The following is a 226,983-nucleotide window of genomic DNA, read 5'->3' on the forward strand; positions in this document are numbered from 1 at the left end:
GCAGCAGGTCGAGGTCCAGGGCGGGCTTGGTCCGATCCACCCCGATCGTGCCGCCCTTGGTCAGCGCCTGGGCGGTGCCCGGTCCCTCCAGCAGTTCCAGATACCGGTCGCCGACGAGATTCTCGTAGCGGATGGCGGCATGGGTGCTGGTGTAGAGCCGGTATGTGTGATCGACCTCGAAATCGACGTGGGCCAGATGGTCCTTGCCGACGTAGACCCGCTTGACCGAACCGACCGGCACCCCGGCGATGCGCACCTTCGAACCGGGCAGCATGCCCGAGGAACTGGTGAAGATCGCGTGATACCCGGTCTCCCGCGCGAAGCGCATCTGGCTGAAGATGACCCCCAGTCCGGCGAGCACCAGCACCATCACCAGGGTGAAGATCGTCAGCTTCACGGTGCTGGCATGTGGTTTGAACCTCATGGATTACCCACCCCCGGCAGTCCCGCGAACAGCACCTGGAACACGTTGGGGCCGTTGGGATGTGTGGTGAGCGATGGCGTCCACACCTCGCCCTCGGAGGTGTCGGTGACCAGATAGTTGGAGTGGCTGCCCGGCACCCGGTCCAGGACGCCCTCGCAGCGCGGGCCGCCGGTGGCATTCACCTTGGGCAGATCCTTGGGGTACTGGTACGGGGTGCCGCCGGGCATGAAGCTCGCGTTCAGATTCACCCACGGCCCTTGGCCGCCGAATACCGCATTACCCATCGGCAGCGCGTTCACGACCCCGGATATCAGGCAGAACAGCGCCGGATTGTATTCGTCGAGCAGGGCGGTCGTCGGGCGCAACAGATCCAGCGCGGTTACCAGCGGCTGCTCGTTCTCGTTCAGGATCGGTCCCGTCGTATCCGCCAGCCCGATCAGATTGACCAGCATCGCGTCGAAGCTCTGTTCCTTCCGCACGATCGTCGCACCGGTGACCGTCAGATTGTCGGTGGTGCGCAACAGATCCGGGACGGTATCGGCGTACAGATTCGTCACCCCCACCGACGCGCGCAGATCCCGCCGCAGATCCGGCAGGCTCGGATTGATGTCGCGCAGATACCGATCCGAATCCGCGAGCAGTTGGCCGAACTTGTCTCCGCGACCCTGCAGCGCGGTGCCCAATGCCGTCAGCGTCGCATTCAACTTCTCCGGCGCGATCTTGGCCAGCACCTCGGACAGGTGTTGGAACAGCGTATTGAACTCCACCGTGACCGATTTCGCGTTCACGGTCACGCCGGGGGTCAGGGATTTCGACGACGGCCGCTGCGGGACAACGAAATTCACATATTTGGCGCCGAAGACCGTGGTGGAGCGGATGTCCACGCCGACGTTGGCGGGCAGCAGCCGCAGCTGCTCGGGGTCGATCGCCAATGTCAGTTGGGCGTTGTCGCCGGTGTACGAAATGGACTTCACCCGACCGATTTCCACCCCGCGCAGCTTCACCTTGGCGTCGGGATCGAGCACCAGGCCCGCGCGCTGGGCGTCGACGTAGATCGTCTCGGTCGAGGTGAAACCCCCGGCGAACATGGTCAGGGCCACGGCCACCACGGCCGTCAGGCTGGCCACCAGGGCCAGCCCGGCCAGTTTGACACCCCATCCCGCGCCGAGGATTCTTCCGGCGCCGTCCCTTTCGACCAGCTTGTTCGCCGCCATATCGCCTACCCCGAGAGATGGAAATTGCCGGAGGTGCCGTAGATGGCCAGCGAGACCAGCAGGGTCACGGTCACGACCGCGACCAGTGAGGCGCGCACCGCATTGCCCACCGCCACGCCGACGCCGACGGGTCCGCCGGTGGCGTGGTAGCCGTAGTAGGTGTGGATCAGCATGACCGCCAGGGCCATGAAGATCGCCTGGACGAAGGACCAGAGAATGTCGCTGGGGATCAGGAACGTCGAGAAGTAGTGGTCGTAGACGCCCGCGGACTGGCCGTAGATCACCACGGTCGCGAACCGGCTGGCCACGAACGAGGCGATCACCGCCAGCGCGTACAGCGGCACGATCGCGATCATCCCGGCCAGCACCCGGGTGCCGACCAGGAACGGCACCGGCCGGATCGCCATCGACTCCAGCGCGTCGATCTCCTCGGCCACCCGCATCGCGCCCAGCTGTGCGGTCGAACCCGCCCCGATGGTGGCGGCCAGGCCGATGCCGGAGATGACCGGCGCCGCGATGCGGACATTGATGAAGGCGGCGAAGAATCCGGTCAGCGCCTCGACGCCGATATTGCCCAGCGAGCTGTAACCCTGCACGGCGATGGTGCCGCCCGCGAACAGGGTCAGGAATCCCACGATCACCACCGTGCCACCGATCACCGCCAACGCGCCGGTGCCCATGCTTATCTCGGCGATCAGCCGGATCGTCTCGGTGCGGTAATGGGTGAGCGCGCGCGGCACGGCCGCCAGCGACTGTGCGTAGAAAAGAGCATGTCTTCCGACATTGTCGAGCGAGTCGGACATCCGGCGCACGCGTCGAACAGTACGCGGGAACCGGGATTCGATCACGAACGCCATACCGTCACCGCGCCGTGAACTTGATCCCAACGGCGGTGACCACGACATTGACCACGAACAGGGCCATGAAGGAGAACACCACCGTCTGATTGACCGCGTCGCCGACGCTCTTGGGCCCACCGCGGACATTCAGGCCCAGGTAGCAGGCCATCAGCCCGGCGACCAGGCCGAACAGCGTGGCCTTGACCTCGGAGATGACCAATTCCGGCAGATGGGTCAGCAGCGTGATGCCGTTGACGAACGAACCGGGATTGACACCCTGCAGGAATACCGAGAACAGGAAGCCGCCGACGATGCCGATCGTGCAGACCAGGCCGTTGAGCAGCGCGGCGACGAACATTGACGCCAGCACCCGCGGCACCACCAGCCGGTGCACCGGATCGATGCCGAGCACCCGCATCGCGTCGATCTCCTCGCGAATCGTCCGCGCGCCCAGATCCGCGCAGATGGCGGTGGCCCCGGCACCGGCCACGATCAGCACCGTCACGATCGGGCCGACCTGAGTCACCGCGCCGAATGCCGCACCCGCGCCGGACAGATCGGCCGCACCGATCTCGCGCAGCAGGATATTGAGCGTGAAGCTCACCAACACGGTGAACGGAATGGCTACCAGCAGGGTGGGAATGATCGACACGCGGGCGACGAACCAGGACTGGTCGACGAATTCGCGTCGTTGAAACGGGGGCCGCACCACGGCTCGGGCCACGGCGGCGGTGAGTTCGAAGAACCCGCCGACCGCCCGCAGCGGCACGGCAAGAACCTCGTTCATCCGCGATTCCTCCTTGCCCTGCCCAACGGTACAGCCTGCGACGGCGAGCCCCCGTCGCCCCACCCGTCTCGAAGATTAGAACACGTTCCTGGTACCCAGGTTCACAGATTGACCATATTTGAACTGCAATTTTCTTGCAGAACTATCCCGCAAGATAGAACGTGTTCATAGCGGATATGAATCGCCTTTGTGAGGCAAAGCACAGCCGACCCCCATGTCTACCAACTGCCGGACCACCGATCAACAGATTGTCGCGGTCAGTGGACACCTGCCGCGAGTCAGCCGAGATCGTGTAGCGCTGTCGCGGAAAACGTACGCCCGGTTCGGCGCTGCGCGAAATAGTTTACGAGCGTGTCGGCCAACTCGGCCGGGGCCCATTCCGCGCCGTCGGCGTCGAAGCGCCGCTCCACCTCGGGGGCGGCCATGAGCGCGACCATCGGCCCGTAGACGACGAACACCTGCCCCGAGATCGCCGCGGCGGCCGGGGCGGCCAGATAGGCGACCAGCCGCGCCACATGATCGGGCGACAGCGGATCCACACCGTCGGCGGGGGCGTCGGAGAACACTCGCTCGGTCATGGCCGTGCGCGCGCGGGGGCAGATCGCGTTGGCGCACACGCCGTATCGGGCCAGCGCCCGCGATGCCGACAGGGTCAGTGCGGTGATGCCCGCCTTGGCCGCCGCATAGTTCGGCTGCCCCTCCGGGCCGAGCAGACCCGCCTCGGAGGAGGTGTTGATCAGCCGTCCGTACACCGGAGCACCGGTGTCCTTGGATTTGGCCCGCCAGTACGCGCCCGCATTGCGGGAGAGCAGGAAGTGCCCGCGCAGATGGACCGCGATCACCGCGTCCCAGTCCTCGTCGGACATGTTGAAAAGCATCCGGTCCCGGACGATTCCGGCGTTGTTGACGACGATGTCGACGCCGCCGAACGCCTCGTCGGCCGTTCGGATCAGCGCATCGGCCGTGGCCCGCTCGGCCACGCTGCCGCCGACGAATTCCGCCTTCGCACCGAGCGCCCGCAGGTCGGCCAGCGTCGCGGCGACCGCCTCGCTCTCGGCCAGATCATTGATCACCACCGCGGCTCCGGCGCGGGCCAGCGCGAGCGCCTCGGCCCGCCCCAGCCCGGCACCGGCTCCGGTCACGATCGCCACCCGACCGGACAGACTCAGTTCATTGTCTCCCACGCCGTGACTCTAGAACGTGTTTCAGTTCACTGGCAAGGGCGACTCATTCCAGTCTGAGCGCGGCCTTGGGGCATTGGGCGACCGCCGTGCGCACATCGTCGAGCCGGTCCGCGGGCACCTCGGACACCGACAGGTGCAATTGGTCCTCGTCGTCGAGTTCGAAGACGTCCGGGGCGATTCCGACGCAGACCCCATTGGCCTCGCACTGGTCGAAATCCACACTGAGCTTCATCGATGACTCCTTTGCCGCAGGTATCGCGAGACTAACAACCCAGTACCGGTCGCCGCGGCCGAAACGACCCGATCCGCCGCCCATACTGGAACATGTTTCACTCGGTATGCAATGATCGAGTCAACCCTCCAGCCCATACCGGCTGGCTATCGACATCGTGAGGTGCGCCCCATGCGGATTGCCTACACCCCGCAACAGGAACAGCTGCGGGCCGAGCTGCGCGAGTACTTCGCCGAACTCATCACCCCGGAGCGGCGGGCGGCGCTCAGCGCGCAGACCGGTGAATACGGCCACGGCACCGTCTACCGCGACATCGTGCGCGAAATGGGCCGCGACGGCTGGCTGGCGCTGGGCTGGCCCACCGAATACGGCGGGCAGAACCGGCCGATGCTGGATCAGCTGATCTTCACCGACGAGGCCGCGATCGCCGGTGCGCCCGTGCCGTTTCTGACGATCAACTCGGTGGCGCCGACGATCATGCACTACGGCACCGAGGAGCAGAAGAAGTTCTTCCTGCCCAGGATCGCCGCCGGGGAGCTGCACTTCGCCATCGGCTATTCCGAACCCGGCGCGGGCACCGATCTGGCCTCGCTGCGCACCACCGCGGTGCGCGACGGCGACGACTGGATCATCAATGGGCAGAAGATGTGGACCAGCCTCATCCAGTACGCCGACTACGTCTGGCTGGCCGCGCGCACCGATCCGAATGCCCGCAAGCACAAGGGCATCAGCATGTTCATCGTGCCGACCACGGCCGCGGGCTTCTCCTGGACCCCGGTGCGCACCATGGCCGGACCGGACACCAGCGCGACCTACTACCAGGACGTGCGGGTGCCCGCCACGGCCCTGGTCGGGCCGGAGAACGGTGGCTGGGCGCTGGTCACCAACCAGCTCAATCACGAGCGGGTGGCACTCACCTCGGCCGCGCCGCTGCAGCTGGCGCTGGCCCAGACGTTGGACTGGGCGCGAAACAACAAGGACTCCAACGGCTCCCGGGTGATCGACAGCGAATGGGTGCGGATCAACCTGGCCCGCGTACACGCCAAGGTCGAATATCTGAAGCTGCTCAACTGGGAGATCGCCGCGCGCGCGGACGCCGGTGGGGATGCCGCGCCACGCCCGTGGGACGCCTCCACCTGCAAGGTGCTGGGCACCGAACTGGCCACCGAGGCATACCGATCGCTCATGGAGGTGCTGGGCCCGCAGGCCTATCTGCGCCAGGATTCGCCGGGCGCCGCGCTGCGCGGGCGGCTCGAGCGCATGCATCGCGCCTGCCTGATCCTTACCTTCGGCGGCGGCACCAACGAGGTGCAGCGCGACATCATCGCCATGACCGCCCTGAAGCAACCCGCCGCCGCGCGCTGACCCGAAAGCTGATCACCGTCATGGATTTCACCCCCACCGAAGCCCAGCAGGACCTGGCCCGCCTGACCGGCGAGGTGTGCGAGAAGCTGGTCACCGCCGATCGCCTGCGCGAACTGGACCGGGCGGAGGTCCGCTTCGACGAGCCGCTGTGGCGCTCGCTGGCCGAGACCGGCGTGCTGGCGGCGACGCTGCCGGAGTCGGTCGGCGGCAGCGATCTCGGCGCGCTGGAGCAGACCGCGGTGCTGCGCGAACTGGGCAGGGCCGTCGCGGCGGTGCCGTATCTGTGGTCGATCGTGCTGGGCGCGGGCGCGCTGGCGCGGTTCGGTTCCGCGGCGCACCGTGAGCTGGCCGCGAAAGCCGCCGCGGGCGAGGCCATCCTGACCGTGGCGCTGGCGGAGGAGCGCAACTGGGATCCCGCCCATCCGGTGACGACCGCCACCGACGCCGGCGGCTGGCGGCTGACCGGGGCCAAGACGATCGTCCCGTTCGCCGCCCAGGCGGATCGAATCCTGGTGCCCGCCACGGTCTCCGGATCACCCGCGATATTCCTGGTCGACCCGTCCGATCCGAGTGCGCGGGTGTCGGAACAGCAGGTGGTGGACCGCGCACCCGAGGCCGAGGTCGAATTCGACCGCACCCCGGCCGAATTGGTGGGCACCGCCGCATCCGGCGGTGAGATCCTGGCCTGGCTGCTCGAACGCGGCTGGCTCGGCCTGGCCGCCCAGCAGCTCGGCACCCTCGAGCGCGCCCTGGACCTGGTCGCCGAATACGGCCGCGAGCGGGAGCAATTCGGCCGCAAGATCGGCGGCTTCCAGGCCGTCGCCCAGCGCCTGGCCGACGGCTACATCGCGCTGCAGGGTCTGCGCCTGGCCGTCACCCAGGCCGCCTGGCGCCTGGCCGAGGGCCTGCCCGCCGCCCAGGAGATCCACACGGCCAAGTTCTGGGCCGCCGAGGCGGGCCATCACCTCGCCCATACGGTCGTGCACGTGCACGGCGGCGTGGGCATCGACCGCGATCACATCGTGCACAACTACTTCACCGCGGCCAAGCACCACGAATTCGCCCTCGGCGGCGCGACCGACCACCTGCGTGCCCTGGGTGCGCTGCTGGCGCAGCCGCACTAGCGCGGTCAGCGCACGGGGGTGGCGCGGGCGAGGATCTCGTCCACGGTCTGCTCGACGGTGAGATCCGAGGAGTCGAGCCACAACCCGATGCGCGGCGTCTCGGTGCGCAGCACGGCGTCGAGATCGGCGACGGTGAACGAGCCGGGCAGATAGGCGTCCTTGGCCCGGCCCGCCTCGCGCCGGGCGACCGCGTCCGGACGGGGCGCGAGCACCACGACATAGAGCGGATTCGTGCGGATCTGCTCGATCGTGTACGGCAGGAACTCACCGAGAAAAGTGTCCTGCAGGACCGCGGTGAAGCCCGCCTCCTCGTAGTCGTCGGCGGTGCGCGCCGCCAGCCGATGCCGAAGCCGCAACTGCGCCAACGCCTCCGGACTCGGCTCGGGGGACATCTGCGCGGATCCGCCGGTGATGAAGCGGCGGAACATATCGCCGCGCACATGCGCCGACCGCGGCAGCCGTCGCGCGAGCGCCTGGGCCACCGTCGACTTTCCGGCCGCCTGGATTCCGGTGATCAAGTACACCGTTCGGAGGGTATCCAAGCAGGTGACGAGGTCGCATCCGAATATTCGATGAGTTTCACGGGCCCGTTTCGTCGGTATCTGAGTACACGTGACGACTGCGCAGTCGAGAGGACCGAACATGGCCAGCAAGATGATCTTCGTGAACCTTCCCGTCGACGATCTGGATCGATCCAAGACCTTCTACGAGGCGCTGGGCTGGAAGGTCAATCCCGCGTTCACCGACGAGAACGCCGCGTGCGTCGTGGTGGACGACAACATCTGCCTGATGCTGCTGGTGAAGCCGTTCTTCTCGACCTTCACCGAACGCCCGATCGCGGACAGCGGAAAGGCCACCGGCTCGATCTATGCCCTCGCCCTGGGCAGTGCTCAGGAGGTCGACGCGCTCACCGCCGCGGCCGTGCGGGCGGGCGGCACCGAACTCGTCAACGAGGACAAACGGGCTCAGGAGGCCGCGGTCGGCATGCACGGGCGCGCCTTCCGCGATCCGGATGGACACCATTGGGAGCCGTTCTGGATGGACTATGCGGGCCAGCGTTAGGCCCGCAGTTCCGGCGGCAGTCCGAACAGCGGGAACAGCCGCTCGGTATCGAGGAAGAAGTTCAGGCCGCTGATCTTGTCACCGGCGAATTCCAGCACGGTGATCGACCACGGTGTGTACACCCCCGGCACGTCCGACGGCTTGTACTGGCCGAAGGCGGGCAGCCCGTTCGCGCCCTCCAGCGGGATCAGGCGCGAACCGCGGCAGGCCGACGGGCCCTCCGACAGCATGAACGCGGCGACATTGTCCGGACCGGAGATCCACAGCTCGATCGGCGGCATGGACAGCGCCACATCCTGTTTCAGCAGGGCGGTGAGGGCGTCCATATCGTAGGCCTCGAAGGCCCGGACGAAGCCGTCGACGAGTTCGCGCTGCCGCGCGTCGTTCTCGTCGTAGGAGCCCGACTCGCTGGGCCGCACCTTCGACATGGTGGCCCGGGCCCGCTGCAGTGCGCTGTTGACCGAGGCCGGTGACATCATCAGCGCCTCGGCGGTCTCGTTGGCCGAGAAGCGCAGCACCTCGCGCATGATCAGGATCGCGCGCTGGGTGGCGGGCAGATGCTGCACCGCGGCCACGAACGCCAGCCGCAGCGAATCCTTGGTGGAGGTGTGCTCGGCCGGATCCGCGCCGAAGGCCAGCCCGTTCGGGATCGGCTCGATCCAGACGTAGTCCGGCTGCGGCGGGGGCAGCGGGGTATCCGGGCTGGACGGCCCGTGCAGGTCCATCGGCCGGGCCCGCCGCTGCGGCCCGTCCAGCATGTCCAGGCACACATTGGTGGCGATCTTGTACAACCAGGAGCGCACGCTGGCCCGGCCCTCGAACGAGTCGTAAGCCTTCCACGCCCGGGTGAACGTCTCCTGTACGGCGTCCTCGGCCTCGAACGAGGACCCCAACATCCGGTAGGCGTAAGCGCACAGCTCCCGCCGATATCCCTCGAACTGCCGCAACACCTCGTCCACGGCACCGGCCGACTTGCTCATGCCAGACACAATGGCACAGGCCACCGACAAGAAACAGCCCGAAATCGCTGGGCCGCACCGGTTCCTACCAGGTGGAACATTCGACAGGGCAACGACGGATCATTTGGCGGCGGGCGCGTCGTGGTCGGCCGGGCGGGACTCGGCGTGCGCGCGGGCCCACTTGTAGTCGGGCTTGCCCGCCGGGGAGCGCTTGATCTCGTCGGCGTACCAGAGGCTGCGGGGCATCTTGTAGGAGGAGATCTCCTTGGTCAGCACCGGCCGCAGATCCTCGAGGGTGGGCCGCCTGTCACCGCGACACTGCACCACGGCGGCCACGCGCTGGCCCCAGCGCTCGTCCGGAACGCCGATCACCAAGGCGTCGAAGACATCCGGATGCGCCTTGAGCGCGCCCTCGACCTCCTCCGGATAGATCTTCTCGCCGCCGCTGTTGATGCTCACCGAACCGCGTCCGAGCATGGTGACGGTGCCGTCTTCCTCCACACGCGCGTAGTCGCCCGGAATGGAGTAGCGAATTCCGTTGAACTCCTTGAAGGTCGCCGCCGTCTTCACCGGGTCGTTGTAGTAGCCGAGCGGGATGTTGCCCTTGCGGGCGAGGAAGCCGACCTGACCGGAGCCGGGGACGACCGGATTGCCGTTCTCGTCCAGCACATCGGTGGAGGCATCGATCTTCACCCGCGGGCCGCCGGTGTGGGTCTGCCCCTTGGTCGCGATCGACAGCCCGCCGAATCCGGTCTCGGTGGCGCCGATGGAGTCGGTGATCACCGTATTGGGCAGCAATTCGATGAATTCGTCCTTGAGCGCGGGCGAGAACAGCGCCGCACTCGACGCCAGCGCCCACAGCGTCGAAATCTGGTACGGCGCACCGGTTTCCGGATTCCCTGCCTTGAGCGCGTCCAGCATCGGCCGGGCCATGGCGTCGCCGGTGATGAAGATCAGGTTCACGCCGTGCCGTTCGATGGCCTGCCAGACGCCGTGCGCGTCGAACTCCGGCAGCATGATCGCCTTGCCGCCGTCGAACAGGCTGTGGAAGGTCGCGGTGAGCGCGCCGCCGTGGATCATCGGCGGAATCGGATAGCGGACCATCTGCGGACCGCCCGCGCCCTTCTTGGCCTGCTCCCACTCGTCCTGAACGAATTCGCCGGTGTAGAAGTTGATGCCGCCGCCGAGGACCCGCCACCAGTCCTCCTGCCGCCACATCACGCCCTTGGGCAGGCCGGTGGTGCCGCCGGTGTAGATCATGAGGATGTCGTCGGGCGAGCGTTCACCGAAGTCGCGGCCCCCCGGCGAGGCGGCCAGCGCCGCTTCGTATTCCACCGAATCCGCCGCCGTCGGGAATCGATCTTCGGTACCGTCGTCGATTACGACGACCGTCCGCAGCTTCGGCGTGTTCGGGCGCACGCCAGCGACCCGGTCGCTGTACCGGCGCTCGTGAATGAGCGCGACCATATCCGAATTGTCGAAGATATATTGCAACTCGTTCTCGACGTATCGGTAGTTCACGTTCACCATCACGGCACGCGCTTTGAAGATCGCCACCATGGCCTCGACGGCCGGGATGGTGTTGCGCGCGTACAGGCCGACCTTGTCACCCGGTCGCACACCATGTTCCTGCAGGTAGTGCGCGAGTCGGTTGGCCCGGTCCTCCAATTGCGCATAGGTGACCGAGCGGGTGTCGTCGGCCAGCGCGACACGGTCCGACATGAGGTCGACGGTGTGTTCGACGAGATCGGCTATGTTGTAGCTCACAGGTCAAAAATAGAACGCGTTCTTGTGGCTGACAAGCCTCAATTTACACCGTTTACGAATCCCATCAGACGAACATAACCGTTGACAGTTCCGTCCGTCCCCGAATTGGCGAAAGCAATTGCGGCGCAATGCCGAATGCCCGCCTGGCTGGCCAGGCGGGCGCACGAGATCCGCGAGCCGACCTAGCTCTCCTGTCCTACGTACCGCTCGCGCAGTTTGCGCTTGTACAGCTTCCCGTTCGGATCGCGCGGCAGTTCGTCCAGATAGTCGATGCTGCGCGGCAGCTTGTACTTGGCCAGCCGCGATGCCGCGAATTCCAGCAGCTCCCCGGTGAGTTCGTCGTTGCCCTCGATACCCGGGGCGGGCTGTACGACGGCCTTCACCTCCTGCCCCCAATCCGGATGCGGGATACCGAAGACCGCGACATCGGCGACCTTGGGGTGGGTGATCAGCTCACCCTCGACCTCGGCCGGATAGATGTTCACCCCACCGGACAGGATCAGATCCGAACGGCGGTCGCACAGGAACAGATAGCCGTCGGCGTCCATGTACCCGATGTCGCCCACGGTGAACAGATCGCCCACGCGTGCGTCATCGGTCTTGGCCTTGTCCTTGTGATACTCGAAGCTGGACGCCCCCATCTTCATGTAGACCTGGCCGATCTCCCCGGGCGGCAACTCCGTTCCGTCCTCGCCGAGCACCTTGACCACCGAATACGGCCACGCCTTGCCAACCGAGCCCGGCTTGCGCAGCCATTCCTCACCGGTGATCATCGTGCCGCCGCCCTCGGTCGCCGCGTAGTACTCGGTGACGACCGGACCCCACCACTCGAGCATCTTGCGCTTGGTCTCCTGCGGGCACGGCGCGGCGCCGTGGATCATGCAGCGCAGCGACGAGACGTCGTACTTGCGCCGTACCTCCTCCGGCAGCGCCAGCAGCCGATGGAACTGGGTGGGTACCACGTGGCTGTGGGTCACGCGATGCTTGTCGATCAGCCGCAGCATCTCCTCCGGATCCCACTTGTCCATCAGCACGACCTTGTGTCCCAGCTGAATCGAGATGGCGGAGTGGTTCAGCACCGCGGTGTGATACAGCGGCGAGCCGCAGATGTGCACGTGGCCGTCGAACGGCTGCAGGCCGAACAGACCGAAGTAGCCGGTCATGGCCGGGGGGACCACATCGGGATCCGCGCCGGTGAGTGGGCGCCGAACGCCCTTGGGACGCCCCGTCGTTCCGGAGGTGTACAGCATCGGCGCGCCGGTGGTGCGGATGTCGGGACGACCGGTCTCCCCCGCGCCCAGCTCGGCCAGCGGCCGGAAGCCCTCGACCGAACCCACCGAATACCGGTCCTCGGCAGGTACTTTCGCCTCGTCCGCCGCGATCCGGGCGGCCGCGGCGAAGCGCTCGTCCGCGATGAACGCCTTGGCCTCGCTGTTGTCGAGTATGTAGGCGACCTCCGGACCGGTCAGATGCCAGTTCACCGCGACGATGTAGAGCCCGGACTCGAACGCCGCGAAGTACACCGCCAGCGCCTCGGCGCAGTTGTGCACCATCGAGACGAGCACATCGCCGGGGCGTAACCCCTTGGCCTGCAACCCCCTTGCGATCCGGTCGGCCTGCCCGGCCAGTTCTCCGTAGCTGATCTCCCGCCCCGACGGATCGACGACCGCGATCCGTTCGGGTCCGGTGGCAGCGATATTCCACAGTCCCAGCCGCTGCGTCGGCTCCATCGAAGTCACCCTCCAAATTTAGAACGTGTTCTACATCTGAACAAGGGGGGCGAGCTGGCGCAACTGCTCGACGGAATGAGCGGAGACGAGCAGCATTGCGACGCCTGCCTTCTCCCAGACCCGAAGCTGCGCGCGCACCTGCGCCTCGTCGCCGATGATCGCGCCGTCGAGAACGAGTTCGTCCGGCACCGCCGCGGCCGCCTCGTCCTTGCGTCCCGAGCGGAACAGCCGGGTGATCTCGTCGACCACCTCGCCGTAGCCCATGCGCCGATACACCTGCGCGTGGAAGTTCAGCTCCTCCGCGCCCATGCCGCCGATGTAGAGCGCCATCACCGGCTTCATCCGATCGAGCGTGCCGCGGACGTCGTCGGTGATGACGACCTGACAGCTCGCGGCAATTTCGAAATCGGCCCGCGAACGCCGGGCACCCGGGCGGGCGAAGCCCTCGTCGAGCCATTCGTCGTACATTCCGGCGAGCCGCGGGGTGTAGTAGATGGCCAGCCAGCCGTCGGCGATCTCGGCGGCCAATGCCACGTTCTTCGGCCCCTCGGCGCCCAGCCAGATAGGAATATCCGCACGTCGAGGATGGGTTATCGGCTTGAGCGGCTTACCGAGTCCGATCGCTCCCGCGCCCCGGTACGGCAGCGGGTAGTGCGGCCCCGCACTGGTGACCCGGTCCTCGCGAGCCAGCACCTGCCGCACGATGTCGACATATTCGCGAGTCCTCTGCAAGGGCTTGGCAAACGGCTGCCCGTACCAACCCTCGACCACCTGCGGACCCGATACACCCAGGCCGAGCACCGCCCGCCCCTCGCTCAGGTGATCCAGCGTCAGGGCGGCCATCGCGGTCGCGGTGGGCGTGCGCGCCGACAGCTGCGCCACCGAGGTGCCCAACCGCATCCGCCGCGTCGCCGACCCCCACCAGGCCAGCGGGGTGAACGCGTCCGAACCCCAGGACTCGGCGGTGAACACGGCGTCGAAGCCGATCTCCTCCGCCGTCGCGACCAACTCCGGGACATGCGCGGGCGGCCGCGCACCCCAGTACCCGAGTTGCAATCCGAATTTCATGCCACATCCTGTCGTCCGAGCCCCGCCCTTGCCACCAGAATAAGAACCTGTTCTACTCGATATCGTGACTCAGGGGAACACCATGACCGGCGCGATTCCCGACATCCTCGCCGCGGAACTGCGCATGAAGTTCGACTACACCCGCTCGGTCGGACCGACCATCGGGCGCTTCCTCACCGGGCTGCGGGCCGGGCGCATCGTCGGGGTGCGCGGCTCGGACGGGCGGGTGCTGGTACCGCCCGCGGAGTTCGATCCGGTGACCTCCGAGCGGCTCACCGAATTCGTCGACGTCGCCGACGTCGGCACGGTGCGGACCTGGTCCTGGGTGCGAGACCCGCTGCCGGGCCAGCCCTTCGACCGGCCGTTCGCCTGGGCGCTGATCGAGTTGGACGGCGCGGACACCGGCCTGCTGCACGCGGTCGACGTGGCCTCCCCCGACGACATCCACACCGGGATGCGCGTGCGGGCCCGCTGGGCGGCCGAGCGCACCGGCACGATTCACGACATCGCCTGCTTCGAACCGGGTGAGATCTCCGCGGCCCCGGCCGAATCCGCGCCCGGCGAGCCGGTCACCGGCATCATCACACCGATCGACCTGCGCTACAAGCACACCGCCGCCCCGCAGGAGACGGTCTTCCTGCGGGCCATCGCCGAGGGCCGCCTGCTCGGCGCCCGCGCCGCCGACGGCAAGGTCTACTTCCCGCCCCGCGGCGCGGATCCGCGCACGGGCGAGCCCACCGAGGACTACGTCGACCTGGCCGACACCGGCATCGTCACCACCTTCTGCATCGTGAACGTGCCGTTCCAGGGCCAGCGCATCAAGCCGCCCTATGTGGCCGCCTACATCCTGCTGGACGGCGCGGACATCCCGTTCCTGCACCTGGTACTCGGCTGCGATGCGAGCGAGGTCCGAATGGGCATGCGGGTCAAGGCCGTCTGGAAACCACGCACGGAATGGACCTACGACGGCCTGGACAATGTGGCGCACTTCGAGCCCACCGGTGAACCCGACGCCGAATACGAGACCTTCGCGCACCACCTCTAGAGAGGCGCTGAAACCTTGAGCGACAACGTAACCGACATCGCGGTGGTGGGCTTCGCACACGCGCCGCACGTGCCGGAGACCTACGGCACCACCAACGGGGTGGAAATGCTGGCCCCCTGCTTCCGGCAGCTGTACGACCGGCTCGGCATCACGGTGGGCGATATCGACTTCTGGTGCTCCGGATCATCGGATTACCTTGCCGGACGCGCCTTTTCGTTCATCTCGGCGATCGACTCGATCGGCGCGGTACCGCCGATCAACGAATCGCATGTGGAGATGGACGCGGCCTGGGCGCTGTACGAGGCGTATGTGAAGATCCGCTCCGGCCAGGCGCGCACCGCCCTGGTGTATGGCTTCGGCAAGCCCTCGGCGGGCACGCTGCGACAGGTGCTCACCATGCAGACCGATCCGTATCTGGTCGCGCCGCTGTGGCCGGACGCGGTCTCGATCGCCGGACTGCAGGCCCGCGCCGGACTCGACGCGGGCACCTGGACCGAACGAGATCTGGCCGCCGTCACCGCGACCGACGACGCCGATCTCGAAAAGCGGCTCGCCGCACCGTATGTCGCCGAACCGCTGCGCGCCCACGACATCGCGCCGATCACCGACGGCGCGGCCGCGATCGTGCTGGCCGCGGGTGACCGAGCCCGCGAGCTGTGCCCGAATCCGGCCTGGCTGACCGGCATCGCCCACCGCATCGATACCCCGGTGTTCGGCGCCCGCGACCTCACCACCTCTCCCTCGGCCGCGGCCGCCGCCCGCGATGTCACCGGCGGCGATGCCAGCGATTTCGATATCGCCGAACTGCATGCCCAGTTCAGCCACGAGCAGCTGATCCTGACCCACGCCATCGGTTTGGGCGCGGCCACCCGCATCAACCCCTCGGGCGGACCGCTGGCGGGCAATCCCATGTTCGCCGCGGGCCTGGAGCGTATCGGCTTCGCCGCCACCGAAATCATGAACGGCTCCGCCCGGCGCGCCCTCGCCCATGCGGCGAGCGGGCCCGCGCTGCAGCAGAACCTGGTAGCCACCCTGGAGGCGCGATGAGCAACCCCACTGCGGTGCTCGGCACCGGACAAACCCATCACGTGACGAAACGAACCGATGTATCGATGGCCGGGATGGTCCGGGAGGCCATCGATCGCGCGCTCGAGGATGCCGAGCTCACGATGGCCGATATCGACGCGGTCGTGGTCGGCAAGGCGCCGGACCTGTTCGAGGGCGTCATGATGCCCGAGCTGTTCCTCGCGGATGCCCTGGGCGCCAGCGGAAAACCCCTGCTGCGGGTGCATACGGCCGGTTCGGTCGGCGGCTCGACCGGCTGCGTCGCGGCCAATCAGGTGCAGGCCGGGATGCACCGCAGGGTGCTCGCGGTGGCCTGGGAGAAGCAGTCGGAATCCAATGCCATGTGGGCGCTGTCGAATCCGGTGCCGTTCACCAAGCCGGTGGGCGCCGGGGCGGGCGGTTACTTCGCCCCGCACGTGCGCGCCTACATCCGCCGGGCCAACGCGCCGCTGCATATCGGCGCGATGGTCGCGGTGAAGGATCGCCGCAACGGAGCCAAGAATCCGCTGGCCCATCTGCAGCAGGCCGACATCACGATGGAGTCGGTGCTCGCGTCCCAAATGCTCTGGGACCCCATCCGTTTCGACGAGACCTGCCCGTCCTCCGATGGCGCCTGCGCCATCGTGCTCGGCGACGAGTCCGCGGCGCGGGCCGTGGAATCCGCGGGCCGCACGGTGGCCTGGGTGCACGGCACCGCGATGCGCACCGAACCGCTCGCCTACGCCGGACGCGATCAGGTCAGCCCGCAGGCGGGCCGGGACGCGGCCGCGGCGCTGTGGCGGCAGGCGGGCATCACCAATCCGCTCGAGGAGATCGACGCCGCCGAGATCTATGTGCCCTTCTCCTGGTTCGAGCCGATGTGGCTGGAGAACCTCGGCTTCATGCCCGAGGGCGAGGGCTGGAAGCTCACCGACGCCCGCGAGACCGAGATCGGCGGGAAGCTGCCGGTCAACCCGTCCGGCGGGGTGCTCAGTTCCAATCCAATCGGCGCGTCCGGCCTGATCCGCTTCGCCGAGGCCGCCAAACAGGTGATGGGCCGGGCGGGCGCCTATCAGGTGGACGGGGCCCGCAAGGCGTTCGGCCACGCATACGGCGGCGGCTCGCAATACTTCTCGATGTGGGTGGTCGGCAGCGAACGGCCGTAGTTTCAGGCGGAACCTATTGAGCCAACGCACAATTCGAATTCACCGCCAGCTTTGGCGAAGAATTCAAGCACATTTGCAAAATCATCAGCAAACTCATTCGAGGCCGCATGACCACCACCACCACCGAACATCCCGCGCGCCTGGCCGGTCGCGCCTCCCAGGCCGCGGTGCGCGCCCGCGACAAGCAGGCGTGGCTGGATCTGTTCGCCCCCGACGGCATCGTCGAGGACCCCATCGGTCCCTCGGTCTTCGATCCGGAGGGCCGGGGGCACCGCGGGCGCGCGGCCATCGCGGCCTTCTGGGACCGGGCCATCGCGCCGACCGAGTCGATCGAGTTCGTCTTCGACGACTCCTTCGCCTGCGGTGACGAGGTCGCCTTCACCGGCCTCATCCGCACCCGGCTGGGCGGGCACGTCATCGATGCCGAGGGCGTGTTCACCTACCGGGTCGACGCCGAGGGCCGGATCGCGGCCCTGCGCGCGTTCTGGGAGACCGATCGAGCCATGGCGACCATGAAGAAGGAGTAGACCCTTCGGGAGGGGCCCGAAAGACGAAGGGCGGGCACCGAATCGGTGCACGCCCCTGCTCGTCTGCGCGGCTAGGCGCCGGTCCGGTAGTCCACCGGGAACTCCTTGATCCCGTTGAGCCAGCCCGAGGGCAGGCGCTTGGGATCGCCGATGCGGGTGATGTCGGGCAGGTGATCGGCGATGGCATTGAAGATCAGATCGATCTCCAGCCGAGCCAGATTCGCCCCGATGCAGAAGTGCGCGCCGGTGCCTCCGAAGGACAGGTGTGGATTCGGATCGCGCAGAATGTCGAACTTGTACGGGTTTTCGAAGACGTCCTCGTCGAAGTTGGCCGAGCGGTACACCATCAGTACCCGCTGCCCCTTCTCGATCCGCACCCCGCCGATCTCCACATCCTCGAGCGCGGTGCGCTGGAACGAGCTCACCGGGGTGGCCCAGCGGATGATCTCGTCGGCGGCGGTCGCGGGCCGCTCTTGCTTGTAGAGCTCCCACTGGTCCGGATGCTCCAGGAATGCGATCATGCCGTGGCTGATGGCATTTCGGGTGGTCTCGTTGCCCGCCACCGCGAGCAGGATCACGAAGAAACCGAACTCCTCCGAGGTCAGCGCCTCGCCATCGATATCGGCATGGACGAGTTCGGTCACGATGTCCTTGGCCGGGGACGCCTTGCGCGCCTCGGCCATCCGATAGGCGTAGCCGAGGATCTCCATCGAGGAGGCCAGCGGATCGATGTCGACCATATCCGGATCGTCGTAGCCGGTCATCTCGTTGGACCAGCGGAAGACCTTCATTCGGTCCTCCTGCGGAATGCCGATCAGCTCCGCGATCGCCTGCAGCGGCAGCTCACACGCCACCTGGGTGACGAAGTCGCCGGAACCGGCGGCCGCGGCGGCCTCGACGATCGCACGGGCGCGCTCGGACAGCTCGGCGCGCAGCGAGTTGATCGCGCGCGGGGTGAAGCCCTTGGAGATCAGCTTGCGCAGCTTGGTGTGCTCGGGGGCGTCCTTGTTCAGGATGACCAGGCGCTGCATCTCGATGTTCTCGCGCGAGATGTCGTCGTTGAACCGCGGGATGGCCGTGTTCTCGAAGCTGGAGAACACATCGCTGCGCCGCGAGATCTCCTTGACGTCGGCGTGCTTGGTGACCACCCAGAAGCCGTCGTCGTGGAAGCCGCCGACCTCCGGCGACTTGGGGTTCCACCAGATCGGAGCGGTCCGGCGCAGTTCGGCGAGTTCCTCGACCGGAACCCGCTGGCCCCACAGCTCCGGATCGGTCACATCGAACCCGTCCGGAAGTTCGGGGGCCGTGCGAGTGTCTACCACCAGCTGTCTCCTTCGACCAACTGAAACACGTACTCGAACGCGTATTGGAACACGTTCTACCTTCATTGCAACATAGGTGGTATCACTAGTAAAGAAGCCGTCTCAGGCACTCTCGTTTCGTATGGAACTTGTTTCATTTTCTGGTCGGAAGGATGGACCATGGGCACTCCCGTCATCGTCGAGGCCGCGCGCACCCCGATCGGTAAGCGCGGCGGCTGGCTGGCCGGCCTGCACGCCGCCGAGCTCCTCGGGGTCGCCCAGCGCGGCGTCCTCGAGCGCGCCCATCTCGATCCGGCCCTGGTGGAGCAGGTCGTCGGCGGCTGCGTGACCCAGGCCGGGGAGCAGTCCAACAACGTCACCCGCACGGCCTGGCTGCATGCCGGACTGCCCTGGCAGGTCGGCGCCACCACCATCGACGCCCAGTGCGGTTCGGCACAGCAGGCCAGCCATATGGTCGCCGGGCTGATCGCGGCGGGAGCGATCGAGGTGGGCATCGCGTGCGGGGTCGAGGCCATGAGCCATGTCCCGCTGGGCGCGAACGTCGGCGAGCACGCCGGGCCCCGGCGGCCCGCGAGCTGGAACATCGATATGCCCAACCAGTTCGAGGCGGCCGAACGAATCGCCAAGCGGCGCGGCATCACCCGCGCCGACGTCGACGAATTCGGTGAGCGCTCACAGCGTCTGGCCGCGCGGGCATGGGCCGAGGGCCGCTTCGACCGCGAGGTGCTGACCGTCAGCGCCCCGCAGGTGGACAGGGACGGCAATCCGACCGGCGAGAAGCTCGACGTCCACCGCGATCAGGGCCTGCGCGAGACCACGCGCGCGGGGTTGGCCACGTTGAAGCCGGTCCTCGAGGGCGGCCTCCACACCGCGGGCACCTCCTCGCAGATCTCCGATGGCGCGGCCGCGGTGCTGCTCATGGACGCGGCGGCCGCCGAGCGGGCCGGGCTGCGGCCGCGGGCGCGCATCGTCACCCAGTGCCTGGTGGGGGCGGAACCGGAGTTCCATTTGGACGGTCCCGTCCAGGCCTGCGGTCGACTGCTGGAGCGCTCGGGCATGAGCATGTCCGATATCGATGTGTTCGAGATCAACGAGGCGTTCGCCTCGGTGCCGCTGTCCTGGGCGTCGGTGCACCGGCCCGATCCGGATAGGGTGAATGTCAACGGCGGCGCGATCGCGCTCGGACATCCGGTCGGCAGCACCGGATCGCGTCTCATCACAACGGCTTTGCACGAACTGGAACGGTCCGACTCCTCGATCGCAATGGTCCTCATGTGCGCCGGTGGCGCACTTGCGACTGGAACGATCATCGAACGGCTCTAGAACGCTGGTCTTTTGGATCGAGTTGAACGTTCATCCTCCGGGGCCCTGGACGTGGCGTACACCACACAAAGCACGGTACAGACAGGAAGATGAGACGTCAGCTATCTTACGGTTATCGACGGTCTGCCGAACAAGAGGTCTGCGACGGGCCAGAACCGCTCTGCGCCAGCGCTTCCCAACAACCGCTGCGGTGGCCCGCAAACGTACCGGCCATCTTCCGTTCCCGAACCGGGCGCCTGGAAGCTTCAAGGAAATCACGAATCAGGCGTAGGTTTTCAGTTACTTAGCCGCTAATATCAATGATACGTATCCGAGATAACGACTGTTAGTACAGCGAAGGGAATTGGGCGGCTCACAATGGCTGATTTCGCGGCGCGGCTGAACAAGCTGTTCGAAACCGTGCATCCCCCGGGGCGTAAGCCGCACACCAACGCGGAGGTGGCTGCCGCGCTGACGGCAGCCGGACATCCGATCTCGAAACCGTACCTCTCGCAGTTGCGGTCGGGACAACGGACGAACCCGTCCGACGAGACGGTGGCTGCGCTGGCGAAGTTCTTCAAGGTCAAACCGGACTACTTCTTCAACGACATCTACGCGGCCAAGATCGACCACGATCTGGAGCTGCTGTCACAGCTGCAGGGCTACGGCCTGCGGCGCTTGTCGAGTAGGGCGTTCGACCTCTCCGAAGAGTCACAGAACCTACTCACCTCGATGGCCGAGAAGCTGCGAGCGAGCGAGGGTCTGCCCGAGATTCCGCCGGACGGCACGGAATAGGAAGCACACCAAGACAACACAGTGCGGTGACTCGGAGCCGCACTGTGTTTGTTTTGCGGTAGGGGCCTCGGCGGGGGTCGTTTCGGCCCGCTTCCGTACCCGGATGTGACCTACGACTCCATACCGGGCGGTTGGGCGAATCTTCGGCGTCCTGTGACCTCACCGACTCTGCGCGGTCGACCGGCGATCACTTCCGGTGTTCTCGAACGCCCGGGCGATGGCCTGAACCCACCCGCGCGGGCTGTGACCCTCCGGCGGGGCGATCCAGCGTGCGTCGACGATCACATCGCCCAGCGGATTGCGGGCCCAGCGGGCGACCTGTTCGGCCCGCTCGGCCAGAGAGGCGGGCGGCGGCCCGGCGGCCGCGATCTCGATCCCGCCGCCGGACTGCAGATACAGCGCGTCCATGATCTGTGCCACCTGGTCGGAGGCCTTGAGCTGCGTGGTGGATCCGGTCTGGTCGTGCGCGATCACCTCCGGAAACCGCTTGGTCAGCACCCGATGCAGTACCCGGATCTGCCGCAGCAGCAGGCGCGCCCGCGCCCACAGCTCGATCACGATCCACACCGCGCCGATCGCGATCAGCAGGCTGGCCACCTGCCAGGCGGGCCAGAACCAGCCCGGCTCGCCCGGCCGCGCCGCGGGCTGCTCCATGAGCAGCCGGCGGACCGACAGCACCGCCAGCACGCCGACCAGGATGGTTCCGGACGTGTAGAGCGCGATACCCCGGCCCAGGGCGGTCCAGTCCAGGTTGCGAAATCCGGTCAGGGCGATGAACGCGCAGCCGAGCAGCACGGCCAGCCAGCCGAAGGTGGTCGACCACGCCAGCGCGACGGCCACCACGATCAGGCCCGCGGCGTAGATCATCGCCGCGATCTGACGCAGGTTGCGCCGCGACACCACCGGCCAGGCGGCCGCGGCGACCACCGAGGTGGCCACCACGAACAGCAGCCACGCCGCCAGCTGCGCCTTGTCGGCCACCGCCTGACCCCGAATGCCCTGCGGCATCGTGTGATCCAGCGCGACCCCGACCTCCGGAATGGCGATGGTGGCCGCGGCCGCGACGGCGGCGACCGCCACCACGATCGCGACGCGCGCGGTCGTGGCGGGCTTGACCAGCACGCGTCCGACGCGCGCACCGGCCGCCACCCACACCAGCAGGGCGGTCAACCAGAACGTCATACCGTGCCCTCCTCGGTCGTGCCCCGCGCTGCCTCGGTCATCCGAGCGCCTCGTCGAATCGAAGAACCGAGACGCCCGCGCCCCGGTTGTTGAACACGCGCAGGCGGGTGAGCAGCATGTTCGCGAAAGTCTCTGCCTCCCACTCGCACTGATCGTCCTCGCCGTCGTCGACGATCTGCTGGTGCGCCCGCTGGCTCAGCATGTAGGCGATCAGATCGTCGCTGGCCTCCAGCGTCACCTCCGCCGCGGGCTCGCCCGGATGGTCGAAGATGATGTGTCCCAATTCGTGTGCGAGCGTGTGGTCGCGGGTGGGCAGCGCACAGGCCAGCACGATCACGTCCTTGTCCGGATAGCTGCGCCGCTGGCCGCATACGCCCGGGCCGAGGTTGGCCGAGGCGATCTCGATGGGGCGGCGACGTTCGGCCGAAATCGCCTGTACCACTTCGTCGAGCGTGCAGGCGTCGAAGTCGGCCGCCACCGCGCAGACCGCGTCGACGGCCGCCGCGACGCGGCGATAGGAACGACTGCTCTGTGCCCGGCTCTCGGTCATCTGCTCACCCCCTACGCCCTCGGCCCGAAGAACTCCGCGCGCGCGGCATCGATGCGCGCCTGCGCGGCCGAGGCGCTCTGGAAGCTGACCGCACCGGAACCGGCCGCCGCCAATGCCATTGCCGCGAGACCGCCGATCACGGTCAGCACCTTGACCGGCGGCAGCGGGCTCTCGGCCGCGGTCGGCTGCACATTCGGCGTGGGCGGCTGGGCGAGCACGGGCGGCGGGGGTGGTGGCGGCGGGGGCGCCGGGGGTGCGGGCGGCGGCACGGGCGCGGCGACCGGGGCCGGGGCGGGCGGCGCGATCGCGGGCAGTGCCGGGACGGCGGGCGGCGCGGGTACCGGAGGGATGATCAGCGGCGGCGCGGGCACCACCGGCGGCGGCACCGGAACCGGTTGCAGCAGAAGCAGAAGCAGCAGCGGCGAGAGCACCGCGGCCGAGCCGACGGCCGCCGAACCCGTGGCGGCCGAACCGGTGGCCGCCGAACCGATGCCCGCGGAACCGACCGCGGCCGAACCGGTCCCGAGCAGCGTGGCCAGGGCCGAGCCGGTGGCCGAGCCCGTACCCAGCACGGTCGCCGAACCGGTACCGAACAGCACGGTCAGCGCCGAGCCGGTGGCGGAGCCGGTGCCCAGCAGCGCGGAACCCGTTGCTGCCCCGGCCGATCCGACCGCGGCCGAACCGGTGGCGGCCCCGGCCGAACCCGTGCCCAGCACCGCCGAGCCGGTTCCCGCCAGCGCCGAGCCGGTGGTCGCGCCCGCGGAACCCACTGCGGCCGAACCGGTGCCGCCGACCGCGGAACCCGTGCCCGCACCGGCGGAGCCGACCGCGGCCGAACCCGCGGCGGCCGAACCCGTGGCCGCGGAGCCGAGCGCGGCCGAGCCGGTGCCGAGCGCACCGGCGGAACCGCTGCCGAGCAGTCCGGCGGAACCGGGATCGAGGATGGCGATCAGGCTCGGCAGAGCTGCGGGCTTGGATTGTGCCGAACCGCTCTGACCTGCGACATCCTCGGCATCAGCGACCTCCGTCGCGGGATCGGCCGAGCCCGTGCGACCCGGGATCGCCAGCGGAGTGCCGGTATCGGGCCCGTCGATGGCGCAGCGGGGACAGGAGCCGTTGGGTTGCGCCTGCGCGGCGAGGGGGCCGAGGAGACCGCAACCAGCGAGGACGCCGGCTACCGCCGCCACGCGCGCTATGCGACCAACGGTCATGCGCTCTTGCCTTCCCCTCATCCACTTAACAGCGCAGATCTCTCACCCCGGTCGCGAATCATCCGGGACTTTTTACGGATGTCGATCATCATAACTGCCAAATGTTTGCCCGTGCAGGTCGAGCATGTGAGCTGGCCCACTTTCACCCGCGGTGTGTATCACACATCGACGGGGTGGATCGAGCCGTGCGCGATGACCGGGTGCGATGCGCCCGCGGCTGCCGCGGAGCTTGGCCGCGCAGCGGAATCGCCACCGATTATCGCCGGTCCCACAAGGTTATTCGAAGCCGGGCGGCCGCCGGATCGCCGCCGGACGCATCGAGTCGGAACGGGTCGCCGGGACCGGCCGTGAGGGGCGGCGTCCGGCCCGGCGACCAGGGGGATCAGCTTCCGTACACCGGCTCGGGCGGAGCTGCCTTGGCAATCAGCTCGCGTACCGCCGGACCCAGTTCCGTGGGTTCCCAGCGGGCGCCGCGATCGATCGGCACGCCGTGCCGCCAGCCGTCGGCCAGCGCCACCTTGCCGCCCTCGACCTCGAACATCCGCCCGGTCACCCCGGCCGAATCGGCGCTGCCCAGCCAGACCACCAGCGGCGACACGTTCTCGGGGGCCATCGCGTCGAAGCCCGTCTCGGGCCTGGCCATCATCTCGGCGAAGACGGCCTCGGTCATGCGGGTGCGCGCGGACGGGGCGATGGCGTTGACCGTGATGCCGTAGCGGCCGAATTCCGCGGCGGCGGTGATCGTCAGCGCGGCGATGCCGGCCTTGGCCGCGGCGTAATTACCCTGGCCGACGCTGCCCTGCAGGCCCGCGCCGGAGCTGGTGTTGATGATGCGAGCGTCCACCGGGCGGCCCGCCTTGGACTCACCGCGCCAGAATTCGGCGGCGTGCCGCATGGTGGCGAAATGGCCCTTGAGGTGCACGCGGATCACCGCGTCCCACTCCTGCTCGGCCAGATTGACCAGCATCCGGTCGCGCACGATCCCGGCATTGTTGACCAGCACGTCCAGCCCGCCGAAGGCGTCCACGGCCTGGTGGATCAGCCGCTTCGCCCCGGCCCAGTCGGCCACGTCGTCGCCGTTGACCACGGCCTTGCCGCCGAGCTCCAGGATCTCCGCGACCACCCGCGCGGCCGGGGAGTCGCTGCGCCCCACCCCGTCCAGCTCCGCGCCCAGATCGTTGACCACGACATTGGCCCCGGCCGCGGCGAAGGCAAGCGCGTGTGCGCGGCCGATGCCGCGGCCCGCGCCGGTGACGATGACGGTGCGGCCCGCGCAGATCTTGTCGGTCATCTCCACTGCTCTCATTTCCCTTGTGCTGCTGAGTCGTTGACCGTCGCCGCGGCCAGGAATGCCGGACGTTCGCCGCCGCCGTGCACGGTCAGCGCCGCGCCACTGACATACCCCGCCAGCGGCGAGGCCAGAAAGACGGCGACCCGGCCGACATCCTCGGGGGTCGCGAGCCGACCGAGCGGCACGGTATCGGCGACGGCCGCGACACCCGCCTCGTCGCCGTAGTGCAGGTGACTGCTCTCGGTGTGCACCAGGCCGACCACCACCGAATTCACCCGCACCCGCGGCGCCCACTCCACGGCAAGGGAGGCGACCAGGTTGTCCAGTCCTGCCTTGGCCGCACCGTAGGCCGCGGTGCCGGGCGAGGGCCGGTGACCGCTGACGCTCGAGATCATCACGATCGACCCGCCACCGGGCTGGTCCTGCATGACGCGATTGGCGGCTTGCGAAACCAGCAGCGGGGCAATCAGATTGAGTTCCACGATCTTGGCGTGAAAGTTGCGGCTCGCGGTCGCGGCCGGGGCGAACGGCGCACCGCCCGCATTGTTCACCACGTGGTCGAGCCGTCCGTACCGCTCGGCGATGCCGTCGATGAGCGCCCGCACGGATTCGCCGTCGCGCACGTCGCAGGCGACGAATTCGGCCGTGCGACCCGAATCGGCGATCGGCGCGTCGGCCGGGCGGCGCGCACACGCGATCACGGTCGCCCCGGCCGCCAGGAACATCCGGCTGATTCCGGCCCCGACGCCGCGCACCCCGCCGGTGATCAGAACGACCGATCCGGAGAGGTCCACTTCAATTGCCACCGTGTTAACCTACCAAGCAACTGCTTGCTTTGCCAACGAATGGACATGCGATGGGCATCAACCGTCACACCGAGAGCTCCGGCATCGAGGTCGTCACGATCGACTACCCGCCGGTCAATGCCCTGCCCACGGCCGGCTGGTTCGCGCTGGCCGATGCGGTGCGCGCGGCCGGGCGGGATCCGGAGACCAGGGTGGTGGTGCTGCGGGCGGACAACCGCGGCTTCAACGCCGGCGTGGATATCAAGGAGATCCAGCGCGATTCGGGACATCAGGCGCTGATCGATGCCAATCACGGCTGCTACGAGGCGTTTTCGGCGGTCTACGAATGTCAGGTCCCGGTGCTCGCCGCGGTGCACGGCTTCTGCCTCGGCGGCGGCATCGGCCTGGTGGGCAATGCCGATGTGATCATCGCCTCCGACGACGCCACCTTCGGCCTACCCGAGGTGGAGCGGGGCGCGCTCGGCGCGGCGACGCATCTGGCGCGGCTGGTGCCGCAGCATCTGATGCGGGCGCTGTTCTACACCGCGAGCACGGTGAGCGCGCAGCGACTGCAGCACTTCGGCTCGGTGTACAGGGTGGTGCCGCGGGCCGAGTTGGACGCGGCGGCACTGGAGGTCGCGAAGAGCATCGCCGCCAAGGACGGGCGGGTGATCCGGGCGGCCAAGCGGGCGCTGAACGGGATCGACGTGCAGGACGTGCATCGCAGCTACCGGTTCGAGCAGGGCTTCACCTTCGAGCTGAACCTCGCGGGCGTCGCCGACGAGATCCGGGCTCGCTTCGAAGCGGATCTCGCGGCGCGGCGAGAGGGGAAATGACCATGCGGGACAAGCGAATGACGCTCGACGAGATCGTCGGCGAACTGCGCAGCGGCATGACGATCGGCATCGGCGGTTGGGGCTCGCGGCGCAAGCCAATGGCGCTGGTGCGCGCGCTGCTGCGCTCGGATGTCACCGATCTGACCGTGGTCACCTACGGCGGGCCGGATCTAGGGCTGCTGTGCTCGGCGGGCAAGGTGCGCAAGGCCTATTACGGATTCGTGTCGCTGGATTCCGCCCCGTTCTACGATCCGTGGTTCGCCAAGGCCCGGACCTCGGGGGAGCTGATCGCGCGCGAGATGGACGAGGGCATGGTCAAGTGCGGGCTGCAGGCCGCGGCCGCGCGGCTGCCGTTCCTGCCGATCCGCGCCGGGCTCGGCTCGGATGTGCCGACCTTCTGGGAGGGCGAACTGCGCACGGTCGACTCGCCGTATCCGGACGACTCCGGCCGGGCCGAGACCCTGATCGCCATGCCCGCCCTGTCCCTGGACGCGGCGCTGGTGCATCTGGATCTGGGCGATCGACACGGCAACGCCGCCTACACCGGCGTCGATCCGTATATGGACGAGCTGTACTGCCTGGCCGCCGAGCGCCGGTATCTGTCGGTGGATCGGCTGGTCGAGACCGAGGAGCTGGTAAAAGCCGTTCCGCAGCAGGCGATCATCCTCAATCGCCTGATGGTCGACGGGGTGGTCGAGACGCCGGGCGGCGCGCATTTCACCTTCGCCGGCGGGTACGGCCGCGACGAGAAATTCCAGCGGCACTATGTGGCGGCCGCCGCCGATCCCGAGGCGTGGGCCGCGTTCCGGGCCCGCTATCTGGACGTCACCGAGGACGAATATCAGGCGGCCGTGCGCGAATTCGGCGAGGAGCAGGCGAAATGACCGACACCACCATCGCGACCCGCGCCGAGGTGTGCGCGGTCGCCTGCGCCGAGATCTTCCGGGGCGCGGGCGAGATCATGGCCAGCCCGATGTCACCGATTCCGACCATCGGGGCGCGGCTGGCCCGGCTGACCTTCGCACCGGATCTGCTGATCTCCGACGGCGAGGCGATATTGCTGGCGGAGCCGCCCGCGCTGGGCGGCAAGGCCCCCGCGGAGGGCTGGATTCCGTTCGGGAAGGTGTTCGATGTGGTCGCCTCCGGGCGGCGGCATGTGATCATGGGCGCGAATCAGCTGGACCGGTACGGCAATCAGAACCTGTCGGCATTCGGGCCGTTGCAGCGGCCGACGCGCCAGATGTTCGGCGTCCGCGGCGCACCCGGCAATACGATCAACCACCCGACCAGCTACTTCGTCCCCCGGCACGGCAGGCGGGTGTTCTGCGAGCGGGTCGATATCGTGAGCGGAATCGGTTACGACAGGGTCGATCCCGGCAATCCGGCCTACCGCTTCCATCACCTGCACCGTGTGGTGAGCAATCTCGGGGTCTTCGACTTCGGCGGTCCCGGGCACACGCTGCGGGCGCTGTCACTGCATCCGGGTGTCACCCCGGACGAGGTCGCCGACAACACCTCCTTCGAGATCGCCGGGCTCGACACCGCGGAGACCACCCGGTGTCCGAACGAGGAGGAGCTACGGATCATCCGAACCGTGCTCGACCCCAACGGGATTCGTGACCGCGAGGTGGCGTCGTGACCACCCGGCTGCACACACCGCTGACCGATCTGGTCGGCATCGAGCATCCGATCGTGCAGACCGGTATGGGCTGGGTGGCCGGACCCCGGTTGGTCGCCGCCACCGCGCAGGCGGGCGGGTTGGGCATCCTGGCCTCGGCCACCATGACCTTCGCCGAACTCGAGGCGGCGATCGCCAAGACCAAGGCCAACACCGACCGGCCGTTCGGGGTGAACATCCGCGCCGACGCCACCGATGCGCCCGAGCGGATCGAACTGCTCATCCGGGAGGGGGTCCGCGTCGCCTCGTTCGCGTTGGCCCCGAAGCGCGAGCTCATCGCCCGGCTCAAAGCTGCCGGGGTAGTGGTGATTCCGTCGGTCGGCGCGGCCAAGCACGCCGTGAAGGTCGCCTCCTGGGGCGCCGACGCGGTGATCGTGCAGGGTGGCGAGGGTGGCGGGCACACCGGTCCGGTGGCCACCACGCTGCTGCTGCCCTCGGTGCTCGACGCCGTCGACATACCCGTCGTGGCGGCCGGTGGGTTTTTTGACGGCCGCGGTCTGGCGGCCGCCCTGGCCTACGGCGCGGCCGGTGTCGCGATGGGCACCCGATTCCTGCTCACCCGGGAGAGCACCGTCCCCGACGCGGTGAAACAGGAGTATCTGCGCCGCGGCCTGCAGGACACGGTGGTATCGCTGAAGGTCGACGGCATGCCGCACCGCGTGCTGAATACCGAACTGGTTGCCCGCCTGGAACATTCGGGCCGCTGGCGCGGCCTGGCCGCCGCGGTGGGCAACGCGGCGAAGTTCAAGAGCATGACCGGCATGCGGTGGTCCACCATGGTCCGCGACGGTCTGGCCATGCGAAGGACCAAGGACCTCAGCTGGTCCCAGGTCGTCATGGCCGCCAACACCCCCATGCTTCTCAGGGCCGGTCTGGTCGAGGGCAATACCCAGGCGGGCGTGCTGGCGGCAGGCCAGGTCACCGGCATCATCGACGACCTGCCCACCGTCGCCGAACTCGTCGACCGCATCGTCGCCGACGCCATCGCGCGGATCGAGGCGCTCGCCGCGCCGCGTCCTAGCGCGGAGTGATCCGCACGCGGTTGTCGTGGAAGACCGCGCCGCCCGCGAAGTCGGCGTCGCGCTCGGCGATGGTGGCATTGACGGTGCTGCCGCCGGACAGCTTGGCCCAGCGGCCCTTGGTGGTCGCGGCGACGCCGGGGCGGACGCGGTCGGAGACCTCGGCCAGGGCCTCGAAGGAGCCGCGCGCGTTGGCCACGAGAATCTTCGCGCCGTCGAGGATGCCGCGGTCCGCGGCGTCGTCGGGGTGCACGATCACCGTGGGTTCCCCGGCGCGACGCAGCAATTCGGGATTCGAGCCGAAGGTCGTGTTCAGGAAGTGGTGCGCGGCGGCGGAGATGAGCACCAGGCCGTCGCCCGCATCGGCGGGCGGGGTGTAGGCGGGCAGCGGATCGTGTCCGGCCGCCGCGGCCCGATCGGAGACGAAGCGCAGCTTGTCCGCGGGCACCGGGCCGGGCCCGATCTTCAGGAAGCCCTCGGCGCGTAGCCGACCGACATCGTAGCCGCGCAGCAGCTGCCGAGCCAGTTCCTCGTCGGAGTCGTAGAGCGCCGGTTCGGTCAGTCCCATTCGGCGAGCGAGGCGGCGGAAGGTCTCGGTGGTGGACAGGCATTCACCGGGCGGCTCGACGGCCGGTTCGTTCCACACCAGGTAGAGATGACCGTATCCGGCGATGACGTCCAGATGTTCGGGCTGCATGGTGGCCGGTAGCACGATGTCGGCGTAGTCGACGGTATCGGTCGGAAAGTGTTCCAGCACAACGGTGAACAGATCCTCGCGCCGCAGGCCCTCGATCACCCGACCCTGCTGCGGATTCGAGCCGACCGGATTGGCAGCGATCACGAACAGCGCCTTGACCGGCGGCTCGCCGACCTCGAGCAGGCCCTCGGCCAGCCGGGTCATCGACAGCGTCCGCACCGGATGCGGCAGCAGGTCGAACCGGACCAGTTCGGACAGCCCCAGCCGGAAATGACCGCTGGTCGAATAGTGCAGTCCCCCACCGGGAATCGCCCAGTCTCCCGTCACACCCGGCAGGCAGGACAGTACGCGCAGCGCCATCCCGCCGCCCGCGTGCCGCTGCATGCCCTGCGAGGCCCGGATCGCCGTCGGCCGGGTTCGGGCGATGCGCTCGCCCAGCGCCAGGATCTGCTCGGGCTCCAGCCCGGTGATCTCGGCGGTCCGCTCGGGGGTGAATTCCGCTAGGCGGCTTCGGAATTCGGGCCAGCCGACGGTGCGCTGGGCGATGAATTCGTCGTCCTGCGCTCCCAGCGACACGATCACGTGCATCAGTCCGAGCGCCAGCGCGGCATCGGTGCCGGGCAGCGGGGCCAGATGTTCGTCGCAGCGCTCGGCGGTGCGGGTGCGCACCGGATCGATCGCCACCAGATAGGCCCCGCTGTCCTGGACGAACTTCCAGAAATGATGGCCCGAGGTAAGCGGATTGGTGCCCCACAGCAGGATCAGTCGCGATTTCGCGAAGTCCTCCGGATCCATGCCGCCGGAGGTCCCGAGCGTGTATTGCAGCCCGGCCGTGCCCGCCACCGAGCAGATCGTGGGATCGTGCAGCGAGGCGCCGAGCACATTGAAGAACCGGCGGCCCGAAAGCCCTTCCAGGCCCTGGATATAGCCCAGGCTCCCGGTGCCGTGGAACGGCCAGATCGCCTCGCCGCCGAATTCGCCGATGATCCCGTGGAGCCGCTCGGCGATCTCGTCGAGCGCCTGCTCCCAGCTGATCCGCTCGAACCGGCCCTCCCCCTTGCGGCCGACCCGGCGCATCGGATAACGGATCCGGTCGGGCGAGCCGACCTGTTCGAGGTACCGGTTGACCTTCACGCACAGCGCCCCGCGCGTGACCGGATGCTCCTTGTTGCCCCGCAGCCCGACCGCCACGCCGTCCCGGACGTCCACCACCCAGGAGCACGCATCGGGGCAGTCCAGCGGGCAAGCACCCAGTACCTTCACGACCTCGATGGTAGAGGCCCGGCTCAGCCCAGGCGCTCGATGATGGTCACGTTGGCGGTGCCACCGCCCTCGCAAATGGTGAGCAGGCCGTAGCGGCCCCGCACCCGCTCGAGCTCGCTCAGCAGGGTGGCGAACAGTTTCGCGCCGGTCGCGCCCAGCGGATGACCCAGCGCGATCGCGCCGCCGTTCACGTTCACCCGGTCCGGATCGGCGCCGGTCTCCCGCAACCAGGCCAGCACCACCGGGGCGAAGGCCTCGTTGATCTCGATCACATCCATGTCGTCGATGGTCAGACCGGTCTTGGCCAGCGCCCAGCGGGTGGCGGGGATGGGTGCGGTGAGCATGTAGATCGGATCCGCGCCGCGGGCGCTCACGTGGTGGACGCGGGCGCGCGGGGTCAGGCCGAACTCCTCGACCGCCCACGGCGAGGCCAGCAGGGTCGCGCTCGCCCCGTCGGAGATCTGGCTGGCCACCGCGGCGGTCAGCGGGCTGCCCTCGCTCAGCGGTTTCAGCGCGGCCATCTTCTCCAGGCTGGTCTCGCGTGGTCCCTCGTCGATCCAGAAGTCGCCGACCGGCACGATCTCGCGGTCGAAGCGGCCCTGCGCGATGGCATTTCGGGCGCGCTGATGGCTGCGCAACGCCCAGCGCTCCATATCCTCGCGGCCGATGCCCCACTTCTCCGCGATCAGCTGCGCGCCGCGGAACTGCGAGACCTCGCCGGTGCCGTAGCGGTGATCCCAACCCTGCGCACCGACGAAGGGGGAATCGAAGCCGTATTCCCTACCCGCCAGCATGGCCGCCGAGATCGGGATGGCGCTCATGTTCTGCACGCCGCCCGCGACGATCACCTCGGCGGTGCCGCTCATGATGGCCTGCGCGCCGAAGTTGATCGCCTGCTGGCTGGAGCCGCACTGCCGGTCCACCGTCACGCCCGGAACCTCCTCCGGATATCCGGCCGCCAACCACGCTGTGCGCGCGATATTTCCGGCCTGCGGGCCGATCGCGTCGACGCAGCCGAAGATCACGTCGTCGACCTGGATGGGGTCGATCGGATTGCGCGCCAACAGGCCCCGCAGGGCGGCCGCTCCCAGATCGGCCGGGTGCACACCGGACAGCGCCCCGCCGCGCTTACCTACCGGGGTGCGCACGGCATCGATCACGTACGCCTCCCGCAACGGGGCGTACCGGCGGGTGGACGGTGCGGACATGGTGAAACTCCTAGGGAGACTTGGCTTCGTCGGATGCATCAGGCCCGGAGGCGGCAGCTTGCGTAACCATGGAGGGCCCCGCATCCGACGCCATGGGCACAGCGTTGGTGAGCCCGTCGAGCACGATGGTCAGGTACTGCTTGGCGAGGTTGTCGACGGTGATGCGGCCGCCGGGCTGATACCAGCGCACGGCCACCCAGACGGTGTCGCGCAGGAATCGGAAGGCCAGCTCCACATCGAGTTCGGGCCGGAAGCTGCCGTCCTCGACGCCCCGGGTGAGCACGCCCAGCCACATCTGGCGGAACTCCCGGTTGTACTCCACGATATAGGCGAAACGTTCGGTGCCGCTGAGCCTTTTGGCCTCGGCCTGGTAGATCGCGACGGCGGCATGCCAGCGGTCGAACGATTCGTAGGACGCGGTGACCAACGCCTCCAACGTATCCCGCGCCGACAGCCCCGCGGCGACGATCTCGCGATAGCGCCCGAACAGATCGTCGAGGAAGCCGCGCAGGATCTCGTCCACCATCGACTCCTTGGAATCGAAGTGGTGGTAGAGGCTGCCGGATAGAATCCCCGCCGCGTCGGCGATGTCACGAACCGTGGTGGCACGCAGCCCGCGCTCGGCGAACAATCCTGCCGCCAGCGCGAGCAGCTCGTTACGACGTGCGGATTTGGCGGTGTCGGGTGCGGTCACCCGCCCATCGTACAACCAAGCATTTGCTTGGTCCAAGCGCCCCCGGCCCCAAAGCCGCACCCTTTCCCGCACCTCGCACCATTTACAGCCGCCCACAGCGGGTGCGAAGCGCGGGAAGGGGTGCGACGGTCAGCGGACGGAGTAGCGCAGCGGGGAGGAGACGGACAGATCGGCGAGCAGCCGGTCGCAGATGACCACGGGCGACACCCCCGCCCGGGCCATGCGGGCCACCAGCGCCAATCTTCGCTCGCAGCTGTCCCATTCGACGGTCAGCGGGCCGCGGCCGGGTCCCGCGTCGACGGTGGCCATCGCCCGGGGCGGACCGCCGGGCTGCGGTTCCTCGCTGATCTTGAGAATCATGCCGCGCTGCCAGGCGCGATAGGTCTCCATATCCGCACCCACGACGAGTTTGTCGGTGGCCGCGCACAGCCCCTCGGCGATTCCGTCGGCGAAGGCGACCCGATCGAAACTGAACTTGCGGCACCGGCGCACGACCTCGAGCAGGTCGGCGCGGACCTCCCGCAGCAGCGCGGTCTGTTTGCGGCGGCGGCGATCGGACTCCGATTCCGGACGGCCCGGCTCGCGCACCATACCGATGCGCTGCGCGCGTTCGCGGTCACGGGCCATATCCTCGCGCAGCGCACCGCGCGGATCGCGCGCGACATCGGTCTCGTCGACGGCATGCTCCTCGAGGATCTGCGCGGCGCGCATGGCGGTCGCGCATTCCGAGGAGTGTTCGAGCAGTTCGGCACCGAAGGTCAGGGCGGCCAGCACGATGCTGTCCAGCCGCCGACGGGCCAGTACCACCTCGCGTACCAGCTCGAGTTCCAGTTCTTCTGTGTCTTCCTGACGATGGTCCAGACCCATGGGTCATGGTCCCTTCGAAAATTTCGGGAACCGGCCACCCTCAGGATTGCACAACTCCGGCTGGTCGGCGCCACCCAATTTGGGCCGACGCGAGTCGCCACGCCGGGGTCCGCTCAGGCGCGCTGGCTGCTCACCGAGACCACCTCCCCGGTCATATATGAGGTGTAGTCGCTGGCCAGCACGGCGATGGTCGCCGCGACCTCCCACGGCTCGGCGGCCCGCCCGAATGCCTCGTCCGCGGCCAGCCGATCGAGCAATTCGGCCGAGGTAACCTTGTCCAGGAACGGATGCCGCGCGATGCTCGGCGCGACCGCGTTGATCCGCACCCCCAGCGCCGCGGCCTCGACCGCGCTGCATCGGGTCAGTGCCATCACCCCCGCCTTGGCGGCGGCGTAGTGGGCCTGGCCGTGCTGCGCTCGCCAACCGAGCACGCTGGCATTGTTGACGATCACCCCGCCGTGCCCGGCGGCGCGGAAATACCGCAGCGCCGCACGGGTACACCGGAACGTCCCGTTGAGCGTGATGTCGAGTACGCGATCCCACTGCTCGTCGGTCATGTCGACAACCGGTGTCTGGCCGCCCAATCCGGCGTTGTTGACCATGATGTCGACGCGACCGAGCCGCTCGGCCGCCGTGCGCACGAGGTCGTCGACCTGTTCGGAGCTGGTCACATCGCAGCTCACCGCGCTCACCCGCCGCTGCGGGAACGCCGCGGCCAGCTCGTCCTCGGTCTGCTTCAATCGCCGCTCGTGCCAATCGGATACGACCACATCGGCGCCCTCGTCGAGCAGACGCCGGGCGGTGGCCGAGCCGATGCCGGTACCCGCGGCGGCCGTCACCACGGCCACCTTGCCGGTCAGCAGGCCGTGCCCCGGAATCGGCGGCGGCGGAACGGAAAGGTCTGTCACGGATGATCCTTCCTATCGAGCCTCGCGCGGCAGGCCCAGCACGCGTTCGGCGATGATGTTGCGCTGCACCTCGTTCGAGCCGCCGTAGATGGTGTCGGCGCGGCTGAACAGGAACAGCCGCTGCCAGTCGGTGAGATCGTCGGGTAGCGCGATCAGCCCGGGCGCACCCAGTACTGCCATGGCCAGCTCCCCCAGGTCGCGATGCCAGTTGGCCCACAGCAGCTTCGAGACCGAGGCCTGCCCCGCGGCCGTGCGCGCATCCACGGTGGTGTGCGCCGATTCCAGGGTGCGCAGCGCATGCGCCCGCAGCACCCGCAGTCCGACCCAAGCCCGGTCGAAGCGCTCGGCGAGCACCGGATCCGCTAGGGCACCATTGTCTTTCGCGACCGCCTCCAGATTCGACAGCTCGCGCGCGAAGCGGATCTGCTGGCCGACCGTGGAGACGCCGCGCTCGAAGGTCAGGGTGCCCATCGCCACTCGCCACCCGTCGCCCGGCGCGCCGACCACCAGATCGGCCGCGGTGCGGGCATTGTCGAAGAACACCTCGTTGAATTCGGCCGTGCCGGTCAACTGCACGATCGGCCGCACCTCGATGCCCGGCTGCCGCATCGGGACGAGCAGATACGACAGGCCGTGGTGGCGGGTCGAGCCGGGCTCGGTGCGGCACAGCACGAAACACCAGTCGGCCAGATGTGCCAGCGAGGTCCATATCTTCTGCCCGTTGAGCACCCACTCGTCGCCGTCGAGCCGCGCGGAGGTGGTGACCGCCGCCAGATCCGAACCCGCACCCGGCTCCGAATAGCCCTGGCACCACAGCTCGGTCACCGAACGGATGCCGGGCAGGAAGCGCCGCTTCTGCTCCTCGGTGCCGAAGGCCAGCAGGGTCGGCGCGCACAGCTCCTCGCCGACGTGCGAGACCCGGCTCGGGGCATTCGCCGCGGCGTATTCCTCGTGGAAGATCACTTGCTGGCGCAGCGTCGCCGCGCGGCCGCCGTACTCCCGCCGCCAGCCCAGACAGGTCCACCCGGCCGCGGCGAGATGACGATCCCATTCCAGCCGTTCGTCGAAAGCCTCGTGCTCGCGACCCGGACCGCCGAGTCCGCGCAGCTCCCGGAACCGGCCGTGCAGATTTTCCGCCAGCCATTCCCGCACGTCGGCGCGGAAGCGGGCATCATCCGAGCTGTCGGAATCCGGGGTCTGGCTCACACTCACTCCGGTAGAGTAACCTACCAAGCACTTGCTTGTTAACCGATCGAGGACGGCCGTGACGACCCTGGTCCAGACCACCCCGCTCGCCCTGCACGAGGTCGCGCGCGAGTTCGGCGACGAGCTCGCGATCAGCGCCGGGGAGACCCGCCTGAGCTGGGCGCAACTGCTCGACGCGGTGCGCGATGCCGCGGGCGCGCTCATCGCCCGCGGCATCGAGCGCGGCGATCGGGTCGCGATCTGGGCGCCCAATACCTGGCACTGGGTGGTCGCGGCCCTGGGCGCGCACTACGCGGGCGCGGCGCTGGTGCCGTTGAACACCCGATATGTGGCCGATGAGGCCGTGGACGTGCTGACGCGGGTGCGAGCGAAGGCGCTGTTCGTGACTGGGCCGTTCCTGGGCCGGGATCGATTGGCCGAATTACGCGCCGTGGCACCGGAACTGGCCATCGACACGGTGGTCGTGCTGCCCGGCGACGCGTCCGGCGAGCCGGGCGGCGATGCCCTCGCCTGGGCCGAGTTGCCCGGATTCGCGGCGCAGATCACCGCGGCGCAGATCACCGAGCGCGGGGAATCGGTTGGGCCCGAGGATATTTCCGACATCATGTTCACCTCCGGCACGACCGGGCGCAGCAAGGGCACCCTGATCGCCCATCGGCAGGCATTGAGCGTCGTGCGGGCCTGGGTGGAGCGCTCGACCCTGCGCAGCGGCGACCGGTACCTGGTGATCCCGCCGTTCTTCCACAACTTCGGTTACAAGGCGGCCATGCTCGCCTGCCTGGTCACCGGCGCGACGATCGTGCCGCAGGCGAGTTTCGACGTGCCCGAGACCATGCGGCTGGTGCGGGAGCAACGGATCACGGTGCTGACCGGCCCGCCCACGATCTATCAGAGCATCCTCGACCATCCGCGCCGCGCCGAATTCGATCTGAGCAGCCTGCGGGTCGCGGTCACCGGCGCGGCGACGGTGCCGGTGGTGCTGATCGAAAGAATGCGCGGGGAACTGGAATTCGACGTGGTGGTCACCGCGTACGGGCTGTCGGAGGCGGCCGGATTCGGCACCATGTGCCGCCCCGACGACGATCCGGAGACCATCGCCACCACCTCCGGCGCGGCCATCGCCGGATTCGAGCTGCGCATCGGCGACCACGGCGAGGTGCTGCTGCGCGGCCCCAACGTCATGCTCGGCTATCTGGACGATCCGGAGAACACCGCCAAAGCCATCGACGCCGACGGCTGGCTGCACACCGGCGATGTCGGAATCCTCGACGAGCGCGGCTATTTGACGATCACCGACCGGCTCAAGGACATGTACATCAGCGGCGGCTTCAACGTGTATCCGGCCGAGGTGGAACAGGTCCTGGCCCGGCTCGACGGCGTGGCGGAATCGGCGGTGGTCGGCGTTCCGGACGAGCGGATGGGCGAGGTCGGCAAGGCCTACGTCGTGCGCAGGCCCGGCGCGACACTGACCGAGCAGGACGTGATCGCCCACGCCCGAACGGGTTTGGCGAATTTCAAGGTGCCGCGCTATGTCGAGTTCCGCGACGCCCTGCCCTACAGCGCCGCCGGAAAAGTGCTCAAGCGGCACCTACGTGAGGAGATTTCGTGAGTACCGATCCGATTCCCGACGAGGGCGAGGTCGTCACATACGAGCGGCGCGGGCCGATCGCGATCGTCACGATGAATCGGCCGGACTATCGCAACGCGCAGAACTCGGTGATGACCTATGCGCTCGACGCCGCCTTCACCCGGGCCGTCGAGGACGCCGGCGTCAAGGTGATCGTGCTGGCGGGCAGTGGAAAACACTTCAGCGCCGGACACGATATCGGCACCCCCGGCCGCGATCACCACGTGCACTACGAGAACAGGGCCGCGCTGTGGTGGGACCACGTCGACCGCCCGGGCGGCGATCAGCGCTTCGCCCGCGAGCTCGAGGTGTATCTGGGGATGTGCCGCCGGTGGCGCGAGATACCCAAGCCGACCATCGCCATGGTGCAGGGGGCCTGTATCGCCGGTGCCCTCATGCTCGCGTGGGTGTGCGACCTGATCGTCGCCTCCGAGGACGCGTTCTTCTCCGATCCCGTTGTGCGGATGGGCATTCCGGGTGTGGAGTACTTCGCGCACCCGTGGGTGCTCGGTCCGCGCCGCGCCAAGGAGATGTTGTTCACCGGCGATCGCTTCACCGCCGCCCAGGCCTACGAGTGGGGCATGGTCAACCGCGTCGTCCCGCGCGCGGAGCTGGAGTCGCAGACGCTGGCGCTGGCCGAGAAGATGTCGGCCATGCCGCAATTCGGGCTGGCGCTGACCAAGAAGGCCGTCAATCAGTGCGAGGACCTGATGGGCATGCGGGCGGGCATGGATTCGGTGTTCGGGCTGCACCATTTCGCGCATGCGCACAATGCCGAGGTCGGCGCGGATGCGCTGGGCGGTATGGACGCCCGGTCGATGAAGGCGAGCGCGCGGGCGGAGGGGGAGAACTAGATGGATCTCGACTTCGGTTCCGCCGCTGAGCGATTCCGGCTCGAGGTGCGCGAGTTCCTGCGCGCCAACCTGCCCGCGCGGCCGCTGCCCTCGATGGACACCCGCGCGGGCTTCGAGGCGCACCGGGAGTGGGAGCGTACCCTCGCCGAGGCGCGGCTGTCGGTGGTCTCCTGGCCGGAGCCCTACGGCGGGCGCGATGCCTCGCTGCTGGAGTGGGTGCTGTTCGAGGAGGAGTACTACGCGGCGGGCGCGCCCGGGCGGGTGAGCCAGAACGGCATCTTCCTGCTCGCGCCGACGCTGTTCGAGCACGGCCGTCCGGAGCAGCTGGAGCGGATTCTGCCGCGGATGGCCCGCGGCGACGACATCTGGGCGCAGGCCTGGTCGGAGCCCGAGGCGGGCAGCGATCTGGCGGGCATTCGCTCCACCGCGCGGCGCACGAGCGGCGGCTGGATTCTCGACGGGCAGAAGACCTGGAGTTCGCGGGCGTCCTACGCGGACTGGGCCTTCGGGCTGTTCCGCAGCGATCCGGAGGCCGAGCGGCATCAGGGGCTGACCTATGTGATGTTCCCGCTGACCGCAGACGGGGTGAGCGTGCGGCCGATTCCGCAGCTCGACGGCGAACCCGGCTTCGCGGAGATCTTCCTGGACAATGTGTTCGTCCCCGACCGCGATGTGATCGGCGCGCCGAACGAGGGCTGGCGGCTGGCCATGAGCACCTCCAGCAATGAGCGCGGACTGTCGCTGCGCAGCCCGGGCCGGTTCAACGCCACCGCCGCCAGGCTCGTCGAACTGTGGCGCGACACCGCCGATCCCGCCGATACCGCGCTGCGAGATCGCGTGGTGGACGGCTGGATCGGGGCCGAGGCGTACCGGCTCGGCACCTTCGCGACCGTGACCCGGCTGGCCGAGGGCGGCAAGTTGGGCGCGGAATCCTCGGTGAACAAGGTGTTCTGGTCCGAACTGGACATCGCCATGCACGAGACCGCGCTGGAGCTGCTGGGCGCGGCCGCCGAGCACACCTCCGGCTGGACCGACGGCTACCTGTTCGCCCTGGCGGGCCCGATCTACGCCGGTACCAACGAGATTCAGCGCAATATCATCGCCGAACGCCTGCTCGGCCTGCCGCGCTGATCGCCCCGCAGAACGGATTGTCGATGAGATTTGCATTAGCCCCCGAACAGCGCGACTTCGCCACCAGCCTGCGCAAGATCTGCGATGCCGCGGGCACGCCCGCCCTGGTACGGGCCTGGGGCGGCGGCGATCATCGCGGCGGGCGCGCCCTGATCCGCCAGCTCGCGGGCGCGGGCGCGCTGGGCCTGGCGATCGCCGAGGAGTACGGCGGGCTGGGCGCGGAACCGATCGATCTGGTGGTCGCGGCGCGGGAGTTCGGCCGCGCCGCGGTACCGGGTCCGCTGATCGAGACCGCGGCGGTGATTCCGGCTCTGCTGCAAGGTATTCCGGAGAGCGATTCGGCGCGGAAGTGGCTGGGCTACCTAGCCGAGGGTCGTGCGCTCGGTACCCTCGCGCTGGAACCCGGGCTGCCCGCACTGGACGCCGATATCGCCGAGGTGGCGCTGCTCGCCGACGGTGATCGGCTCTACACCGCCCATCGCGGCGACCAGGTGCGCTCGATCGATCCGGCCCGGCGGCTGTTCGACATGGTCGCCGACGAGCTGGTGGCCGAGGGTGATTCGGTGCGCGCGGCGCTGGCGGCCGCCTTCGACGCGGGCGCGCTGGCCACGGCGGCACAGTTGCTGGGCGCGGGGCGGGCGCTGCTGGACACCACGGTGGCCTATGCCAAGCAGCGTCATCAGTTCGGCAGGCCGATCGGCCAGTACCAGGCCGTCAAACATCAGCTGGCGAACGCGCTCATCGATCTCGACATGGCCGAGCCGCTCCTGTTCCGGGCCGCGCTGACGCTGCATACCCCCGATCGCGCCCGCGACGTCTCCGCCGCCAAGATCGCCTGCGCCGACGCCGCCCACCGGTCCGCCCGCGCCGCGCTGCAGATACACGGCGCGATCGGCTATACGGCCGAATACGACCTGTCACTGTGGCTGACGAAGGTCACCGCACTGCGATCAGCTTGGGGCACAAACGATTTCCACCGATCCCGGATCGCCGACGCGCTGCGTGCGGGGACCGGGGTGTCCGGATGAGCGGCCCGCGGCGCGGCATCACGATCACCGACGAGTCGAGCACGGGCCGCGGACGCCGCGCCAGCGAGAGGGGAACCCGGGAATGAGCGACGTCACGGAGCTGGGACAGCTCGCCGACACGGTGCGGGCCGTACTCGCGAAACATGGCGATCGCGAGGTCCTGCGGCGGGCGCTCGAGAGCGAGACCGGCTACGACGAGCAGCTGTGGACGCTGCTGTGCGAGCAGGTCGGTGTGGCCGCGCTGGCCGTGCCCGAGGAGTACGGCGGGATCGGCGCCGGACTCGAGGCCGCCTTGGTGGTGGTCGAGGAGTTGGGCCGCACGCTGCACGCGCCACCGATGCTCGGGTCGGCCGTGCTGGGCGTGCGGGCGGTGCTGTCGTCCGGCGACGGGGAAGCCTGCGGCCGGTTGTTGCCCGAGGTGGCCGAGGGTGCACGCACCCTGGCCCTGTGCTGGGCTGGTGAGCGCGGCTGGGACGAGCCGGGTGTCCGGGTGGTCGACGAAAGGCTGAGCGGCACGGCCCATTACGTACTCGATGGCTCGACGGCGGACACACTCATCGTGGTAACCCCCGAGGGTCTGTTCGAAATCGACGCCGCCGCACCGCAAGTGGCGCGGACCGTATCCCCGACGATGGATCCGACCCGACGCCTGTCGCGGATCACCTTCACCGACGCACCCGCCCGCCCCCTCGGCGGCACTGCGCGAACGGTGTCCCGGCTGCGCGAGCTCGCCTGGGCCGCACTCGCCGCCGAACAGGTCGGCGCGGCCGACCACTGCCTGGCCATGACGGTGGAGTACACCAAATCCCGCGTCCAGTTCGGCCGCCCCATCGGCAGCTTCCAAGCCCTCAAACACCGCATGGCCGACATGTACGTGCTGGTCGAATCCGCGCGTTCGGCGGCACACACCGCAATCACGGCCCTCTCCACCGAAAGCCCCTCCGCCACACTGGATCTGGCCGCGGCCCGCATCCACTGCTCGCAGACCTTGTCCGCAGTGGCCGCCGAAACGGTTCAGCTGCACGGCGGCATCGCCATCACCTGGGAGCACGACGCCCACCTGTACTTCAAACGCGCCCACGCCGACGCCTACCTGTTCGGCACCCCGGCACGCCCGCTGGCCCGCCCGGCGTGAAGGGGTGGTGATCCTCGATCGAAAAGTTCACCGAGGCTCCCGATGGATTGGGAAAGCGCCGATCGAGCGCTACCGAAACTCGGCCGATCAGCGCTCCAACGTATGCACCTCACGCACCGGTGCGATCTTTCCGAATTTCACCCGCAACGGATACATCGCCGCCACCACCAACAGGCTGACCGTCGACGCGATCAACTGCGGCCGCAGCGACGGCATCACCGCCGCCGAGATCAGCACCACGATCAGTGCGACGATCACCAGCCAGCTCAGATACGGGTAGCCCCACATCCGGAAGGTCAGCGCCCGCGGATCCTCCCGCTGCAGCTTGGCCCGTAACCGCAACTGCGAGAACATGATCGCCAGATACATGAAGGCCAGCAGCACGCCGATCGAATTCACCAGGAAGGTGAAGACGCGGTCCGGCGAGACGTAGGACGCGATCACCGCGCCCCAGGCGGCGACGGTTCCCAGCAGGACCGCGCGGGCGGGGACGCCGCGGCGGTTGAGTTTCACCAGCCGGGCCGGGGCGTCGCCGTCGCGGGTGAGGACGTAGAGCATGCGCGAGGTCACGTAGATGGCCGAGTTCAGCACCGACAGCACCGCGGTCAGGATGACCACCTGCATGATCGTTCCGGCCGCCGCAACGCCCATCTTGTCCAGCGCGCTGACGAACGGGCTGGTCAGCACCTTGGCGTCGTTCCAGGGCAGGATCGTCACGACCAAGAAGATCGACGCCACGTAGAACAGGCCGACCCGCCACAGCACATTGCTGGTCGCGCGGGCCACCGCCTTGCCGGGTTCGGCGCTCTCGGCCGCGGCCAGGGTGACGATCTCGGTGCCGCCGAAGGCGAAGATCACGACCACAATCGCCGACAGCAGGCCGGTGGCACCATTGGGCACGAATCCGCCGTACGCGGTCAGATTGCCGAGGCCGCCGTCACCATCCGGCCACCAGCCGAGGATGTACAGCGTCCCGAGAACGAGGAACACCACGATCGCGGCCACCTTGATGGAGGCGAACCAGAATTCGAACTCGCCGAACGAGCGCACCGAGATCAGATTGACGGCGGTCATCACGATCAGCAGTGCGGCCGAGAGCATCCAGGCGGGCAGGTCGATCCACTGCCCGAGGATGGCCGCGCCCGCGGTCGCCTCCGCGCCGACGAGTACGACGTACATGTACCAGTAGAGCCACCCGACGGTGAATCCGGCGAACGGCCCGAGCGCCATGCGCGCGTATTCGGCCAGCGAGCCCGCGACCGGACGGGCCACCACCATCTCGCCGAGCGCCCGCAGCACGAACAGCACCAGCGCCCCCGCGGCCGCATAGGACACCACCGCCGCCGGACCGGCGGTTTTGATCACCGAGCCGCTGCCCACGAACAGCCCGGCGCCCACCGCGCCGCCGATCGCGAGCATCGTCATATGCCGACGCCGCAGGCCGGTGCGCAGACCCTCGCGCACCGCGCCGGTCGTCTTCGTCATCGCTTTACCTTCTATTCGCCCCGGAGTTGCCGTCACAGCGTAGCCAGCTCCCGTTCACCGCCCCGGAGTACCTTCGGGTGGTATGACCGAAACGAATCGGGGGCGGGTCCGGGTCGAACCCAGCCCGAAGCGGGTCCGGACGTATGTCGAAGGTCACCTGGTGGCCGACACCACCACGCCGATGCTGGTGTGGGAGAGCCCCCACTACCCCACCTACTACGTACCGGTCGCGGATCTGCACGCCAAATTGGAGCCGTCCGGCTCCACTCGCCACTCGCCCAGCCGCGGCGAGGGCGTGCAGTACGACGTCGTGGTCGACGGCGTCACGAAATCCGCCGCGGCCCTGCGCTATCCGGATTCCCCCATCCCCGAGCTGCGCGACCTCGTCCGCCTCGACTGGGACCAGATGGACGAATGGTTCGAGGAGGACGAGCCCATCTACGTCCACCCCCGCAATCCCTACACCCGAGTCGACGTCCTCACCAGCTCCCGCCACGTGCGAGTGGCCGTCACCGGCCACACCGTCGCCGAATCCCATGCCCCCCACATCCTCTTCGAAACCGGCCTCCCACCCCGCTACTACCTCCCCATGACCGACGTCCGCATGGACCTGCTCACCCCCTCCCCCACCCGAACCAGCTGCCCCTACAAGGGCACCGCCGAATACTTCAACATCCGCCTCGGCGACGCCGTCTACCCCGACCTGGTCTGGCTCTACCGCACTCCCCTCCCGGAAAGCCAGAAGATCGCGGGCCTGGTCTGCTTCTACAACGAGAAGGTTGATCTGTACGTGGACGGCGAACTGCAGGCGCGCCCGAGGTCGCCGTTCAATTGACCGTCGACAACGAGCCGGCCCAGGATCGAGCCATGCTCCGAAAGCTCAACCGGCTGATCGAGGATATCCGCCGCCACGGCAACGCCGAGGGCATCGGTAAGCCGGAACCGTTGCGGCAGAACCTATCCGGATGGTGGTCACGTCGTATCGACCACGAACATCGCATCGTGTATCGGGCCGATGACTCGAGCGTGATCGCGATCGCGTGTGGCGGACACTACGAATAGCGTTCAGGACGAGAGGAGCTCGTCGACCAGTTTCGGGAGGGCGGTGCCGATGGGGTCGCGGATGAGTTCGGTGGCGTAGCGGTCGTAGGGGGTGGGGTCGGCGTTGACGATGATCAGGTCGGCGCCGGATTCGACGGCCACGGCGCAGAGGGAGGCGGCGGGTTCGACCTGCAGGGAGGTGCCGATGGCGAGGAAGAGGGCGCTGGATTCGGCGATTTGCTGTGCGGCCCAGACGGATTCGGGGTTCAGCTGCTGGCCGAACATGATGGTGGCGGCCTTGAGGATGCCGCCGCAGGTGGGGCAGGGCGGGTCGGGCTCACCGGCGGCGACGCGGTCGAGGGTGGCGGCCATGGTCGAGGTGTAGTCGCAGCCGATGCAGACGACGTCGAACATATTGCCGTGGATTTCGACCACCGACTCCTCCGGCGAGCCCGCGCGCTGGTGCAGGCGGTCGATGTTCTGGGTGACGATGCGCACCTCGCGCCGCTGCGCCAACCGGGCCAGCGCGCGATGCGCGTCGTTGGGCCGGGCCTGCCAGGCCGGATTGTCGCGACGGGCCAGCCAGGCGCGCTGCCGCAACTCCGGATCGGCGACATAGTTCTGATAGGTGGACAGCAGTTCGGCGATCGGATCCTTGGTCCACACGCCGCGCGGGCCGCGAAAGTCGGGAATGCCGGAGTCGGTGGAGATTCCGGCCCCGGTGAGCACGCCGATCGGGCCGGAACGCTGACGCCAACCTGTGGTCATGTCCCCAGGTTAGGCCACGGTGCGTGCCGCACGAACAGCCCGGATGCGGGGTTGCCGGTGCGCACGGCCGCGATGGTCTCGCTGAGAACATCCACGGATTTAGCCCAACCGGAGCTGATACGCTCACGTATCCGATCACCGACGGAGAGGACTTGCGCATGGCGACGTCCACCGAGGCCGATCAGCCGATCGCGCAGCGCGGCATGCGTATGACCCGCCGCCGCGCCGAGACGCGGCAGCGCCTGCTGAACGCCGCCTTCGACGCCTTCGCCGCCGAGGGCTTCGGCCGGTGCACCGTGGAGCAGATCTGCGAGCGCGCCGGTTTCACCCGCGGAGCGTTCTACTCCAACTTCACCTCGCTGGAGGAACTGTTCCTGACCATGTGGGAACAGCGCTCGCAGCACATGCTGCGCGAGGTCACCGCGCTGCTCGAGGAGGCCCCCGCCGCCGCGGTGACCGACCTGCGCCATGGCGTGGAATGGGTGCTGCGCGCGGTCCCGCTGGACGACCGCTGGATTCGCATCACCTACGAATTCACCGCGCACGCGCTGCGCAATCCCGGCCTGCGCCGGACGATGGCCGCCCGCGAGGAGGCCATCATCGCGGCCCTGCTGCCACTGATCGAAGGGCTGCTGCGGCTGGTCGGCCGCCGCGTCACCGATCCCGCGGCGCTGGGCCGGGCGCTGGTGGCCGTGCACGACGGCACCGCGACCCAGTGCCTGCTCGAGCCGGACAGCACGGTGGCCCTCGAACAGCGCGTGGACCTGTTCCACCACGTGGTGCTGGCCTACAGCGAGCCGTGCTGATGTTCCCCGCCGAAATGGCCTGGCTGCGTGGCGAATTCTTCGGCAGCCCTCTCCCCAGGAGCACATCGTGACGACCCCCCGCACCGCCCTGATCACCGGCGCCTCCTCCGGCATCGGCGCGGCGACCGCCGCCGCCCTGGCCGCCCGCGGTTATCGCGTGATCGGTACCAGCCGCAAGCCCGACGCCATGGCCGATGCGAATCGGGTCCCAGGGGTGGAGTACCGGGCGCTGGATCTGGCCGATCCGGCCGCCATCGAGACCTTCGCCGCCGAACTGGGCGAGATCGACGTGCTGATCAACAATGCCGGGGAAAGCCAGGCCGGGCCGTTCGAGGAACTGCCGATCGAGGCGATCGCAAAGCTGTTCCAGGTCAACGTCTTCGGACAGGTGCGGCTGACGCAGCTGGTGCTGCCCGGGATGCGTGCCCGCGGGCGCGGCCACATCATCATGATCGGTTCGATGCTGGCGAGCTTTCCGCTGGCGTACCGATCCTCCTATGTGGCGACGAAGGCGGCACTGCGCGGCTTCGCCGATGCCATGCGCCGGGAGGTGTCCCCGTTCGGAATCGCGGTCACCACCGTCGAACCCGGCTCCATCGACACCGGCATCAGCACGCGGCGTTCGATTCACATCGACGCGAACTCCCCCTATCGCGCCGAACTGGATACCGTGCTCACCGCGCTGGAACGCAGTGAGGCCAAGGGGATTTCGGCGGAAAAGGTGGCGGACCGGATCGTCCGGGTGATCGAATCACCCCAGCCGTTCGTCGCGGTCGGCAGCCGGGCCCCGCTGCTGTTCGCCCTGCGGCGGCTGCTGCCGCTGCCCGTCATGCAGCGGATCGTGGCCGCCGCCCACGGCCTGAAGTGACGCCCCGACCCGCAGGAGAAGTCATGTCCGATCGCCCCAGGCTCGCCGCCGCGCTCGACCTGCGACCCCACCCGGAGGGCGGTTGGTATCGCGAAACCTGGCGCAGTCCGGTCGAATTCGAGCCCGAGGGCTATTCGGGACCGCGCTCCGCGGCGACCGCGATCTACTTCCTGCTGCTGCCCGGCGAGAAGTCCGCACCCCATACGGTGCGCTCCGACGAGCTGTGGCTGTGGCACCGCGGCGGCCCGCTGGCGCTGAACATCGGCGGCGAGGAGATCATCCTCGGCCCGGATGTCGAACACGGTCAGCTGCTGCAGGCGGTCGTCCCCGGCGGTGTCAGCCAGTGGGCGCATCCGGCCGGGGCGGAATACGTCCTGGTGAGCTGCATCGTCTCGCCCGGCTTCGATTTCGCCGATTTTCGTTTGGACTGATCCCGCGGCGCGACGGGGACGCCAGACCCCACCGGCACCGGGTCGGCCGCGGGCCTGCCCGTAGGCCCGATCATTCCTCGATCCGCAGCATCCCCTCGGCCACCGCGTGCTCGATGGCGCGTTCGAGATTCGGGCAGGAGTCGGGGCGGCCGGGACCGCCACCCAGCTCCCGGAAGACGGGACAGTGGGCGGCCGGATCCACCGTCCACTGCACCGACTGCTGATGGGAACTGGCCTTGCGCACCAGCACCCGGGTGCCACAGGTGGCGCACCCGAGCGGGGTCATCCCGTCCTCGAGATAGCGCTGCCGGTCCACGACCGTCTGGGCGCGCACCTGCGCGAGCCGTTCCGGACGATCCGCGAAATTCGGCGCCTTCGCCCACCTGGTCATCAGGCGTTCGCCTCCTGCTGGGCTTCCGCTTCCCGCCTGCGGCGCAGATTCTCCGCCACCTCGGCCTCCCACGCCTCGTTCGCCTTGGTCGTGTCGACCTCGAATTCGAAGCGCTGCACCGACTTCGGATCGATATCGGCGACGTCGACGTAGAACTGGTCGTACCAGCGGCGCAGCTGATAGACCGGACCGTCCTCCTCGCACAGCAGCGGATTGTCGATCTTGGACTTGTGCTTCCAGATCTCCACGTCCTGCAGGAAGCCGACGCTGATGCCCTCGGTCATCTTGGCGGCCAGCTTCTTCGACGCCTCGTCGTCGATGCCCTTGGGCTTCTCCAGCGAGATGCCCCACTGCAGCACGAACGAATCCTGCGTCACCGGATAGTGGCAGTTGATCAGGACGCTGCGGACCTCGAATCCGCCGTAGAAGTTGTGCAGCGGGTTGATCATGTAGGACGGGCCGTAATACGCGGCCACCGACTTCAGCAGCGTCTCACCGTATTGCGTGCCCATGCCCACATCGGGGCGGTTCTTCGTCTCCAGGTACTGGGTGGCGATATGGCCCTCGAAGACGTTCTTGAAGTAGGTCGGGTACGCGAAGTGGATATAGAAGAAGTGGGCCATGTCGACCACGTTGTCGATGATCTCACGGCAGTTGGCGCCCTCGATCAGCAGCGAATTCCAGGTCCACTCGGTCCAGCCGCCGGCAAGGCTTTCGCTGTCGTTGCCATCGGCGTCGGTGTAGGGGCCCTCGATGTAGGGAATCGTGACCTCGTCCGGCGGCGGATTGCCCTCGTGGTCGTGCCAGACGAACAGCTGGCCGTTGCGCTCAAGGGTGGTCCAGGAACGGGTGCGCGCCAGCGGCGGCACCCGGCGGGCGTACGGAATCTCGGTGCAGCGGCCGTTACCGCCCCAGCGCCAGTCGTGGAACGGGCAGGCGATCGAATCGCCCTTGATCTCGCCCATGCTCAGGTCGCCGCCCAGATGCCTGCAATAGGCATCGAGCACCCGCAGTTCCCCCTTGCTGTCCGCCCACACGACCAGCTTGGTGCCGAACGCCTGCACGGCATGCGGCTTGCCGTCCCGGAACGATGCGGCCAGGCCCAGGCAATGCCAGCCCCGCGCGTACCGCGTGGGCGTGGACCCGACATCGATCTCACGGACCTTCCCGCCGCGCGGCTGTACCCGATTCGCGCCCTCCCGGGTCCCTCCGTGGTTACGCAGGCTGCCGCCTCCGGGCCCGTCGCTCGGCCGCGGCGCGCTTTCCGCCATGGTGATCCCTCCTCTGGAAGTCCTAGAACACGTTACAAAATTGTCCGACCGGGCGCCAGCTATTGCCTTGACTACCAGGCAAAGGCGCTCGACACCCGGTGACCGATACCCGTTCTCGACAGGTAATAGGAACGTGTTCTAGTCTCAGTGTCAGTACGACTTGGTACCCGGTCCGAATCGACCAGGCAGGAGCAGCCCCCGAGATGACGCGAGAAGTAACAGAGCGGGTCGATGCGCTGTTGCCGATGCTGCGCGAGCGCGCACAGGAGGCAGAGGATCTGCGCCGCATCCCCGACGAGACGATGAAGGCGCTGCAGGCGACCGGGTTCTTCCGGCTCGTGCAGCCGCGTCAGTGGGGCGGCCTGGCGGCCGATCCGGTCGTCTTCTACGACACCGTCCGCAAGATCGCCAGCGCGTGCGGTTCCACCGGCTGGGTCGCGGGCATCATCGGCATTCACAACTGGCATATCGCGCTGTTCGATCAGCGGGCCCAGGAGGAGGTCTGGGGCGAGGACACCGAGGTCCGGATCGGCTCCTCGTACGCGCCGATGGGCGCGGGTGTGGTGACCGACGGCGGTTATCTCGTCAACGGGTCGTGGAACTGGTCGTCGGGCTGCGACCACGCCGACTGGACCTTCGTCGGCGGGCCGGTGATCAAGGACGGTAAGCCGGTCGACTTCGGCAGCTTCCTGATTCCGCGCTCGGAGTACCGGATCGATGACGTGTGGAATGTGGTGGGCCTGCGGGGCACCGGTTCCAACACGCTCGTGGTGAAGGACGTCTTCGTGCCGCGGCATCGGTTCCTGTCCTACAAGACCATGAACGAGCTGCAATCGCCCGGCCTGCAACAGAATACCGACCCGCTGTACAAGATGCCCTGGGGCACCATCCATCCCACCACCATCTCCGCGCCGATCGTGGGCATGGCCTACGGCGCGCTGGACGCGCACATCGAGCATCAGGGCAGGCGCATTCGCGCGGCCTACGCCGGGGAGAAGGCCAAGGACGATCCGTTCGCCAAGGTGCGCATCGCCGAGGCGGCCAGCGATATCGATGCCGCCTGGCGGCAGCTGTCGGGCAATGTGGCCGACGAGTACGCCTGTCTCGTGGCGGGCCGGGAGATTCCGTTCGAGCTGCGGGTGCGGGCCCGGCGCGATCAGGTGCGCGCGACCGGGCGCGCGATCGCCTCGATCGACAAGCTGTTCGAGAGCTCCGGCGCGACCGCGCTCGCCAACGACACTCCGCTGCAACGGTTCTGGCGCGATGCGCACGCCGGACGGGTGCACGCCGCCAACGATCCCGAGCGCGCCTACGCCATGTACGGCACGCATGCCTTCGGGCTGCCGGTCACCGACGGGATGGTGTGATGACCTCCACCGCGGAGCTGACCTTCCAATCCACCTCCCGCTACGCCCAGGTCCGGCCGGATCTGCGGCTGCACTATCACGAGGCGGGCGTGGGCAACGGGCCGACGATCGTGCTGCTGCACGGCGGCGGGCCCGGCGCCTCCTCCTGGTCCAATTTCGCCCGCAACATTCCGGTGCTGGCCGAGAATTTTCATGTGCTGGCCGTGGATCAACCCGGATTCGGGTTGTCCGACAAGCCGACCGAGCACCCGCAGTACTTCGTGCACAGCTCGTCGGCACTGAAGGAGCTGCTGGACACCCTGGGAATCACCGATCGCGTTCACCTGCTGGGCAATTCGCTCGGCGGCGGGACCGCGGTGCGCTTCGCGCTGGACCATCCCGATCGCGCGGGCAAGCTGGTGCTGATGGGGCCCGGCGGACTGAGCACCAATCTGTTCGCGCCCGATCCGACCGAGGGCGTCAAGGCGCTGGGGCGGTTCAATGTCGAGCCGACCCGGGAGAACATCGAGAACTTCCTGCGGATCATGGTGTTCGATCAGTCGCTGATCACTCCCGAGCTGATCGAGGAGCGCTTCGCCTCGGCGTCCACGCCCGAGGCGCTGGCGGCCACCCGCGCCATGGGAAAGTCCTTCGCGGGTGCGGATTTCGAGAAGGGCATGCTCTGGCGCGAGGCGTATCGGCTGCGGCAGCCGGTGCTGCTCGTCTGGGGACGCGAGGATCGGGTGAATCCGCTCGACGGTGCGCTGGTGGCGCTCAAGACGATCCCGCGGGCGCAGTTGCATGTGTTCGGCGGGTGCGGACACTGGGCGCAACTGGAGAAGTTCGCGGAATTCAACCGGCTGGCGACCGACTTCCTGTCGCCGAAGGAGAAGTAGGACATGAGTATTCGAGCTCTCGGCTATATGCGTATCGAAGCGACCGACGTCCCGGCGTGGCGGGAGTACGGGACCAAGGTGCTCGGCATGATGGAGGGTGACGGGCCCGATCCGGGGGCGCTGTATCTGCGCATGGACGAGTTCCCGGCGCGCCTGGTCATCGTGCCGGGCGCGACCGACCGGCTGCAGGTCTCGGGCTGGGAGGTCGCCGATGCTCCTGCGCTGCAACGGCTTCGGGAGCGGTTGTCGGCGGCGGGGGTGTCGTACAAGGAGGGCACGAAGGAGGAGGTCGCGGAGCGTCGCGTCGAGGCGTTCATCCGGTTCGAGGATCCGGACGGCAACGCACTGGAGGCCTTCCACGGGGCGCAGTACGTCGCGCGGCGGTTCGTCAGCCCCTACGGGCACAAGTTCGTCACCGCCGAGCAGGGCCTGGGCCATGTGGTGCTGACGTGCACCGACGATGCCGCGGCCCAGGCGTTCTACCAGGATGTGCTCGGCTTCCGGCTGCGCGATTCGATGCGGCTGCCGCCCCAGATGGTGGGCCGCCCCGCCGACGGCGAACCCGCCTGGCTGCGGTTCTACGGCTGCAATCCGCGCCATCATGCGCTGGCGTTCCTGCCGCTGCCCAATCCCACCGGCATCGTGCATCTCATGGTCGAGGTGGAGAACTCCGACGATGTCGGGCTGTGCCTGGATCGCGCCCTGCGCCGCAAGGTCAAGATGTCGGCCACCCTGGGCCGCCACATCAACGACAAGATGCTGTCGTTCTACATGAAGACCCCCGGCGGCTTCGATATCGAATTTGGTTGCGAGGGGCTGGAAGTCGAGGACGACAACTGGATCGCCCGGGAGTCCACCGCGGTCAGCCTGTGGGGCCACGACTTCAGCATCCAGTTCCGGCAACAGGGGTGAACGAGATGACGACGGACGGCTTGCCGGAGATCGACCCCCGCCGGTTCCGAAATGTGCTGGGCCAGTTCTGCACCGGCATCACGGTGATCACCACCCTCGACCCGGAGGGCGCCCCCGCCGGATTCGCCTGCCAGTCGTTCGCCGCCCTCTCCCTGGACCCACCCCTGGTCCTGTTCTGCCCCACCAAGGGCTCCCGCACCTGGACGGCCATCGAACGGGCGGGCCGCTTCTGCGTGAACGTCCTGGCCGAGGACCAGCGCGAGCTCTGCGCCCGCTTCGGCTCCCGCGACCCCGATAAATTCGCCGAAATCCCCTGGCGGCCTTCACCCCTGAAACTCCCCCTCCTGGACAACGCCCTGGCCACGATCGAGTGCACGGTGACCACCGTGGTCGACGGCGGCGACCACCACATAGTGATCGGCCGAGTCCTGTCCCTCTCCGAATCCACCCCCTCCGGCAGACCCCTCCTGTTCTACCGAGGCCAATACACCGCCATCGAACCCGACAAGACTACCCCGGCCCCCTGGCGCGCCGACCTGGAGCACTTCCTCACCACCACCACCCAGGACACCTGGCTCTAGGCACCTACGTCGAGTCTCGGCCGAGGTAAAGCTCGGCACACGCTGCCCCCTTCCTGTAGTCGAGCTGGGTCGCGATCGGCTCGTGGCGCATGCCGACCGCGACCCGGGGTCTCGATGACTTCAGGCCGTGGTGGCCTGCTGTTCGCGGTGAAGTTCCAGGGCGATGTCGATCAGCTGGTCCTCCTGGCCGCCGACCAGGTTGCGTTTGCCCGCGCGGACCAGCATTTCCGCGGCCGAGACGCCGTAGCGGTTGGCTTGGCGTTCGGCGTGTTTGAGGAAGCTGGAGTAGACCCCGGCGTAGCCCATCATGAGGGACTGGCGGTCGAGGAGGCATTCGGCGGGCATGGCGGGGCGGACCACGTCTTCGGCGGCGTTGGCTATGGCGAAGAAGTCGATGCCGGTCTCGATGCCCAGTTTGTCGCAGACGGCGATGAGGGCCTCTACCGGAGTGTTGCCCGCACCCGCACCGAAACGTCTTGCGCTGCCGTCGATTTGGGTGGCTCCGGCGCGGATGGCGAAGATGGAGTTGGCGTTGCCGAGGTCCAGGTTTTCGTGGCCGTGGAAGCCTACCTGGGCGTCGTCGCCGAGTTCGGCGACCAGGGCGGAAACGCGGTCGGAGACCTGTTCCAGGACAAGGGCTCCGGCGGAGTCGACCACATAGACGCACTGGCAGCCCGCGTCGGCCATGATTCGGGCCTGCTTGGCCAGCACCTCGGGGGGCTGGGTGTGCGACATCATGAGGAAGCCGACGGTCTCGAGGCCGAGGTCGCGGGCCAGGCCGAAGTGCTGGATGGAGACGTCGGCCTCGGTGCAGTGGGTGGCGATGCGGACGATGGATGCGCCGTTGTCCTGGGAGATCTTGATGTCCTCCTTGACGCCCACGCCGGGCAGCATGAGGACCGCGATCTTGGCGCGCCGGGCGGTCTCGGCCGCGATCGTGATCAGTTCCTGCTCGGGGGTTTTGGAGAATCCGTAGTTGAACGAGGAACCGCCCAGGCCGTCACCGTGGGTCACCTCGATCACCGGCACACCCGCACCGTCGAGGGCGGCGACGATATCGCGCACCTCGGTCGGGGTGAACTGATGCCGCTTGTGGTGCGATCCATCGCGCAGCGAGGTGTCGGTGACGCGAATGTCGAGTTCGTTCGAGAAAGGCATATCGGCTCCTTACACCCGTGCCGAGACGATTTGATCGGCGATGACCTCGCCGACCCGCGTGGCGGCGGCGGTCATGATGTCGAGATTGCCCGCGTACGGCGGCAGGAAGTCACCGGCCCCCTCCACCTCCACGAACACCGAAACCTTCGCCAGCCCACCGGAAATCACACTCGGCTCGTCGAACTGCGGCTCGTTGAGCAGCCGGTAGCCGGGCACGTACTGCTGAATATCGGCCACCATCCGCTGGATCGACGCGGCGATCGCGTCGGTGTCGGCATCCTCGGGAATCGCGCAGAAGATGGTGTCGCGCATGATCATCGGCGGCTCGGCCGGATTCAAGATGATGATCGCCTTACCGCGCCGGGCCCCGCCGATGGTCTGCACGCCCCGGCTGGTGGTCTTGGTGAACTCATCGATGTTCGCGCGCGTCCCGGGCCCGGCCGACACCGACGACACCGAGGCCACGATCTCGGCATAGGGCACCTCGACCACCCGCGACACCGCCGCCACGATCGGAATCGTCGCCTGCCCACCGCAGGTGATCATATTGACGTTCGGCGCGTCCAGATTCGCGTCCAGGTTCACCGGCGGCACCACCGCGGGCCCGACCGCGGCCGGGGTCAGATCGACCGCCCTGATCCCGGCCTCGGCATACTTCGGCGCGGCATCGCGATGCACATACGCCGAGGTCGCCTCGAAGATCAGCTCGGGCAGCTCCGAGCGCGCGAGCAGCCAGTCCACCCCCTCGTGCGAAGTCTCCAGCCCGAGGGACGCCGCGCGCTTCAAACCCTCACTGGCGGGATCGATTCCGATCATCCAGCGCGGTTCGACTCGATCCGAGCGCAGCAGCTTGTACAGCAGATCGGTACTGATATTGCCGGAGCCGACGATGGCGGCCGCGACCTTTGCATTGGCAGGCACTGCTGGTCTCCTCAGCTGAATTCCAAACGGACGGAACCGAGTCCGGCGAACTCGGCATGGAAGGCGTCGCCCGGCCGGGCGTCGATGGCCCGGGTGCAAGACCCGGGCAGCACGATGTCGCCCGCGCGCAGTCGCACGCCGAACGAGGCGACCTTGCGGGCCAGCCACGCCACCGCGATGGTCGGATCGCCGAGTACGGCATCGCTGCGGCCCTCGGCGACCACCTCGCCGTTGCGGGTGAGCCGAGCGTCGATCTCGGTGATGTCGAGCAGCTCCGGGCGCACCCGCTGGGGCCCCAGCACCCAGCCCGCCGAGGACGCGTTGTCGGCGATGGTGTCGCACAGCGCGATATTCCAGTCCTTGATCCGGGTATCGATGAGCTCGATCGCGGGCGCGTAGGCGACGGTCGCGGCCAGCACATCCGCCTCGGTGCACTCCTCCCCCGGCAGATCCGCGCCGAGTACGAAGCCGACCTCCACTTCCACTCGTGGAGACAGATACCGCCCCGCCGCCACAGGCGTGTCCTCACGGACCTGCATCTCGGCGAGCAGATGCCCGTAATCCGGCTCGTCGACGCCCATCATCTGCTGCATCGCCTTCGACGACAGCCCGACCTTGTGCCCGACGATGCGCGCCCCGCCCGCGATTCGCCGCCGAATGTTGATCAGCTGGATCTCGTAGGCATCGACCACGTCGATATCCGGATACCGGGCGATCAACGGGTCGATCGGCACCCGGTCGCGCTCGGCGGCCGCGAGCTGGGCGGCCAGTTCACTCCGTACCGCATCCGACAGCACGCTCAATTCCTTCCACTGGGGCCCGGTCGACAGCGGGAGCCGAAACTGAAACGAGTTTTCCTGCACTTTGTCGCTTCAGCAGTCCCGTCTGCCAGATCAATATAGACCGAACCTGGGCCGATTCTATAACGTGTTCTACATGAGTGATCGGGAATACGATGTGGTGGTGGTCGGCAGCGGCGCCGCCGGAATGACCGCCGCCCTCACCGCCGCACATCACGGCCTGCGCGTGGTGATCCTGGAGAAGGCCGCGCACTACGGCGGGTCGACCGCGCGCAGCGGCGGCGGCGTGTGGATCCCGGGCAACAAGGCGCTGCTCGCCTCGGGCCGTCCCGACGACCGGGAGGAGGCCCGCCGCTATCTGCACAGCATCATCGGCGATGTCGTGCCCAGGGAGCGGATCGATACCTACATCGATCGCGGCGCCGAGGCGCTGAACTTCGTCCTCGAACACAGCGCGCTGCGACTGCACTGGGTTCCGGGCTATCCCGATTACTATCCGGAGGCGCCCGGCGGCGCACCGCTCGGCCGATCCTGCGAGCCCAAGCCGTTCGACGCCATGGTGCTCGGCGAGGAGCGGTTCAAGCTCGAGCCACCGTACGCGAAGGCCCCGCTGAATGTGGTGACGACCCAGGCGGACTTCGTGCGGCTCAGCCTGATTCGCCGCCACCCCAAGGGCGTGGCGCGCGCGCTGCGGGTCGGCGCGCGCACCTACTGGGCGAAGTTCACCCGTAAACACCTGCTGGGCATGGGTCAGGCGATCATCGCGGGCATGCGCAAGGGCCTGCTGGACGCGAATGTGCCGCTGCTGCTGGAGACCCCGATGACCGCCCTGGCGGTGGCCGACGGCCGGGTGGTCGGCGTGCAGGCCACGCATCGGGGCGAGGCGGTCACCTTCCGGGCCCGCTACGGCGTGGTCCTGGGCGCGGGCGGTTTCGAGCACAACGCCGATATGCGGCACAAATATCAGCGCGAACCCATCTCCACCGCATGGACCACGGGCGCGGCGGCCAATACCGGCGACGCGATCCGCGCGGGCCAGGAACTCGGCGCCGCCGTGGATTTCATGGCTGATGCCTGGTGGGGCCCAACGGTTTTCAAGGGCGGGCGCCCGTGGTTTTGCCTGGCCGAGCGCAATCTGCCCGGTGGGCTGATCGTCGATATGCGGGGCAAGCGGTTCTTCAACGAATCCCTGCCCTACGTCGAGGCCGTGCACCGGATGTACGGCGGTGAGTACGGTCAGGGCGACGGGCCGGGCGAGCATGTCCCGGCGTGGCTGGTCTTCGACCAGCGCTATCGCAACCGCTACATCTTCGCCGGACTGCAACCGGGACAGCGCTTTCCGCGGCGCTGGCTGGAGAACGACAATATCGTCCAGGCCCCGACGCTGGCCGAGCTGGCGCTGAAAATGGGTGTGCCGGAACGGAATCTGGCTGATACGGTCGAGCGATTCAACGGTTTCGCCGAGACGGGTGTGGATGAGGATTTCGGCCGCGGCGACAGCGCCTACGACCGCTACTACGGCGATCCGACCGTCAAGCCGAACCCGTGCCTGGCCGCGCTGGTGCAGGGACCGTACTACGCCGCCAAGATGTTCCCCGGCGATCTGGGCACCAAGGGCGGCCTGGTCACCGACACCGCGGGCCGGGTGCTACGCGAGGACGGCACGGCCATCGAGGGCCTCTACGCCGCGGGCAACACCTCCGCTCCGGTCATGGGTCACACCTACGCCGGGCCGGGCGCGACCATCGGCCCCGCGATCACCTTCGGATACCTCGCGGTACTGGATATCGTCGAACGCGCGCACCGGCAGCCGGTGGCGAGCCGCGCGGACAGCTGAGGAGGGCGCTATGCCGATCGACCCGAAAGTCGCTCTGGGAGCGGCACTTCCGCCACTGGAATTCGCCTGGTCACCGTCGGATGTGCAGCTGTATCACCTGGGCCTGGGCGCGGGCGCGCGCTGGACCGACCCGGCCGAACTGCGCTATCTCGACGACCGCGCCCCTCAGGTGCTACCCAGTTTCGCCACCGTCGCGCCGACGCTGCGGGTGACCGAGCCGCCGCGGGTGAGCTTCCCTGGGGTGGAGATCGACCTGGCCAAGGTGGTGCACGCCAGTCAGGAGGTGGTGGTGCACCGGCCGATTCCGGCCGAGGGCAAGGGGTCGAGCACCGGGCGCATCAGCGAGGTCTGGGACAAGGGTTCGGCGGCGGTGGTCGTGCAGGAGACCACGGTCACCGGTTCGGACGGGCAGCCGCTGTGGACGGCGCGATCGTCGATCTTCGCCAAGGGCGAGGGCGGTTTCGGCGGCGAGCGCGGACCCAGCACCCGGTCCGAACTGCCGGACCGGGCACCGGATTTCGACATCCTGACGCCGACGCTGCCACAGCAAGCGCTGCTCTACCGCCTGTGCGGGGATCGCAATCCGCTGCATTCGAATCCCGAATTCGCCCGCGCCGCAGGCTTTCCGAATCCGATCCTGCACGGTCTGTGCACCTACGGCATGGTCTGCAAGACCGCCGTCGACACCGTGCTCGGCTCGGATGCCGCGCGGGTCATCGGTTTCCGGGCCCGGTTCGCGGGCGTGCTCTATCCGGGGGAGACGATCCGCTCGCGGATGTGGTTGGGCACGGGCGAGGTCGTGATCGCCGCCACGGCGCCGGAGCGCGACGACGCCCCGGTACTCGGCGATGTGCGCCTGAGCTTCACCGCGTGAGCGGGAGCGGTCGATTCAGTGCTCGGGAAAGCCGGTCGCGAACAGGATCGCGATGGCGACGGAGCTGGCGACGGCGATGATCGGGATAAGCCACATGGGCCGGATACTACAGGATGTAGTATTACATGGTGTCGTCACCAGTCTACTGGTCGTTCGACCGATCCACCCGCTCGGGTACCAGCCCCTGCACGATCAGGGCCCAGACCACGATCACCAGAATCGGTGCGGCAAGCGGTAACCAGGCAAAACGCCCGGGAACCAGGCTCGCCGCGACGGCCGCGGCCGCCGCGATCAGCGCGCCCGCGACCGACGGCAATGTGGTAGGAACCACACCGCGCGGCGCGTGCACGGTGGCCGTATTGAGCAGATAGGTCGTGGCCACCACCCCGGTCGCGGCGGCCGTCGGCGCGCCCGGATCCTCCCAGGCGACGGCCCCGAGGGCGACCAGCACCGCGCCCACCGCGCAGCTCCGCCACCACCATCCGGCCACCATCAGCGCCAGCGCGGGCACGCCCGCCCAGGGCAGCACGATCGTCACGGCCGCCGCCAGCAGCAGTCCGGACAGCACCGCGAGGAATCTGTTCACCGCTTCACCCGCACCAATCGGCGATGCTGCGGCAGCAGCCGCATGATCTGATCGAGCCGGGCGTCCGGCGGCCACGACACGATGTCGACGCCGACCGTGCCCATGTCCCGATACATCGCCGTGCGCTCCAGCTGCCACATCCGGGCCAGGGTCGGCTCGAGCTCCTCGCGAAAAGGCGCGCCGCGCAACACATCCACAACCACCACCACATGTCCGCGCTTGCGCAGATCGATCAGCGCCAGCGCGAACTGGGTGTCGAGCAGGGTGGAGAACGCCACCACGATCGCACCCAGCGGCACCGCCGCGTGCGGGGCCAGCGTGCCCGAGGTGAAGATGTGCTCCTCACCCACGTCGAGCACGGTGTCCACGATCCGATAGAACTGCCGCCGCCCGATATCGGGCCGCAACCAGCGCGGCGCCTGTCCGAGACAGACCACGGCCGTGCGGTCGCCCGCCTGCAGCGCGGACTGCGCGACCTGGGCCGCGCCGCGTACCGACAGCTCCAGCGAGTCCGCGGCCGGACCCGGCGCCTGCAGCGAGGTGTCCACGAGCACAACGACATCCGCCGCGCGATTGGTGAGCCGCTCGGTGACGTAGAGGCGGCCGCGCCGGGCGCTGACCGGCCAGTTCACCGTGCGCAGCTGATCGCCGGGGGCATAGGCGCGAATATCGGCGTATTCCACGCCGGGCCCGTGCCGACGGGTCGGATGCGTGCCGATACGCTCGGGAAGTTCTGTGCGCGGCAGGCGCATTCGCTGCGGATCGGCGATCGGGTAGACGTAGAGCTGTCCCGCGGGCAGCGATACCGACGCCACCGCCAGCCCGGCCGGGCTGAGGGCGGTGACCCGAACCCGCACCGGATAGCGCCCCCACCGCCGGGTCGACAGCGCCAGTCGCAGCCCGGCCGGGGCGGGACCGGAATCCAGCGACTCCTCCACCCGCAGCTCGAGTTCGTTCATCGGTTCGGGCTTGCAGCGCAGCAGCGCATGCCCCTCCTCGACGAACGCGGCGACCGTCAGCACCACCTCCTCGGATTCGAAGCAGCGCAGCACCCCCGCACCGTCGAGCTGAATCCTGGTGCGCGACAGCTGCATCGGCGCGGTCGCCAGTACGCCGAGCATGGGTGCGGCGAAGACCAGCAGCTGCCACCGGCCCAGGATCACCGCCAGGGCGAGCGCGGGGGCGGCCGCGGCCGCCAGCATGAACACCAGTGGCGCTGGCCGCCAACGCAATTCGGTCTCGGCGACCGTGGCGGTGTCGCGATGCCTCATGTCACGGTCGCGCGCGGGACCGGCAGGCGGCGCAGCAGCTCGGCGATGACGTCCTCGCCGCGAATGCGGCGCACCCACATCTCCGGGCGCAGGGTGATGCGGTGCGCCATCGCCGGAACCGCCAGCGCCTTCACATCCTCCGGAATCACGTAGTCGCGGCCCAGCAGCAGCGCGCGGGCCCGGGCCATCTGCACCAGATCCAGCTCGGCGCGCGGACTGGCACCGACCTCGACCTGGGGATGTCCGCGGGTCGCGGCGGCCAGGGACACCACATAGGTCACGACATCCGGATGTACCGTGACGAATTCGACTGCCTGGCGCATCTCCATCAGCCCCTGGGCATCGACCACCTGTCCCACCTGTGGCGGCACCGCGCCGCGCTCGAGCCTGCGGCGGATCATCTGGGTCTCGTCCTGCTCGGACAGATAGCCCAGCCGCAGCTGCACGGCGAAGCGGTCCAGTTGGGCCTCGGGCAGCGGATAGGTGCCCTCGTACTCGATCGGATTGTCGGTGGCCAGCACGACGAAAGGCTGTGGCAGCGGGAAGGTTTCGCCGTCGATGCTGACCTGGTTCTCGGCCATCGCCTCGAGCAGGGCGGCCTGGGTCTTGGGCGGGGTGCGGTTGATCTCGTCGGCCAGCAGCATATTGGTGAAGACCGGGCCGCGGCGGAAGTTGAAGCGGCCGGAGTTCATGTCGTAGATGGTCGAGCCGATCAGGTCCGCGGGCAGCAGGTCGGGGGTGAACTGCACGCGGGTGAACTGCAGACCCAGTGCGGCGGCGAAGGACCGGGCGATCAGCGTCTTGCCGAGGCCCGGCAGATCCTCGATCAGGACGTGCCCGCCCGCCAGCACCGCGACCATGATCAGCCGCAGCTCTTCGCGTTTGCCGACCACCACCCGGGCGATCTCACCCAGCACCGCGTCGGTGCGTTTGACCGTGGCGTCCATCGGAGTCGTCATATTCGAATTCACACTCGTAGCACCCTTTTCACATCGATTGGAGACGGCGCAGGATCTCGTCCAGGGCCGCGCGACCGGGTGCGCGATTGCGCTGGTCGCGCAGCGCCGAATTGGCCGGGTCCACCCAGGGCCACAGCTCCGGCCCGAACTGCATGATCCCGGCCGATTCGATGGCGCGCCGATCGCGGGCGATCCGGTGGCCGCTGGACAGCTCGAATTCCTTGGCCAGCAGCGGCCGCAGATGCCGGTCCCAATCGGCGCGTGAGCCGTCGGCGCGCTCGGCCAGCATCTGCGCGCGTGCCCGCCAGCGGCGCAGCATCTCGGCCGGGCCGTTGTCGATCTCGTTGTCGGCGGAATCGTCTCGTTCGACGTGGCGGGCGCGCTCGGCCAATGACCAGAGCAGCAGGGCGAGTCCGCCGGTCAGCGGCACCCCGGTCAGCACCGGAAGCAGTGCCCGCTGATCGCCCAGCGCCGCCAGCTCGACCAGCAGGATCAGCGCGATCGCGCCTGCCACGATCACCGAGCGCGTCATGAGACCGCCTCTCCCTGCAGATCTCTCAGCACGATCCGCAGCAGCTGTTCGGCGCGCATGCGCTGCCACTCCAGCATGGCATGCGGGCTGAACCGGGCCTCCTCGAACAGCGCCACCAGTTCGCGCGCCGAGGCGTCGTGCAGCGCACCACGATCGAAGGCGCGGGCGAGCACCTCCGAGGGGGTGTCGGAGGCCAGCGGCGCGGCCTCGCGGGCCAGGGCCAGGCCCTGTTCCATGGCGACGTAGCAGGCGATGATCGCCTCGCGGGCGTCCTGGCCGGGTGCGGTCATGGCGGCCAGGCCCATCTCCGCGACCTCGGCCAGCGAGACGGGCGGTTCGGCCGGGGTGGGCGCCGGGGCCTCGGGTGCGGCGGTCGACTGCCGACGGGAGGCGATGGCCACTGTCACCAGTCCGGCCAGGGCCGTGGCGACCAGGATGGCGGCCGAGCCGCCGACCAGCACCAGCGTGCGGCCGCTGAGATGCGGTGTGCCCGAGAACGGATTCGGTGCGGGCGGTGGTGATTCGACGGTCGTGGTCGCGGGCGCGGCCGGGGGCCGCGACGGCGCCGACCGTTCCGGGACGATCAGGCGCACCACCCAGACGGCGGCGGCGAACAGGGTCAGCAGCGCGAGGATGATCAGCAGATATCCGCCCCACCGCCGCAGCTGCCGGGGCCGACGCACCCGCTCGCGATCGCGCGCGGGCATGGCCAGCGGCAGCCGGTGCTGGCTGCTGATCACCCCCGCCAGCAGGATGACCACCGATACCAGCGACAGCACCGGCATGAGCGCGACGCTGATCGCCGAGGGCGGCGAGGCGGCTTGCGGCCCACCGGTTCCCGGCACGAAACCGCGCAGCGCGAGCACGGCCAGCGCCAGCAGCGCGATCGCTCCGACCGCGCGCGGTATCGCCGTTCCCACCCGGCCCACCGGCCTCTCCCAGAACCTCGAAACTGCCCGAAACAGCCACATCGTTACATGCCGAACGGTCCGTCATCAGGAAAATCGGCACACCGTTACGGCGTATCACCGCATCCGGTCAAGCATTTCGCATTCACCTGTGAAGAGACACAAACATCATCCCGCCCGAGCCGCGTTGCGGCACAAACAGATCCACCCCCGTTTCGGTTCACCGGAATGCAATTCTGCGTTCGCCCGGTAAAGTTCACTCCGCAACGAGGGCCCGCAATCGACTCGCGGTCCGATCCAGATCACGCACCCCGGCCCCCGTCCCGACGAGCTCCTCGCGCGACATGTGCGCATACAGGATGAGCTCGGCGTCGACGTCGTAGAGCACATCGACGAGGTACACGAATCGAGTCACCCAATCCCCCGGCACCGCACGCAGCGCCGGTACCTCACACACCGTCCAATGCCGGAATCTGCGCGCCATATCCAGAAAATCCGCCGCGGACAATGGATTCCCGCACAGCTGATCGAAATCGACGACGATCGTGTCCGATTCCACCGCACGGGCTCGGATCCGGCCGTGCCCGACCGGAATTTCCACCCCGCCCGCAATCGCCACCGATCCCACGATGTACCGCCCCGCCGAGAATCCCCACCGATGATCACCACCACCGCGATAGTCGCACGGCCCGTCGACCGCCACCACATCCAGTCGCGCGCGAATTCGCTCGATGGCCGGCACGAAGCGATCGTGCCACAGCGGATTCGGCAGCAATTCCTCGGGAAGGTAGTTCGAGGTGACCACCAGCACCACCCGACGCGCGAACAGCCAGTCGAGCAGCCGTGCGACGAACATGGCGTCCCCGATATCGTGCACATGGAACTCGTCGAAGCAGATCAGCTCCGCATCCCCCACCAGCGCGGCCAGCCCCGCCTCGAACGATCCGGTCGCGGCAATCCGCTCGCCGACGAGGAACTGCACCGCCGCCTGACCGGGTGCCTGTTCTCCCATGAACACGCGGGCAGACTTTTCACCGCCCTCGGCGCGGCCGACCCCGACCAGGCGGCCGCCGATTTCATCGCCGTGCTCGAGGGGCTGGTCTTCGATCGCTTCGCCGGGCGCCGCAATTCCATGCCCGCGGGCACGCCCGACAGCACCGCGCGGCTCACCGGCGTCCTGCGAGCACAGCTACGCAGCGTCGCTGCCTCCGCAGCGCGCTCGGACCCGCCGATCGGCGGCTATCGCAACGAAAACCCGCTCGGCTCAACAGAAATCGACGCGCGGCTGCACCGCGGATTCGATCTCTAGCGGTCCGCCTCAATTCGCGCTGAGCACCAGCCCCGAGGTGGGCACCCCCGTACCCGCCGTGACCACGATGTGCTCCAGGCCCTCGACCTGGTTGACCGATGTGCCGCGGATTTGGCGGACCGCCTCGGAGATGCCGTTCATGCCGTGGATGTAGGCCTCGCCGAGTTGGCCGCCGTGGGTGTTGAGGGGGAGGCGGCCGCCTCGTTCTATGGCGCCGTCGGCGATGAAGTGTTTGGCGTCGCCGCGGCCGCAGAAGCCCAGTTCCTCGAGTTGCATCAGGACGAAGGGGGTGAAGTGGTCGTAGAGGATGGCTGCTTGCATATCGTCGGGGCGTAGGCCGCTCTGGGTCCAGAGTTGGTGGCCGACCAGGGCCATTTCGGGTAGGCCGGTCATGGCGTCGCGGTAGTAGCTGGTCATGACGTACTGGTCGGGGCCGGAGCCCTGGGCGGCGGCGGCGATGACGGCGGGACGCTGGGGTAGGTCGCGGGCCCGCTCGACGCTGGTGACGACGATCGCGACCGCGCCGTCGGTCTCCTGGCAGCAATCGAGCAGGTGCAGCGGCTCGGCGATCCAGCGCGAATTCTGGTGCTCCTCCAGGGTGATCGGCTTGCCGTAGAAGTGCGCGGCCGGGTTGACGGCCGCGTGTTTGCGGTCGGCGACCGCGATCCGCCCGAAATCCGCGCTGGTCGCGCCGTAGACGTGCATATAGCGCCGGGCCACCATCGCCACCTGGGCCGCGGGCGTGCCCAGGCCCTGCGGGTAGCCCCAGGCGGCGTCCACGCCCGAGGAGGTCGGCGCGGTCGCCAATTGCGTGGAGAACTGGCCGAATCGGTGCCCGGAGCGCTCGTTGAAACCACGGTAGGCCACCACGACGTCCGCGATGCCGGTGGCCACGGCCATCGCCGCCTGCTGCACGGTCGCGCACGCCGCGCCGCCGCCGAACGGAATATTGCTGAAGAAGGTCAGATTCGGAATCCCGACCGCCCGCGCCACGGCGGCTTGGGTGTTGGTGTCCATCGTGAACGTCGTCAGCCCGTGCACATCCGCTGCGCTGAGCCCGGCGTCGTCGAGTGCGGCCGTGACCGCCTCGGCCGCCAGCCGCAGTTCGCTTCGCCCGGAATCCTTCGAGAAGTCCGTCGCGCCGATTCCGACGATCGCGGCCTTGCCGCCGAGTGCGCTGCTCATACCTTCTCCCGCAGTGCGATTACGACCTCGGCCTGGATGTGCTCGCCCAGGCTGTCACGACCGACGACCTCGATATGGATGTCGCCGTCCGCGACGGCGGTGACGGTGCCCGACAGCGTGAGCGTGTCCCCGGCGTAGAGCGGCACGCCCAGCCGCACCGCATTGGATTTCACGACCGCCCCCGGCCCCGCCCAGTCGGTGACGAAGCGCTGCACGAGCCCCATATCGGTGAGGATGTTGACGAAGATGTCCTTCGAACCGCGCGCCACCGCCTTGTCGCGATCATGGTGCACGTCCTGAAAGTCCCTGGTCGCCAGCGCGCTCGACACCACGAAGGTGGGGTCGGCGTGAATCACCAACTCCGGCAACGTCGTTCCGACCGTGACGGCGGCCGGTTCCAGCGTGGCGGTCATACGCTCACCTTCCAATACGGCAGCACGGTGTCGTCGTCGAGCCTTTCGAAGGCGATCTCGACCGGCAGATCGATGCGCACGGCCTCGGGCGCCACCCCGCGCAGCTCGCCCAGGAAGCGCACGCCCTCCGCCAATTCGACCAGCGCCACCACATAGGGCAGCGTCCGCCCGGGCACCCGCGGCGCATGATGGACGACGTAGCTGAACACCCGGCCCCGCCCGGAGGCGACGATGTAATCGGTCGTCTCGGACCTGTCCTGCCACAGCGCCGGTATCGGCGGATGGCGCAGCGTCCCGTCGGGCAGCCGCTGGATGCGCAGCTCCCCGAGTTTCGCTCCCTCCCAGAAGAATTCGGTGTCGCGAGAGATGATAGGGCGCACCCGCTGGCTCGTACCCTCCTGCGACTCGGCCTTTTTACCGGTTCCGGGCGCGAATTTCAGCATCCGGAACCGCATCTCGGTGACCGCCTCCTCGCCCACATACCAGGTCAGCACGTAGGTCGCGAACCAGCCCTCGCCGAGCGCGGTCCGCTTGGGCCCCACCAGATCCCGCAGTCGCGTGCGGGCCTGCACCCGCTCGCCGATCTCCAGATAGCGGTGATAGGTCTGCTCGCAGTTGGTGGCGACGACCGAGGTGTAGCCGGCCGCGTCGAGCAGCGCGTTGACGGCGTTCATCGGATCGTCGGCCGGGCGCGCGCCGTGCAGGCCCGGCATGGTCCACACCTGGGCCATGGCCGGCGGGGCGACGATGCCGGGATGTCCGGCCGCGCGCGCGGCGTCGGCGTCGACATAGATCGGATTGCGATCGCCGATGGCCTCGACCCAGTTGTTGATCATCGGCTGATTCACCGGATCGCGGGCCACCCGCGGCGCGCACTCCCCCGCCGCCTCGATCCGCTCGCCCGCGGCGCGAATCTCCGCCGCTGTCATGGTTTCCGGCACGGCAGACTCCTATCTCGGTACGCGCGGCAGCCGCAGCCCGGCGGTGGCGATCAGCTCGCGCATGATCTCGTTGACCCCGCCGCCGAAGGTCACCACCAGATTCTGTTTGGTGCGCCGGTCCAGCCAGGTCAGCAGTTCGGCGGTGGCCGGATCGGCGTAATCGCCGTGGCGACCGACGATCTCCTCGGCGAGGCGACCGGCCTCCTGCAGCGCCTCGGTGGAATAGACCTTGGTGGCCGAGGCGTCGGCGATCATGCCCGCCGGATCGGCTGCGTCATTGCGGCGTCCGCGGGTCCCTGCGTGGTTACGCAAGCTGCCGCCTCCGGTCCCGTCGCTTCCACCGGCGGCATGATCGGCATTCGCCGCGACCTGCCAGTTCAGCAACTCGTTGAGTCGGACCATCGCGTGCAGGCGGCCCAGTGAGCGCCGCACATCGCTCTCCCCCAGCACGCCGCGCCGCAGCGCCCATTCGCGCACCCGGTCGTAGAGCTGTTCGATCTTGCCCGCGGGGCCGAGGCTGATCCGCTCGTGATTGAGCTGGGTGGTGATCAGTCGCCAGCCGTCGTTCTCCGCGCCGACGAGCATGTTCGCCGGAACCCGGACGTTGTCGAAGTAGGTGGCATTGGTGTGATGCGCGCCGTCGCAGGTGATGATCGGGGTCCAGGAGTAGCCCGGATCGGTGGTGTCCACGATGAGGATGGTGATGCCGCGGTGGCGCGACTCCGCGGTGCCGGTGCGGCAGGCCAGCCAGATGTAGTCGGCCTCGTGCGCGCCGGTGGTGAACACCTTCTGCCCGTTGACGATCCAGTCGCCGTTCGCGTCGCGCACCGCACTGGTCCGCAGCGCGGCCAGATCGGTGCCCGCCTCGGGCTCGGAGTAGCCGATGGAGAAGTGCACATCGCCGGAAAGTATGGCGGGCAGGAACTTTCGCTTCTGCTCCGCGGTGCCGAACTGCTGCAGGGTGGGACCGACGGTCATCAGCGTCACCAGCGGCAGCGGCACATCGGCACGGGCCGCCTCGTTGTAGAAGATCTGCTGTTCGACCGGCCCGAAGCCCTGTCCGCCGTACTCGGTGGGCCAGCCCACACCGAGCCAGCCGTCGCGGCCCATCCGGCGCACCACCGCGCGATAGGCGTCGCCATGGCGGTTGACCGCCATCTCGGCCTCCTCCTCGGAAGTCACGAGATCGGCGAAATATGAACGCAATTCGTCGCGCAGGCGGCGCTGCTCGGGGGTCAGGTCGATGAACATCGGGCTCCCAAACGATCCAGCCGGAACGACGCGCCGCCGAGCCAGCGGGCGATGTCCTTGGCCTGTGAGTAGTAGCGATGCAGCGGGTGGGTCACGTCGACGCCGATGCCACCGTGCAGGTGGTGGCACTTCTGCATGGCCACGGGCAGCTCCGCGGCCACCGCGTAGGCCAGCACGTCCAGGTCGTCGTCGATCCGCTCCTGGTGTTCCGGGCTCGGATCGAGCTGGGCCAGCGCCCAGTTCGCCGACGCCGCGGCCACGTGCAGGGTGCGCGAGGTTACGTACACATCGGCGATCTGCTGGGCCACCGCCTGGAATTCGGCCAACGGGCGACCGAACTGATGGCGGGTGCGCACATGTTCGGCGGTCAGCGCCAGCGCGCCCTTCACCAGTCCGTCCGCGACCGCTCCGAGGCACGCCAGCGCCAGTCGGTGCAGCTCGCCCAGGCCGTCGGGCAGCAGCTGCCCGGCCGGAATACGCACATCCTCCAAATGCACCGAGAATTCCGGCATTCCGGTCGAGGCCGGAGTCTCCAGCAGCGTCACGCCGGGCGCATCGGCCTCGACGACGGCTATGCCCGAATCGGTCGGCACCAGCAGCCACCGCGCCTGCGCGGCATAGGGCACGGCCACCTTGTGGCCGCTGATGCGCACCGTATCGCCCTCGGCGACCGCGGTGGTCTCCGGCTTCACAGCGAACGGCGCGCCCGGCTCGTTCAGCGCGGCGGTCAGCACCGCACCCTCGGCCACCGCCGGAAAGATCCTCTCCGCCAGCGCATCCGGGGCCGTGCGGAGCAGTGGCAGCACCCCGAGGCCCAGCGTCGCCAGCGCGGGCACCTGGACGGCGTCGGTGGCCAGCTCGGTCAGCAGGGCGCAGACCTCCGGCAGGCCCATGCCGTCTCCGCCGAAGCGCTCCGGCAGCGCCACCAGTAACAGTCCGCTGTCCACCACCGCCGGCCACAGCGCCATATCCCGCGCGCTGTCGCGTTCCAGCAAACTCACGACAACCTCGGCGACCGCGTCCTGGCTCTCGTCGTAGTCGAAATCCAATTCAATGCTCCCGGTTGAGGTGTGGATTCAGCCGTGCGATTCGCGCGGGAGCCCGAGAATCCGTTCGCCGGCCACGGTCAAAAGGATCTGCTCGGTGCCCCCCGCGATCGACAAACAGCGCGTCAGCAGGAATTCTTTCACCACATCCGAATCCTGTGCGCCCGCCACACCAGCGAGTTCGACGGCGAATTCGGCGACCTGCTGACGATGCCGGACACCGACGAGTTTGCGAACGCTACTTTGCGCTCCGGGATCGATCCCGGCCAACATCCGCTGCGCGGCGCGCGTCTCCAGCAAAAGTCCGGCGACGGCATCGGCGACCAGAGCGCCCAGGCGATCGGCAATCAATTCCGCACCCGGCCCGACGGCCGGAGCGGTCGCTATCAGACGCTCGAGTTCGTCGCCGATCCCGCTGCCGCCCATCGCCACCCGTTCCGAGGACAAGGTGGAACGCGCGATTTTCCATCCCGCGCCCAATTCGCCGACCAGGCAGTCGTCGGGCACGAAGACATCGTCGAGGAACACCTCCGAGAACCGCGCCTCGCCGGTGATCTGCACCAGCGGCCGCACCTCGATACCCGGACTGCTCATATCGACCAGGAAATAGCTGATGCCCCGATGTTTGGGCGCCGAGGCATCGGTGCGGGCCAGACAAATCGCCCAGTTCGCTACATTCGCCAGCGAGGTCCAGACCTTCTGACCGCGCAATCGCCAGCCGCCCGCGGCCCGGGTCGCCGTGGTGCGCAGCGCCGCCAGATCCGAGCCGGCGTCGGGCTCGCTGAACAGCTGGCACCACACGACCCGACCGCGCAGCGTCGCATCGGCGAAGCGCTCGATCTGTTCCGGGGTGCCGTACTGCAGCAGCGTGGGCACCGCCCAGTTGCCGATCTGGATGTCGGGCACCGCGATCGCGGCCCGGCGCACCTGTTCGTCGATGAGCGTGCGCAGGATCGGTCCCGCGCCGCGGCCGTACGGGCGCGGCCAGTGCGGGGCGAGTAATCCGGTGTCCACCAGGGCGTCTCGCTGCCGTTGCGCCGGAAGCGCCGCGATCCGCGCGAGATCCGCGGCCAGTTCGGCGGCCTCCCCGGCGTCGAGTCCGACCACGTCCCAGGCCGTCGCGGCGGGGTCCTCGTCGAAGCCGAGATCGAGTCCGACGGTTCGCCTCCGGCCCTGGCGCACCAGCTCGGCCACCCGCGCCCGCCAGCGCGCCGACCCGCCCAGCAGCTGCCGCAGGGCCACCGCCCGGCGCAGATACAAGTGCGCGTCGTGCTCCCAGGTGAAGCCGATGCCGCCGAGCACCTGGATGCAGTCCTTGGCCGTCTCGACCGCCGCGTCCAGGGCGACGGTCAGGGCGATGGCGGCGGCCAGCGGCAGCTCGTCGGTGCGGGCGTCCACGGCCGCGGCCGCGTCGGCGGCGACCGCGCGAATCAGCTCGGCGCGGCACAGCATCCAGGCGCAGATGTGCTTGACGGCCTGGAATTCGCCGATCTTGCGGCCGAACTGCTCACGCACCTTCGCGTATTCGGTCGCGGTCTCGAGGCACCACCCGGCGATGCCCGCGGCCTCGGCGGCGACGAGGGCCGCGGTGAGATCGGCTACGGCGTAGGAGTTTTCGAACAGCTGCCCGGCCGCGACCCGGACGCCGGCGCATTCGACGCGAGCCAGCGGCATACTCGCATCCAGCGGTGCGAGCGGAACGATGTGCAACCCTTCGGCATTCGCAGGCACCAGACACCAGCGCCCGCCGTCCACCGGCAGCAGCACGGCCGTGCCGTCGGCCGCCCCGAGCACCGTGTCCCAGACCCCGGTCAGCTCGGTCCCCTTGGCGGACAGGGCAACCGGGTCACCCAGCGCGACACCGCACGGGGTATCCTCGGCCAGCGCCCCGCCGGTGACCAGGCCCGCGAGCGCGGTGGTCAGGACCGGTCCGCCGACGAGATCGTGGGCCGCCTGTTCGATGAGGACCGCCAGGTCGCTCACCGAGCCGTCGGCGCCCCCGGCGGAATCACCGACGGCGACGCGGAAGATGCCCAGGTCCACCAGACTCGGCCAGAATTCGCGCCAGTACCCCGGCGAACCGGTGCGCATTGTTGCAATCGGCCGGATCGACGCGGCCCATCCGCGCATCGACTCCTGGACCGCTTTATGCTCGTCAGTGGTGGCGATGCTCACACTGCATACCGCCTTTCCGGCGTGACTCCCACACCTAGAACATGTTCTAATATTCGAGCCGGGCGGAAGTCAAGAGACGATCCCGCCGCGGGCAGCGACGCACCCCAGCCGCAGATACGACGTTTGCAGGAAAGGACTTTCACCGATGGCCAGTCCCTCCCGAGAGCAGGCAGCCGACTCGGGTGCCCAGAACGGGGGCCGCCCCCGGGCCACCCCGGTCAGCACGCTCAGCGAGGACGAGCTCAGCTCGGCCGCGCAGCGGGAGCGGCGCAAGCGCATCCTCGACGCCACCCTCGCGCTGGCATCCAAGGGCGGCTACGACGCGGTGCAGATGCGTGCGGTCGCCGAGCGCGCCGACGTCGCGGTGGGCACGCTCTACCGCTACTTCCCCTCCAAGGTCCACCTGCTGGTGTCGGCGCTGGCGCGGGAGTTCGAACAGTTCGAGAGCAAGCGCAAACCGCTGGCCGGGCAAACCCCGCGCGAACGCATGCATCTGCTGCTGACCCAGGTCACCCGGGCCATGCAGCGCGATCCGCTGCTCACCGAGGCCATGACGCGCGCGTTCATGTTCGCCGACGCCTCGGCCGCCGCCGAGGTCGACCGGGTGGGCCGGGTGATGGACCGGTTCTTCGCGCGCGCCATCGAGGACGGCGAACCGACCGATCGCGACCTGGCCATCGCGCGGGTCATCAGCGATGTGTGGCTGTCCAATCTAGTGGCCTGGCTGACCCGGCGGGCCTCCGCGACGGACGTCACAGAACGGCTCGAACTGACCGTCGACCTGCTGCTGGGCGACAAGTCATAGGAAAGTTTGCCCTCTGTTCCGCGTGGCAAACCAGCTAACGTACCCATGGAGACCGCACAATCTGGGATGCGCACGGCGAGGCGTCTGTAAACGTCTCGTATCACTGCGCGAACAAGCGAGCAAACCTCACCCGCTAGAGTTTCTCGCGCCCTGACATTTCTCCTCCGATCACTAGGTTGGATGCGTGAGCGCACAGGATTTGCCACAGGAACTTCGCCGTGCCTTGTCGGCCGTGGCCCGGATGCCCCGGCTACTGGTCGCATCGGACTACGACGGGACGATCGCGCCCATCGTGTCCGATCCGGCGAAGGCCTACCCCCATCGGGAATCGGTGAGCGCGCTGCGCGCCCTCGCCGGCCTCACCGCCACCACGGCGGCCGTCATCTCCGGCCGGGCGCTGCGGGATCTCGCGGCGCTGTCCCGGCTTCCCGTCGAGGTCCAGCTGATCGGAAGCCACGGTTCGGAATTCGACGTCGGCTTCGTGCACGCCATCGACAACGATGCCAAACAGCTACTGCAGGAAGTACAGAACGCCCTCAACCACATCGCCGAGGACAATCCGGGCGCGGCGGTGGAGATCAAACCGGCCAGTGTCGCGCTGCATGTGCGCAACGCCTCCCCCGAGGTCGGCCGACGCGCACTGCAGCAGGCCCGGCAGGGTCCGGCCAGTTGGGTCGGCGTGCAGGTCACCGAGGGCAAGGCCGTCATCGAACTGGCGGTCATCCAGACCGACAAGGGTGACGCACTGGACATCATCCGCCATCAGGAGGGCGCGTCCGCGGCGGTCTTCTTCGGCGACGATGTGACCGATGAGAAGGCGTTCGCGCGCCTGGCCGGTCCCGATGTCGGCATCAAGGTGGGCGACGGCGAGAGCCTCGCCAGATACCGCGTGGCCAGCACCGAGGAGGTGGCCAAGGCCCTGGCGTATCTGCTCGAGGAGCGGCGCACCTGGCTGGCCGGTGCCTCCGCCCCTCGAATCGAACGGCTGACCATGCTGGCCAGCCCTCGATCCAAGGCCCTCGTCACACCGGACGGCACGGTCACCTGGTTCTGTCACCCCGAACCGGATTCGGCCGCGGTGTTCGCACATCTGCTGGGCGGACCGGAGGCCGGGCATTTCACCATCGCCCCGGAGCGGCCGGGCCTGCCGCTGTCGCAGCGGTATGTGGACGGCACCATGACCGTCGAAACCCGTTGGTCCAGTTTGCAGGTCGTGGACTACCTGCCGCACGACGTGGCGCCGGAGCGCACCGACCTGACCCGGGTGATCACCGGTGACGCCCGCGCGGTGGTGACCTTCGCGCCGCGGCCGGAGTTCGGTCAGGTGCCGGTGAGCATCGACCGTGAACCCGCGGGCCTGCGGGTGCACGGCACCAACGATCCGATCGTGCTCCGCTCGCCGGGTGTGCAGTGGGAGATCGTCGAGGAGGGCATCCACCAGACCGCGCGCGCGGTCATCGATCCCTCCCGCGGTCCGGTCGTGCTCGAAATGCGTTGCGGTACCTCCGACCTGGCCCCGGCCATGGTCGGCGAGCTGGAGCGCCGCCGTGAGGCCGAGCGGTACTGGCGGGACTGGGCCGAACAGCTGGAGCTGCCGCCGCTGAAGCCGGATCTGATGAAGCGGTCCGCGCTCACGCTGCGCGGGCTGGTGCACGCGCCGTCGGGTTCGATCCTGGCCGCGGCCACCACCTCGCTGCCGGAGGACATCGGCGGCGTGCGCAACTGGGACTACCGCTACTGCTGGCTGCGCGACGCCTCGCTGACCGCGCACGCGCTGGTGACGCTGGGCTCGCTGACCGAGGCCGAGGAGTTCCTGGCCTGGACCCACCGGGTGTTGGAGACGCTGGCCGGTCCGGAGCGGCTGCATCCGCTCTACACGCTCTACGGGGAGACGCTGCCGCCCGAGGCGGTCATCGATTCGCTGCCCGGCTACGCCGGATCGCGGCCGGTGCGCGTCGGCAACGCGGCGAATATGCAGGTGCAGCTCGACGTGTTCGGTCCGATCGTGGATCTGATCGCCGCGCTGGCCGACGCCCGCGAGCGCAAGGGCATCACCGATCCGGCCAAGGCGCTGCCCGATCAGGACTGGGAGCTGGTGCATGCCATGGTCTCGGCGGTGCAGCGGCGCTGGCGCGAACCCGACCACGGCATCTGGGAGATCCGCGGCAATCCCCGTCATCACGTGTATTCGAAGGTGATGGGTTGGCTGACCGTCGATCGCGCGTTGAAGCTGGCGGAGAAGTTCAACCGCCGCGTCGACCCGGCCTGGGCCGAACTGCGCGAGACCATCGCCGAGGAGGTCAAGGTCAAGGGCTGGAACGAGGAGGTGCAGTCCTACACCGCGGCCTACGACGGCACCGATCTGGACGCGGCGACCCTGCACATCGGGCTGAGCGGGCTGATCGATCCGTCCGATCCGCGCTTCGCGGCGACCGTGGTGGCCACCGAGGCCGAGCTGCGCAGCGGTTCGACCGTGTACCGGTACCACCACGACGACGGACTGCCCGGCGGCGAGGGCGGTTTCCACCTCTGCGCGGCCTGGCTGGTCGAGGCGTATCTGCTGATCGGCAAGCGGTCCGATGCCGAGGCGCTGTTCGCCCAGCTGGTCGACGTGGCCGGGCCGACCGGACTGCTGAGCGAGGAGTACGACCCGGTCGCCGAGCGTTCGCTGGGCAACCATCCGCAGGCCTACAGCCATCTCGGTCTGCTGCGCTGTGCGCAGCTGCTGAGCCAGCCGGTTCCGGCGCTGGCATCGTAGTTCGATCACCCTCGGTGGGGCTCGCGACCGTCGTCGCGGGCCCCACCGTCGTGTCGAGGAGCACAGGGCGAATCCGGTGGATCGATACCAATGGTTCTGGACACGTGCGCTACATTAAATGGAAATCGTTTCCGTTAAGTGTGCTGTGCAGGAGTGCCCGGGCGTGACCAGAAGTTTTGTCGTTCGATCAGCCGCCGCCGCGATGGGTATCGCGGCCGCGGCCACGTTGGCCGCCTGTGGGAACTCCTCCGGCGACGCCGGTGACCGCATCATCGTCGCGTCCACCAGCGCGTGGGGCAGCGTGGCCGCGGCGGTCGCCGGGCCGGATATGACCGTCGAGTCGATCATCGACAAACCCACCGACGATCCACACGAGTACCAGACCAGTCCGTCGGACGCGGCCAAGCTGCGCGAGGCGGCGCTGGTGGTCTACAACGGCGGGCATTATGACGAGTTCGCCGAAAAGGCCGCCGCGGGGCGCGACAAGCCGAGCATCAACGCCTTCGAATTACGCACGGGTGCGGCGAAGTCCGACGACAACGAGCACATCTGGTACGACCTGAACACCGTCGCCGCCGTCGCGGAGCAGATCGCCACCCGGCTGGGCTCGATCGACGCCGAGCACGCGCAGGCGTATACCGAGCGGGCCAACGCCTTTCGGGCGAAGCTGAGCGAGATCAGCGCGATCACCGGCCGAATCGCGGCCGAGCATCCGAAATCGCCGGTGCTGCAGACCGAACCGCTCGCGCACTACCTACTGGTCGCCGCCGGGACCGACGATCGCACCCCGCGCGCCTTCGCCGAGGCCGTCGAACAGGGCACCGATCCGGCGCCCGCCGATGTCGCCGCGGTGCGGGAGCTGTTGAACGGCAAGCAGGTTCGCGCGCTGATCTACAACAAGCAAACCGAGGACAAGACCACGCGGGATGTGGCCGCGGCCGCGCGGGCCGCGGGTGTGCCGGTGGTCGAGGTGACCGAGACCCTGCCGGAGAACACCGACTATCTGCAATGGCAGATCGGAAACGCCCAGGCGCTCGCCAAGGCTCTGGGCTGACGAGGGGAGCCGCGATGTCCGGGAAGGTCGATACCAGCGAACGTGTTGCAACCGGGGTGAGCACCACCGCGGGCATCGAACCCGTCCTCGCCGAATCCGACTGCCCGTTCGGCCCGGACTGCGCCGAGCCTGCCGACACCCCGGCGGTGCGGCTGCGCGACGCGCGGCTGACCTTCGGCGAGCGAACGCTGTGGGATGGACTGGATCTGGATATCGCCGCCGGTGAATTCGTCGCGGTGCTCGGGCCGAACGGCTCCGGGAAGACCTCGATGCTGCGCATGCTGCTGGGCCAGATCGCGCCCAGCGCGGGCCGGGTGGAGATCGCGGGTGCGCCCGCGCGGCTGGGCAATCCGCATATCGGCTATGTGCCGCAGCAGAAGACGTTCGATGCCGGGGTGCAGCTGCGCGGGGTGGATCTGGTCGGCCTCGGCGTGGACGGACATCGCTGGGGGCTGGGCTGGCGCGGGCGCAAGGAGCGGCGGCGCCGGGTCGCCGACGCGATCGACCAGGTCGGCGCGGGGCATTTCGCGCACGCGCCGCTGGACGCGCTCTCCGGCGGTGAGCAGCAGCGGCTGCGGGTGGCCCAGGCGCTGGTCGGCGATCCGCGCGTCCTGCTGTGCGACGAACCGCTGCTGAGCCTGGATCTGGCGAATCAGCGGCTGGTGGCGGAGCTGATCGACGCCCGCCGCAGGAATCACGGCACCGCGGTGCTGTTCGTGACCCACGAGATCAATCCCGTGCTGCCGCTGGTGGATCGGGTGCTGTACCTGGTCGACGGGAAGTTCCGGATCGGCCCGCCGGACGAGGTGATGACCTCGGAGGTGCTCTCCGAGCTGTATCGCACCCGGATCGATGTGCTGCGGGTGCGCGGGCGGCTGGTGGTCGTGGGCGGCGAGGGCGAGCTGTGATCGACAAGCTGTCCGACGTCTTCGCCAAGATGCTCGACTTCGGGGTCACCGCGAATCTGCTGTCCTACGACTTCGTCCAGCAGGCGGTGCTGGCGGCGGCGCTGCTGGGACTGCTGGCCGGGGCGATCGGCCCGCTGATCGTGAGCCGCCAGATGTCGTTCGCGGTGCACGGCACCAGCGAGCTGTCGCTGACCGGGGCCGCGGCCGCGCTGCTGGCCGGAATCGGCGTCGGGGTGGGCGCGATCGCCGGCTCGGTGGTCGCGGCCGTGCTGTTCGGGGTGCTGGGTGCGCGTGCGCGGCAACGGGATTCGGCCATCGCGGTGGTGCTGTCGTTCGGGCTCGGCCTGTCGGTGCTGTTCCTGTGGCTCGGGCCGACCCGGGCGGGCTCCAAATTCTCGCTGCTGACCGGCCAGGTGGTCAGCGTCGGCAACAGCGGCCTGACCCTGCTCACCGTCTGCACGATCGGGGTGCTGCTGGTACTCGCCCTGATCTACCGCCCCCTGCTGTTCGCCAGCACCGACCCCGAGGTCGCCGTCGCACGCGGCGTTCCGGTGCGCGCGCTGTCGGTGGTCTTCGCGGTCCTGCTGGGCATCACTGCCGCCTTCGGCGTCCAGATCGTCGGCGCCCTCCTGGTCCTGTCCCTCCTGATCACCCCCGCCGCGGCCGCCGCCCAGGTGACGGCCGACCCGGTCCGCGCCACCGTACTCGCCATCACCTTCGCGGAAGTGTCGGCCGTAGGCGGCATCCTGCTCTCCCTGGCCCCCGGCGTCCCGGTCTCCACCTTCATCACGGCCATCTCGTTCGCGATCTATCTCGCCTGCCGCCTCATCGGCACCCGCACCAGAACCCGCCGCCCCACCCCGGCCCCGGCCCCGGCCTAATCGCCGCACCCTTTCCCGCACTCCGCACCCTTTACAACCGCCCCCAAAGGGTGCGAAGCCCCGCAAAGAGTGCGGCGTTCGCGCACCCCTCCGGGCTCTCCGCACCATTTCCCGCGCGCCGCACCCTTTCCCGCGCCTCGCACCCTCTACAACCGCCCCCAAAGGGTGCGAAGCCCCAGAAGGGGTGCGGCGTTCGCATACCACTTCGGGCTCGGCGCACCCCGCGCAGGTCCACTCGCGGGCGGCGTTCGCGCAGCGCTGTTGGGTCGCCGCACCACTTCTCGCGGTTCGCACTGGTTGTGGGTGGCTGGGAAGGGTGCGGTGTGCGGGAAAGGGTGCGAAGTTTGGGCCGCTAGTTGCCGGCCTCGCCCGCGAGGGCGAACAGGCCGTCGGGGGTTTGTTCGATGAGGCCGTCGGTGAGCAGGGAGTCGAGGGCTCGGTCGCGTTGGCCGGGGTCGCGGGTCCAGGCCAGGTCGAGGGCGGGGCGTTCGACCGGGTCCGGGGCGGCGCGTAGGACGTCGAGGAGGCGGCCGCGGGCCTGGCGGTCGGTGCCGTCGTATTTCTGGACGCGGCGGGTGACGGTCGAGGCCGGGCGGCCCGCGGTGACCCAGGCGCAATGCGGGAGTGGGCAGTTGGCGCAGGTGGGGGTGCGGGCCGTGCAGATCAGGGCGCCCAGTTCCATCAGGGCGGCGGAGAACTTCGCGGCGCGGGGGATGTCGTGAGGGAGCAGGGCCTCGGTTTCGAGGAGGTCGCGGGCGGCCGGATTGCCCGCCTCCGCCCGGCCGTGCACGGCGCGGGCGACCACGCGGCGAACATTGGTGTCCACCACGGGGACTCGCTGGCCGTAGGCGAAACAGGCCACCGCGCGGGCGGTGTAGGCGCCGATGCCGGGCAACCCGAGCAGCACCTCGACGTCGGCGGGGACCTCGTCGCCGTGCTCGGCGGCCAGCACCTGGGCGCATTCGTGCAGCCGCAGCGCCCGGCGCGGATAGCCCAGCTTGCCCCAGGCCCGCAGCACCTCCCCCTGCGAGGCGGCCGCCATCGCAGACGGCACCGGCCAGCGCGCCACCCATTCCCGCCAGATCGGCTCGACCCGCACCACCGGCGTCTGCTGCAGCATGATCTCGCTCATCAGGATCTGCCACGCGGTCACGCCCGGCCGCCGCCACGGCAGATCGCGAGCGGTCTCGGTGTACCAGTCGATCAACGCATCGGAATCGATGCTCACCCGTTTACTGTCCTCTCCTATTTGCCCACACGATGCCCGCTGCGCCCGTAAACTCACCACGCCCCGGTACAGACGATTTGCCCGTTCGTAACTTGACGGACTCGCCGGTAGCCCGGCCTGTATGGAAAATGAGACGCATGCCTCATACCAACCCGATCAGCGCATGGAAGGCCCTCCGCGAGGGCAATGAGCGGTTCGTCAGTGGCACCCTGCAGCATCCTAGCCAGGGCGCGGCGGACCGGGCGAAGCTCGTGAGCGGTCAGCACCCCTCGGCCATCCTGTTCGGGTGCGGTGACTCCCGCGTGGCCGCCGAGATCATCTTCGACCAGGGGCTCGGCGATATGTTCGTGGTCCGCACCGCGGGCCATGTCGTCGATGCCTCGGTACTCGGCTCCATCGAATACGGCGTGGAGATCTTGAAGGTGCCGCTGATCGTGGTGCTCGGCCACGACAGCTGCGGCGCCGTGCGGGCCACCATCGACGCGCTCGACGGCGGCAACGTCCCGGGCGGCTTCATCCGCAGCGTGGTGGAGCGGGTCACCCCGTCCATTCTGATCGGCCGACGCGAGGGCCTCACCGGGGTCGACGAGCTCGAGGCCCGGCACGTGGTGGAGACCGCGCGGCTGCTCATGCAGCGTTCGATGATCGTCTCCCAGCGCGTGGCCACCGGCGAATGCGCGATCGCCTGCGTCACATACAAACTCGCCGACGGCGAGGTTCAACTGCACCGGGCGATCGGCAACATCGGCGAAGTGGCCTGAGGCGGTCCGACACGCCGTGCCCCTGAGCCGGACGGGCCCGATGGTGCGCTTACCGTTGTTGCCGTGCTGGAACCGACTGGACCGCTGCCGCCCGAGATCTATTGGCGTCGCCGCCTGCTCGCCATCGCGGCCCTGGTGGTCGCGCTCGCGTTGCTGATCTGGCTGGCGGTATTCCTGCTGCGCGGCAACGGCAAGAGCGCGGACAAACCCGCCGCGGCGACCTCGAGCTCCGCGGTCGCCAAACCCGCGGGCGGACCCGGCACGACCGCGTCGAGCACCGCGGAGACGGGCACCGCCAAACCCGCCCCGACGGCGAATGCGACGGCCAGCGGATCGCCGCCGCAGTGCCCGGATCAGTCGCTGGCGCTGAAGGTCACGGTGGCCCAGCCGAACTACAAGTCGGGCGAGCAGCCGGTGTTCCGCATCGTCATCACCAATATCTCCACCGCGGCCTGCAGCCGCGACGTGGGCTCGGGGCTGCAGCAGGTGTCGGTGACCTCGCTCGACGGCCAGCACCGGTTATGGGCGAACACCGACTGCGACCAGGGCGGTCCGGCCGATATGCGCACCCTGGGCGGCGGGCAGCAGGCGGAGTTCACGCTGACCTGGTCGGGTACCACCTCCCAGCCCAGCTGCGCGGGCGAGCGGGTGCCGGTGCCGCCCGGGGGCTATGCCGTTGTCGCGCAGTTCGGTTCGGTACGCAGTGCACCGGAGCCGTTCAATATCGCCTGACTTCATTCGGGACGGGCGAGCCGCTCGCGAATGCGGCGGGCGAGCTCGTCATCGATGCCCTCGATCGCGGCGAGCTCGGCGACCTCGGCGGCCAGCAGGGCCGACAGCGACCCGAACGCCGTGACCAGCGCCTCGGCCCGGGGCCGGGGCACCCGCGGAATCTCGGCCAGCAGCCGGTAGCCGCGCGCGCTGGTGGCGGCGTCGAGTGCCTCGATGGTCGCCGGAAAGCCCAGCGGTGGGGCCAGATTCGTCAGCTCCAGCAACTCCACCTCGAGCAGTTGATCCAGCGCGTCCAGGGCGTGCTCGACCGCCGTCTCGGCGACGCCGCCCGGCGCGACCGGCCGCAGATAGTCGCGCACCACCAGCCGCCGCAGGCCCTCGGCGTTGCCGACCACCTCGGCCAGTTGCAGGGCCAGCTGGCGGCCGTCGACGCCGAGTTCGTTCACATCGGACTCGATCTCGCGGGCCACCCGCCGCACCAGCTCCAGACAGTGCACCACGGTCAGCACATCGCGCACGGTGACCACGTCGCCGAGCTCGACCACGGTCAGCTGCCGGGTCGTCTCGTCCAGCCGCGAGCGGTAGCGCTCCAGCGTGGCCATGGCCTGATTGGCCCGGGCCAGAATGGTTTCCGAGGGCTGGATCAGATGCCGCGAACCGCGGGCGTAGACGGTGACGATGCCGGTGGATCGGCTCACCGACACCACCGGATAGCCGGTCTGCGCGGCGGTCCGCTCGGCGGCCTTGTGTCGGGTACCCGATTCGCTGGTGGGTAGCAACGGATCCGGCACCAGATGAACATTGGCGCGGCGAATCCGGCCGCCGTCGGTGGAAAGCACCACGGCCCCGTCCATTTTCGACAGCTCGCGCAGCCGGGTCGGAGAGAACTCCACGTCCAGATCGAAGCCGCCGTCGCAGATTCGCTCGACGGCCTCGTCGTAGCCGAGGACCAGCAACGCCCCCGTGCGCGCCCGCAGAATGCGATCGATGCCGTCGCGCAGCTCGGTGCCGGGCACCAGCCGGGCCACGACATCACGCGCGGCGTGCTCGACGCCGGACGCCCGGCGGGGCGCGGGGGCGGCGATCGGGGGCAGCGGGTTCGCCGCGGGCTTGCCGAGCAGATTGGTGACCCAACGGCCTGCGTTCATTCGACAGCCTCCAGACGTGCCTGTCCCCGCTTCGCCAACCCGGTCAGCGCGAGCGCCGCCCGAACATCGGACACCTCGCGCACCTTGATACTGCGGCCGGAGCGATCGACCCCCGGCGGCACCAGCGCCTCGGTGAAACCCAACCGCTCGGCCTCGGCCAGACGACGCCCCACCCCACCGACGCGACGCACCTCACCGGCCAGTCCGACCTCACCGAGAATGACCGTGCCCGGTCGCAACGCCCGGCCACGCTCGGCACTGGCGATGGCCAGCGCGACCGCCAGATCCGAGGCGGGCTCGGTGAGACGCATCCCGCCGACGGTCGCGGCGTAGACCTCGTACTTGCCCAGATACAGACCGCAGCGGCTCTGCAGCACCGCCAACACCATCGACACCCGGTTGTGGTCGAGCCCGCTCACCGCCCGCCGCGGCATGGCCGCCTGGGTCTCCACGGTCAGGCCCTGCACCTCGCCGAGCAGCGGGCGCTTACCGTCCATCGCGACCGTGATCGCGGTGCCCGGTACGGTGTCGGTCCGGTGGTGCAGGAACAGTCCGGACGGATCCTCCACACAGACGATCCCGTCGTCGTGCATCTCGAAACAGCCCACCTCGTCGGCACTTCCGAAGCGGTTCTTGATGCCCCGCACCATGCGCAGGGTGGAATGCTTGTCGCCCTCGAACTGCAGCACCACGTCCACCAGATGTTCCAAAGTGCGCGGACCGGCCAGGTTGCCGTCCTTGGTGACGTGCCCGACCAGCAGCACCGCGATACCGCTCGCCTTGGCCAGCGAGGTGAGCGCGGCGGTTACCGCGCGCACCTGGGTCACCCCGCCGATCACACCCTCCACATCGGCGGCCAACATGGTCTGCACCGAGTCGACGACCAGCAGCGTGGGCCGCACCTGCTCGACGTGGCCGAGAATGGTCGACAGATCGGATTCGGCTGCGAGATAGACCCTTTCGTGCACCGCTCCGGTGCGGTCGGCGCGCAGCCGGACCTGCCCCGCCGACTCCTCGGCGGTGACGTACAGCGATCGCTCCTCCCGCTGCCGCGCCCAGCGATGCGCGACCTCGAGCAGCAGCGTCGACTTGCCCACCCCGGGCTCACCGGACAGCAGCACCACCGAACCGGCCACGATGCCGCCGCCCAGTACCCGATCCAATTCGCTCACACCGGTCGGCCGGGCACGGGTGACCTGTGAGTCGATGGTCGAGATGGGGGCGGCCGCGGTGGACGGCAGCAGGGACCGACGCTGCGGCGCGCCCGCCGCCGCGGGGGCGGGGGCCAGCTCGTCGACCGAACCCCATTCACCGCAGCCGGGGCAGCGGCCCACCCACTTGGCGACCTCGTGCCCACACGCGGAACAGCGGTACTGCGATCTCACCTTGGCCACGTGCGCAGCCTAGGTACCGGGTCCGACAGATCGCGGACCAATCGCGTCAGTGTCCGCCGGAATGCGCGGGAGCCTTCTCCCCGGCCTTCTCGGCATCCTTGCGGCCCAGGTCCGGGCCCGCGTCGACCGGCACGTTCACCGCGACCGTGCCCGCGTCCTTGAAGTTGAAGGTCACCTGGTAGGTCAGGCCCGGGGTGACGTCCTTGGTCAAGCCGGTGACCTCGACCAGCAGCGGGCCCGCGGCCCCCTCGGCGGCCGGGGCGGCGTGATCGCCGTGTTGCTGCGCGGTCGCGCTGGACGCGGCGGCGGTCGACGCGGCGGGGGAACTGGTCGGCGCGGCCGCGGAGGTGGGCGCGGCGGTGGTCGTCGGCGCGGCGACGTGGGCGCCCGGCTTCGGGGCGTCGGCCACCACGGTCGCGCCCGGCGGCAGCTGCGGGTTGGCGGGGGTGATCTTCACCGTGCCCAGGTCCGAGGTGATGCTGGTGAGCTCGTCGGCCTTGGCCGAACCACCGTTGACCGCGCTGAACGCGAGCACGGCCTTACCGCCCTTGGCGTTGTTGTACTCCTCCGACGGCGGCAGCAGCAGGCGCACGTTGCGCAGCGCGACCTGACCCACATCGGCGCTGTTGCCGTTCACGGCCGCGACCTGGTCCGCGGTCTGCGAGATCTGACCGGCACTGCAGCCCGACAGCGCGAGCACCGCACCCGCGGCGAACGCGGCGACGGTCACGGCGTGGCGGCGCGCCTTCGACGCTGTGGTGGCTTTCAGGGCAGTCACGGGCTTGTCCTCCATGTCGACCGGCTCACTCCACGATGGAGAGTAGTAGTAGGGAGCGTAGTAGTCGCCCCGCAGCCCCCCGTGTCGGGTAGGGGACTTGTAAGCTCAACCACCGACGGGCAGTACCATTCGGTACGGAGAGAACGGACCCATCCGTAACTCGTTCTGGCACAACGGGATGCACACCCCCGGCGTTCTGTCAACCCCCGCCGCCGCCCTGTTGTGGCCCTGACCTGCGTCGTTGATCGCGCCGTTACCGAGTCGCATGTTAAACTGTGAACATCGAAAGGGGCACGGGACACATGATTTTTAAGGTCGGAGACACCGTCGTTTACCCCCACCACGGAGCGGCGCTGATCGAAGCTATCGAGACTCGCACCATCAAGGGCGTGCAGAAGGAGTATCTGGTCCTGAAGGTCGCACAGGGCGACCTCACCGTACGGGTTCCCGCCGAGAACGCTGAATACGTGGGCGTCCGTGATGTTGTGGGCCAGGAGGGTCTCGACCGAGTCTTCCAGGTGCTACGCGCGCCGCATACGGAGGAGCCGACGAACTGGTCTCGCCGCTACAAGGCCAACCTGGAGAAGCTCGCCTCCGGCGATGTGAACAAGGTGGCCGAGGTCGTCCGTGACCTGTGGCGCCGAGAGCAGGATCGCGGCCTGTCCGCCGGCGAGAAGCGCATGTTGGCCAAGGCCCGCCAGATCCTCGTCGGTGAGCTCGCCCTCGCCGAGGGAACCGACGACGTCAAGGCCGAGACCCTGCTCGACGAGGTTCTCGCCGCGGCCTCCTGACCGTGAAAAACAGTCCGCACGACGCAAGTCGTGTCGTGGCGTTGGTGCCTGCCGCCGGTCAGGGCGTGCGCCTGGGTGCAGCAACACCCAAGGCATTCGTCCCGGTCGGCGGCAGCCCTATGCTCACGCACGCCATCGACGGCCTGATCGCGTCCGGGGTCGTGGACCGCATTGTGATCATGGTGCCCGCCGAGTTGATCGAGCGGGCCCGACATCTGTCCGCGACCGCGGGCTCCTCGATTCCGGTGAGTGTGGTGGCGGGCGGCTCCGAACGCATCGACTCCGTGCGCGCCGGATTGACGGCCGCGCCGGAGGCCACCCACGTCCTCGTGCACGACGCGGCCCGCGCCCTGACGCCGCCGTCGCTGATCGCGCGGGTGGTGGCCGAGCTGCGCGCCGGGCGGCGAGCGGTGGTGCCCGGCCTGCCCGTGACCGACACCATCAAATCGGTCGACGCCCACGGCGTGGTGACCGGCACCCCCGAGCGCGCGGGACTGCGCGCGATCCAGACCCCGCAGGGGTTCGAGGCGCAGCTGCTGCGCGAGGCGTATGCGCTCGACCTGCCCGCCACCGACGACGCGGGCCTGGTCGAACGCCTCGGCGCGCACGTGCACGTGATCCCCGGCGACCCAATGGCTTTCAAGATCACCACCCCGCTCGATCTGCGCCTCGCCGAGGCGCTGCTCGCCGAACGCCCGGTCGCGCAGGCGGTGCCGCGATGAGCGCGGCCGATATGCGCGTCGGCATCGGCAGCGACGTGCACCCCATCGAACCCGGCCGCCCCTGCTGGATGGCCGGTCTGCTGTTCGAGGGCGACAGCGGCTGCGCGGGCCATTCCGACGGCGATGTCGCCGCGCACGCGCTCTGCGACGCGCTGCTGTCGGCCGCCGGGCTCGGCGATGTCGGCGCCGTCTTCGGCACCGGCCGCCCCGAATGGGCGGGCGTGTCCGGTGCGGCCATGTTGAAAGAGGTCCGCCGACTGCTCGACGAGGCCGGTTTCACCATCGTGAACGCGGCCGTCCAGGTGATCGGCAACCGTCCCAAAATCGGTCCGCGCCGTGGCGAGGCCCAGCAGGTACTGGGAGAATTACTGGACGCTCCGGTTTCGGTTTCCGGTACGACCACCGACGGTCTCGGCTTGACTGGACGCGGTGAGGGGATCGCGGCGGTGGCGACAGCGCTGTTGCACTGTTGTAGCCAGCAGTAAACCGCCTCGTACACTGCAAATTCTCAACAGCTAGGATGGCTGGTCGTGACTCTGCGCCTGTTCGACACCGAGACGCGGACCCTGCGTGATTTCACGCCCCTGGTCCCCGGCCGTGCATCGGTGTACCTGTGTGGCGCCACCGTGCAGGGCGAACCCCATATCGGGCATGTGCGCAGCGGGGTCGCCTTCGACGTGCTGCGGCGCTGGCTGACCGCCAGCGGTTTCGACGTGGCGTTCGTCCGCAACGTCACCGACATCGACGACAAGATCCTCAACAAGGCCGCCGCCGCGGGCCGCCCCTGGTGGGAGTGGGCCGCCACGCATGAGCGCGCCTTCGATCGCGCCTACGCCGCGCTGGGCGTGCTGCCGCCGTCGGTGGAGCCGCGCGCCACCGGTCACATCACCCAGATGGTCACGCTGATGCAGCGGCTGATCGAGCGCGGCCACGCCTATGGCTCCTGCGGCAACGTGTATTTCGACGTGCGCAGCTATCCGGACTACGGCAAGCTGTCCGGCCACAAGCTCGACGATGTGGCGCAGGGCGAGAGCGCGGGCGAGGGCAAGCGGGATCCGCGCGACTTCACGCTGTGGAAGGCCGCCAAACCCGGCGAGCCGACCTGGCCGTCGCCATGGGGCCCGGGTCGGCCCGGCTGGCATCTGGAATGCTCGGCCATGGCCGAGTTCTACCTCGGGGCCGAATTCGACATCCATTGCGGCGGTATGGATCTGGTGTTCCCGCACCACGAGAACGAGATCGCCCAGTCCCGCGCCGCCGGGGATGGCTTCGCCCGGTACTGGCTGCACAACGGCTGGGTCACCCTGGGCGGGGAGAAGATGTCCAAATCCCTCGGCAATACGCTGTCGGTGCCGAATGTGCTGAAAACCGTTCGGGCCGTGGAACTTCGGTTCTATCTGGGCAGTGCGCAGTACAGCTCGATGCTGGAGTACTCCGATCAGGCGCTGCGCGATGCCGCCCAGACCTATCAGCGGCTCGAGGCCTTCGTGCGGCGCGCGGACGAGCGCACCGGCGGCCTGCCGGTCGGCAAGTGGACCGACGCGTTCGCCGAGGCGCTGGACGACAATCTCGCGGTTCCCAAGGCACTGGCGGAGATTCACCGCGTGGTGCACGAGGGCAACCGGGCGCTGGAATCCGGCGCCCTCGACACCGCGCGCGAACTCGGCGGGCAGGTGCGCGCCATGCTCGGCATTCTCGGTGTGGATCCACTGGATCCGCACTGGGCCGCCCCGCAGGACTCCTCGGCGGCCCTCGACGCCCTCGACGTACTGGTCGGCGCCGAGCTGGAGCGGCGGCAGCAGGCCCGCGGCAACAAGGACTGGGCGACCGCCGATGCGGTCCGGGACCGGCTCGGCGCGGCCGGTATCGAAGTCACCGACACCCCGGACGGCCCCGAGTGGAGCCTGAGCGGAAAGGCGAACTGATGGCAGGCAATTCGCAGCGGCGCGGCGCGATCCGCAAGTCCGGCACCAAGAAGGGCCAGACCGTCGGCTCGGGCGGGCAGCGGCGGCGCGGGCTGGAACCCCGCGGTGCGACACCACCCGCGGAGATGCGCAAATACCACCCGGCCGCCAAGCGGGCCGCGGCCGCGGCGAAGAAGGCCGCGCAGACCAAGGGCCGCCCCGCCGGACGCCCGAGCACCCGCAAGGGTGACGACGGTCCGGAATTGGTGCTCGGCCGCAATCCGGTGGTGGAGTGCCTGCGCGCCGGTGTCCCGGCGACCGCGCTCTACGTCGCCAACGGCACCGAGAACGACGAGCGGCTCACCGAGGCCGTGCAGCGTGCCGCCGATACCGGCATCTCGATCCTGGAGGTGCCGCGCACCGACCTGGATCGCATGAGCAGCAACGGTTTACATCAGGGCATGGCCCTGCAGGTGCCGCCGTACCGCTACGCGCATCCGGACGATCTGCTCGCGTCCGCGCTCGCCTCCGGCACTCCCCCGCTGCTGGTGGCGCTGGACAACATCTCCGATCCGCGCAATCTGGGCGCGGTGATCCGCTCGGTGGCGGCCTTCGGCGGCCACGGCGTGGTGATTCCGCAGCGGCGCAGCGCCAGCGTGACCGCGGTGGCGTGGCGGACCAGCGCCGGCGCGGCGGCGCGCTTGCCCGTCGCGCGCGCCACCAATCTGACTCGCACACTGAAGGATTGGGCCAAGGCCGGGCTGCAGGTGGTCGGCCTGGACGCGGGCGGGGACACCTCGCTCGACGATTTCGACGGCAGCACACCGACGGTCGTGGTGGTCGGGTCCGAGGGCAAGGGCCTGTCGCGGCTGGTCCGCGAGACCTGCGACAGCGTGCTGTCCATTCCGATGGCGGGCGAGGTGGAATCGCTCAACGCCTCGGTGGCCGCGGGTGTGGTGCTGGCCGATATCGCCCGTCAGCGCCGCGGCTGACCCGGAAATCCGAGCGCGTCAGCGAGCTTTCGCGGTGATCGCCGCCATAGACTTGGCTGGTGGCCAGTTACCCGCCCCCGTATTTCCCCGACGAGCCGATCGGCCAGCCCGTCGAGCATCCGCACGCCACGACGGTGCTGCTGCTCGGGGCGCTGAGCATATTCTGTTGCGGCGCACTGGGTCCCGTGGCGTGGGTGATGGGTAAGCGGGCGCTGGACCAGATCGAGTACTCCGGCGGCGCGTACGGCGGCCGGACGCAGGTGATGGTGGGTTACATCCTCGGCATCGTCGGCACGATCCTGATGGTGCTCATGGCGACCCTGTTCCTGCTGCTCCTGATCGGCGGGAGCGGCTAGCGCGGGCGGTCAGTCCAGCCGCGGGCGCTCCGGTTCGGCGGGCACCTCCCAGGCGGGCCACTCCTCGCTCACCCGCCCGGTCCACTGCGGCGAGCGACGATCCCGGACGGCGGCCATACCCTCGGCCGCGTCGACGCTCTTGGCCACATAGGTGTTGAGCTCGGATTCCAGCGCCGCCACGGCATCCGGGCCCATGCCCAGCCCCTCCCACAGCAGCCGCTTGGACAGCGCCGCGGGCAGCGGGGCCGAACCGGCGGCGATATCGTGCGCGACCGACAGCGCGGTCGGCAATACCTCCGCCGCGTCGAGGCTGGCATTGGCCAGGCCCATCGCCTTGGCCTCCTCACCGTCGAAGGTGCGGCCGGTCAGCAGGATGTCGGCGGCATTGGCCATACCGGCCAGCCGGGGCAGCAACCAGTGCGCATAGCCGTCGGCGAGCACGGCACGGCGCACCTGATTGAGTCCGTACACCGCATCGCGGGCCAGATAGCGCAGGTCGCACTGCAGTGCGAGGGCCAGCCCAAGGCCGACCGCATGCCCGTTGACCGCCGCGATCACCGGTTTGCGAATACGCCAGGGGGCAGGATCGATGGTCGCGGTCACCTCGCCGACGCGGCTGGACAGATCCGCGCCCGCGCAGAACGCGGGCGGCGTGCCCGTGATGACGACGGCACGGATGCCGTCCTCACCGTCGCAGCGGCGTAGCGCCGCACCGAGTTCGGCAGCCATCGTGGGGGTGAAGGCATTCTGCTGCGCGGGGCGATGCAGCGTGAGCACGGCGACTCCGGCGGAAACATCGACGTGCAGTTCCGAACTCATGCGACGAAATCCTAGCTCTGTGCGCGGGTCGTGCCTGGTACGCGAACGAGCACAACACAGCCGGGCACGATCCCGCAACCGAACCCCACGTAGACGGTATATCTGCCTATTTCCGCAACACCTTGCGGCCGATCGCCCACTTGTGGACCTCGGTGGGGCCGTCGTAGAGCCGGAACGCGCGCATATCGCGGAAGATCATCTCCACCACCGTCTCATCGCTGATCCCGATGCCGCCCAGCACCTGCACACAGCGGTCGGCGACCTTGAACAGCTCCTCGGAGACGAAGGATTTGGCCATCGAGCTCTCGTGCCGGGCCTTGTGGCCCTGATCCATCAGCCAGCACGCGTGCCAGATGGTCAACCGGCATTGATGCAGCGCGATCTCGTTGTCCGCCAACATGAACGACACACCCTCGTGCTCGCCGATGGTCTTGCCGAAGGCGGTGCGGGTGCGGGCGTGTTCGACGGCGATGCTCTGGGCGCGTTCGGCCGCGCCGAGCCAGCGCATACAGTGCGTGAGCCGGGCCGGGGCCAGCCGCAGCTGCGCATACCGCAGCGCCTGACCTGTCTCGCCGAGGACGGATTCGCGGGGCAGGGTCAGATTCTCGAATCGGACCACGCCGTGGCCGCCGACGTAGTTGCGGTCCATGGTGTTCATCGTGCGCTCGATGACGATACCCCCGGCGGGAGCAGCGTCGCCGTCGGCGAGGAACAGCGTGGGGCCCTCGGGCAGATGGGGGTTGGCGGCCAGGCGGGCCATGATGATCCAGGTCTTGGCGCCGTCGGCGCCGGTGATCAGCCACTTGCGGCCGTTGATGGTGAAGTTCGTACCGTCGAAGGTCGCGGTGGTGGCGAGCTGATCCGGATCCGAACCCGCGCCGTCGGGTTCGGTCATGGCGAAGACCGAGCGCTGCTGTCCGGTGATCACCGGCATGAGATAGCGGTCGATCTGGTCCGGATTCGCGACCTTGGACAGCAGGAACATATTGCCCTCGTCGGGCGCGGCACAGTTCATGGCGACCGGGCCGAGGGTGGACCACCCCGCGGCCTCGTAGAGGACGGCCTGTTCGACGTGGCCGAGCCCGCGCCCGCCCAGTTCCACCGGGGCCTGAATGGTCAGCAGCTTCTCCGCGCGGGCCAGCTCGACCAGTTCCTGGCGCAGCTCGTCGTTGGGGCCGTGCGCGGTCAGTCGCGGATCACGCTCGTAGGGAACGATCTTGTCGATGACGAACCGGCGAATCCGGTCGCGTTCGGCCTCGAGGTCGGCGGGCAGCGAGAAGTCGATCATCGGTGTGCACCTTCGTTCGGGACGGGTGCTGCGAGCATACGACCCGATCGACCCAAGACTGAAGGCACCTGCCATCAATCACCGCCGAGGACCTCGTTCAGGAACTTCGCCACGTGGGCGCGGTAGATCTCCGGTTGGTCGTCGTGCACCAGATGACCGGCCCCGGCAACCAGCACATGCCGCGAATTCGGCCGCAGCGCGGCCATTTCCCGCATCTGACCGGGCGGGGTGATGGTGTGCTCGCCCTCGATGAGCAGGCCCGGAACCCGGACCGCGCGCCACTGCGCCCAGAAGTCGCGGGTTCCCCACTCCTCGGAGATCTCGCGAAACGTCTCGACCTCGCCGTGCAGGCGATAGCCATCGGGCCCGGCGACGAAGGAGTTCAGGAAGTAGCGGCCCGCCACCGGCCCGAAGAACTCCAGCACCGCCGCGGCGTCCGGAAACGGCTGCGGCCAGGCCGCGATCATGGCCGCCCAGTCCCGGGCGGTGCGACCGCGGAAATCCGGCGCCATATCCTCGACCACCAGGGCCCGCACCCGCTCCGGATACTCGGCGGCGAAGACCCAGCCGTGCAGCGCACCCATGGAATGACCGATCACGACCATGGGCTCATCGATCCCCCCGGTCGCGTCCGCGAGATCGCGCACGAACTCCTCGGTACACAGCTCGTCCGGCGCGGGCCGCCCGTGCCCCGCCGCGTCGAAGGTGAACAGCCGCCCGAACTCGCGCAGCCACGGCAGCTGATCACCCCAGGTGCGGGCACTGCCCATCAACCCGTGCAGCAACAGTATCGGCACGCCCGTGCCACCCTCGTCATGAAGCATCGCCGACGACGATACGGGTGGACCTCCCGCCGCGGCCGCCCGCTGGCCTAGCCTGGTCTACATGGCTGTTGTGAAGATCAATGCGATCGAGATCCCCGAGGGCGCGGGCCCCGAACTGGAGAAGCGGTTCGCCGCCCGGGCGCACGCGGTGGAGAACTCCCCCGGCTTCCTGGGCTTCCAGCTGCTGCGCCCGGTGGCCGGCGAGAACCGCTACTTCGTTGTGACGCAGTGGGATTCGGAGGAGTCGTTCGCCGCCTGGCGCGACGGCCCGGCCAAGGAGGCGCATGCGGGCCAGGCCCGCAAGCCGGTCGCCACGGGCGCCTCGCTGCTGGAATTCGAGGTCGTGCTGGATGTGGCGGGTAAGGCCGCGGATCGGTAGTCAGCGGGATTTGGTGCCGATGTCGACCTCGCGGATGCCCGGCCGCGCGGTCGGATCGCCGCCATCGACGTGGATTCGCACGTAGCGGCCGCTCTTCGGCTGGAGCAGCTCGCCGTTCGGGGTGGTCACCACCGCCGACCACGAGCGATTGTCCGTCGACACCACGATCGAGGACGACACCGGCGCCGGTTCGGTCCAGCGCGGGGCCACCCGGGTCACGGTGACCTCCGAACCGAGGTCTACCGTCAGATCGGCCCGGGCCGAATCCGGCCGCCAGCTGGTGGCGGTGTCGCCGTCCACGGCCGCCGCGGCATAGTCGCCGGGCTGTTCGCTGCTGGCAGCGGCGGGTTTGCAGCGCGCCGCGTCCTCGGTCGGCGCCAGATCGGGGCGGCGCGTGGTGAGTTCCAGCGAGCGGCTCGAATCCAGCTGGCGCACCCCGGTTCCGTTGTCGATCGGCAGCGGATCGCCCGAGCGCAGCGTCACGGTCGTGCGCTGCGGCCCCGCGGCGACATCGAACACCCGTCCCTGCCAATGCAATCCGCGCACCGTGATGCCCTGTGCCAGCTGCGGCGGCAGCAGCGGATTCAGCAGCACCCTGTCCTCGCGGAAACGAAGTCCCAGCAGCCCATTGGTGAATTCCTGGATGTAACCGCCCGACAGCGTGGTGAAGTCGAAGGCGGGTGATCCGGCCAGCGGATCGTGTGCGCCCGCCTTCTCCCCGCGTGCCTCGGAGAACTGACCGAACGGCTCGCGCACGAACGGGCGCGCCGACCGGTCCAGATAGGTACCCACCGAACAACCGGGTTCGCCATTGGCGGCGGCATTGATCGCGTGCACGGAATCGGTCATGGCCGGACCCTCGGGATCGGTGCGCTCGGCGTAGTAGTCGAGCGTCCGGGCGGCTACGTCGGGCGGCATGGGCCATTCGAGCGGATATTGCAGCAGCACGGTGTCGGCCTGTTTGATCTGCGATCCGCGGTAGCCGTCGTACTGCAGGAAGACCCCGTGCACCGGATCGAAGGGCATGCGCAGGCGATCGGCGATCGTCGTCCATTCCGGTGGTGCGGGCTGTCCGAGCAGGCGCGCCGCGGCGACGGCATTGCGTAATGCCTCAGCCGCGACGGCATTGGTGTAGGCGCCGTCGTTCACGCCATTGCTGTACTCGTCGGGGCCCGCGACGTCGCGAATGGAGTAGCTGCCGTCCGGATTGGCGGTGACCCGCGCGGCCCAGAACTCGGCCAGCTCGGACATGATCGGCCAACCGCGCTCGTGTAGGTAGCCGAGGTCCTTCGTGGCCTCGTAGTACTGCCACGCCGCGAGGGAAACATCGCCCTGCAGGTGGATCTGGATCAGGCAGTGCGGGGGCGACCAGCTGTGGCAGTCGGTATCCAGATTGCCGGTGGCCGCGCTGGTCCACGGATAGAACGCACCCGGCAGGCCGAGCCGTTCGGCATTGGCACGCGCCGCGGGCAGTGTCTTGTAGCGATATTCGATCACCGATTTCGCCAGTTCGGGCGCTAGCTGCAACAGGCCCGGATACATCCAGATATCGGCGTCCCAGAAGATCAGTCCCGCGTAATTTTCGCTGCTCAGTCCGGTCGGCGAAATACTGTTGTCCTGGCTGGAATTCGTCGCCGAGTAGAGCGAATACAGCGCGCCCCGAACCCAGCGCTGCACCTCGGGCCGACCGGGCACCTCGATATCGGAGGCCCACAGCGCGCGCCACTGCCGGGCCTGTTCGGCGAGCAGACCCGACCAGCCGCGGTCGGCGGCGCGGCGGGCGGAGTCGAGGGCGGAGTGGGCCGGATCGGCCGCGGTGTGGGCGGTGTCGACGCCGACGTACTTGGTCACCTCGTACGACTTGCCCTGCGCCACCGACAGATTCGCCTGCTGCGCGGCGTCCTGCCGGCGCACCGGCACCTGTCCGGCATCGAGCACCGAGACCACATCGCCCACGACATCGGTTGTCCGGGTGCGGAATTCGAGGGCGAGGGTGTTCGCGGCCGGTTCGGTGATCGCGGTCCGATCGATGCGCCGGGCCCCGGCCATATCGAGTAGTCCGGTGACGGTGGCCTGCCCGTCCCAGTGCGGGGTGAGCGACAGCCGCACCGCGGCGGCGTGCTGATCGGCGCGATCGGCGAAGACGTCGAAGGTCAGGTCGGTGGCCCGGCCGTCGCGCGTGGTCCAGGTCAGCGCGGTGCGGACCAGTCCGCAGCGCAGGTACGCGGTCTGTCGGAAGTTGGTGACCCGTTCGGGCGGCGTTGCGGGCGAGAAGGTCTCGTCGCCGACCTGGACCAGCAGCGTGGACCAGTTGGGCAGTGCCGCTGCCACCATGCGGCCGTCGGCCAGTCCGGGTTCGGCGCCGTAGAGTCCGGCCACGAACGCGCCGTCGTACCGCGGGGTGTACAGCGGCCAGCCGGTGCGCTCGCCGGTCTCGACATAGCCGGTGCCCGCGGTCGGAATCCGCAGTCCCAGATAGCCATTGCCGACGAAGGGGTGCCGATCATAGCCCGCGGCAAAGGAATCCGCAGCGGGCGCCCATTCGGGCTGTCCGGCGACGCTGTCGTCCGGACACGGGCTCGCGCCCGGCGAGCCGCCGTCGGCGGATCGCACGGCCACCACGACGATCACGGCCACCAGCACGGCGACCACGGACACGGCGAGACCGATCAGCAGCCGCGTACGACTGCCGAGGATCCGTCGCGCTGGGGACGCCACATTGGCAGACTGCCACAAATCGTCGGACCTATGTGCCCAGACGCCTCATACTCGGGTGGCGGCACGAAATCGGACCACCGGGTGAGCCGCACCGAGAAACGGTGGACCAGCGTGTCGGATATGACTCGAATCACGCTCTCGCCGACGGCCCCCGAGATCAGGCCGCGGTCGGTATCGCTGGCCTTCGCGGCCGTCGTGGTCGCGCTGCTGTGCGGAATCGCCGAGATGCTGCTGCGCGGGGTGGCCGGACCGGGTGCCGTGCTCGCCCGGCTGACCATCTACGGCCTGGTCCTCGCGGCGGCGATGTGGATGGCCGCCGGAGCGCGCTGGGCGCGCACCCTGCTCGCGGTGGGGCTGGGCACGATCGGGCTGGTATCGCTGCTCGCCGAACCGCTGACGGGCTTGGCCGCCAACGGTTTCGGTGAGCTGCGCGGGACACCGGTCGACGCGGCGACGGCGATGCTGCGCACCGCGCACGTGTTCGCGGTGCTGACCATGCTGGCCGCGCTGAGCCGCGCCGATGCGCGGCGCTATTTCGTCAGGACTCGAAAGTAGCGTCCAGCTCGATGGTGTCGACCCCGGCCAGGGCCTTGCTGACCGGGCAACCGGCCTTGGCGGCCTCGGCGGCCTGCTGGAAAGCGTTGGCGTCGATGCCGTCGGCCTTGCCCCGCACGGTCAGCTTGATCTTGCCGATCCGGAAGCCACCGGCCGGGTCCGGGCCGAGGGTGACATCGGCGCTCACGTCCAGGCTCTGCACGGTGCCGCCCGCGTTGCCGATCTGCGCCGACAGCGCCATGGCGTAGCAGGAGGAATGCGCGGCCGCGATCAGCTCCTCGGGGCTGGTGGTGCCGTCGGCGTTGTCGGCGCTGCGCTTGGGGAACGACACGTCGAATTTGCCGACGCCGGAGCTGGCCAGTTCGACCTGTCCGGAGCCGTCCTGCAGGCCCCCGCTCCAAGCGGTGCGCGCGGTACGTGTTGGCATCACAGTCCTTTCACAGTAGGAATAGGTCGCCGTCGCGATCGAACCTACCGCCTTCGCGCACGGGCGGTGGGCTCACTGCGGATTGGTGACGCGGGCGAGCACGATCCCCCGAGGATCAGCCAGGGCCAGCGATCACCCGGCGCTGAGCGGGTGCTGGGATGACCCTGTCGCCCGGCCTGGCGGCCGGGCGACAGAAAATAGGGGCGCGGCCGGGCGACAGAAAATAGGGGCGCGGCCGGGCGACAGAAAATAGGGGCGGGGCCGGGCGACAGGGAACGAGGCGCGCGGCCGGGCGGCTGGGGCGTAGGGAAAGGGGTGCCCGGGCAATGGGCGGAGTCTTATTGCCCGGGCGGCGGGCGGGAGTCTCGTTGGGAGTCAGACCATATCGCGCTGGCGGAACAGCCAGATGGTGCCGATTACGAAGGCCAGGGCGTAGGCGGACAGCGTTGTGAAGGCCGCTGGGCGCGAGAGGATGTCCACCACCCCGGGGGTCGCCATGCCCTCGGTCGTGCGCATGGCGTTGGCCAGCGAATTGGCGGCCGTGCCGGGGAGGTGGTCGGTGACCCCTCGGATCGGGGAGAAGATCGCGGCCACGCCGCGCAGCAGATTCTCCACGACCAGCACCCACACCAGGCCCAGCCCGACCGCCAGTGCCGGGCCGCGGGCGATCGCGCCGATGAGCGCGCCCGCGAGCGTCCACATGCCCAGAATGGCCGCGCCCGTGCCGATTCCGAGCAGTGCGCTGCGGGCCGACGGCAGCGCGAGCGATTGCTGCTCGGTCGCGGCGATCAGCACGGCCACCCCGGTGTTCACGACGAAGGCGACGCAGACCAGGACGAGTATCGTCACGGCCAGCGCGATCAAGGTGCCGCCGACGACGCTCGGGCGCGACGGCCCCTGCGCGAGGGCGGTTTTCCAGGTGCCCCAGCCATAGCCGCTGCCGATTGCCAGCGCGCCCAGCACCAGGATCAGCGCGCCGCCGAACATGGCCATGCCCTGGGTGAAAACCTCCGGCACCGCGGCGGGCAACAGCTGCCGCAGCAGTAGATCGCGGGGCAGGCCGTTGGACATCCGGCTGCTGCTGCCCGAGGAGTACGCCAGATAGTTGAACAGATAGGCGAAGGTGAGATTCAGCAGAATCCACGTCCCGATCAGAATCCATACCGCGGGCCATTTCGCCAACCGCGCGAATTCCGCCCGCGTGCACGCCCACAACTGCCTCATGATGTCGCCTCCGAATTCGTCATCTCGAAAAAGACCTCTTCCAAGGACTTTTCGGCGGTGCGCAGCTCCAGCAGCTCCGCCCCCGCCTCGATCACCGCGCGCGCCACCTTCGGCGCCATTGCCACATCGGCATCGACCCTGATGCCCGCGGCGGTCAGCAGCGCGGATCGGTCCCCCACCACCCGGCGCACCGCCGGAAACGCCAGCTCCACCGGTTCGGCCCGCAGGAGAAGCGTTGCCGCACCGCGCAGTTCGCTCACCGTGGCCTCGGTGAGCAGGCGGCCCCGCGAGATGACGCCGACCCGGTCACAGATCTCCTGCACCTCGCTGAGCAGGTGTGACGAGAGCACCACGGTGTGCCCGTCGGCGGCCAATCCGGTGATGAGCTCGCGCATCTCGGCCATCCCCGCCGGATCGAGCCCATTGGTGGGTTCGTCGAGGATCAGCAGATCCGGGCGGCCGAGCAGGGCCGCGGCCACACCCAGCCGCTGCTTCATCCCGAGCGAATAGGCCCGGAACCGGTCGTCGGCGCGGCCGGTCAGCGCCACCCGATCCAGCGCCTCGGCCACATCGTCCGGGCCGCAGCCTCGATAGCGGGCCAGCACCCGCAGGTTGTCGCGGCCGGACAGATACGGATAGAAGCCGGGCCCCTCGATCAGCACGCCGATGCGGCGCAGCGCCCGCGGATCGCCGGGGCGGCGGCCCAGCACGGTGGCCCGGCCCGCGCTCGGGCGGATCAGGCCCACCAGCATGCGCAGCGTGGTGGTCTTTCCCGCCCCGTTGGGCCCGAGGAATCCGTAGATCTCCCCCGCGCGCACCGTCATCGCGACGGAGTCGACGGCGGTATGGGTGCCGTAGCGTTTGGTCAGCGACTCGGTGACCACGACGGTTTCGTTCATGGCTTCGAGAATCCGCCGCCGACCTGGTCGCCCACATCGGCCGACCGGCGCGAGCGCGGATACGTATCGGGACGTATTTCGTCGCGGCCGCATACCGCCGGAGCGAGTACGGCGTTACCGTGCGAGGGTGAGTCCGACCGCGCGGCCCGGTGGGCGAGATGTGCTGGTGGCGCTCGTCGTCGCCGCCATCCAGCTCGGCGCGGGGCAGGCGGCCAACCAGGCCCAGATCCGGCACGGCGTGGCGGAAGTGCATTCGCTCGGGGCGCTGGGCTATGGCCTGCTGCTGGCCGGGCCGCTGCTGCTGGTGGTGCGGCGTGTGTATCCACTGAGCGTCTTCGTGGGCGTCCTTGCCACCACGCTGACCTATCTGATCGCGGGTTACGGCTACGGGCCGATCTTCCTGTCGCTGATCGTCGCCTTCCTCACCGCTGCCACCCGCGGTTCCCGTTGGCGCACCTACCCTTTCGTCCCCCTGGGCTACGGACTGATGATGTGGCCGGTGCCCGCGCTGCGCGGCTATCCGGCCAGCGGCTGGCAGCTGGCCGGGGTGCTGGCGTGGCTGTGCGTGCTGCTCGCCCTGGCCGAGGGCATTCGCCAGCGCCGCGAGATTTCGGCCGCACGACAGCAGCGCTTGGAGGCGGCCCGGCGCAACGAACAGGCCCAACGCGAACGCGAACGCGCGCGGCGTGAGCAGCGCGCGACCGAGGAGCGTCTGGCCATCGCCCGGGAACTGCACGATGTCTTGGCACACAGCCTCTCGCTGATCAATGTGCAGTCCTCGGTGGCGCTGGAACTGCTGGACCGCAGGCCCGAGCAGGCCGCCACCGCGCTGGCCGCCATCAAACAGGTCAGCCGCGACGCGTTGGGCGAGGTGCACAGCCTGCTGCGCTCCATCCGCTCCGGCGCGGAAAATGGTGCGCCGACGACGACTCCGACCGTCGGCATCGCCGACCTGGACGCCCTCATCGCGCCCGCCCGCGCGGCCGGGCTGAGCGTCGACACGCGGATCCGCGGACCGGTGCGCCGACTCCCGGCGCTGGTCGACGTGGCCGCGGCCCGCATCGTGCAGGAGTCGCTCACCAATGTGCTGCGGCACGCGCCCGGCGCGAGGGCCGTTGTCGGCGTGGAGTATTCGTTGGAGGAGCTGCGGCTCACGGTCGAGAACGGCCGTCCCACCAGTTCTCCACAGCCGTCCACAGGCGGCGGAAGCGGCATCACGGGAATGACCGAACGCGCCCACGCGCTCGGCGGCGAGCTGAGTGCCCACCCGCACGGCGACGGCGGCTTCCGCGTATCCGCGCGCCTGCCGCTCACGACCGGCGGCACGGCACCCGGGGATATCCCACCGGAGCCGCCATGACCACCGAAAACCCTCTCGCGCAGGTGATTACATGACCATTCGGGTAGTGATAGCCGACGACCAGGCCCTGGTGCGCGCCGGATTCGCGGCCCTGCTGGACGCCCAGGACGGGATCGAGGTGGTGGGCGAGGCCGACAACGGCCTTACGGCGCTGCGCCTGACCCGCGAGCTGCGGCCGGACGTGGTGCTCATGGACATCCGGATGCCGGTGCTGGACGGCCTGGCCGCCACGCGCGAGATCGCCGGGGACTCCGAGCTGTCCGGGGTGCGGGTCGTGGTACTGACCACCTTCGAACTCGACGAGTACGTCTTCGAGGCGATGCGTTCGGGCGCAACGGGTTTCCTGGTCAAGCACACCGAACCGGCCGATCTGGTGAAGGCGGTGCGGGTGGTGGCCGCGGGCGATGCGCTGTTGTCCCCCAGCGTCACCCGCCGCCTGGTCGCCGAATTCGCCACGCGCGCCAAGCCCGCGCCCACCTCGGCGCTGTCCGAGCTGACCGATCGCGAACGCGAGGTGATGGCCCTGGTCGCCGAGGGCCTCACCAATGCCGAAATCGCCGAGCGCCTGTTCTTGAGCCCCGCCACCGCCCGCACCCACGTCAGCCGAATCCTGTTGAAGCTCAACGCCCGTGACCGCACCCAGCTGGTGGTGCTGGCCTACGAGTCGGGGCTGGTGCGTCCCGGCTGGCAGTAGCCCGAACCGCGCGCCGGTACGCACGCAGACGTATGCCGAGAGTCGCTCACGTACCGATGACGGCACGACCCGCGGGGCACAGGCTGGAGACATGAACGAACACCTGTCCTCGGCCGCGGTATCTGTGCTGGCCGATCATTCCGATTACGGCTGGCATCCCGGGCCGTACTTCTGGATCTTCCCGCTGCTGTTCTGGCTCGGCCTGATCACCCTCGGCATCGTGTTCCGGCGCGGCCGCCGACGCGACGACGGAATCGGCACGCTGCGTTCGGCATTCGCACGCGGGGAGATCAGCGAGGAGGACTTCCTGACTCGCCTCGAGGTTCTGCGGCGCTCGCGGCGACGTTTCTGACCGGCGCAGCCGCCGCTCGAAAGGCCTTGGCCGCACAATCGCCGAGCCCGTGGCGCTGGCCGGTCACCACGACCGACGCTCTGCGTGAGGCGGGCTCGGCGGTCGTCATGCCCGCTACGCCCCCTGCCCGGACAGCGCCAGACCACGTCGAATCGCCTGCTCCACCGGCGAATACGCACCGTCCGCGCGGTCGAGGTCGCAGGGCTCGCGCAGCAGTAGCGGCGGCTGGGCCATGAACTTCGGGCGGCCGGTGCGATTGGGCTGGGCGGCGTGGACCAGGAACGGATGGCACAGGTACACATCGCCCGCCCGGCCGGTGGCCGATACCTGCGGCAGATCCTCGGTGCCGGCGTTGCAGCACTCGAGCACCCGCGGGTCCGACATCGCCAGGCCCCGGTCGCCGTGCGGCGCGAGCACCGCGGGCAGCCGCAGATGTGAGCCCACCCGGATGCGGGTCGGCGCGTCCTCGGCATCGACATCGGAGAACAGGAACAGCATCAGCAGCGCCCTGCCCTGGGTACGCACATTGATCCGCCAGGTGAAGAAGTCGGCCGGGTCGTCGCCCGCGAAGCTGGCATCGACATGCCAGCCGTCGTCGCCCGGCGGCTGCTCGCTCGGGAAGCGAATCGGCCAGCCGCCCAGGCTGTTCCGCGGCAGCCAGCGGCCAAAGCCGACCAGCTGGTCGAACGCCTCGGTCAGCGCGGGCGCGGTGACGGCGATCCGGAACGGCTGCTCGGCATGATCACCCAGCCGGATGACCGGTTGCGTCCAGGTCGCGGGGTCATCGGGAGTGCAGCCGGTCGCCCGCCAGAGAATCTCGCGCCCCGCCGCGGCCGTCTCGGGTGCGAAGGCGTGCTCGACCTTCACGAAACCCTCGGCGACGAATCCCTCGAGCTGCGCTTCGGTGAGCATGCGTTCCTTTCCGCCGAGAAGTACCCCGTCGACAATGGATCACCGCGCGGCCGCACGCCACCGAATTTCGGCTCCGAACGGCGAAGGCCCCTCTCGCACCGGGCGAAAGGGGCCTTCGAGCCTTCGGGCGTTACTCGCCGGACGCCGCGGACTCACCCGCGAGCGCGGCCACCGGCTTCTCCTCGTCGGCGGCGGGCTTCGCCTTCTCCCGACCGGCGAAGGTGAACTTGGCGTCCTCGCCCGCGCCCTCGCCGTCCCAGTTCTCGACGTCGACCTGGACGACCTGGCCGGGGCCGATCTCGCCGAAGAGGATCTTCTCCGACAGCTGGTCCTCGATCTCGCGCTGGATCGTCCGGCGCAGCGGGCGAGCGCCCAGCACCGGATCGAAGCCGCGCTTGGCCAGCAGGCTCTTGGCCCGATCGGTGAGCTCGATCTCCATATCCTTGTTCCGCAGCTGGTTGGCGACGCGGCCGATCATCAGGTCCACCATCTGGACGATCTGCTCGTTGGTGAGCTGGTGGAAGACGATCACGTCGTCGATGCGGTTGAGGAACTCGGGCCGGAAGTGCTTCTTCAGCTCGTCGTTGACCTTGAGCTTCATCCGCTCGTAGTTCGAGCCCTCGTTGTTGGACTGGGTGAAGCCCAGCCCCACGGCCTTGGAGATGTCCTGCGTGCCGAGGTTCGAGGTGAAGATCAGCACCGTGTTCTTGAAGTCCACCGTCCGGCCCTGACCGTCGGTCAGGCGGCCGTCCTCGAGGACCTGCAACAGGGTGTTGTAGATCTCCTGGTGGGCCTTCTCGATCTCGTCGAACAGCACGACCGAGAACGGCTTGCGGCGCACCTTCTCGGTGAGCTGGCCGCCCTCCTCGTAGCCGACGTAACCCGGAGGGGCGCCGAACAGCCGCGAGGCGGTGAAGCGATCGTGGAACTCGCCCATATCGATCTGGATGAGCGCATCGTCGTCGCCGAACAGGAAGTTCGCCAGCGCCTTGGACAGCTCGGTCTTACCGACGCCGGACGGACCGGCGAAGATGAACGAGCCGGACGGCCGCTTCGGATCCTTCAGACCCGCGCGGGTACGGCGGATGGCCTTGGACACGGCCTTGACCGCGTCCTCCTGGCCGATGATCCGCTTGTGCAGCTCGTCCTCCATGCGGAGCAGCCGGGTGGTCTCCTCCTCGGTGAGCTTGAACACCGGAATACCGGTCCAGTTGGCCAGCACCTCCGCGATCTGCTCGTCGTCGACCTCGGCCACGACGTCCAGATCGCCCGAGCGCCACTGCTTCTCACGCTCGGCGCGCTTGGCGACCAGTTGCTTCTCCTTGTCGCGCAGCCGCGCGGCCTTCTCGAAGTCCTGCGCGTCGATCGCGCTTTCCTTCTCGCGGCGGGCATCGGCGATCTTGTCGTCGAATTCGCGCAGGTCCGGCGGCGCGGTCATGCGACGGATGCGCATGCGCGCGCCCGCCTCGTCGATCAGGTCGATCGCCTTGTCCGGCAGGAACCGGTCGTTGATGTAGCGGTCGGCCAGCGTCGCGGCCGCGACCAGCGCCGAATCGGTGATCGAGACGCGGTGATGCGCCTCGTACCGGTCGCGCAGGCCCTTGAGGATGTTGATGGTGTGCTCGACGGTCGGCTCGCCCACCTGCACCGGCTGGAACCGGCGCTCCAGGGCGGCGTCCTTCTCGATGTACTTGCGGTACTCGTCGAGGGTGGTCGCGCCGATGGTCTGCAGCTCGCCGCGGGCCAGCTTCGGCTTCAGGATCGAGGCCGCGTCGATCGCGCCCTCGGCCGCGCCCGCGCCGACCAGCGTGTGCAACTCGTCGATGAACAGGATGATGTCGCCGCGGGTGTTGATCTCCTTGAGCACCTTCTTCAGGCGTTCCTCGAAGTCACCGCGATAGCGGCTGCCCGCGACCAGCGAACCCAGGTCGAGGGTGTAGAGCTGCTTGTCCTTGAGCGTCTCGGGCACCTCGCCGTTCACGATGGCCTGGGCCAGGCCCTCGACCACCGCGGTCTTACCGACGCCGGGCTCGCCGATCAGCACCGGGTTGTTCTTGGTGCGGCGGCTCAGCACCTGCATGACGCGCTCGATCTCCTTCGAGCGGCCGATGACCGGGTCGAGCTTGCCCTCGAGCGCGGCCTGGGTCAGGTTGCGGCCGAACTGGTCGAGTACCAGCGAGGTGGACGGCGTGCCGGACTCGCGGCCACCGGCCTCCACCGCCTCCTTACCGCCCTGGCTGTAGCCCGACAGCAGCTGGATGACCTGCTGGCGCACCCGGTTCAGGTCGGCGCCCAGCTTGACCAGCACCTGCGCCGCGACACCCTCACCCTCACGGATCAGGCCGAGCAGGATGTGCTCGGTGCCGATGTAGTTGTGGCCGAGCTGCAGCGCCTCGCGCAGGCTCAGCTCCAGCACCTTCTTCGCCCGCGGGGTGAAGGGAATGTGACCGGACGGCGCCTGCTGGCCCTGTCCGATGATCTCCTCCACCTGGCTGCGCACACCCTCGAGCGAAATGCCCAGCGACTCCAGGGACTTCGCCGCGACACCCTCACCCTCGTGGATCAGGCCCAGCAGGATGTGCTCGGTGCCGATGTAGTTGTGGTTGAGCATCCTGGCCTCTTCCTGAGCCAGGACAACGACCCGCCTTGCGCGGTCGGTGAACCTCTCGAACATCGCTCCCTCACTTCCTGCTCCGCTATCCACGGCGTTCCGGCGCTTCCAGTCGACTGTGCGCCAGCCTGCCATGAAGCCCTGGGGTTGCATCCCCCGCCTCCACTCTAGTTGGCGGGGGTCACGGCCGTCGTCCGTCCACCCTATTGCGGACCTCCGACATCGCCAGTCATTCAGTCATAACGCAGCTGTTGCCGGGTTCGTTTCCGTCCCGATACGCCCTGAGCGAACAACCCGCCGGTCGGCGGGGGAAAACCCGGCCGACGGCGTCGATCCGGTACCGCGCGGTGACCTTCCGCGCCATGCGTTGCGAGTGCGTTCCATATGACGGTATCGGGTGCGGCCCCCACGAGGTGGGTGCTACCCGCACCGCGCGCGGCCTAACCCCCGGTGACCGGTGGAATGAAATGACACGGCACCGGACGGGGGTGTCCGGGGTCCAGGGCGTTGAGCGCGAAGATCGCCGCGCGTTCGCTGCCCGCGATCCCGGCGTGCTCGGAGAAGTCGGCCGCACAGCCGTCCTGGACCGTGATGTTGATCGTTCTCGGCCCGGGCACGAGGCCGACCGTATACGGCACGACGAGTTCGTCGTAGCGGGTCGCGATATTGGTATAGGTGACGTCCGGGTCGTACACACCGTCGGCGAGCAGCGCCCTCATGAATTCCGAGCGTCCGGCCATCTGCCCGCACGGCACGCACAGCCCGGCGCCGAGCAGCCCCTCGACCGCGGCCTCGGCCCCCAACTGCCGGGCGACGACGCGCACCGGGTCCAGCATCGGCCCGTAGGTCGACAACCAGGGGGCGGCCAGCGCCACGAACCGGTCCACGCGCGCCGCGCCGCCCAGTCGCTTGACGTAGTAATTGCCGACGATATTGCCCTGCGAATGCCCGATCAGGTCGACCCGCGCCGCGCCCGTGGCCGCGAGCACCCGATCGACGAAGGCGGCGACCTGCGCGGAGCTCTGCTCGATCGGGCGCATCCCGCCGATGGCCGACAGCGGCCAGGGCAGATCGTAGGCGCCGTAGGTCGGCGCGTAGACGCAGTAGCCCGCGTTGGCCAGCAGCGGCACGTAGACGCCCCAATTCGTCTGTGCCCCACCACCGGTCCCGTGCAGCAGCACCACCGGATTCGGATGGTCCGCGCTCGGACGGCACGACCAGTCGTTCGAACCCGGCAGCGAACCGCCGGGCTGGCGCAACTCGTGCGGAATTCCGGCGAAGAAGTTGTAGACGACCGGATAGTCGGCCCGCGCCGGCGCCGCGGCGCCCACCCACAGGGCGGTCAGCACCGCCATGACCAGCATCGAAACCGGTAGCGCACGGCGCATGAGCCCTCCAGGAATGAAACGTGTTCCGGAAGGTTACGAGAACGTGTTGCAGTAGGGGGCGGAATCTACAGATCCCGGTCGGACACGATTCCGGCCTGCAGGGCCAGGCTCGCCAGCCGCACGCGCTTCTGGTTCTGCGGCAGATCCTCCACGCCGAACTTCGAGAACAGCGCGCGCAGGTGGGTTTTGATGGCGTCGACACTCAGGAACAGCTCGTCGGCGATCTGCTGATTCGAGGCGGGCGTGGCGAATCCGGAGTTGTTCTTGTACGGGCGGCACAGCGCGATCAACACCGCGCGCTGGGTCTCGGTGAGCGAGCGCAGGGTCGGGAACATCCCGGCCGAGGTGCGGGTGGGATTGTCGGCCACGCCGCTGAAGTCGTGGAAGGACAGCAGCTGCGAACCGATTCGGATGCGATCGCCCTCGGCCAACCGCCGGCGCCCCACGACGCGCTCGCCGTTGACGAAGGTCCCGTTGCGCGAGAGCCCGTCGTCGACGATGGTCCAGCCCGCGGTCAGGAACTCCACCGCGGCGTGCAGACGCGACACCTCGGCGTCCCAGGACAGGGTGAGGTCGGCCTGCGGCGAACGCCCGATGGTGATGCGCTGACGGTCCGGGGAGAGCACGAGCTCCTGGCGGCTGCCGCTGTCGTCGGTGAAACGCAGGAACGATCCGTGAAATCCGGTCACTGTCCCGATCCCTCACTCACGGTTTCCATGGTGCCGCGCCGGATCGTCTCGAAGCAAGATCGCATCACAAGCGCCCGGAACCCACACTTTCACCGGTTATGCATAAATGATATGAAAAAGCCGCTGCTGCCCGGACGGTGCACGATTCCTCCAGGCGGCAGCGACCCAATTGCAAACCGAGTTGTCGCTCTAGTTGTTGCGACCGACTTCCTTGTTGTACGCCTCGGCAATCTCCGCGGAGATACGACCGCGCGCGGAGACCTTGTGGCCCTTGCGGCGCGCCCATTCCCGAATTGCGGCACTCTGTTCGCGGTCCCGCGAGACGGGGTTCTTCGGTGCACCCGCCCCGACCCCGGCAGGCTTGCTGCGTCGGCGGCCGCTCACTCGACGCGCGTTGGAAACCCAGGGCTCCAACCCATCCCGCAGCTTCGCCGCATTTGCCGCGGACAGGTCGATCTCGTACGACACACCATCGATCGCAAACTCGATGGTCTCGTCCGCGATGGACTCACCGTCGACATCGTCGATCAGGCTAACGGTGACCTTCTTTGCCATGAGATGAACGTCCTCTCGAAATCGTGCGACCCGCATACTAGGCCGATACCCGAGTCGAGAATACCTCGAATTTCGAGATTTCCAAGACGGGAGTTCGGCATTCAATCCGACGCTCAGCGAGCGGACGGACGAACAATTGGGAACAGTATCGTTTCCCGGATTCCCAGACCCGTCAACGCCATCAGCAAGCGATCGATTCCCATACCGGTACCGGTTGTCGGTGGCATACCATGTTCCATCGCCGTGAGGAAGTCCTCGTCGAGTCGCATGGCCTCGTCGTCGCCCTGCGCCGCCAATCTCGCCTGATCAATGAAGCGCTCGCGCTGAATGACCGGATCGATCAGCTCCGAATACCCGGTGGCCAACTCGAAGCCGCGGACGTAGAGATCCCACTTCTCGGCCACCCCGGGCCTGCTGCGATGCTGACGGGTCAGCGGCGAGGTCTCGACCGGGAAGTCGCGCACGAAAGTCGGCGCGTATAGCTTGTCGCCGTAGGTGTGCTCCCACAGTTCCTCGACCAGTTTGCCGTGTCCGTACCCCTTGTCCTGGGGAATTTCCAGGCCCACCCGATCGGCCAGTGCGAGCAATTCGTCGACGGTCGTTTCGGGGGTGACCTGCACACCCAGCGAGTCCGACAGCGAGGGGTACATCTCCACGGTGTTCCACTCGCCGCCGAGATCGTATTCGGTGCCGTCGGCCAGCGTCACCACCTGGGTGCCGAAGACCTCCTGGGCCACCTCCTGGATCAATTCCCGCATCATCCGCGCGGAATCGTCGTAGGTGCCGTAGGCCTCGTACGTTTCCAGCATGGCGAACTCGGGCGAATGGGTCGAGTCGATGCCCTCGTTGCGGAAGTTGCGGTTGATCTCGAAGACCTTCTCGATGCCGCCCACCACACAGCGCTTGAGGAACAGCTCCGGCGCGATGCGCAGATACAGATCGATATCGAGCGCATTGGAGTGGGTGACGAACGGCCGGGCCGCGGCGCCGCCGTGCAGCGTCTGCAGCATGGGGGTCTCCACCTCCAGGAAGCCCCTGCGCTCCAACGCGTTTCGCAGCGCGCGCACCGCGGCCACCCGGACGCGCGCCATTTCCCGCGCCTCCGGCCGCACGATGAGATCGACATAGCGCTGGCGGACCCGCGCCTCCTCGCTCATCTCCTTGTGTGCCACCGGCAGCGGGCGCAGCGCCTTGGCGGCCATGGACCAGGAATCGGCCATGACGCTCAATTCGCCCGTGCGCGAGGAGATCACCTCGCCGTGCACGAATACGAAGTCGCCGAGATCCACATCGGCCTTCCAGGCGGCCAGCGCGTCCGCGCCGACACCGTTCAGGCTGATCATCGCCTGCAGCTTGGTGCCGTCGCCCTCCTGCAGCGTCGCGAAACACAACTTGCCGGTATTGCGCATGAAAATGACGCGACCGGCGACGCCCACCTGCTGCCCGGTCGGGGTATCCGGCGCGAGGTCCGGATAGGTCGCCCGAATTTCGGCGAGGGTATGCGTGCGCGGCACGACCACCGGGTAAGCCTCATGGCCCTGCTCGAGCAACCGCTCCCGCTTCTCCCGGCGAATCCGCATCTGCTCGGGAAGATCGACTTCCGCTGCGGCAGGACGGCTTTGCTCCGCGGGAACGGCCGCGGCGCCGCCGGAGGAAGAGGTGTTCGGGGTGCTCACATCGAACCACCCTATCGTGCGCCAAAAATCCTTTTGCGGGCCGGGCGGTCAGTTACCCAGGGTAACGAATTGGCATCGTTTCGGGTACGAAAGTGCGACCGGTTCGGTTTCTGTCGCTTCCGTCACAATTGCGCCAGGCCGCAGAATTACAGCGAGGCGAGCGCGACGACCTCACGGGCGATGTGCGGTGCACCGGCCGCGACCGAGAGCAGACCGGCCGCCTTCAATGCCTGGTATCCGCCGACCAGATCGGTGGCCCGATGCAAACCCAGCTGCTGCAGCGAGGCGGCGGCCAGGCTCGAGGTGTAACCCTCCGAGCAGACCACGATCCATTCCACGTCGTGTCCGGTGGCCAGAGCCAGCCGGGCCGAACTGGTCGGGTCGAGCCGCCATTCCAGGACATTCCGCTCGATCACCAGCGCGCCGGGCAGGGTGCCCTCTTTCACCCGCTGCGCCTGCGGCCGAATGTCGACCAGTAACGCACCCCGGGCGATCGCCTGCGGCAATTCGAACGCGTAGATCCGCCGCAGTTGTTCGCGGGCGTTCTCCAACATGCGATCGATCGTCAGGTGAGTCATTTCACGTCGCCTTCCGGCTGGTCGGTGAGGACGGTCCGAGTGCGGCGCAGCGTGCCGTGGCCGGTGACCTCGTAATAGGACATGGCGGTGAGCGGGGGTGAATAGGCGTGCACGGACAGCGTGGGATTGCCCGGCGCCGGGGCACCGGCGAATTGATCGGGGGCGCGGACGACGTCGTGCACCCAGCCCAGCGGGAACGACGCCTGATCGCCAGCCGTGAGGGTGCGATTGCGCAATTCCCTACCGTTCCAACGGTATTCCGACAGTGCGCCGGACAGCACGGTCAGCGCGCCGAGGGATCCGGCGTGGTCGTGCAGTTCGGTGGACTGGTCGGGCACCCAGCTGATCAGCCAGACGTCCACCTCGTCGTCGGTGGAAAGCCGGGTGGCCCAGCGACTGTCGGCTGGCCAGCGGCCGTCGGCCGGAAGCAGGTGATCGTAACGACCCGCCAGCACGTCCTCGGCGCCCTCATCGGTGAGCCGCAGCAGATCGGCGGGCCGCAGCCGGGTGGGCAGCGCCGAGGCGACCGCACGTTCGGTGACCTCGGGAGCGAGGCGGGCCGACGCGGCGGCAACGGGATGGTACGTGGGGGTGATGACAGAGGAACGCATGAGCGAAACTCCAGGAGAAGTGGATGGCCGGGGTCATACGAAGCCCCGACATCGGTCGAGGCGAATCAGCCTCGACAACACTCCTGGATGCTCACGCGGTAGGACACGGGCGAAAGTCTATGCAGACGGGCGGGCCGGGCACAAGCATCCTGTTGGCTTCCCCACACGATCGGTGCCCCGCCGTTACGTCCCCGTGCCGCTACCGACGGCGCTGCTGATTGCGCTCGTACACCAGCCGCAGCCCGTCCAGCGTCAGATGCGGCTCATGATGTTCGATCGTCTCCGACTCCGGCACGATCAGCGGGGCGGTGATCCCCGTGGCCACGATCGCCACCTCGTCCCCGGCGAAGGCGTCGAATTCGTCGCGGATGCGGTCGATCAGCCCGTCCACCAGCCCGGCGAAGCCGAAGACCGCGCCGGATTGGATGCATTCGAGGCTGTTCTTGCCCAACACCGAACGCGGGCGGGTCAGCTCGGCGCGCCGCAGCGCGGTGCGGGCCACCAGCGCCTCGGTCGCGATCTCCACGCCCGGCGCGATGCTGCCACCCAGGAATTCCCCCTTCGCCGAGACCAGGTCGACGCAGATGGCGGCCGGGCCGAAGTCGACGACGATGGCCGGGGAGTCGAAGCGATGGTAGGCCGCCAAACAGTTGACGATCCGATCGGCGCCCACCTCCTTCGGATTGTCCACCAGCAGGGGGATTCCCGTGCGCACCCCCGGCTCGACCAGCACATGCGGAACCTCGCCCCAGTACCGGCTCAGCATGGTGCGCAGCTCGCGCAGCACCGGCGCCATGGTCGACAGCGCCGAGACGCCCACGACCTGATCGAGCCGATCGCCCACCAATCCGCGCACGTGCATGGCGAATTCGTCGGCGGTCAGCAGCGGATTGGTGTGCATGCGCCAGGTGTCCACCAGCTTCGCGTGCGAGCCGCTGCCCGAGAACAGCCCGATCTCGATGCTGGTATTGCGGACGTCGATGGTCAGCAGCATCGGCCCGTCCCGCCGCTCAGGCGAAGGTGAGGTTGCGCGGCGAGGACAGGCCCGACCCCTCCGGCGCATGCGCCGGATCCGAGCCCAGCTCGACCGGCCGGTTGCGCTCGTCGACGAAGACCACCCGGGGCCGGTAGTCGCGCAGTTCGGCCTCGTCCATCATGGCGTAGGCGATCAGGATCACCAGATCGCCCGGATGGACGAGATGCGCCGCGGCGCCGTTGATTCCGATGACGCCGGACCCGCGCTCGCCCGCGATCACATAGGTCTCGAGCCGGGCGCCGTTGTCGATGTCGACGATGCAGACCTGCTCACCCTCGAGCAGATCGGCCGCGTCCATCAGATCCGGATCCACGGTCACCGAGCCGACGTAGTGCAGATCGGCGTGCGTCACCGTGGCGCGGTGGATCTTGGATTTCATCATGGTGCGCAACATCGTCGTCGCCTTTCGTTACGAGATCGCCTGTGCGGCAACGTCGGGTGTGGTGGGATGACCCGCGGCGGGAGCGACGGGACCGGAGGCGGCAGCCTGCGTAACCACGGAGGGACCAGCGGACGCCGCATCGGATACAGCCGGAACGCCGACCGTGACGGCCATGTTGTCGATGAGCCGGGTGCCGCCGATGCGGGCGGCCACCAGCAGGCGGGTATTGCCGCTCGCGGGGATCTCGCCCAGATCGGCCCCGCGCAGTTCCAGATAGTCGACGTCGATCTCGGGCTTGGTGTCGAGCACGGCGCGCGCGGCGGCGAGCACGCCCTCCGGGCCGAGGCCCGCGGCGTGGCGGCCCGCGGCCAGCGCGGCCGACAGGGTCGTCGCGAGTTCGCGCTGGGCGGGATCGAGATAGCGATTGCGCGAGGACATCGCCAGCCCGTCGCGCTCGCGGACGGTGGCGACCGGAACGATCTTCACCTCGAAGTTCAAGTCCCGCACCATTTCCCGGATCAGCGTCAGCTGCTGATAGTCCTTCTCGCCGAAGAACGCCTCGTGCGGGCGGGCGATTTGCAGCAGCTTGGCGACCACGGTCAGCACCCCGGCGAAATGGGTCGGGCGGCTGCGACCCTCGAGTTCGGCGCCCAGCGGCCCGGGTTCTACGGCGGTGCGCGGGCCGTTCGGATACATCTCGGCGGCGCTGGGTGCGAACACCAGCTCCACACCCTCCCCGCGCAGCAGTTCGACATCGGCGTCCAGGGTGCGCGGGTATTTGTCGAGATCCTCGTTCGCGCCGAACTGCAGCGGATTGACGAAGATCGACACGATCACGACCTGATTGGTGCGCTTCGCGCGGCGCACCAGTTCCAGATGACCCTCGTGCAGCGCGCCCATCGTGGGCACCAGCGCGACCTTGCGGCCCACCGAGCGCAGCGCATTCGACACGGCCGACATCCTGGCCGGATCACGCAGCACGGTCAGCTCGCCCGGTTTGTAGGACCCGCGCAGCGCCAGCAGGCGGGAGTTCGGATCGGCCATCAGTGACCCTCCAGCAGTTCGATCAGGGCGGGATTGGTACGGGCCAGCTCGGCGGTGCGTAGCGACAGCGCGCGATAGCCCGCGGCCAGCCGGGGGTCGACTTCGGTCAGGGCCCGCAGATGTTTCGCCACGGCGTCGGCGTCGCCACGAGCGACCGGTCCGGTCAGCGCGGCCTGCCCGCGGCGCAGCGCGTTGTCCAGCGCCGCCGAGGCCAGCGGGGCGAGCATGCGCTCGGCCAGGCCGCCCGGCTGCTCGTCGACCAACTGCTGGCCGAGCAGGCCCGGGCCCGCGAGCGCGTCCCGCAGGGCGGCCACCGCGTCCACGATCAGCGTGACGAGGTGATTGCTGCCGTGCGCGAGGGCGGCGTGGTACAGCGCGCGATGCTCCTCGGTCACCCGCACCGGCTCGCCGCCCATCTCGATCACCAGCGACTGCGCGATCGCGTAGCCGACCTCGTCGGCGGCGGTGATGCCGAAGCAGGCGTTGCCGAGCCGGGCGAGGTCCTCGTCGTGGCCGGTGAACGTCATGGCCGGATGGACGGCCAGCGGCCGCGCGCCGCGCTCGGTCAGTGGGGCCAGCACGCCGATGCCGTTGGCGCCGGAGGTGTGCAGCACGATCGTGCCCGGCCGCACCACGCCCGCGGTGGCCAAACCCGTTACCAGGCCGGGCAGTTCGGCATCCGGCACCGCCAGCACCAGCAGCTCGCTGCGCGCGGCCACCTGCTCGGCGGGCAGGATTCGCGAATCCGGCAGCCGGGTGCGGGCGCGCTGGCGTGAGGCGTCGGAGATGGCCGAGACGCCGAAGACGATGTGCCCGGCACGCTCGAGTGCCGAACCCAGTGCGGAACCCACGCGTCCCGCCGAGACGATTCCCACCGTCAGTCGTGCAGGCGCAGGGTCACTCCCAGAATTACCTGAGGTCACCATTGTCCTCTCGATGTCGTTCCAGTCCCGCCGTGCGGGTACCGGACGTTACCGAGTCGAGGATAGGGCCGCGGCCGCGGCGCGCACAGGGCCGGGGCCGGTGATATTCACCTCAGCGCCCGCCCTGCTCCGAGCGCAGGTTGGCCATGATCTCCGCGACCGAGAGCCTGCGGCCCGGGGAGTCCTCGCCGTCCTCGCTCTCGGCGCGGCGACGGCGGCGGGAGCCCGCGGTGCCGATCGGGCCGCGCCGCTCGGGGGCGGGGCGGGCGGGCGACTCGTCGGCGGGCAGGCGTTCGGGCGGGGCCTGCTTCGGCGCGACCGATTCGGATTCGGATTCGGGCTCGGGATCGGACTGCTCGGGCGAGACGACGGCCGTCTCGGCGGTCACCGGATCGTCGTAGGGGCTGGCGAAGGCCGGTGGCTCGGGGTGGTCGGAGTCGAAGACCGGGGTCACGTTCAGCGGTACGGCGGGCGCGTTCCACGCGTCCCAGGTGTCGGTTTCCCGCGAGTTATCGTTCGCCGCATCGGGACTGGGCAGTTCCTGCAGCCGGACGGCATCGGCGTGCAGAGCGGGGCGCGGATTCGGCAGGTCGCCGTCGAACAGTCGCTGCAGACTCTCTCGCAGCACGGCGAGCTCGCCGCGCAGCGCGGCCAGTTCGGCCGCGTCGGCGCCCACCTCCCGTCGCACCCGCTCCTCGACGCTCAGCTCGTATTCGCGGCGCGCGCTGATCTCCCGCTCCAGTTGCAGTTCGTACACCGTCTGCAGGTTCTGCGCCCGGACCTGATCGAGGGCGGCCTCGCGCCGGTATCTGGTCGCGGCCAGCGCGCCGATCACCGCGGCCCACAGCGCGATCACCAGGCCGACCCGGACCAGTTGCAAGCTGTTGCTGAAAATCAGAAACACGCTGGCTACCAGTCCGAGCAGGCTCAGGACTCCGACGACGAACTTTCCCGCGTCATCCCGCCTGCTACGGGAAGTACTGCTACGGGCGGGTGACACCATGACCGCGAGGATAGCTCGGTTGACAGGTTCCGGCTCGAAGCCGGATCGGTGATTCCGGCACGATTATTTGCTAAGAGGTTGCCGGTTCGTCGGGTGGTTCATTCGGCGCGCGACAGCAATACTCCAGCCACAGCGCCGCGGCTACCAGCGCCGCCCCCGCGACCAGGCCCACGAGGGCGCCGGGGGTGTCGGCCGCGGCCGCGCGCAGCGTCGACCGCTGCGGGAACACCCAGATCAGAAAGCCCAGCCACACCCCCGCGGCCAGCGAACCCACCAGCGCCGAGGCCTTGGCCAGCGCGACCGCCCGCGCCGCGGTGATGGGGTGCAGCTGTTTGGGCCCGTCCCCGATCCGATCGTCGTTGACCCGGGTGCGAATCACGAAGGCCAGCACGGCCTCCAGCGCCGCCACCGGGTACAGCGAGGCCCCCGCGAGCACCGAGATCGGCGGAAAGCTGGAATACGCCCAGCGCGTGGCGATCCACGCCACGACCGCGGCCAGCAGCACATTCGCGGTCAGATCCAGCGCCCGCGTCGGTTTCATCACGTTCATGGCCGGGCCGCTCGCAGGGTGAGTTCGGTGATGCGCACGCCTTCGATCTCCGCGGCGGCCAGTTCCGCCAGCCAGTCCCGAATCGGCCGGGCCCGCCCCTGCGCCTCGAGCACCGCGTCCGGCTCCACCTCGAGCCAGGGCACCAGGACGAAGGCGCGATTGTGCGCCTGCGGATGCGGCAGCGTCAGCGTGGGATCGGTGCTGCGGACCACGCGCAGCCCCTCCGGCCGTCGCTCGGCACACCAGAGGACATCCACATCGAGCGTCCGGGCGCCCCAGCGCACCTCGCGCATCCGCCCGGCGGCCCGCTCGAGCTCCTGTCCGCGATGCAGCCAGTCCCGCGGCCCGGCGGCCGGATCGTCCACCACCAGTACGGCATTCAGATAATGCTGCTGCGGCACGCCGCCCCAGGGCGCGGTCGAATACACCGATGACGCCGCGACCACATGCGCGGCGAGGGCATCGACGACGCTGCGCAGGTGGGCCAGGCGATCGCCGAGGTTGGATCCGATCGACAGCACGGCGCGGCTCATCGCAGGACCTCGCTCACGCGATCACCCCGGTGTGCGCACCGGAATCCACGGCGGAGTTCTCGCGCGGATCCCGCCTGCGGGTGGCCACCACCCGGACATCGTCGAAGGTGTGCGGAATCGGGGCGGACGGCTTGTGCACGACCACCTCGGCGGCGGCAATGCGCGGATCGGTCATGATGTCGTCGGCGATCTCGGACACCACCGTCTCGATCAGGTTGCGCGGTCGGCCCCGCACGATGTCGACCGCACGCCCGGCCAGTTCGCCGTAGTCGACGGTGGCCGAAAGGTCGTCGGTGGCAGCGGCTTTCGCGAAATCCAGCCATAGAGTGATGTCGACGACGAACTCCTGGCCGTCGCGGCGCTCGAAATCGAAGCAGCCGTGGTGACCGTGGGCGCGCAGCCCGCGCAGTTCGATGCGATCGGTGCTCACTGCACTCCCTGTCGGACTCGTTCGGCCCGCCGCCAGGCGTCGGCGACGGCGATGGCATCCACCGAGGCGCGCACATCGTGGACCCGCACGCCCCACGCGCCGTGCCGCGCGGCCAGGGCCGAGATGGTGGCCGTGGCGGTCTCGCGGCCGTCGGGCGGGCGCGGGCCGTCGGCATCGGCCAGCAGCGCGCCGAGGAAGCGCTTGCGGGAGGCGCCGATGAGGATGGGCAGCCCGTGCGCGGTGAGTTCGGGCAGCGCGCCCAGCAGGGCCCAGTTGTGCTCGGCGTTCTTGGCGAAGCCCAGGCCGGGATCGAGCACCAGCCGGTCGGGGTGCACGCCCGCGGCCATGGCCAGATCCACCTGCATGGACAGCTCGTCCATCACCTCGGTGACGACATCGTCGTAGTGCTCGGCCGGGCCGATGTGGCGATAGTCCGCGCCCGCGCGCCAATGCATGAGGATCCACGGCACCTCGGCCGCGGCGACGACCTTGACCATATCCGGATCGGCACGCCCGCCGGATACGTCGTTGACCACCGACACCCCCGCCGCGATCGCGGCCTCGGCGACCGCGGCACGCATGGTGTCCACGCTGGTCGGCACGCCCGCGGCGACCAGGTCGTGAATGACCGGGACCACCCGCGCGGCCTCGGTCGCCGGATCGATGCGGACGGCGCCCGGGCGGGTGGACTCCCCGCCCACGTCGACGATGTCCGCACCCGCCTCGTACAGCGCGATGCCGTGCGCGACGGCCAGACCCGGATCCAGGTATCGACCGCCGTCGGAGAACGAATCGCTGGTGACGTTGACCACGCCCATCACCACACACGATCGCCCGCCGCGCGGGGTGACGAGTCGTCCGGACACCGCCAGCTCACTCACTTCCGCAGGATCAGATCGAGGGCCTCGGCGCGGGAGGACGCACTGCTCTGCAGCAGCCCGCGCACGGCCGAGGTGGTGGTGCTGGCGCCGGGCTTGCGAATGCCGCGCATGGCCATGCACAGATGTTCGGCCTCGATCACCACGATCGCGCCGCGCGGATCCAGCTTGCGCATGACCGCGTCGACGATCTGACTGGTCAGCCGCTCCTGGACCTGCGGGCGCTTGGCGTACAGGTCGACCAGCCGGGCCAGCTTGGACAGGCCGGTGACGCGCCCGTGCGGACCCGGGATGTAGCCGACGTGCGCGACGCCGTGGAAGGAAACCAGATGATGTTCGCAGGTCGAGTACATCGGGATGTCGCGCACCAGGACCAGTTCCTGATGTCCCTCGTCGAAGGTGGTGTTCAGCACCGAATCGGGTTCGGTGTAGAGCCCGGCGAACATCTCGCGGTAGGCGCGCGCGACCCGGCCCGGGGTGTCGAGCAGCCCCGGGCGATCCGGATCCTCGCCGACGGCGAGCAACAGTTCCCGCACCGCCGCCTCCGCGCGCTCCTGGTCGAACAGGCGGCCGGTCTCGACGGCGATCAGAGCGTCGGAGTCGGGTTCTGCGATGGCACGGTTGTTCGCCGACACTCGAGGACACCTCCAAAAAAATCTGTGTACGTGGTGCCCGTTGGCACCGGCCGCAGCCGGTGCCGGTTACCTCTCGGCACCTCGACCGTCGAGCCTAATCACCGACCGGTCAGCGCCGACCGTTCGGCCCGTCCCAATCGCCGCCGTCGGTCTCACCGTTGGGCGACGGGTAGCCCGAACCCTCCTGGTCGTTCGGCTGATTCCAGGCCGGTCGGCCGTAGCGCTGGCCACCGCCCGGGGCCCAGCCGCTCTGCGGCTGCCCGCCGTAACCGGGCTGCTGCCCGGCCTGGCCCTCGTCCTGTGGCGGCCAGCCCGGAGCCGACCATCCGGCCGGGGCGCCGTAATCGGGCCGCGAGCCGTGCGTGCCGCCGCCCTGCCGCGGATAGGCGGGCAGCGGATAGTTGCCGGGCTGCGGGTACCCGCCGTAGCCGGGCTGCTGATATTCGGGCTCCGGATAGCCGTTGGCCGGAACCGGCTGCGCCGCGGGCTTTTTCACCGCCTGGGTGGCCGACTCGTCCGGCCACGGCTCACCGCGCTCGGCGGCCAGCTCGCGCGGGGTCTTCACCGGCGGGCGGTCCGACGGGGTGCGGTCGCCGAAATCGTTGAACGCCGTGATGCGCGGACGCTTCTCGACCGTGGCGAGGACCTCCTCGAGATCCTTGCGGTGCAGCGTCTCCCGCTCCAGCAGCGCGGTGGCCAGCGCGTCGAGCTCGTCGCGGTACTCGTTGAGGATGGCCCAGGCCTCGGTGTGCGCGGCCTCGATGAGATTGCGCACCTCCTCGTCGATCTCGCGGGCGACCTCGTGCGAGTAGTCCGAGCCCATGCCCATCGAGCGGCCCAGGAACGGGTCGCCCTGCTCCTGGCCGTAGCGCACCGCGCCGAGCCGGGCGCTCATGCCGTATTCGGTGACCATCGCGCGGGCGATCTTGGTGGCCTGATCGATATCGGAGGACGCGCCCGTGGTCGGCTCGTGGAACACCAGTTCCTCGGCCGCGCGGCCGCCCATCGCCATCACCAGCCGGGCGATCATCTCCGAGCGGGTCATCAGGCCCTTGTCGTCCTCGGGCACGGTCATGGCGTGCCCGCCGGTGCGGCCGCGGGCCAGGATGGTGACCTTGTAGACCGGTTCGATATCGGGCATCGCCCAGGCCGCCAGGGTGTGGCCGCCCTCGTGGTAGGCCGTGATCTTCTTCTCGTGCTCGCTGATGATGCGGCTCTTGCGCCGCGGGCCGCCGATGACGCGGTCGACCGACTCCTCCAGCGCCGCGCCGGTGATCACATTGCCGTGCTCGCGCGCGGTGAGCAGCGCGGCCTCGTTGATGACATTGGCCAGATCCGCGCCGGACATGCCGACCGTGCGCTTGGCCAGCCCGTCCAGATCGGCGTCGGACGCGATCGGCTTGCCCTGCGAGTGCACGCGCAGGATCGCGCGACGCCCGGCCAGATCCGGATTGCCGACCGGAATCTGCCGGTCGAAGCGGCCGGGCCGCAGCAGCGCCGGATCGAGGATGTCGGGGCGGTTGGTGGCCGCGATGATGATCACGCCGGTGCGGTCGCCGAAGCCGTCCATCTCGACCAGTAGCTGGTTGAGCGTCTGCTCGCGCTCGTCGTGACCGCCGCCCAGACCCGCGCCGCGCTGGCGGCCGACGGCGTCGATCTCGTCGACGAAGATGATGCAGGGGCTGTTCTGCTTGGCCTGATCGAACAGGTCGCGCACGCGCGAGGCGCCGACGCCGACGAACATCTCGACGAAGTCCGAACCGGAGATCGTGAAGAACGGGACCCCCGCCTCACCGGCCACGGCCCGGGCGAGCAGCGTCTTACCGGTGCCGGGCGGGCCGTACAGCAGCACGCCCTTCGGGATCTTCGCCCCCAGCGCCTGGTAGCGGGCCGGGTTCTGGAGGAAGTCCTTGATCTCGTAGAGCTCCTCGACGGCCTCGTCGGCCCCGGCCACATCCGCGAAGGTGGTCTTGGGCATGTCCTTGGACAGCTGTTTGGCCTTGGACTTGCCGAAGCCCATCATGCCGCCTCGGCCACCGCCCTGCATGCGGGCCATGACGAAGATGAACAGCCCGAGCAGCACCACCATCGGCAGCACGAACAGCAGCACCTGGGTGAACCAACTGTCCTGCTTGACGGTCGTGTTGTAGGGGGCGCCGGAGGCCTGCACGTCCTTGAGGATCTGCGCCGAAACCTCGCTGCCACCCGGATACTTCGCGATGATCTGGGTCTGGCCGCTGGTCGCGTCGTTGCCCTTGTTCAGCGTGATGCGGAGCTGCTGCTCCTTGTCATCGATCTGAACCTGCTTGACGTTGGCCTTGTCCTGCAGCTGGGTGAGCGCCACGGACGTATCGACGTTCTTCCAGCCGCGCGTGTCGTTGCTGAAATAACCGACCAGATAGATCACGAGCAGGACGCCCGCGACTATGGCCAGGTTGCGAAACACTGTCTTGCGGTTCATAGAGCGTCGGCCGGCGGGCCAGTCCTTTCCGGTAATTCCGGTTCGTGCCTACGATGCATCGGGCGGGTGCCGTATCCGCAACCGGACCGACCGGGTGCGACCGAACGGATGCGGACAAGCCACGTTACCGCGTACGGTCTACTCGATACATCGCGCACCTGATGCAGTTCGACAAGTAAACGGTCGGAGAACAGCGGTGGTTCCCGGCCTGTGCTCGAACCGACACGAACACCGTGCGTTCGGTGTCGGACCCAGCGGTCACAATGATGACATGCCAGTCCCATTGTGATCGACGACACAACAAGAGTGCAGGGGGTATGGACATAGTCGAGTTACGGACACCCACAGCGATACTGCGCCACGGCAACGGTCGACTGCAGGTCCTCAGGCCCGGCTCGGACGGCGAGCGAGTGCTCGACGTGCCGGTCTCCGACCTGCTCAAGGTCCGGCTGAACCGCCGGACCGACGATGCCGTCGTCATCGAGATCTACCTTCGCTATCCGACCTCGCTGCTCACCGGAATTCCGGCCGACCGCACCCCGCTGCCGGTGCTGATCGCCGAGCACGACGTGCCGGCGGCCACCGTGATCGTGGAGCGGATCAATACCCAGATCACGGCCACCCAGCGCATCGATATGTCCGTACCCGACCTGAATCCGCCCGCCCCGGTCTGGGGCAAAACGGGTCCGACCCGCGCCGATGTGGATCGCGCGGTGCGCCGGATGGCCCCGCGCCGGGAGACCCGCACGGCCGTGACCACGCTGCATCAACTGGTCACCCCGGAGGAGTTCGCACTGGAGACCGCGCTGGTCTCCGCCGAGCCGCCCGCCGGACGGGGCCGGGGTCTGCTCGCGGTCACCACCCAGCGGCTGCTGTTCGTCTCCGTCGGGCCGGGCGAGCGCTACGCCCACGAGCTGCCGGTGGCCGCACTGATGTCGGCGCGCTCGGTCGATTCGGCCGCCGGCGGCGAGTCCGGTATCGAGGTGTGCGACGGCAATATGACCCTGCGTTTCACCGGCACCGACCGCGCCGATACCGAACGCGTGGTCGGCGCGCTCACCTTCGCCATTCAGCGCGAGGCCGCCGACGGGGCCGTGGCCCCGCCCGATCCCGGCGTCGCCCAGCTGTATTCGGAGTGGGAGCTGCTGGTGGAGCGGCATTCACTGGGGATGGTCGACGATTCCCAGTTCCAGCGCTACGGCCGCGGCATACTGCGCTCGCTGCCGGACTGACCCGGGCGCGGCGCGCCCGTCATTCCGGCGCGCCGCCGCCCGCCGGAATCTCCTCCGTCGGCTGCAGCGCGATCCGCCGCCACGGGCTGGTCGGGCGCATCCAGAGCCGGACCAGCTCCAGGCGGCGGTCCACCCCGCCGGACTTCAGCTCGGCGAGGTCCTCGCAGGCCTGCCAGTAGGTCCAGCCGGTGAGGTAGGCGTCGCCGAACTGCCGCCAGTTGCGATAGCGGCGCTGGGCCGGGGGCAGGGCTCGCATGACGTAGTCCCAGGCCACGTCGGCGTCGAGGTAACCGGCGGTGAAGGCCATCCGGGCCACCGCCACCACGCGGGCCAGATCCCACGCCTGGATATCGGCGGGCAGCGGCTGCACCAGATGATCGGTCAGACCGAGCTTGATCGCCTGGGCCCAGATGTCGTAGTCGCGGACCAGCGCCTCGGGATTCTCCATCCCGCGGAACGAGCCGACCTGCCGCAGGAAGGCCCGGTGCCGATCGGCCCGCTCGCCGAACCGGTCGCGCTCCGGCGAATTGATCGCCGCCATCACCAGCGGATGCACCAGGGCATACAGCGGCGAATGCATCCCGTCGAGCAGCTGTTCCATCGACGCCATCGCCTCGGTGCCGTCGGTGATGCCCCAGGCCCCGGTCAGGGTGTCGATGGCCAGTTCGCGCCGGTCGCCGAGCGGATGCTCGCGCTCGGGTCCGAGCAGCAGGGCATCGTGGAACGCGTCCCAGCGCGCCGAGTAGAACGCGCCCAGCGACAGTGCGCGCAGCTCGTCGTCGGAGACCTGTGCGCCGGACCAGTGGTCGTCCTCGCGCCGGTCCAGCTCCTCGTAGGGGAAGGTGGTCAGTGTGGGCACGTCGCGGGTGGCCATAGCACCGATTGTGTCGTATCGATCGGGAGCGGTCTCGCTCATCCCCTTCGAGACGCGCGTCACGCCCCGTCGAAACAGCCGCCGCACGCAACGCACAATTTTCACATCTGTAGATTCTTGCCCTGTCGCGGGCCGGAACCGAGCGCTAATCTCTGCGCCATGTGTAGAAACATCACCGTCCTGCGCGGGCTGGAGCCGCCCGCGACCGAGCAGGAAATCTACGCGGCCGCACAGCAATACGTGCGGAAGGTCGGTGGGTTGACCGGCCTTTCCTCCACGACCAAGCCCGCCTTCGACAAGGCGGTGGCGGCGGTCGCGGCGGCGACCACGGCATTGCTGGCCGAGCTGCCGGATCGCCGGGTACCTCCGTCCACCGAGCCACCGCTGCGCCGACTGGCCAAGGCGGACTGATTCGGGCCGGCTATCGCACGCCGTACACGGCCGCGCAGTCCAGCGCGATCTCCAGCCGCAGGCTGCGCTGTTCGATCGGATGGCCCAGTAGTTCCTCGATGCGCTGAATTCGATAGCGCACGGTGTTCTTGTGCACGCCAAGCCTTTTCGCGGCCGCGTCCGGGCTGCGGTGGCAGCGCAGATAGGCGTGCAGTGTCTCGCGCAGCCGCGCGGCGCCCACGCCCGTGACGGCCAGCGGCCCCAGTTCGCGCACGATCAGCGCCCGCATCGCCGCCTCGTCGGCCCCGGCCAGATAGGCCACCTCGACATCCGGATAGTGGAGCACCCGGCCGATCTGCCCCACCGCACGCTCGGCGACCTGCCGAGCCGACACCGCCTCCCGATGGCTGTCGCGAAAGCCCGCGATACCCGCGGCCGGTGCGCCGACCGCGATCCGCACCGGCGCCTCCACCGCATTCGGCAACCGCGCCGCATCCGACTCCACCGCCAGCCACACCCACAGCGCGCTGGCGCCCGATGGCACGGTCAGCACGCTGCGGCTGCCCAGCGCCGCGGCCATCCGCGCGACCACCCGGTCGAGCAGGCCCAGCACCTCGCTGTCGCCGCCGGCGGCGCCGAACCCGTTGTCCGGCAGCGGCATCGCGCCCGGCATCGACTCGTCGGTCCAGAGCACACCGGCCAGATGCCGCCCGGCCAGCCGATAACCCAGCCGCGCGGAGGCCTGGTCGATATCCACCTCCGAGCCCGCCAGCAGATCGCGCACGAGTTCGGCGCGCTGGTTCAGCGCGGCGCGCAGCCCGCGTTCGCGCTCCTCGGTGTAGGTGTCGGTCAGCTGCTCGACCGAGGTGCTGACCCAGCCGATGGATCGCTCGAACAGCTGGGTCAGCACCGCCCGCTCGATATCGCGGGGCAGTTCGCGCTGATCCAGGATCTCGATCAGGTAGTCGAGTACGGCCTCCTGCCCGAGGTGATAGACCCGCAGCAGCAACCGCAGATCGTGGCCGCGGCGGGCGATGGTGCGGGCGAAGTCGTGCGCCTGCTGCGGCACCGGATAGTCGGACCGGTCCTGGGTGAGCGCACCGAGCACGGCCAGCGCGTGGGCCCGGGTGCTGGCCGCCAGATCGCGCCGGATATCGCGCTCGGCCAGCTCGGGCACCCGCGCGATCAGCGCGTTGTCCAGCCGCGCCACGACCTGTTCCAGGGCCTCGGCCCGCAGGGTCTCGGCGACGAAATCGGTGATCCACTGCCGCACCACCGGATCGGTGCCCGTGGTCCGCATCGGCGACCCTCTCGTTTGTGCTCCGAGTACAAAAAGCCTCGGGATCATTGACAGTCGTGGCCAAGAACTCGGCACGCGATTGTGTCACGATCATAGTTCAGTGAACCAATTCACAGCCCCGCAATGACGCGCACGTGGGAGAGCATCGTGACCAATCCCGGACCGGCACCGAACCAGCGGAAGACCAGCGCCGCCCGCAAGACGGCGGCCAAGGCCACGCCCCGCAGCATCGAGATCCGCAATCCCGCCACCGGCGAACCGGTGGGCACCGTGGCCGACGAATCGGCCGATGCGGTCGCGGCCAAGGTGCGCGAACTGCGCCTGTACCAAACGGAGTGGGAGGCGATCGGTCCCGAGGGCCGCAAGCGGTGGCTGCTGAAACTGCAGGACTGGCTGATCGACAACACCGATCGGCTGGCCGATGTGGTGCAGTCGGAATCCGGTAAGCCGCGGGTGGATTCGCTCATCGATCCCACCTTCGCGATCGACCTGATCGGCTACTACGCCCGCCGCGCGGCTAAGTTCCTCGCCGACGAGCATCCGTCTCCGCACAGCCCGCTGGCCCGGGTCAAGCGCCTCACCACGGTGTATCGCCCGTATCCGGTGGTCGGCGTGATCACACCGTGGAACTTCCCGCTGGCCATGCCCGCGCTGGATGTGATCCCGGCGCTGGCGGCCGGAGCGGCCGTGCTGTTGAAACCCTCGGAGGTGACCCCGCTTTCGGCGCTGGAGTTGGCCCGTGGCTGGGCCGAGATCGGCGCGCCGCCGGTGCTCGCGGTCATGACCGGCGGCGGTGAAACCGGTGCGGCCGTGGTCGAGAACGTGGATTATGTGCAGTTCACCGGGTCCACCCGCACCGGCCGCGCGATCGCCACCGCCTGCGCGCGGCGACTGATTCCCTACAGCCTGGAACTGGGCGGCAAGGATCCGGCGATCGTGCTCGCCGACGCCGATATCGACCGCGCCGCATACGGAATCGCGTTCGGCGGACTGTTCAATGCCGGCCAGGTCTGCATCTCGGTGGAGCGGGTCTACGTCGAGGCGCCGGTGTACGACGAATTCGTCGCCAAGCTGACCGAGCACGTGCGCACGCTGCGCCAGGGCTTCGACGGCCGCGAATCGCGTTACGACATCGGCGCGCTGGCCAACGACGCCCAGAAGGACATCGTCGCGAGCCATATCGAGGACGCGCTGGCCAAGGGTGCGCGCACCCTGACCGGCGGCAGGCCGACCGGCACCGGCACCTTCTTCGAGCCGACCGTGCTCGTCGACGTCGATCACCGCATGACCTGTATGACCGAGGAGACCTTCGGCCCGACCCTGCCGGTGATGAGGGTCGCCGACGAGACCGAGGCCGTCGCCCTGGCCAATGATTCGATCTACGGCCTGTCGGCCTCGATCTGGACCGGGGACCGGGCGCGCGGGGACCGCCTGGCGCGGCAATTGAACACGGGTGCGGTGAATATCAACGACGTCTTCGCCAACATGTTCAATTTCGCGCTGCCGATGGGCGGCTGGCAGCAGTCCGGTATCGGAGCCCGTTGGGGCGGTGCGGAGGGACTGCGCAAGTACTGCCGCAAGCAGGCGCTCACCGCGCCGATGCTGCCGACGCAGCAGAAGGAACTGTTCTGGTTCCCCTACAGCACAACAAAACTCGGCCTCGCGCTGTCGGCCATGCGGGCCGCGGGCGCCCGCGGCATGCGCCGCGTCGGCGTCCTGGATGTCATCAACACCGTAGGAGGTAAGGGCAAGTGACGGATTTCGGCATCATCCGCGGCAAGGTCGTGGTGATCACCGGCGGCGCCCGCGGCATCGGCCTGGCCACCGCCACCGCGCTGCGGAAGTACGGCGCGAAGATCGCCATCGGGGATGTGGACGAGGTGGCGGTCAAGCAATCCGGCACCGCACACGATTTCGACCACTACGGGCGGCTCGACGTCACCGACCAGCAGTCCTTCGCGTCCTTCCTGGACGAGGTGGAGCGCCGGCTCGGACCGATCGACGTGCTGATCAACAATGCCGGAATCATGCCGACCGGCAAGGTCGTCGACGAGCCGGACGCGCTGACCCGCCGCATGCTCGACATCAACGTCTACGGCGTGATCCTGGGCTCCAAACTCGCCCTGGCGCGAATGTTGCTGCGACGCAGCGGCCACATCATCAATATCGCCTCGCTGGCGGGCGAGACCCACATCCCGGGCCTGGCCACCTACAACGCCACCAAGCACGCGGTGCTCGGCTTCACCGACACGCTGCGCGAGGAGTACCGCGGCAGCGGGGTGTCGTTCTCCTCGGTGCTGCCGACCCTGACCAAGACCGAACTCACCTCCGGCGTCAATCCGCCCCGGCTGCTGCCGCGCCCGGCCGAACCGGAGGAGATCGCCGAGGCCATCGCCAAGCTGCTGGTGCAGCCGCGCTCGAAGGTGCGCGTCACCCGGGCCGCGGGCCTGCTCTCCCAGTTCGTCGGCCTGTTACCCGAGCCGGTCGGCGACGCCCTGGGCCGGGTGCTCGGCTCCCAGCACGCCTTCCTGGACCAGGTCGACCACGGCGCCCGCAAGGCCTACGAGGAGCGGGTGCGCTCGGAGCAGAAATGAGGCGGCACTAGTCTCACCGCATGGCGACAGCGGTATTCGTGGGCCTGGCCACGCTGGACATCGCGTACGCACTCGACCGGTATCCGGACGAGGACACCAAGACCCGGGCTCGTGATCAGTTCCTGGGCGCGGGCGGTCCGGCCGCGAACGCCGCTGTCACCCATGCCTTTCTGTCCGGCCGCACCCCCGCCCTGGTGACCGCGCTCGGGGAACACCACCTGGCGCAGGTGATCCGGCGCGATCTCGACGAGTACGGCGTGGCGCCGGTGGACGTCACGCCGTCCGGTACGCACCGCCCGCCGGTCTCCTCGATCATGGTCGCCACCGGATCCGGTACCCGCACGATCGTTTCACTGGACGGTTCGGAGATCGCCGCCCCGTTCGATCCGAGCCAACTCGGGCCGCTGAACGACGCCCGGATCCTGCTGATCGACGGTCACTATCCGGAGCTGGCCGTCGGATTCGCCACGGCCGCAAGGGCTTCCGGCATTCCGGTGGTGCTCGACGCCGGGCGCTGGCGCGAGGTGCACGCGGAGCTGTTGGCGCTGACCGATATCGCGATCTGCTCGGCGTCGTTCGCACCGCCCGGCGTCGGCGCGGACGACCTGTTCGACTATCTGCACGACCACGGGGTCGGGCATGCGGCAGTGACCCACGGCGGCAGGCCGATTCCGTACTCCGCGCCGGACGGCCGGGGCGAGATCGCGGTGTCCGGCGCGCCCGTGGTCGACACCCTCGGCGCGGGGGATGTGCTGCACGGCGCGTTCTGTCACTATCACGTTGCCGGGCAGCCTTTTCCGGACGCGCTGCGGCTGGCGTCGGAGGTGGCGTCGGCCTCCTGCCGATATCTCGGCACCCGCGCATGGATGCGGCACCACCGGTGAGTCAGTCCACCAGATAGACCGTGCCGTTCGAACGCAGCACCAGGTCGGCGCGCCCGCGCGTGGCGGCCACCAGCTCGGCATTCATCAGATCGCTGCCCGCCACCTTCGCCCGCGCGAACTCCTCGCTCTTGCCGCCGCGAATATGCCTGCGCAGCAGCCGTTCCCGAAGTTCGCCGACGGCCGCGTCCAGATACCAGACCTCGTCCAGGTACTCCCGCACCGCCGACCACCCGGCCGGGCCGTAGTCGTCGAGCAGTAGATAGTTGCCCTCGGTGATCGCGATGGCCTGCCGGTCGAACACCACCCCGTCGGGCACCGGCTCGTGCCGCTTTCGATCGTAGATCGGCCACGAAACCCGTTGTCCGAGCGGCATTTCCCGCAGCGCCCGCAACCGGTCGAGATATCCGCCGACATCGAAGGTGTCCGGCTCGCCCTTGCGCGCCAGCGCACCGGCCACCCGCAGCTCGGCATTGGTGAGATGGAATCCGTCCATCGGCGCCACCTCCGCGGTCCCGGCCCCGATCGCATCCCGCAGCGCGCCCGCGAACGTGGACTTCCCCGCGCCGGGCGGCCCGGCGATACCCAGCACGAACCGACCCACCCGCCCGGCGGCCCGCTCCCGGACGTGGTCGGCCAATTCCCCCAGCGACACCTCGTCACCGCTGCCGAACATCGACCCGACCCTACCCGCGGCCGGGCGCGCCGGCGGCGCACCATCCACCGGGCGCGTCCCGTTCAGGGTATGAAGGCGAAGACACCTGCCGGACCGCCCGATCCGGCGCGATAGATTGGCCCTCCGGCGAGCACCCACGCCCCGGTCGCAGGCAGCGCCGCCAGATTCGCCAGACATTCCAGGCTGATGCGATGCTCCCGATACAGCAGCCGCGACACCGCATAGCTGTGGTCCACACCCCGATCCGGCCCGAAGGTGTCGATCCCGAGCGCTCCCCGCCGCCCGAGCCGCCCGCTGTCCAGCAGCCACCGCACCGCCTCCGGCGCGAAACCCGGCTGGTGCCCCGCGCATTCGCCCACCCCGGCGAATTCGGGACCACCCCACTTGGCATCCCAACCCGTCCACGCGACGACCGCGGCCCCGTCGGGAATCCGCCCGTGCACCCGCTCCCACTCCCGCAGATCGGCCACGGAAATCGCATAATCCCGGTCGGTGGCACACTGCTCCCGCACATCCACCTTCACCGCTGGCAACAGCAGATCCTCCGGTTCCAGCTCATCGGCCGCCAACCCCTCGGGGTCGAAATGGATCGGCGCGCCCCAGTGCGTCCCGGTGTGCTCACCCTGCCGCAGGTAGCGCAGGTAGTAGCCGTCCCGCTCGACGGTGGCCACGGTCTCGAGTTCGAAGGCGGGGTCGCCGGGGTACAGGGGGGTGCGGGCCGGATCGTGCACATGCGACAGGCTCACGATCCGGGCGATCGGCGGGTTCATCGTGTCGCGCGCGCGGTCGCGCGGATCAATGCGCGCAGATCGGCCTCCAGCAGACGAAACAGCCAGTACGTCAGCACGAATGCCAGCATGCCACCCACGCTCAGCATTCGCACCGGCCCGATCACCAACGCCAGCTGGCCGTCGGGCACGAAGGTCGCGCTGGCCACCGCCAGCAGCGGTACCGACGCCGCCGCGGCCAGATAGAAATTGCCGCGCCGGGCCAGCCGCCGCAGCTGCCGCCCGTCCTCGGGACCGACCGGACCGGCCACCAGCAGCCGAGGGTAGATCGAACGCACGACGTACACGGTGACGAGGAAGAACGGATACGCCAGCGCGATCGCGGCGCACACCACCTGAGCGGTGTAGAACTGCACGAAGTTGCGCGACGGCAGCACCACCCCGGTGCTCATGAGCGCGATCGGCCAGGCGATTCCGGCCAGTAGCCACATGCCGAACGGTACCCACACCAGCCGATCCCCGATCGACAGCGTCTGCGCCCGCACCCGGGGCAGATCCGTTGCCGGACAGCCGAGCCCGCGGTCGAGCCGCAGCGCCGCGAGCAGCGGCCGACGGCACAGCACGAGCATCAGCAGTGCCGCCAGCGGAAAGGCGATGGCGTTGTTGAACACCGCGATGGTCTGGAATCGCTGCTGATCCGCCGCCGACAGCCGGTCCACGATCAGGGTTTGATTGAGCCGGATGTTGTAGAGGCTCGCGAACAGATTCGGCACGCCGACGCAGACCGCCGCGATCGGCAGCGCCCACCGCCGCGCCCGGTAGCGCAGACTGTCCGGCGGTGGATCGACCAGATCGCGGGCCCGCGGATCCAGACACAGCTCCAGCTGCCCGGCGAGTTCGGCGCCGGAACGCCAGCGCCGCACCGGCTCCGGATGCAGACAGTCCAACAGCACGCGGCGCAGCGTGGCGGGCGTCTCGGCGGGCAGTTCCCGCAGCGCACGCGGATCGACACCGGCTCCGCGATCGCGCAGCAGGGTGGTCAGGGGTTCCGGATCGTCGGGGGGTGGATCGGCGAACGGCCGTGTGCCGGTCAGCAGTTCCCACAGCAGCACGCCGAGAGCGAAGATGTCGGCGCGAGTGTCCGGCGGCGGGGCGGTCGGATCGATCAGCGCGGCCAGATGTTCGGGGGCCTGATACCGAACCGCGTCCGGATCGGCGGCGGGCGGTACGGCACAGGCGAAATCGGCCAGTTTCGGCACGCCCTCCGCGGTGAACAGCACATTCGCCGGTTGCACGGCCCCATGCGAAATCCCCTGGCGATCCGCGTAATCCAGGGCCGCGGCCAGGCGGCGGCCGATCCACGCCACGGTCTCCGGCCACGACAGCGCCGAGATCGCGTCGCGCACGGTGGAATCGGTCGGGCGGATCTCCCCCCGCGCTTCCATTGCCCGATCCACCGAGCGCAACAACAGTTCCCCGCCGCCCGGCGCCGCCGCGCGGACCAGCCGCAGCAGATCGGCGCCCGAGCCGCCCGGTAGATACTGCATGTACTGCAGGCGCAGGGTCGCCCCCGACGCATCGGTCACCAGCCGCTGATCGAAGACCCGCACGATGTACTGGTGGTCGAGCTGGGCGACCCGGCGCGGATCGTGCTCATCGCCCGCCTCCACCCGCACCGCGACCAGCCGCTGCATCGAGAGCTGCCGGGCCAGAAAGACCTTCGCGTGCGCGCGGCCGCCCAGTTCGGTGAGCAGATCGAAATCGTCGAGCCGGGAACCGATCTCGATGCCCGCGGGCAAGTCGGGCCGGGCGCCCTCGGCGGCGGCGAATCGGCGGCGCAGTTCGTCGGCCTGCGCCGGATACTCGGCGCAGAACTCCTCCAGTCCGATCGCCTCCCTACGGCGGCGCAGTCCGTACTCCTCGCACACCAGCTCCACGAACGGCGCGGTGTCGACCAGATCCGGAAACTCACTGCCGTACTCCGACATGCGTCGCCCCGCACCCCGCCGCCAGCGCTGGCGCTGATCGATGCGGACCAGTTCGGCCAGCACCGCCAGCCGGACCGCGCTGCCATCGGGCAGATAGCGGGCCAGGGGCGGCGGATCGAAACCGGGCGCGCGCAGCGTGGCCTGCCAATCGGCGGCGAATCGCGCCGCCGTCGCCGCCGGAACCGTGTTCACGGCCTCATCTTTCCGCCCGCGGCGACGAGTCCGCGCCCCGCCCCAGCGCGGCCGGGTCGACCACCCGCTCCAGCGCGCGCAGATCCGCCTCGAGCGCGCGGAACAGCACATAGGCGATCAGAAAGGCGATGATCGCGCCCACGCACAGCACCCGCACGGCCACGATCACACTCGGAATGTCCGCGGGCGGCAGGAAGGTCACCCCCGCCACGGCCAGCAGTGGCACCGATGCCGTCACCGCCAGATATCCGGTGCATCTGCGGTCCAGCCGCCGCAGCCGAACCGCGTCGACGGCGCCGATCTCACCCTGCCGCAGGAAGATCGGATAGATGCTGCGCACCATGAAGAACGTCACCAGGAAGAACGGATAGGCGACCGCCATCGCGCCGCAGATCAGCAGCGACCACAGGAAATGCACCAGCACCCGCGGCGTCACCTCGCCGGTGGCCAGCTGCATGGCCACCGGGAAGGTCACCGCGGACAGCGCCCATAGCGAGAACACCACCAGCACGGTGCGATCGCCCATCCGCAACGCGGCGTCGCGCGCCCGGGCGATCGTGGCCGAATCGTAGGTACGTCCCTTGCGCAGTCCCGTCGGCACCGTGATCAGGCATCGCGACAGGTACACCAGCGCCGCGATACCGACCGGAAAGAAGATCGCGTTCACCGCCGTCGTCACCGTCATGAACGTGTCCTGGGCCGGGACGCTGAGCCGGTCGATGATCAGCATCCGGTTGTGCTCGATGTTGTACAGCGAGGCGATGACATTCGGCAGCCCGATCGCCAGCGCCAGCACCGGCACCCGCCACGGCCGCAACCGCAGTCGCCAGCTGTGCGGCGGCGGATCGACCAGATCGCGGGCCCGCTCGTCCAGGCACAGCTCCAGTTGCTGCGCCAGCTCCGTCCCGTCGGCCCAGCGCCTGTCGCGATCGGATTCCAGGCAGGCCAGCAGGACCCGGCGCAGCGCCGCCGGGCAATCGGGCGGAATGCGGCGCAGCGCCTCCGGATCCACCCCGGCGTGGCGTTGCGCCAGCATCTGTTTCAGGGTGCTGATATCGCCGTGCTCACTGGCCGTCGTATCGTCGAAAGGCTTCGCGCCCGTGAGCAATTCCCACAGCACCACACCCAGCGAATAGATATCCGAGCGAGTGTCCAGATCATCCGGTGAACGCTGATAGCCCGGATGGCAGGCCTCGAGCTGTTCGGGGGACATATACGACAGCGAGCCGCCGAAATAGGCGACCGGGCTGGTGCCCTCGAGATTGCGACTGAAGCTGATGTTGAAATCGGCCAGTTTCGGGACGGCCTCGGCGGTGAGCAGAACGTTGGCGGGTTTGATGTCGCGGTGCAGCACACCCTGGGCATCGGCGTAGGCCAGTGCCTCGGCCAGGCGGCGGCCGAGCCAGGCCACCGTCTCCGGCCAGGACAGTGTCGCGAGTTCGGCGCGGACGCTGGAATCGGTGGGGCGGATCTCGCCCTTCTCCTCCATCGCGGCGTCGACGGCATCGAGCAGCAACTGCCCGCTGCGCTGCGCCGCGGGGGTGGCGCGCACCCAGCGCAGCACGCCGAGCAGCGTGCCGCCGGGCAGGAACTGCATGTACAGCAGCCGAAGTCGGCGCGATGCCGAGTTGCCGCGAGGATCGTCGAGCAGCCGCTGATCGAAGACGCGCACGATGTAGTCGTGGTCGAGCTGGGCCAGCGTCTGTGGTTCGGTACCGCGATCGGCGGAGATCTTCACCGCGACCAGACGCTGCAGCGCGCGCTGGCGGGCCAGGAAGACCCGGGCGAAGGCCCCGCTGCCGAGTCCGGTCAGCAGATCGAAATCGTCGATGCGCTGGCCGACTTGGATATCGTCCAGGCCCTCGGTGTCGACGGATTCGGCCAGTCCCGTGGTGGTGCGGGTGGCGTCGCCGGTCCAGATCGAGGTCGCGGGTGCGACGGTCGCGGTGAGTTCGGGGGCGGTGAGATCGGCGGCGGCGCGCCGGGTGCTCTGCTCCTCGTCGTCGGCATTGAGCATTTCGCGCAATTGCGTCGCCTGCGCGGGGAATTCCCGCAGACACTCGCGCGGATCGACCCGTTCGCCACTGTGCCGCCGGATCACGAACTCCTCGTAGACCAGACCGGCCGGAATTCGATCGGGGGTCAACTCCGGGAATTCCGAACAATATTCGAGCAACCGTTTACGCACAGGTCCGCCCTGCCCGCCCGCTCGACGCAGCCAGCGGTGCCGTAGATCGATCCGAATGAGCTCGACCAGCGCACCCCGCCGCAGGGTATCGGCATCGGGGAGGTAGTCGACGATCTCCGGTGGACGGTCGGCGGACTCCCACGCGGCGGCGAACGCGGCCACCGCGCCGAATTCGATTCCGGCCGTTGGCCGCCCGAACCCGTTGCCGGTGTCGAAACTGTAGCTCATAACGCACCTAACGATTCCGGGCATCGCCCGGATCATCGAGGACCGAACGGTCGGATCACCGGAGGATCCGATGATCCGGATCCGTACTGGTCGGCCGCGGGTCCGACGGATAGAATCCGCCACACCCGAGATCATCATTCCCGAGCACTGCCGGAAATGATAATTTGCGCGTCGATACCGAAACACCCATTTCGAACACGACGCGACGGGGGCACGAGTATGCAGAACGAGGGCACCGCGCTAGCGGATGCGATATCGACCACCGCCACTCCAGCCGCGCAGGAGGTGCCGATGGGCCCGCAGGATTCGGCGGCGCCGCCGACCGCCACCGCGATCGCGGCCGCCGTGCGGGACGGTACGACCCGGCCCGAGGAGATCCTCGACGCGGCCCTGGAGCGCATCCGCGTCGGCAATCCGAAGGTCAACGCCTTCTGCGCGGTCCGCACCGAGGCCGCCCGCGCGGAGGCGAAGGCGCTGGCCGATCGGCCCGATCTGGAGGCGCTGCCGCTGGCGGGCGTGCCGATCGCGGTGAAGAGCAATATCGATGTGGCGGGCGAGGTGAGCCGCGGCGGATCGCGGGCGGGCGACGAACGCCCCGCCGAATCCGATCATCCGGTGGTCCGCCGCCTGCGCGCGGCGGGGGCGATCGTCGTCGGACTGACCGAGATGCCCGAATTCGGCCTGTGGGGCGTCACCGATACGCCCGAGCGAATCACGCGCTCTCCCTGGAACATTCGCTACAGCGCGGGCGGTTCGTCGGGCGGTTCGGGTGCGGCGGTCGGCGCGGGACTGGTACCCGTCGCGCACGGCAACGACGGCCTGGGCTCGGTCCGGATTCCGGCGGCCTGCTGCGGCGTCTTCGGCATCAAGCCCGGCCGCGGCGTGGTACCCGCGCGGATCGGCGTGGACTCCTGGGGCGGGATGACCGAGAACGGCGTGCTCGCCACGACCGTCGCCGATGCCGCACTGGTGCTGTCGGTACTGGCCGACCGCCCGGCACTGGCCGATCTCGAACCGCCGGCGCAGCTGCGTATCGGACTCGCCTTTGCCGCGCCCTCGCCGCTGCTGACGGTCGACAAGCAGTGGGCGGGCGCGGCCCGAACGGCCGCCCGGCTGGCCACGGCGGCCGGACATACCGTGACCTCCGCGACGCTGCCCTATGCGGGCGGCACCACCGCCGTGGCGCTGCGCTGGCTGGCCAATGCCGCGCGCGAGGCGGCCGAGATCGCGCATCCGGAACGACTACAGCGGCGCACCCGTACCCATGTGGCCCTCGGCCGTGCGGTGCTGCGCGCCGGACTGGTCCGGCCCGGGCAGGTCGATCGGATCGAGGCCCGGCTGCTGGACTTCTTCGAACAGCACGATGTCGTCATCACCCCCACCCTGGCCGGTCCCCCGCCGCTCGCCAAGGCCTGGCATGCGCGCGGCTGGCTGCCGAACATCCTTGCCAGCGCGCGGTATTCGCCGTTCACCCCGCTGTGGAATCTGGTCGGCTGGCCCGCGGTGAGCGTGCCGATGGGTCTGCACCCGCGCACCGGCACCCCGCTGGCCGCCCAGTTGGCCGGGCCGCCCGGTAGCGAGTCGACGCTACTGCGGCTGGCGGCTCAGCTGGAGGCCGCGCACCCGTGGCGGCGCACCGCCCCGTAACCGCGGGATCGGTGCGAATCAGTCCTTCGCGGAGCCGAATCCGCCGGCCATCACCCGGTTGGCGAAATCGAGGATGGTGGGGCGGTCGTCGTCCGCGCGCCAGGCCACGGCCAGTTCGCACGGGGCCAGGCCGCTCACCTCGCGGGCGGTCAGGCCCGGCCAGCGATACATCGGAACATTGCTCTCGGCCAGCAGGCAGACGCCCAGGCCGAGGCTGACGGCCTCGAGCCGCTCCTCGGCGGTCGCGGCCTCGCCGCCGATCTTGGCCTGGCGGCCGCCGCGGCCGTCGTTACCGAGCCAGAAGTCGCGCGCCGCACCGGCTTCCGACGGCATGGCGACGAACGGCTCGTCGAGCAGATCGGCGAAGTCGATGGTCTCGCGCTCGGCCAGCGCGTGGTTCTCCGGTAGTAACACCCAGCGCGGTTCGGTGCATAGCACCTGCCAGCGGTAGCGCCCGGCGTCCGGCACCGGCAGCCACATCAGGGCCAAATCGGCCTGCCGCCCGGCCAGTCCGCTGGACGGGTCGGTCCACGACGCCGAGTGCAGGGCCAGCCGATGCCCGCTCGCGCTCTCCAGATCGGCGATCAGGCCGCGGCCGATCGAGCTCTGGATGCCCACGCGCAGCACCTCACCGGCCTCCTGCAGGGCGACGTTGGTCACCTCCCACAGCTCCAGGATCTTGCGGGCGCCCTCGAGCAGCTCCTTGCCCGCCACCGTGAGCGCGACGCTGCGCTGGTTCCGGTCGAACAGCACGACGTCGAGCTGGCGTTCGAGCTGGCGGATCTGCCGCGACAGCGTCGGTTGAGCGATGTGCAGCCGCTGAGCGGCGTTGGTGAAGTGCAGTTCCTCAGCGACGGCGACGAAGTACCGCAAGTCGCGCAAATGCGGATCCATAGCCCCTTGCTATCAGAATCGGTCTTGGAAATCCAGCCGTATCAGACCTCTGAGTCGGGATAGAGGCACAGAAACAGCCGTCAGGTTTGTTAATCACAGCATAGGCCCTCTGCATAACCGCCGCACACCGGCCTCGGCGAATCTCCGGCCAACCAGGGAAGGCCAGGTGGGGACCGGTAATAAGACCGGCTGATCAGCAGTAACGCGCGCCACGCTCGGAGTCGGCGGGCAGCGCAGCGAGGTGTAACCGGATTCGTCCACGGGGCCAGCAACACCCGTCCGAACCAGGCATGCAGGGCACTCGGCCCCGGAGTGAAATTCCTCACACCACCGGCGTGGCGTGAATAGACACGCCGACCGGCTTAGGAGTTGCTATAGACCTTCGGATTCAGCGTGCCGATGTAAGGCAGATCGCGGTAGCGCTCGGCGTAGTCCAGGCCGTAACCGACGACGAACTCGTTGGGGATGTCGAAGCCCACGTGCGCGACATCGACATGGGTGCGCAACGCATCGGGCTTGCGCAGCAGCGTGACCACCTCGAGCGAGGCCGGGTTGCGGCTGGACAGGTTGCGCTTGAGCCACGACAGCGTCAGGCCGGAGTCGATGATGTCCTCGACGATGAGCACGTTGCGCCCGGCGATGTCCTTGTCGAGGTCCTTGAGGATGCGCACCACGCCCGAGGACGAGGTCGACGAGCCGTAGGACGAGACGGCCATGAACTCCATCTGGGTCGGAATGGGCAGGGCCTGAGCCAGATCCGCCATGAAGAAGATCGCGCCCTTGAGCACGGCCACCAGCAACAGGTCGCCCTCGGGCGCGTCGGCGGGGTAACGCTTGGCGATGAGTCCGGCGAGTTCGTCGACCTTCGCCTGGATCTGCTCCTCGGTGATCAGCACCGACGCGATGTCGTCCCCGTACACGTGCGCTGGTTTCCCTTCACTGGTCTCGTGTTGCCAGCGTCAGCCTGCCATGTTCGCGCGCGGCAACCAACCTCGTCCCGGGCTTCGCGCCACCGACGGCCACGCCGCCCTGCCCGTGCCAGTGGGTGACCAGCGCATCGACCGCGCGTAAATGCTTGTCGGTCAGCCCTTTTGCGCCACCCGCGACGAGCCAGGCGCGGATGGCCCGGCGGCGCAGCGCCGTCGGCGCAGTGGCGAGCGTCTCGATCGACAGCGTCACGCCATCGGTCGCGGCGACCAGCAACCTCTCGGCAAGCTCATCCAGGACGGCATTGTCGGCGCGCAACTGCTCGGCCGTGCGGGCCAGCGCGGGCGCGACCCCACCGCCGAGCACCTCCTCCAGCAGCGGCAGCACCTGCGCGCGCAGCCGCACCCGGGTGAACTCCGGGGCGCTGTTGTGCGGATCCTCGTGCGGTCGCAGGCCCAGATCGGCGCACAGCCGCCGGGTGTCGGCCCGACGCACGCCCAGCAGCGGCCGCCCCCACGGATCGGCGAAGGGGGCCATGCCCTGGATCGAGCGCGCTCCGGAGCCGCGGGCCAGGCCGAGCAGCACCGTCTCGGCCTGATCGTCGAGGGTGTGGCCGAGCAGCACCGGCAGGCCGTCGCGCGCGGCGGCCAGGGCGTCGTAGCGGGCGCGCCGGGCCGCGGCCTCCAGGCCACCGGTCCCACCCACCCGGACCCGCAGCACACGGGCGGATCGACAGCCCAGTCCGAGCGCGACCTCGGCCGCCGCGGCGGCGACCCGATCCGATCCGGATTGCAGACCGTGATCGACGATCAGGGCGTCCACCGCATCGGCCGCGTTGACCGCGGCCGCGGTCAAGGCGAGTGAGTCCGCGCCACCGGACAGGGCGACGGCCACCACGCCGGTCGGTGCGAACTCCGCGAGCCAGGTGCGCACCGCGCGCCGCAGGACCAGCGCCGCGGGCGTCTCCGGCAGCGGCCGAGCGGTCATCTCAGCCCAGCACCCGCGCGATCCAGCGCTGCGGATCGCCGATCTCATCGGTGCGCGGCAGCGTCCGCGGCTCGGACCAGACGGTGTTGAAGCGGGTCATGCCCACCGTGGTGACCACCTCGTCGACGAAGGCCTTACCGCGCACGTACTGCGCCACCTTCGCGTCCACCCCCAGCAGCGCGCGCAGCAGCCGCTGCACCGGATTCACCGGACGGTGGCGACGCTGATCGAACGCCTGGCGGATCTGCGCGACCGTCGGTACCACCGCGGGACCCACGGCATCCATCACATGATCGGCATGGCCCTCGAGCAGCGTGCCGAGCATCAGCAACCGGTCCAGCGCCTCGCGCTGCGGCGGGGCCTGGGTGGCCCGCAGCAGGCCGAGCACGCCGGTGTCGGCCGGATCGTCGGTGCGCGGCCGGTTGCGGCGCTCGCGCACCTCGTCGAGCAGCCGCTGCAGCATGTCGGTGAGCGGTTCCTCCCCGACGTCACCGAGCACGCCCACGTTCTCGCGCATATAGTCCGCCAGCCAGGGCGCGGAGGAGAACTGCACGCGATGGGTCACCTCGTGCAGGCAGACCCAGAGCCGAAAGTCGCTGGGCGATACGCCCAGTGCACGCTCCACCGCCACGATATTGGGCGCGACCAGCAGCAGCGTGCCGTCGCGCCCGCTGAACGGGTCGTACTGACCCAGGATCGCGGTGGCCAGGAAGGCCAGCATGGCACCGGCCTGCACCCCGGCGGGCTTACCCGCGAAGCGGCCGCGGTCGGCGCCGGGTTCGCCGGTGAGCTGGGCCATCGAATCGGCCGCGGCCCGGATCCAGCCGGGCCGGTCCACGATCCGCGCGGCCGGGACCGCGCCGTCGTCGAGCAGCATGCTGACCTCACGCACCGGGCCCTCGGCCCGCGCGGAGGCCGCCGCCAATTCCGACACCACCTGCTCGGCCGAATACCGCGAGGTGCGCGGGCCCGGAGGCACCAGCACGCTCGCCGTGCGAGCGGCCATATTCCAGTCCACCGCCCCGGCCAGGGCCGACCGTTTCGGCTTGCGGACCAATTGGCCGGTGGCGACGTCGACCACCACCTGTTCGGATCGCTGGGTTCGGCTGTCGGCCGCCTCGTCACCGGGTCCGCTCATGTTCATCCACCCGTCATCGGCATCCACAATTGCGCAGCGTGGCAGCGATGACATCCAACGCCGGGCGGCTCGCCTCGGGCGGGCGATCGTTCGACATCAGTGCGAAGGTCAGGACGCGGCCATCGCTGTCCAGCACATACCCTGCCAACGCACTCGATACCGACAGAGTTCCGGTCTTGGCCCGCACCCAGCCCGCGCCGGAGCGGGCGAACGGGGAGACGAACCGCTCGGCCAGCGAGCCGGAGCCGCCCGCGACCGGCAGATAGTCCAGCAGCGGGGCCAGCGGGGAACCCAGGTCGGCCGATCCACCGGAGTTGACGGCCGAGGTGAGGGTCCCGCCCGCCCGATCGCCCGCATCCGGCTGCGGCGCCGCGGCCACGGCCAGGACGCGATCTAGCAGCCGGGCCGGGATGCGGTCGTCGGTGGACAGACCGCTGTTGTCGAGCAGGGTCAGACCGGTGGTGTCGAATCCGGCGGCGTCGAGAGCGGTCTTGGTGGCGGCGGCCGCTCCGGCGAAGGACTGCTCGGCGCCGGTCGCCGCCGCGATCTCCCGACCGATCGTCTCGGCAAGCACGTCGTCGGAGTGAACCATCATGTCGCGCAGGCGGTCCCGCAGCGGGGCCGACTGCACCCGGGCGATCTCGGTCGCCCCGGCGGGCGCTCGGCCCGCGCGCACCCGGGCCGGGTCCAGGCCCAGTTCCGCCGCGAGCCGCCGCCCGGCGTCGAGGGCGGGAGTCGGTGTGCGCGAGGAGTATTCGACCAGCGGATCGAGTCGGCCGCCGTCGATCATGACCGATTCGATCGGCGCCCAGGAGCCGCCCGCGATATCGATCGGGTCCCAGCCCGCCGGCCAGGTCGGTCCCGGGTAGAGGGAGGTGTCGACGAGGATCGTGTCGATCCCGTGGCTCGCCGCGCGCACCTGCGCCGAGAGATCGGACAGCCGCGGGCCGTTCGGGTAGTAGCCCTTGCCGTCGGGCTGGGCGGTCAGGGTCGGATCGCCGCCGCCGACCAGGACCAGCTCGTTCGGATTCGCCCCGGTGACAACGCGAGTGGTGACCCGGCGGTCCGGCGGCAGCACCAGCAGCGCGGCGGCCGCGGTGAGCACCTTGGCCGTCGAGGCGGGGATCACCGGCTTGTCCGGATCGTCGCTCCACAGCACCTCGCCGGTCTCGGCATCGGTCACCGATCCGGAGAACGCGCCCAGATCCGGATTCGACACCACCGGCGCCAGCGCCGCCGCGAGCCCCTGACGGCTCGGCTCGGGGGCGTTCGGCGGGGCCGGGACGACCTGTGCGGCCGGCTCGATCGACGCGGGTGGCGCGGCGATCCGCAGGCCGCCGTGCCGGAATTCCTCGGTCCACGGTTTCACCGTGACCAAGACCACCGCGGCGGCGGCCAGCACCACGACCAGTCCGGCGCCCACCCCTATCCAGATGTGGCGACGCCGCCGTGCGGCCGGTTCACCGATGTTCCTGCTGCTTCGCCCAAGCACCTGACCGTTGTCTCCCTGATCACCGTGTGACGTCCCTGCCGCACCCACGCGCCCGCCGACCACACTATCCTCACCTGGCCGGCGTTCCCCCGAACGAGATGGCGAGTCGGCAGCCGCAACCGCACCAAAGAAGGAGATGACGTGGAGTTCGACGTCACCATCGAAATCCCCAAGGGTCAGCGCAACAAGTACGAGGTCGACCACGAGACCGGCCGGGTGCGGCTGGATCGCTACCTCTACACCCCGATGGTCTACCCCGCCGACTACGGCTACATCGAGAACAGCCTCGGCTCCGACGGCGACCCGCTGGATTGCCTGGTGCTGCTGCCGGAATCGGTCTACCCGGGTGTGATCGTCGAGGCCCGCCCGGTGGGCGTGCTGCTGATGAGCGACGAGGCGGGCGGCGACGAGAAGATCGTGGCGGTGCCCGCGGGCGACAAGCGCTGGAACCACATCCAGGACGTCTCCGATATCGGCGAATTCGACCGCAAGGCGATCGAGCACTTCTTCGAGCACTACAAGGATCTGGAGCCCGGCAAGTGGGTCAAGGTCGAGGGCTGGGACGGCAAGACCAAGGCCGAGGCGCTGGTCACCGAGGCCTTCGAACGCCTGAAGGAGCAGGGCGGCCACTGAGCGCCGTCGAACGCTCGGCGGGAGATCCGGGTCGCGGAGCTCCCACCGAGCGCTCGGGTCGACGCGACCGATACTCGTACCGCCACCGCCGACCCCTCCGAACGACGCTGGCCACGCGGCCGGCCACCGAAACCCGACCGCCCGAATGTTCTTGTAACACGGCCGAATTCCGCCATCCACGCTAATCCCGCTCCACCGGATCGCGCATCCCGCCGGAATCGGCATCCGCGCAGGTCGACGCGGAAGATGAGGCGGAAATGACGGAAAAATGACCTTCCGGTCGTCCCGGCACGCTCTCTTCCTGCCGGGGCACGCTCTCTCCCCACCCCGGCACGCTCTCTCCCTACCCCGGCACGCTCTCTCCCTACCCCGGCACGCTCTCTCCCTACCCCGGCACGCTGTCTTCCTGCCCCGGCACGCTTTTCGCCGGGGCGGCCAGCACCGCGTCGAGATGCTCACGCAGCATCTCCACCACCGGCCCCCGGTCGTCGGCGTCCAGGGCGGCGCGCAGCAGTTCCTCCAGGGCGCGGATATGTTCCCGGGCGTTCGGCCCGTATTCGATCAATTCGGCCATGGCACAGGCCAGATCGGCGCTCAGCGCCAGCGCGACGCCGCCGAGCCGGGCGGCCTGGCGCAGCAGGGCGATCAGGTTGCGGCGTTCGGTATCGAGCCAGCGCTGGGCGTCGGCGCCGTCGCGGAACGAAAGGCCCGGCACCGCGGTGGGTTTCAGATGGTCCGGCAGGCGGGTGCCCGGCTTGCACGTGAGCACAACGTTCTTCATCGTGGCGAGGTAGAACTCCAGCAGGCGGGCGAGTGCGTCGCGGTCGTCGGCCGGGGCCGCCTCGCGGGCGAACAGGCGCAGCAGGTCGTGACAGCGGTAGCGGCCGATGGCGGTGGCGTCGAGCAGGCTGAGATCGACCAGTGCCTCGCACAGCAATTCGGCCTCGGCGTGGCCGGATTCGAGCATCGCCGCGATGCCCGCCAGCGGCAGATCCGCCACCTCGGCGACCGCCAGCAGCCGGAATGCCTCGGCCTGCCGGGGCTCGAGCTGGTCGTAGCCGAGGCGGAAGACCGCCGCCACGGTCAGCTCGCCGGTGCGCAGCAGCCCCAGCCGCTGCCGCTCGTCGGCCAGCCGCTCCGCGATCGCCGCGATGCTCCAGCGCGGCCGCGACGCCAGCCGCGAACCGACGATCCGCACCGCCAGCGGCAACCGCCCGCACGCCTGCACCACCGCCGCCGCGGCTTCCGGTTCGGCCGCGACCCGCTCCGCGCCGATGACGCGGGTCAGCAGCGTCAGCGCCTCCCCGGAATCCATCTCGTTCAGCCGCACCGCGAGCACGCCCGCCAGCCGCGGCAGCGCGGCCCGGCTGCTGATCAGCACCGCCGATCCGGGCGTCGCCGGAATCAACGGCAGCACCTGCTCCTCGTCGCGGGCGTTGTCCAGCACCACGAGCACCCGCCGCCCGTCCAGGCGGGCCCGGAACTGCGCGGCCCGCTGCCCCGCGCTCGGCGCGATCTCCCCCTCCGGCACCCCGAGCGCGCGCAGAAAACCCCCGAGCACATCCCCCGCACTCCCACCCGTCCGCTCGACCCCATGCAAATCCACATGCAACTGCCCGTCGGGAAACCAATGCCGCACCCGATGCGCCACATGCACCGCCAACGTGCTCTTCCCCACCCCACCCATCCCCGTGATCGCACACACCGGCACCCCCACCCCCACCTCCCCCAACCGCTCCACCAGCCGCCGCACGAACTCCCCCCGCCCCGTGAAATCCGCGATATCGGCAGGCAATTGCCCCGGCGGCAACACCACCCCCACCCGCCCCCGTGGCACAAGCTCCGCCGCCCACCCCGCCAGTCCCCCTGTCCCCGAACCCCTTTCCCCACCCAACTCACCCGCGCCACCACGTTCGCCGACACGCGAACCCCTGCGAGCCGCCCCCGCGCCCTCGACACCGAACCCCCCGCCCGCGGCAACCCCGAAACCCACCGCCTCGGCACGCCCCAAACCCAACTCCCCAGCACACCCCAAACCCAACTCCCCGGCGCGCCCCAAACCCATCTCCCCGGCACGCTTTTCGCCGGGGACATCGACCCCCAACTCCCCCCGAAGAATCAGCCCATGCAACTCCGTCAACCGCTCCCCCGGCTCGATTCCCAAGCGATCCACCAGGATTCGCCGAGCCCGGCCGAACTCCTCCAATGCCTCGGCCTGTCGTCCCGCGTGATGGAGGGCAACCATGAGCAACTCGCGAGAACGCTCGCGCAGCGGATGCTCGGCTACCAGCGGACGTAGTTCGGCGATCACCTCCCCGGGGCGGCCCAGCCGCAGATCGGCCGCGAGACGCTGTTCCAGCAGGCTCAGGCGCAGCTCCGAGAGCTGGGCGCGCATCCGCTCGGCATGGGGGCCGGGCAGGCCCGCCAGCGGCGTGCCCTCCCACAGCGCCAGGGCGGAACGTAAACGCTCCCGGGCCGATTCCAGATCGACGGCCCGCTCCGCCTCGGCCGCATAGCGTTCCACCACCTCGACATCCACCGAACCGGGCGGCACCCGCAGCGCATAACCGCCGGCGAAGCCGACCAGCACCACCGCGGGCGTCCCCGCCGCCCGCTCGGGTTCCAGCACGCGCCGCAATTGCAGGACGTGATTGCGAATGGCGCCGACCGCGCTGGCGGTGGCCCGCTCACCCCACACATCGGCGATCAGCTCCGGCACCGTGGCCGAGCGACCGCGGCGCAACAGAAGCGCGGCGAGCACGGCCCGGCGCTGCTTCGGGCCGAGCTCGAGCGCTTGTTCACCGTGCCACGCACGAACCTGTCCGAGCACGGCAAACTTCAGCATCTATCCTTGTCCGAAACGCGAAGATTCTGGTCCGAAGACGCTAACCGATGCGCCGGACCTTCACATACCGGACGGTCGTGTTAGGACTATTGCCCCTTGAACTCCGGCGCCCGCTTCTCGAACACCGCCTGAATCGCCTCGGTCAGATCCTCCGAGGGCAGGAAGGCCGCATTCCACGTCGAGACGTACCGCAGCCCGTCCGCGATCCGACCGGCCTTGGGCTGATCCAGCACGTCCTTGACGCCCTGCACCACCAGCGGCGGATTGGCCGCGATATCGCGGGCCAACGCGTCCGCCGCGGCCAGCACCGCCTCCTGATCGTCGTACACGTCGTTGACCAGACCGATCTTCTCCGCCCGCGCGGCATCGATGTCCTTGCCGGTATAGGCCAGCTCGCGCAGATGCCCCTCGCCGATGATGCCCGGCAGCCGGTGCAGCGATCCGATATCGGCCACGATCGCCACCTTCGCCTCACGCAAGCTGAACTTGGCATCCGCGCTGGCCAAGCGGATGTCGGCGGCCGCGATCAGGTCCAGGCCGCCCCCGATGCACCAGCCCGAAACCGCCGCGATCACCGGCTTGCGGCAGTCGGCGACCGCGGTCACCGCCGCCTGCATGCGCCGGATCTCGTCCAGGAAGCCGGTCCGCGGCCCGGCCAGTGCCTTGTCGGCCAGCAGCGGCCCGAACAGCGGGCTCATCGCGGGCAGGTCCAGCCCGAAGGAGAAATGTTTGCCCGCACCGGTCAGCACGACCGCGCGCACCTCGGGATCGGCGTCCAGCTCGCCGAAGATCAGCGGCAACTCACGCCAGAAATCCGGGCCCATGGCATTGCCCTTGCCGGGGCCGGTCAGCGTAACCCTGGCGACGTGGTCGCCGCTTTCGACTGTGAAAGCCTTCCATTCGGTCATTCGCCCAGCGTAGCGATACCGTCAGGAAACCCGGTCGGCCGTGTAAACGCTGCGCTAAATATCCAGCCCAGCCCGCTTTTCGCGACGAAACGGACGGATCATTCAAGGGTCAGCCATCCTGCCGCGACCGGTTCCGGAGGCCACCCATGTTGATGCACCAGGGCCTGGGCCTGGATCGTTTCAATTCGCTGCCCCGCGGCCGCGCCGTACACGCGCTCTACGAATGCTGCTGCGCGGTGACCTGGGCGGAGAAGATCGCCGACGGCCGCCCCTATCCCACCCGCGAGGCGCTGTTCGCCGCCGTCGACGCGGAGCTGCGGGCGCTGTCCCCGGCCGATCTGGAGCGGGTTTTCGATTCGTTTGTGCACGACCATGTTTCGGCCCGGACGGTGCCGGAACTGGCCCGCGTCATGCACGATCACATCGATCGGATGCTCGGCCCGGCCGAGGGCTACCCCGAATACTGAATTCGCCCGACAGTAGCCCGAATTCGCCTCTACCCTGGGTGGCATGCGCAGGTCGTTGCCCCCGGTCGCGTCCCGGGTCTCGGACACGCTCATCGCGCGCGGACACCACGGCGTGATCGTCACCCAGGCCGAGCCCACCCACACCGCCGAACAGGCCGCGCAGGCCCTGGGCGTCGAGGTCGGTGCGATCACCAAATCGCTGGTGTTCCTGCTCGACGACGATCCGGTGCTGCTGCTGGTCTCCGGCGCCCATCAGGTCGATGTCGAACGCACCGGCGAGCGGCTCGAGGGCACGCTGACCCGGGCGCCCGCGGCGCTGGTGCGCGAGGTCACCGGACAGCCGATCGGCGGCGTCGCCCCGGTCGGACATCCCGCCAATCTGCCCACCTACGTGGACAACGCGCTGTCACGGCATCGCGAGCTCTGGGCCGCCGCTGGACACCCGAACACCGTATTCCGCACCTCGTTCACCGAGCTGGTCCGCATCACCGCGGGCCTGGCGATCGATGTGGATTGAGCACGGCTCGGAATATCGCCGGAGTGGGCGACGTAGGTTAGGGGTGTGAGCGAGCGAATCCGCGTGCCCGACGATCTCAGCGGCATCACCGCGTCGCAGTACCGCGCGGCCATGCGGCACTATCCGGCCGGGGTGACGATCGTCACGCTCAGCTCGGCCGGTCGGCCGGTCGGCTTCACCGCCACCTCGTTCGCTTCGCTGTCGCTGGAACCCCCGCTCATCTCGTTCAACATCGCGCACACCTCCTCCAGCATCGACGCCATGCTCGGCGCGGACTCGCTGGTCGTGCACTTCCTCGGCGAGCATCAACAGCATCTGGCCCAACGGTTTTCGCGCGCCGCCGAGGAGCGCTTCGCCGACCGCTCGCTGTGGACCACGCTCGACACCGGCGAGCCGGTGCTGCACGGCACGCCGATCTGGGTTCGTGCGACCGTGCACCAGCTGATCCCGATCGGCGACCACACCCTGGTCGTGGGTCTGGTCACCCGGGTGTACGACAACACCGACGACCAGCCGATCGCCGCGCCGCTGCTGTACTACAACGGCACCTATCACCGGCCCACCGGCCTGGACTGACTCAGGCCGCCGAGGCGACCGTCCCGATCCCCAGCGCCGCCAGGATGCCCGCGCTGAGCTGCTCGAGCCGATCGCGCACCCGCTGTCGGCGCAGCAACGCGGCCATATGCGAGGCGGCCATCGCCAGCAACACCATTTCGATTGCGGCCACCACGGATTCGATCGCGCCGAGGGCCAGGGTATTGGCGAAGTTCGCCTCGACGAGGAACTGCGGCAGCACCGCCAGATAGAACAATCCGACCTTCGGATTCAACAGCGTGGACAGCAATCCGGCGGTGAACGCCGACCGCAGCGTTACCGATCGCCGCGGCGCCCGTAGCTCCGCGGCGGCCGCCGCCCGATCCCGCCGCTGTTCGAGCAGCGTGCGAATCGCCAAGTATACCAGGTAGATTCCCCCGATCACCTTGATCACCCGATAGGCCGTCGCCGACTGCTCGAGCAGCGCCGCCACCCCCGCCGCGACCACGATCGCCCATCCGATCCCACCCACCGCCGACCCGACAGCCGACGCGATCGCCGGTCTTCGCCCCACGATCGAATACCGCAATACGAGAAACGAATCGGGCCCCGGCGTGAGCGACAACAGCACACACAACCCGATGAAACCGAGCAGCAGCGACAGGCTCATCGCCCTATGAAAGCCCGGCTCCCACCCACGAGCAACGGGTTATCACTTGACAAGATCAGCCCATTTCTGCCAATCTCTGGCTCAGGTCATGAGTGCCAGCGTCAAGCCCCGGCTTGCTGGCCGGCAACCCTCCTCCGCGGTGGGGTGCTCCGGGTGACGACCGGGCCGCAGCCCGACCGGGCGCGGCAAGCGCGGACTCCGATCACCGATCCTCCGGAGTCCCTGAGCCGAAGGGATTGTCCCGATGACCGCCGTTCTCGACCAGACCTGTGCCGCCCTCGCCCGCGTCTCCGGATGTGATCTGCGAGTTCCGTTGGTACAGGGCGGAACTCGCGTCTACGCCAACTTCGACTACGCCGCCAGCGCCCCGGCCCTGGCCCAGGTCACCGACCGCGTGACCGAACTGCTGCCCTACTACGCCAGCGTCCACCGCGGCGCCGGCTATGCCTCGCGCATCTCCACCGACTGCTACGAAGCCGCCCGCGACTCGGTGGCCCGCTTCCTGAACTGCGCCGACGACCAGGTCGTGGTGTTCACCCGCAACACCACCGATTCGCTCAACCTGCTCGCCGCCTGCGTGCCCGGCGACACCGTGGTGCTCGATATCGAACATCACGCCAACTTCCTGCCCTGGGCCCGGCACGGCCGCCGCGTGGTCCCCGCGGCCGATACCGTCGAGGAGACCATCCGCCGGGTGGTCGCCGAGCTCTGTGCGAAACCCGCTGCGCTGCTTGCCATCACGGGCGCCTCCAATGTCACAGGCGAGCTGCTGCCGCTCGAGCGCCTGGCCACCATCGCCCATCAGTGCGGCGCGCGCATCCTGGTCGACGCGGCCCAGCTGGCCCCGCACCGTCGCATCGACCTGCGCGCCACCGGCATCGACTACCTGGCCTTCTCCGGCCACAAGCTGTACGCCCCGTTCGGTGCGGGCGTTCTGGTCGGCCGCCGCGACTGGCTGGACACCGCCGAGCCATACCTGGCCGGCGGCGGCGCGGTACGGCAGGTCAGCGCGAACGACGCCGACTGGGCGCCCGCGCCGCAGCGGCACGAGGCGGGCTCCCCGAACGTCCTCGGCGTCGCGGCCCTCGCCGCCGCCTGCGACACCCTGGCCGCACTGGACGAGCCGACCGTCGTCGCCCACGAGCGCACCCTCGCCGAGCGACTGCGCGACGGCCTGAAAGCCATTGCGGGCGTGCGATTCCTGCGCATCTGGTCGGACAGCGCCGACAGCGTCGGCATCGTCGCCTTCACCCTGGACGGCTTCGAACCGGGCCGTGTCGCGGCCTATCTGTCCGCCGAGCACGGCATCGGCGTGCGCGACGGCCGCTTCTGCGCCCACCCGCTGCTGGCCCGGCTCGGCGTCGACGGCGCGCTGCGCGCGAGCATCGGCCTGGGCACCTCGGCCGCCGACGTCGACCGCCTCGTCGAGGCCATCGCCACCCTCGTCGACCGCGGCCCGGCCTGGAACTACGCCTGCACCGACGGCCAGTGGAACCCGACCCCGGAGACCCGGCCCCGCCTCACCGCCGAAGCCGCCGCGGGAGCGGCTGCCTGCACCTTCTGATCGCGGGCGGTGCCCCCCGCGACGTCCGGCCGGTCACCCATGGTGGCCGGCCGGACGCCTGTTCTGACTACGGGACCAGATATCGCTCGGCCAACTCCTCGATCAGCGGATCGTCGTCGGCCACCGCATCGAGAGCCTCGAGATCGTTTTCCACCGACACCTGCCGAGTGTCGTCCTGCTCCGGGTCCGGAGCGCCGTCCTCGTTCAGCTGCCGCAGGATCTTCTCGCGCACGCGCGCCTTCAACGAATCGCTCATGGTCTCAGCATGCCCAGTTCGGGCGATTCCACCCGGACGGCCACGCCGCGTCCGGTCACACCGGCGCCAACCAGCCGCCCCACGGCGTATTGCGCAGCACCGAGAACACCGCGAGCAGCGTCAGCGTGAGCCACAGCCCGGTCCGGCTCAGGCGCACCGACACCGCGCTTCCCGGCCGCCCGCGCCAGCGATGCAGCACCCAGCCGCCCCACCACACGAGGAATCCCAGCAGGATCGGCAGCACCATCGCATTGCTGTGTACCGCATCCAGAACGCGCCCGTCGGTGAGATTGTGCACCGCCCGCAGGCCGCCGCACCCCGGGCACCACCAACCGGTCAGCGCGTAGAACGGGCAGATGCCATAGGAGCCGGACACGTGCGGATCGCGGAAATGCAGGACGGCCGCCGCCCCCGCCGCGGCCCCCGCGACGAGCAGCGGCTGCCCGAGAGCTCGCCATCCCGGCCGGATCTCGCTCCGCCCGGCGGGCAGCACATGCGCGGTGTCCACAATCGTTCACGGTAGCCGTCGGCGGCGCCGATCCGCCAGGTCAGTCCGGCTGGGCGAAGCGCAGCGTATTGCCGAACGGATCGGCGACCTCGAAACCCGGTCCACCGGGCCCGTCCTCGGGCGCGCCCGGTCGGGCGTAGCCGTAGTCCTTCGCGGCGAGTTCGGCGTGCAGGGCTTCGATATCGTCGACCGCGATCCACACCACGGTGCCGGGCGTGCCGTCGCCGTGGTGCTCGCTCAGGTGCACGGTCGCCTGCGCCCGCGACAGCTCCGCGTACAGCGGCATCCCCGGTTCGAACCGATGCTCCCAGCCGACGGTGAAACCCAGGTAATCACAATAGAATTCGTACGCCTTGGCGACATCGAAGATGCGCAGCACCGGAATCGGGGCGGCAAGGCGGATCGCATCGGAGGCCATACCCGCGACGCTACCGGCTCACCGCCCGCTGGGTGACCGGGGCGGTGAGCGCTCCCGCCAGCATGTCCACGATCTCCGTCCACGCCGTATCGTCGGCGGCGGCGACCCGGCCGCTCTCCACCGCTCGCTCGTGATCGGCCAGCAGGGCGAACAGCATGGTCGGCAGTCCGCGCAGCCGCCGAACCCGAAGGCGCGGCGGCAGTTCCGCCAGCGCCCGCTCGAGTCCGCCCATGATCACCCGCACCGAGGTGCGGCCCGCGTCGTCGAGGTTGGCGGCATCGGTGAGCGAGGGATGCGTGCGGATCTGCTCCAGAAACCGGGCGTAATGCCCGATCCCGTACCGGGCGCGCAGCTCGAACATCGGAACCACCAGCGCCGCAAGCAGTTCGTGCACGCCGTCGCCGGTGCGCTCGGCCACCAGTTCCAGCCGCCGCACCTCCAGCGTCGCCATCCGGTGCTCGACCACGGCGGCGATCAGCCGGTCGCGCGAACCGAAGTGGTACTGGATGGCCGAGTTGTTGCGCTGCCCCGCGGCCGCGGCGATATCGCGCAGCGGGACCGCCGCGCCGCGCTCGGCGATCAGCCGCTCCGCCGCGACGATCAGACGCTCCCGGGCCGTTTCCGCTTCCACACTCGCAGAATAGCCGCTCATCAGGAGTTTGAGCAGAAAGTCTTGACAGTTAAGAACTCGTTCTCAACACTGCTTGTGACGCCCATCACTGCCGAACTCCCCGGGCCGTCAAGACGTTTCGCGCTGCCCGCGGGCATCCGAAGGAGGACCACCCGCATGATTCTGGACACCTTCCGCTTGGACGGCCGCGTCGCCGTCGTCACCGGCGCGGGCCGCGGCATCGGCGCGGCGACCGCCCTCGCCCTCGCCGAGGCGGGCGCCGACGTCGCCATCGCCGCCCGCACGACCGCGCAACTCGACCAGGTGACGGGCAAGATCCGCGCGCTGGGCCGCCGCGCGATCAGTGTCCCGTGCGACCTGTCCGATCTGGACGCGGTGACGGCCTTCGCCGAAACGGCCGCCGCCGAACTGGGCCGCATCGATATCGTCGTCAACAATGTCGGCGGCACCATGCCGAACACCTTCCTCACCACCACGCCCGAATTCCTCGAGGAGGCCTTCCGCTTCAATGTGTCCACCGCACACGCCCTCACCCGGGCCGCGGTGCCGCATATGCTGCGCGGCGACGGCGGCAGCGTCGTCAACATCTCCTCCATGATGGGCCGCGCACCCGGCCGCGGCTTCCTCGCCTACGGCACGGCCAAGGCCGCGCTCGCGCACTGGACCCGTTTGGCCGCAACCGATCTCGCGCCGCGGATCCGCGTCAATGCCATCGCCGTCGGGTCGGTGCTCACCTCCGCGCTCGAGATCGTGGCACGGCAGCCCGAGGTGAAGGCGACGATGGAGGCCGCCACCCCGCTGCACCGGCTGGGTGAGCCGTGGGAGATCGCGGCGGGCATCGTCTACCTGTGTTCACCGGCGGGCGGCTATCTGACGGGCAAGGTGCTCGAGATCGACGGCGGTATCGAGAGCCCGAATCTCGAATTGGGCCTTCCGGATCTGTGAGGAGCGGGCGATGACCTATCGCGTAGTGCAGTGGAGCACCGGCAATGTCGGGCGGTGGGCGCTGCGGTCCATCGTGGCCCGTCGCGAGCTGGAGCTGGTGGGCGTCTGGGTCTCCGGGCCGGAGAAGGCGGGCCGCGACGCCGCCGAGCTGGCCGGGCTCGACGAGCCGACCGGCATCCTCGCCACCACGGACGCCGATGCGCTCATCGCGCTGCGGCCCGACTGCGTCCTGTACACGGCCATGGCCGACGACCGGCTGGCGGAGGCCGTCGAGGATCTGCAGACCTTTCTGCGCACGGGCATCAACGTGGTGTCCAGCAGTCCGGTCTTCCTCCAATTTCCCTATGGCACCCTGCCGCCCGAGGCCATCGACCCGATCGTCGACGCCGCCCGGGCCGGCGGGGCCTCCCTGTGGGTCAACGGCATCGACCCCGGCTGGGCCAACGACTGGCTGCCGCTGCTGGTCACCAGCGGCTGCGAGCGCATCGACCGGATCGTGTGCTCGGAGATCATGGACTACTGCACCTACGACAATCCAAAGGTCCTGTTCGACATCATGGGCTTCGGCGGCGCACCCGACGAGCTGCCCATGCTGCTGCAGCCCGGCGTGCTCACCCTCGCGTGGGGCAGCGTGATCCGTCAGCTCGCCGCCGCGCTCGATGTCGAACTGGATTCCGTCACACAGAATTTCGAACGGATTACCACCCCCGAGGCGCTACGGGTCGCGGGCCGCACGGTGGCGGCGGGCACCACGGCAGCGCTACGCTTCCAGATCCGCGGCATGCGCGCGGGCCGTACGGTTCTCGTGCTGGAACACGTCACCCGACTACATCCCGACCTGGCTCCGGACTGGCCCCAGCCGACCGGAAAGGGTTGCTACCGAGTCGAAATCGAGGGCGAACCCACCTATCGGCTCGACCTCCAGCTCCACAGCGGCGGCGACCACGCCCGCGCCGGTGTGATCGGCACCGCCGCCCGCCTGGTCAGCGCGATCCCGGCGGTCGTCGAGGCCCGCCCCGGCCTGCTCACCGCGCTCGATCTCCCACTCACCACAGGGCGCGGGCTGGTGTCCTGAGAAAGTTGCGCCGCTCGCCCCGCGTCTCGGTGATTCGACTACCTCTCCGGACGGATGAATGCAACGCAAGATCAGGGCGGCCTCGGGGTCCGGCCCTGATGTGCCTGGTCCACACCGCTTTTAGCGTCGGGGTATGCGCCTGTTACCGATTGTGGGAGCCCTGTCCGCCGTCGCTCTGCTCACCGCCTGCTCCGCCGACAGCGGTCGGGCGGAGATCCCGGCGACATCGCCACCGCCACCGGCTGCACAATTGCGCGCCGATATCGACGCGCTGCTGCGCGCCGGGGCGACGGGCGTGATCGTCACCGTCACCGACCAGGGCCGAGATCAGGTATTCACCGGCGGAGTCGCCGATCGGGCATCGGGCCGGTCGATTCCGGAGCAGCCGGTGCAACAGGTCCGGGTCGGCAGCATCACCAAGACGTTCACCAGCGCTCTGGTGCTGCAACTGGTGGGCGAGGGCAGGATTCGGCTCGACGAGCCGGTCGAGACCTATCTGCCCGGCCTGCTGCGCGGCGAGGGCATCGACGGCCACGACATCACGGTCCGCCAGCTCCTGCGGCATCAGAGCGGACTGCCCGACATCGACGAGGACGAACGGCTCGACGAGTACCGCATGGCGGTGGAGAACCGAACCGTCACCCCCGCACAGGAGGTCGAATACGCCACCGGCCGACCCGCCGAATTCGCGCCGGGCACCCATACCAGGTACAGCAACACCAACTATACGGTGGCCGGCATACTGATCGAAAAGGTCACGGGCGCAACCTATTCCGAGGAGCTGGACCGGCGCATCCTGAAGCCCCTGAACCTGCGGGACACCTACCTGCCGGCCACCGGCGAGCACGAGATCCGCGGGCCCCACCCGACCGGCTACGCCACAGTGGCCGGCACGCTCACCGACGTCACCCGGGTAGAGCCCTCGGCCCCCTGGGCGGCGGGCGCCCTCGTCTCCACCGGCCCCGACCTCAACCGCTTCTACTCCCGCCTCCGCGCGGGCGAGGTGGTCCCGCCCGCCCAGCTACGAGACATGTACGACAGCGTTTCCCTCGAGGGCGCCCCCGGCCTCGAGTACGGCCTGGGCATCAGAACCAAGAAACTCCCCTGCGGCACAGAGTATTCCGGACACACCGGCGGCATCTACGGCTACACCACCCTGGCCGGAACCACCACGCAGGGACGCGCCGTCACCGTAGCCGTCACGGGCGACACCCCCACCCTCGACCAACTCGACGCCTTCCTCCCCCACACACTCTGCCCCTGACCCCGTCGCAACGGGCCCGACCTCGACTACGGCCTCGGTGTAAGAAGCAAAGCGACTCCCTGCGGCACAACATATTTCGGCAACATCGGCGGTATCTACGGCTACACCACCATCTCCGGAACCACCCCGCAGGGGTGCCGTAACCCTGACCGTCACCGGCACCCCACCCCCAACCCGATCTGGACGCGATCCCCCCGCACGCCCCTGCTCCTGAAGCCCACCAGCGCAGCCGATCCCGGCCACCGAACCACCGGCGGCCGGGATCACCGGGCGAAACCGCTACACCGAGGCCATCGTCTGATCGACGACCTCGGCCGCCGGCGCATTCTTCTTGATCGACTCGATCCCATTCTGAGCAGCGGCCTTACTCTTGTACCCCTGCCCCACCGCAATGATCTCCCCATTGGGAGCCTTCAATCGAATCCGGAACTCCCCGGACTTGTCCTTGGTGATCTCAAACTTGGCAGCCATTCTGGTTACCTCACTTCGGTAGAACCCGTAACCCCCGCTGACCAGGCAAGAGTAATAAGATCACCAGCTCACCGGTAACCCCACATCAATGATGGTTACCGATCAGCAATCTAGTGTGCCGGTCCGATTCAGCTCTGCCTCCAGGCTCGAGCGACCCGTCACACCCACGGCAGCCAGCTCGGGCCTCCCGGCCTGCCCCTGCAACTGCAACAGGAAGACCGTGGTCCCATCGACGGAATCAGCCGATTCGGCGACCACATCGACCAGTTCACCGGAGACGACTTCCCGGTCACAGGGCAGCGACAGCCGAAACATGAGCGCCGTCCCGTACTCCTGCCACACCCCGCCCAACATGCCCGGCAGCGGCGAATTGTGCAGCGCGACGGTCTCCGAATGATCGAGCTCGACGGAATAGATATCGGCCTCCGGCACGATCACGGGATTGAAGGCAGCAGCCTGCCCCGCCCCCACCCCCGCCGCCGCAACGACCGCCCCCACCGCCACGACGACAGCACGAATACCCATGACATGTACTCCAAATTCCCTATCCGCCAACAGAACTGGCACCAGCGCCCGACCACACCGATACCCGGCACAACCTAACTCACCAATCCCCCACCATGCCCGATCCGCAGTGATCTACCACACACCCAACCGACCGAACAAAGCCGTCGCTGGAACGACGAGAGGCGAATTCGCCGAGATTCGACTGGGGACCGTGCCCAACCACCGGGGCGCAGAGGCCGGGAAACCGGCCCGCACCTGCGATGTGGAGCCGCCTGGGGGAATCGAACCCCCGACCTTTTCTTAACGGATCGTCGCCAGCACTCAGTTAGCAACGATTCCCGATCGTGCCCACTACCAGCGGAACTCGCACATTCACCTGACCCAACAGTTCCCGTCGAATCCGACCGAAACTCACCAAAAACGTGTCGTTAACGTGTCGTGGGTCAAGTGGCCTAACACCGGTCACAACCAGCCACTTTGAGCAGAACTGCCATCACTCTCGCAGCTCCCCTGACCGAGATTCAACCCCAGCACCCTGGCCGGGGACCCCTCCCCGTACCGCCAGCCTGGTAGCGCACCGCTCGGTTGCTCGCAGCGCGTACGGGTTCTCAGGGGTGCTTTGGCTCGGGGGGATATCGGCCAACGTGGCTGAGGCTAGGCCGCGAATCGCCCTCAGGGACTCCCCTCCCCCGGTCCCGCGCAGAATCAGCCGGTATGCCTGAGAGGCGGCCGAGAAGGGGACGGGAGGGGTGCATGCCAGGGGTGGGCAAGCCGCCGCGAAATCATCGGAATCAGATCGAAACTCGACCAGATCTCGGGCAGTTCAGCGCACGAACCCGAGCGAGCTTCATACCACCGAACGCCATCTAAGCGTCGACCAAATCGCTCCATCGCTGAGCAAAAGCCCAGGCAGGTAGCAGCTTCTAAGCCTGGCCACACTGGCATCAACGGCGCGGCGGGCGAAGCGAACGCGAAGCATCATGCTTCCTCAGTGCTTCAGCATCAAGCTGAGCAGAATCGAAGCATCTCCGGTTGAACTCCCGCCCTGGCTCCATGATCGGCGATAGTGGCGGGACAGGTTCCGATATGCGGCTGTTCGACATCCATGTGTTCGGTCCGATGTTCGGGCCGTCGGCGCTGAGGTGCCATCACCCCCGCTCGGAAATCGGGCTCCAGATAGCTGCCTGACGGGCGAACGGGCTGCCGGTCGTCCCTGGTTCCACCTTGCCGAATAAGCGAGCCATATAGGAGGATCAGACGCCAGTCTGGATACATTGAGCTGTTCGGTCACGACGAGGGGGACCAGTGACGTTGAAGGTCGATCCGGACGCGCTACGCGCCTGGGCGAAGTGGTTGGACGGGTTGTCCGGCGAGATCAAAGGCCTCGGGAACGCGGTCACCGCGTCTAGCGACGCCAGCGACCCGTTTCCGGGCACGGACTTGGCAGGCAGTGTCAGCGCCGCGCGGGATCAGGTGAAGTCGGGGCTGACGTTCTTCGCTTCGCGACCGCAGGAGATGTCCGAGGTCGCCAAGGGCGCGGGCGACACCTACGAGACAACTGACGACGACTTCGCGGCCCGGCTGCGCGGGATGGGCGGGTTGCCGTGAGCCCCGGCAGGCCGACGCTGAAGATCTCCGAAGTCGAGAAGTGGAACCCCGATGTTCTCGGCACCGATGCCACCCACTTCGACACCGTGGTGACCAAGGGCGACCAGTTGTTGCAGTCGATGGTCACCAAGCAGCACGAGCTTGCCGAGTCCTGGAAGGGCGCGGGAGCCGATTCGGCTGCCGCCCGAGTGGAGGCGGAGAAGACAGCGGGCAGTCATCTGATGGGCAAGATCGGTGGTCTCAAGACCGCCCTGTCCACCCATCAGGGCGAACTCGCTCACGCCAAACAGTTCGTGATCGACAGGCGAAACCTGATCGTGGGCATGGGATTCGAGGTGGCTGACGACGGCACCGTTACCAGCGTCGCGAAACAGCAAGCGCTCAAGGCCGCGGCGGGACGCAACCCACATTCCGACCCTGGCTATCTCGCCAAGGCCTTGCTCGATGTCGAATACGAAGCCGCACAGCAACAGCTCGCGATGGTCACGGCCTTGCAGAACGCCGACAACACCGCGACCGCCGCGAAAGCCGCCATCGACATGGCGAAATCCGAACTGGCACGAGTGGCTCTCTACGAGATGCCGCCGAAAGGCATCCGCGCCATGTTTCCGGGTCTGTTGCACCCGGACTCTGCCCAGCCCAACGAGCTACCGCCGATCCTCGGTGATGCGCTGAAGCTGGAACAGGGAATTCCTCTGACCGTCACCAATCCGGATGGGTCCACGAAGACCGTGACCCCGAACCCGGACGGCACGCTCACCGTGGCCTCGTCGGTGCAGCAGCCGGACGGCTCGACCATCACCACCGAAACCACCGGGCACAATCCTCCGGTCACCACCGTGACCAAACCCCGCCCGGACGGGTCGGGCATCGTCGACATGACGGTCACCAGCGCGGACGGCAAGCAACAGCAACTCCAGAAGGTTCCCGAGGGCAATGGGAAGACCAGCACCTACGCGGCGAACGCTGACGGTTCGCGTGGGGCAAAGGTTTCCGAGTCCTACCCGCAGAACGGAGGCACCGTCACCGACAAGTACGGTGCGAACGGTGTCATCGACCGACAATGGCAGCGGCCGGATGGTTTTCGGGCGTTCGAACAGTACGTACCGGGGCCGGACGGGAAGCTACATCTGGCAGGGACGGCGAATTCCGCTGGGATGCAATCCCAAATGCAGCCTGATGGCACCGTGAAGACCACCTATCCGGACGGCAAGGCAGCGTCGACGGCGCAGCTTGCGGACGGCCGGATCGTGACGAAGTTCCCGGATGGTTCGGTGCTTCAGTACGACCCGAGTCAAGCGCCTCCGAGTACGCCCAAGCAATCGATCTGGGACAACGTGAAATCGTTCACCGGGACCGAATGGAACAGTCTCTACGGATCGACCAAGGACACGGTGGTGACCCATCCCCTTGCAACCGGGTTCTCCGGTGCCACCGCGGCGGGCGCGGAATGGGCAAAGGCGGGCGGAGCATCTATGGCAGGCCAGGCCGGGGCTGCAATGGCCGAGTCGCATATCAACCAGGTGCGGGCGCTCCAGATGCTCGACTCCGGTACTCCGGGTGCAGGGCACACGTTCGCCGGTGCGTTGGATTCCGCGACCGATGCCGCTAGCAAGGCCGAGATCGGCCAGCTTCTGAAGACAGACGGCAAGGCGCTCGGCGGAATACCGCTCGGCGCTGCGGTCAACGCATACGTTAACTGGGACGATTGGGCGCACCATGGAAAACCGGGCGATGAAGCCATAGCCAACGCAGCGGGCGGCACTGTCGGAGGGTGGGCCGGAGCCGCTGCTGGTGCATCGTTGGGCGCTGCCGTCTGTTCGCCGTTCCCGATAATCGGCCAGGCGTTCTGTGCGGGCATCGGAGCGGGATTGCTCGGATTCGGCGGCGGCTCGATCGGAGCTTGGACTGCTGAGCAACCATTCAAATGACCTCATTCAAAGGAGATGCATTGTCCGAGAATAACTCCGGGACGATGACAACGCCGCTGCTGCCCTGGGCGGCCGAGTGGGGTGGGCAACGACCGCGCGGAAACCTTGTCTTCGCAGCCGTTTTCGTGGTCCTGCTACTCATCTTCTCGATACCATTCGCCATCGATGCCGCGAACCAGGGAAATATGGGTCGCACGGTCTTCGGTGCGGCAATCTTCCTGGTGGCCCTGACGTCCTTGATCGCCGTCGTCCCGATTCTCCGTGTGCGCCGCAAGAAGCTTCCGCGAGATATCGAGACCTCAGCTACGGTTGACAGTTCCCGTGGCGTCAGGGTCTTTTATTTGTCCTCTTGGCGAAGAGCTCTCATCCTTTGGCTCACCGCAGGAACCCTTTTCCTCCTAATTCGGGGATGGCTGTTCTTCAAGCAGCTCTCCGATGACAGTGAGGGCTCTGCACGATCCCAGCTTTCCGCCGGAGGGCTCGTTATCGTCGTGATCGTGCTCGGGATGATCGCAGTTCTCGGTTGGTATCTGTTTTCGTCTCGGCACCGCCGAGGGTTCGTGGCGCTCACTGCCGACGGAGTGGTGCAGAGGCTTGGCCATACAGTGAAAAGGCTGCCGTGGTCCGAGATAGGTGGCGCTTTTCCCGGGGTGCTAAGCAATGTCCACGTCGTCGACATCGTGCCTGTGCCCGGTCACAAGGTCAACGTGGACTCCGGAAAAAGCTGGCTCGACAACATGCAGCGCGGTTCGCTGGAGAAGTCGATTCAGGTCCCGGCATGGGTGTTGGGAATGGACCCTGCCCTATTCCTGTACCTGGTCCGCTTTTACTGGCAGCACCCCGAAGCGCGACAAGAATTGGCCACTGAAGCGGTCGTGAACCGTATGCGGAGCGGCGAACTGCTGGGTTGACCGACCGGACCGAGACCTCCAACGCCCCGGAAACCCGTACGGTCTCACAACTGCTATACGTGACGCTCTACGGGCACGGGCCGCGGGGGCAACCTGGCCAGGGCCGCTCCGGAGAACGGCTTGGCTTCTAGCTTTTCCGTGCAGGCTTGCGGCTGCTCTGGCGCAATTCTTCGCCCAGCGCTGCGACGGCATGGTTTGCGCCCCATCTGAGGGACATTTCGCGGTGGAGGGTCCGAATGAACTTGACCAACCGGGAGCCTGGGGTGGCTGCTCCGACTCGTAGGGCCTCCGTCGCGGCCCGGGAAGCGGCTTCGGGTTCCCCTGCGCCAGCGAGTGCGCATCCCAGTTCTGCGACGTACCACGTTGCCCATTCGGAGGTGAGGATGTCGGGATCGAAACCGGCCAAGCCTCGTTCGAGGGACACGACGGCCTTGTCCCATTGCCGAGCCAGGCGGTAGGCCAAACCACGCTGCATGTCGATCAGGGAATCGGAGTAGAAGTACTGCGCGTCCGGCCGGTCGGGGTCTCCACGTGCTATCAGTTCGGCGGCCTGGTCCAGCTTGAGTTCCATTGCGTCCAGATCGCCTTGGATGGCGAGTCCGCGGGCCTCTTGTTGCACGGCAAGCGCGAGAACCGTTGGGCTGAGTTCGGTGCCGTCTCGTTGCGCGGCGCGCGACAGGCCGATCAGCGAGTCGATCTCACCTGCCATCCATGCGACATGCCCGCGCATCGACAGTGCGGTGGATGCCATGTCCCGATTGCCGCTCTCGGTGGCCTGTTCGAGCGCGGCTCGGTAATGCTGTACCGCGGTGCTGTGGTTGCCGAGGTTGGCGTGAAGCCAGCCGGAGAACTGCTTCCACCCCGCAGCCGCATCCAGGATTTCAGCGCGCGCAGATCCTCGAGCCTCCTTCGCCAACAACGAGGCGACCCGTGTTTGTCGAATGGTTACCGGCAGAACCAGTTTGGACCCGACCTGATCCTCCAGCCGCCGAGTTTCCGACAGCAGACCTTCCAGATCGTTGGCAAGGCCGTGGTCGATGTAGCGCCGTTCGGCCAGCGCACGAGCCTCCCGCAAGTGCAGTTGCGTCGACCGGTCGGCCTCGCTCCTGTCGCTGACCATGCTTTCGAAACTTGCCGACAGCGCACCGTTGGTGTCGAGGATGCGATCGAGTTTACGAACGATGTCAGGCGGAGGTTTGCGGCGGCCGTTTTCGAAACGCGAGAGCGCTCCCGCGTCGTAGTGGAGGGCGCGTGCCAGCTGTCGAACCGACAATCCCGCCCGCACTCGGAACCGCCGCAACTCGGCCCCGAACGCTTCCCACTCCTCCATCCAACCCCCTGCTGAACAGCGTTGCAGCGTTACCCAAAGCCTCTGGCAACACCATGGCCACGGTGCAACGGTACCGCGTAACGCCTGGTCGCAGGAGGCTTCGAACAGGCCCGGTGCCGAGACGATTACCGCGGTGTCGGGTGCCATACCAACGACCGGATCGAATGACAGTAGGGGTGACACGGTGGGGTTCAATTGGTGGCGCGAAAGCGGGGCCGAACAGTCACGCGTGAGTGTGCAGGAGATCGCGGCTCGGGTGCGAGCCGAGGACGCTGACATTGCCTACGCGGCCTTGTTCCCGAATGGCTGGCCACACGAGGCCCCCGACCATCCGCTGAGCGTGCCTGAGGCACACCAGACGATGCAGCGGCACCGCGAGTGCCGTACCGACGAGTGCCCGCGCAAGGCTGCGGCATGGACGACGCTGGTGGACTCCGGGAAGGTCAAGCCCGACAGTGGGCGCAACTACTGAGCCGTACGGAACAGCCGGTCGAATTCCCGAAACGCCTCCAGCACAACGCGTTCGCGCATCGCAGGGTTCGGCGATGTTGCGCGGCCACGAATCCAACGAAATCGGAGAGGGTGTGACGTGACGGGACCGGAAGGCGATTCCCAGCGATGCTCGGAGTTGTCCGGTGGTCGGCACGCCCGCGAGATGCCTGGTATCCGGGAATGGCTGTGCGCCATCGAGGACAAGGCCGGTACCGGATATCGAGTCGAGCGCGAACCACAGCCGCCGTACGGCTGGAACCTGGTCGCCCCTTCCGGGGCGATCGTGTGCAGCAACACCTTGGATTACCTGGAGTCGTGGGTGATCGACCGAGTTGCGCCTATCGCAGAGTCGACGACAGGCGAACCCAATCAATCGTGAATCGCGCCGTAGACGGGTGCTCATGGGTATTCAAACACGCTGTAGACCAACCGGATTCGCTTAGTTTTGCCAGACGAATTCCCCCACCCCTTGCGATTTCGCCTTGCGGCGCAGACAGACCACGGAAGAGCGATAGAGGAGTGCAAGCGTGGAGCATGGGCAACGACAACCGGACCCGAATGACGGACCGTGGATTAGGGCGGAGCACTGCGGCTATGTGAAGTGCGACCCGAAGACCGGTGCCGTGTTGGAGGTGCTGTGCCCCTCCATCCTGTGTCAGACCGTCGTCGCGGTGGTGAACGGGCGGATAGCCGCGCACGAACGCAAGCTGCGCAACGTCGCGCCGGGGCCGTGCGTGTGGATCGGGGTGCGAGTCTTCGGATCAGAGTCGGTCGCGCCGAGCGTCGCGGCCTCTTCCGAGCAGCAGACCGAGAATCGTGATCGGTGACCACGCGAGTCAGATGCCGGGTTCACCCCGTACCTGGGGTACATCCCCAGTTGATGCTGGTAGAGAGCATTTTCGGGGGATGTACCTTCGGTACACCCCGTACCGCTAAGCGGCGTCGGGCAGCCGGTACCGCGTGCCGCCCGCGACTTCGATTGCGTGGATGTCACCGGTGTCGGTGAGATCGGCGAATGCGTCGTCGAGGTAGGGGCGGTGGGTGTTCTTCACGCGGCGGCGGATGTCGGAGGCGCTGAGTTCTGGCCCGTGCTTGCTCAAGACCCGCAAAACGGTGTTTCGAGCGAGGCCGCGCCGATGGTCGGCCCCGGCTTCCTCGCGTTCCACCGCCGCGATTCCGCGGGCCCGGTTGGCTTGCGCGGTATGTTCGGTCAGTGCGTTGCGGATCGCTGTGCGGGTGTGGTTGCTGTAGCGCATCACCCGCTCGGCCAGCGTCCAGTCCTCGTCACTGACCACGCTGCGGCCGTCCAGGATCATCAGCGCGGCAGCGACTTTCAGCCTGCACAGCAAGGCGTGCCCATTGAGCGGGTCCACGTTCTCATCGCGCAACTGCGCCAGCCGGTGACGACGGATCGAACTGGAGGCCGCTTCGGGAATCACCAAGAAGTCGGACTGCCAACGCGGCAGCCGCACCGTGATCGGATCGGGCTGCGCCGGGGTGATGTCGGGTGCTTCAGGGTCGCGCACGTCCATCCACACGAACCGCTGCGTGGTCCCGCCATCGGCACCAGCGAACAACGTCCCGGCCCGCAACGGTTGCACCCCGAGGGTGAGTGCCGCCCGGTAGGACTGCGCGGCGACCACCGATCGGGTTGCCTTCTGCGCGTTGGTGAATCCCAGCGCTTCACCCGAATACAGCTTGCGCAGTTCACCTTCCAGCGTCGAGCCTTGCCGACCCAGCAGCGACGCCAACGTGTCGACCTCCGGCACCGTGAACAACATCCGATCCACCGGATTCGGAGCATCCTCGTCCGTCCCAGCGGGCCGGAACGTGCGCGCGATGCCCTCACCCGAACCCAACGGCAACTCCGCAACCTCGATCTCCCAGCCCCGGTGATCGGTGAACACGACCGCCTCCCGCGCCGCGGATTCGCTGGCCCCCTTCCCCGCGCCGGACGGACCCACCAACGCGACGAACAGGTTGAGCGAGGCCGAACCGCCCACGGTCGCGGGCAGCTGGACAGTCGGCGGCACCGACGCCACCGCACGCGCCAACACCACGCCCAGCGTCGACCACGGACCACACATCCGCGACCGTGAGAAATCCCGGATATGGGTCAGCACCGGACGCGCCTGCCAGAAATCCCCGCCCCGCTGCTCGTCGGCCCCGACGATCGCATTGCCGTAATCCACACTCGCGCTCACGCCGCCACCGCCTTTCGTGCCGACGCCATGGTCCGTTCCACCTCGAGCTGCGACAACCCGGCCGCTTCGCCTGCGTCGGCAATCGCTTCCAGCACAACGGGATTCGCATGATTGGCATAGGCGCGCGAAGCGGCCCAGAACAAGGCATTGTTCCGGTTGCCCGCGCTGGCCTGTCGGACGAACCGGGCCAGACCCTCGCCCGTGCTCCGATGGTGCTGAGTAGTCCGCCGGTAGGGCAGCACCAGCGGAGGGCACACCCGTTCGCGCAGGTGCTCGGGCAGATCAGCGATCTCGGCACGATTGGCCCACTGGTACCGGCCGCCACTGGGATGCAGGCTCGGGGGCACAACCACGTATCCCGAATGGGTCTTGATGTCGATACCGGGTGCACCGTCCACCTGGCCGCGCACCTTGCCGCCGCAGCGGAACCACAGATGCCAGCCGCCCCCGCCCGTGCGAGCGGTCCATGTTTCCGGAAGGTCACCGAGCGCGGCGATACTGCCCCCGTTGCGTGGGTCGATATCGAGCACCACGACCCCCGCAGGAGGACGGACACCGATGTTGCAGTGTGGGTTGCGCTTCCACCACCGCTTGATCACCTCCGGCTCAGTGGATGCGTCATCTTTGCCGTGCACGGTCACCGGAGCCTTACCTCGAGAAGCCAACGGCAGCACCGCATGACCGGACCGCGCATAGGCAAGCGCGTGCTCGATCATGGCCACCGCATCGGTTGCTGTAGACTCGGACATGAGTTTGCGGAATCATCCTTCCAGGTAGATCGGTGTTTCCCACAGTCCCGGCCGGTGCTCCAACACCAGCCGGGACTCTTTGCTTCTAGGCAGCATCGGCCTGATCGCCGAACTGCTCGTTCTCCCACGCGATCACGTCGACGAGCCGGTACCGGGCATAGCGGCCCACCATCGCGTAGCGCGGTCCCTTCCTCGGCCTGCGGGCAGCCCACGCCGCCAGCGTCTTTACCGGGACCTTCAACCGTGCGGCCAGTTCCTCTCGCGTGAGCCAGTCGTTCCCGGACATCGGCGCAGCGTTGGACAAAGGGGCCTCCTGTGTAGAGCGGACGTACCAAGGGCAGCTGGTACCCTCGGGTCATCATGATACAACATGAGCACCGACAGATTTCATCACAGATTGTTTTGATGGTATTGTCTGCATGTCAGAGCATGTTGCAACATGTTGAGCAGGTTGTGTTGAGGAGGTTGTTACGTGGTCGATCCAGATCGCGCGATCGGTAAGCGCATCGAGGCGCTGCGCACGGCCTGGGGCCTGAGCCAGGACCAGATGTCCGAACGCCTCCGCGCGGCGGGCCTGAACTGGTCGCAGGTCACCCTGTCCAAGGTGGAGGCGGGACAGCGGCCGACAAAGTTCTCCGAAATCCTCACCCTCGCCGACTTGTTCAGCGTCGAGATCGCCGAGCTGAGCCCCGACGGCGGCGGGTTCGCCTACCAGTACCACAAGGTCCGCCAGGACCGGGACAACGCTGCGGAGCGGATGCACGAGGCCGAACGCGCCTTGGAGAAGGCCCGGCACTGGCACCGCCAGTTGTCCGAACGGACGGCTCGCTTGCGGCTGGCGATGGAATTGGCCAGCGGGCAACGCGGCCCCTACCGGGTCAACGAAGACCCCATGGAGTTCCTGCACCACCTGCACGCCTACCTGTGGCCACCCACGCTCATCACGCCCCAGAAGCCCGCCGACGAAGCCGACGCCCTCGGCGTACTCGAGCAATTGGGAGTGGACGAGGCCACCATCGCCGACGCCCGCACCCGCGTCAGCGCAGACGTCGCCACGGTGCGCGCCGACCTCGAAAACGGCAACACCTCTACGCCGTTCCCGGACTACGTCAAGGCGCTGGACGAGCCCTGGGAGTCAGCCAGCGGCGATATCCCTCACCCCAGCAATCCGATGTTCGAGGAGGACATGCAAGGCATCGAAGACCACTTCACAACCGCAATGGCCGTGCGAATCCTGGCCGAACGCTTCCCCTACGTCCGATTCACCACCCCGGACTGGGACACATCCGAGGACGCGCACGACCGCCCGCCCGTCGTCCAAGGACTGATCACCGACGACTGACTAACCACCCAAAACCGTTCCACGACAACAGAAACGAGCAAGGAGACCCGTTGCCCAGGCAACCTCTCGCCATCGGCACATACGGCAAGATCAGCTGCAAAGAGCAACCCAATGGCAGCTGGCGCGCCAGCACCCGCTACCGCGACGACGACGGCGAAACCCGCACTGTCCAAGCCTTCGGACCAACCAGGGCCAAAGCCGAAGCCGCACTCAAGAACAAGCTGAAGGACCGAAATCCCGGACAGGAAAAGGCCATTACTCGCGAGACCAAGCTTGCGGACCTGGCAGACCTGTGGCTGAGCGAACTCGAGTACGAGAAGCGAACCGTACCGCAGACTATCGAGCAGTACCGGGACGAGATCGACGTCTCCACCGACAAGCGCGCCAAGAAAGACACGATCAAAATCAAGTCCGCTTTGGGAGGCGTGCGGGTCAGAGAAGCCACTACATCACGACTAGACCGCCATCTGAAGAAGGTCGCCGAGACCGGCGCATGGAAAGCGCGAATCCATCGCGTGATCCTCTCCGGCATGATGGGCCTCGCTGTCCGACACGACGCGATAAGCCAGAACCCAGTCCGCGAAGTCGCACGCATCCATCGAAAGAGGGACAAGCCGCGCGCAGCCGACATCGCCACGCTGACGGCGTTGCGGGAACAGCTCAAAGCCTGGCAGTTGGGTGGCGAGATCGACGGCATTCCGGCATATACCTCCGGTCCGAAGCGATCCCGGATGATCCTCGATATCGCTGATGTCCTGCTCGGCACCGGTGTACGTCCTGGCGAAGTGCTCGCGATCCGGTGGTGCGACCTCGACCTTGCCGCCGAGCTTCCCCGAGTGACCATCTGCGGCACCATCATTCGCCTCAAGGGCAAGAAAGAGGATGGCAAGGGCCTGATCCGTCAGGAGTGGACCAAGACCGATGCCGGGTACCGCTCCATCGCACTGCCGAAGTTCGCCGTGGACACGCTCATGCGACGGAAGCTCGACGCGAAGTCGAACAAGCTCGATCTCGTGTTTCCAAACCGGAACGGAGACATCTACGACCCCCACAACTTTCGGCGCAGCTGGCGCGAAGCGCGAGGGACCACGTTCGCCTGGATCACCCCGAAGACATTCCGCAAGTCGGTTGCGACACTGATCGCGAACGAGCACAGCGCACAAGGCGCAGCAAGCCAACTGGGCCACGCCGACGACGGCGCGACGGCCCGCAAGCACTACATCGACAAGCCGCACGAAGCACCCGACTTCACGGCGATCCTGGATCGGCACGCAGGCTAAAACGTGTCGTTTTCGTGTCAACGGGCCTGATTACGGCCCGCTAATCGCAGCGTTTCCGCTGGTAGATGGAGCCGCCTGGGGGAATCGAACCCCCGACCTTTTCATTACGAGTGAAGCGCTCTACCGACTGAGCTAAGGCGGCGTGCCTTGCGGCGGGTGCGAGTCTATCGTCTCGGGGGCGGATCGCGAAAATCGGTGGTCAGGTCGTGCGGGCGGAGATGAGGGTGGCGACCATGGCGGCTACCGCGAAGCGGGGTTTGACGTTGAGGTCGAGGGCCTCGCGGCAGGCCAGGACGGCCTCGATGGAGCGGAGCAGGCCCTCGGGGCGGACGTCGGTGGCCAGTTCGCGGATCTGGTCGGGGAGGTCGGGGTGGGTCAGGGAGACGGGGGTGTCGGGGGTGGGGCGGGCCGCGCCCAGGCGGACGGCGAGGGCGTCGCGGTAGAGGCCCGCGACGTCGATCAGGGCGCGGTCGAGGGCGTCGCGTCCGGTGCGGGTGGCGCGGGATTTCTGGCGGCGCTCCAGATCCTTGAGTGCGCCCGCTGAGCCGCGGGTGGCCGATGCGGTGCCCTTGCCGGTGCCGCCCGCGCCGAGGGCGGTGGCCAGTTCCTCGCGCTCACGCTCGTCGCGGGCCGCGCTGACCTGCTTGGCCTCCTCCTCGGCCGCCTTCACCAGTTCGTCGGCGGCCGCATAGGCCGCGGCGGGGCGGGCCGTGGCGCCCACCAGGGCCAGGGCGCGCTTGCGGCGCGACCGCGCCTCCTCGTCGGTGGCCAGGCGGCGGGCACGGCCGACATGTCCGCCGCTGACCGAGGCCGCCCAGGCCGCGGTATCGGCGTCCAGGCCGTCGCGCTCGCGCAAAACCTGGGCGATGGCGGGGACCGACGGTGTCACCAGATGGATGTGCCGACAACGCGATCGCAGTGTCACGGAGATGTCCTCGGGGTCCACCGACGGCGCGCACAGCAGGAAGACCGTCCGCTCGGGCGGCTCCTCGACGACCTTGAGCAGCACGTTGCCCGCCGCCTCGGTCAGCCGGTCGGCGTCCTCGATCACCACGACCTGCCAGCGGCCGGTGCTGGGTCGGCGCGCGGCGACCTGGACGATCTCGCGCATTTCCTTGGTCCCGATGCTCAACCCCTCGGGGACCACCCGGCGCACATCACCGTGCGTACCCGCCATCGTGGTCGTGCAGGCATGACAGCGTCCGCAGCCCGGTGTCCCCGGGTCGGTGCACTGCAAGGCGGCCGCGAAACACAGCGCCGCCACCGACCGCCCCGATCCGGGCGGTCCGGTGAACAACCACGAATGCGTCATCGCCGACGAGGACACGCCGCTGCGCGCCGCCACCGCCGCGGCCGTCAGCTCGGACTCGACCGCATCCTGGCCCACCAGCCGATCGAAGACACCCGCCACGCCGTACACCCTAGCCGTCGCCACCGACAGCTCGACGCGGCCGCCCGGATCAGGAGACGCGCTGATACGTCGAATTGGCGCCGTCGAGTGCCTCGCGGATGATGTCGGCGTGCCCACTGTGGTGGGCGATCTCACGGAAGATGTGCAGCAGCGTGAAACGTACTGTCTGCCAAACCCTTTCCGGAACCCAGGGCGAGGTCGGGGTGGGAATGACGGTATCGAGGCTGTCCACGCCGCGGATCAGCGCCGCGGTGTCGTCGGCGACGGTCTCCCACTGCTTCAGCAGCCCCTCGACGGTCTCGTCCGGGCCCATTCGGTATTCCGAATCGAATTTGGACACATCGAGTTTCGCGTTCTCGTCCCGCTCGACGAGTACCGTGTACCAGTGCCGTTCGCAGCTGACCAGATGGTGCAGCAGCCCGCCCAGCGTCAGTTCGCTGACGGTCGTGCGCTGGCGAGCCTGCTCGTCGTCGATGCCGCGCAAGGTGATCCGGAACAGCTCACGCTGACTGTCGAGCATGGCGATCAGGTCCTCACGTTCCTGATCGATCGAGGGTGCGGTCATCGGAAGCCCTTCCGCTGGACGTGCTCGGATGGCTCGACACGCTACGGCAGGAGACCGACCGAAAACGGACAACGGCCGATTTCCGCGATCAGGCCTTGGCGGCGGCCTTCTTGGCAGCCTTCTTCGCCGGAGCCTTCTCCGCGGACTTGGTGGCGGTCTTCTTGGCCGTCGCCTTCTTGGCGGTGGACTTCTTCGCGGCCTTCTTGGCCGTCTTCTTCACCGGTGCCTTCGCCCGGCGATCGGCCAGCAACTCCGCAGCGCGCTCGTCGGTGATCGACTCCACCTCATCGCCCTTGCGCAGGCTGGCGTTGGTCTCGCCGTCGGTGACGTACGGACCGAAGCGGCCGTCCTTGATCACCATCGGCTTGCCCGTGGCCGGATCGGCGCCCAACTCGCGCAGCGGCGCGGCGGAGGAGGCCTGGCGGCCGCGACGCTTGGGCTCTGCGTAGATCTTCAGCGCCTCGTCCAGCGTCACGGTGAAGATCTGATCCTCACTCGTCAGCGACCGGGAATCGGTACCCTTCTTCAGATATGGTCCGTAGCGCCCATTCTGGGCCGTGATCTCCTCGCCGCTGGCCGGATCGACCCCGACCACGCGCGGCAGCGACAGCAGTTTGAGCGCGTCGTCGAGGGTGATCGTCGCCAGATCCATCGACTTGAACAGCGAGCCGGTGCGCGGCTTGGCGGCGGCCGCCTTCTTCGCGGCCGATTTGCCCTCGCCGTCACCGTTGGGCTCGGGCAGGACCTCGGTGACGTAGGGCCCGAATCGGCCCTCCTTGGCCACGATTCGATGTCCCGATTCCGGGTCGACGCCCAGTTCGCGGCCCTCCTGCGGGGTGGCGAACAGCTTCTCGGCGACCTCCGGGGTCAGCTCGTCCGGCGGCAGGTCATCGGGCAGATTGGCGCGCTGCGAGACCGGATCCCCGTCCGGATCATCGGGATTGGCGACCATCCGCTCCAGGTACGGGCCGTATCGACCGACGCGGACCACCACGTCGCGGCCCTCGTCGTCGGTGAACAGCTTGATCGAGTTGATCTCTCGCGCGTCGATGTCGTCGAGCCGCTCACCGACCATCTTCTTCAGCCCGCCCGAGCGCGCCACCGACCCCTCGGCGCCGTGTTCGCCGCCGAAATAGAAGCTGGACAGCCAGTTTCCGCGCTGCTCGCGTCCGCCCGCGATGGCGTCGAGATCGTCCTCCATGGCCGCGGTGAAGTCGAAGTCCACCAGCCTGCCGAAGTACTCCTCGAGCAGGCCGACCACCGCGAACGCCACCCACGACGGCACCAGCGCGTTGCCGCGCTTGTACACATAGCCGCGGTCGAGGATCGTCTTGATGATCGAGGCATAGGTGGACGGTCGGCCGATGCCCAACTCCTCCAGCGCCTTGACCAGCGACGCCTCGTTGTAGCGCGGCGGTGGATTGGTGGTGTGCCCGTCCGGGGTCAGCTCGTTGGCGGTGACGCCCTGGCCCTCGTTCAGCGCGGGCAGCCGAGATTCCGCGTCGTCGGACTGACCGCCGCTGTCCTCGTCCACGCTCTCGACGTAGGCCTTGAGGAAGCCCGGGAAGGTTATGGTGCGACCGGAGGCGGAGAACACGCACTCCTCGCCGGTGCCCGCCACGCCGGTGATGCGCACGGTCAGCGTGGTGCCGCGCGCGTCGGCCATCTGCGAGGCGACGGTGCGCTGCCAGATCAGCTCATAGAGCCGGAACTCGTCTTGATCCAGCCGGGAGGCCAGCTGGCCCGGCGTGGCGAAGGTGTCGCCCGCGGGGCGGATGGCCTCGTGCGCCTCCTGCGCGTTCTTGACCTTGCGGGTGTACTGCCGCGGCGTCGGATGCACAAACTGCGGCCCGTACAGTTGGGTGGCCTGGGCGCGCGCCGCCGCGATCGCCGACTCCGACAGCGTGGTCGAGTCGGTACGCATATAGGTGATGTAGCCGTTCTCGTACAGCCGCTGCGCGACCCGCATGGTGCGCTCGGAGCTGAACCGCAGCTTGCGGGCCGCCTCCTGCTGCAGCGTCGAGGTCATGAACGGCGCGTACGGACGGCGGGTGTAGGGCTTGGATTCGACCGAGCTGACCTGGAAGTCGCTGCCCGCCAGGGCCTCGACCAGCCGCCGGGCGTGTGCCTCGTCCAGCACGGTCACGCCACTGGTCTTGAGTTGCCCGTCGGCGCCGAAGTCGCGACCGCCCGCCACCCGCGAGCCGTCGACGGAGATCAGTCGCGCCCCGAAGGTGCGCGGATTGGCCTCGTCCCCCTCGCCGCCCGCATCGAACTTGGCCGCGATATCCCAGTATTCGGCCGAGCGGAATGCCATCCGCTCGCGCTCGCGCTGCACGATGATGCGGGTCGCCACCGACTGCACCCGGCCCGCCGACAGCTTAGGCATGACCTTCTTCCACAGCACGGGGCTGACCTCGTAGCCGTAGAGCCGGTCCAGGATGCGGCGCGTCTCCTGCGCGTCGACCAGGTCGTTGTCCAGTTCCCGGGTGTCGGCGGCGGCCGCGCGGATGGCGGGTTCGGTGATCTCGTGGAACACCATGCGCCGCACCGGCACCTTGGGCTTGAGGGTCTCCAGCAGATGCCAGGCGATGGCCTCACCCTCGCGGTCGGGGTCGGTGGCCAGATAGAGCTCGTCGGCGTCCTTGAGCAGGTTCTTGAGCTCGGAGACCTTGCCCTTCTTATCGGGGCTCACAACGTAGATCGGCTCGAAGTCGTTGTCGACGTCGACGCCGAGGCGGGCCCACGACTGCCCCTTGTATTTGGCGGGCACATCGGCGGCGCCACGCGGCAGATCGCGGATGTGTCCCACCGACGCCTCGACCACGTAGCCACGGCCCAGATAGGGCGCGATCTTCTTGGCCTTGGTGGGTGACTCGACGATCACGAGACGACGCAGGGGGCGCCCCTGGTCGGGCGCTGCCTGAGAGTTCGGCGCTGCACCGCGGTCTCGTGTTGCCACCGGCGAACACACCTTTCCTGTCGACCCGCGCGGCGCGTGGCACGCACCGCGCGGCTGGGGCAAGCGGAGGACACAGATATCTCCCGCCAGAGACGTTTATACCTGGTTGTTTGACCGCACCTGCGGTACGGCGTGTTGGAATGCCCCGGTTTGCGGTCGAGTGTACTGCCCCGGATACAGCTCGTCCCCCACCGCGGTGGGCGGTGAGGGACGAGCGATCGAACCTTGGTTACGCGCTCAGCTGATGGCGCGAACTCCGGTGGCCTGCGGGCCCTTGGTGCCCTGGCCAACCTCGAACTCGACCTTCTGGTTCTCCTCGAGGGTGCGGAAGCCCGTCCCCTGGATCTCGGAGTAGTGGACGAAGACGTCAGCGGAGCCGTCCTCGGGCGCGATGAAGCCGAACCCCTTCTCCGCGTTGAACCACTTCACAGTTCCCTGTGCCATTCTGTTCCTTCTCTTTCCATACCGGAACGGCGGACAAGTTTGGTTCGTCCACCGGGTCCGTTCCGACCGCTGTACTCTGTTCCCCCTGCAGGAAGCATCAAGCACACCGTTCGCAACATCGATCCTGCTGATGGTTTGGACTTTGGATCCGTTCCCTCGAACACAGAAGCTTGCGACCAGGAACCACTTAACCATGTCTCCGGGCAATTCAACAGTCGAGTTACCGACAATTTGCAAAAAAGATGATCTTGCGAATGCGCAGGTGAGGCGCGCAATGCCCATATCCGTACTTGGAGTAGGTTTGCCTCTGGATAACCGAGCGGCCGTCAGGGAAACTGCCTGTGACACAGGTCGCGACTCTGTAGTGAAATGGCAGGTAGGGCTCTCGCAACACACACTGTTCACACATTCCCTGCGTGTCGCGGTTCGGGTCGGATGAATCCGAGCGAGCCGAACACGTCGACTCGGCCGGGAGTGGAACCCGCCTATGGTCGATCGTTGCTGAATCGTGTCCTAGCCGAGCATCCGGGCGGCGACTCCCGTCTCACGCACGTCACCGAACTTCCGGCCCGCCCGGCACAGGTCACGACCTGGCCGTCCTGGGTATCGCCGGATGTGGTCGCGGCGTTTCAGGATTGCGGCATCGAATATCCGTGGTCGCATCAGGCGCACACGGCCGAGATCGCCGCGAGCGGGCGGCATGTGGTGGTGTGCACGGGGACCGCCTCGGGAAAGTCCCTGGGCTATCAACTGCCGGTGCTCACCGCCCTGCGGGAGGACCCCCGGGCCACGGCGCTGTATATATCGCCGACCAAGGCGCTGGGCTCCGATCAGCTGCGGGCCACGGCCGCACTCACCCACGAGGGGCCGCTGCGCGATATCCACCCGGCGACCTACGACGGCGACACCCCCGCCGAGATCCGGCAGTGGGTGCGCGCCAACGCCCGCTGGATCTTCACCAATCCCGACATGCTGCATCTGGGCATGCTTCGCGCACATCAGCGCTGGGCCCGGGTGCTGCGGCGGCTGCGCTACGTCGTGGTCGACGAATGCCATGCCTACCGGGGGATATTCGGTTCCCACGTGGCACTGGTGCTGCGCCGGTTGCGGCGGCTCGCGCGGCATTACGGGGCCGATCCGGTGTTCGTGCTGTGCTCGGCCACCACCTCGGATCCCGCCGCGGCGGCGTCCCGGTTGATCGGCGCGCAGTGTGCGGCGGTGACCGAGGACGGCTCCCCGCAGGGTGCCCGCACGGTCGCGCTGTGGGAGCCCGCACTGCTCGCGGCCACCGGCGAGAACGGGGCGCCGGTGCGGCGTCCGGCCACCGCCGAGGCCGCGCGGATCATGACTCAGCTGGTCGCCGAGGGCGCTCGGACACTGACCTTCGTGCGGTCGCGCCGCGGCGCGGAGCTGGTGGCGATGGAAACCCGGCGCATGCTGGGCGAGACAGATCCGGAGCTGGCCGCGCGGGTCGCGGCCTATCGCGCGGGATATCTCGCCGAGGACCGGCGCGAACTAGAGGCCGGGCTGTCCGACGGCTCGCTGGTCGGCGCGGCGACGACGACGGCGCTCGAACTGGGCGTCGATATCGCCGGACTCGATGCCGTGGTCATCGCCGGTTTTCCGGGCACGGTCGCATCGTTCTGGCAGCAGGCCGGACGGGCCGGACGCCGGACGCAAGGATCGCTGGTCATGCTGGTCGCCCGCGACGATCCGCTGGACAACTACCTGGTCTACCACCCGCACGCACTGCTCGGGCGTCCGGTGGAGGCGACGATCACCGATCCGCACAACCCCTATGTATTGGGGCCACATCTGCTGTGCGCGGCCGCCGAACAGCCGCTCACCGACGACGAGGTGCACGAACTCGGGGCCTGGGAACTGCTCACGGAGCTGTCCGAGCAGGGGCTCATCCGGCGCCGGAGCAACGGCGGCGGACCGGGGCGCTGGTACGTCACCGCCGCCAGCCACCCGCACGACGCGATCGACGTGCGCGGCGGCATCGGCGCGCCGGTGGCGATCGTCGACGAGGAGAGCGGCCGGCTGCTGGGCACTGCCGACGCGGGCCGGGCCCCGGCCACCCTGCACGCGGGCGCGGTCCATCTGCATCAGGGTGAGACCTATGTGGTCGACGAACTCGACCTCGAGGGCGGAGTGGCCTTCGTACACGCCGATCAGCCCGGCTGGACGACCAGCGCCCGGGCGGTCACCTCGATCGGCATCGAGGAGACGACCACTTCGCAGGTCCACGGCGAGGTCACGGTCGCACTGGCCCGGGTGCGGGTGACACGCCAGGTCGTCGGCTATCTGCGCACGCTGCCCACCGGCGAGGTACTGGACCTGATCGAGCTGGATCTGCCCGAGCAGACGCTGCCGACCCGGGCCGTGCTCTACACCGTCACGCCTCGGCTGCTGGCCCGCGCCGGAATCGATCCCAAGCGCGTGCCCGGGGCCCTGCACGCCGCCGAGCATGCGGCGATCGGCATGTTGCCCCTGGTCGCCAGCTGCGATCGGTGGGACATCGGCGGGGTCTCCATCGCCGAGCATCCCGACACCGGGCTGCCCACGGTGTTCGTCTACGACGGGCATCCGGGCGGCGCGGGCTTCGCCGAGCGCGGCTTCGCCCGGCTGCGAACCTGGCTGGCGGCCACGCTGTCGGTCATCGAGTCCTGCGAGTGCCCGGCCGGATGCCCGTCATGTGTGCAGTCGCCCAAGTGCGGCAACGGCAACACCCCGCTCGACAAGGCCGGGGCGGGTGCGCTGTTGCGCGCGATCCTGGTCGAGCTGCCCATCGATCCCGAAGATGACGACGGCGAATCCGAACCGTGATGCCAAGGTCATCGGGGTGAGATCGCTCCGCTACCGTGGTCGTCGGGCGCCCGCCGGGGCCGGACGACCGCGATCCGGACGCGGCCCGAGCGAGCTGGATCACGGGTCGCTACCACCCGGAATGAATAAAAAGGAATGTGTTCATATTAACTGATACATTGCTCCCGGGAATAACCATGACTTGCGGTTTCAATTCGAATGACACTTCATGGATCAATTGAATAAAGAGCGGACCGCATTTTTCAGTAGCCCGTTTCGGCAATCTGATGGTGCCGAGATGTGTCGACGATCACGCATTTCTTGCGACACCAACCGTTCGGTATTCATGATCTTTAACTATCGACCGGACCCGCGCGGGCGGCCGCGCGCGCCACTCGGGTGCCGAATGGACCGACGGCCACACCCATCTCCACCACGAGTGTGACGTCCCACCCAGCGACGTCACATTCGAGCACTGTGGCTCGCATGCGCCGCGCGACGTCCTCGGCCCGCTCGCACCCGGATCCGGTTCCGGCCGCGAGCCCACCCGCCGCGGCGAGCGCACCGAGGTCGGCCGCGGCCTGGGCCCGGTGCCGGGCGACGACGACCGCGCCGACCTGCCCGATCGCCAGGGTGAGAACGAGCAGAGCGGCCACGGCCACACACGCCGCGACGGTGGCCCCGCCCTGATCCCGCCGCGGGGTGCGGAGCCCCGCGCTCATTCGCGGACCCCGAGTTCGCGGACGGCCACCGCCTCGGCCCGCAGCACCAGCAGCGGGAGCAGCGGCACCCGAGCCGAGGCGGTCGCGACCACGCGATCGCCGTCGTCACGTACCGAGATCGACGCACCGGCCGGAGCCACCCGCCGCGCGGCCACGACGGCATCGTCGTCCGCGCCGCGGGCGCTCAGCCGAGCCGCCTCGCGGGCGGCGTCGACGCACCGGATCTGCATCGCCGCCGCCAGCAAGGCCGTCAGGCACAGCACCACGACCGCGACGAGGGCGGCGAGCGCGATCGCCGCTTCCACGGTGACCGCGCCCCGGTCCCCGTCGCTCACATGGAGGTGTTGAGCGCCTTGTCGATGATCTGGGTCAGAGCGTTGACGATCGAGTCCCCGGTGACCACGGTGTAGAGGACCGCACCGAAGGCGGCCGCCGCCACTGTCCCGATGGCGTATTCGACCGTGCTCATCCCGTCGTCGGCCATCGCCGCCCGCAGGAGTCGGCACCGCAGCTCCCAGAATGTCGATCGCACTGTCACTCGCATCGATCTCTCCTTTCTGTCGGATCGGCGCGGTCGGTCCGCGCCGATTTCCGGGGGTGGTCACAGCAGCCCTCCGCCCAGCAGGCGACCGGCCAGACCGATCACGACGGGCGCGATGCCCAGGCAGAGGAAGGCGGGCAGGAAGCACAGCCCCAGCGGGCCGCCGATCAACACCCCGGCCCGCTCGGCGCGCGCGGCCGCGGCATCCTCGACCTGGGCACGGCAGTGCTCGGCCAGTTCGGCGACCGCTCCGGCGAGTGCGCTGCCCGACCGCGCGGAACGCCGCACCAGACGGGCAAGGGCGGCGAGTTCCGCCGAGTCGCGGGACGCGCGCAGCCACGCCGCGGCCGGATCGGCGCCCAGGGCAAGCAGTTCCGCGGCCTGGCGTAGCGAAGTCCGCATAGGCTCGGCCGCCGCCGGCGCCACCGCACGGGCCGCGGTGGCCACGGGCAGCCCCGCCCGCAGACACGCCGCCAGCAGATCGAAGGCCGACGCGGTGGCCAGGGGATCCACGACGGTGCGCACCGGCCGACTCGCGGGTCGCCGACGCTTGCCGAGCACCGCCCGCAGCCGATCGACACCGGTCCTCGGCCCTGGCATCACCAGCAGGGCAGACCCGAGCAGCACCAAGATCAGAGGGGACGCCGTCATATCCGCGCCTCGGCTCCCGGCGGCAGCAGCGCGGTACCGAACGCACGCAATTCGGTTGCGGGTAGCGCAACACCGAACGCTCGTCGCTCGGCGGCGGGCAGCGCACCGATTCGCCGCACCGGCCTGCCCGCGGGGCAGGCAGTGTCCGGTGTGTCTCGCCCGGGCACGGTGCTGGTGCCGCGCGAGGGGTGCGTCGCGGCCGGTATGTGGGGGTGAAGCTCTGTGGTGTGGCGCCTTTCGGTTGGTTGGCCGCGGTAGGTCGTTCGCTGTGGGCTATGCATCGGGGCGGCCGAGACGGTCGGTGGTGTCGCCGGGGGTGGGGTCTGGGAGGAAGTGCGGGTCTTCGGTCGGGGCGGTGCAGCGGAGGTGCCTTATGAGGCTGATGGGTGCGAGCTTTCGGGGGCGGAAGGGGATGCGTGGAGAGCAGGGACTGGGTGCCATGGGGCCGGGCGGGATTCGGGTGTGGCTGTGGGAGGGCGTGGGGAATGGGGTGGGGCGGTGGGGAGTGGGTGACTGGTCTGGTGGGTTGGCTGGAGTGCCGGTCATATCAATGCCTTTCGGGTGAGGGCGTCGGTCCAGAGCAGGCCCAGGCAGGCCAGGGCGGTGCCGATGGGGAGGAGGGGGGCGGCGGGGCCGGGGCGGAGGAGGACGGTCAGGGGTGCCGCGCCCATCAGGTGGCCGAGGGCGATGCCGATCAGGGGTAGGGCGGACAGGACGGTGGCGGTGGTGCGCGGGCCCGCGAGTGCGGCGGTGGTGCGGTCGCGGAAGCGGATGCGGGCGAGCAGGTCGGCGCGGGCGGTGGCGAGCAGGTCGGCGAGAGCCAAGCCGTGCTGTTCGGCCAGGTGCCAGGTGTCGGCGATGCGATTGAGTTCGGCGGCGATGAGGGCGTGCGGGTCGCGCAGGCCGTCGGCCGCCCGGCCGCCGAGGCGGCTGCGCGCGGCACAGGCCGCGAAGGCTCGCGCCGCTACCCCCTCGACCTCCTCGGCGGCGGTGGCCGCCGCGGCACCGGGATGCGCGCCGACGCGCAGTTCACCGATCACCACCTCCAGCCCTTCCGCCAATGCCCGGCACTGCGCCAGCCGTCGGGCATCGGTTCGCCTGCGGCGCAAGCGCATTCCGACGGTGAGCGTGACCGTCACGGCAGCGATCGCCACCCCGACCCCGAGTGCCGCCAACCCCACGAGCATGGCCGGCACCAGCACCCGAAACACCCAAGGCGATGGGTGTTTACGTCGCCGAGCCCGCTTCCGGAACAGGGCAGCGAATCGTCGCCGCCCCGTCCCCGAGGGCAGCACGATCAAGGCAAGGGCCACCAGCAACAATGTCGCGCTCATGACTCACCCGGCCCCGGCGACGCCGCACGGGGAATCGGCTTCGAGCACCAGGCGAAGCCACGGTGGGAGCCGTCGAGCGACCTCTTCCACCCAAACCATGTCTCCTGGACGGGAGCTCGCCCACCCAGACCCGAAGCCAGGACGGAAGTCGACCAGCAACCCTTCCACCCGAACCATGTCTCGTGGACAGAAGCGCCACCGCGTCCCGAAGCCGACCAGCGACCTCGCACGCTCGAACGATGCCTCATGAACAGAAGCTCTCCACTGCAACCTGAAGCCACCGCGGCGGCCGACGAGCGACCCCTTCCACCCGAACCACGTCTCATGGACGGGGACTCTCCACCGCAACCTGGATCCGGCATGGAAGCGGGCCAGCAGCGCCGCGCGCTCGCATGATGCTTGGCGGGCAGAGGCTTTCGAATGTCGCGGGTATCCGGGTCCGGCGGGTGATCGCTTCCGGCTGACGCCGCGAAGGCTGGTCGGAGGAGTTGGGTGTGCGGGGAGGTGGTTCATTGTTCGAGCCGTTCGTCGAGGAGGCGGTGGAGGGTGGGGGCCGCGGGGGTGGGGATGGGGTCGGCGTGCCATGCGGGGGCGATGTGGACGTGGCCGTCCTGGGTGCGGGTTACGAGGCCGATTTCGTGCAGGGTGCGGGTGCCGTCGGGGCGGCGGCGCATGTGCAGGACCACCTGGACGGCGGCGGCCAGTTGGCTGTGCAGGGCGGTGCGGCCCATACCGCCCAGGGCCGCAAGGGCTTCCAGACGGGCGGGGACCTCGCGCGGGGAGTTGGCGTGCACTGTCCCCGCGCCGCCGTCGTGACCGGTGTTGAGGGCGGTGAGGAGGTCGACGACCTCGGCCCCGCGGACCTCGCCGATGACGATGCGGTCGGGGCGCATGCGCAACGCCTGGCGGACCAGATCGCGGACGGTCACCGCACCCATACCCTCGACGTTCGCGGTGCGGGCGACCAGGCGGACCACGTGCGGGTGCGGCGGGGCGAGTTCGGCCGCGTCCTCCACGCAGACGATGCGTTCGCCCGCATCGACCTTCGCGAGCAGGCCGGACAGCAGCGTGGTCTTGCCCGCTCCGGTTCCGCCGACGACGAGAAAGGCCAGGCGGGCGCGAACGATCCGTTCCAGCAACAGCTTTGCCTCGTCGGCCACGGTGCCACCGGCGGCCAGTACGTCCAGATCCTGGGTCGCGGGCCGCAGCACCCGCAGGGATAGGCAGGTGCCGCCGTGGGCGATGGGCGCGAGCACGGCGTGCAGCCGCACTCCGAACGAATCACCCAGCAGGCCTTCGATTTCCGGCAATCGGCCGTCGACCCAGGGCTGTGCGTCGTCCAACCGGCGACCGGCGGCGAGAGCCAGTCGCTGCGCCAGCCGCCGGACGGCCGCCTCGTCGGGAAAGGTGATCCGGGTCCGCCGCAGCCCCTGTCCCCGGTCCACCCATACCGCGTCCGGGGCCGTCACCAGCACGTCGGACACCCGGGGATCGTGCAGCAGCGGCTCCAGCACACCGATACCGGTCATCTCGGTCTGCAACAGCCGCAGTGCCCGCAGCAGGTCGGTATCGCCCAGCACCCCACCCGCCTCGGCCCGAATGGCGGCGGCCACCCGCGCCGGGTCCGGCTCCGCGGCCTCCGCGACCAACCGTTCCCGCACCCGGTCCAGCAACTCCGCAGTCACCAGCCCGCTCATCGCCCGCATCCCTCGCCGCGCGTGGCGCGATTGCGGCAACCCACCGCGCAGCCGCGTTCCCGAGGCGACCGGATGCGCCGATCGCTTCGGCCGCCCGCCGGACACAGGTGACAAAACTTGTTGCGCCCCTGCGCAAGACCACAGGCAATCGATGCACATCGACTCGACGACGATTCGGCGGCAGCACGTTGATCATCCGCGCTCATCGCCCGACCTCCCATCGCGATCGACCGATTACCGGCCTTCCGGGCAGGTCACCGGAATGCTTGGGAGGCAAAGGGACACGTGTGGGCACCGCAGTCTGATACCGCGCGATATGACGCAGGTGGGGCATTAGCGATCCGGGTGGCGTAGTCATCGAATGACCTCCGGCAGTGCGTCGAGGACGGCATGGGCCGCGGTGCGCAGCGGGCCATGCGGGGTGCCGAGGCCGGTGCGTTCCAAACGGTGGGGCAGCGACGGTTGCGGACGAAGGGTGGACAGGAGGGGCAGCGACAGCGATTCGGCTATTTCCGGAGCCCGTAGGCCGCCGGGAGCGGGCCCGCGGATCACCAAGGCCTGATTGGTATTTCGCGGCCGGATGTGGGCGGCGACGGCCCGGGCGGCCGCGATGGCGCGCAGCCGCGCGGGGACCAGGAGCACGACGAGGTCCGCGGCGTCGAGCATGTGGTCGGTATGCGGGCCGTGCGCGGTGGAGACATCGCAGACGACCAGATCGCCCGCGGCGCGGCCCGCGGCGACGACGGCCCGGGCCGCGGCCGGACGGATGTCGTGCGGTGGCCCGTCGTCGACGCGGGCGCAGGAGAGCAGGCTCAACCGCGGCGCTACCGCCGGGAGGGCGTCGTGCAGGGCGTGCGCCGCGACCCGTCCGTCCTCGACCACGAGATCGGGCCAGCGCAGTCCGGCGGTGGATTCGATTCCGAGCAGCAGGTCCAGCCCGCCGCCCAGGGGATCGCCGTCGACCAGCAGGACATCGCGACGGAAGCGCTCGGCTGCGGCGGTGAGGGCCACGGCCGCCGCGAGGACCGAGGCGCCCGCTCCCCCACCGGCCCCGACGATGGCGACCGCGGCGCCATCGCTCGGGCCCCGATGGATGTTGTCGGCGAATGCCTCGATGAGGCGGTCGGCGGCGGCGGGCAGCGCGAGCACGAGGTCGGTGCCGACGGCGGCCGCGGCCTGCCAGTCGGCCAGCTCCGCCTCGCCCGCGGTCACCAGGATGATCCCGGGCCTGCGCGGACATCCGGCCGCGGCGCATTGCCGGGCGTTGGGTGTGTCGAGTATCACCGCACCCGCCTCGAGCCAGGCATGCCGACCGACCGGCGGCCTGCGCTCGTCGAGGCCGCGGTCGGCGGCGGCCGCTATGCGGCGGACCTCCTCGCGCAGCCGCTGGTCGGTGATCAGGACCAGAGCCGACGGTGCTAGCGCTGCAACGGAATTCATGCAGGTGAGCGTCGCTCGAGTCGGGCGGCGGCGACAGGGTGCGAACACCGAATGTGGATAACTCGGGGGGTGTTAGCAAAGACAGAACGCGGCGTAACAGCTAGACAGCGGGGACGGCTGCGGGGAGGTCCCGGAAATAGAGGACGGCCCCAGCCGGGGGGGGAGGAGGCTGGGGCCGTCGGGGTTCAGCCCCGGGGGGTCGGGCTGAACGCGCCTGGACCATGTCCAGGTGTCAGCAATACTACACCCACGCCCCGGCCGAAACGCAAGTCCACCGGCCGGGGAAGTTTGCGCCATCGGACCCCTATTCTGGACGCCGTGACGAATACGCGCCCGGACCGCATCGCCGCCTTCTTCGATCTGGACAAGACGGTCATCGCGAAGTCGAGCGCATTCGTCTTCAGCAAGCCCTTCTTCGCCCAGGGCCTGATCGATCGCCGCACCGTGCTGGAGAGCAGCTACGCGCACTTCCTGTTCCTGCTCTCCGGCGCCGACCACGATCAGATGGAGCGGATGCGCGAGCACCTGACGAAGATGTGCGCGGGCTGGGACGTGAACCAGGTGCGGGCGATCGTCGCCGAGACCCTGCACGAACTGGTGGATCCGCTGATCTACGCCGAGGCGGCCGACCTGATCGCCGACCACAAGATCCGCGGCCACGACGTGGTGATCGTGTCGGCGTCCGGGGAGGAGATCGTGAAGCCGATCGCCGCCGCACTGGGCGCGACGCATACGGCCGCCACCCGCATGGTCGTCGAGAACGGAAGTTACACAGGCGAAGTCGAGTTCTACTGCTACGGGCCGGGCAAGGTCGAGGCGATCGAGCGGCTGGCCGCGTGCGAGGGCTACGACCTGTCGCGCTGTTATGCCTATTCGGATTCCATCACCGATCTGCCCATGCTCTCGGCGGTGGGCCACCCCACGGCGGTCAATCCGGACCGAAACTTACGACGGGAGGCCAACTCTCGGGGCTGGCCGGTGCTCGAGTTCTCCAATCCGGTATCGCTGTGGGCGCGGATCCCGGCACCCTCCTCGACAACGGTCGCGGCCACCGCGGCGGTGGGGTTGAGCGCGCTGCTGGCGGGGGCGATCAGCTATCGGCTGTTGCGTCGGCGTCGCTGAGACAGTCAACGGGTTATTGCGCCCAACTATCAAGGACAGCACGAAACGCCGGGCGACACGCCGATTAGTTGAATGTTTTCCCAGCTCTTGATGTGGGGCGGGTCACAGAGTAACAATGGAGCCACGGAAGGACGGAAGGCCAAGATCGCGGCCGGAAGAGAAGGTCCGATCTCCCATCCCACCCTTCCCAGCACGGGCGCCAGGCACCCACGCGGAGCGCGCCGCGACAAGGGCAGCAGCGTTGTGGGCCTGCGAGTACCGATCTGCGACGGCGAGCGCCTCGCACAAGTTGTGAGGATGAACCGTCGGGCTCGGCGAATCGCCGAGGCCGCAGAACACAACCCTAATAAGCACGCTTGGTAACCGGGCGGTCCGTGCTAGCGGGCGGTGATGTCGGCAACGACTACGCCGCCCGCTTCGATGTGTGCGGGGGCTACTTCACCGCCGCGTCGGCGATCGAACGGGCTTCGCGCGCACCGTCTTCCAGCGCGCCGCAGCACAGCATCACCCAGCCGCCCACGCCCTCGGGCGTCCCCGCGCCGAAGCCCGCCGCGGCGTCCAGATAGGCCGCTCGCCGCCGCAGCCAGAACACCTCGGGTACGCCGAGGCTGTGCGGGTCGAGGCCGCTGGACACGCAGACGAGGCGGGAGGCCGCGCGGGCCACCAGGCCGTCGGCGCTGCCGAAGGGTTGCAGCGCCAGCAGCTCGCCGTGTACGACGGCCGCCAGCACGGGAGCGGGGGCATGCGAGGTGAGGACGGTCTGGGCGAGCAGGTCCAGGCGTTCGGCGACGCCGGGGGCGCTGCGGGGGCGGCCGAGTTGCTCCGGATCGGCGACCAGATCGGCGGCCGCGAGCAGGTGCAATCGGGCCAGGGCCTGCAGCGGCGCCCGCTGCCATACCGCGACCAGATTGCGCAGCGCATCGCCGTCGAGGGCCTGGCCGACACGGAGTGCGCCGGCCAGGATCGGGTCCGCCACCTGGCCGTCCGGGGGCAACTCGGTGCTGCCGCCGTCGATGGCCGCCGAGGAGCGGGCGGCCCGCACCGCCGCCTCGGCGGCCGTGGTGGGCCAGCCTCGTCGATTGGCCTTGTGCATATGCACCTCGGCCAGCGCGTCGCGGGCCCGATCGGCCGCCTCGCGTACGCCGGGCAGGTCGACGAGGGGTTGCAGGACGTCACTCACGTCCGCACACGCTAGTCGAGCCCCCGATGACCGCTGCGCGGTCATCGGGGGCGATCGAGGAGAGGCTCGCGCCATCGGGGGCAATCGAGGAGAGGCTTGCGAGATCAGGAGTAACCGAGACGGAAGGCCCGCACCAGTGAGGTTCGCGCAGTTCACCTGTCCCGATGCGGCCGTGCCCGGGAGGCGAACCGTCGGCCCTCATCACACCGAAGGTTCGCGGTCCGGCGGGTTGGGCACGGCCGCATGGGGGTTCGGCCGGGTCAGGCCGATTTCAACAGGTCGCGGCCGGGGATGGCGGCGAGGAGGCGGCGGGTGTAGTCGGATTGCGGGCTGTCGAAGACCTCGGTGGTGGTGGCGGCCTCGACGATCTTGCCCTGCTGCATGACCACGACGTTGTCGGCGATCTGGCGGACCACGGCCAGGTCGTGGGTGATGAACAGGTAGGACAGGCCCAGTTCGGCCTGCAACTCGTTGAGCAGGGTGAGGATCTGGGCCTGGACCAGGACGTCCAGCGCCGAGACGGCCTCGTCGCACACCACCACCTCGGGTGAGAGCGCCAGTGCGCGGGCGATCGCCACGCGCTGGCGCTGACCGCCGGACAGCTCGTTGGGGTAGCGGCGCATCACCGAGGCGGGCAGCGACACCTTGTCCAGCAGGTCCCGCACGATCGCCTCGCGCTCCTTCGAATTGCCGATGCGGTGGGTGCGCAGCGGCTCCTCGATGGTGCGGTAGATCGAGTACATCGGGTCCAGCGAGCCGTAGGGGTCCTGGAACACCGGCTGCACCCGGCGACGAAATGCCAAGGCGCCTTTACCGTCCAGCCCGGCCACCTCGCGGCCGTCGAAGGTCACCCGCCCAGATGTGGGCGCGAGCAGGCCCAGCACCATCTGTGCCACGGTCGACTTCCCGGAGCCGGACTCGCCCACGATCGCGGTCGTGGTGCCGCGCCGCAGCCGGAACGACACATTGTCCACCGCGACCAGTTCGGTCGACTTCCACGGCGTGGACCCGCGAATCTTGAACACCTTGGTCAGATTCTCCGCGATCACCACATCGTCGGGAGCACTGGCGAATTCGGCGTCGGTCTCGGCCAACTGCTCGGCGGCCTCGATGGCCTGTTCACGCACCTCGGCCCGTTTGCGCACCGCCGTCATCCGCTGTGAGGCCAGCGACGGCGCCGAATTCACCAGCTTCTTGGTGTACAGATGCTGCGGTTCGCGCAGGATCTGCAGGGCCGGACCGGATTCCACGACCCGGCCGCGGTACATCACCACCAGATGTTCGGCCCGTTCGGCGGCCAATCCGAGGTCGTGAGTGATCAGCAGCACCGCGGTGCCCAGCTCGCTGGTGAGCTCATCGAGGTGGTCGAGGATCTGCCGCTGCACGGTCACGTCGAGCGCCGAGGTGGGTTCGTCGGCGATCAGCAGCTTCGGCCGACACGACAGGCCCATGGCGATCAGCGCGCGCTGGCGCATACCGCCGGAGAATTCGTGCGGATACTGGTTCACTCGCCGCTCGGCGTCGGACATGCCCGCCTCGGCGAGCAGTTCCGGAACCCGCCGCTTCGCCGCCGCACCCTTGGCGATCCCGTTGGCCTCCAGGGTCTCCCGAATCTGGAAGCCGATCTTCCAGACCGGGTTCAGATTCGACATCGGATCCTGTGGCACCAGGCCGATGCCCCGGCCGCGCACCCCGACGATCTCCCGTCTGGAGGCCCTGGCCAGATCCTTGCCGTCGAACATGATCGAGCCGGAGGTGACCCGCCCGGACCCGGGCAGCAGATCGATGATCGCATGCGCGGTCGTGGACTTGCCGGAACCGGATTCGCCGACGATCGCGACCGTCTGCCCCGGATACACCGACAGGTTCACCCCGCGCACCGCCGGGATCACCCGTCCCTCGGACGTGAAGCTGACATTGAGGTCGCGGACCTCGAGCAGTGGTTGGTCCATCTCCCTCACCTCTTGCGCGCCTTGGGATCCAGCGCGTCGCGCACCGCGTCGCCCAGCAGGATGAAGCTGAGCACAGTGAGCGCCAACGCCGTCGCGGGATAGAACAGGATGCCGGATGTGCGAATCTCCTTCTGATCCGCGGCGATATCGGCACCCCAGGACACGATGGTGCGGGACAGGCCGACACCCAGATACGACAGCGTCGCCTCCGTCACGATGAATACGCCCAGCGAGATCGTGCTGACCACGATCAGCGGACCGGCGGAGTTGGGCAGCACGTGCCGGATCAGCGTCCGGAACCTGGACACGCCCAATGCCTTGGCCGCCGTGACGTATTCGCTGTTCTTGGCCTGGATCACCGCACCGCGGGCGATGCGCGCGGCCTGCGGCCAGCTGAACGAGGCCAGGGTCAACATGACGGTGAAGATCGTGCGCGAGTCCAGCAGTTGCATGACCACGATCGCGGCGAGCATCAGCGGCAGGGCGTAGAAGATCTCCGCGATGCGCGAGACGATCGAATCCAGCAGTCCGCCATAGTATCCGGCGAGCGCGCCGACGGTGCCGCCGATCAGGACGAACAGGATCGTCGCGCCGACGCCGGTGGCCACCGACGCCCGGGCGCCGTAGATGGTGCGCGCGAAGATGTCGCAGCCCTGCTTGTCGAAGCCGAACGGATGTCCCGAACTCGGCCCGTGCATGCTGAAATCACCGCTGCAATACCGCGGATCCAGGCTGGTGAACAGGCCCGGCCAGGCGACGACCACCAGCACGAAGGCGATCAGCACCGCGGCGACCACGAAGATCGGATTGCGCCGCAGCTGCCGCCACGCATCGCGCCACACGCTGGTCGGCGCGGCCGTCTCGTCCAGCCGGTCGGTGGCCAGCACCTCCACCTCGTCCGGGGGCGCCACGAAATGTTCCTGCCCGGGCCGGGCGTCCCGGACTTCGGTCGTTTGGTCAGGCATAGCGGATCCTCGGATCGAGTGCGGCGTAGAGCAGGTCGACGATCAGATTCGAGATCAGGAACACCATGATCAACACGGTCACGAACGCCACCACGGTCGGCGGTTCGCCGCGGGTGATGGCCTGGAACAGCGTTCCGCCGACACCCGGAATGTTGAAGATGCCCTCGGTCACGATCGCGCCGCCCATCAGGCTGCCCAGATCGGCGCCCAGGAAGGTGATCACGGGAATCATCGAGTTGCGCAGGATGTGCACGGTGATCACCCGCCGCGGACGCAGCCCCTTCGCGGTGGCGGTGCGGACGTAGTCGGCACTCATGTTCTCCGCCACCGAGTTTCGGGTCAGCCGCAGCACATAGGCGAACGACAGCGAACCGAGCACGAAGGCGGGCACGATCAGGTCGCCCCAATCGGCCCTGCCGCCGACCGTCACCGGTGCGATGTTCCACTTGACGCCCAGCAGGAACTGCGCCAGAAAGCCGACCACGAAGATCGGCACGGCGATGATGATCAGGCTGAGCACCAGCATCGTCGAATCGAACAGCTTGCCCTTGCGCAGCCCGGCGACCAGGCCGAACAGCACACCGAAGATGCCCTCGATGGCGACCGCCATGATGGCCAGCCGGAAGGTGATCGGAAATGCCCGGGCCAGCTCGTCGCGCACCGGTCGCCCGGAGAACGAGGTGCCGAAATCGAAGGTGAGAATGCCCTTCAGATACTGCAGATACTGGATGAGGAACGGCTGATCCAGGTGGTACCGGGCCCGCAGCGCGGCCTCGACCGCCGGGGTCATGGGCTTGTCACCGGCCAGCGCCCGGATCGGATCACCGGGCAGCAGGAAAACCATTGCGTAGATGAGCAGCGTGGCTCCGAGAAAGACCGGAATCATCTGGAGCAACCGCCGCACGACATACCAGGCCATATTTCACTCCTGTTCGCGGACGGATTACTTCAGCTCGATGTTCTCGAAGTCGAACAGACCCGACCAGGTGACCTTGGCGTTCACCCGCTCCGAACGCCCGGCCGCGACGTTGTAGTCGAAGACCGGAATGTCGGCCATGTCCCGGAACAGGACCTGCTGCGCCTTGGCGAGGGTGTCGTAGGCCTGTTCGGGTGTGGGCGCGGCCAGCGCCTGGCTCAGCAGTCCGTCGAACTCCGGGCTGGAGTAGCCGGTGTTGTTGGTACCCGAACCGCTCCGGTACAGCGCGTTCAGGAAGGCGAACATGGACGGGTAGTCACCCTGCCAGCCGTAGCGGAAGGCCTTGCCGAGGGTCTTGCCCGTGATCAGGTCACGGATGGTCTTGAAGGTCGGATAGGGCGTGCCGACGGCGTCGATCCCGAGGGTGTTCTTGATGCTGTTGGCGACCGCCTCGATCCAGGCCTGGTGACCACCGTCGGCGTTGTAACCGATCTCGTAGCGGCCCGACCACGGCGAGATGGCGTCGGCCTGCGCCCACAGCTTCTTGGCCTCCTCCGGGTTGTACTTCAGCACCTCCGACCCGGGCAGGTTCGCCCGGAAGCCGGGCAGGGTGAAGGCCGTGAAGTCCTGGGCGGGCACCCGCGTGCCCTGGAAGATGTTCTGCGCGATCTGTTCCCGATTGATCGCCATCGAGAGCGCCTTGCGGCGCAGCACACCCTCGGCGCCGCCGAAGTGCGGCACGGTCTGGGTGATGCCGATGTGCTGGCTGTAGGCGATCGGCTTGGTCATGGCCCGATCGCCGAGCTCCTGCTTGTAGGACGCCAGCGCGGTGTCGGGAATGACGTCGAGCGCGTCGAGATTGCCCGCGACCAGATCGGCGTACGCGGTGTCCTGGGACTGGTACATCACGAAGCGCAGCCCCTTGTTCTTCGCGGGGCGGCCGCCGTGATAGTCCGGATTCGGCTCCATATCGATCTTGACGTTGTGTTCCCACGCGGTCAGCTTGTACGGGCCGTTACCGATCGGCTTCTCCCCGAACGCCTTCATATCCTTGAAGGCCACCTCCGGCAGCGGGTAGAACGGCGAATAGCCCAGCGCCAGCTCGAAATCCATCGACGGATGCTTCAGATCGACGGTGAAGGTCTTGTCGTCGATCACCTTCAAGCCCGACATGGTTTGGGCGGTGGGCGGATTCGCCGCCAGGGCGTCATAGCCCTCGATCGGCTCGAAGACGTAGTTCTGTACCTGAGCGTTGGTGGCGAGCGCGCCGTAGTTCCAGGCATCCACGAACGACTTGGCCGTCACCGGCGTGCCGTCGATGAACTTCCAGTCCTTCAAGGTGATCTTGTAGTGCTGCCGGTCGGTGGTGTCGATCGACTGCGCCACCTCGTTGTAGGCCTTGCCGTCCGCGTCGTAGTATTTCAGCCCCGCGAACAACCGGTCGACCACCCGGCCGCCCATGTTCTCGTTGGTGTTGGTCGGCACCAGCGGGTGCTGGGGCTCGCCCGCATTGACCGTGACGACATCGGCCTCATTGCCGCCGCTCGCGGAACAGCCTGTCAGAGCTAGGCTCGTGGCCAACAGTGCTGCCGCGCTCAGCGCGGTGATCGTCTTGAATCTCAACGCAACTACTCCGGTTCACGAAGGGCAGGCGGAGCGACGGCACGCGCGAGGATCCGCCCGTGGGCACCGTCGAACCACCTTGGGTGAATCGGACAGTAGCCACAACCAGCCGGGTTGTCAGCGGATCGACGCGTCTTTGTTCCGCTTGTTAGCAATTGCGCAACATTGCCGACTCATTGCCGGGAGTTGCGGGGGTAGGTTGCACAATCCGGATAGCAACGCGCCTCGTTCCCCCTTCCCTCCGCCGGTACCCCGACGCGGCGCAGGTCACAGTCCGTTAGGGTCGAAACGTGGCCGCGGTCACCACCCCCGGCCGAAGCGCATGCGAAAGAAGAGACGAGATGACCGACACCACCGCTGATCACCTGGATGCCTATCCGCCGACCGCGGAATTCGCGGCCGCGGCCAACGCCGACGCGTCTCTCTACGACAAGGCCGCCGCCGATCGCGAGGCCTTCTGGGCGGAGCAGGCCGGTCGGCTGCATTGGCATCAACCGTGGAACCGCGTGCTGGACTGGGACGCCGCGCCCTTCGCGCGCTGGTTCGTCGACGGCAAGCTGAATGTGGCCTACAACTGCGTGGATCGCCACGTCGCCGACGGCTTCGGCGATCAGGTCGCCATCCACTGGGAGGGCGAGCCGGGCGACTCCCGCGACATCACCTATGCGCAGTTGCTGGCCGAGGTGAGCCAGGCCGCCAACTACTTCACCGAACTGGGCCTGCAGGCGGGCGATCGGGTTGCCATCTATATGCCGATGGTTCCGGAGGCCATCGTGGCGATGCTGGCCTGTGCGCGGCTGGGGTTGACCCATTCGGTGGTATTCGCCGGATTCTCCCCCACCGCACTGCGCCAGCGCGTCGACGACGCCGAGGCGCGGTTGGTCGTCACGACCGACGGCCAGTGGCGACGCGGTAAGGCCGCCCCGCTGAAGGAGGCCGTGGACGAGGCGCTCTACGCGCACGGCGGCACGCCGTCGAGCGTGGAGCATGTGCTCGTGGTGCGCCGCACGAATATCGAGGTGCCCTGGACCGAGGGCCGCGATCTGTGGTGGCACGAGACGGTCGGGCAGGCGGCCGCCGAGCACGAGGCGCAACCGTTCGATGCCGAACATCCGCTGTTCATCCTCTACACCTCCGGCACCACCGGTAAGCCGAAGGGCATCCTGCACACCTCGGGCGGCTATTTGACCCAGGCGTCCTATACCCACCACTACGTCTTCGACCACAAGCCGGGCCGGGACGTGTACTGGTGCACGGCCGATATCGGCTGGGTGACCGGGCACAGCTACATCGTGTACGGGCCGCTGTCGAACCGGGTCACCCAGGTCGTCTACGAGGGCACGCCCAATTCGCCCGACGAGCACCGGCACTTCCAGATCATCGAGAAGTACGGCGTCACCATCTATTACACGGCCCCGACGCTGATCCGGACGTTCATGAAATGGGGCCGCGAGATTCCGCAGGCGCACGATCTGTCCAGCCTGCGGGTGCTGGGATCGGTGGGCGAGCCGATCAACCCGGAGGCGTGGCGCTGGTACCGGGAGGTGATCGGTTCCGGCAAGACCCCGATCGTGGACACCTGGTGGCAGACGGAGACCGGCGCGATCATGATCTCGCCGCTGCCCGGCGTCACCGCCGCCAAGCCCGGCGCCGCCATGGCCCCGCTGCCCGGCATCTCGGCGCAGGTCGTGGACGAGGAGGGCAATCCGGTTCAGCTCGGGGCCACCGAGGCCAACGGCTATCTGGTGCTCGATCGGCCGTGGCCGTCCATGCTGCGCGGCATCTGGGGCGATCCCGAGCGGTACAAGGCGACCTACTGGGAGCGGTTCGGCACACAGGGCTGGTACTTCGCCGGGGACGGGGCCAAGCTCGACGCCGGTGGGGATCTGTGGGTGCTGGGCCGCGTCGACGATGTGATGAACGTGTCGGGCCACCGCATCTCGACCGCCGAGGTGGAGTCCGCGCTGGTGGGGCACTACGGGGTGGCCGAGGCCGCGGTCGTGGGAGCCAGTGACGCCACCACCGGCCAGGGCATCGTCGCCTTCGTCATCCTCACCGGTGAGGCGAAGAACACCGGCCAGGATCTGGTCGACGAGCTGAAGGCCGAGGTGTCGCGGGAGATCAGCCCGATCGCGCGGCCGCGCGAGATCCACATCGTGCCCGAGCTGCCCAAGACCCGGTCGGGGAAGATCATGCGGCGCCTGCTGCGCGATGTGGCCGAGGGGCGTGAGCTGGGGGATACGTCGACGCTGGTGGATCCCAATGTGTTCGAGGCGATTCGGGCGAAGAAGGCCAACTGGTAGGCGCTTCCCGATAGTGCGGCCCGGTGCGGAAGGCCGGGCCGCCGAGCCGGGCGAAACGGACACCCGTTAAAATCCTGTTAGGAGTGCCGGGAAGTCTGGTCGGCGTGTGTCAAGTGTCCGCCCGACCGGAAGGTGTCCGTCATCGCCGCGCTGCGCTCCGAATTCGCCCGATTCCTTCGCACCGAGACCGTCGGCGGCGTACTGCTGCTGATCGCGGCGGCGGTCGCGCTGCTGTGGGTGAACTCGCCCTGGAGCGACAGCTATCTCGCGCTCGCCGATACCAGGCTGGCGATTCCGGCGCTGCATCTGGATCTGAGCGTGGCGGAGTGGACCAAGGACGGGCTGCTGGCCGTCTTCTTCTTCGTGGCGGGACTCGAGCTCAAGCGGGAATTGGTGGTCGGCGAGCTCGCCGATCGCAGGCAGGCCGCGCTGCCGATCATCGCGGCCGTGGGCGGTGTGGTCGTCCCCGCGCTGATCGCGCTGGCGATCGGATACGGCGTCGAGGGGATGGAGCGCGGGTGGGCGATCCCGGTCGCCACCGATATCGCCTTCGCGCTGGCCGTACTCGCGCTGACCGGGTCCCGGATTCCCACCACCGCACGGGTTTTCCTGCTCAGTTTGGCCGTGGTCGACGATCTGATCGCCATCGTGCTGATCGCCGTGCTGTTCACCTCCGCCATCGCGATCGGCTGGCTGCTGGTCGCGGCGGCCTGCTTCGCAGGATGGGCGCTGGCGCAACGGTTCCGGCTCGGCAGCCCGCTGATCTACGTGCCGCTGGCGCTGCTGTCGTGGTTCGCCTTGCACGAGGCCGGAATTCATCCCACCCTCGCGGGGGTGCTGTGCGGCCTGCTCACCCGGGTCCGCCCCGATCCCGGGGAGGACGAGGCGCCCGCGACGCGGCTCGAGCATCTGTTCCAGCCCGTGTCGGCGGGGTTGTGTGTGCCGCTGTTCGCGCTGTTCGCCTCCGGAGTTCCGTTGTCGGCGGCGGTATTCGGCGAGTTGGCCACCGATCGGCTGGCGCTGGCAATCATCGTCGGGCTGCTCGCCGGAAAGACCCTCGGCATCTTCGGATCGGGCTGGCTGGCCATCCGCGCGGGGGTGGCGCGGCGGCCCGACGGATTGGGCTGGCGCGACATGTTCGCCCTGTCGGTACTGGGCGCGATCGGCTTCACCGTTAGCCTCTTGGTGGCAGAACTGGCGTTGGCGGACGACGTCGCCGCCGCCGAACTGGCGAAAGCCGCCGTGTTGATGACGTCAATGACGGCGTCCCTGCTGGGTTCGGCGCTACTGTTGCGACGTGGCCGCGTACACCAGGCACGGCGGGACGCACGCGCGGTCGCCGGAGACGAGTGAAGGCCGGGCAGTACCGGGAACGGAGAAGGGTCGAGCAATTGAGCTTCACACAGGGCGGTAACGGGCAGGACGCGGGCCGCAACCGGACCATCACCTCGATTCCGCTGTCCGAAGTCGACACCACCGCGGGCGCCAGCATCGGCGAGCTGGTGCGCGATGCGGCCGAGCAGGTGTCGACCCTGGTGCGCGCCGAGGTGAAGCTGGCCAAGACCGAGGTCACCGGCGAGATCAAGAAGGGCCTGCAGGGCAGCGTCTACTTCATCGTCGCGCTGACGATTCTGCTGTTCTCCAGCTTCTTCTTTTTCTTCTTCCTGGCCGAACTGTTGGATGTATGGCTGGTGCGCTGGGCGGCGTTCCTGATCGTGTTCGCGCTGATGATCGTGGCGGTCGCGCTGTTCGGCTTCCTCGGCTATCTGAAGGTGCGCAAACTGCGGGCGCCGCAGAAGACCATCGAGACGCTCAAGGAGACGCGTTCGGTGCTTCCGCATGTCGGGGGTTCGCAGGGCGCCTGATCCGCCGATTACGCTTTCCGCGTGTCGTCGAACCCGAGTCCGGATCCGTCCAGCGTCCGCTACGACGGACCGTGGATGCACAAGGACGTGCATGCCAACGGCATTCGTTTCCATGTGGTGGAGGCGGCCCCGGTCGATGCCGTACTCGCCGAGGCCCCGCTGGTGGTGCTGCTGCACGGCTTCGGCGACTTCTGGTGGTCGTGGCGGCATCAGCTGACCGCGCTCGCCGAGCTGGGATATCGCACGGTCGCGGTCGATCTGCGCGGCTACGGCGATTCGGACAAGCCACCGCGCGGCTACGACGGCTGGACGCTGGCCGGTGACATCGCCGGGCTGATCCGCGCGCTCGGACACACCGAGGCCACGCTGATCGGCCACGCCGAGGGCGGGCTGGTGTGCTGGGCGACCGCGGTGCTGCATCCGCGGCTGGTGCGCTCGATCGCGCTGGTGAGTTCGCCGCATCCGGTCGCGCTCAAACAGTCCGTGCTGCGCGATCGCCGCCAGCGGTCGGCATGGCTGCCGAACTTCCTGCGCTACCAGCCCCCGCGCTACGGCGAACACCTGCTGACCAAGCGCGACGGCTTCGAGGTGGAACGGCTGCTGCGCCAGCGGGTCGGCGCGACCTGGGTCGGCAGCGCCGAATTCGTCGACACCGCACGGCGAATGCGCTCGGCCATCCGGATTCCCGGCGTGGCCCACTGTGCCCTGGAGTATCAGCGCTGGGCCTTCCGCAGCCAGTGGCGTCCCGACGGTCACCGCTTCATGTCGGCCATGCGCGAGCCGGTGCGCATCCCCGCGCTGGTGCTGCGCGGCGCGGACGACCACTACATCCTCGACTCGACCGTCCGACGCCGCCACGAGCTCAGTCCGGACCGCAGGCTGGTGGCGATCGCGAACGCCGGGCACTTCGCGCATCAGGAGAATCCCGACGCGGTCACCGCCGAATTGGCGAAACTGCTGGCCTGACAGTTCGACGGCGGTGACCCCGGCGGGCACTCAGCTCAGCACGCACTCCCCGGTGGGCACGGCGGCGTTCGCATGCGAGGCCGCCTGCAGATCGGCTTCGATCTCCCGCAGCGTCAGCACATAGCCGGTCTCCTCGTCGGTGGTCGCCGCGCCGAAGACCACGCCGAGCACCTCGCCCTCCGTATCCACCAGCGGCCCACCGGAATTACCGGCCCGCACCTTGCCGCGCAGCGTGTACACCTCGCGCGTAACGGTGCCGCTCTTGTAGATGTTCGGGCCGCTCAGATCCAGGGTGTCGCGAATGCGCGCGGCACTGGCGGTGTACTGGCCGCCGCCGGGATAGCCGAGCACGATGGCGCTGTCGGCGGTCTTCGCCTCGGCCGGGGCCAGCGGGATGACCGGCGCCTGCAGCCCCGGCACATCGAGCACCGCCACGTCCTTGTTCGGATCGAACAGCACCACACGGGCATCCAGCGGCCCGTAGACCGTATCGACCGTCACCGTGGTTGTACCCGCGACGACATGGGCATTGGTCATGATCCGCCGGGGCGCCACGACGAAACCCGAACCCTCCAGCTGCCGTTGGCAACTCGGCGCGACGCCACGAATCCGCAGCACGCTCTGCTGCAGACTCAGCGCCACCGGCGAGGTGAGCACCGATGGGTCCGGCGGATCCACCGGCGTATTGGGCGCGCGGCCGAACGGGCCGATCACCTCCGGCAGCCCGGAGGTGTTGAGGAGCTTGGAGAATTCGTTGGGCACCCGCCGCAGCCAGTCGGGAGCCACCTGGTTCACATCGGTCAGCACGCGGGAACCGTTGACGGCGGCCGCGATCGAGGGCTGCGAGGACGAGGCCAGCGGCAGCGCGAGCAGCCACGCCGTCACCAGCACCGCGACACACTGCAGCGCCGCACCCACCACGCTGTCCACGCTGCGGGTGAACGGATGGATCATCCCGCTGCGGGCGGCGCGGCCGAGCACCATGCCCGCCACCTCGCCGATGATGACCAGCGCGACGATCAGCACCACGCCGACCAGCACCCGCTTACGGCCCTCGTCGATGTGGATGAGGATGTGCGGCGCGATCAGGATGCCCGCCACCGCACCGAGCACCACACCCAGGAAGGCCAGCGCCGAGGCGACCGCACCCTGCCGCCACCCCGAGGTGGCGGCGAGCAGCGCGATGATCACGACCCCGAGGTCCAGCCACGCCGAGGAACTCATAACGTCATCCCCACTGCCGCGAGCGAGGCCTGTAGATCACGCACATCGTGGTGATCCCAGTCCCGCTCCCATCCCGACACCGCCAGCAGACCGGCGAGCACACCGGCCGTGAATCCCCAGACGAGCATGCCGTCGACCGCGAAGGCCGGGCCCATGTAGCCCAGCGGATGTCGCACGACGAACCGGTTGGCCGGATCGATCAGATCGGCCAGCGGTACCCGCACCACCCGCGCGGCCTCGGTCTCGCTGACCACGCGGACCTCCCCCGGCGTGCGCCAGTAGGCGACGACCGGGGTCACGTCGAAGCGCGAGGGCGGTACGAAGATCTTGGGCAGCACCGCGATCGGCTCGACACCGCGCGGATCCAGGCCGGTCTCCTCGCGCGCCTCGCGCATTGCCGTATCGATCGGACCGTCGTCGCCGGGCTCGACCCCGCCGCCCGGGAAGGCGACCTGTCCGCGATGCTGGCGCAGGGTGGCCGCACGCTGGGTCAGCAGCACGTCGGCATCGGCCGGTAAACCGCCGGGCGCGTTCGGATCGGGTTGCGGGGAACCGCCGAACAGCACCAGCACGGCCGCCTGCCGGGGGCGCAGCGCGGCGCTCACGACCTTCTGCATCGCCCTGCGGTTCAGCACCGGATTCGTGCCGGTCGGATCGACCGGCTCGTGTTCGGCCACGCCGCGTAGCCATGGCGGGATGTCGCCGGTCACCAATCTCGGTGCGACACCGGCCTTCTTCCGGCCTTCGCGGTCGTCCACGCTGCCTCCTCGGGCACCTTCGCGCAGCCGGGTACCGCGGCACACGCAACCTCCGGTCGGACTGCTCATGCTCCGATCATCGTCGCCCGCGCGCCGGTTCGCCGCGCGGGGCGCTGGTTTGTCATCGGGTTCGAGCCGTTCACCGTATCCGTCCCGGCCCTCGTTCACGCCGCCGCTCCCAGTTCGGCGGCGACGGTCGCGGCGATGTCGTCGGCGTCGCGGAACGGTCGCACCACCACCTTCGCGACCGACCCGTCGGCGCGAACGAGCACCGAAATCGGCTGTACGGCAGGTGCTTTCACGGCGGATCGTACCTTCGCGCCGCCGTCCTGCACACCCGGTAGGCGCACGTCCAGATCGGTCAGCCGGGCCAGCGCCTTGGCCTCGTCGGGATCGCTGTGCACCGTGAGCACGGTCACCGCGCCGGGTCGCTCGGCATAGCGCTGCAGCGCGGGCAGTTCCTCCGCGCACGGCGGGCACCAGTAGGTCCACAGATTCAGCAGCACCGGGCGGCCCGCCACCGCGGCCGCCAGATCCACCGGGCCGCCCGTCGCCAGGCAGTCCACGGTGATGCCCGCCAGCGGACCGCTCCCGACGGCGCCCGGCGCGGGTCGCGGGCAGTCGGCCAGTTGCGCCGCGGCGCGTAGGCCGGGCGATACGGCGGCGGGGGGCCGCGTCGTTTCCGATGCGGCCCGGGGGGTTTCCCGCGCACCGCGCGGCCAGATCGCGACGGCGAGCGCGACCACGGCGATCAGCGCCGCGAGCGTCCACCGCCAGGCGACCGGGAACGATTTCACCGGCCCACCAGCTCGAGCAGATGCTCGGCCTCGGGTCCCTTGATGAGCGCGGCCGCGGTGGCCGGATCGGTGGGACCGGCGCCGAACGACGGGCAGTCCTTGGCGAGCAGGCAGGCGCCGCAGGCGGGCTTGCGGGCGTGGCACACCCGGCGACCGTGGAAGATCACCCGGTGCGAGAGCATGGTCCACTCCTTGCGCTCGATCAGCTCGCCCACGGCGTGCTCGATCTTGACCGGGTCGGTCTCGGTGGTCCACCGCCACCGCGTGACCAGCCGGGCGAAATGGGTGTCGACAGTGATTCCGGGCACATCGAAGGCATTGCCGAGGATCACATTCGCGGTCTTGCGGCCGATGCCCGGCAGCCGCACCAACTCGTCGAGAGTGTGCGGCAGCACGCCGTCGTGATCGGCCAGCAGCGCCTGCCCCAGGCCGATGAGCGCCGACGCCTTGTTGCGATAGAAACCGGTCGGGCGGATGTATTCCTCGAGCTCGGTGCGATCGGCCTCGGCATAGGCCTTGGCGTCGGGGTAGCGGGCGAACAGCGCCGGGGTGGTCATATTCACCCGGACGTCGGTGCACTGCGCGGAAAGAATTGTGGCGACTGCCAATTCGAGCGGGGTGGTGAAATCCAGCTCGCAGTGCGCGTCCGGGAATGCCTCGGTCAGCGTCCGATACATCCGCCGCGCGCGCCGCACCAGACCGAGCCTGGTCTCCGCGGCGAATTTGGCCTTGGGCGAGGCGGCCGCGCGGCGGCGACGAGTGGGCTCGGCGGTGGTCTCGAGGGGTTCTGCGACGGCGGACGGTTCGTGCCCGTTCGCGGCGGCGGATCCGGTTTCACGCACGCGTCCACCTTACGGAACCGCACCGACACCGGCGCCGCCGCGAACAAGCCCCGTGTTCCATCTGAGACCTTCTGCGTGTTTACTCACCCGTATGCAAGGACTCGCTGTGGTGCTCTTCCCGGTGGTGCTGATGCTGTTCGCGCTGTTCATGGAACGGGTCGAGAATCGGCTACGCAAACTGCTCGAACCGGAGGAAGAGGTCCAGCAGTACCTCGACCGGGCCAGCAATGCCGAGGTCAACGAGCTGGCCAAGCTCGGCGTCCCGGCGCATGCGGCCCGGGGGCGCCGCAGACGCGCCAGCGGCGACGAATTGGATGTGGCCGCCGCCAGCTGATCTTCTGGGGGCTACGGGAACCGATTCGGCACCACGAGCGTTCCACAAACCGCGCGTTACGTGGTGTCTGTCACTACGCTGCCCGTATGCCAAGTAGACTGCACTGTCGGCCGGAACGCTTCGGTCGCCGACAGAGCCAATTCCCATAAGGAGCACATTCGTGGACGAGGCCCTCGCCAGAGCAGGCATCTTCCAAGGCGTCGAGCCCACCGCGGTCGCGGCTCTCGCCAAACAGCTCGAGCCCGTGGATTTCCCGCGCGGCCACGTCATCTTCAACGAGGGCGAACCCGGCGATCGGCTGTACATCATCACGTCGGGCAAGGTGAAGATCGGCCGCCGGTCCCCGGACGGTCGCGAGAACCTGCTGACCATCATGGGTCCGTCGGACATGTTCGGCGAGCTGTCGATCTTCGATCCGGGCCCGCGCACCTCGACGGCCACCACCGTCACCGAGGTCCGCGCGGTCACCATGAACCGCGACGCCCTCAAGTCGTGGATCGACCAGCGTCCGGAGATCGCTGAGCAGTTGCTGCGAGTGCTGGCGCGTCGGCTGCGCCGCACCAACAACAACCTCGCCGATCTGATCTTCACCGACGTGCCCGGCCGTGTCGCCAAGGCGCTGTTGCAGCTGGCGCAGCGGTTCGGCACGCAGGAGGCGGGCGCGCTGCGGGTCACCCACGACCTCACTCAGGAGGAGATCGCCCAGCTGGTCGGCGCCTCCCGCGAGACGGTCAACAAGGCCCTGGCCGATTTCGCCCACCGCGGCTGGCTGCGGCTCGAGGGCAAGAGCGTGCTGATCACCGATTCGGAGCGGCTGGCCCGCCGGGCGCGCTGAGACGTCCCCTTGTCCGGAGCGGCCTCTGCAGGGAGAGGCCGCCGGGCGCGCGCCCCCTGATCAGGACCGAGGTCGGCTGCGCAGATAGGCCAGTTGGGCCTTGACGGAGCTGCGGGCGGCCGGCCAGAGCCGCTTGTCGACATCGGCGTAGACGCGCGCGACGATCTGCAGCGGGCGGGCATTCGGCCCGAGTTCGCGCAGTGCCTCTCGCACCTGGTCCAGACGTTCCTGCCGATGGCGGATGTAGTAATCGATCACCGGTTTCGCGTCCGGGTGATCGGGGCCGTGCGCCGGTAGCAGGGCCCGGCCCGCGGCCAGTGCGGCCAGCCGGTCCAGCGACGCGAGATAGTCCCCCAGCGCGCCGTCGCGCGATTCCAGCACGGTTGTGCCGCTGCCGAGCACCGTATCGCCGGTCAGCAGGTCGTCGTCGAGTACGAAACTCACCGAATCCCGCGTGTGGCCCGGGGTGGCGAGCACCGTGATGCGCAGGCCCGCGGCCTCGATCACCTCGCCGTCGGCCAGCGTCGCATCGGCTCCGTGCAGAAATTTGGGGTCGTAGGAGCGGACCGGGGTTCCGGTCAGCCGCACCAGGCGATCGATGCCGCCGGTGTGATCGTGATGGTGGTGGGTGATCAGCGTCAGCGCGATCCTGCCGTCGGTCGCCCGCGCGATGGCCTCGCTGTGCCCCTTGTCCTTGGGCCCCGGATCGACCACGACGTAGTCGGACCGATCCGGAGCGCGCAGCAGCCACGTGTTGGTGCCCTGCAGGGTCATCTGATTCGGATTGTTCGCCAGCAGCACCGACGCGCTCGCCGTGACCGGGCGCACCTGCCCGTACGCGGGATGGGTGAGGCTCATAAAGCTCCTAACGCGCGGCGCCGCAACGATCTTCCATCGGATCTGCTTACCGCACCTCGGCGATGAGCTCCACCTCGACGGGGGTGTTCTTGGGCAGTTCGAAGACGCCGACGGCCGAGCGGGCGTGTACCCCGGCCTCGCCGAGGACCTCGTGCAGGAACTCCGACGCGCCGTTGATCACCAGCGGCTGATCGTTGAAACCCGGTGCGGAGGCGACGAATCCGACCACCTTCACGATCCGCGTGACATTGTCCAGGCCGACCAGGGCGTCGACCGCGGCCAGGGCGTTGAGCGCGCACAGCTTGGCCGCTTCCCGGCCCTGGTCGAGGCTCACCTCCGCGCCCACCTTGCCGGTCGCGGACAGCTCGCCGTTCACGAACGGCAACTGTCCGGAGGTGTAGACGAACGAACCCGAGCGCAGGGCCGGAATGTAGGCACCGGCCGGGGGCGCCACCGGCGGCAGCTCCAGGCCGAGGCGCTCCAGGTTCTTACGCCACGGCGTCGAGTCGGTCATCAACGCTTCTCCCGCTTCAGATAGGCGACGTGCTGCTCACCGGTCGGGCCGGGCAGCACCGTGACGAGCTCCCAGCCGTCGGCGCCCCACTGGTCCAGAATCTGCTTGGTCGCATGGGTCAGCAGCGGCACCGTCGCGTACTCCCACAGGGTCACATCACTCATGGGGCCGAGCGTAGTGGGAAACCGACGACGCAGCTCACGCGCCTGCGAAACGCGATGTGGCGAGAAGAACAGTCGGCGCGGTCTATGGCCACGATTTCATAACGGGTTATAGGCTCGCGAAGGTGGGAGTACCGACAGCAGTGCCCGTTTCGGCGGAACCGGGGCTGAAACGAGGGTGGCCGGGACGCGCGGACAGGGCTCGCCTGCATTACGTCTCCGGCAAGGGCGGGACCGGAAAATCCACGGTGTCGGCGGCTTTGGCGCTCGCGCTGGCGGCCGGGGGGCGGCGCGTCCTGCTGGTGGAGGTGGAGGGGCGGCAGTCGATCGCCCAGCTGTTCGACCTGCCGCCGCTACCACCCACCGAGACCAAGATCGCGACCGCGGACGGCGGCGGCGAGGTGGTGGCCCTGGCGCTCGACATCGAGCACGCCTTCCTCGAGTACCTCGACATGTTCTACAACCTCGGTTTCGCCGGGCGGGCCATGCGGCGCATGGGCGCCATCGAATTCGTCACCACGATCGCACCGGGTCTGCGCGATGTCATCCTGACCGGCAAGATCAAGGAATGCGCTGTGCGCGTGGACAAGTCGTCGGGGCGGCCGGTGTACGACGAGGTGGTCGTCGACGCGCCGCCGACCGGCCGGATCGCGAGCTTCCTCGACGTCACCAAGGCCATGGCCGAGGTCGCCAAGGGCGGGCCGATCGCCTCGCAGGCCGAGGGCGTGTCCAGCCTGCTGCACTCCGATCAGACGGTGGTGCATCTGGTCACCCTGCTCGAGGCGCTGCCGGTGCAGGAAACCGCCGACGCCGTCGCGGAACTGACCGGCGCCGATTTCCGAATCGGCACCGTGATCGTGAATCGGGCCACCGAGGGCTTCCTGCCCGCCGAGCTGCGCGCCCGCGCCGCGGCCGGTGAGCTGGACACCGAGGCGCTGCGCGCGGGCCTGCGGGCCGCCGGAGTCACGCTGTCCGACAGCGATTTCCAGGGCCTGCTGCGCGAGGCGATCGAACATTCGGCCACGCTGCAGGCCCAGGACGTCAGCTCGGCCGAACTGGCCAAGGTCGACATCAGCCGCCTGTACCTGCCCGCACTGCCCGACGGGATGGATCTGGGCGGGCTGTACGAATTGGCCGAACATCTGAGCGAGCAGGGAGTCCGGTGATGACAGCCCCTAGTTCCCTGCTGCCCCCTAACATTGCCCCCCTTGACATCTCGCGCATCATCGACGACCCGACCGCGCGGGTCGTGGTCTGCTGCGGGTCCGGCGGCGTGGGCAAGACCACCACGGCCGCGGCCATTGCCCTGCGCGCCGCCGAACGCGGCCGCAAGGTCGTCGTGCTCACCATCGATCCGGCCCGCCGCCTCGCGCAGTCGCTGGGCGTGAGCGATCTGGGCAATGTGCCGCAGCGAGTGCGGTTGGGTCCCGAGGCCCGGGGCGAGCTGTACGCGATGATGCTGAACATGCGCCGCACCTTCGACGAGATGGTGCTCGAACACACCAGCCCGGAGAAGGCCGAGCAGATCTTCGCCAACCCCTTCTATCAGACCGTCGCCTCCTCCTTCGGCGGAACGCAGGAGTACATGGCGATGGAGAAGCTGGGACAGCTGGCCGGGCGGCGCGAGTGGGATCTGATCGTGGTCGACACGCCGCCCTCGCGCAACGCGCTGGACTTCCTCGACGCACCCAAGCGGCTCGGAAACTTCCTCAACGGCCGGATGATTCGTGTGATCATGGCGCCCGGCCGGGGCGTGGGCCGGTTCGTGACGGGTGCGATGAGTCTGGCGGTGCGCGGCGTGTCCACGATCGTGGGCGGTCAGATGCTCAAGGACGCCTCGCTGTTCCTGCAGTCACTGGAGTCGATGTTCGGCGGCTTCCAGGACCGGGCGGAGCGCACCTACGCCATGCTGTCGCGGCCGGGCACGCATTTCGTGGTGGTGGCGGCCGCGGAACCGGATGCGCTGCGTGAGGCGTCGTTCTTCGTGGATCGGCTCTCGACCGACCGGATGCCGCTGGCCGGGCTGGTGCTCAACCGCACCCACCCGGCCCTGTGCTCGCTGTCGCCCGAGCACGCCCTCGCCGCGGCGGATCGGCTCGCGACCGACGGATCCCCCGCCGACGCGGCCGCCGAGCCGAACGCGTTGGCCGCGGAGGTGCTGCGCATCCACGCCCATCGGGCGAGCACCGCCAAGCGGGAACAGCATCTGCTGCACCGATTCACCGGCGCGCACCCGCGCGTGCCGATCGTCGCGGTGACCGCGCTGCCGTTCGAGGTGTCGGATCTGGACGCCCTGCGCGCCGTCGGCGATCAACTGACCGGCCCCCCGCGCTAGCTCGAAAAACGGTCCGAGCCCGCATCGGCGGGCTCGGACCGTACTGGACGCACAACCCCTACATCGCAACCTTCTGCTGACGCTGGGCACGGAAGAAGTCCGCCCAGGACGTCACCTCCGGATGCTGCTTCAGCAGCGCCCGCCGCTGCCGTTCGGTCATTCCACCCCACACACCGAACTCCACTCGATTGTCCAGGGCGTCGGCACCGCACTCCATCAACACCGGGCAGTGTCGGCAGATTGTCGCCGCCTTGCGCTGAGCCGCGCCGCGCACGAACAGCTGATCGGGATCTACTTCCTTGCATCGGGCCTGGGACACCCAGGCGATTCTCGCTTCGGCCTGCTCCACGTCCAATCGAGCGATCGGGGTAGTCATGTGCATTTGGTGTGCCCCTTTGCAGTCCGAACACCGGGTCAACGGCGCTCCAGAATCGCGTGCAGTGCGCAGTAACCCAACCCCACTGCGTTCTGCACCACATTCCACTTTGAGTGTTAGCTCTATCACACTGGGTTCTCAATCTAGGTAAAGGTATGGCGCCTGCGCAAGACCGTCTCGGGAATTTTTGGTACGACCGTCCCTGCAAATTCCTGACAGCACCGGACAGGCGGGAACCAACCGGACGACACGCCCGTTGACGATGGTCGCGACTCGCCGGAGGAGTGTCCTAAGACACACAGGAAGTGACTGTTCGGTAGCTCGGAAACGGACGCGGTGGTCACCGCGCGACGGCCCACCGCGCGAGATCGAGTCGTGCCTTTAGGCTTGGGGTCGTGCCGATCTCACAAACGCTCGCGAGGCTGGCCGGTGCGTGCGTCCTGGCGGCCGTGCTCATCGCCGGGCTGCTGTTCCCTCTGGCCGGCGGTTTCGGGTTCGTCTCCAACCGGGCCGCCGATGCCGTCGACAACGTCTCCGCGGAACTGGTCGAGGGCACCGTGCCCGCGGTGTCCACGATGGTCGACGCGAACGGGACGCCCTTCGCCTGGCTCTACGAGCAGCGGCGCTTCGAGGTGCCCAAAGACAAGATCTCCAACGATATGAAGCTGGCGATCGTGTCCATCGAGGACAAGCGCTTCGCCGAGCACGGCGGCGTGGACTGGCAGGGCACACTGCGCGCGTTCCTACGCAACTCCTCCAGCGGAGAGGTGCAGCAGGGCGGTTCGACCATCGACCAGCAGTATGTGAAGAACTATCAGCTGCTGGTGGTGGCCAAGACCGACGCCGAGCGCCGCGCCGCCATCGAGACCACGCCCGCGCGCAAGCTGCGCGAGATCCGGCTGGCGCTGACGCTGGAGAAGGAGCTCACCAAGGACGAGATCCTCACCCGCTACCTGAATCTGGTGCCGTTCGGCAACGGCTCCTACGGCGTGCAGGACGCGGCCCAGACCTATTTCGGCGTGGACGCCAAGGATCTGTCCGTCCCTCAGGCCGCGATGCTGGCGGGCATGGTCCAGTCCAGCTCGAAACTGAACCCGTACACCAACCCCAAGGGCGTGCTGGAGCGGCGGAACACGGTGCTGGACACGATGATCCAGAACATCCCCAGCCGCGCCGAGGAGTTCCGCGCCGCCAAGGCGCTGCCGCTAGGGGTCTTGCCGGAGCCGAAGGGGTTGCCACGCGGCTGCATCGCCGCCGCTGATCGCGGCTTCTTCTGCGATTACGCGCTGCAGTACCTGCAGAACGCGGGCATCAGCAAGGATCAGATCGACAAGGGGGGTTATCTGATCCGCACCAATCTCGATCCGGCCGTGCAGAACTCGGTCAAGGCGTCGGTCAACTCGGTGACCAATCCGCGCCTGGACGATATCGCCGAGGTCATGAGCATCATCGGCACCGGCCAGGATTCGCATCCGCTGCTGGCCATGGTGTCCAGCCGCGATTACGGCCTGGACCAGGGCGCGCACCAGACCGTGCAGCCGCAGCCGTACTCGATGGTCGGCGACGGCGCGGGCTCGATCTTCAAGATCTTCACCACCGCCGCGGCCATGGAGAAGGGGCTGGGCATCAACGCTCAGCTGGATGTGCCGTCGTTCTTCAGCGCCAAGGGCATGGGCAACAGCGGCACGCCCGGCTGCCCGCCGGAGACCTACTGCGTCAAGAACGTCGGCAACTACAAGTCGCCGATGTCGGTCACCGAGGCGCTGGCCACCTCGCCGAATACCGCGTTCGTCAAGCTGATTCAGGACGTCGGGGTCACCCCGACCGTGGATATGGCGGTCCGGCTCGGCATGCGCTCCTACACTCAGCCGGGCAGCTCCGGGCACGGCAACCAGAGCCTGGCCGACATGGTCAAACAGCAAAATCTGGGTTCGTTCACCCTCGGCCCGTTCCCGATCAACCCGCTGGAGCTGTCCAATGTGGCCGCGACGCTGGCCTCGGGCGGCAAGTGGTGCCCGCCGAATCCGATCAAGGAGGTCGTCGACCGCTACGGCAAGCCGGTGCCGCTCACCCAGCAGGCCTGTGAGCAGGTCGTCGAGCCCGGCCTGGCGCACACCCTCGCCAATGCCATGAGCAAGGACGACATCAGCGGCACGGCGGCCGGGTCGGCGCGCGCGGCGGGCTGGAACGCGCCGCTGTCGGCGAAGACGGGAACCACCGAATCGCACCGGTCCTCGGCATTCCTCGGCTTCACCAATTCGCTCGCGGGCGCGGCCTACATCTACGGCGACTCGCCGACGCCGGGCGAGATCTGCTCGTTCCCCCTGCGCAGTTGCGGTGACGGAAATCTGTACGGCGGTAACGAACCGGCGCGCAGCTGGTTCCAGGGCATCAGGCCGGTGCTCGACCGCTTCCCGCCGCCCGCCCTGCCACCGCTGGACGACAAGTACGTGCGGGGCGCGAACAACTCACAGATCCCCGACGTCACCGGCATGACCGAGGCCGAGGCCCGCTCGACGCTGATCGGCGCGGGTTTCCAGGTCACGATGATCACCGTGCCCGGCTCCCAGGCCAAGGGCACGGTGCTGGGGACCACGCCGAACGGGTCGGCGATTCCCGGATCGGTCATCACGGTGAATGTGAGTGACGGGACGCAGCGGGAGGCGCCGTCACCGGCGGGCGGGCCGCCACCGCCGCCGATACCGGGCTTGCCCGCGCTGCCACCACCGCCGCGGCTGCCGCCGATCCCGATTCCGATTCCGCGGTAGGGGGCGGTCCCGTTATCCGGCCCTGGGGGCCGGATAACGGGAACAGGGGCTGGATACGGATCGTGACCGGGCCGGATAACGGGAACAGGGGTTGCCTACCCCGACCAGGGCCAGCAGCATGCCGGCCGGCGGCGCGGCGGTGGGTTAGAGGCGGGCCTTGACGGCCGCGGAGATGCGGGAGCCGTCGGCGCGGCCGTCGGCCAGGCGGGTGGCGACCTTCATGACCTGGCCGATTTGCTTCATGCCCGGGCGTTCGCCGATTTCCTCGGCGACCTCGGCGATGGCGGTGTCGGCCAGGTTGGCGACCTCGGCCTCGGTGAGCGGGGTGGGCAGGTATTCGGCGATGATCTCCTCTTCGGCGCGTTCGTTGGCGGCCAGCTCGCCGCGCCCGGCCTGCTCGTAGACCAGCGCGGCCTCGTTGCGCTTCTTGGCCTCCTTGCTCAGCACGGCGATCACCTCGGCGTCGCCGAGTTCGCGCGCCTGCGGTCCGGCGACCTCGGCGTTCTGGACGGCGGCCAGCAGCATGCGCAGCGTGCTGGTGCGCAGCGCGTCCTTGCCCTTCATCGCGGCGGTGAGGTCGGCGCGCAGCTTGGCTTTGAGTTCCGTCATGGCCTCACGGTAACCGCTGCGCGCGGGCGCTCCCACCGCATTTGCGCCGCCCCTGCGTGTCCCTGTGCCCAACGGCACTCGGCGGAGATCACAGCGGTCGCCTATTCTGAGCGAATGCCCGAACTCTCGTCTCCCGCACTCCGACGAGCCGCACTGGGCGCCGCCGGAGCCGCGGTGACCGGAATCGGTTACGCCTCGCTGATCGAGCGCAATGCCTTCGTCCTGCGTGAGGCGACGCTGCCGGTGCTGCCGCCGGGATCGTCCAGCCTGCGGGTGCTGCACCTCAGTGACCTGCACATGACCCCCGGGCAGAAGTTGAAGCAGGCGTGGGTGCGGGAGCTGGAGCGGCTGGAGCCGGATCTGGTGGTGAACACCGGCGACAATCTGGCGCATCCGCGCGCGGTGCCCGCCGTGGTGCAGTCGCTGTCGGGCCTGCTGTCGCGGCCGGGCCTGTTCGTCTTCGGCAGCAACGACTACTTCGCGCCGGTCCCGAAGAATCCGCTGAAGTACTTCAAGAAGAACCACAAGCGCGTACACGGCGCCCCGCTGCCCTGGCAGGACCTTCGCGCGGCGTTCACCGAGCGCGGCTGGCTGGATCTGACCCATGTGCGCCGCGATCTCGAGGTGGCCGGAATCAAGATCTCGACCGCCGGGGTGGACGATCCCCACCTGCGCCGCGATCGCTACGACACCATCGCGGGTGCGCCGAACCCGCTGGCGGACCTGAGCATCGGCCTCACCCACTCCCCCGAGCCCCGGGTGCTGGACCGATTCGCCACCGACGGCTACGACCTGGTGCTGGCCGGGCATACCCACGGCGGCCAGCTCTGCCTGCCCGGCTTCGGCGCACTGGTCACCAACTGCGGCATCGATCGCTCCCGCGTCAAGGGGGCCTCACGCTGGGGCGCACACACCCGCCTGCACGTATCCGCCGGACTGGGCACCTCGCCGTGGGCGCCGTACCGGTTCTGCTGCAGGCCGGAGGCCACGCTGCTGACTCTCGTGGCCGCCCCGCCGAAACACCCGGCCGCCGACACCGGTCACGGGGTGTCGGCATCGGAGGCGGTCGCGCGCTAGGGTTGCGCGCCGGTCTGGAACGTCAGGTAGGGGACGAGGGTGACCAGTGGGTTCGAACGACGGCCGAACGACCCGTCGGGCGGTGAGCAGGGTGCGACCGAGAAGATTCATCGCAGACCCCCGGGGTCGGGCGCTGCGGACGTAACGCCGACCCAGGCCATTCAGCGCACCACCTCGCCCGCGGATACGACGAAGACCGAGATGTTCCGGGTTCAGCCGCCGAACTCCGGGCCGCCCCGCCCGCCGGGACCCCCGCAGCAGCAACCGGCTTCACCGCCGCACCGCACCGCTCCCACGCCCGCCCCGCCGCGCGAGTCGACCCCGAATCTGGATCGCGACGCGGCCACCCGCGCCCTGCAATCGCTCGCCTCCGCCGGACGGTCGAGTGCTCAGGACGAGCCCACCCGCCCGATGAGCGGCATCAATCCGGCCATGCGCGGCTTCGATCCCGCCGCGACCCGGGCCATGCCGCCCAACCGGCCGCCGAATCATCCTGCACAGCAACACTTCCCGCCGAACGGGCCGGGCCGCCCGCAGCCGGAGCAGGCATGGCAGCTGGGCGCGCCCACGGAACAGGTTGCGACCCAACAGTATCCGGCCCGCAAGGGCGACTCGGCCCCGTATCCGCCGCCTGCGACCGGGACCGACGGGTCGGACGAACCGCCGTCGAGTCGCAAGCGCTGGATCCTCGCGGGCGTCGGCGTGGTCGCGGTGGCGGCCGTGGCCGGTGCGGTCGCACTGGTCTCCACCCGCGATCAGGCCGAGGCCCCCGCGACGCAGGCCGCGCCGTCGCCCTCGATGGTGAGCGCCCTCACCAGCAGCAGGAGCGCCGCGCCGAGCAGCACGCGGCCCGCGCCCTCCTCGACCGCCGCCACGACGACCAACCGCGCCCTCTCCGCCGCGCAGCCATTGATTCCGGGTTATCAGGCCGTGGTCATCCGGGATCGCGGCGCGGCCTATGACATTCCGATGGACTGGAAGATCGACCCGGTCGGCACCGCCACACTGGGAAATCCGCCCGATGCGGTGGAGATCGCCGGGCGCACCACCGAGGGCGACAACTACTGTCCGAGAATGGTGCGCTCCAGCGCCTTCCTGACGATGTCGCCCCAGGCCGATCCGGCGGCCGCGGCCGCCGACGTCGGCATGCGCATGATCAAGGTCGGCTGGCCCACTGCCACCGGCGCCACCCCCGGCAAGGCCGAACAACTCACCTCCCTCGACGGCCAACTGCACGGCGCCTTCGTCGAAACCACCGGCACCGCCACACCCCCCGCTCCCGGCTGCGCCAAAACCTTCGCGGTCTACACCTTCGCCTTCCCCAGCGAGAACGGCCATTTCGTCATGACCATCGCCGCCGACACCGGTGTCGCCAAGGCCATCGACAAGGAAACCGCCAAGAAGATGCTCGCCAGCATCCGCCCCCTCCCGGAGCGATAACCACCCCAACGCCGCAGCCGGCCAAAAGCGGTGCGCGCGAGAATGTCTCGCTTGTACTGTCGCTACATGACGAATGCCGCGCCCGGCGGCCCGCCGGATATCGCCGGACCGCACTTCGACCGCAACCCCTCCCCCGCCTACGCCTGGCTGCGCGAACATTCCCCCGCGCACCGGATGCCGCTTCCCGGTGGCGCGTTCGCATGGTTGATCACCCGTCACGAGGACGCGGTACCGGCACTGACGGATCCACGGCTGTCGAAGTGCCCCGCCCACGGCAATCCGGTGTGGCGGGCATCGGGTATGGGCCTACCCCTCGATCACCGTCCCTCGCTGGGCCAGCACATGGTCAATCTCGACGAACCCGACCACACCCGGCTACGGCGACTGGCCCAGGGCGCGTTCTCCAGCAGGCGGATCGACGCGCTGCGGCCCCGCATCCAGGCCGTCACCGATGAGCTGCTCGACGAGCTCGCCGATCGCGAAACCGCGGATCTGATAGGCGATTTCGCCTATCCGCTGCCGATCACGATCATCTGCGAGATCCTCGGCATCGCCACCGAGCATCGCGATCGGATTCAGCGGTGGGTCGCGGTGCTGGACGCCTCCGCCGACGATGCCGGTGGCGATGTGCTGGCGGTCACCGACGCCATGGATGCCTTTGTGGGCGAGCAGGTGGACGCGGCGGGTGCCCGGCCCGCGGACTCGGATCTGTTGGCGGAGCTGGTCGTTCGCGAACGCGCGGGCGAGCTCAGCCGCGACGAGGTGACCTCGATGGCGTTCCTGCTGCTGGTGGGCGGTCATGAGACCACCACGGCGCTGATCGGCTGCGCGGCGCTGGAGCTGTTGCGGGATGTGCGGCTGGCCGCTGCCGTTCGCGACGATCCAACCATGGTGGCGAAGCTCGTCGAGGAATCGTTGCGTCGCGATACGCCGGTGCGCAACGCGACCTGGCGCTTCCCCACCGAACCGGTCGTCATCGCCGGGCAGCCCATGCGGCCCGGCGATCCGATCCTGGTGAGCCTGTTGGCCGCCAATCGGGATCCGGCCGCGTTCGACGATCCCGATGCCATCCGCCCCGGACGCCCGACCCGGCATCTGGCGTTCGGCATCGGGCGGCACAGCTGCCTGGGGGCCGGTCTGGCCCGGACCGAGGCGGCCATCGCCATCGGGACGCTGGCGCGCCGGTTCCCGGATATGCGGCTGCGGGTTGCCGACGACACGCTGCGGTGGTGGGAGAGTCCCATCATGCGCGGGCTCTACGAGCTCCCGGTCACACTCTGACCCATCGACCCATTTCCCCAGTTCAGGCGGTCTACCAGCCGTTTTGACTGCCGGGCCGTGACTCCCGTAGAGTACTGCGAGTCAACCCACGGGGTGTGGCGCAGCTTGGTAGCGCGCCTCGTTCGGGACGAGGAGGTCGCAGGTTCAAATCCTGTCACCCCGACTCGTGTGTGGAGACACGACAGCGGCTCCCTACCTGTTCGAACAGGTGGGGAGCCGTTTTCGTTGCCGCATCTGTTCGGCACAATGGGGTGGGACGAGCCGTATCGGGCCGGGGGGCGCATGAAGATCTTGGTTACCGGAGCGACCGGGAATATCGGCCGGAAAGTCGTGGAACGGTTGCTGGCCATGGGGTGTTCCGACCTTCGGGCATTGACGAATGATCCTGGGCGAGCGGCACTTCCGGCGGGGGTGGAGGTGGTCGAGGGGTACCTCGGACGCGTCGAGACGCTGCCCGCCGCGCTCGAGGGGGTCGAGCGGATGTATCTGGCGCCGGTCCCGGAGACGGTGGGGCGGGTGATGGAGATGGTGCGGCGCGCGGGGGTTCGGCACGTCGTCGATCTGTCGGGGGAGCCGCACAGCTGGTGGGCGAGTGTGGGTGCGGCCGTCGAGGACAGCGGGGTGGCGTGGACGCATCTGTGGCCGTGGGATTTCATGGAGAACACGCTGATCTGGGCCGAGCAGATTCGGGAGACCGGCGCCGTGCGCGAGCCGTGGCCCGACGCCGCGAGTGCGCCGATCGCCATGGCCGACATCGCGCGGGTGGCGGCGACGGTATTGACGACGGATGGGCATGTGGGGCAGGCGTACTCGCTGGCCGGGCCGCAGATCCTGAGTCGTGCCGAGCTGGTGCGCGGGATCGGGCGCGCGTGCGGGCGGGACATACCGTTCATCCGGGTGTCTCCACAGGAAGCCATCGAGGTGTTGTCCGGCAGCATGGGAGCCGAGGCCGCCTGGTACGTCGAGAACGTACTCGCCGGATTCGACGAGCACCCGGAGGCGCCGACCGGCATCGTCGAACAACTGACCGGGTGTCCGGCAAGGACTTTCGACCAGTGGGCGGTCGAGCATCTCGCGGACTTCTCGAGCTCTTGATTCAGCCGGGCCTCACGACGTACTCCGCCCGAGCCATTGCCCGAATACCCGGACATAGGCGTCGGGAACTTCCCACGGCGGCAGGTGCCCGACGGTCTCGAAGACGTGCACGGCCCAGTCGGGGCGGCGGGCGGTCAACCGCTCGATCACGGGACGTTCGATGAACGGATCTCGGTCGCCCCACAGCAGCAGCGTCGGCACGCCGAGCCGATCGACCGCCTCGTCGGCCGGGCGGCGGTCGACGTACATCGCCGAGACCGCGGCGGCGAAGGCCGTGAGCCCGGCCCGCAGCCGGTGCGGTCGCGTCCGGAGTTCGGCGAGCTGGTCGGAGACCAGCGCGAGGAGTTCGGGCGAACAGCGCGACATGTCGCCACCGGCGATACCGAGCCCGCCCGCCGGGCGATCCCGCTGCTCCGCGCGCTGTCGCTTCCAATCGATCAGCGCCGGTCCGAACGCCCCGACGAGTCCCCCGAGCACCGCTGGGCCGACGAACAACGCGGCACGCCCCAGGGTCTGCCAGACCAATCGCTCCACCGGGCGCAGGGGTCCCGGCAGGGTCGGGTCGGTGAGGACGAGCCGGGAGATACGCGCGGGCTCGAGCTCGGCGAACAGCAGCGCGACCAAGCCGCCGAAGGACCATCCGTGCGGGAGCAGGCGGTCCAGATCGAGCGCGGCGGTGAGGTCGCGGAGGAACTGGGCGCTCGGTTCCGCACGGGCGGCGGACCGGTGCGCCGCGGGCGTGTGACCGAAGAGGGCGCCTGGCAGGTCCGGCGCGAGGACCGGGCCGTACGCCGTCAACGGCCGAATGACATCGAGCCAGAACACCGCACCACTGGCCATCGGGTGAATCAACAGCTGGGTCGGCGCATCGGCCGGGGCTTCGGGAGCTGCCCGCGCCCTGAGCAGGTGCACCCCGGTGCCGCGCACGTCGATCGTCTCACTGCGGACGCCCGCCCATCGAGAGGATCGCTCGGCCCAGTCCGCACAGCGCATCGGAACCTCCCCGCATTCCCACCTCAGCATAGGCGGAAGTCCCACCGCCGCAGCCGGATCCGCACGCGGCACCCGCTAGGCGCCGAGTGCCGTCAGCAGGACCAGCACCACGGTCGCCACCGCGAAGATTCCGTGCGCGGCGACGGCCGGGAGCGGAAAGTGCCGCTCCGCAGGCCCTTCCGCCCCGGCGGCGCGCCCGCGATAGGTCGGCAGCCAGCGGAAGAACATGAAGAACCCGAGCAGCGCCACCGGGAGCAGCAGCGCGAAGGCGGTCCAGGCCAGGGCGGTCGAGTCGACCACCAGATGGATGATCCAGACCACGAGGCCGGCGGCCGCGAGCAGGAAGTGACCGAAGACCACCGGTGGCGGCAGATGGGTCGAACCGCCTTGGCGCGCACCACCTTTCGCGGCCCACATGCCGAGCAGGACGAAGCCGCCGAATGCGGTCAGCAGCCAGGCGACGAATGCCGCTACCGCCATCATGCCTCCCGATAGCCGGTGGCCTGGGCGTCCTCGTCGGCCACTCGGACACCGTAGCGATAGGCCAGCTTGCCGCCGAGATAGCCCGAGACCGCCAGCGCCGCCAGGCTCACGATCGACAGCGCGAGCGGGCCCGCGGCCACCGGCCCGTGCGGGCCGTCGCCGGAACCCCGCCACAGGAAGTCGATCGCGAAGGCGACCGTGACGGCCAAGTTCAGGCTCATGTGCACCAGCCCGGTGCGGAAGGCCCGCGTGCCGGTGGGAATCGCGATCAGATCCAGGAAGCCGACGACCGCGGCCGCCAGCGCGCCCAGCACCCCGATCGCGATGAGCCACAGCGCACCACGAGCCAGAAAGTCCGGATCGCCCACGACGAGCGATCCGAGGTCGAAGACGAGACTCGCCATCCAGGCGCCGATCGGCACGGTCACCAGGATGGGGTGGAACGGATGCCCGTACGGTCCGGCCAGCAACGCGCTGACCGGACGTTTGGCCTGCTGTAATTCACTGGTCACGACACCCTCCGAACTAGGGTTAATTTAACCAAAGATTATTGGCGAAACTCACCAGGGTGGTCAAGCATCGCCACGCCGTACGAGTACCCGCGATATTTCGGACATCACCATCGGCGTTATCGTGGTCGGATGACCAGCGATTCGGCGATCGGTGCGATCGCGGCACTCGACGACGAGTTGCGCCGCGGCATGTACTGGTTCATCCGGCGGATGCGCCGCCCGGTGACCCGGGACGAGGCGGCCGCCGAGGTCGGCATCTCACGCAAGCTGGCCGCCTTCCACCTGGACAAGCTCGTCGACGCCGGACTGCTGCGGGCCCGCTACGAACCGGTCGGCGGCGTCCGCCGGGTAGGTCGCGCACCCAAGGTCTACGAGCCGACCGAGGAGGAGATCCAGGTCAGCATCCCCGCCCGCCGCCACCGGGTGCTGGCCGAGATCCTGATGGACGCGGTGCTCACCGCGGGTGACGGCGAGACCGCCCGCGCGGCGGCACTGCGCGTGGCCGCGAGCCGAGGCGCCGAACTGGGCGAGGCCGAGCGCCAGCGGCTGCGGCCGGGCCGGTTGGGCGCCGAGCGCACGCTGACACTGCTGGCAGACACGCTCGCGGCCTACGGCTTCGAACCCGGCCGCGACACTCCCGCCTGTATGCGGTTGCGCAACTGCCCCTTCCATCCCTTGGCCGCGGCCGCGCCGGAATTCGTCTGCGGGCTGAACCACGCTTTTCTGTCCGGGGTACTCAGGGGCCTGGGTTCGGACAGCGTGCGGGCGACCCTCGCCCCGCGCGCGGGCGAGTGCTGCGTAGAACTGCGCCCGGCGAGCGAGACCGAGTAGCCGGATACGCTTCCGAACGGACGGAGACGGCCGGGTTACCGGTCCGATTCCATCGGATGGCCATTGCCGAAGACCCGCCCACTCGACTGGCCGCCGCGCGCCGGTTCTGTTAGCGTTCGTAACGATATGCCCACTGCGTGGGAATCAATTGCGACACAGCGCATTATGCGCTCATAAGGCAGAGGTCGCCGGGTCCGCCGGGCACGCGATGATCGACCTCGAGGTGAAGTCATGAGACACGCCCTGCAATCCCGGCTCGCGCGTCCGGTGGCCCTGGTCTACCGGGGTCCGGCCAGCCTGCCGGGATGTTCCGAGGCGGTCGCGGAGCTGCTCGCCGCGAGTCGCTGGAATTTCGACATCCACTTCACCGGTCCGGGCGAACGGGTGCCGTTGTCGCAGGCCTCGCTCACCCGCGCGGCCCTCTACGCGCAGCCCGGCGGCGACGAGCTCGACGAGGCCTATCGTCAGCTGCGCGAGCACCGCGAGGCGATTCGCCGCTTCGTCGGCGCGGGCGGGCGCTATCTCGGGTTCTGCCTCGGCGGCTATTTGGCCGGGGCCACACCGGGATTCGCGCTGCTGCCCGGTGACACCGATCGCTATATCGACACCCGCCGCGCCACGGTGCGCACCGCGGGCAATGCCGTCGTCGAGGTGAGTTGGCGGGGGCGTCCCCGGCGGCTGTTCTTTCAGGACGGTCCGCATTTCGCTCTCGAAACCGAGGAGGGCGCAACGGTTCTCGCCATCTATGACAATCACACGGTCGCCGCGGCGGTCACGCCGTTCGGCAGCGGGCGGGTCGGGGTGGTCGGCCCGCATCCGGAGGCAACGCCGGACTGGTTCACCGATGCCGGCCTGCCGCGACCGCACGGCCCCGATCCCCAGCTGGCCTGCGGCCGCGACCTGGCCCTCGATCTGGTGAACGCGGTGATGACCTAGCGGATGCGCAGCTTACGCATCCACCGCAGGGTGAGCATGGTCTGCCGCAGTTGCTTGTCGAACGGCTGCTTGGCCCGGGCGGTCATGACCTGCACCTTCTGCACGCCGACATTGATGGTGTCGGTGTACTTGAGCAGTCCGGCGTCACCGTGTCGCGCGCCGACGCCGGACTGCTTGACCCCGCCCGAGGGCGTGCCCTTGGACGAGTAGGTGGTCACATAGCCGTCGTTGATATTGATATTGCCCGCCTCGAGCCGGTCGGCAATTCGGTTGGCGTGCGCCGGACTCCGGCTCCACACGCTGGCGTTGAGACCGTAGGTGGTGGCGTTGGCCTGCCGGATCACCTCCTGCTCGTCGCAGAAGCGATAGATCGTCGCCACCGGGCCGAAGGTCTCCTGGGTGGCGTGCAGCATATCCGGCGTCACGCCGGTGAGCACCGTCGGCGCGTAGAACGCCGGGCCGATATCGGGCATGGGCACGCCGCCGGTGTGCACCGTGGCGCCCTTGGCCCGCGCGTCCTCGATATGCGCGGCCACCTTCTCCATATGGTCGACCGATGCCAGCGAGCCGAACTCCGGGGTGTAGTCGTAGCGCGCACCCGCCTTCGCGCCGAGATCCGCTGCCGCGTCGACGAATCGGCGCACGAACTCGTCGTGCAATCGGTCGTGCACATAGATCCGCTCGATATGCATACAGGCCTGACCGGAATTGCCGAACACCGCGAATACCGCACTGGGAATCACCTCGTCGAGATTCGCATCGTCGAGCACGATCATCGGATTCTTACCGCCCAGCTCGAGGCTGCAGCCGATCAGATTGCGCCCGGCCATCTCCCCGATGATCCGCCCGGTCGCGGTGGACCCGGTGAACATCACGAAGTCGGCATTGTCGACGATGCTGGGCCCCACGTCCGGACCGCCGCCGCAGACCACCTGCAGCAGCCCGCGCGGCAGCCCGGCCCGGTACAGCAGCTCCACGCCGTAGAGCACGCACAGCGCGGTCTTGTTGTCCGGCTTGAGCACGACGCCGTTGCCGGCGATCAGCGCCGGAATCGAATCCGACAGCGAGATCGCGAACGGAAAGTTCCACGGCGAGATGACCGCGACCACGCCCTTGGGCCGGTGCTGTTCGGTCGAGGTGGTGATGAACGGCATCGGGCCGCCGCGCCGCACCGGCCGCAGCACGCGCCTGGCCACCTTGAGGTAGTGGCTGATGACCATCGGCACATCGCAGGACTCCTCGACGGCCATCCGCCGGGTCTTACCGTTGCCGACCTGGATGAGTTCGGCGATGGTCTCGTGCTCGGACAGGATCAGCTCGTGTGCCCGCTCGAATACCGCGAGTCGCCGCCGCAGCGGCCAGGACGCCCATTCCCGCTGGGCCGCCCGGACTTTCGCGGCGGCGGCCGCCACATCCTCGGGCGAGGACTGCGGCAGCTCACCGACCACATTGCCGGTGTAGACCTCGATCATCTCGTAGGGGTCGCGCTGCTGTCCGGCCGTACCCGCGACCACCATCCCGGTCAGCCGATCGATGAGCGCCGTCGTGAGCCGCGGCGGCAGCGTGGCCGTACCGCCCTGCTTGGTTGTCTCCATCGCCGATCTCTCCATCCACTTGCCGCCCGTGACGGCGGTCACCATGTTTCAAACTAGAACACGTTATTGTTTCCGACAATGCGGCCGGGTAACTTCGTCCACTGAGCGCAGGTAATTTCCCCAGCAGAGAGGGTGGGACATGACGTCGGCAGCCACTGAAACCGGTAGCGATACGGAACCGCATGCCCTGATCGAGCGGCGCGGCGCCACGCTCATCGTCACCATGAACCGCCCGGCCGTCCGCAATGCGCTGTCCGGCGAGATGCTCGAGCTGATGGTCCAGGCCTGGGACACCGTGGACAACGATCCGGAGATCCGGTCCTGCGTGCTCACCGGCGCGGGCGGCTCGTTCTGCGCCGGCGCGGATCTGAAGGCCATGACCAGGCAGGACCCGGCGAAGAACATGAGCAGCGGCGGCGGCTTCGACCCGACCCACATGCCCGGTCTGCTCAAGGGCCGCCGCCTGACCAAACCGCTGATCGCCGCCGTCGAGGGCCCGGCCATCGCGGGCGGCACCGAGATCCTGCAGGGCACCGACATCCGGGTCGCCGGGGAGAGTGCGAAATTCGGTGTCTCCGAGGCACGCTGGAGCCTGTTCCCGATGGGCGGCTCGGCCGTGCGGCTGCCCCGCCAGATTCCCTACACCGTCGCCGCCGACATCCTGCTGACCGGGCGGCACATCACCGCCCGCGAGGCCAAGGAGATCGGCCTGATCGGCCATGTGGTGCCCGACGGCACCGCGCTGGACAGGGCGCTCGAGCTCGCCGAGCTGATCAATGCCAACGGACCGCTGGCGGTGCGAGCCATCCTGAAGACGATGCGCGATACCGAGGGACTGCACGAACTGGAAGCCTTCAAGATCGACGCCGAACTGGGGCTGGCGGTGTTTCGCAGCGAGGACGCCAAGGAGGGCCCGCGTGCCTTCGCCGCGAAACGGAAGCCGGAGTTCAAGGGGCGCTGAGGATTTCGCGGTCACAGCTCCGGCTTGACCATTCGAATGATCTGCTTGCGCAACAGATTCGGGGTCAGGCGCCGCGCCAGCACCATGGCGCGGGCCTGGCCGGGGAAGATGTAGAGCGGCAGCCTGCCCCTGGTGAGCGCCTTCTCCATATCGTCGACGACCTTGTCCGGCGACATGCCGCTGCGCCCGGCCAGCACGGCCGCGTCGACGGCCCGGACACCGTCCAGGAACGGGGTCTCCACGTGCGGGGGGCATACGCACAGCAGCCGCACCCCCGAACCGTAGATCTCCTGATACAGCGCGTCGACGTAGCCGATCACCGCGAATTTCGAGGCGGCGTAGGCGCCCAGGCCCGGCGAGGACAGCCAGCCCGCCATCGACGCGAACAGTACGACCGTGCCCGAACCGGCATGGCGCATGGCCGGAATCACCGCCTGGCACACGTTCACCGTGCCGAGATAGTTGACCTCGACAAGTCTTCTGATCTCCGAAACATCCTGTGTCAGTGTGCCGCCCACACGCGCGAATCCGGCGGCGTGCACGACATGATCGATGGTCCCGAGATCCGCGCGCGCCTTCTCCACCACCGCCATGACCGCGTCCCGGTCGGAGACGTCGCAGGTGTAGGTGGCGGTATTCGGTGAGCGCCGGGCCATTTCGGCCAGACCGGTCTCGTTCAGATCCACCGCGGCGACGCGATGGCCCGCCGCGGCCAGGCGCTGTGCGGCGATGCGGCCCATGCCGCTGGCCGCGCCGGTCACGAGTGCTGTCTTGGACATCAAACCTCCTGGGCGTCCTCGAAGGTCATGCGCAGCTGACCGATTCGAGTACTGAACAGCGCCCGGCGCGGGAGGCCGAGCGCGCGCATCTCGTCGGCGACCGGGTGATCGCCGAGCTGGAGCCGGGCACCGCCGGGGCGGCCGCGCACCTGCGCGGGGCGCATCACCCACGGCGTGCGCAGTACGACACCCCGTGTGATCCCGGCATGTTCCTCGCCGAGACTGGTGTAGGCATCGATCGAGGTCCCGCCCAGCCCGGCGGGCAGCGGTACACCCCCGCCGATTCGCAGCGCGACCACGAGCCGATCCTCCAGCCGCACCTCGCAGCGATGCCCGCGGCCAACCGGCGTAATCCGAATATCGGCCATTTCCTTGGGAAATCCCCAGATCTCCCGCCCCGCCGCACAGGTGAAGCTCTGATTCACCGGCAACCAGTGGATGTACGCGCCGACGCCCTGCCCCGGGCGGCGGGCCAGCAGCGCGAAGGCGAACTCGTGGTATGGGCCGAGATCGCCGTCGACATAGCGGACGAACGCCAAGGAGCACATGGCGTGACCGGCGAATACCACCGGCTCCAGCCCCCTGTCCGCCAGCAGCTGTCGCGCTGCCGCCGCGTCGACGGCGAACATGGCCGAGCAGGCATCGGCCCGTCGGATCTCCACCGGCATCCGAACCTTCTCACCGAGCACCGCATGCACCGCCGACACCTCCCAAGTAGAACACGTTCTCGTTATGGCAAACTGTTGTTTCGGTACCCGATCCCGTTCAGCGGGAAGCCTTCCTGGCGGGCCTGGACGACGGTGAGCGGCAGCGGGCGGCGATCACCGAACGCGAAGTCCGCACCGGTGCTGATGCGGGTGACCGCAACCTCGGGCGCCTCCGGGAAGGGCGCGGGGGCCCGGTCGAATTCGAGGATCAGCTCGTGGGCGGTGGCCGCCGCGAGCCGGGCATGCCAATGCGGATCGACGCCCTGGGCCAGGGCGTGCACCGGTTCCAGATGGTCGGCGTCGAGGAGTGCCGGCCAGCCGCCGTCGGCGACGCCCGGACAGTCGAGCCCGAGCCGCAACCGAACGATGCCGCCGACCACCTCGACGTCGATATCGATGTACCGCAACGGATTCCAGGCCGGATGCAGCCGCAGCACGCGTGCCAGATCCACCGCGTCTCCCCCGAGCCGCAGGGCCTTGCGCAGCCGCCGCGCGGTCAGTCCGGCAATACCGGTGAACTGCTTACGCGCGATGGCGGCGGCCCGCGCGGGATCGGCCCGCTCCCCCACCGCCACCAGGAAACCGAGCGTGAGCAGATGCTGTTGCAGGCATACCTCGTCGGCAATGCGCACCAGGGCCGATTTCGAGAAGTCGGCGAAACGCAGATCGCTGAGCAGCGGCCCGGCATAGTCGGATCGCCCCGGATCGGCGGGATCGATCGGCGCGAGTTCGATTCGCGCGGCGGCGGTTCCGGCGATCCGGGCGGCATGGGCGGGCGGGGACGGCGGCCGATGAGCGGGATCGATCGTGACCGTCCAGGCACAGGCCGGTCCGCGAGCGCCCGAGCGCCGCGGTGGCCGGTGGATCGGCCGGACCCGGGCGTGCGGATTGGTGGCCAGTGCGGTCGCATCGAAGGTGGGGTCCTCGATGGTGTGGCACATGGCGACCACATAGTCCTCGCCCAGCGGCTCCACATCGGCCAGGGCGCCGCAGTGGTCGAGCCGGAATTCACCGTGGTCGTGGTCGTCGACGCGGAAGCGGAAGTCCATGAACTGCGGCGGCGCACCGATATCCAGCTGCAAGCCCTTGAAGATGGTGACCACCCCGTCTCCGGGAATACGCAGCGCCGCACGCATGCGCCGGGTGTACACCGGGCTGGCCAGCTGCCACTCCTCGATCGCGATGGCGGTCATCCCGTCGCGGCCGAATGCGGCGATCGAATGCGCCATGCCCGAGCGGTCGATCAGATGTCCGCACAGCAGCAGCTCGGGCACCAGTGTGGCCAACTCGGCCCGGGAGAGCTCGGCGAAGCGACTGACGGACATCGGCTCACCACATCGCGACCGGGGATTCGCCGATGCGGTACCAGCCCGGCAGCGGCTCGCCCGACATCGAGCGCTCGATGCGCGTGCGCATACCGGGGGTGAGCGCGTCGGCGGAGATCATCTCGCCGAACAGCGCCGCCACATTGCCGAAATCGAAGAAGTCGCGCTGCCAGGACCATTGGAAATCGCCGCCGTAGCGGAACCAGCTGCCACCGATCCCCGCCGGGCTGTACGGTCGGCCGTCGGGGCCAGTGGCGTCGCTGAGCTGCTTCCAGAAACCGATCACGCTGCCGCTGCGATCATCGACGACGAATTCCCGATAGGGATAGGTCCAGCCCTCGAGCCCCGACATCTCCTGGCCCAGGGCCAGTTCGCGGATCTCCGCGCGTCCGACGGCCATGAACTCCCGGGTGGGGCCGTAGTTCCAGCCGTAGCTGGCGTCCTCGGTGTACATCGTGGCCAGCGGACGCCAATCCCCCTGCGCCTCACAGCGTTTGTTCGCCTCGACCCACCGGCGCACCATCTCGTCGAGTTCGTCCCGATCGAATCCGCTCATCACTACTCCTCGACAATCGACAGGGCCTGGGTGGGGCAGTAGCGCACGGCGGTCCGGGCCGCCTCCAGCCGGTCCCCGGGGTCCGCCCGCAAGACCCGCACCGGCCCGCGCCTGGGCACCTCGAACAGCTCCGGCGCCTCGTCCTGGCAGACGGCGTGGCCCTGGCACAGCTCCCGATCCACGACGATGCGCATCAGCGATCTCCTTCCGACTCCGGCGAAACCTGTTCCCGCAGCGGCGCTTCCGGCTGCACCTCCACCAGCACCAGATGCGCGCCGCGCGGTGCGGACACCACCGAGAGGACGGCGGCGGCGATATCGGCGGCCCGCAGGAAGTACGGGTGGCGAGCGAAACCCCAGCGCACCCAGTCCTCGAGCAGCGGCCCGATCACCTCCGGCGCGGCGGTGGTGCCCATCCCGGTCCGCGTCTGCCCCGGCCGCACCACCGACGCGCGAACACCGGTGCCCTCCAGTTCCATTCGCAGCTGTCGGACCATCGCCTCCACGCCGACCTTGGCGGCGTTGTAGGCCCCGACGCCGGGGCGCGGGCGGTCGGCGCAGTCCGAGCCGATCACCACGAAATCACCGCGGCGGCGCTCGATCATTCCCGGCAGCACCCGATGCGCCAGCCGCTGCGCGCCCGCCAGATGCACGGCCAGCTGTTCCAGGAAGCGCACCGGATCCATCTCCCAGACGTTGCCGAATTCCAGATCGCCCGCTCCGGAGACGACCACTTCCATTGCGCCCAGCCGATTTTCGACAGCCGCCACGAACCGCGCCACCGACTCGCTGTCGGCCACATCCAGGCGATGGGCGAACGCCTCGCCGCCATCGGCACGAATCCTCTCCGCCAGCGATTCGCACATCTCGACCCGGCGGGCGCCGAGGGCGACCGGATGGCCCGCCTCGGCCAGCGCGAGTGCGGTGGCCGCGCCGATACCGGAGGAGGCCCCCGCGATCAGGGCGGGACGGCGGTCGGGATGCGGGGCGAATCTGGGCATCAGCGCACCTCGACTTCGATGGGCAGCCGCGCGAACCCGCGCACATTGGTCGAGTGCACGCGTTCGATGTCGTCGTGCGCGACCCGGTAGGACCGCACGCGGGAGACGAACTCCCGCAACGCGATCGCGGCCTCCAGCCGGGCCAGATGCGCGCCGAGGCAGAAATGCACGCCGCGCCCGAAACTCACCAGTCCGCCCTTGTCGGTGCGCTCGATGTCGTAGGTGTCCGGGTGCGCGAACACCTCCGCGTCGCGATTGGCCGACCCCACCAGCAGCAGCACCTTGTCCCCGGCCGGAATGGTGCCGCCGTGCAGTTCGATATCGACCGCGGCGGTGCGGGCCAGAATCTGGCTCGAGGTGTCGTAGCGCAGCGTCTCCTCCACCCAATCGCCGATCAGATCCGGATTCGCGGCCACCTTGGCGTACTGCGCGGGATACACCGCGGCCCAGTACAGGGCGTTGCCGAGCAGTTTCGTGGTGGTCTCGTTACCCGCGATCACCATGAGGAACAGGAAGCCGAGGATCTCGTCGTCGGACAGCTTGTCGCCGTCGATCTCGGCGTCCAGCAGCGCGGAGGTGAGGTCCGCGGTGCGGGTGCGGCGACGCCGAGCCAGCATCTCGGCGTAGTAGCCGACCAGTTCCAGCGACGCCTCCATGGCGGCGACCGGCACGTCCAAAATGCCGTCCTCACGGTGCACGACCAGATCAGCGAGCCGCCGGACCTCGGCGCGGTCGGACTCCGGCACGCCCATCAGCTCCGAGATGACATCCATCGGGAATTTGCCGCTGAACTCCTCGATCCAGTCGAATCGACCAAGGGCCAGTGCGGGTTCCAGATGCTGCAGCGTCAATTCCCCGATCCGGTGCGACATCTCGGTGACCCGCCGCGGCGTGAAACCCTTGTTGACCAGCTGCCGCATGCGCAGATGCCGGGGATCGTCCATGGCCAGGAACGACATCGTCCGATGCGCGTGCCGACCCCACGCGGCCGGATCCAGCGAGACCCCATTGGCACTCGACAGCCGCGCGCTGTCGCGGAATCCGGCGGTCACATCGGCATGCCGCGACAGGGCCCAGAACCCCAGGTCCGGATTGTGATAGAGCGGCGCCTCGGCGCGTAGCCGCCGATAGATGGGATAGGGGTCGGCGTGGAAGCCGTAGTCGTACGGGTCGAATGAGAACGAGTTCAGCCTACCGGAATCGGTCCCGGAAGACACTGAGCTGGACATGTGTCTGGACGGTACCACCACGCTGTACTTCTCGATAGAGATTCGGAACAAATCCCAGCGCGCAGGTCCGGCCGACCATCAAACTGAAACAAGTTATTGCGCGGTTGCCGAACTCCTACCTATAGTCCGTACACGTGTCCGGACAGCATGGGAGCTACCGATGAGCAGGCTCGTCACGACCGCTGGCTCACCGCTGTTGATCGGCGGGGCATTGGTCCCCGGCGGCGCGGGTGTCTTCGCCACGATCAACCCGGCGACCGAGGAGGTCCTCGGCCACGCCGCCAATGCCGATGCCAGCGATCTGGACGCGGCCGTCACCGCCGCCCGCACCGCCTTCGACGACACCGACTGGTCGCGCGATCCCGCCTTTCGCGCACACTGTCTGCGGCAGTTGCGCGAAGCCCTGCGCGAGCACCTCGAGGAACTGCGCGAGATCACCATCGCCGAGGCGGGCGCGCCGCGCATGCTGACCGGCGGGCCGCAACTCGAGGCCCCGATCGTCGATCTCGGCTACTTCGCCGATCTTGCCGAAAACTATTGCTGGGAAACCGATCTGGGCACCGCCGCGCCGATGGGCATCAAGTCCGGCCGCACGCTGCGTCGCGAACCCGTCGGCGTGCTCGGGGCGATCACCCCGTGGAATTTCCCGCATCAGATCAACCTCGCCAAACTGGGCCCGGCACTGGCCGCGGGCAATACCGTGGTGCTCAAGCCCGCTCCCGACACCCCATGGTGCGCGGCGCTGGTGGGTCGGATCATCGCCGAGCGGACCGACATCCCGGCGGGGGTAGTCAACGTGATCACCTCCGACGATCACGGCCTGGGCGCCCGGTTGGTGACCGATCCGCGGGTGGACATGATCTCCTTCACCGGCTCCACCGCCACGGGGCGGACCGTCATGGCCGGTGCCGCGGCGACGGTGAAGAAGGTCTTCCTGGAACTCGGCGGCAAATCGGCGTTCATCGTGCTCGACGACGCCGATATCGTCGCGGCGGTTCGCTACGCCGCCTTCTCGGTCTGCGTCCACGCCGGACAGGGCTGCGCGCTCACCACCCGGCTGCTGGTGCCGCGCGCGGCCTATCCGGATGCCGTGGCGGTCGCGGCCGCGACCATGACGGGCATCGTGCCCGGCGATCCCGGCGATCCCGGAACCGTCTGCGGCCCAGTGATTTCCGAGCGCCAGCGCGCCCGCGTGGAGCGCTATCTCGACATCGCCCGCGCCGAGGGCGGGCGGATCGTGACCGGCGGCGGCCGTCCGCCGCGCGAGCGCGGCTGGTTCGTCGAGCCCACCCTCATCGCCGATCTGCCCAACACTTCGACCGTCGCGCGGGAGGAGATCTTCGGTCCGGTGCTGGTCGTGATCCCACACGACGGCGACGACGATGCGATCCGCCTGGCCAACGACTCGCCCTACGGCCTGTCCGGCGCGGTGTGGGGTACCGATCCCGAGCGCATCCGGCGGGTCGTGCGGAGGGTTCGCACCGGCACGCTCAGCGTCAACGGCGGCCTGTGGTACTCGGCCGACGCCCCGTTCGGCGGCTACAAGCAATCCGGTATCGGGCGCGAGCTCGGCGTGGCCGGATTCGAGGAATACACCGAAACCAAGCTGATCGCGACCGCCGAATAGGAGTATCACCATGGCCCGCTTCACCGGACGATCCGCGATCGTCACCGGCGCCGCCCAGGGCATCGGCGCGGCCTATGCCCGAGCACTGGCCGCCGAGGGGGCGAGGGTCGTCGTGGCCGACCTGAATGCCGATCGCGGCGAACAGGTCGCGAACCAGATCGTGCGCGACGGCGGCACCGCCGTATTCCACCGCGTCGACGTGTCCGATCCCGAATCCGCGACGGCGCTGGCCGAATTCACCGTCGCCGAATTCGGCGGCATCGACCATCTGGTCAACAATGCCGCCATCTACGGCGAGATGAAACTCGATCTGCTGCTGACGGTCCCATGGGACTACTACAAGAAGTTCATGGGCGTGAACCTCGACGGCGCGCTGAATATGACCCGCGCGGTCTGGCAGCCCATGGCCCGCGGCGGCGGCTCGATCGTGAACCAGTCGTCCACGGCCGCCTGGCTGTACTCCGGCTTCTACGGCCTCGCCAAGGCCGGAATCAACGGGCTGACCCAGCAATTGGCCCACGAACTCGGCGGCTCGGGCATCCGGATCAATGCCATCGCACCCGGCCCGATCGATACCGAGGCCACCAAGACCGTCACGCCCGGCAGCATCGTGCGGAATATGGTGGCGCGACTTCCCCTGAAACGCATGGGAACTCCCGACGACCTGGTCGGCGCCTGCCTGTATCTGCTCTCCGACGAGGCGAGCTGGGTGACCGGGCACATTCTCAATGTCGACGGCGGACAGATCTTCCGGTCATGAGCGCCACCGTCGGATTCATCGGCCTGGGCAGTATGGGCGCGCCCATGGCGCAGCGACTGCTCGACCGGCCCGGCGGGCTGGTGGTCTGCGATACCCGGCCCGAGGTGCTCGAGCCGTTCGTCACGGCCGGGGCCGAGGCGGTGGACGCGGCGGCCGAGGTCGGTGCGCGCGCCGCGGTGATCTCGGTGGCCGTGGTGAACGATGCGCAGGTGCGCGCGGTCGTCGCCGAAATCCTGCGCACCGCGCGCCCGGGCACGGTGGTCGCGGTGCATTCGACCATCAGCGATGAGACGGCCCACGCGGCCGCGGCCGAATGCGTCGGGGCGGGCATCGAATTCGTCGACGCGCCGGTCAGCGGCGGCGCGCCCGGGGCGCAGCACGGCAAGCTCGCGGTGATGGTCGGCGGCAGCGCCGCGGCGTTCGAACGCGTACGAGAGCCGTTCGGCCATTTCGCGGATCTGATCGTGCACGCCGGACCCGTGGGCGCGGGCACGCGAATGAAGCTGGCGCGCAATCTGTTGCACTTCGTCAGCTTCACCGCGGCCGCCGAGGCGCAACGCCTGGCCGAGGCGGCCGGCTTGGATATCACCGCGCTGGGCGCGGTGGTGCGCCATTCCGATGCCGTGACCGGCGGACCGGGCGCGATCATGCTGCGCGACACCACCGCACCGGTCGCACCCGACGACTTCTGGTACTCGATCCTGGGCCACGTCCGCGATCTGGGCGAGAAGGATCTGTCGCTGGCCCTGGCCCTGGGCGAGCGGCTCGGCATCGAATTGCCCCTGGCCCGAATGGCTCTCGACGCACTGGGCACCGGCCTCGGGGTCGGTTCGGGCGATATCGCGAAGGAGCGGTCATGACCACCGAACGTCGGCAGCGCGGCCTGGCCAAGATGAGCGAGGTCTACGGCTGGACATTCGAGGACGGGCCGGGCGAGCACTTCGCCGTCACCGCCGATCACCTGTTCGCCGACATCTGGTCGCGCCCGGGTCTGTCGATCCGCGACCGCCGCCTGCTGCTGATCGGCGCGCTCACCGCACAGGGCCTGTTCGATATCGCCGAGATCCAGATCGGCGCGGCCCTGCACAACGAGGAACTGACCGAGGACCAGCTGCGCGAGATCGCGCTGTTCCTGTGCCACTACATCGGCTGGCCCGCCGGTACCAAACTCGACGGTGTGGTGGGAAAGGCTGTGGCACAGGCGAAGAAGAGGAGCAACGGATCATGACCGAAACCACCACGGTGCGCCCGCTGCGCGCGGACGCCGTCCCCGGCTGGGATCTCGAGGCCGACGTGGTGATCGCCGGATACGGGGTCGCGGGCGCCGCGGCCGCGATCGAGGCCGCCCGGGCCGGGGCCGAGGTGCTGGTGCTGGAGCGCACCGGCGGCTGGGGCGGTGCGGCCGCGCAGTCGGGTGGATTCATCTATTTGGGCGGCGGCACCGCGCTGCAGAAGGCGCTGGGCTTCGAGGACACCCCGGAGAACATGGAGAGGTTCCTGCTCGCCGCGCTCGGCCCCGGGGTGGACGAGGCCAAGATCCACGACTACTGCCAGGGCAGCGTCGAACATTTCGATTGGCTTGTCGCCCAAGGTGTTCCGTTCAAGGAGGAGTTCTGGGGCGAGCCCGGCTGGGAGCCACCGCACGACGAGGGACTGATGTACTCCGGCGGGGAGAACGCCGCACCGTTCCACACCATCGCCACGCCCGCGCCCCGGGGGCATCTGCCGCAGATGCAGAACAAGCGCACCGGTGAGAAGGGCGGCGGGTACATGCTGATGAAACCGCTCACCGACACCGCCGAAAAGCTGGGCGTGCGCGCCGAATACGACATCCGCATCCAGCGCCTGATCGTCGACGACACCGATCGGGTGGTCGGGGTGGTCGCCAAGCGCTACGGCAGGCCGCTGCACATCCGGGCTCGCCGCGGCGTCGTGCTGGCCACCGGCAGCTTCGCGTATCAGCGGCAGATGATCGAGAACTACGCACCCCGGCTGATCGGCCGCCCGGCCGCGGCCATCGAGGAACACGACGGCATCGGCATTCGCATCGCCCAGGCACTCGGCGCGGATCTGGCCCATATGGACGCCACCGAGGTCGCGTTCTTCGGCGATCCGCAAATGCTGGCCCGCGGCATTCTGGTCAACGGCCGGGGCCAGCGCTTTATCGCCGAGGACACCTATCCCGGTCGGATCGGCCAGGCCACCCTCATCCAGCAGGACAATGAGGCGTTCCTGATCCTCGATGAGGCCGCGCTCGAGCAGGCACTGACCACCGAGACCTCCACCCCGTTCTTCCGCCAGCCCCCGACCTGGGCCGCGGAGTCGGTCGAGGAGCTCGAGGGCGAGATGGGACTGCCCGCGGGGGCATTGCAGGCCACCGTCGATGTCTACAACCGGCACGCCGAGCGCGGACAGGATCCGCTGCTGGGCAAGAAAACCGAATGGGTGCGTCCGATCGGCACACCGGTCGCCGGATTCGATATGCGCGGCTTCACCGCCGGGTTCACCCTGGGCGGCCTGCGCACCGATCTCGACGCGCGCGTGTTGCACGTATCCGGCGAACCCATCGCCGGACTCTACGCGGCGGGCCGCTGCACCTCCGGTATCTGCGCCGGTGGCTATGCGAGCGGCTCCTCACTCGGCGACGGCAGCTTTTACGGCCGCCGGGCCGGGCGCGCCGCCGCGGGCAACTGAAAGGACCGGCATTTCCATGCGTTTCGGGATCGTCCTGTTCACCAGCGACCGTGGCATCACCCCGGCCGCGGCCG

The 226,983-nt window shown here is 68.7% G+C and carries 225 protein-coding genes, 2 tRNA genes and 1 riboswitch (2 of these 228 only partly in view); of the genes, 94 read left to right on the plus strand and 133 right to left on the minus strand.

What is annotated here, in order from left to right; genetic code table 11:
- From NDR87_RS05340 to NDR87_RS05365, 6 genes are all read right to left on the minus strand, one after another.
- Nucleotides 1–424: the 5' portion of an MCE family protein gene (locus NDR87_RS05340; protein ID WP_251909915.1), read on the minus strand. The gene continues 608 nt to the left of window position 1, outside the view; the window shows 424 of its 1,032 coding nt (coding positions 1–424); the start codon lies at nt 422–424; the stop codon falls past the left edge of the window.
- Nucleotides 421–1,638 carry an MCE family protein gene (locus NDR87_RS05345; RefSeq protein WP_251909914.1) on the minus strand — a complete coding sequence of 406 codons (1,218 nt, stop codon included), beginning with the start codon at nt 1,636–1,638 and terminating at the stop codon, nt 421–423. Before NDR87_RS05345 ends, NDR87_RS05340 begins: the two co-directional genes overlap by 4 nt.
- A 5-nt stretch (nt 1,639–1,643) precedes the next feature.
- The gene (locus tag NDR87_RS05350; RefSeq protein ID WP_251909913.1) at nt 1,644–2,495 is read right to left on the minus strand and encodes an ABC transporter permease; all 852 of its coding nucleotides are present in this window, start codon (nt 2,493–2,495) and stop codon (nt 1,644–1,646) included.
- A 4-nt stretch (nt 2,496–2,499) separates the two neighbouring features.
- Nucleotides 2,500–3,264 carry an ABC transporter permease gene (locus tag NDR87_RS05355; RefSeq protein ID WP_251909912.1) on the minus strand — a complete coding sequence of 255 codons (765 nt, stop codon included), beginning with the start codon at nt 3,262–3,264 and terminating at the stop codon, nt 2,500–2,502.
- Nucleotides 3,265–3,542: 278 nt separating this feature from the next.
- Nucleotides 3,543–4,448 (minus strand): 3-oxoacyl-ACP reductase, encoded by a 906-nt coding sequence (locus tag NDR87_RS05360; RefSeq protein ID WP_251909911.1) that lies wholly within the window; start codon nt 4,446–4,448, stop codon nt 3,543–3,545.
- 43 nt (nt 4,449–4,491) lie between these two features.
- The gene (locus NDR87_RS05365) at nt 4,492–4,680 is read right to left on the minus strand and encodes a ferredoxin (RefSeq protein WP_251909910.1); all 189 of its coding nucleotides are present in this window, start codon (nt 4,678–4,680) and stop codon (nt 4,492–4,494) included.
- 171 nt (nt 4,681–4,851) lie between these two features.
- Between NDR87_RS05365 and NDR87_RS05370 the strand changes: the two genes are divergently transcribed.
- Together NDR87_RS05370 and NDR87_RS05375 are read left to right on the plus strand one after the other, a co-directional pair.
- On the plus strand, nt 4,852–6,045 hold the full coding sequence (locus NDR87_RS05370; RefSeq protein WP_251909909.1) for an acyl-CoA dehydrogenase family protein: 1,194 nt from the start codon (nt 4,852–4,854) through the stop codon (nt 6,043–6,045).
- A 20-nt stretch (nt 6,046–6,065) separates the two neighbouring features.
- Nucleotides 6,066–7,169 carry an acyl-CoA dehydrogenase family protein gene (locus NDR87_RS05375; protein WP_251909908.1) on the plus strand — a complete coding sequence of 368 codons (1,104 nt, stop codon included), beginning with the start codon at nt 6,066–6,068 and terminating at the stop codon, nt 7,167–7,169.
- 5 nt (nt 7,170–7,174) lie between these two features.
- Here the strand turns inward: NDR87_RS05375 and NDR87_RS05380 are convergent, their stop codons facing one another.
- A complete protein-coding gene (locus NDR87_RS05380) occupies nt 7,175–7,693 on the minus strand; it encodes an AAA family ATPase (RefSeq protein WP_251909907.1) in 519 nt (172 codons plus the stop codon).
- 118 nt (nt 7,694–7,811) lie between these two features.
- Here NDR87_RS05380 and NDR87_RS05385 point away from each other — a divergent pair, with 118 nt between their 5' ends.
- Nucleotides 7,812–8,231 (plus strand): VOC family protein, encoded by a 420-nt coding sequence (locus NDR87_RS05385; protein ID WP_251909906.1) that lies wholly within the window; start codon nt 7,812–7,814, stop codon nt 8,229–8,231.
- On the opposite strand, the gene NDR87_RS05390 is transcribed toward NDR87_RS05385, so the two are convergent.
- The 4 genes from NDR87_RS05390 to NDR87_RS05405 all read right to left on the minus strand — a co-directional run bounded on the left by NDR87_RS05390 (nt 8,228) and on the right by NDR87_RS05405 (nt 13,755).
- Entirely contained in the window at nt 8,228–9,211 is a 984-nt protein-coding gene (locus NDR87_RS05390; protein ID WP_251909905.1) for a sigma-70 family RNA polymerase sigma factor, read from the minus strand. The genes NDR87_RS05385 and NDR87_RS05390 overlap by 4 nt on opposite strands.
- A 99-nt stretch (nt 9,212–9,310) precedes the next feature.
- The gene (locus tag NDR87_RS05395) at nt 9,311–10,957 is read right to left on the minus strand and encodes an acyl-CoA synthetase (protein WP_251909904.1); all 1,647 of its coding nucleotides are present in this window, start codon (nt 10,955–10,957) and stop codon (nt 9,311–9,313) included.
- 182 nt (nt 10,958–11,139) lie between these two features.
- Nucleotides 11,140–12,687 (minus strand): acyl-CoA synthetase, encoded by a 1,548-nt coding sequence (locus tag NDR87_RS05400; RefSeq protein WP_251909903.1) that lies wholly within the window; start codon nt 12,685–12,687, stop codon nt 11,140–11,142.
- A gap of 30 nt (nt 12,688–12,717) precedes the next feature.
- Nucleotides 12,718–13,755 (minus strand): LLM class F420-dependent oxidoreductase, encoded by a 1,038-nt coding sequence (locus NDR87_RS05405; protein WP_251909902.1) that lies wholly within the window; start codon nt 13,753–13,755, stop codon nt 12,718–12,720.
- Nucleotides 13,756–13,837: 82 nt separating this feature from the next.
- Between NDR87_RS05405 and NDR87_RS05410 the strand changes: the two genes are divergently transcribed.
- From NDR87_RS05410 to NDR87_RS05425, 4 genes are all read left to right on the plus strand, one after another.
- Nucleotides 13,838–14,800, plus strand: coding sequence for a Zn-ribbon domain-containing OB-fold protein (locus tag NDR87_RS05410; RefSeq protein WP_251910209.1), 963 nt, complete (start codon nt 13,838–13,840; stop codon nt 14,798–14,800).
- Between the two features lie 15 nt (nt 14,801–14,815).
- Nucleotides 14,816–15,847 (plus strand): thiolase domain-containing protein, encoded by a 1,032-nt coding sequence (locus tag NDR87_RS05415; protein WP_251909901.1) that lies wholly within the window; start codon nt 14,816–14,818, stop codon nt 15,845–15,847.
- The gene (locus NDR87_RS05420) at nt 15,844–17,010 is read left to right on the plus strand and encodes a thiolase domain-containing protein (RefSeq protein WP_251909900.1); all 1,167 of its coding nucleotides are present in this window, start codon (nt 15,844–15,846) and stop codon (nt 17,008–17,010) included. The genes NDR87_RS05415 and NDR87_RS05420 overlap by 4 nt, the downstream gene beginning before the upstream one ends.
- A gap of 107 nt (nt 17,011–17,117) precedes the next feature.
- The gene (locus NDR87_RS05425; protein ID WP_251909899.1) at nt 17,118–17,537 is read left to right on the plus strand and encodes a nuclear transport factor 2 family protein; all 420 of its coding nucleotides are present in this window, start codon (nt 17,118–17,120) and stop codon (nt 17,535–17,537) included.
- Between the two features lie 71 nt (nt 17,538–17,608).
- Here NDR87_RS05425 and NDR87_RS05430 read toward each other — a convergent pair whose 3' ends face one another.
- On the minus strand, nt 17,609–18,859 hold the full coding sequence (locus NDR87_RS05430) for a cytochrome P450 (protein ID WP_251909898.1): 1,251 nt from the start codon (nt 18,857–18,859) through the stop codon (nt 17,609–17,611).
- A gap of 159 nt (nt 18,860–19,018) precedes the next feature.
- Between NDR87_RS05430 and NDR87_RS05435 the strand changes: the two genes are divergently transcribed.
- Both NDR87_RS05435 and NDR87_RS05440 read left to right on the plus strand, forming a co-directional pair.
- Nucleotides 19,019–20,182: a steroid 3-ketoacyl-CoA thiolase gene (locus tag NDR87_RS05435; RefSeq protein ID WP_251909897.1), complete on the plus strand. Its 1,164-nt coding sequence runs from the start codon at nt 19,019–19,021 to the stop codon at nt 20,180–20,182.
- Between the two features lie 357 nt (nt 20,183–20,539).
- Nucleotides 20,540–20,956 carry a helix-turn-helix domain-containing protein gene (locus tag NDR87_RS05440; RefSeq protein WP_062508866.1) on the plus strand — a complete coding sequence of 139 codons (417 nt, stop codon included), beginning with the start codon at nt 20,540–20,542 and terminating at the stop codon, nt 20,954–20,956.
- A gap of 159 nt (nt 20,957–21,115) precedes the next feature.
- Here the strand turns inward: NDR87_RS05440 and NDR87_RS05445 are convergent, their stop codons facing one another.
- The 5 genes from NDR87_RS05445 to NDR87_RS05465 form a co-directional block, all read right to left on the minus strand.
- On the minus strand, nt 21,116–22,138 hold the full coding sequence (locus NDR87_RS05445; RefSeq protein ID WP_251909896.1) for a hypothetical protein: 1,023 nt from the start codon (nt 22,136–22,138) through the stop codon (nt 21,116–21,118).
- 37 nt (nt 22,139–22,175) lie between these two features.
- Nucleotides 22,176–22,688 (minus strand): ImmA/IrrE family metallo-endopeptidase, encoded by a 513-nt coding sequence (locus tag NDR87_RS05450; RefSeq protein WP_251909895.1) that lies wholly within the window; start codon nt 22,686–22,688, stop codon nt 22,176–22,178.
- An 11-nt stretch (nt 22,689–22,699) separates the two neighbouring features.
- Nucleotides 22,700–23,875: a hypothetical protein gene (locus tag NDR87_RS05455; RefSeq protein WP_251910230.1), complete on the minus strand. Its 1,176-nt coding sequence runs from the start codon at nt 23,873–23,875 to the stop codon at nt 22,700–22,702.
- A 406-nt stretch (nt 23,876–24,281) separates the two neighbouring features.
- Entirely contained in the window at nt 24,282–25,190 is a 909-nt protein-coding gene (locus NDR87_RS05460) for an SDR family oxidoreductase (RefSeq protein ID WP_251909894.1), read from the minus strand.
- 11 nt (nt 25,191–25,201) lie between these two features.
- Nucleotides 25,202–25,996: an SDR family oxidoreductase gene (locus NDR87_RS05465; protein WP_372494084.1), complete on the minus strand. Its 795-nt coding sequence runs from the start codon at nt 25,994–25,996 to the stop codon at nt 25,202–25,204.
- Nucleotides 25,997–26,046: 50 nt separating this feature from the next.
- On the opposite strand from NDR87_RS05465, the gene NDR87_RS05470 reads away from it, so the two are divergent.
- Genes NDR87_RS05470 through NDR87_RS05485 form a run of 4 tightly spaced genes read left to right on the plus strand, consistent with a single transcriptional unit; the run spans nt 26,047 to nt 29,520 of the window.
- A complete protein-coding gene (locus NDR87_RS05470) occupies nt 26,047–26,811 on the plus strand; it encodes an enoyl-CoA hydratase family protein (protein ID WP_251909893.1) in 765 nt (254 codons plus the stop codon).
- Nucleotides 26,812–26,813: 2 nt separating this feature from the next.
- A complete protein-coding gene (locus NDR87_RS05475) occupies nt 26,814–27,695 on the plus strand; it encodes a CoA transferase subunit A (protein ID WP_251909892.1) in 882 nt (293 codons plus the stop codon).
- Entirely contained in the window at nt 27,692–28,450 is a 759-nt protein-coding gene (locus NDR87_RS05480) for a CoA-transferase subunit beta (protein WP_251909891.1), read from the plus strand. The genes NDR87_RS05475 and NDR87_RS05480 overlap by 4 nt, the downstream gene beginning before the upstream one ends.
- Nucleotides 28,447–29,520 carry a nitronate monooxygenase gene (locus tag NDR87_RS05485; protein WP_251909890.1) on the plus strand — a complete coding sequence of 358 codons (1,074 nt, stop codon included), beginning with the start codon at nt 28,447–28,449 and terminating at the stop codon, nt 29,518–29,520. The genes NDR87_RS05480 and NDR87_RS05485 overlap by 4 nt, the downstream gene beginning before the upstream one ends.
- On the opposite strand, the gene NDR87_RS05490 is transcribed toward NDR87_RS05485, so the two are convergent.
- The 6 genes from NDR87_RS05490 to NDR87_RS05515 all read right to left on the minus strand — a co-directional run bounded on the left by NDR87_RS05490 (nt 29,507) and on the right by NDR87_RS05515 (nt 36,357).
- On the minus strand, nt 29,507–31,468 hold the full coding sequence (locus NDR87_RS05490) for a molybdopterin-dependent oxidoreductase (RefSeq protein WP_251909889.1): 1,962 nt from the start codon (nt 31,466–31,468) through the stop codon (nt 29,507–29,509). The two genes, NDR87_RS05485 and NDR87_RS05490, sit on opposite strands and share 14 nt — an antisense overlap.
- Nucleotides 31,469–31,491: 23 nt before the next feature.
- Nucleotides 31,492–32,643: an acetyl-CoA C-acetyltransferase gene (locus tag NDR87_RS05495; RefSeq protein WP_251910207.1), complete on the minus strand. Its 1,152-nt coding sequence runs from the start codon at nt 32,641–32,643 to the stop codon at nt 31,492–31,494.
- 43 nt (nt 32,644–32,686) lie between these two features.
- Complete coding sequence (locus NDR87_RS05500) at nt 32,687–33,370, minus strand: TetR/AcrR family transcriptional regulator (protein ID WP_251909888.1); 684 nt, start codon at nt 33,368–33,370, stop codon at nt 32,687–32,689.
- A gap of 129 nt (nt 33,371–33,499) precedes the next feature.
- Nucleotides 33,500–34,237 carry a hypothetical protein gene (locus tag NDR87_RS05505; protein ID WP_251909887.1) on the minus strand — a complete coding sequence of 246 codons (738 nt, stop codon included), beginning with the start codon at nt 34,235–34,237 and terminating at the stop codon, nt 33,500–33,502.
- A 113-nt stretch (nt 34,238–34,350) separates the two neighbouring features.
- Nucleotides 34,351–35,145 carry an SDR family oxidoreductase gene (locus NDR87_RS05510; RefSeq protein ID WP_251909886.1) on the minus strand — a complete coding sequence of 265 codons (795 nt, stop codon included), beginning with the start codon at nt 35,143–35,145 and terminating at the stop codon, nt 34,351–34,353.
- A gap of 12 nt (nt 35,146–35,157) precedes the next feature.
- Entirely contained in the window at nt 35,158–36,357 is a 1,200-nt protein-coding gene (locus NDR87_RS05515; RefSeq protein ID WP_251909885.1) for an acyl-CoA dehydrogenase family protein, read from the minus strand.
- Nucleotides 36,358–36,409: 52 nt separating this feature from the next.
- Here NDR87_RS05515 and NDR87_RS05520 point away from each other — a divergent pair, with 52 nt between their 5' ends.
- From NDR87_RS05520 to NDR87_RS05540, 5 genes are all read left to right on the plus strand, one after another.
- Nucleotides 36,410–37,960 carry a FadD3 family acyl-CoA ligase gene (locus NDR87_RS05520; RefSeq protein WP_251909884.1) on the plus strand — a complete coding sequence of 517 codons (1,551 nt, stop codon included), beginning with the start codon at nt 36,410–36,412 and terminating at the stop codon, nt 37,958–37,960.
- Complete coding sequence (locus tag NDR87_RS05525; RefSeq protein WP_308212050.1) at nt 37,957–38,832, plus strand: enoyl-CoA hydratase; 876 nt, start codon at nt 37,957–37,959, stop codon at nt 38,830–38,832. Before NDR87_RS05520 ends, NDR87_RS05525 begins: the two co-directional genes overlap by 4 nt.
- A complete protein-coding gene (locus NDR87_RS05530; RefSeq protein ID WP_251909883.1) occupies nt 38,833–39,963 on the plus strand; it encodes an acyl-CoA dehydrogenase family protein in 1,131 nt (376 codons plus the stop codon).
- A gap of 23 nt (nt 39,964–39,986) precedes the next feature.
- Entirely contained in the window at nt 39,987–40,991 is a 1,005-nt protein-coding gene (locus NDR87_RS05535; RefSeq protein ID WP_251909882.1) for an acyl-CoA dehydrogenase family protein, read from the plus strand.
- Between the two features lie 82 nt (nt 40,992–41,073).
- Nucleotides 41,074–42,126 (plus strand): acyl-CoA dehydrogenase family protein, encoded by a 1,053-nt coding sequence (locus NDR87_RS05540; RefSeq protein ID WP_251909881.1) that lies wholly within the window; start codon nt 41,074–41,076, stop codon nt 42,124–42,126.
- Nucleotides 42,127–42,213: 87 nt separating this feature from the next.
- Here the strand turns inward: NDR87_RS05540 and NDR87_RS05545 are convergent, their stop codons facing one another.
- Entirely contained in the window at nt 42,214–43,611 is a 1,398-nt protein-coding gene (locus NDR87_RS05545) for an amino acid permease (protein WP_251909880.1), read from the minus strand.
- An 82-nt stretch (nt 43,612–43,693) separates the two neighbouring features.
- Between NDR87_RS05545 and NDR87_RS05550 the strand changes: the two genes are divergently transcribed.
- Both NDR87_RS05550 and NDR87_RS05555 read left to right on the plus strand, forming a co-directional pair.
- Nucleotides 43,694–44,446: a DUF427 domain-containing protein gene (locus NDR87_RS05550; protein ID WP_251909879.1), complete on the plus strand. Its 753-nt coding sequence runs from the start codon at nt 43,694–43,696 to the stop codon at nt 44,444–44,446.
- Nucleotides 44,447–44,478: 32 nt separating this feature from the next.
- Nucleotides 44,479–44,673: a Txe/YoeB family addiction module toxin gene (locus tag NDR87_RS05555; RefSeq protein ID WP_372494083.1), complete on the plus strand. Its 195-nt coding sequence runs from the start codon at nt 44,479–44,481 to the stop codon at nt 44,671–44,673.
- 3 nt (nt 44,674–44,676) lie between these two features.
- Here NDR87_RS05555 and NDR87_RS05560 read toward each other — a convergent pair whose 3' ends face one another.
- On the minus strand, nt 44,677–45,420 hold the full coding sequence (locus NDR87_RS05560) for a Sir2 family NAD-dependent protein deacetylase (RefSeq protein ID WP_251909877.1): 744 nt from the start codon (nt 45,418–45,420) through the stop codon (nt 44,677–44,679).
- 158 nt (nt 45,421–45,578) lie between these two features.
- On the opposite strand from NDR87_RS05560, the gene NDR87_RS05565 reads away from it, so the two are divergent.
- The 3 genes from NDR87_RS05565 to NDR87_RS05575 all read left to right on the plus strand — a co-directional run bounded on the left by NDR87_RS05565 (nt 45,579) and on the right by NDR87_RS05575 (nt 47,525).
- Entirely contained in the window at nt 45,579–46,226 is a 648-nt protein-coding gene (locus NDR87_RS05565; protein WP_251909876.1) for a TetR/AcrR family transcriptional regulator, read from the plus strand.
- Nucleotides 46,227–46,293: 67 nt separating this feature from the next.
- The gene (locus NDR87_RS05570; RefSeq protein ID WP_251909875.1) at nt 46,294–47,094 is read left to right on the plus strand and encodes an SDR family oxidoreductase; all 801 of its coding nucleotides are present in this window, start codon (nt 46,294–46,296) and stop codon (nt 47,092–47,094) included.
- A gap of 23 nt (nt 47,095–47,117) precedes the next feature.
- Nucleotides 47,118–47,525 carry a cupin domain-containing protein gene (locus NDR87_RS05575; RefSeq protein WP_251909874.1) on the plus strand — a complete coding sequence of 136 codons (408 nt, stop codon included), beginning with the start codon at nt 47,118–47,120 and terminating at the stop codon, nt 47,523–47,525.
- A 70-nt stretch (nt 47,526–47,595) separates the two neighbouring features.
- Here NDR87_RS05575 and NDR87_RS05580 read toward each other — a convergent pair whose 3' ends face one another.
- Nucleotides 47,596–47,916, minus strand: coding sequence for a hypothetical protein (locus tag NDR87_RS05580; RefSeq protein WP_251909873.1), 321 nt, complete (start codon nt 47,914–47,916; stop codon nt 47,596–47,598).
- On the minus strand, nt 47,916–49,187 hold the full coding sequence (locus tag NDR87_RS05585; RefSeq protein WP_251909872.1) for a Rieske 2Fe-2S domain-containing protein: 1,272 nt from the start codon (nt 49,185–49,187) through the stop codon (nt 47,916–47,918). The genes NDR87_RS05580 and NDR87_RS05585 overlap by 1 nt, the downstream gene beginning before the upstream one ends.
- 203 nt (nt 49,188–49,390) lie before the next feature.
- Here NDR87_RS05585 and hsaA point away from each other — a divergent pair, with 203 nt between their 5' ends.
- Genes hsaA through hsaB form a run of 4 tightly spaced genes read left to right on the plus strand, consistent with a single transcriptional unit; the run spans nt 49,391 to nt 52,922 of the window.
- Nucleotides 49,391–50,554, plus strand: a complete 1,164-nt coding sequence (gene hsaA, locus NDR87_RS05590) for a 3-hydroxy-9,10-secoandrosta-1,3,5(10)-triene-9,17-dione monooxygenase oxygenase subunit (RefSeq protein WP_251909871.1) — start codon at nt 49,391–49,393, stop codon at nt 50,552–50,554.
- A complete protein-coding gene (gene hsaD, locus NDR87_RS05595; protein WP_251909870.1) occupies nt 50,554–51,429 on the plus strand; it encodes a 4,5:9,10-diseco-3-hydroxy-5,9,17-trioxoandrosta-1(10),2-diene-4-oate hydrolase in 876 nt (291 codons plus the stop codon). The genes hsaA and hsaD overlap by 1 nt, the downstream gene beginning before the upstream one ends.
- 3 nt (nt 51,430–51,432) lie before the next feature.
- Entirely contained in the window at nt 51,433–52,341 is a 909-nt protein-coding gene (hsaC, locus tag NDR87_RS05600) for an iron-dependent extradiol dioxygenase HsaC (RefSeq protein WP_251909869.1), read from the plus strand.
- A 5-nt stretch (nt 52,342–52,346) separates the two neighbouring features.
- Nucleotides 52,347–52,922, plus strand: coding sequence for a 3-hydroxy-9,10-secoandrosta-1,3,5(10)-triene-9,17-dione monooxygenase reductase subunit (hsaB, locus tag NDR87_RS05605; RefSeq protein ID WP_251909868.1), 576 nt, complete (start codon nt 52,347–52,349; stop codon nt 52,920–52,922).
- A 120-nt stretch (nt 52,923–53,042) separates the two neighbouring features.
- On the opposite strand, the gene dmpG is transcribed toward hsaB, so the two are convergent.
- The 3 genes from dmpG to NDR87_RS05620 are packed head-to-tail and all read right to left on the minus strand — an operon-like array spanning nt 53,043 to nt 55,798.
- Nucleotides 53,043–54,080, minus strand: coding sequence for a 4-hydroxy-2-oxovalerate aldolase (gene dmpG / locus NDR87_RS05610; RefSeq protein ID WP_251909867.1), 1,038 nt, complete (start codon nt 54,078–54,080; stop codon nt 53,043–53,045).
- A gap of 9 nt (nt 54,081–54,089) precedes the next feature.
- The gene (locus NDR87_RS05615) at nt 54,090–55,001 is read right to left on the minus strand and encodes an acetaldehyde dehydrogenase (acetylating) (RefSeq protein WP_251909866.1); all 912 of its coding nucleotides are present in this window, start codon (nt 54,999–55,001) and stop codon (nt 54,090–54,092) included.
- A gap of 11 nt (nt 55,002–55,012) precedes the next feature.
- Complete coding sequence (locus NDR87_RS05620; protein WP_251909865.1) at nt 55,013–55,798, minus strand: 2-keto-4-pentenoate hydratase; 786 nt, start codon at nt 55,796–55,798, stop codon at nt 55,013–55,015.
- A gap of 139 nt (nt 55,799–55,937) precedes the next feature.
- Here NDR87_RS05620 and kstD point away from each other — a divergent pair, with 139 nt between their 5' ends.
- Both kstD and NDR87_RS05630 read left to right on the plus strand, forming a co-directional pair.
- Nucleotides 55,938–57,638, plus strand: coding sequence for a 3-oxosteroid 1-dehydrogenase (kstD, locus tag NDR87_RS05625; protein ID WP_251909864.1), 1,701 nt, complete (start codon nt 55,938–55,940; stop codon nt 57,636–57,638).
- 10 nt (nt 57,639–57,648) lie between these two features.
- Complete coding sequence (locus NDR87_RS05630) at nt 57,649–58,512, plus strand: MaoC/PaaZ C-terminal domain-containing protein (protein ID WP_251909863.1); 864 nt, start codon at nt 57,649–57,651, stop codon at nt 58,510–58,512.
- Between the two features lie 142 nt (nt 58,513–58,654).
- On the opposite strand, the gene NDR87_RS05635 is transcribed toward NDR87_RS05630, so the two are convergent.
- From NDR87_RS05635 to zapE, 6 genes are all read right to left on the minus strand, one after another.
- The gene (locus NDR87_RS05635) at nt 58,655–59,098 is read right to left on the minus strand and encodes a hypothetical protein (RefSeq protein WP_251909862.1); all 444 of its coding nucleotides are present in this window, start codon (nt 59,096–59,098) and stop codon (nt 58,655–58,657) included.
- The gene (locus tag NDR87_RS37180) at nt 59,095–60,369 is read right to left on the minus strand and encodes a DUF58 domain-containing protein (protein ID WP_286013112.1); all 1,275 of its coding nucleotides are present in this window, start codon (nt 60,367–60,369) and stop codon (nt 59,095–59,097) included. Before NDR87_RS37180 ends, NDR87_RS05635 begins: the two co-directional genes overlap by 4 nt.
- Nucleotides 60,366–61,328, minus strand: coding sequence for a MoxR family ATPase (locus NDR87_RS05645; protein WP_251909861.1), 963 nt, complete (start codon nt 61,326–61,328; stop codon nt 60,366–60,368). The genes NDR87_RS37180 and NDR87_RS05645 overlap by 4 nt, the downstream gene beginning before the upstream one ends.
- A gap of 28 nt (nt 61,329–61,356) precedes the next feature.
- On the minus strand, nt 61,357–61,860 hold the full coding sequence (locus NDR87_RS05650; protein WP_251909860.1) for a hypothetical protein: 504 nt from the start codon (nt 61,858–61,860) through the stop codon (nt 61,357–61,359).
- Nucleotides 61,857–62,780, minus strand: coding sequence for a DUF4129 domain-containing protein (locus tag NDR87_RS05655; protein WP_251909859.1), 924 nt, complete (start codon nt 62,778–62,780; stop codon nt 61,857–61,859). The genes NDR87_RS05650 and NDR87_RS05655 overlap by 4 nt, the downstream gene beginning before the upstream one ends.
- A 244-nt stretch (nt 62,781–63,024) precedes the next feature.
- Nucleotides 63,025–63,750, minus strand: a complete 726-nt coding sequence (gene zapE / locus NDR87_RS05660) for a cell division protein ZapE (RefSeq protein WP_251941078.1) — start codon at nt 63,748–63,750, stop codon at nt 63,025–63,027.
- Here zapE and NDR87_RS05665 point away from each other — a divergent pair.
- On the plus strand, nt 63,646–64,077 hold the full coding sequence (locus tag NDR87_RS05665) for a hypothetical protein (protein WP_251910229.1): 432 nt from the start codon (nt 63,646–63,648) through the stop codon (nt 64,075–64,077). The genes zapE and NDR87_RS05665 overlap by 105 nt on opposite strands.
- Nucleotides 64,078–64,086: 9 nt before the next feature.
- Here NDR87_RS05665 and NDR87_RS05670 read toward each other — a convergent pair whose 3' ends face one another.
- Genes NDR87_RS05670 through NDR87_RS05695 form a run of 6 tightly spaced genes read right to left on the minus strand, consistent with a single transcriptional unit; the run spans nt 64,087 to nt 71,088 of the window.
- A complete protein-coding gene (locus NDR87_RS05670) occupies nt 64,087–65,262 on the minus strand; it encodes a lipid-transfer protein (RefSeq protein ID WP_251909858.1) in 1,176 nt (391 codons plus the stop codon).
- Entirely contained in the window at nt 65,259–65,675 is a 417-nt protein-coding gene (locus NDR87_RS05675) for a MaoC family dehydratase (protein ID WP_251909857.1), read from the minus strand. The genes NDR87_RS05670 and NDR87_RS05675 overlap by 4 nt, the downstream gene beginning before the upstream one ends.
- Nucleotides 65,672–66,604, minus strand: a complete 933-nt coding sequence (locus tag NDR87_RS05680; RefSeq protein WP_251910204.1) for a bifunctional MaoC family dehydratase N-terminal/OB-fold nucleic acid binding domain-containing protein — start codon at nt 66,602–66,604, stop codon at nt 65,672–65,674. The genes NDR87_RS05675 and NDR87_RS05680 overlap by 4 nt, the downstream gene beginning before the upstream one ends.
- 21 nt (nt 66,605–66,625) lie before the next feature.
- The gene (locus NDR87_RS05685) at nt 66,626–67,867 is read right to left on the minus strand and encodes an acyl-CoA dehydrogenase family protein (protein WP_251909856.1); all 1,242 of its coding nucleotides are present in this window, start codon (nt 67,865–67,867) and stop codon (nt 66,626–66,628) included.
- Complete coding sequence (locus NDR87_RS05690; RefSeq protein ID WP_251909855.1) at nt 67,852–68,916, minus strand: acyl-CoA dehydrogenase family protein; 1,065 nt, start codon at nt 68,914–68,916, stop codon at nt 67,852–67,854. Before NDR87_RS05690 ends, NDR87_RS05685 begins: the two co-directional genes overlap by 16 nt.
- 27 nt (nt 68,917–68,943) lie before the next feature.
- Complete coding sequence (locus tag NDR87_RS05695; RefSeq protein WP_251909854.1) at nt 68,944–71,088, minus strand: acyl-CoA dehydrogenase family protein; 2,145 nt, start codon at nt 71,086–71,088, stop codon at nt 68,944–68,946.
- A gap of 145 nt (nt 71,089–71,233) precedes the next feature.
- Here NDR87_RS05695 and kstR point away from each other — a divergent pair, with 145 nt between their 5' ends.
- The 5 genes from kstR to NDR87_RS05720 all read left to right on the plus strand — a co-directional run bounded on the left by kstR (nt 71,234) and on the right by NDR87_RS05720 (nt 77,494).
- Entirely contained in the window at nt 71,234–71,893 is a 660-nt protein-coding gene (gene kstR, locus NDR87_RS05700) for a cholesterol catabolism transcriptional regulator KstR (protein WP_251909853.1), read from the plus strand.
- Between the two features lie 184 nt (nt 71,894–72,077).
- Nucleotides 72,078–74,651, plus strand: a complete 2,574-nt coding sequence (gene otsB / locus NDR87_RS05705) for a trehalose-phosphatase (protein ID WP_251909852.1) — start codon at nt 72,078–72,080, stop codon at nt 74,649–74,651.
- 163 nt (nt 74,652–74,814) lie between these two features.
- Nucleotides 74,815–75,705 carry a metal ABC transporter solute-binding protein, Zn/Mn family gene (locus tag NDR87_RS05710; RefSeq protein ID WP_372494082.1) on the plus strand — a complete coding sequence of 297 codons (891 nt, stop codon included), beginning with the start codon at nt 74,815–74,817 and terminating at the stop codon, nt 75,703–75,705.
- A gap of 14 nt (nt 75,706–75,719) precedes the next feature.
- Nucleotides 75,720–76,613 carry a metal ABC transporter ATP-binding protein gene (locus tag NDR87_RS05715; RefSeq protein ID WP_251909851.1) on the plus strand — a complete coding sequence of 298 codons (894 nt, stop codon included), beginning with the start codon at nt 75,720–75,722 and terminating at the stop codon, nt 76,611–76,613.
- Nucleotides 76,610–77,494 (plus strand): metal ABC transporter permease, encoded by an 885-nt coding sequence (locus NDR87_RS05720; RefSeq protein WP_251909850.1) that lies wholly within the window; start codon nt 76,610–76,612, stop codon nt 77,492–77,494. Before NDR87_RS05715 ends, NDR87_RS05720 begins: the two co-directional genes overlap by 4 nt.
- 352 nt (nt 77,495–77,846) lie before the next feature.
- Here the strand turns inward: NDR87_RS05720 and NDR87_RS05725 are convergent, their stop codons facing one another.
- A complete protein-coding gene (locus tag NDR87_RS05725) occupies nt 77,847–78,722 on the minus strand; it encodes an A/G-specific adenine glycosylase (RefSeq protein ID WP_251909849.1) in 876 nt (291 codons plus the stop codon).
- 137 nt (nt 78,723–78,859) lie between these two features.
- On the opposite strand from NDR87_RS05725, the gene NDR87_RS05730 reads away from it, so the two are divergent.
- Both NDR87_RS05730 and NDR87_RS05735 read left to right on the plus strand, forming a co-directional pair.
- Nucleotides 78,860–79,483, plus strand: coding sequence for a carbonic anhydrase (locus NDR87_RS05730; RefSeq protein WP_251909848.1), 624 nt, complete (start codon nt 78,860–78,862; stop codon nt 79,481–79,483).
- A gap of 63 nt (nt 79,484–79,546) precedes the next feature.
- Entirely contained in the window at nt 79,547–80,215 is a 669-nt protein-coding gene (locus NDR87_RS05735) for a DUF4232 domain-containing protein (protein WP_251909847.1), read from the plus strand.
- 2 nt (nt 80,216–80,217) lie between these two features.
- On the opposite strand, the gene disA is transcribed toward NDR87_RS05735, so the two are convergent.
- Genes disA through NDR87_RS05750 form a run of 3 tightly spaced genes read right to left on the minus strand, consistent with a single transcriptional unit; the run spans nt 80,218 to nt 83,535 of the window.
- Complete coding sequence (gene disA, locus NDR87_RS05740; RefSeq protein ID WP_251909846.1) at nt 80,218–81,363, minus strand: DNA integrity scanning diadenylate cyclase DisA; 1,146 nt, start codon at nt 81,361–81,363, stop codon at nt 80,218–80,220.
- On the minus strand, nt 81,360–82,757 hold the full coding sequence (radA, locus tag NDR87_RS05745) for a DNA repair protein RadA (RefSeq protein ID WP_251909845.1): 1,398 nt from the start codon (nt 82,755–82,757) through the stop codon (nt 81,360–81,362). Before radA ends, disA begins: the two co-directional genes overlap by 4 nt.
- A gap of 46 nt (nt 82,758–82,803) precedes the next feature.
- On the minus strand, nt 82,804–83,535 hold the full coding sequence (locus tag NDR87_RS05750; RefSeq protein WP_251909844.1) for a hypothetical protein: 732 nt from the start codon (nt 83,533–83,535) through the stop codon (nt 82,804–82,806).
- A 302-nt stretch (nt 83,536–83,837) separates the two neighbouring features.
- On the opposite strand from NDR87_RS05750, the gene carD reads away from it, so the two are divergent.
- The 6 genes from carD to NDR87_RS05780 are packed head-to-tail and all read left to right on the plus strand — an operon-like array spanning nt 83,838 to nt 88,300.
- Nucleotides 83,838–84,326: an RNA polymerase-binding transcription factor CarD gene (carD, locus tag NDR87_RS05755; RefSeq protein ID WP_019931623.1), complete on the plus strand. Its 489-nt coding sequence runs from the start codon at nt 83,838–83,840 to the stop codon at nt 84,324–84,326.
- Complete coding sequence (gene ispD, locus NDR87_RS05760) at nt 84,323–85,048, plus strand: 2-C-methyl-D-erythritol 4-phosphate cytidylyltransferase (RefSeq protein ID WP_286013192.1); 726 nt, start codon at nt 84,323–84,325, stop codon at nt 85,046–85,048. Before carD ends, ispD begins: the two co-directional genes overlap by 4 nt.
- 11 nt (nt 85,049–85,059) lie before the next feature.
- Nucleotides 85,060–85,533, plus strand: coding sequence for a 2-C-methyl-D-erythritol 2,4-cyclodiphosphate synthase (ispF, locus tag NDR87_RS05765; RefSeq protein WP_251910202.1), 474 nt, complete (start codon nt 85,060–85,062; stop codon nt 85,531–85,533).
- 45 nt (nt 85,534–85,578) lie between these two features.
- Nucleotides 85,579–86,973 (plus strand): cysteine--tRNA ligase, encoded by a 1,395-nt coding sequence (gene cysS / locus NDR87_RS05770; RefSeq protein WP_251909842.1) that lies wholly within the window; start codon nt 85,579–85,581, stop codon nt 86,971–86,973.
- Nucleotides 86,973–87,944 (plus strand): 23S rRNA (guanosine(2251)-2'-O)-methyltransferase RlmB, encoded by a 972-nt coding sequence (rlmB, locus tag NDR87_RS05775; protein WP_251909841.1) that lies wholly within the window; start codon nt 86,973–86,975, stop codon nt 87,942–87,944. Before cysS ends, rlmB begins: the two co-directional genes overlap by 1 nt.
- A 59-nt stretch (nt 87,945–88,003) precedes the next feature.
- Nucleotides 88,004–88,300 carry a DUF4190 domain-containing protein gene (locus tag NDR87_RS05780; RefSeq protein ID WP_251909840.1) on the plus strand — a complete coding sequence of 99 codons (297 nt, stop codon included), beginning with the start codon at nt 88,004–88,006 and terminating at the stop codon, nt 88,298–88,300.
- 9 nt (nt 88,301–88,309) lie between these two features.
- Here the strand turns inward: NDR87_RS05780 and NDR87_RS05785 are convergent, their stop codons facing one another.
- The 3 genes from NDR87_RS05785 to NDR87_RS05795 form a co-directional block, all read right to left on the minus strand.
- The gene (locus NDR87_RS05785; protein WP_251909839.1) at nt 88,310–89,119 is read right to left on the minus strand and encodes an enoyl-CoA hydratase/isomerase family protein; all 810 of its coding nucleotides are present in this window, start codon (nt 89,117–89,119) and stop codon (nt 88,310–88,312) included.
- Between the two features lie 106 nt (nt 89,120–89,225).
- A complete protein-coding gene (locus tag NDR87_RS05790) occupies nt 89,226–90,407 on the minus strand; it encodes an acyl-CoA dehydrogenase family protein (RefSeq protein ID WP_251909838.1) in 1,182 nt (393 codons plus the stop codon).
- A 74-nt stretch (nt 90,408–90,481) separates the two neighbouring features.
- Nucleotides 90,482–91,231, minus strand: a complete 750-nt coding sequence (locus NDR87_RS05795) for an alpha/beta fold hydrolase (protein WP_251909837.1) — start codon at nt 91,229–91,231, stop codon at nt 90,482–90,484.
- Between the two features lie 61 nt (nt 91,232–91,292).
- Here NDR87_RS05795 and mhuD point away from each other — a divergent pair, with 61 nt between their 5' ends.
- Nucleotides 91,293–91,610 carry a mycobilin-forming heme oxygenase MhuD gene (gene mhuD, locus NDR87_RS05800; protein WP_251909836.1) on the plus strand — a complete coding sequence of 106 codons (318 nt, stop codon included), beginning with the start codon at nt 91,293–91,295 and terminating at the stop codon, nt 91,608–91,610.
- Here mhuD and NDR87_RS05805 read toward each other — a convergent pair whose 3' ends face one another.
- The gene (locus NDR87_RS05805; protein WP_251909835.1) at nt 91,611–94,328 is read right to left on the minus strand and encodes a discoidin domain-containing protein; all 2,718 of its coding nucleotides are present in this window, start codon (nt 94,326–94,328) and stop codon (nt 91,611–91,613) included.
- Between the two features lie 120 nt (nt 94,329–94,448).
- Between NDR87_RS05805 and NDR87_RS05810 the strand changes: the two genes are divergently transcribed.
- The gene (locus tag NDR87_RS05810; RefSeq protein ID WP_251909834.1) at nt 94,449–94,883 is read left to right on the plus strand and encodes a hypothetical protein; all 435 of its coding nucleotides are present in this window, start codon (nt 94,449–94,451) and stop codon (nt 94,881–94,883) included.
- Here the strand turns inward: NDR87_RS05810 and NDR87_RS05815 are convergent.
- The 3 genes from NDR87_RS05815 to NDR87_RS05825 all read right to left on the minus strand — a co-directional run bounded on the left by NDR87_RS05815 (nt 94,867) and on the right by NDR87_RS05825 (nt 97,433).
- Entirely contained in the window at nt 94,867–95,310 is a 444-nt protein-coding gene (locus NDR87_RS05815) for an OsmC family peroxiredoxin (protein ID WP_251909833.1), read from the minus strand. The two genes, NDR87_RS05810 and NDR87_RS05815, sit on opposite strands and share 17 nt — an antisense overlap.
- Before the next feature lie 375 nt (nt 95,311–95,685).
- Nucleotides 95,686–96,534: an ABC transporter permease subunit gene (locus NDR87_RS05820; RefSeq protein WP_251909832.1), complete on the minus strand. Its 849-nt coding sequence runs from the start codon at nt 96,532–96,534 to the stop codon at nt 95,686–95,688.
- Nucleotides 96,531–97,433: an ABC transporter ATP-binding protein gene (locus NDR87_RS05825; RefSeq protein ID WP_251909831.1), complete on the minus strand. Its 903-nt coding sequence runs from the start codon at nt 97,431–97,433 to the stop codon at nt 96,531–96,533. The genes NDR87_RS05820 and NDR87_RS05825 overlap by 4 nt, the downstream gene beginning before the upstream one ends.
- Nucleotides 97,434–97,560: 127 nt before the next feature.
- On the opposite strand from NDR87_RS05825, the gene NDR87_RS05830 reads away from it, so the two are divergent.
- From NDR87_RS05830 to NDR87_RS05840, 3 genes are all read left to right on the plus strand, one after another.
- A complete protein-coding gene (locus tag NDR87_RS05830; RefSeq protein WP_251909830.1) occupies nt 97,561–98,793 on the plus strand; it encodes a sensor histidine kinase in 1,233 nt (410 codons plus the stop codon).
- Nucleotides 98,794–98,824: 31 nt separating this feature from the next.
- The gene (locus NDR87_RS05835; RefSeq protein WP_251909829.1) at nt 98,825–99,487 is read left to right on the plus strand and encodes a response regulator transcription factor; all 663 of its coding nucleotides are present in this window, start codon (nt 98,825–98,827) and stop codon (nt 99,485–99,487) included.
- Nucleotides 99,488–99,578: 91 nt separating this feature from the next.
- Entirely contained in the window at nt 99,579–99,839 is a 261-nt protein-coding gene (locus NDR87_RS05840; protein ID WP_251909828.1) for an SHOCT domain-containing protein, read from the plus strand.
- Between the two features lie 114 nt (nt 99,840–99,953).
- Here NDR87_RS05840 and NDR87_RS05845 read toward each other — a convergent pair whose 3' ends face one another.
- From NDR87_RS05845 to ftsH, 19 genes are all read right to left on the minus strand, one after another.
- Nucleotides 99,954–100,751 (minus strand): phytanoyl-CoA dioxygenase family protein, encoded by a 798-nt coding sequence (locus tag NDR87_RS05845; RefSeq protein WP_251909827.1) that lies wholly within the window; start codon nt 100,749–100,751, stop codon nt 99,954–99,956.
- Between the two features lie 130 nt (nt 100,752–100,881).
- On the minus strand, nt 100,882–103,425 hold the full coding sequence (locus NDR87_RS05850; protein WP_251909826.1) for an ATP-dependent Clp protease ATP-binding subunit: 2,544 nt from the start codon (nt 103,423–103,425) through the stop codon (nt 100,882–100,884).
- A 377-nt stretch (nt 103,426–103,802) separates the two neighbouring features.
- Entirely contained in the window at nt 103,803–104,750 is a 948-nt protein-coding gene (locus tag NDR87_RS05855; RefSeq protein ID WP_251909825.1) for a triacylglycerol lipase, read from the minus strand.
- Between the two features lie 65 nt (nt 104,751–104,815).
- Nucleotides 104,816–105,439 (minus strand): FHA domain-containing protein, encoded by a 624-nt coding sequence (locus NDR87_RS05860; protein ID WP_251909824.1) that lies wholly within the window; start codon nt 105,437–105,439, stop codon nt 104,816–104,818.
- Nucleotides 105,440–105,628: 189 nt separating this feature from the next.
- Nucleotides 105,629–105,994, minus strand: coding sequence for an Lsr2 family protein (locus NDR87_RS05865; protein ID WP_251909823.1), 366 nt, complete (start codon nt 105,992–105,994; stop codon nt 105,629–105,631).
- A 113-nt stretch (nt 105,995–106,107) separates the two neighbouring features.
- Complete coding sequence (gene lysS / locus NDR87_RS05870) at nt 106,108–107,574, minus strand: lysine--tRNA ligase (RefSeq protein ID WP_251910201.1); 1,467 nt, start codon at nt 107,572–107,574, stop codon at nt 106,108–106,110.
- A 242-nt stretch (nt 107,575–107,816) separates the two neighbouring features.
- Nucleotides 107,817–108,239 carry a rhodanese-like domain-containing protein gene (locus NDR87_RS05875; protein WP_251910200.1) on the minus strand — a complete coding sequence of 141 codons (423 nt, stop codon included), beginning with the start codon at nt 108,237–108,239 and terminating at the stop codon, nt 107,817–107,819.
- A 5-nt stretch (nt 108,240–108,244) separates the two neighbouring features.
- Nucleotides 108,245–108,859, minus strand: a complete 615-nt coding sequence (locus tag NDR87_RS05880; protein WP_251909822.1) for a cysteine dioxygenase family protein — start codon at nt 108,857–108,859, stop codon at nt 108,245–108,247.
- Between the two features lie 199 nt (nt 108,860–109,058).
- Nucleotides 109,059–109,853: a type III pantothenate kinase gene (locus NDR87_RS05885; protein WP_251909821.1), complete on the minus strand. Its 795-nt coding sequence runs from the start codon at nt 109,851–109,853 to the stop codon at nt 109,059–109,061.
- Nucleotides 109,854–109,869: 16 nt separating this feature from the next.
- Nucleotides 109,870–110,289, minus strand: coding sequence for an aspartate 1-decarboxylase (gene panD, locus NDR87_RS05890; RefSeq protein WP_251909820.1), 420 nt, complete (start codon nt 110,287–110,289; stop codon nt 109,870–109,872).
- Nucleotides 110,290–110,304: 15 nt separating this feature from the next.
- Nucleotides 110,305–111,291, minus strand: a complete 987-nt coding sequence (gene panC, locus NDR87_RS05895; RefSeq protein ID WP_372494100.1) for a pantoate--beta-alanine ligase — start codon at nt 111,289–111,291, stop codon at nt 110,305–110,307.
- Between the two features lie 29 nt (nt 111,292–111,320).
- Nucleotides 111,321–112,247 (minus strand): Rossmann-like and DUF2520 domain-containing protein, encoded by a 927-nt coding sequence (locus NDR87_RS05900; protein WP_251909819.1) that lies wholly within the window; start codon nt 112,245–112,247, stop codon nt 111,321–111,323.
- 109 nt (nt 112,248–112,356) lie between these two features.
- The gene (locus NDR87_RS05905; protein ID WP_251909818.1) at nt 112,357–113,247 is read right to left on the minus strand and encodes a DUF6779 domain-containing protein; all 891 of its coding nucleotides are present in this window, start codon (nt 113,245–113,247) and stop codon (nt 112,357–112,359) included.
- 70 nt (nt 113,248–113,317) lie between these two features.
- Entirely contained in the window at nt 113,318–113,788 is a 471-nt protein-coding gene (locus NDR87_RS05910; protein WP_251910198.1) for a DUF3180 domain-containing protein, read from the minus strand.
- A 5-nt stretch (nt 113,789–113,793) separates the two neighbouring features.
- A complete protein-coding gene (gene folK / locus NDR87_RS05915) occupies nt 113,794–114,330 on the minus strand; it encodes a 2-amino-4-hydroxy-6-hydroxymethyldihydropteridine diphosphokinase (RefSeq protein WP_251909817.1) in 537 nt (178 codons plus the stop codon).
- A gap of 13 nt (nt 114,331–114,343) precedes the next feature.
- Nucleotides 114,344–114,760 carry a dihydroneopterin aldolase gene (gene folB, locus NDR87_RS05920; protein WP_251909816.1) on the minus strand — a complete coding sequence of 139 codons (417 nt, stop codon included), beginning with the start codon at nt 114,758–114,760 and terminating at the stop codon, nt 114,344–114,346.
- On the minus strand, nt 114,757–115,578 hold the full coding sequence (gene folP / locus NDR87_RS05925) for a dihydropteroate synthase (RefSeq protein ID WP_251910197.1): 822 nt from the start codon (nt 115,576–115,578) through the stop codon (nt 114,757–114,759). Before folP ends, folB begins: the two co-directional genes overlap by 4 nt.
- 59 nt (nt 115,579–115,637) lie before the next feature.
- Nucleotides 115,638–116,273 (minus strand): GTP cyclohydrolase I FolE, encoded by a 636-nt coding sequence (gene folE, locus NDR87_RS05930; RefSeq protein WP_251909815.1) that lies wholly within the window; start codon nt 116,271–116,273, stop codon nt 115,638–115,640.
- Between the two features lie 109 nt (nt 116,274–116,382).
- A complete protein-coding gene (ftsH, locus tag NDR87_RS05935; RefSeq protein ID WP_251909814.1) occupies nt 116,383–118,734 on the minus strand; it encodes an ATP-dependent zinc metalloprotease FtsH in 2,352 nt (783 codons plus the stop codon).
- Nucleotides 118,735–119,051: 317 nt separating this feature from the next.
- Here ftsH and NDR87_RS05940 point away from each other — a divergent pair, with 317 nt between their 5' ends.
- Nucleotides 119,052–119,966: a hypothetical protein gene (locus NDR87_RS05940; RefSeq protein WP_251909813.1), complete on the plus strand. Its 915-nt coding sequence runs from the start codon at nt 119,052–119,054 to the stop codon at nt 119,964–119,966.
- A gap of 19 nt (nt 119,967–119,985) precedes the next feature.
- Here the strand turns inward: NDR87_RS05940 and NDR87_RS05945 are convergent, their stop codons facing one another.
- A complete protein-coding gene (locus NDR87_RS05945) occupies nt 119,986–120,840 on the minus strand; it encodes a DUF1266 domain-containing protein (RefSeq protein WP_251909812.1) in 855 nt (284 codons plus the stop codon).
- Between the two features lie 159 nt (nt 120,841–120,999).
- Here NDR87_RS05945 and NDR87_RS05950 point away from each other — a divergent pair, with 159 nt between their 5' ends.
- Nucleotides 121,000–121,251 (plus strand): DUF2277 domain-containing protein, encoded by a 252-nt coding sequence (locus tag NDR87_RS05950; RefSeq protein ID WP_251909811.1) that lies wholly within the window; start codon nt 121,000–121,002, stop codon nt 121,249–121,251.
- Nucleotides 121,252–121,261: 10 nt separating this feature from the next.
- On the opposite strand, the gene NDR87_RS05955 is transcribed toward NDR87_RS05950, so the two are convergent.
- Entirely contained in the window at nt 121,262–122,530 is a 1,269-nt protein-coding gene (locus NDR87_RS05955; RefSeq protein ID WP_251909810.1) for a CdaR family transcriptional regulator, read from the minus strand.
- A 147-nt stretch (nt 122,531–122,677) separates the two neighbouring features.
- On the opposite strand from NDR87_RS05955, the gene NDR87_RS05960 reads away from it, so the two are divergent.
- The 3 genes from NDR87_RS05960 to NDR87_RS05970 are packed head-to-tail and all read left to right on the plus strand — an operon-like array spanning nt 122,678 to nt 126,008.
- Nucleotides 122,678–124,285: an aldehyde dehydrogenase family protein gene (locus tag NDR87_RS05960; protein WP_251909809.1), complete on the plus strand. Its 1,608-nt coding sequence runs from the start codon at nt 122,678–122,680 to the stop codon at nt 124,283–124,285.
- The gene (locus NDR87_RS05965; RefSeq protein WP_251909808.1) at nt 124,282–125,124 is read left to right on the plus strand and encodes an SDR family oxidoreductase; all 843 of its coding nucleotides are present in this window, start codon (nt 124,282–124,284) and stop codon (nt 125,122–125,124) included. Before NDR87_RS05960 ends, NDR87_RS05965 begins: the two co-directional genes overlap by 4 nt.
- Before the next feature lie 20 nt (nt 125,125–125,144).
- A complete protein-coding gene (locus NDR87_RS05970; RefSeq protein WP_251909807.1) occupies nt 125,145–126,008 on the plus strand; it encodes a PfkB family carbohydrate kinase in 864 nt (287 codons plus the stop codon).
- Nucleotide 126,009: 1 nt separating this feature from the next.
- Here the strand turns inward: NDR87_RS05970 and NDR87_RS05975 are convergent, their stop codons facing one another.
- The 4 genes from NDR87_RS05975 to NDR87_RS05990 all read right to left on the minus strand — a co-directional run bounded on the left by NDR87_RS05975 (nt 126,010) and on the right by NDR87_RS05990 (nt 132,005).
- Nucleotides 126,010–126,681: a nucleoside/nucleotide kinase family protein gene (locus tag NDR87_RS05975; protein ID WP_251909805.1), complete on the minus strand. Its 672-nt coding sequence runs from the start codon at nt 126,679–126,681 to the stop codon at nt 126,010–126,012.
- Between the two features lie 62 nt (nt 126,682–126,743).
- The gene (locus tag NDR87_RS05980; protein WP_251909803.1) at nt 126,744–127,451 is read right to left on the minus strand and encodes a cyclase family protein; all 708 of its coding nucleotides are present in this window, start codon (nt 127,449–127,451) and stop codon (nt 126,744–126,746) included.
- Nucleotides 127,448–129,589 (minus strand): protein kinase, encoded by a 2,142-nt coding sequence (locus tag NDR87_RS05985; RefSeq protein WP_251909802.1) that lies wholly within the window; start codon nt 129,587–129,589, stop codon nt 127,448–127,450. The genes NDR87_RS05980 and NDR87_RS05985 overlap by 4 nt, the downstream gene beginning before the upstream one ends.
- A gap of 4 nt (nt 129,590–129,593) precedes the next feature.
- Nucleotides 129,594–132,005 carry a serine/threonine-protein kinase gene (locus NDR87_RS05990; protein ID WP_251909800.1) on the minus strand — a complete coding sequence of 804 codons (2,412 nt, stop codon included), beginning with the start codon at nt 132,003–132,005 and terminating at the stop codon, nt 129,594–129,596.
- Between the two features lie 291 nt (nt 132,006–132,296).
- On the opposite strand from NDR87_RS05990, the gene NDR87_RS05995 reads away from it, so the two are divergent.
- On the plus strand, nt 132,297–133,652 hold the full coding sequence (locus NDR87_RS05995) for an amidase (RefSeq protein ID WP_251909798.1): 1,356 nt from the start codon (nt 132,297–132,299) through the stop codon (nt 133,650–133,652).
- An 18-nt stretch (nt 133,653–133,670) separates the two neighbouring features.
- On the opposite strand, the gene NDR87_RS06000 is transcribed toward NDR87_RS05995, so the two are convergent.
- The 5 genes from NDR87_RS06000 to NDR87_RS06020 all read right to left on the minus strand — a co-directional run bounded on the left by NDR87_RS06000 (nt 133,671) and on the right by NDR87_RS06020 (nt 139,090).
- Nucleotides 133,671–134,546 carry a LysR family transcriptional regulator gene (locus NDR87_RS06000; protein ID WP_251909796.1) on the minus strand — a complete coding sequence of 292 codons (876 nt, stop codon included), beginning with the start codon at nt 134,544–134,546 and terminating at the stop codon, nt 133,671–133,673.
- Between the two features lie 362 nt (nt 134,547–134,908).
- Nucleotides 134,909–135,466 (minus strand): hypoxanthine phosphoribosyltransferase, encoded by a 558-nt coding sequence (hpt, locus tag NDR87_RS06005; RefSeq protein ID WP_251909794.1) that lies wholly within the window; start codon nt 135,464–135,466, stop codon nt 134,909–134,911.
- Between the two features lie 16 nt (nt 135,467–135,482).
- The gene (gene tilS / locus NDR87_RS06010; protein ID WP_251909792.1) at nt 135,483–136,460 is read right to left on the minus strand and encodes a tRNA lysidine(34) synthetase TilS; all 978 of its coding nucleotides are present in this window, start codon (nt 136,458–136,460) and stop codon (nt 135,483–135,485) included.
- A gap of 1 nt (nt 136,461) precedes the next feature.
- The gene (locus NDR87_RS06015) at nt 136,462–137,466 is read right to left on the minus strand and encodes a zinc-dependent metalloprotease (protein WP_251910196.1); all 1,005 of its coding nucleotides are present in this window, start codon (nt 137,464–137,466) and stop codon (nt 136,462–136,464) included.
- Nucleotides 137,467–137,611: 145 nt separating this feature from the next.
- Complete coding sequence (locus NDR87_RS06020; protein WP_372494080.1) at nt 137,612–139,090, minus strand: D-alanyl-D-alanine carboxypeptidase/D-alanyl-D-alanine-endopeptidase; 1,479 nt, start codon at nt 139,088–139,090, stop codon at nt 137,612–137,614.
- 141 nt (nt 139,091–139,231) lie between these two features.
- On the opposite strand from NDR87_RS06020, the gene ppa reads away from it, so the two are divergent.
- Nucleotides 139,232–139,723, plus strand: a complete 492-nt coding sequence (gene ppa, locus NDR87_RS06025; RefSeq protein WP_251909790.1) for an inorganic diphosphatase — start codon at nt 139,232–139,234, stop codon at nt 139,721–139,723.
- 385 nt (nt 139,724–140,108) lie between these two features.
- Here the strand turns inward: ppa and NDR87_RS37185 are convergent, their stop codons facing one another.
- Together NDR87_RS37185 and NDR87_RS06045 are read right to left on the minus strand one after the other, a co-directional pair.
- Nucleotides 140,109–142,568, minus strand: coding sequence for an AfsR/SARP family transcriptional regulator (locus NDR87_RS37185; protein WP_286013114.1), 2,460 nt, complete (start codon nt 142,566–142,568; stop codon nt 140,109–140,111).
- An 86-nt stretch (nt 142,569–142,654) separates the two neighbouring features.
- On the minus strand, nt 142,655–143,476 hold the full coding sequence (locus tag NDR87_RS06045) for a crotonase/enoyl-CoA hydratase family protein (protein WP_251909788.1): 822 nt from the start codon (nt 143,474–143,476) through the stop codon (nt 142,655–142,657).
- Between the two features lie 146 nt (nt 143,477–143,622).
- On the opposite strand from NDR87_RS06045, the gene NDR87_RS06050 reads away from it, so the two are divergent.
- The 3 genes from NDR87_RS06050 (at nt 143,623) to NDR87_RS06060 (ending at nt 145,036) form a co-directional block, all read left to right on the plus strand.
- Nucleotides 143,623–143,943, plus strand: a complete 321-nt coding sequence (locus NDR87_RS06050; protein ID WP_251909786.1) for a 2-oxo-4-hydroxy-4-carboxy-5-ureidoimidazoline decarboxylase — start codon at nt 143,623–143,625, stop codon at nt 143,941–143,943.
- 43 nt (nt 143,944–143,986) lie between these two features.
- Nucleotides 143,987–144,460 (plus strand): YbaK/EbsC family protein, encoded by a 474-nt coding sequence (locus NDR87_RS06055; RefSeq protein WP_251909785.1) that lies wholly within the window; start codon nt 143,987–143,989, stop codon nt 144,458–144,460.
- A 111-nt stretch (nt 144,461–144,571) separates the two neighbouring features.
- A complete protein-coding gene (locus NDR87_RS06060) occupies nt 144,572–145,036 on the plus strand; it encodes a flavin reductase family protein (RefSeq protein ID WP_251910193.1) in 465 nt (154 codons plus the stop codon).
- 1 nt (nt 145,037) lies between these two features.
- Here the strand turns inward: NDR87_RS06060 and NDR87_RS06065 are convergent, their stop codons facing one another.
- Nucleotides 145,038–145,664, minus strand: coding sequence for a LysE family translocator (locus tag NDR87_RS06065; RefSeq protein ID WP_251909783.1), 627 nt, complete (start codon nt 145,662–145,664; stop codon nt 145,038–145,040).
- 84 nt (nt 145,665–145,748) lie between these two features.
- Nucleotides 145,749–145,862: riboswitch (SAM riboswitch) on the plus strand.
- A 46-nt stretch (nt 145,863–145,908) separates the two neighbouring features.
- Between NDR87_RS06065 and NDR87_RS06070 the strand changes: the two genes are divergently transcribed.
- The gene (locus NDR87_RS06070; RefSeq protein ID WP_251909781.1) at nt 145,909–147,228 is read left to right on the plus strand and encodes an aminotransferase class V-fold PLP-dependent enzyme; all 1,320 of its coding nucleotides are present in this window, start codon (nt 145,909–145,911) and stop codon (nt 147,226–147,228) included.
- A 67-nt stretch (nt 147,229–147,295) separates the two neighbouring features.
- On the opposite strand, the gene NDR87_RS06075 is transcribed toward NDR87_RS06070, so the two are convergent.
- Genes NDR87_RS06075 through NDR87_RS06090 form a run of 4 tightly spaced genes read right to left on the minus strand, consistent with a single transcriptional unit; the run spans nt 147,296 to nt 149,041 of the window.
- Nucleotides 147,296–147,484 carry a hypothetical protein gene (locus NDR87_RS06075; protein WP_251909779.1) on the minus strand — a complete coding sequence of 63 codons (189 nt, stop codon included), beginning with the start codon at nt 147,482–147,484 and terminating at the stop codon, nt 147,296–147,298.
- A gap of 55 nt (nt 147,485–147,539) precedes the next feature.
- Nucleotides 147,540–147,992 carry a DUF2752 domain-containing protein gene (locus NDR87_RS06080; RefSeq protein WP_251909777.1) on the minus strand — a complete coding sequence of 151 codons (453 nt, stop codon included), beginning with the start codon at nt 147,990–147,992 and terminating at the stop codon, nt 147,540–147,542.
- 40 nt (nt 147,993–148,032) lie between these two features.
- Complete coding sequence (locus NDR87_RS06085; protein WP_251909775.1) at nt 148,033–148,410, minus strand: glyoxalase superfamily protein; 378 nt, start codon at nt 148,408–148,410, stop codon at nt 148,033–148,035.
- A gap of 10 nt (nt 148,411–148,420) precedes the next feature.
- A complete protein-coding gene (locus tag NDR87_RS06090) occupies nt 148,421–149,041 on the minus strand; it encodes a TetR family transcriptional regulator (RefSeq protein ID WP_251909773.1) in 621 nt (206 codons plus the stop codon).
- A 156-nt stretch (nt 149,042–149,197) separates the two neighbouring features.
- On the opposite strand from NDR87_RS06090, the gene NDR87_RS06095 reads away from it, so the two are divergent.
- The 3 genes from NDR87_RS06095 to NDR87_RS06105 all read left to right on the plus strand — a co-directional run bounded on the left by NDR87_RS06095 (nt 149,198) and on the right by NDR87_RS06105 (nt 152,325).
- Nucleotides 149,198–149,986, plus strand: coding sequence for an SDR family oxidoreductase (locus NDR87_RS06095; RefSeq protein ID WP_251909771.1), 789 nt, complete (start codon nt 149,198–149,200; stop codon nt 149,984–149,986).
- Nucleotides 149,987–149,996: 10 nt separating this feature from the next.
- Nucleotides 149,997–151,061 (plus strand): diacylglycerol kinase, encoded by a 1,065-nt coding sequence (locus NDR87_RS06100; RefSeq protein WP_251909768.1) that lies wholly within the window; start codon nt 149,997–149,999, stop codon nt 151,059–151,061.
- A 133-nt stretch (nt 151,062–151,194) separates the two neighbouring features.
- Nucleotides 151,195–152,325, plus strand: coding sequence for a serine hydrolase (locus NDR87_RS06105; protein ID WP_251909766.1), 1,131 nt, complete (start codon nt 151,195–151,197; stop codon nt 152,323–152,325).
- A 279-nt stretch (nt 152,326–152,604) separates the two neighbouring features.
- On the opposite strand, the gene NDR87_RS06110 is transcribed toward NDR87_RS06105, so the two are convergent.
- Entirely contained in the window at nt 152,605–152,796 is a 192-nt protein-coding gene (locus NDR87_RS06110; protein ID WP_251909765.1) for a YegP family protein, read from the minus strand.
- Nucleotides 152,797–152,898: 102 nt separating this feature from the next.
- Nucleotides 152,899–153,321: a hypothetical protein gene (locus tag NDR87_RS06115; protein WP_251909763.1), complete on the minus strand. Its 423-nt coding sequence runs from the start codon at nt 153,319–153,321 to the stop codon at nt 152,899–152,901.
- A 1,287-nt stretch (nt 153,322–154,608) separates the two neighbouring features.
- Between NDR87_RS06115 and NDR87_RS06120 the strand changes: the two genes are divergently transcribed.
- Genes NDR87_RS06120 through NDR87_RS06130 form a run of 3 tightly spaced genes read left to right on the plus strand, consistent with a single transcriptional unit; the run spans nt 154,609 to nt 157,753 of the window.
- Entirely contained in the window at nt 154,609–154,911 is a 303-nt protein-coding gene (locus tag NDR87_RS06120; RefSeq protein WP_251909761.1) for a type VII secretion target, read from the plus strand.
- Nucleotides 154,908–156,842, plus strand: a complete 1,935-nt coding sequence (locus NDR87_RS06125) for a T-complex 10 C-terminal domain-containing protein (RefSeq protein WP_251909759.1) — start codon at nt 154,908–154,910, stop codon at nt 156,840–156,842. Before NDR87_RS06120 ends, NDR87_RS06125 begins: the two co-directional genes overlap by 4 nt.
- Entirely contained in the window at nt 156,839–157,753 is a 915-nt protein-coding gene (locus tag NDR87_RS06130) for a hypothetical protein (protein ID WP_251941074.1), read from the plus strand. The genes NDR87_RS06125 and NDR87_RS06130 overlap by 4 nt, the downstream gene beginning before the upstream one ends.
- A gap of 127 nt (nt 157,754–157,880) precedes the next feature.
- Here the strand turns inward: NDR87_RS06130 and NDR87_RS06135 are convergent, their stop codons facing one another.
- Complete coding sequence (locus NDR87_RS06135) at nt 157,881–159,083, minus strand: helix-turn-helix transcriptional regulator (protein WP_251909755.1); 1,203 nt, start codon at nt 159,081–159,083, stop codon at nt 157,881–157,883.
- Between the two features lie 229 nt (nt 159,084–159,312).
- Here NDR87_RS06135 and NDR87_RS06140 point away from each other — a divergent pair, with 229 nt between their 5' ends.
- Nucleotides 159,313–159,555, plus strand: coding sequence for a hypothetical protein (locus tag NDR87_RS06140; protein ID WP_251909754.1), 243 nt, complete (start codon nt 159,313–159,315; stop codon nt 159,553–159,555).
- Nucleotides 159,556–160,102: 547 nt separating this feature from the next.
- Nucleotides 160,103–160,402, plus strand: a complete 300-nt coding sequence (locus tag NDR87_RS06145; protein ID WP_251909752.1) for a hypothetical protein — start codon at nt 160,103–160,105, stop codon at nt 160,400–160,402.
- A gap of 105 nt (nt 160,403–160,507) precedes the next feature.
- Here NDR87_RS06145 and NDR87_RS06150 read toward each other — a convergent pair whose 3' ends face one another.
- The 3 genes from NDR87_RS06150 to NDR87_RS06160 all read right to left on the minus strand — a co-directional run bounded on the left by NDR87_RS06150 (nt 160,508) and on the right by NDR87_RS06160 (nt 162,814).
- On the minus strand, nt 160,508–161,779 hold the full coding sequence (locus NDR87_RS06150; RefSeq protein WP_251909750.1) for a hypothetical protein: 1,272 nt from the start codon (nt 161,777–161,779) through the stop codon (nt 160,508–160,510).
- Nucleotides 161,776–162,495 carry a bifunctional DNA primase/polymerase gene (locus NDR87_RS06155; protein ID WP_251909748.1) on the minus strand — a complete coding sequence of 240 codons (720 nt, stop codon included), beginning with the start codon at nt 162,493–162,495 and terminating at the stop codon, nt 161,776–161,778. Before NDR87_RS06155 ends, NDR87_RS06150 begins: the two co-directional genes overlap by 4 nt.
- Nucleotides 162,496–162,613: 118 nt before the next feature.
- Complete coding sequence (locus NDR87_RS06160) at nt 162,614–162,814, minus strand: helix-turn-helix domain-containing protein (RefSeq protein WP_251909747.1); 201 nt, start codon at nt 162,812–162,814, stop codon at nt 162,614–162,616.
- 186 nt (nt 162,815–163,000) lie between these two features.
- On the opposite strand from NDR87_RS06160, the gene NDR87_RS06165 reads away from it, so the two are divergent.
- Both NDR87_RS06165 and NDR87_RS06170 read left to right on the plus strand, forming a co-directional pair.
- Nucleotides 163,001–163,870, plus strand: coding sequence for a helix-turn-helix transcriptional regulator (locus NDR87_RS06165; RefSeq protein ID WP_251909745.1), 870 nt, complete (start codon nt 163,001–163,003; stop codon nt 163,868–163,870).
- A 50-nt stretch (nt 163,871–163,920) separates the two neighbouring features.
- Nucleotides 163,921–165,150: a tyrosine-type recombinase/integrase gene (locus tag NDR87_RS06170; RefSeq protein WP_251909743.1), complete on the plus strand. Its 1,230-nt coding sequence runs from the start codon at nt 163,921–163,923 to the stop codon at nt 165,148–165,150.
- A 66-nt stretch (nt 165,151–165,216) separates the two neighbouring features.
- On the opposite strand, the gene NDR87_RS06175 is transcribed toward NDR87_RS06170, so the two are convergent.
- The 5 genes from NDR87_RS06175 to NDR87_RS06195 form a co-directional block, all read right to left on the minus strand.
- Nucleotides 165,217–165,292: transfer RNA gene (locus tag NDR87_RS06175), tRNA-Thr, on the minus strand.
- Between the two features lie 57 nt (nt 165,293–165,349).
- Nucleotides 165,350–166,561, minus strand: a complete 1,212-nt coding sequence (locus tag NDR87_RS06180; protein WP_251909742.1) for a DNA polymerase III subunit delta' — start codon at nt 166,559–166,561, stop codon at nt 165,350–165,352.
- A gap of 49 nt (nt 166,562–166,610) precedes the next feature.
- Nucleotides 166,611–167,126 carry a DUF664 domain-containing protein gene (locus NDR87_RS06185; RefSeq protein WP_251909740.1) on the minus strand — a complete coding sequence of 172 codons (516 nt, stop codon included), beginning with the start codon at nt 167,124–167,126 and terminating at the stop codon, nt 166,611–166,613.
- Nucleotides 167,127–167,214: 88 nt separating this feature from the next.
- Entirely contained in the window at nt 167,215–170,013 is a 2,799-nt protein-coding gene (gene topA / locus NDR87_RS06190) for a type I DNA topoisomerase (RefSeq protein WP_251909738.1), read from the minus strand.
- Nucleotides 170,014–170,325: 312 nt separating this feature from the next.
- A complete protein-coding gene (locus NDR87_RS06195) occupies nt 170,326–170,532 on the minus strand; it encodes a cold-shock protein (protein ID WP_195113770.1) in 207 nt (68 codons plus the stop codon).
- Nucleotides 170,533–170,967: 435 nt separating this feature from the next.
- Between NDR87_RS06195 and NDR87_RS06200 the strand changes: the two genes are divergently transcribed.
- On the plus strand, nt 170,968–173,361 hold the full coding sequence (locus NDR87_RS06200; protein WP_251909736.1) for a DEAD/DEAH box helicase: 2,394 nt from the start codon (nt 170,968–170,970) through the stop codon (nt 173,359–173,361).
- 332 nt (nt 173,362–173,693) lie between these two features.
- Here the strand turns inward: NDR87_RS06200 and NDR87_RS06205 are convergent, their stop codons facing one another.
- The 7 genes from NDR87_RS06205 to ssd form a co-directional block, all read right to left on the minus strand.
- The gene (locus NDR87_RS06205; protein WP_251909734.1) at nt 173,694–174,062 is read right to left on the minus strand and encodes an Rv3654c family TadE-like protein; all 369 of its coding nucleotides are present in this window, start codon (nt 174,060–174,062) and stop codon (nt 173,694–173,696) included.
- Nucleotides 174,059–174,397, minus strand: coding sequence for a TadE family type IV pilus minor pilin (locus NDR87_RS06210; protein WP_251909733.1), 339 nt, complete (start codon nt 174,395–174,397; stop codon nt 174,059–174,061). Before NDR87_RS06210 ends, NDR87_RS06205 begins: the two co-directional genes overlap by 4 nt.
- On the minus strand, nt 174,394–174,606 hold the full coding sequence (locus NDR87_RS06215) for a DUF4244 domain-containing protein (RefSeq protein WP_251909731.1): 213 nt from the start codon (nt 174,604–174,606) through the stop codon (nt 174,394–174,396). Before NDR87_RS06215 ends, NDR87_RS06210 begins: the two co-directional genes overlap by 4 nt.
- 57 nt (nt 174,607–174,663) lie before the next feature.
- The gene (locus NDR87_RS06220) at nt 174,664–175,254 is read right to left on the minus strand and encodes a type II secretion system F family protein (RefSeq protein WP_251909729.1); all 591 of its coding nucleotides are present in this window, start codon (nt 175,252–175,254) and stop codon (nt 174,664–174,666) included.
- A 542-nt stretch (nt 175,255–175,796) separates the two neighbouring features.
- Nucleotides 175,797–176,456 (minus strand): type II secretion system F family protein, encoded by a 660-nt coding sequence (locus NDR87_RS06225; protein WP_308212051.1) that lies wholly within the window; start codon nt 176,454–176,456, stop codon nt 175,797–175,799.
- 641 nt (nt 176,457–177,097) lie between these two features.
- Nucleotides 177,098–178,285: a TadA family conjugal transfer-associated ATPase gene (locus NDR87_RS06230; RefSeq protein WP_251909726.1), complete on the minus strand. Its 1,188-nt coding sequence runs from the start codon at nt 178,283–178,285 to the stop codon at nt 177,098–177,100.
- A 354-nt stretch (nt 178,286–178,639) separates the two neighbouring features.
- Entirely contained in the window at nt 178,640–179,725 is a 1,086-nt protein-coding gene (gene ssd / locus NDR87_RS06235; RefSeq protein ID WP_251909724.1) for a septum site-determining protein Ssd, read from the minus strand.
- 318 nt (nt 179,726–180,043) lie between these two features.
- Here ssd and NDR87_RS06240 point away from each other — a divergent pair, with 318 nt between their 5' ends.
- On the plus strand, nt 180,044–180,847 hold the full coding sequence (locus tag NDR87_RS06240; RefSeq protein ID WP_251909722.1) for an HAD-IB family hydrolase: 804 nt from the start codon (nt 180,044–180,046) through the stop codon (nt 180,845–180,847).
- A 433-nt stretch (nt 180,848–181,280) separates the two neighbouring features.
- Here the strand turns inward: NDR87_RS06240 and NDR87_RS06245 are convergent, their stop codons facing one another.
- From NDR87_RS06245 to NDR87_RS06265, 5 genes are all read right to left on the minus strand, one after another.
- The gene (locus NDR87_RS06245; protein WP_251909720.1) at nt 181,281–182,027 is read right to left on the minus strand and encodes an oxidoreductase; all 747 of its coding nucleotides are present in this window, start codon (nt 182,025–182,027) and stop codon (nt 181,281–181,283) included.
- Between the two features lie 260 nt (nt 182,028–182,287).
- Nucleotides 182,288–183,979, minus strand: coding sequence for an ABC transporter ATP-binding protein (locus NDR87_RS06250; protein ID WP_251909719.1), 1,692 nt, complete (start codon nt 183,977–183,979; stop codon nt 182,288–182,290).
- Between the two features lie 5 nt (nt 183,980–183,984).
- Nucleotides 183,985–184,944, minus strand: coding sequence for an ABC transporter permease (locus NDR87_RS06255; protein ID WP_251909718.1), 960 nt, complete (start codon nt 184,942–184,944; stop codon nt 183,985–183,987).
- Complete coding sequence (locus tag NDR87_RS06260; RefSeq protein ID WP_251909717.1) at nt 184,937–185,863, minus strand: ABC transporter permease; 927 nt, start codon at nt 185,861–185,863, stop codon at nt 184,937–184,939. Before NDR87_RS06260 ends, NDR87_RS06255 begins: the two co-directional genes overlap by 8 nt.
- A 24-nt stretch (nt 185,864–185,887) precedes the next feature.
- Nucleotides 185,888–187,483: an ABC transporter substrate-binding protein gene (locus NDR87_RS06265; protein ID WP_372494079.1), complete on the minus strand. Its 1,596-nt coding sequence runs from the start codon at nt 187,481–187,483 to the stop codon at nt 185,888–185,890.
- Nucleotides 187,484–187,824: 341 nt separating this feature from the next.
- On the opposite strand from NDR87_RS06265, the gene acs reads away from it, so the two are divergent.
- From acs to NDR87_RS06285, 4 genes are all read left to right on the plus strand, one after another.
- Nucleotides 187,825–189,786: an acetate--CoA ligase gene (acs, locus tag NDR87_RS06270; protein WP_251909715.1), complete on the plus strand. Its 1,962-nt coding sequence runs from the start codon at nt 187,825–187,827 to the stop codon at nt 189,784–189,786.
- A 141-nt stretch (nt 189,787–189,927) separates the two neighbouring features.
- A complete protein-coding gene (nhaA, locus tag NDR87_RS06275; protein WP_251910191.1) occupies nt 189,928–191,139 on the plus strand; it encodes a Na+/H+ antiporter NhaA in 1,212 nt (403 codons plus the stop codon).
- A 38-nt stretch (nt 191,140–191,177) separates the two neighbouring features.
- A complete protein-coding gene (locus tag NDR87_RS06280) occupies nt 191,178–191,651 on the plus strand; it encodes a phage holin family protein (protein ID WP_251909713.1) in 474 nt (157 codons plus the stop codon).
- A 75-nt stretch (nt 191,652–191,726) separates the two neighbouring features.
- Nucleotides 191,727–192,617 (plus strand): alpha/beta fold hydrolase, encoded by an 891-nt coding sequence (locus NDR87_RS06285; RefSeq protein ID WP_251910190.1) that lies wholly within the window; start codon nt 191,727–191,729, stop codon nt 192,615–192,617.
- A 30-nt stretch (nt 192,618–192,647) separates the two neighbouring features.
- On the opposite strand, the gene NDR87_RS06290 is transcribed toward NDR87_RS06285, so the two are convergent.
- From NDR87_RS06290 to nth, 4 genes are all read right to left on the minus strand, one after another.
- A complete protein-coding gene (locus NDR87_RS06290; RefSeq protein ID WP_251909711.1) occupies nt 192,648–193,841 on the minus strand; it encodes a MarP family serine protease in 1,194 nt (397 codons plus the stop codon).
- Entirely contained in the window at nt 193,838–194,554 is a 717-nt protein-coding gene (locus NDR87_RS06295) for a CoA pyrophosphatase (RefSeq protein ID WP_286013209.1), read from the minus strand. The genes NDR87_RS06290 and NDR87_RS06295 overlap by 4 nt, the downstream gene beginning before the upstream one ends.
- A gap of 209 nt (nt 194,555–194,763) precedes the next feature.
- Entirely contained in the window at nt 194,764–195,396 is a 633-nt protein-coding gene (locus tag NDR87_RS06300) for a TlpA disulfide reductase family protein (protein ID WP_251909710.1), read from the minus strand.
- On the minus strand, nt 195,393–196,073 hold the full coding sequence (nth, locus tag NDR87_RS06305) for an endonuclease III (RefSeq protein ID WP_251910188.1): 681 nt from the start codon (nt 196,071–196,073) through the stop codon (nt 195,393–195,395). Before nth ends, NDR87_RS06300 begins: the two co-directional genes overlap by 4 nt.
- Before the next feature lie 256 nt (nt 196,074–196,329).
- Between nth and NDR87_RS06310 the strand changes: the two genes are divergently transcribed.
- Together NDR87_RS06310 and glxR are read left to right on the plus strand one after the other, a co-directional pair.
- Nucleotides 196,330–196,572 carry a hypothetical protein gene (locus tag NDR87_RS06310; protein WP_251909707.1) on the plus strand — a complete coding sequence of 81 codons (243 nt, stop codon included), beginning with the start codon at nt 196,330–196,332 and terminating at the stop codon, nt 196,570–196,572.
- 160 nt (nt 196,573–196,732) lie between these two features.
- Complete coding sequence (gene glxR, locus NDR87_RS06315) at nt 196,733–197,407, plus strand: CRP-like cAMP-activated global transcriptional regulator GlxR (protein WP_067997873.1); 675 nt, start codon at nt 196,733–196,735, stop codon at nt 197,405–197,407.
- A gap of 60 nt (nt 197,408–197,467) precedes the next feature.
- Here the strand turns inward: glxR and NDR87_RS06320 are convergent, their stop codons facing one another.
- From NDR87_RS06320 to NDR87_RS06330, 3 genes are read right to left on the minus strand one after another with little or no spacing between them, the layout of a single operon-like run.
- A complete protein-coding gene (locus NDR87_RS06320; protein ID WP_251909706.1) occupies nt 197,468–198,265 on the minus strand; it encodes an MBL fold metallo-hydrolase in 798 nt (265 codons plus the stop codon).
- Nucleotides 198,266–198,311: 46 nt separating this feature from the next.
- Entirely contained in the window at nt 198,312–198,779 is a 468-nt protein-coding gene (locus tag NDR87_RS06325) for a RidA family protein (protein ID WP_251909704.1), read from the minus strand.
- Nucleotides 198,779–198,943 carry a DUF4177 domain-containing protein gene (locus NDR87_RS06330; RefSeq protein ID WP_098698302.1) on the minus strand — a complete coding sequence of 55 codons (165 nt, stop codon included), beginning with the start codon at nt 198,941–198,943 and terminating at the stop codon, nt 198,779–198,781. The genes NDR87_RS06325 and NDR87_RS06330 overlap by 1 nt, the downstream gene beginning before the upstream one ends.
- A 140-nt stretch (nt 198,944–199,083) precedes the next feature.
- Between NDR87_RS06330 and NDR87_RS06335 the strand changes: the two genes are divergently transcribed.
- Complete coding sequence (locus NDR87_RS06335; protein WP_251910187.1) at nt 199,084–200,106, plus strand: ArsA-related P-loop ATPase; 1,023 nt, start codon at nt 199,084–199,086, stop codon at nt 200,104–200,106.
- Nucleotides 200,106–201,275 (plus strand): ArsA family ATPase, encoded by a 1,170-nt coding sequence (locus NDR87_RS06340; RefSeq protein ID WP_251909703.1) that lies wholly within the window; start codon nt 200,106–200,108, stop codon nt 201,273–201,275. Before NDR87_RS06335 ends, NDR87_RS06340 begins: the two co-directional genes overlap by 1 nt.
- A gap of 58 nt (nt 201,276–201,333) precedes the next feature.
- Here the strand turns inward: NDR87_RS06340 and NDR87_RS06345 are convergent, their stop codons facing one another.
- Entirely contained in the window at nt 201,334–201,657 is a 324-nt protein-coding gene (locus NDR87_RS06345) for a WhiB family transcriptional regulator (RefSeq protein ID WP_030516437.1), read from the minus strand.
- Between the two features lie 389 nt (nt 201,658–202,046).
- Between NDR87_RS06345 and NDR87_RS06350 the strand changes: the two genes are divergently transcribed.
- Nucleotides 202,047–204,419 (plus strand): penicillin-binding protein, encoded by a 2,373-nt coding sequence (locus tag NDR87_RS06350; RefSeq protein ID WP_251909702.1) that lies wholly within the window; start codon nt 202,047–202,049, stop codon nt 204,417–204,419.
- Between the two features lie 144 nt (nt 204,420–204,563).
- On the opposite strand, the gene NDR87_RS06355 is transcribed toward NDR87_RS06350, so the two are convergent.
- The gene (locus NDR87_RS06355) at nt 204,564–205,028 is read right to left on the minus strand and encodes a GatB/YqeY domain-containing protein (protein ID WP_251909700.1); all 465 of its coding nucleotides are present in this window, start codon (nt 205,026–205,028) and stop codon (nt 204,564–204,566) included.
- Between the two features lie 114 nt (nt 205,029–205,142).
- On the opposite strand from NDR87_RS06355, the gene NDR87_RS06360 reads away from it, so the two are divergent.
- The 5 genes from NDR87_RS06360 to NDR87_RS06380 all read left to right on the plus strand — a co-directional run bounded on the left by NDR87_RS06360 (nt 205,143) and on the right by NDR87_RS06380 (nt 209,921).
- Entirely contained in the window at nt 205,143–206,105 is a 963-nt protein-coding gene (locus NDR87_RS06360) for a metallophosphoesterase (protein ID WP_251909698.1), read from the plus strand.
- A gap of 39 nt (nt 206,106–206,144) precedes the next feature.
- Nucleotides 206,145–207,545: a hypothetical protein gene (locus NDR87_RS37190; protein WP_286013116.1), complete on the plus strand. Its 1,401-nt coding sequence runs from the start codon at nt 206,145–206,147 to the stop codon at nt 207,543–207,545.
- A gap of 66 nt (nt 207,546–207,611) precedes the next feature.
- Complete coding sequence (locus NDR87_RS06370; protein ID WP_251909697.1) at nt 207,612–208,826, plus strand: cytochrome P450; 1,215 nt, start codon at nt 207,612–207,614, stop codon at nt 208,824–208,826.
- Between the two features lie 89 nt (nt 208,827–208,915).
- Nucleotides 208,916–208,989 (plus strand) — tRNA-Pro (locus NDR87_RS06375).
- 119 nt (nt 208,990–209,108) lie between these two features.
- Complete coding sequence (locus NDR87_RS06380; protein WP_286013117.1) at nt 209,109–209,921, plus strand: NAD(P)H-binding protein; 813 nt, start codon at nt 209,109–209,111, stop codon at nt 209,919–209,921.
- 12 nt (nt 209,922–209,933) lie between these two features.
- Here NDR87_RS06380 and NDR87_RS06385 read toward each other — a convergent pair whose 3' ends face one another.
- From NDR87_RS06385 to NDR87_RS06395, 3 genes are all read right to left on the minus strand, one after another.
- Entirely contained in the window at nt 209,934–210,914 is a 981-nt protein-coding gene (locus NDR87_RS06385) for an alpha/beta fold hydrolase (RefSeq protein ID WP_251909695.1), read from the minus strand.
- 75 nt (nt 210,915–210,989) lie between these two features.
- Nucleotides 210,990–211,397, minus strand: coding sequence for a hypothetical protein (locus NDR87_RS06390; RefSeq protein ID WP_251909694.1), 408 nt, complete (start codon nt 211,395–211,397; stop codon nt 210,990–210,992).
- Nucleotides 211,394–211,909, minus strand: a complete 516-nt coding sequence (locus tag NDR87_RS06395; RefSeq protein WP_251909691.1) for a DUF2231 domain-containing protein — start codon at nt 211,907–211,909, stop codon at nt 211,394–211,396. Before NDR87_RS06395 ends, NDR87_RS06390 begins: the two co-directional genes overlap by 4 nt.
- A gap of 129 nt (nt 211,910–212,038) precedes the next feature.
- Between NDR87_RS06395 and NDR87_RS06400 the strand changes: the two genes are divergently transcribed.
- Together NDR87_RS06400 and NDR87_RS06405 are read left to right on the plus strand one after the other, a co-directional pair.
- A complete protein-coding gene (locus NDR87_RS06400) occupies nt 212,039–212,740 on the plus strand; it encodes a metalloregulator ArsR/SmtB family transcription factor (protein ID WP_251909689.1) in 702 nt (233 codons plus the stop codon).
- A gap of 231 nt (nt 212,741–212,971) precedes the next feature.
- Nucleotides 212,972–213,676, plus strand: coding sequence for a BPL-N domain-containing protein (locus NDR87_RS06405; protein WP_251909687.1), 705 nt, complete (start codon nt 212,972–212,974; stop codon nt 213,674–213,676).
- Here NDR87_RS06405 and NDR87_RS06410 read toward each other — a convergent pair.
- Nucleotides 213,673–215,316 (minus strand): succinic semialdehyde dehydrogenase, encoded by a 1,644-nt coding sequence (locus NDR87_RS06410; RefSeq protein ID WP_251909686.1) that lies wholly within the window; start codon nt 215,314–215,316, stop codon nt 213,673–213,675. The genes NDR87_RS06405 and NDR87_RS06410 overlap by 4 nt on opposite strands.
- A 94-nt stretch (nt 215,317–215,410) precedes the next feature.
- On the opposite strand from NDR87_RS06410, the gene NDR87_RS06415 reads away from it, so the two are divergent.
- Nucleotides 215,411–216,232, plus strand: coding sequence for a crotonase/enoyl-CoA hydratase family protein (locus tag NDR87_RS06415; protein ID WP_251909685.1), 822 nt, complete (start codon nt 215,411–215,413; stop codon nt 216,230–216,232).
- 11 nt (nt 216,233–216,243) lie between these two features.
- On the opposite strand, the gene NDR87_RS06420 is transcribed toward NDR87_RS06415, so the two are convergent.
- Genes NDR87_RS06420 through NDR87_RS06450 form a run of 7 tightly spaced genes read right to left on the minus strand, consistent with a single transcriptional unit; the run spans nt 216,244 to nt 221,828 of the window.
- Entirely contained in the window at nt 216,244–217,011 is a 768-nt protein-coding gene (locus tag NDR87_RS06420; RefSeq protein WP_251909684.1) for an SDR family oxidoreductase, read from the minus strand.
- Nucleotides 217,011–217,718: an acetoacetate decarboxylase family protein gene (locus tag NDR87_RS06425; RefSeq protein ID WP_308212052.1), complete on the minus strand. Its 708-nt coding sequence runs from the start codon at nt 217,716–217,718 to the stop codon at nt 217,011–217,013. Before NDR87_RS06425 ends, NDR87_RS06420 begins: the two co-directional genes overlap by 1 nt.
- Nucleotides 217,719–217,741: 23 nt before the next feature.
- The gene (locus NDR87_RS06430; protein WP_251909683.1) at nt 217,742–219,043 is read right to left on the minus strand and encodes a hypothetical protein; all 1,302 of its coding nucleotides are present in this window, start codon (nt 219,041–219,043) and stop codon (nt 217,742–217,744) included.
- Nucleotides 219,044–219,047: 4 nt separating this feature from the next.
- Nucleotides 219,048–219,599: a nuclear transport factor 2 family protein gene (locus NDR87_RS06435; RefSeq protein WP_251909682.1), complete on the minus strand. Its 552-nt coding sequence runs from the start codon at nt 219,597–219,599 to the stop codon at nt 219,048–219,050.
- A 2-nt stretch (nt 219,600–219,601) separates the two neighbouring features.
- Entirely contained in the window at nt 219,602–219,793 is a 192-nt protein-coding gene (locus NDR87_RS06440) for a ferredoxin (RefSeq protein ID WP_251909680.1), read from the minus strand.
- Nucleotides 219,793–220,599 carry an SDR family oxidoreductase gene (locus NDR87_RS06445; protein WP_251909678.1) on the minus strand — a complete coding sequence of 269 codons (807 nt, stop codon included), beginning with the start codon at nt 220,597–220,599 and terminating at the stop codon, nt 219,793–219,795. The genes NDR87_RS06440 and NDR87_RS06445 overlap by 1 nt, the downstream gene beginning before the upstream one ends.
- Nucleotides 220,599–221,828, minus strand: a complete 1,230-nt coding sequence (locus tag NDR87_RS06450; RefSeq protein WP_251909677.1) for a cytochrome P450 — start codon at nt 221,826–221,828, stop codon at nt 220,599–220,601. Before NDR87_RS06450 ends, NDR87_RS06445 begins: the two co-directional genes overlap by 1 nt.
- A 160-nt stretch (nt 221,829–221,988) precedes the next feature.
- On the opposite strand from NDR87_RS06450, the gene NDR87_RS06455 reads away from it, so the two are divergent.
- The 6 genes in view from NDR87_RS06455 to NDR87_RS06480 are tightly spaced (at most 16 nt apart) and all read left to right on the plus strand, a layout consistent with a single transcriptional unit that may run on beyond the window.
- Complete coding sequence (locus NDR87_RS06455) at nt 221,989–223,455, plus strand: aldehyde dehydrogenase (RefSeq protein ID WP_251909675.1); 1,467 nt, start codon at nt 221,989–221,991, stop codon at nt 223,453–223,455.
- A gap of 10 nt (nt 223,456–223,465) precedes the next feature.
- The gene (locus tag NDR87_RS06460) at nt 223,466–224,215 is read left to right on the plus strand and encodes an SDR family oxidoreductase (protein ID WP_251909673.1); all 750 of its coding nucleotides are present in this window, start codon (nt 223,466–223,468) and stop codon (nt 224,213–224,215) included.
- A complete protein-coding gene (locus NDR87_RS06465) occupies nt 224,212–225,075 on the plus strand; it encodes an NAD(P)-dependent oxidoreductase (protein WP_251909671.1) in 864 nt (287 codons plus the stop codon). The genes NDR87_RS06460 and NDR87_RS06465 overlap by 4 nt, the downstream gene beginning before the upstream one ends.
- Nucleotides 225,072–225,443, plus strand: coding sequence for a carboxymuconolactone decarboxylase family protein (locus NDR87_RS06470; protein WP_251909670.1), 372 nt, complete (start codon nt 225,072–225,074; stop codon nt 225,441–225,443). The genes NDR87_RS06465 and NDR87_RS06470 overlap by 4 nt, the downstream gene beginning before the upstream one ends.
- Complete coding sequence (locus NDR87_RS06475; RefSeq protein WP_251909668.1) at nt 225,440–226,909, plus strand: FAD-dependent oxidoreductase; 1,470 nt, start codon at nt 225,440–225,442, stop codon at nt 226,907–226,909. The genes NDR87_RS06470 and NDR87_RS06475 overlap by 4 nt, the downstream gene beginning before the upstream one ends.
- A gap of 16 nt (nt 226,910–226,925) precedes the next feature.
- A protein-coding gene (locus NDR87_RS06480) for an LLM class F420-dependent oxidoreductase (protein ID WP_251909666.1) crosses the window boundary here: on the plus strand, nt 226,926–226,983 show its start. Its footprint extends 791 nt past the window's final position; the window shows 58 of its 849 coding nt (coding positions 1–58); it begins with the start codon at nt 226,926–226,928; its stop codon lies off the right edge, out of view.

Origin of the sequence: Nocardia sp. CDC159, assembly GCF_023740735.1 — a bacterium.
Classification (GTDB): domain Bacteria; phylum Actinomycetota; class Actinomycetes; order Mycobacteriales; family Mycobacteriaceae; genus Nocardia; species Nocardia pulmonis.

Coding starts and splice junctions, on each gene's coding strand:
- NDR87_RS05420 (WP_251909900.1), top strand. CDS start 15,844: ATGAGCAACCCCACTGCGGTGCTCGGCACCGGACAAACCCATCACGTG.
- NDR87_RS05355 (WP_251909912.1), bottom strand. CDS start 3,264: ATGAACGAGGTTCTTGCCGTGCCGCTGCGGGCGGTCGGCGGGTTCTTC.
- NDR87_RS05980 (WP_251909803.1), bottom strand. CDS start 127,451: ATGAACCCGCCGATCGCCCGGATCGTGAGCCTGTCGCATGTGCACGAT.
- carD (WP_019931623.1), top strand. CDS start 83,838: ATGATTTTTAAGGTCGGAGACACCGTCGTTTACCCCCACCACGGAGCG.
- NDR87_RS06455 (WP_251909675.1), top strand. CDS start 221,989: ATGAGCAGGCTCGTCACGACCGCTGGCTCACCGCTGTTGATCGGCGGG.
- ispF (WP_251910202.1), top strand. CDS start 85,060: ATGCGCGTCGGCATCGGCAGCGACGTGCACCCCATCGAACCCGGCCGC.
- ssd (WP_251909724.1), bottom strand. CDS start 179,725: ATGAATTCCGTTGCAGCGCTAGCACCGTCGGCTCTGGTCCTGATCACC.
- NDR87_RS05370 (WP_251909909.1), top strand. CDS start 4,852: ATGCGGATTGCCTACACCCCGCAACAGGAACAGCTGCGGGCCGAGCTG.
- NDR87_RS06360 (WP_251909698.1), top strand. CDS start 205,143: ATGCCCGAACTCTCGTCTCCCGCACTCCGACGAGCCGCACTGGGCGCC.
- NDR87_RS05995 (WP_251909798.1), top strand. CDS start 132,297: ATGGGCCCGCAGGATTCGGCGGCGCCGCCGACCGCCACCGCGATCGCG.
- NDR87_RS06185 (WP_251909740.1), bottom strand. CDS start 167,126: ATGACCGCACCCTCGATCGATCAGGAACGTGAGGACCTGATCGCCATG.
- NDR87_RS06155 (WP_251909748.1), bottom strand. CDS start 162,495: ATGATCGAGCACGCGCTTGCCTATGCGCGGTCCGGTCATGCGGTGCTG.
- NDR87_RS06475 (WP_251909668.1), top strand. CDS start 225,440: ATGACCGAAACCACCACGGTGCGCCCGCTGCGCGCGGACGCCGTCCCC.
- NDR87_RS05350 (WP_251909913.1), bottom strand. CDS start 2,495: ATGGCGTTCGTGATCGAATCCCGGTTCCCGCGTACTGTTCGACGCGTG.
- NDR87_RS06015 (WP_251910196.1), bottom strand. CDS start 137,466: ATGGCCGCTCGCACGGCGAGCGTGCTGGTGCCTCCGGGCCCGCGCACC.
- NDR87_RS37185 (WP_286013114.1), bottom strand. CDS start 142,568: ATGCTGAAGTTTGCCGTGCTCGGACAGGTTCGTGCGTGGCACGGTGAA.
- NDR87_RS05680 (WP_251910204.1), bottom strand. CDS start 66,604: ATGACAGCGGCGGAGATTCGCGCCGCGGGCGAGCGGATCGAGGCGGCG.
- NDR87_RS06050 (WP_251909786.1), top strand. CDS start 143,623: ATGTTGATGCACCAGGGCCTGGGCCTGGATCGTTTCAATTCGCTGCCC.
- NDR87_RS05675 (WP_251909857.1), bottom strand. CDS start 65,675: ATGACCGCCACGCTGGAACCGGCCGCCGTCACGGTCGGAACGACGTTG.
- NDR87_RS06065 (WP_251909783.1), bottom strand. CDS start 145,664: ATGAGCCTGTCGCTGCTGCTCGGTTTCATCGGGTTGTGTGTGCTGTTG.
- NDR87_RS05645 (WP_251909861.1), bottom strand. CDS start 61,328: ATGACGACTCCGATGGACGCCACGGTCAAACGCACCGACGCGGTGCTG.
- NDR87_RS05880 (WP_251909822.1), bottom strand. CDS start 108,859: ATGCGTTCCTCTGTCATCACCCCCACGTACCATCCCGTTGCCGCCGCG.
- NDR87_RS05365 (WP_251909910.1), bottom strand. CDS start 4,680: ATGAAGCTCAGTGTGGATTTCGACCAGTGCGAGGCCAATGGGGTCTGC.
- NDR87_RS06060 (WP_251910193.1), top strand. CDS start 144,572: ATGCGGCACTATCCGGCCGGGGTGACGATCGTCACGCTCAGCTCGGCC.
- NDR87_RS05545 (WP_251909880.1), bottom strand. CDS start 43,611: ATGACGAAGACGACCGGCGCGGTGCGCGAGGGTCTGCGCACCGGCCTG.
- NDR87_RS05555 (WP_372494083.1), top strand. CDS start 44,479: ATGCTCCGAAAGCTCAACCGGCTGATCGAGGATATCCGCCGCCACGGC.
- NDR87_RS05405 (WP_251909902.1), bottom strand. CDS start 13,755: ATGAAATTCGGATTGCAACTCGGGTACTGGGGTGCGCGGCCGCCCGCG.
- mhuD (WP_251909836.1), top strand. CDS start 91,293: ATGGCTGTTGTGAAGATCAATGCGATCGAGATCCCCGAGGGCGCGGGC.
- NDR87_RS06195 (WP_195113770.1), bottom strand. CDS start 170,532: ATGGCACAGGGAACTGTGAAGTGGTTCAACGCGGAGAAGGGGTTCGGC.
- dmpG (WP_251909867.1), bottom strand. CDS start 54,080: ATGCCTTTCTCGAACGAACTCGACATTCGCGTCACCGACACCTCGCTG.
- NDR87_RS06385 (WP_251909695.1), bottom strand. CDS start 210,914: ATGCGCTGTGCGGACTGGGCCGAGCGATCCTCTCGATGGGCGGGCGTC.
- NDR87_RS05390 (WP_251909905.1), bottom strand. CDS start 9,211: ATGAGCAAGTCGGCCGGTGCCGTGGACGAGGTGTTGCGGCAGTTCGAG.
- NDR87_RS06345 (WP_030516437.1), bottom strand. CDS start 201,657: ATGCACATGACTACCCCGATCGCTCGATTGGACGTGGAGCAGGCCGAA.
- panD (WP_251909820.1), bottom strand. CDS start 110,289: ATGTTGCGCACCATGATGAAATCCAAGATCCACCGCGCCACGGTGACG.
- NDR87_RS06255 (WP_251909718.1), bottom strand. CDS start 184,944: ATGCCTGACCAAACGACCGAAGTCCGGGACGCCCGGCCCGGGCAGGAA.
- NDR87_RS06410 (WP_251909686.1), bottom strand. CDS start 215,316: ATGGTGACCGCCGTCACGGGCGGCAAGTGGATGGAGAGATCGGCGATG.
- hsaD (WP_251909870.1), top strand. CDS start 50,554: ATGACCTCCACCGCGGAGCTGACCTTCCAATCCACCTCCCGCTACGCC.
- disA (WP_251909846.1), bottom strand. CDS start 81,363: ATGAACGCAGGCCGTTGGGTCACCAATCTGCTCGGCAAGCCCGCGGCG.
- NDR87_RS06220 (WP_251909729.1), bottom strand. CDS start 175,254: ATGACGGCGTCCCCTCTGATCTTGGTGCTGCTCGGGTCTGCCCTGCTG.
- NDR87_RS06075 (WP_251909779.1), bottom strand. CDS start 147,484: ATGAGCGATTCGTTGAAGGCGCGCGTGCGCGAGAAGATCCTGCGGCAG.
- NDR87_RS06390 (WP_251909694.1), bottom strand. CDS start 211,397: ATGATGGCGGTAGCGGCATTCGTCGCCTGGCTGCTGACCGCATTCGGC.
- NDR87_RS05835 (WP_251909829.1), top strand. CDS start 98,825: ATGACCATTCGGGTAGTGATAGCCGACGACCAGGCCCTGGTGCGCGCC.
- NDR87_RS05385 (WP_251909906.1), top strand. CDS start 7,812: ATGGCCAGCAAGATGATCTTCGTGAACCTTCCCGTCGACGATCTGGAT.
- NDR87_RS06320 (WP_251909706.1), bottom strand. CDS start 198,265: ATGAGCCTCACCCATCCCGCGTACGGGCAGGTGCGCCCGGTCACGGCG.
- NDR87_RS06470 (WP_251909670.1), top strand. CDS start 225,072: ATGACCACCGAACGTCGGCAGCGCGGCCTGGCCAAGATGAGCGAGGTC.
- NDR87_RS05790 (WP_251909838.1), bottom strand. CDS start 90,407: ATGATCGACTTCTCGCTGCCCGCCGACCTCGAGGCCGAACGCGACCGG.
- NDR87_RS06415 (WP_251909685.1), top strand. CDS start 215,411: ATGACGTCGGCAGCCACTGAAACCGGTAGCGATACGGAACCGCATGCC.
- NDR87_RS06285 (WP_251910190.1), top strand. CDS start 191,727: ATGCACAAGGACGTGCATGCCAACGGCATTCGTTTCCATGTGGTGGAG.
- folK (WP_251909817.1), bottom strand. CDS start 114,330: ATGAGCCGCGCCGTGCTGTCGATCGGATCCAACCTCGGCGATCGCCTG.
- NDR87_RS06380 (WP_286013117.1), top strand. CDS start 209,109: ATGAAGATCTTGGTTACCGGAGCGACCGGGAATATCGGCCGGAAAGTC.
- NDR87_RS05435 (WP_251909897.1), top strand. CDS start 19,019: ATGGGCACTCCCGTCATCGTCGAGGCCGCGCGCACCCCGATCGGTAAG.
- NDR87_RS05575 (WP_251909874.1), top strand. CDS start 47,118: ATGTCCGATCGCCCCAGGCTCGCCGCCGCGCTCGACCTGCGACCCCAC.
- NDR87_RS05400 (WP_251909903.1), bottom strand. CDS start 12,687: ATGGAGCCGACGCAGCGGCTGGGACTGTGGAATATCGCTGCCACCGGA.
- NDR87_RS06310 (WP_251909707.1), top strand. CDS start 196,330: ATGCAAGGACTCGCTGTGGTGCTCTTCCCGGTGGTGCTGATGCTGTTC.
- NDR87_RS06205 (WP_251909734.1), bottom strand. CDS start 174,062: ATGAGCGCGGGGCTCCGCACCCCGCGGCGGGATCAGGGCGGGGCCACC.
- NDR87_RS06160 (WP_251909747.1), bottom strand. CDS start 162,814: ATGTCCGGGAACGACTGGCTCACGCGAGAGGAACTGGCCGCACGGTTG.
- NDR87_RS06420 (WP_251909684.1), bottom strand. CDS start 217,011: ATGTCCAAGACAGCACTCGTGACCGGCGCGGCCAGCGGCATGGGCCGC.
- NDR87_RS05940 (WP_251909813.1), top strand. CDS start 119,052: ATGGACATAGTCGAGTTACGGACACCCACAGCGATACTGCGCCACGGC.
- NDR87_RS05565 (WP_251909876.1), top strand. CDS start 45,579: ATGGCGACGTCCACCGAGGCCGATCAGCCGATCGCGCAGCGCGGCATG.
- NDR87_RS05550 (WP_251909879.1), top strand. CDS start 43,694: ATGACCGAAACGAATCGGGGGCGGGTCCGGGTCGAACCCAGCCCGAAG.
- NDR87_RS05410 (WP_251910209.1), top strand. CDS start 13,838: ATGACCGGCGCGATTCCCGACATCCTCGCCGCGGAACTGCGCATGAAG.
- NDR87_RS06230 (WP_251909726.1), bottom strand. CDS start 178,285: ATGAGCGGGCTGGTGACTGCGGAGTTGCTGGACCGGGTGCGGGAACGG.
- NDR87_RS06135 (WP_251909755.1), bottom strand. CDS start 159,083: ATGGAGGAGTGGGAAGCGTTCGGGGCCGAGTTGCGGCGGTTCCGAGTG.
- kstR (WP_251909853.1), top strand. CDS start 71,234: ATGGCCAGTCCCTCCCGAGAGCAGGCAGCCGACTCGGGTGCCCAGAAC.
- NDR87_RS05795 (WP_251909837.1), bottom strand. CDS start 91,231: ATGCTTCATGACGAGGGTGGCACGGGCGTGCCGATACTGTTGCTGCAC.
- NDR87_RS05950 (WP_251909811.1), top strand. CDS start 121,000: ATGTGTAGAAACATCACCGTCCTGCGCGGGCTGGAGCCGCCCGCGACC.
- NDR87_RS05540 (WP_251909881.1), top strand. CDS start 41,074: ATGAGCGACGTCACGGAGCTGGGACAGCTCGCCGACACGGTGCGGGCC.
- NDR87_RS05900 (WP_251909819.1), bottom strand. CDS start 112,247: ATGGTGACCTCAGGTAATTCTGGGAGTGACCCTGCGCCTGCACGACTG.
- NDR87_RS05505 (WP_251909887.1), bottom strand. CDS start 34,237: ATGGGTCTGGACCATCGTCAGGAAGACACAGAAGAACTGGAACTCGAG.
- NDR87_RS05840 (WP_251909828.1), top strand. CDS start 99,579: ATGAACGAACACCTGTCCTCGGCCGCGGTATCTGTGCTGGCCGATCAT.
- nth (WP_251910188.1), bottom strand. CDS start 196,073: ATGTATCGGACGCTGACCGAGGCATTCCCGGACGCGCACTGCGAGCTG.
- NDR87_RS05650 (WP_251909860.1), bottom strand. CDS start 61,860: ATGACGCGCTCGGTGATCGTGGCAGGCGCGATCGCGCTGATCCTGCTG.
- NDR87_RS06045 (WP_251909788.1), bottom strand. CDS start 143,476: ATGACCGAATGGAAGGCTTTCACAGTCGAAAGCGGCGACCACGTCGCC.
- hsaC (WP_251909869.1), top strand. CDS start 51,433: ATGAGTATTCGAGCTCTCGGCTATATGCGTATCGAAGCGACCGACGTC.
- NDR87_RS05445 (WP_251909896.1), bottom strand. CDS start 22,138: ATGACGTTCTGGTTGACCGCCCTGCTGGTGTGGGTGGCGGCCGGTGCG.
- NDR87_RS06000 (WP_251909796.1), bottom strand. CDS start 134,546: ATGGATCCGCATTTGCGCGACTTGCGGTACTTCGTCGCCGTCGCTGAG.
- kstD (WP_251909864.1), top strand. CDS start 55,938: ATGAGTGATCGGGAATACGATGTGGTGGTGGTCGGCAGCGGCGCCGCC.
- NDR87_RS05670 (WP_251909858.1), bottom strand. CDS start 65,262: ATGAGCAGCGCACTCGGCGGCAAGGCCGCGATCGTCGGAATCGGCGCG.
- NDR87_RS05820 (WP_251909832.1), bottom strand. CDS start 96,534: ATGAGGCAGTTGTGGGCGTGCACGCGGGCGGAATTCGCGCGGTTGGCG.
- NDR87_RS06430 (WP_251909683.1), bottom strand. CDS start 219,043: ATGTCCGTCAGTCGCTTCGCCGAGCTCTCCCGGGCCGAGTTGGCCACA.
- hsaB (WP_251909868.1), top strand. CDS start 52,347: ATGACGACGGACGGCTTGCCGGAGATCGACCCCCGCCGGTTCCGAAAT.
- NDR87_RS05630 (WP_251909863.1), top strand. CDS start 57,649: ATGCCGATCGACCCGAAAGTCGCTCTGGGAGCGGCACTTCCGCCACTG.
- NDR87_RS05480 (WP_251909891.1), top strand. CDS start 27,692: ATGACCGACACCACCATCGCGACCCGCGCCGAGGTGTGCGCGGTCGCC.
- NDR87_RS05685 (WP_251909856.1), bottom strand. CDS start 67,867: ATGTTCATCGACCTGACCCCCGAGCAGCGCCGCCTGCGCGACGAATTG.
- NDR87_RS06325 (WP_251909704.1), bottom strand. CDS start 198,779: ATGACCGACTCGACGCCGTGGCGTAAGAACCTGGAGCGCCTCGGCCTG.
- NDR87_RS06110 (WP_251909765.1), bottom strand. CDS start 152,796: ATGGCTGCCAAGTTTGAGATCACCAAGGACAAGTCCGGGGAGTTCCGG.
- NDR87_RS06340 (WP_251909703.1), top strand. CDS start 200,106: ATGACAGCCCCTAGTTCCCTGCTGCCCCCTAACATTGCCCCCCTTGAC.
- acs (WP_251909715.1), top strand. CDS start 187,825: ATGACCGACACCACCGCTGATCACCTGGATGCCTATCCGCCGACCGCG.
- NDR87_RS05825 (WP_251909831.1), bottom strand. CDS start 97,433: ATGAACGAAACCGTCGTGGTCACCGAGTCGCTGACCAAACGCTACGGC.
- hsaA (WP_251909871.1), top strand. CDS start 49,391: ATGACGCGAGAAGTAACAGAGCGGGTCGATGCGCTGTTGCCGATGCTG.
- NDR87_RS06400 (WP_251909689.1), top strand. CDS start 212,039: ATGACCAGCGATTCGGCGATCGGTGCGATCGCGGCACTCGACGACGAG.
- NDR87_RS06465 (WP_251909671.1), top strand. CDS start 224,212: ATGAGCGCCACCGTCGGATTCATCGGCCTGGGCAGTATGGGCGCGCCC.
- NDR87_RS06440 (WP_251909680.1), bottom strand. CDS start 219,793: ATGCGCATCGTCGTGGATCGGGAGCTGTGCCAGGGCCACGCCGTCTGC.
- NDR87_RS05580 (WP_251909873.1), bottom strand. CDS start 47,916: ATGACCAGGTGGGCGAAGGCGCCGAATTTCGCGGATCGTCCGGAACGG.
- NDR87_RS05440 (WP_062508866.1), top strand. CDS start 20,540: ATGGCTGATTTCGCGGCGCGGCTGAACAAGCTGTTCGAAACCGTGCAT.
- NDR87_RS06095 (WP_251909771.1), top strand. CDS start 149,198: ATGATTCTGGACACCTTCCGCTTGGACGGCCGCGTCGCCGTCGTCACC.
- NDR87_RS06200 (WP_251909736.1), top strand. CDS start 170,968: ATGAATCCGAGCGAGCCGAACACGTCGACTCGGCCGGGAGTGGAACCC.
- tilS (WP_251909792.1), bottom strand. CDS start 136,460: ATGACCGCTCGGCCGCTGCCGGAGACGCCCGCGGCGCTGGTCCTGCGG.
- NDR87_RS05560 (WP_251909877.1), bottom strand. CDS start 45,420: ATGACCACAGGTTGGCGTCAGCGTTCCGGCCCGATCGGCGTGCTCACC.
- NDR87_RS05425 (WP_251909899.1), top strand. CDS start 17,118: ATGACCACCACCACCACCGAACATCCCGCGCGCCTGGCCGGTCGCGCC.
- NDR87_RS05970 (WP_251909807.1), top strand. CDS start 125,145: ATGGCGACAGCGGTATTCGTGGGCCTGGCCACGCTGGACATCGCGTAC.
- NDR87_RS06450 (WP_251909677.1), bottom strand. CDS start 221,828: ATGTCCAGCTCAGTGTCTTCCGGGACCGATTCCGGTAGGCTGAACTCG.
- NDR87_RS05530 (WP_251909883.1), top strand. CDS start 38,833: ATGGATCTCGACTTCGGTTCCGCCGCTGAGCGATTCCGGCTCGAGGTG.
- NDR87_RS06445 (WP_251909678.1), bottom strand. CDS start 220,599: ATGCCCAGATTCGCCCCGCATCCCGACCGCCGTCCCGCCCTGATCGCG.
- NDR87_RS05845 (WP_251909827.1), bottom strand. CDS start 100,751: ATGCTCACCGAAGCGCAGCTCGAGGGATTCGTCGCCGAGGGTTTCGTG.
- NDR87_RS05955 (WP_251909810.1), bottom strand. CDS start 122,530: ATGCGGACCACGGGCACCGATCCGGTGGTGCGGCAGTGGATCACCGAT.
- NDR87_RS05460 (WP_251909894.1), bottom strand. CDS start 25,190: ATGACCGACAAGATCTGCGCGGGCCGCACCGTCATCGTCACCGGCGCG.
- NDR87_RS05850 (WP_251909826.1), bottom strand. CDS start 103,425: ATGTTCGAGAGGTTCACCGACCGCGCAAGGCGGGTCGTTGTCCTGGCT.
- NDR87_RS06330 (WP_098698302.1), bottom strand. CDS start 198,943: ATGAGTGATGTGACCCTGTGGGAGTACGCGACGGTGCCGCTGCTGACC.
- NDR87_RS37180 (WP_286013112.1), bottom strand. CDS start 60,369: ATGAGGCATCGCGACACCGCCACGGTCGCCGAGACCGAATTGCGTTGG.
- NDR87_RS06460 (WP_251909673.1), top strand. CDS start 223,466: ATGGCCCGCTTCACCGGACGATCCGCGATCGTCACCGGCGCCGCCCAG.
- NDR87_RS06070 (WP_251909781.1), top strand. CDS start 145,909: ATGACCGCCGTTCTCGACCAGACCTGTGCCGCCCTCGCCCGCGTCTCC.
- NDR87_RS06435 (WP_251909682.1), bottom strand. CDS start 219,599: ATGAGCGGATTCGATCGGGACGAACTCGACGAGATGGTGCGCCGGTGG.
- NDR87_RS05665 (WP_251910229.1), top strand. CDS start 63,646: ATGGAACTCGTCGAAGCAGATCAGCTCCGCATCCCCCACCAGCGCGGC.
- NDR87_RS05470 (WP_251909893.1), top strand. CDS start 26,047: ATGGGCATCAACCGTCACACCGAGAGCTCCGGCATCGAGGTCGTCACG.
- NDR87_RS05730 (WP_251909848.1), top strand. CDS start 78,860: ATGCCTCATACCAACCCGATCAGCGCATGGAAGGCCCTCCGCGAGGGC.
- NDR87_RS05375 (WP_251909908.1), top strand. CDS start 6,066: ATGGATTTCACCCCCACCGAAGCCCAGCAGGACCTGGCCCGCCTGACC.
- NDR87_RS05585 (WP_251909872.1), bottom strand. CDS start 49,187: ATGGCGGAAAGCGCGCCGCGGCCGAGCGACGGGCCCGGAGGCGGCAGC.
- NDR87_RS05855 (WP_251909825.1), bottom strand. CDS start 104,750: ATGCGCCGTGCGCTACCGGTTTCGATGCTGGTCATGGCGGTGCTGACC.
- NDR87_RS05450 (WP_251909895.1), bottom strand. CDS start 22,688: ATGACCGAGAGCCGGGCACAGAGCAGTCGTTCCTATCGCCGCGTCGCG.
- NDR87_RS06105 (WP_251909766.1), top strand. CDS start 151,195: ATGCGCCTGTTACCGATTGTGGGAGCCCTGTCCGCCGTCGCTCTGCTC.
- NDR87_RS05815 (WP_251909833.1), bottom strand. CDS start 95,310: ATGCCAACACGTACCGCGCGCACCGCTTGGAGCGGGGGCCTGCAGGAC.
- NDR87_RS05785 (WP_251909839.1), bottom strand. CDS start 89,119: ATGAGTTCGGAACTGCACGTCGATGTTTCCGCCGGAGTCGCCGTGCTC.
- NDR87_RS05810 (WP_251909834.1), top strand. CDS start 94,449: ATGACTCGAATCACGCTCTCGCCGACGGCCCCCGAGATCAGGCCGCGG.
- NDR87_RS06085 (WP_251909775.1), bottom strand. CDS start 148,410: ATGGCCTCCGATGCGATCCGCCTTGCCGCCCCGATTCCGGTGCTGCGC.
- NDR87_RS05535 (WP_251909882.1), top strand. CDS start 39,987: ATGAGATTTGCATTAGCCCCCGAACAGCGCGACTTCGCCACCAGCCTG.
- ftsH (WP_251909814.1), bottom strand. CDS start 118,734: ATGAACCGCAAGACAGTGTTTCGCAACCTGGCCATAGTCGCGGGCGTC.
- NDR87_RS05910 (WP_251910198.1), bottom strand. CDS start 113,788: ATGAAACCGACGCGGGCGCTGGATCTGACCGCGAATGTGCTGCTGGCC.
- NDR87_RS05945 (WP_251909812.1), bottom strand. CDS start 120,840: ATGGCCACCCGCGACGTGCCCACACTGACCACCTTCCCCTACGAGGAG.
- NDR87_RS06260 (WP_251909717.1), bottom strand. CDS start 185,863: ATGGCCTGGTATGTCGTGCGGCGGTTGCTCCAGATGATTCCGGTCTTT.
- NDR87_RS05975 (WP_251909805.1), bottom strand. CDS start 126,681: ATGTTCGGCAGCGGTGACGAGGTGTCGCTGGGGGAATTGGCCGACCAC.
- NDR87_RS06215 (WP_251909731.1), bottom strand. CDS start 174,606: ATGCGAGTGACAGTGCGATCGACATTCTGGGAGCTGCGGTGCCGACTC.
- NDR87_RS06115 (WP_251909763.1), bottom strand. CDS start 153,321: ATGGGTATTCGTGCTGTCGTCGTGGCGGTGGGGGCGGTCGTTGCGGCG.
- NDR87_RS06100 (WP_251909768.1), top strand. CDS start 149,997: ATGACCTATCGCGTAGTGCAGTGGAGCACCGGCAATGTCGGGCGGTGG.
- NDR87_RS06355 (WP_251909700.1), bottom strand. CDS start 205,028: ATGACGGAACTCAAAGCCAAGCTGCGCGCCGACCTCACCGCCGCGATG.
- lysS (WP_251910201.1), bottom strand. CDS start 107,574: ATGCGGATTCGCCGGGAGAAGCGGGAGCGGTTGCTCGAGCAGGGCCAT.
- NDR87_RS05885 (WP_251909821.1), bottom strand. CDS start 109,853: ATGCTGCTGACCATCGACGTCCGCAATACCAGCATCGAGATCGGGCTG.
- NDR87_RS05990 (WP_251909800.1), bottom strand. CDS start 132,005: ATGAGCTACAGTTTCGACACCGGCAACGGGTTCGGGCGGCCAACGGCC.
- rlmB (WP_251909841.1), top strand. CDS start 86,973: ATGGCAGGCAATTCGCAGCGGCGCGGCGCGATCCGCAAGTCCGGCACC.
- NDR87_RS06055 (WP_251909785.1), top strand. CDS start 143,987: ATGCGCAGGTCGTTGCCCCCGGTCGCGTCCCGGGTCTCGGACACGCTC.
- NDR87_RS05345 (WP_251909914.1), bottom strand. CDS start 1,638: ATGGCGGCGAACAAGCTGGTCGAAAGGGACGGCGCCGGAAGAATCCTC.
- NDR87_RS05715 (WP_251909851.1), top strand. CDS start 75,720: ATGTCCGGGAAGGTCGATACCAGCGAACGTGTTGCAACCGGGGTGAGC.
- NDR87_RS06405 (WP_251909687.1), top strand. CDS start 212,972: ATGAGACACGCCCTGCAATCCCGGCTCGCGCGTCCGGTGGCCCTGGTC.
- NDR87_RS06250 (WP_251909719.1), bottom strand. CDS start 183,979: ATGGACCAACCACTGCTCGAGGTCCGCGACCTCAATGTCAGCTTCACG.
- NDR87_RS05865 (WP_251909823.1), bottom strand. CDS start 105,994: ATGGCAAAGAAGGTCACCGTTAGCCTGATCGACGATGTCGACGGTGAG.
- NDR87_RS05905 (WP_251909818.1), bottom strand. CDS start 113,247: ATGGTGTCACCCGCCCGTAGCAGTACTTCCCGTAGCAGGCGGGATGAC.
- NDR87_RS06130 (WP_251941074.1), top strand. CDS start 156,839: ATGACCTCATTCAAAGGAGATGCATTGTCCGAGAATAACTCCGGGACG.
- folP (WP_251910197.1), bottom strand. CDS start 115,578: ATGGGCGTGGTCAACGTCACCAGCGATTCGTTCTCCGACGGCGGTCGA.
- NDR87_RS05475 (WP_251909892.1), top strand. CDS start 26,814: ATGCGGGACAAGCGAATGACGCTCGACGAGATCGTCGGCGAACTGCGC.
- NDR87_RS06290 (WP_251909711.1), bottom strand. CDS start 193,841: ATGAGTTCCTCGGCGTGGCTGGACCTCGGGGTCGTGATCATCGCGCTG.
- NDR87_RS06370 (WP_251909697.1), top strand. CDS start 207,612: ATGACGAATGCCGCGCCCGGCGGCCCGCCGGATATCGCCGGACCGCAC.